Annotated in this window: 219 protein-coding genes, 3 tRNA genes, 1 other RNA gene and 4 pseudogenes (2 of these 227 cut by a window edge); 117 read left to right on the forward strand and 110 right to left on the reverse strand. The window is 71.4% G+C overall.

All coding sequences use genetic code 11. From position 1 onward, the window contains the following. Both qcrC and ctaE read right to left on the reverse strand, forming a co-directional pair. Positions 1-342, reverse strand: partial view of a cytochrome bc1 complex diheme cytochrome c subunit gene (gene qcrC, locus ACFO0B_RS28910; RefSeq protein WP_378616403.1) — the start only. It extends 522 nt beyond the left edge of the window; the window shows 342 of its 864 coding nt (coding positions 1-342); it begins with the start codon at positions 340-342; its stop codon lies beyond the left edge, outside the window. 52 nt (positions 343-394) lie between these two features. Beyond that, a complete protein-coding gene (gene ctaE / locus ACFO0B_RS28915) occupies positions 395-1,006 on the reverse strand; it encodes an aa3-type cytochrome oxidase subunit III (RefSeq protein WP_233016725.1) in 612 nt (203 codons plus the stop codon). A 96-nt stretch (positions 1,007-1,102) separates the two neighbouring features. Between ctaE and ACFO0B_RS28920 the strand changes: the two genes are divergently transcribed. Together ACFO0B_RS28920 and trpD are read left to right on the forward strand one after the other, a co-directional pair. After that, a complete protein-coding gene (locus tag ACFO0B_RS28920; RefSeq protein ID WP_378616405.1) occupies positions 1,103-1,498 on the forward strand; it encodes a hypothetical protein in 396 nt (131 codons plus the stop codon). Between the two features lie 95 nt (positions 1,499-1,593). Further along, positions 1,594-2,694 carry an anthranilate phosphoribosyltransferase gene (gene trpD / locus ACFO0B_RS28925; protein ID WP_378616407.1) on the forward strand — a complete coding sequence of 367 codons (1,101 nt, stop codon included), beginning with the start codon at positions 1,594-1,596 and terminating at the stop codon, positions 2,692-2,694. Positions 2,695-2,703: 9 nt separating this feature from the next. Here trpD and ACFO0B_RS28930 read toward each other — a convergent pair whose 3' ends face one another. Then, positions 2,704-2,979, reverse strand: coding sequence for an Lrp/AsnC family transcriptional regulator (locus ACFO0B_RS28930; RefSeq protein WP_378616409.1), 276 nt, complete (start codon positions 2,977-2,979; stop codon positions 2,704-2,706). A gap of 17 nt (positions 2,980-2,996) precedes the next feature. Further along, on the reverse strand, positions 2,997-4,730 hold the full coding sequence (locus ACFO0B_RS28935; RefSeq protein ID WP_378616411.1) for a DEDD exonuclease domain-containing protein: 1,734 nt from the start codon (positions 4,728-4,730) through the stop codon (positions 2,997-2,999). Between the two features lie 470 nt (positions 4,731-5,200). Here ACFO0B_RS28935 and ACFO0B_RS28940 point away from each other — a divergent pair, with 470 nt between their 5' ends. From ACFO0B_RS28940 to ACFO0B_RS29000, 13 genes are all read left to right on the forward strand, one after another. Next, positions 5,201-5,752, forward strand: coding sequence for a C40 family peptidase (locus tag ACFO0B_RS28940; protein ID WP_378616413.1), 552 nt, complete (start codon positions 5,201-5,203; stop codon positions 5,750-5,752). Between the two features lie 159 nt (positions 5,753-5,911). Then, a complete protein-coding gene (locus tag ACFO0B_RS28945) occupies positions 5,912-6,967 on the forward strand; it encodes an NlpC/P60 family protein (protein ID WP_378616415.1) in 1,056 nt (351 codons plus the stop codon). Positions 6,968-6,972: 5 nt separating this feature from the next. Then, positions 6,973-7,920 (forward strand): hypothetical protein, encoded by a 948-nt coding sequence (locus tag ACFO0B_RS28950; RefSeq protein ID WP_378616417.1) that lies wholly within the window; start codon positions 6,973-6,975, stop codon positions 7,918-7,920. A 10-nt stretch (positions 7,921-7,930) separates the two neighbouring features. Next, positions 7,931-9,058 carry a glycosyltransferase family 4 protein gene (locus ACFO0B_RS28955; RefSeq protein ID WP_378616419.1) on the forward strand — a complete coding sequence of 376 codons (1,128 nt, stop codon included), beginning with the start codon at positions 7,931-7,933 and terminating at the stop codon, positions 9,056-9,058. Between the two features lie 91 nt (positions 9,059-9,149). Further along, the gene (locus tag ACFO0B_RS28960; RefSeq protein WP_378616421.1) at positions 9,150-9,545 is read left to right on the forward strand and encodes a polyketide cyclase / dehydrase and lipid transport; all 396 of its coding nucleotides are present in this window, start codon (positions 9,150-9,152) and stop codon (positions 9,543-9,545) included. A 46-nt stretch (positions 9,546-9,591) separates the two neighbouring features. Next, on the forward strand, positions 9,592-10,029 hold the full coding sequence (locus ACFO0B_RS28965) for an SRPBCC family protein (protein ID WP_378616423.1): 438 nt from the start codon (positions 9,592-9,594) through the stop codon (positions 10,027-10,029). A gap of 23 nt (positions 10,030-10,052) precedes the next feature. Beyond that, positions 10,053-11,276 carry an ArsA family ATPase gene (locus ACFO0B_RS28970; protein ID WP_378617273.1) on the forward strand — a complete coding sequence of 408 codons (1,224 nt, stop codon included), beginning with the start codon at positions 10,053-10,055 and terminating at the stop codon, positions 11,274-11,276. Further along, entirely contained in the window at positions 11,273-11,815 is a 543-nt protein-coding gene (locus tag ACFO0B_RS28975; RefSeq protein WP_378616425.1) for a hypothetical protein, read from the forward strand. The genes ACFO0B_RS28970 and ACFO0B_RS28975 overlap by 4 nt, the downstream gene beginning before the upstream one ends. Continuing rightward, positions 11,812-12,795, forward strand: coding sequence for an ROK family glucokinase (locus ACFO0B_RS28980; protein ID WP_378616427.1), 984 nt, complete (start codon positions 11,812-11,814; stop codon positions 12,793-12,795). The genes ACFO0B_RS28975 and ACFO0B_RS28980 overlap by 4 nt, the downstream gene beginning before the upstream one ends. 127 nt (positions 12,796-12,922) lie before the next feature. Continuing rightward, a complete protein-coding gene (locus ACFO0B_RS28985; protein WP_378616429.1) occupies positions 12,923-13,660 on the forward strand; it encodes a lysophospholipid acyltransferase family protein in 738 nt (245 codons plus the stop codon). Between the two features lie 70 nt (positions 13,661-13,730). Continuing rightward, positions 13,731-14,498, forward strand: coding sequence for a sporulation protein (locus tag ACFO0B_RS28990; RefSeq protein ID WP_378616431.1), 768 nt, complete (start codon positions 13,731-13,733; stop codon positions 14,496-14,498). A 118-nt stretch (positions 14,499-14,616) separates the two neighbouring features. Continuing rightward, positions 14,617-15,012: a hypothetical protein gene (locus ACFO0B_RS28995; RefSeq protein ID WP_378616433.1), complete on the forward strand. Its 396-nt coding sequence runs from the start codon at positions 14,617-14,619 to the stop codon at positions 15,010-15,012. Between the two features lie 101 nt (positions 15,013-15,113). Continuing rightward, entirely contained in the window at positions 15,114-16,394 is a 1,281-nt protein-coding gene (locus ACFO0B_RS29000; protein ID WP_378616435.1) for an FAD-binding oxidoreductase, read from the forward strand. A 60-nt stretch (positions 16,395-16,454) separates the two neighbouring features. On the opposite strand, the gene ACFO0B_RS29005 is transcribed toward ACFO0B_RS29000, so the two are convergent. Both ACFO0B_RS29005 and ctaC read right to left on the reverse strand, forming a co-directional pair. Next, positions 16,455-16,871 (reverse strand): cytochrome c oxidase subunit 4, encoded by a 417-nt coding sequence (locus ACFO0B_RS29005; RefSeq protein ID WP_378616437.1) that lies wholly within the window; start codon positions 16,869-16,871, stop codon positions 16,455-16,457. A gap of 13 nt (positions 16,872-16,884) precedes the next feature. Then, on the reverse strand, positions 16,885-18,009 hold the full coding sequence (gene ctaC / locus ACFO0B_RS29010) for an aa3-type cytochrome oxidase subunit II (RefSeq protein ID WP_449289809.1): 1,125 nt from the start codon (positions 18,007-18,009) through the stop codon (positions 16,885-16,887). 223 nt (positions 18,010-18,232) lie between these two features. On the opposite strand from ctaC, the gene asnB reads away from it, so the two are divergent. Then, positions 18,233-20,173, forward strand: coding sequence for an asparagine synthase (glutamine-hydrolyzing) (gene asnB / locus ACFO0B_RS29015; protein ID WP_378616441.1), 1,941 nt, complete (start codon positions 18,233-18,235; stop codon positions 20,171-20,173). Positions 20,174-20,381: 208 nt separating this feature from the next. Here asnB and ACFO0B_RS29020 read toward each other — a convergent pair whose 3' ends face one another. Further along, positions 20,382-21,353 carry a carbohydrate kinase family protein gene (locus ACFO0B_RS29020; RefSeq protein ID WP_378616443.1) on the reverse strand — a complete coding sequence of 324 codons (972 nt, stop codon included), beginning with the start codon at positions 21,351-21,353 and terminating at the stop codon, positions 20,382-20,384. A 96-nt stretch (positions 21,354-21,449) separates the two neighbouring features. Further along, positions 21,450-21,806: a HesB/IscA family protein gene (locus ACFO0B_RS29025; protein ID WP_233016704.1), complete on the reverse strand. Its 357-nt coding sequence runs from the start codon at positions 21,804-21,806 to the stop codon at positions 21,450-21,452. A gap of 175 nt (positions 21,807-21,981) precedes the next feature. Here ACFO0B_RS29025 and ACFO0B_RS29030 point away from each other — a divergent pair, with 175 nt between their 5' ends. Next, on the forward strand, positions 21,982-22,641 hold the full coding sequence (locus ACFO0B_RS29030; RefSeq protein WP_378616445.1) for a DUF3043 domain-containing protein: 660 nt from the start codon (positions 21,982-21,984) through the stop codon (positions 22,639-22,641). Positions 22,642-22,704: 63 nt separating this feature from the next. On the opposite strand, the gene ACFO0B_RS29035 is transcribed toward ACFO0B_RS29030, so the two are convergent. Further along, positions 22,705-22,866, reverse strand: a complete 162-nt coding sequence (locus tag ACFO0B_RS29035) for a hypothetical protein (RefSeq protein WP_378616447.1) — start codon at positions 22,864-22,866, stop codon at positions 22,705-22,707. An 86-nt stretch (positions 22,867-22,952) separates the two neighbouring features. Here ACFO0B_RS29035 and ACFO0B_RS29040 point away from each other — a divergent pair, with 86 nt between their 5' ends. From ACFO0B_RS29040 to ACFO0B_RS29060, 5 genes are all read left to right on the forward strand, one after another. Beyond that, positions 22,953-23,921, forward strand: a complete 969-nt coding sequence (locus ACFO0B_RS29040; protein ID WP_378616448.1) for a helix-turn-helix domain-containing protein — start codon at positions 22,953-22,955, stop codon at positions 23,919-23,921. Between the two features lie 10 nt (positions 23,922-23,931). Further along, positions 23,932-24,474 (forward strand): bifunctional adenosylcobinamide kinase/adenosylcobinamide-phosphate guanylyltransferase, encoded by a 543-nt coding sequence (locus ACFO0B_RS29045; RefSeq protein WP_378616450.1) that lies wholly within the window; start codon positions 23,932-23,934, stop codon positions 24,472-24,474. A gap of 79 nt (positions 24,475-24,553) precedes the next feature. Then, positions 24,554-25,633 (forward strand): nicotinate-nucleotide--dimethylbenzimidazole phosphoribosyltransferase, encoded by a 1,080-nt coding sequence (gene cobT / locus ACFO0B_RS29050; RefSeq protein ID WP_378616452.1) that lies wholly within the window; start codon positions 24,554-24,556, stop codon positions 25,631-25,633. Between the two features lie 82 nt (positions 25,634-25,715). After that, the gene (locus ACFO0B_RS29055; protein ID WP_378617275.1) at positions 25,716-26,459 is read left to right on the forward strand and encodes an adenosylcobinamide-GDP ribazoletransferase; all 744 of its coding nucleotides are present in this window, start codon (positions 25,716-25,718) and stop codon (positions 26,457-26,459) included. Positions 26,460-26,704: 245 nt separating this feature from the next. Next, positions 26,705-27,418, forward strand: coding sequence for an MBL fold metallo-hydrolase (locus tag ACFO0B_RS29060; protein WP_378616454.1), 714 nt, complete (start codon positions 26,705-26,707; stop codon positions 27,416-27,418). Positions 27,419-27,479: 61 nt separating this feature from the next. Here the strand turns inward: ACFO0B_RS29060 and ACFO0B_RS29065 are convergent, their stop codons facing one another. Together ACFO0B_RS29065 and gcvT are read right to left on the reverse strand one after the other, a co-directional pair. Next, positions 27,480-28,577 (reverse strand): branched-chain amino acid aminotransferase, encoded by a 1,098-nt coding sequence (locus tag ACFO0B_RS29065; protein WP_378616456.1) that lies wholly within the window; start codon positions 28,575-28,577, stop codon positions 27,480-27,482. A 27-nt stretch (positions 28,578-28,604) separates the two neighbouring features. Next, complete coding sequence (gcvT, locus tag ACFO0B_RS29070) at positions 28,605-29,705, reverse strand: glycine cleavage system aminomethyltransferase GcvT (protein ID WP_378616458.1); 1,101 nt, start codon at positions 29,703-29,705, stop codon at positions 28,605-28,607. Between the two features lie 68 nt (positions 29,706-29,773). Here gcvT and ACFO0B_RS29075 point away from each other — a divergent pair, with 68 nt between their 5' ends. Further along, the gene (locus tag ACFO0B_RS29075; RefSeq protein ID WP_378616460.1) at positions 29,774-31,297 is read left to right on the forward strand and encodes a leucyl aminopeptidase; all 1,524 of its coding nucleotides are present in this window, start codon (positions 29,774-29,776) and stop codon (positions 31,295-31,297) included. A 60-nt stretch (positions 31,298-31,357) separates the two neighbouring features. On the opposite strand, the gene ACFO0B_RS29080 is transcribed toward ACFO0B_RS29075, so the two are convergent. Beyond that, the gene (locus tag ACFO0B_RS29080; protein WP_378616462.1) at positions 31,358-31,720 is read right to left on the reverse strand and encodes an oxidoreductase; all 363 of its coding nucleotides are present in this window, start codon (positions 31,718-31,720) and stop codon (positions 31,358-31,360) included. 251 nt (positions 31,721-31,971) lie between these two features. On the opposite strand from ACFO0B_RS29080, the gene sucB reads away from it, so the two are divergent. The 5 genes from sucB (at position 31,972) to lipA (ending at position 37,078) form a co-directional block, all read left to right on the forward strand. After that, positions 31,972-33,765: a 2-oxoglutarate dehydrogenase, E2 component, dihydrolipoamide succinyltransferase gene (gene sucB, locus ACFO0B_RS29085; RefSeq protein WP_378616464.1), complete on the forward strand. Its 1,794-nt coding sequence runs from the start codon at positions 31,972-31,974 to the stop codon at positions 33,763-33,765. Between the two features lie 18 nt (positions 33,766-33,783). Continuing rightward, a complete protein-coding gene (locus ACFO0B_RS29090; protein WP_378616466.1) occupies positions 33,784-34,692 on the forward strand; it encodes a TIGR01777 family oxidoreductase in 909 nt (302 codons plus the stop codon). A 71-nt stretch (positions 34,693-34,763) separates the two neighbouring features. Beyond that, on the forward strand, positions 34,764-35,282 hold the full coding sequence (locus tag ACFO0B_RS29095; protein WP_378617277.1) for a GNAT family N-acetyltransferase: 519 nt from the start codon (positions 34,764-34,766) through the stop codon (positions 35,280-35,282). Between the two features lie 10 nt (positions 35,283-35,292). Further along, entirely contained in the window at positions 35,293-36,009 is a 717-nt protein-coding gene (lipB, locus tag ACFO0B_RS29100; protein WP_378616468.1) for a lipoyl(octanoyl) transferase LipB, read from the forward strand. 10 nt (positions 36,010-36,019) lie between these two features. Then, positions 36,020-37,078 carry a lipoyl synthase gene (lipA, locus tag ACFO0B_RS29105; RefSeq protein WP_378616470.1) on the forward strand — a complete coding sequence of 353 codons (1,059 nt, stop codon included), beginning with the start codon at positions 36,020-36,022 and terminating at the stop codon, positions 37,076-37,078. A gap of 45 nt (positions 37,079-37,123) precedes the next feature. Here lipA and ACFO0B_RS29110 read toward each other — a convergent pair whose 3' ends face one another. The 4 genes from ACFO0B_RS29110 to glnA (ACFO0B_RS29125) form a co-directional block, all read right to left on the reverse strand. Next, entirely contained in the window at positions 37,124-37,627 is a 504-nt protein-coding gene (locus ACFO0B_RS29110; protein ID WP_378616472.1) for an MmpS family transport accessory protein, read from the reverse strand. Between the two features lie 101 nt (positions 37,628-37,728). Beyond that, on the reverse strand, positions 37,729-38,478 hold the full coding sequence (locus tag ACFO0B_RS29115; RefSeq protein ID WP_378616474.1) for a nucleotidyl transferase AbiEii/AbiGii toxin family protein: 750 nt from the start codon (positions 38,476-38,478) through the stop codon (positions 37,729-37,731). Beyond that, complete coding sequence (locus ACFO0B_RS29120; protein WP_378617279.1) at positions 38,475-39,071, reverse strand: type IV toxin-antitoxin system AbiEi family antitoxin; 597 nt, start codon at positions 39,069-39,071, stop codon at positions 38,475-38,477. Before ACFO0B_RS29120 ends, ACFO0B_RS29115 begins: the two co-directional genes overlap by 4 nt. Before the next feature lie 249 nt (positions 39,072-39,320). Then, positions 39,321-40,757, reverse strand: a complete 1,437-nt coding sequence (gene glnA / locus ACFO0B_RS29125) for a type I glutamate--ammonia ligase (protein ID WP_378616477.1) — start codon at positions 40,755-40,757, stop codon at positions 39,321-39,323. A gap of 433 nt (positions 40,758-41,190) precedes the next feature. Here glnA (ACFO0B_RS29125) and ACFO0B_RS29130 point away from each other — a divergent pair, with 433 nt between their 5' ends. After that, positions 41,191-41,643, forward strand: coding sequence for an RDD family protein (locus tag ACFO0B_RS29130; RefSeq protein ID WP_378616479.1), 453 nt, complete (start codon positions 41,191-41,193; stop codon positions 41,641-41,643). Here the strand turns inward: ACFO0B_RS29130 and ACFO0B_RS29135 are convergent, their stop codons facing one another. Together ACFO0B_RS29135 and ACFO0B_RS29140 are read right to left on the reverse strand one after the other, a co-directional pair. Then, positions 41,644-42,381, reverse strand: coding sequence for a DUF4191 domain-containing protein (locus ACFO0B_RS29135; RefSeq protein ID WP_378616481.1), 738 nt, complete (start codon positions 42,379-42,381; stop codon positions 41,644-41,646). A 78-nt stretch (positions 42,382-42,459) separates the two neighbouring features. Then, positions 42,460-42,930: a TY-Chap domain-containing protein gene (locus ACFO0B_RS29140; protein WP_378616483.1), complete on the reverse strand. Its 471-nt coding sequence runs from the start codon at positions 42,928-42,930 to the stop codon at positions 42,460-42,462. Positions 42,931-43,105: 175 nt separating this feature from the next. Between ACFO0B_RS29140 and ACFO0B_RS29145 the strand changes: the two genes are divergently transcribed. From ACFO0B_RS29145 to ACFO0B_RS29155, 3 genes are read left to right on the forward strand one after another with little or no spacing between them, the layout of a single operon-like run. Then, positions 43,106-44,761 carry a CocE/NonD family hydrolase gene (locus ACFO0B_RS29145; protein ID WP_378616485.1) on the forward strand — a complete coding sequence of 552 codons (1,656 nt, stop codon included), beginning with the start codon at positions 43,106-43,108 and terminating at the stop codon, positions 44,759-44,761. Further along, positions 44,758-46,107: a M20/M25/M40 family metallo-hydrolase gene (locus ACFO0B_RS29150; protein WP_378616487.1), complete on the forward strand. Its 1,350-nt coding sequence runs from the start codon at positions 44,758-44,760 to the stop codon at positions 46,105-46,107. Before ACFO0B_RS29145 ends, ACFO0B_RS29150 begins: the two co-directional genes overlap by 4 nt. A 26-nt stretch (positions 46,108-46,133) precedes the next feature. Then, positions 46,134-47,009 carry an alpha/beta hydrolase gene (locus tag ACFO0B_RS29155; protein WP_378616489.1) on the forward strand — a complete coding sequence of 292 codons (876 nt, stop codon included), beginning with the start codon at positions 46,134-46,136 and terminating at the stop codon, positions 47,007-47,009. On the opposite strand, the gene ACFO0B_RS29160 is transcribed toward ACFO0B_RS29155, so the two are convergent. From ACFO0B_RS29160 to ACFO0B_RS29180, 5 genes are all read right to left on the reverse strand, one after another. Continuing rightward, entirely contained in the window at positions 47,006-48,445 is a 1,440-nt protein-coding gene (locus ACFO0B_RS29160) for a metallopeptidase (RefSeq protein ID WP_378616491.1), read from the reverse strand. The genes ACFO0B_RS29155 and ACFO0B_RS29160 overlap by 4 nt on opposite strands. A gap of 74 nt (positions 48,446-48,519) precedes the next feature. Further along, on the reverse strand, positions 48,520-49,614 hold the full coding sequence (locus ACFO0B_RS29165) for an endonuclease/exonuclease/phosphatase family protein (protein ID WP_378616493.1): 1,095 nt from the start codon (positions 49,612-49,614) through the stop codon (positions 48,520-48,522). A 16-nt stretch (positions 49,615-49,630) separates the two neighbouring features. Then, on the reverse strand, positions 49,631-52,642 hold the full coding sequence (locus ACFO0B_RS29170) for a bifunctional [glutamine synthetase] adenylyltransferase/[glutamine synthetase]-adenylyl-L-tyrosine phosphorylase (protein WP_378616495.1): 3,012 nt from the start codon (positions 52,640-52,642) through the stop codon (positions 49,631-49,633). Between the two features lie 19 nt (positions 52,643-52,661). Continuing rightward, complete coding sequence (gene glnA / locus ACFO0B_RS29175) at positions 52,662-54,002, reverse strand: type I glutamate--ammonia ligase (RefSeq protein ID WP_378616497.1); 1,341 nt, start codon at positions 54,000-54,002, stop codon at positions 52,662-52,664. 111 nt (positions 54,003-54,113) lie between these two features. Then, a complete protein-coding gene (locus ACFO0B_RS29180) occupies positions 54,114-55,640 on the reverse strand; it encodes an alpha/beta hydrolase (protein ID WP_378616499.1) in 1,527 nt (508 codons plus the stop codon). A gap of 166 nt (positions 55,641-55,806) precedes the next feature. Between ACFO0B_RS29180 and panB the strand changes: the two genes are divergently transcribed. The 4 genes from panB to ACFO0B_RS29200 are packed head-to-tail and all read left to right on the forward strand — an operon-like array spanning position 55,807 to position 59,119. Then, positions 55,807-56,661 (forward strand): 3-methyl-2-oxobutanoate hydroxymethyltransferase, encoded by an 855-nt coding sequence (panB, locus tag ACFO0B_RS29185; RefSeq protein WP_378616501.1) that lies wholly within the window; start codon positions 55,807-55,809, stop codon positions 56,659-56,661. Between the two features lie 57 nt (positions 56,662-56,718). After that, a complete protein-coding gene (locus ACFO0B_RS29190) occupies positions 56,719-57,174 on the forward strand; it encodes a hypothetical protein (protein ID WP_378616503.1) in 456 nt (151 codons plus the stop codon). Continuing rightward, complete coding sequence (gene pip, locus ACFO0B_RS29195) at positions 57,174-58,139, forward strand: prolyl aminopeptidase (protein ID WP_378616505.1); 966 nt, start codon at positions 57,174-57,176, stop codon at positions 58,137-58,139. Before ACFO0B_RS29190 ends, pip begins: the two co-directional genes overlap by 1 nt. Further along, entirely contained in the window at positions 58,136-59,119 is a 984-nt protein-coding gene (locus ACFO0B_RS29200) for a CHAD domain-containing protein (protein WP_378616507.1), read from the forward strand. The genes pip and ACFO0B_RS29200 overlap by 4 nt, the downstream gene beginning before the upstream one ends. A gap of 21 nt (positions 59,120-59,140) precedes the next feature. Here ACFO0B_RS29200 and ACFO0B_RS29205 read toward each other — a convergent pair whose 3' ends face one another. The 3 genes and pseudogenes from ACFO0B_RS29205 to ACFO0B_RS29215 all read right to left on the reverse strand — a co-directional run bounded on the left by ACFO0B_RS29205 (position 59,141) and on the right by ACFO0B_RS29215 (position 61,277). Next, positions 59,141-59,269, reverse strand: a complete 129-nt coding sequence (locus ACFO0B_RS29205) for a hypothetical protein (protein WP_378616509.1) — start codon at positions 59,267-59,269, stop codon at positions 59,141-59,143. A gap of 221 nt (positions 59,270-59,490) precedes the next feature. Next, positions 59,491-60,934, reverse strand: a pseudogene (locus ACFO0B_RS29210) (RNB domain-containing ribonuclease). A gap of 10 nt (positions 60,935-60,944) precedes the next feature. Next, the gene (locus ACFO0B_RS29215; protein ID WP_378616511.1) at positions 60,945-61,277 is read right to left on the reverse strand and encodes a hypothetical protein; all 333 of its coding nucleotides are present in this window, start codon (positions 61,275-61,277) and stop codon (positions 60,945-60,947) included. Between the two features lie 392 nt (positions 61,278-61,669). On the opposite strand from ACFO0B_RS29215, the gene ACFO0B_RS29220 reads away from it, so the two are divergent. Continuing rightward, positions 61,670-62,044, forward strand: coding sequence for a hypothetical protein (locus tag ACFO0B_RS29220; protein WP_378616513.1), 375 nt, complete (start codon positions 61,670-61,672; stop codon positions 62,042-62,044). Positions 62,045-62,090: 46 nt separating this feature from the next. Here ACFO0B_RS29220 and rnpB read toward each other — a convergent pair. Next, positions 62,091-62,506, reverse strand: an RNA gene (gene rnpB / locus ACFO0B_RS29225) — RNase P RNA component class A. A 36-nt stretch (positions 62,507-62,542) separates the two neighbouring features. Between rnpB and ACFO0B_RS29230 the strand changes: the two genes are divergently transcribed. Next, complete coding sequence (locus ACFO0B_RS29230; RefSeq protein WP_378616516.1) at positions 62,543-63,430, forward strand: alpha/beta hydrolase; 888 nt, start codon at positions 62,543-62,545, stop codon at positions 63,428-63,430. Position 63,431: 1 nt separating this feature from the next. Here the strand turns inward: ACFO0B_RS29230 and ACFO0B_RS29235 are convergent, their stop codons facing one another. From ACFO0B_RS29235 to cobC, 9 genes are all read right to left on the reverse strand, one after another. Then, positions 63,432-63,701: a hypothetical protein gene (locus ACFO0B_RS29235; protein ID WP_378616518.1), complete on the reverse strand. Its 270-nt coding sequence runs from the start codon at positions 63,699-63,701 to the stop codon at positions 63,432-63,434. Then, positions 63,698-64,660 (reverse strand): YihY/virulence factor BrkB family protein, encoded by a 963-nt coding sequence (locus tag ACFO0B_RS29240; RefSeq protein ID WP_378616520.1) that lies wholly within the window; start codon positions 64,658-64,660, stop codon positions 63,698-63,700. The genes ACFO0B_RS29235 and ACFO0B_RS29240 overlap by 4 nt, the downstream gene beginning before the upstream one ends. A 160-nt stretch (positions 64,661-64,820) precedes the next feature. Beyond that, complete coding sequence (locus tag ACFO0B_RS29245) at positions 64,821-72,101, reverse strand: amino acid adenylation domain-containing protein (protein ID WP_378616522.1); 7,281 nt, start codon at positions 72,099-72,101, stop codon at positions 64,821-64,823. A 163-nt stretch (positions 72,102-72,264) separates the two neighbouring features. After that, entirely contained in the window at positions 72,265-74,724 is a 2,460-nt protein-coding gene (locus ACFO0B_RS29250; protein WP_378616524.1) for an FAD-dependent monooxygenase, read from the reverse strand. A 286-nt stretch (positions 74,725-75,010) separates the two neighbouring features. Continuing rightward, positions 75,011-76,192 (reverse strand): bifunctional RNase H/acid phosphatase, encoded by a 1,182-nt coding sequence (locus ACFO0B_RS29255; protein ID WP_378616526.1) that lies wholly within the window; start codon positions 76,190-76,192, stop codon positions 75,011-75,013. Next, positions 76,189-76,926, reverse strand: a complete 738-nt coding sequence (locus ACFO0B_RS29260; RefSeq protein WP_378616528.1) for a zinc ribbon domain-containing protein — start codon at positions 76,924-76,926, stop codon at positions 76,189-76,191. Before ACFO0B_RS29260 ends, ACFO0B_RS29255 begins: the two co-directional genes overlap by 4 nt. Before the next feature lie 72 nt (positions 76,927-76,998). Continuing rightward, on the reverse strand, positions 76,999-77,640 hold the full coding sequence (locus ACFO0B_RS29265) for a hypothetical protein (protein WP_378616530.1): 642 nt from the start codon (positions 77,638-77,640) through the stop codon (positions 76,999-77,001). 90 nt (positions 77,641-77,730) lie between these two features. Then, positions 77,731-78,852: a Nif3-like dinuclear metal center hexameric protein gene (locus tag ACFO0B_RS29270; protein WP_378616532.1), complete on the reverse strand. Its 1,122-nt coding sequence runs from the start codon at positions 78,850-78,852 to the stop codon at positions 77,731-77,733. Continuing rightward, positions 78,849-79,934 carry an Rv2231c family pyridoxal phosphate-dependent protein CobC gene (gene cobC, locus ACFO0B_RS29275; protein ID WP_378616534.1) on the reverse strand — a complete coding sequence of 362 codons (1,086 nt, stop codon included), beginning with the start codon at positions 79,932-79,934 and terminating at the stop codon, positions 78,849-78,851. Before cobC ends, ACFO0B_RS29270 begins: the two co-directional genes overlap by 4 nt. 106 nt (positions 79,935-80,040) lie before the next feature. On the opposite strand from cobC, the gene ACFO0B_RS29280 reads away from it, so the two are divergent. Together ACFO0B_RS29280 and ACFO0B_RS29285 are read left to right on the forward strand one after the other, a co-directional pair. Then, complete coding sequence (locus ACFO0B_RS29280; RefSeq protein WP_378617281.1) at positions 80,041-80,466, forward strand: low molecular weight protein-tyrosine-phosphatase; 426 nt, start codon at positions 80,041-80,043, stop codon at positions 80,464-80,466. After that, positions 80,466-81,332, forward strand: coding sequence for an SURF1 family cytochrome oxidase biogenesis protein (locus ACFO0B_RS29285; RefSeq protein WP_378616536.1), 867 nt, complete (start codon positions 80,466-80,468; stop codon positions 81,330-81,332). The genes ACFO0B_RS29280 and ACFO0B_RS29285 overlap by 1 nt, the downstream gene beginning before the upstream one ends. Position 81,333: 1 nt before the next feature. On the opposite strand, the gene ACFO0B_RS29290 is transcribed toward ACFO0B_RS29285, so the two are convergent. Continuing rightward, positions 81,334-82,284, reverse strand: coding sequence for a cobalamin biosynthesis protein (locus ACFO0B_RS29290; protein WP_378616538.1), 951 nt, complete (start codon positions 82,282-82,284; stop codon positions 81,334-81,336). 84 nt (positions 82,285-82,368) lie between these two features. Here ACFO0B_RS29290 and sigJ point away from each other — a divergent pair, with 84 nt between their 5' ends. Next, positions 82,369-83,289: an RNA polymerase sigma factor SigJ gene (gene sigJ, locus ACFO0B_RS29295; RefSeq protein ID WP_378616540.1), complete on the forward strand. Its 921-nt coding sequence runs from the start codon at positions 82,369-82,371 to the stop codon at positions 83,287-83,289. On the opposite strand, the gene ald is transcribed toward sigJ, so the two are convergent. Beyond that, positions 83,290-84,399, reverse strand: coding sequence for an alanine dehydrogenase (gene ald, locus ACFO0B_RS29300; RefSeq protein WP_378616542.1), 1,110 nt, complete (start codon positions 84,397-84,399; stop codon positions 83,290-83,292). It lies immediately after the preceding gene. Positions 84,400-84,615: 216 nt separating this feature from the next. On the opposite strand from ald, the gene ACFO0B_RS29305 reads away from it, so the two are divergent. The 3 genes from ACFO0B_RS29305 (at position 84,616) to ACFO0B_RS29315 (ending at position 86,119) form a co-directional block, all read left to right on the forward strand. Then, positions 84,616-85,131: a gamma carbonic anhydrase family protein gene (locus ACFO0B_RS29305; RefSeq protein ID WP_378616544.1), complete on the forward strand. Its 516-nt coding sequence runs from the start codon at positions 84,616-84,618 to the stop codon at positions 85,129-85,131. Positions 85,132-85,249: 118 nt separating this feature from the next. Beyond that, entirely contained in the window at positions 85,250-85,435 is a 186-nt protein-coding gene (locus ACFO0B_RS29310; protein ID WP_067654953.1) for a hypothetical protein, read from the forward strand. Positions 85,436-85,495: 60 nt separating this feature from the next. Further along, complete coding sequence (locus ACFO0B_RS29315) at positions 85,496-86,119, forward strand: TetR/AcrR family transcriptional regulator (RefSeq protein WP_378616546.1); 624 nt, start codon at positions 85,496-85,498, stop codon at positions 86,117-86,119. Between the two features lie 1,284 nt (positions 86,120-87,403). Here ACFO0B_RS29315 and ACFO0B_RS29320 read toward each other — a convergent pair. Beyond that, positions 87,404-88,054: pseudogene (locus ACFO0B_RS29320) on the reverse strand (Eco57I restriction-modification methylase domain-containing protein); the annotation flags it as partial. Between the two features lie 133 nt (positions 88,055-88,187). On the opposite strand from ACFO0B_RS29320, the gene ACFO0B_RS29325 reads away from it, so the two are divergent. Then, positions 88,188-88,877, forward strand: coding sequence for a nitroreductase (locus ACFO0B_RS29325; RefSeq protein WP_378616548.1), 690 nt, complete (start codon positions 88,188-88,190; stop codon positions 88,875-88,877). 58 nt (positions 88,878-88,935) lie between these two features. Here the strand turns inward: ACFO0B_RS29325 and ACFO0B_RS29330 are convergent, their stop codons facing one another. The 7 genes from ACFO0B_RS29330 to aceE form a co-directional block, all read right to left on the reverse strand. After that, entirely contained in the window at positions 88,936-89,364 is a 429-nt protein-coding gene (locus ACFO0B_RS29330) for a winged helix-turn-helix transcriptional regulator (RefSeq protein WP_378616550.1), read from the reverse strand. A 28-nt stretch (positions 89,365-89,392) separates the two neighbouring features. Continuing rightward, positions 89,393-90,829 carry an acyl-CoA carboxylase subunit beta gene (locus ACFO0B_RS29335; protein WP_378616552.1) on the reverse strand — a complete coding sequence of 479 codons (1,437 nt, stop codon included), beginning with the start codon at positions 90,827-90,829 and terminating at the stop codon, positions 89,393-89,395. A gap of 145 nt (positions 90,830-90,974) precedes the next feature. Further along, the gene (locus ACFO0B_RS29340) at positions 90,975-92,225 is read right to left on the reverse strand and encodes a KasA/KasB family beta-ketoacyl-ACP synthase (protein WP_378616554.1); all 1,251 of its coding nucleotides are present in this window, start codon (positions 92,223-92,225) and stop codon (positions 90,975-90,977) included. 10 nt (positions 92,226-92,235) lie between these two features. Beyond that, positions 92,236-92,538 carry a meromycolate extension acyl carrier protein AcpM gene (gene acpM / locus ACFO0B_RS29345; protein ID WP_378616556.1) on the reverse strand — a complete coding sequence of 101 codons (303 nt, stop codon included), beginning with the start codon at positions 92,536-92,538 and terminating at the stop codon, positions 92,236-92,238. Between the two features lie 124 nt (positions 92,539-92,662). Beyond that, the gene (locus ACFO0B_RS29350) at positions 92,663-93,577 is read right to left on the reverse strand and encodes an ACP S-malonyltransferase (RefSeq protein WP_378616558.1); all 915 of its coding nucleotides are present in this window, start codon (positions 93,575-93,577) and stop codon (positions 92,663-92,665) included. 128 nt (positions 93,578-93,705) lie between these two features. Next, positions 93,706-95,007, reverse strand: a complete 1,302-nt coding sequence (locus ACFO0B_RS29355) for a PucR family transcriptional regulator (protein ID WP_378617283.1) — start codon at positions 95,005-95,007, stop codon at positions 93,706-93,708. A gap of 71 nt (positions 95,008-95,078) precedes the next feature. Then, the gene (gene aceE, locus ACFO0B_RS29360) at positions 95,079-97,937 is read right to left on the reverse strand and encodes a pyruvate dehydrogenase (acetyl-transferring), homodimeric type (protein ID WP_378616559.1); all 2,859 of its coding nucleotides are present in this window, start codon (positions 97,935-97,937) and stop codon (positions 95,079-95,081) included. A gap of 252 nt (positions 97,938-98,189) precedes the next feature. On the opposite strand from aceE, the gene ACFO0B_RS29365 reads away from it, so the two are divergent. The 7 genes from ACFO0B_RS29365 (at position 98,190) to ACFO0B_RS29395 (ending at position 101,096) form a co-directional block, all read left to right on the forward strand. Further along, positions 98,190-98,702 (forward strand): hypothetical protein, encoded by a 513-nt coding sequence (locus ACFO0B_RS29365; protein WP_378616561.1) that lies wholly within the window; start codon positions 98,190-98,192, stop codon positions 98,700-98,702. A 118-nt stretch (positions 98,703-98,820) separates the two neighbouring features. After that, complete coding sequence (locus ACFO0B_RS29370) at positions 98,821-99,243, forward strand: DUF3052 domain-containing protein (protein WP_378616563.1); 423 nt, start codon at positions 98,821-98,823, stop codon at positions 99,241-99,243. A gap of 71 nt (positions 99,244-99,314) precedes the next feature. Next, a complete protein-coding gene (locus tag ACFO0B_RS29375; protein ID WP_378616565.1) occupies positions 99,315-99,779 on the forward strand; it encodes a peroxiredoxin in 465 nt (154 codons plus the stop codon). Between the two features lie 34 nt (positions 99,780-99,813). After that, positions 99,814-99,885: transfer RNA gene (locus ACFO0B_RS29380), tRNA-Val, on the forward strand. Positions 99,886-99,999: 114 nt separating this feature from the next. Further along, complete coding sequence (locus ACFO0B_RS29385; protein ID WP_378616567.1) at positions 100,000-100,218, forward strand: DUF6879 family protein; 219 nt, start codon at positions 100,000-100,002, stop codon at positions 100,216-100,218. Positions 100,219-100,267: 49 nt separating this feature from the next. Further along, positions 100,268-100,576, forward strand: a complete 309-nt coding sequence (locus ACFO0B_RS29390; protein ID WP_378616569.1) for a hypothetical protein — start codon at positions 100,268-100,270, stop codon at positions 100,574-100,576. Positions 100,577-100,580: 4 nt separating this feature from the next. Further along, entirely contained in the window at positions 100,581-101,096 is a 516-nt protein-coding gene (locus ACFO0B_RS29395; protein WP_378616571.1) for a type II toxin-antitoxin system RelE family toxin, read from the forward strand. A gap of 4 nt (positions 101,097-101,100) precedes the next feature. Here ACFO0B_RS29395 and ACFO0B_RS29400 read toward each other — a convergent pair whose 3' ends face one another. Further along, positions 101,101-101,532 carry a MarR family winged helix-turn-helix transcriptional regulator gene (locus ACFO0B_RS29400; RefSeq protein WP_378616573.1) on the reverse strand — a complete coding sequence of 144 codons (432 nt, stop codon included), beginning with the start codon at positions 101,530-101,532 and terminating at the stop codon, positions 101,101-101,103. An 82-nt stretch (positions 101,533-101,614) separates the two neighbouring features. Between ACFO0B_RS29400 and ACFO0B_RS29405 the strand changes: the two genes are divergently transcribed. Further along, a complete protein-coding gene (locus ACFO0B_RS29405) occupies positions 101,615-102,121 on the forward strand; it encodes a YbhB/YbcL family Raf kinase inhibitor-like protein (protein ID WP_378616575.1) in 507 nt (168 codons plus the stop codon). On the opposite strand, the gene ACFO0B_RS29410 is transcribed toward ACFO0B_RS29405, so the two are convergent. The 5 genes from ACFO0B_RS29410 to ACFO0B_RS29430 form a co-directional block, all read right to left on the reverse strand. Then, positions 102,090-102,578: a hypothetical protein gene (locus ACFO0B_RS29410; protein WP_378616577.1), complete on the reverse strand. Its 489-nt coding sequence runs from the start codon at positions 102,576-102,578 to the stop codon at positions 102,090-102,092. The genes ACFO0B_RS29405 and ACFO0B_RS29410 overlap by 32 nt on opposite strands. 92 nt (positions 102,579-102,670) lie before the next feature. Further along, positions 102,671-103,201 (reverse strand): DUF3145 domain-containing protein, encoded by a 531-nt coding sequence (locus ACFO0B_RS29415; protein ID WP_378616579.1) that lies wholly within the window; start codon positions 103,199-103,201, stop codon positions 102,671-102,673. Between the two features lie 96 nt (positions 103,202-103,297). Beyond that, positions 103,298-104,131 carry a serine hydrolase domain-containing protein gene (locus tag ACFO0B_RS29420; RefSeq protein ID WP_378616581.1) on the reverse strand — a complete coding sequence of 278 codons (834 nt, stop codon included), beginning with the start codon at positions 104,129-104,131 and terminating at the stop codon, positions 103,298-103,300. A 68-nt stretch (positions 104,132-104,199) separates the two neighbouring features. Then, positions 104,200-105,330 carry an NDMA-dependent alcohol dehydrogenase gene (locus ACFO0B_RS29425; protein WP_378616583.1) on the reverse strand — a complete coding sequence of 377 codons (1,131 nt, stop codon included), beginning with the start codon at positions 105,328-105,330 and terminating at the stop codon, positions 104,200-104,202. 133 nt (positions 105,331-105,463) lie between these two features. Then, positions 105,464-106,516: a phosphotransferase family protein gene (locus ACFO0B_RS29430; protein WP_378616585.1), complete on the reverse strand. Its 1,053-nt coding sequence runs from the start codon at positions 106,514-106,516 to the stop codon at positions 105,464-105,466. A gap of 88 nt (positions 106,517-106,604) precedes the next feature. Here ACFO0B_RS29430 and pabB point away from each other — a divergent pair, with 88 nt between their 5' ends. Further along, on the forward strand, positions 106,605-108,872 hold the full coding sequence (pabB, locus tag ACFO0B_RS29435; RefSeq protein ID WP_378616587.1) for an aminodeoxychorismate synthase component I: 2,268 nt from the start codon (positions 106,605-106,607) through the stop codon (positions 108,870-108,872). Positions 108,873-109,004: 132 nt separating this feature from the next. Here the strand turns inward: pabB and ACFO0B_RS29440 are convergent, their stop codons facing one another. Then, a complete protein-coding gene (locus tag ACFO0B_RS29440) occupies positions 109,005-109,223 on the reverse strand; it encodes a cold-shock protein (RefSeq protein ID WP_378617285.1) in 219 nt (72 codons plus the stop codon). Between the two features lie 168 nt (positions 109,224-109,391). On the opposite strand from ACFO0B_RS29440, the gene ACFO0B_RS29445 reads away from it, so the two are divergent. Beyond that, positions 109,392-111,035 (forward strand): TerD family protein, encoded by a 1,644-nt coding sequence (locus ACFO0B_RS29445; RefSeq protein WP_378616589.1) that lies wholly within the window; start codon positions 109,392-109,394, stop codon positions 111,033-111,035. A 6-nt stretch (positions 111,036-111,041) separates the two neighbouring features. Here ACFO0B_RS29445 and ACFO0B_RS29450 read toward each other — a convergent pair whose 3' ends face one another. Beyond that, on the reverse strand, positions 111,042-111,335 hold the full coding sequence (locus tag ACFO0B_RS29450; protein ID WP_067654870.1) for a hypothetical protein: 294 nt from the start codon (positions 111,333-111,335) through the stop codon (positions 111,042-111,044). A gap of 282 nt (positions 111,336-111,617) precedes the next feature. On the opposite strand from ACFO0B_RS29450, the gene ACFO0B_RS29455 reads away from it, so the two are divergent. Next, entirely contained in the window at positions 111,618-111,911 is a 294-nt protein-coding gene (locus ACFO0B_RS29455) for a hypothetical protein (RefSeq protein WP_233016630.1), read from the forward strand. Positions 111,912-111,920: 9 nt separating this feature from the next. Here the strand turns inward: ACFO0B_RS29455 and ACFO0B_RS29460 are convergent, their stop codons facing one another. Beyond that, positions 111,921-113,135, reverse strand: coding sequence for a vWA domain-containing protein (locus ACFO0B_RS29460; RefSeq protein ID WP_378616592.1), 1,215 nt, complete (start codon positions 113,133-113,135; stop codon positions 111,921-111,923). Positions 113,136-113,231: 96 nt separating this feature from the next. On the opposite strand from ACFO0B_RS29460, the gene ACFO0B_RS29465 reads away from it, so the two are divergent. Together ACFO0B_RS29465 and ACFO0B_RS29470 are read left to right on the forward strand one after the other, a co-directional pair. After that, a complete protein-coding gene (locus tag ACFO0B_RS29465; protein ID WP_378616594.1) occupies positions 113,232-113,831 on the forward strand; it encodes an AAA family ATPase in 600 nt (199 codons plus the stop codon). Between the two features lie 49 nt (positions 113,832-113,880). Continuing rightward, a complete protein-coding gene (locus tag ACFO0B_RS29470) occupies positions 113,881-114,663 on the forward strand; it encodes a class I SAM-dependent methyltransferase (RefSeq protein ID WP_378616596.1) in 783 nt (260 codons plus the stop codon). Positions 114,664-114,668: 5 nt separating this feature from the next. Here ACFO0B_RS29470 and ACFO0B_RS29475 read toward each other — a convergent pair whose 3' ends face one another. Beyond that, positions 114,669-115,478, reverse strand: coding sequence for a pentapeptide repeat-containing protein (locus ACFO0B_RS29475; protein WP_378616598.1), 810 nt, complete (start codon positions 115,476-115,478; stop codon positions 114,669-114,671). Positions 115,479-115,828: 350 nt separating this feature from the next. After that, positions 115,829-115,902, reverse strand: a tRNA-Ile gene (locus ACFO0B_RS29480). 113 nt (positions 115,903-116,015) lie between these two features. Between ACFO0B_RS29480 and ACFO0B_RS29485 the strand changes: the two genes are divergently transcribed. Further along, positions 116,016-116,459, forward strand: a complete 444-nt coding sequence (locus ACFO0B_RS29485) for a nitroreductase/quinone reductase family protein (RefSeq protein WP_378616600.1) — start codon at positions 116,016-116,018, stop codon at positions 116,457-116,459. A 46-nt stretch (positions 116,460-116,505) separates the two neighbouring features. Here ACFO0B_RS29485 and ACFO0B_RS29490 read toward each other — a convergent pair whose 3' ends face one another. Continuing rightward, positions 116,506-116,655 (reverse strand): hypothetical protein, encoded by a 150-nt coding sequence (locus ACFO0B_RS29490; protein WP_378616602.1) that lies wholly within the window; start codon positions 116,653-116,655, stop codon positions 116,506-116,508. Positions 116,656-116,953: 298 nt separating this feature from the next. After that, a complete protein-coding gene (locus ACFO0B_RS29495; protein WP_378616604.1) occupies positions 116,954-117,289 on the reverse strand; it encodes a hypothetical protein in 336 nt (111 codons plus the stop codon). Positions 117,290-117,356: 67 nt separating this feature from the next. Between ACFO0B_RS29495 and ACFO0B_RS29500 the strand changes: the two genes are divergently transcribed. Next, positions 117,357-117,872, forward strand: a complete 516-nt coding sequence (locus ACFO0B_RS29500; RefSeq protein ID WP_378616606.1) for a hypothetical protein — start codon at positions 117,357-117,359, stop codon at positions 117,870-117,872. Positions 117,873-117,876: 4 nt separating this feature from the next. On the opposite strand, the gene ACFO0B_RS29505 is transcribed toward ACFO0B_RS29500, so the two are convergent. Next, the gene (locus tag ACFO0B_RS29505; RefSeq protein WP_378616608.1) at positions 117,877-118,971 is read right to left on the reverse strand and encodes a PDR/VanB family oxidoreductase; all 1,095 of its coding nucleotides are present in this window, start codon (positions 118,969-118,971) and stop codon (positions 117,877-117,879) included. Further along, complete coding sequence (locus ACFO0B_RS29510; RefSeq protein ID WP_378616609.1) at positions 118,968-119,861, reverse strand: metal-dependent hydrolase; 894 nt, start codon at positions 119,859-119,861, stop codon at positions 118,968-118,970. Before ACFO0B_RS29510 ends, ACFO0B_RS29505 begins: the two co-directional genes overlap by 4 nt. A 117-nt stretch (positions 119,862-119,978) precedes the next feature. Here ACFO0B_RS29510 and ACFO0B_RS29515 point away from each other — a divergent pair, with 117 nt between their 5' ends. Then, complete coding sequence (locus ACFO0B_RS29515; RefSeq protein WP_378616610.1) at positions 119,979-120,716, forward strand: glucose 1-dehydrogenase; 738 nt, start codon at positions 119,979-119,981, stop codon at positions 120,714-120,716. A 1-nt stretch (position 120,717) separates the two neighbouring features. Here the strand turns inward: ACFO0B_RS29515 and ACFO0B_RS29520 are convergent, their stop codons facing one another. Beyond that, positions 120,718-121,440: a LysE/ArgO family amino acid transporter gene (locus tag ACFO0B_RS29520; RefSeq protein WP_378616611.1), complete on the reverse strand. Its 723-nt coding sequence runs from the start codon at positions 121,438-121,440 to the stop codon at positions 120,718-120,720. 71 nt (positions 121,441-121,511) lie between these two features. Between ACFO0B_RS29520 and ACFO0B_RS29525 the strand changes: the two genes are divergently transcribed. Then, on the forward strand, positions 121,512-122,396 hold the full coding sequence (locus ACFO0B_RS29525; RefSeq protein WP_378616612.1) for a LysR family transcriptional regulator ArgP: 885 nt from the start codon (positions 121,512-121,514) through the stop codon (positions 122,394-122,396). Positions 122,397-122,454: 58 nt separating this feature from the next. On the opposite strand, the gene ACFO0B_RS29530 is transcribed toward ACFO0B_RS29525, so the two are convergent. Continuing rightward, positions 122,455-123,987, reverse strand: coding sequence for an aldehyde dehydrogenase family protein (locus ACFO0B_RS29530; RefSeq protein ID WP_378616614.1), 1,533 nt, complete (start codon positions 123,985-123,987; stop codon positions 122,455-122,457). Positions 123,988-124,162: 175 nt separating this feature from the next. Here ACFO0B_RS29530 and ACFO0B_RS29535 point away from each other — a divergent pair, with 175 nt between their 5' ends. Genes ACFO0B_RS29535 through ACFO0B_RS29555 form a run of 5 tightly spaced genes read left to right on the forward strand, consistent with a single transcriptional unit; the run spans position 124,163 to position 128,510 of the window. Beyond that, complete coding sequence (locus ACFO0B_RS29535; RefSeq protein WP_378616616.1) at positions 124,163-124,624, forward strand: Zn-ribbon domain-containing OB-fold protein; 462 nt, start codon at positions 124,163-124,165, stop codon at positions 124,622-124,624. Then, positions 124,618-125,091, forward strand: coding sequence for a Zn-ribbon domain-containing OB-fold protein (locus tag ACFO0B_RS29540; protein ID WP_378617287.1), 474 nt, complete (start codon positions 124,618-124,620; stop codon positions 125,089-125,091). Before ACFO0B_RS29535 ends, ACFO0B_RS29540 begins: the two co-directional genes overlap by 7 nt. Then, on the forward strand, positions 125,084-126,154 hold the full coding sequence (locus ACFO0B_RS29545; RefSeq protein WP_378616618.1) for a lipid-transfer protein: 1,071 nt from the start codon (positions 125,084-125,086) through the stop codon (positions 126,152-126,154). Before ACFO0B_RS29540 ends, ACFO0B_RS29545 begins: the two co-directional genes overlap by 8 nt. Further along, a complete protein-coding gene (locus tag ACFO0B_RS29550; protein ID WP_378616620.1) occupies positions 126,151-127,299 on the forward strand; it encodes a thiolase domain-containing protein in 1,149 nt (382 codons plus the stop codon). Before ACFO0B_RS29545 ends, ACFO0B_RS29550 begins: the two co-directional genes overlap by 4 nt. Before the next feature lie 14 nt (positions 127,300-127,313). Continuing rightward, on the forward strand, positions 127,314-128,510 hold the full coding sequence (locus tag ACFO0B_RS29555; RefSeq protein WP_378616622.1) for a thiolase C-terminal domain-containing protein: 1,197 nt from the start codon (positions 127,314-127,316) through the stop codon (positions 128,508-128,510). A gap of 153 nt (positions 128,511-128,663) precedes the next feature. On the opposite strand, the gene ACFO0B_RS29560 is transcribed toward ACFO0B_RS29555, so the two are convergent. Then, positions 128,664-129,746 carry an NAD(P)H-dependent amine dehydrogenase family protein gene (locus ACFO0B_RS29560; RefSeq protein WP_378616624.1) on the reverse strand — a complete coding sequence of 361 codons (1,083 nt, stop codon included), beginning with the start codon at positions 129,744-129,746 and terminating at the stop codon, positions 128,664-128,666. Positions 129,747-129,831: 85 nt separating this feature from the next. On the opposite strand from ACFO0B_RS29560, the gene ACFO0B_RS29565 reads away from it, so the two are divergent. Both ACFO0B_RS29565 and ACFO0B_RS29570 read left to right on the forward strand, forming a co-directional pair. Further along, positions 129,832-130,572, forward strand: coding sequence for a glucose 1-dehydrogenase (locus ACFO0B_RS29565; RefSeq protein ID WP_378616626.1), 741 nt, complete (start codon positions 129,832-129,834; stop codon positions 130,570-130,572). Positions 130,573-130,656: 84 nt separating this feature from the next. Beyond that, positions 130,657-131,316 carry a TetR/AcrR family transcriptional regulator gene (locus ACFO0B_RS29570; protein WP_378616628.1) on the forward strand — a complete coding sequence of 220 codons (660 nt, stop codon included), beginning with the start codon at positions 130,657-130,659 and terminating at the stop codon, positions 131,314-131,316. Positions 131,317-131,418: 102 nt separating this feature from the next. On the opposite strand, the gene ACFO0B_RS29575 is transcribed toward ACFO0B_RS29570, so the two are convergent. The 3 genes from ACFO0B_RS29575 to ACFO0B_RS29585 all read right to left on the reverse strand — a co-directional run bounded on the left by ACFO0B_RS29575 (position 131,419) and on the right by ACFO0B_RS29585 (position 134,520). Next, positions 131,419-133,011, reverse strand: coding sequence for an AMP-binding protein (locus tag ACFO0B_RS29575; protein ID WP_378616632.1), 1,593 nt, complete (start codon positions 133,009-133,011; stop codon positions 131,419-131,421). Positions 133,012-133,124: 113 nt separating this feature from the next. Continuing rightward, positions 133,125-134,093: a hypothetical protein gene (locus ACFO0B_RS29580; protein WP_378616633.1), complete on the reverse strand. Its 969-nt coding sequence runs from the start codon at positions 134,091-134,093 to the stop codon at positions 133,125-133,127. 25 nt (positions 134,094-134,118) lie between these two features. Further along, entirely contained in the window at positions 134,119-134,520 is a 402-nt protein-coding gene (locus tag ACFO0B_RS29585; protein ID WP_378616635.1) for a hypothetical protein, read from the reverse strand. A 242-nt stretch (positions 134,521-134,762) separates the two neighbouring features. Between ACFO0B_RS29585 and ACFO0B_RS29590 the strand changes: the two genes are divergently transcribed. From ACFO0B_RS29590 to ACFO0B_RS29665, 16 genes and pseudogenes are all read left to right on the forward strand, one after another. Beyond that, positions 134,763-135,998: a helix-turn-helix domain-containing protein gene (locus ACFO0B_RS29590; protein WP_378616637.1), complete on the forward strand. Its 1,236-nt coding sequence runs from the start codon at positions 134,763-134,765 to the stop codon at positions 135,996-135,998. A gap of 211 nt (positions 135,999-136,209) precedes the next feature. Continuing rightward, on the forward strand, positions 136,210-136,800 hold the full coding sequence (locus ACFO0B_RS29595) for a toll/interleukin-1 receptor domain-containing protein (protein ID WP_378616639.1): 591 nt from the start codon (positions 136,210-136,212) through the stop codon (positions 136,798-136,800). After that, positions 136,800-137,138 carry a hypothetical protein gene (locus ACFO0B_RS29600; protein ID WP_378616641.1) on the forward strand — a complete coding sequence of 113 codons (339 nt, stop codon included), beginning with the start codon at positions 136,800-136,802 and terminating at the stop codon, positions 137,136-137,138. The genes ACFO0B_RS29595 and ACFO0B_RS29600 overlap by 1 nt, the downstream gene beginning before the upstream one ends. A 102-nt stretch (positions 137,139-137,240) precedes the next feature. Next, complete coding sequence (locus ACFO0B_RS29605; RefSeq protein ID WP_378616643.1) at positions 137,241-137,525, forward strand: LuxR C-terminal-related transcriptional regulator; 285 nt, start codon at positions 137,241-137,243, stop codon at positions 137,523-137,525. A 141-nt stretch (positions 137,526-137,666) separates the two neighbouring features. Further along, positions 137,667-138,236, forward strand: a complete 570-nt coding sequence (gene grpE / locus ACFO0B_RS29610) for a nucleotide exchange factor GrpE (protein WP_378616645.1) — start codon at positions 137,667-137,669, stop codon at positions 138,234-138,236. A 36-nt stretch (positions 138,237-138,272) separates the two neighbouring features. Then, positions 138,273-139,865, forward strand: coding sequence for an Hsp70 family protein (locus tag ACFO0B_RS29615; protein ID WP_378616647.1), 1,593 nt, complete (start codon positions 138,273-138,275; stop codon positions 139,863-139,865). A 4-nt stretch (positions 139,866-139,869) separates the two neighbouring features. Beyond that, positions 139,870-142,599: a hypothetical protein gene (locus ACFO0B_RS29620; RefSeq protein WP_378616649.1), complete on the forward strand. Its 2,730-nt coding sequence runs from the start codon at positions 139,870-139,872 to the stop codon at positions 142,597-142,599. A 140-nt stretch (positions 142,600-142,739) separates the two neighbouring features. After that, positions 142,740-143,798 (forward strand): TRAFAC clade GTPase domain-containing protein, encoded by a 1,059-nt coding sequence (locus tag ACFO0B_RS29625; protein WP_378616651.1) that lies wholly within the window; start codon positions 142,740-142,742, stop codon positions 143,796-143,798. 3 nt (positions 143,799-143,801) lie between these two features. Continuing rightward, positions 143,802-144,197: pseudogene (locus ACFO0B_RS29630) on the forward strand (GAP1-N2 domain-containing protein); the annotation flags it as partial. 3 nt (positions 144,198-144,200) lie between these two features. Beyond that, the gene (locus ACFO0B_RS29635) at positions 144,201-146,231 is read left to right on the forward strand and encodes a GAP1-M domain-containing protein (RefSeq protein WP_378617289.1); all 2,031 of its coding nucleotides are present in this window, start codon (positions 144,201-144,203) and stop codon (positions 146,229-146,231) included. Next, positions 146,231-147,874, forward strand: a complete 1,644-nt coding sequence (locus ACFO0B_RS29640; protein ID WP_378616653.1) for a TRAFAC clade GTPase domain-containing protein — start codon at positions 146,231-146,233, stop codon at positions 147,872-147,874. Before ACFO0B_RS29635 ends, ACFO0B_RS29640 begins: the two co-directional genes overlap by 1 nt. Positions 147,875-147,913: 39 nt before the next feature. Further along, entirely contained in the window at positions 147,914-148,117 is a 204-nt protein-coding gene (locus tag ACFO0B_RS29645) for a hypothetical protein (RefSeq protein ID WP_378616655.1), read from the forward strand. Between the two features lie 46 nt (positions 148,118-148,163). Beyond that, positions 148,164-149,714, forward strand: coding sequence for an Hsp70 family protein (locus tag ACFO0B_RS29650; protein WP_378616657.1), 1,551 nt, complete (start codon positions 148,164-148,166; stop codon positions 149,712-149,714). 25 nt (positions 149,715-149,739) lie between these two features. Continuing rightward, the gene (locus tag ACFO0B_RS29655) at positions 149,740-150,354 is read left to right on the forward strand and encodes a vWA domain-containing protein (protein WP_378616659.1); all 615 of its coding nucleotides are present in this window, start codon (positions 149,740-149,742) and stop codon (positions 150,352-150,354) included. Between the two features lie 234 nt (positions 150,355-150,588). Beyond that, positions 150,589-150,888: a DUF1540 domain-containing protein gene (locus tag ACFO0B_RS29660; protein ID WP_378616661.1), complete on the forward strand. Its 300-nt coding sequence runs from the start codon at positions 150,589-150,591 to the stop codon at positions 150,886-150,888. 172 nt (positions 150,889-151,060) lie between these two features. Further along, positions 151,061-153,832: an AAA domain-containing protein gene (locus ACFO0B_RS29665; protein WP_378616663.1), complete on the forward strand. Its 2,772-nt coding sequence runs from the start codon at positions 151,061-151,063 to the stop codon at positions 153,830-153,832. Positions 153,833-154,533: 701 nt separating this feature from the next. On the opposite strand, the gene ACFO0B_RS29670 is transcribed toward ACFO0B_RS29665, so the two are convergent. From ACFO0B_RS29670 to ACFO0B_RS29700, 7 genes are all read right to left on the reverse strand, one after another. Continuing rightward, on the reverse strand, positions 154,534-155,142 hold the full coding sequence (locus ACFO0B_RS29670) for a hypothetical protein (RefSeq protein ID WP_378616665.1): 609 nt from the start codon (positions 155,140-155,142) through the stop codon (positions 154,534-154,536). Between the two features lie 10 nt (positions 155,143-155,152). Then, positions 155,153-156,391 (reverse strand): DUF262 domain-containing protein, encoded by a 1,239-nt coding sequence (locus tag ACFO0B_RS29675; protein ID WP_378616667.1) that lies wholly within the window; start codon positions 156,389-156,391, stop codon positions 155,153-155,155. A 112-nt stretch (positions 156,392-156,503) separates the two neighbouring features. Continuing rightward, complete coding sequence (locus ACFO0B_RS29680; protein WP_378616669.1) at positions 156,504-157,274, reverse strand: hypothetical protein; 771 nt, start codon at positions 157,272-157,274, stop codon at positions 156,504-156,506. Between the two features lie 729 nt (positions 157,275-158,003). Next, a complete protein-coding gene (locus ACFO0B_RS29685) occupies positions 158,004-158,258 on the reverse strand; it encodes a helix-turn-helix domain-containing protein (RefSeq protein ID WP_378616671.1) in 255 nt (84 codons plus the stop codon). A gap of 37 nt (positions 158,259-158,295) precedes the next feature. Continuing rightward, entirely contained in the window at positions 158,296-158,871 is a 576-nt protein-coding gene (locus ACFO0B_RS29690) for a cysteine hydrolase family protein (protein WP_378616673.1), read from the reverse strand. Next, positions 158,868-159,839: a hypothetical protein gene (locus tag ACFO0B_RS29695; RefSeq protein ID WP_378616675.1), complete on the reverse strand. Its 972-nt coding sequence runs from the start codon at positions 159,837-159,839 to the stop codon at positions 158,868-158,870. The genes ACFO0B_RS29690 and ACFO0B_RS29695 overlap by 4 nt, the downstream gene beginning before the upstream one ends. A gap of 92 nt (positions 159,840-159,931) precedes the next feature. Beyond that, positions 159,932-160,297, reverse strand: coding sequence for a GntR family transcriptional regulator (locus ACFO0B_RS29700; protein WP_378616677.1), 366 nt, complete (start codon positions 160,295-160,297; stop codon positions 159,932-159,934). Positions 160,298-160,437: 140 nt separating this feature from the next. Here ACFO0B_RS29700 and ACFO0B_RS29705 point away from each other — a divergent pair, with 140 nt between their 5' ends. The 10 genes from ACFO0B_RS29705 to ACFO0B_RS29750 are packed head-to-tail and all read left to right on the forward strand — an operon-like array spanning position 160,438 to position 168,127. Then, positions 160,438-160,869 (forward strand): hypothetical protein, encoded by a 432-nt coding sequence (locus tag ACFO0B_RS29705; RefSeq protein WP_378616679.1) that lies wholly within the window; start codon positions 160,438-160,440, stop codon positions 160,867-160,869. Continuing rightward, entirely contained in the window at positions 160,869-161,147 is a 279-nt protein-coding gene (locus ACFO0B_RS29710; RefSeq protein ID WP_378616681.1) for a hypothetical protein, read from the forward strand. Before ACFO0B_RS29705 ends, ACFO0B_RS29710 begins: the two co-directional genes overlap by 1 nt. A 2-nt stretch (positions 161,148-161,149) precedes the next feature. Then, positions 161,150-161,971 carry a DUF2637 domain-containing protein gene (locus ACFO0B_RS29715; RefSeq protein ID WP_378616683.1) on the forward strand — a complete coding sequence of 274 codons (822 nt, stop codon included), beginning with the start codon at positions 161,150-161,152 and terminating at the stop codon, positions 161,969-161,971. Next, complete coding sequence (locus tag ACFO0B_RS29720) at positions 161,968-163,332, forward strand: FtsK/SpoIIIE domain-containing protein (protein WP_378616685.1); 1,365 nt, start codon at positions 161,968-161,970, stop codon at positions 163,330-163,332. Before ACFO0B_RS29715 ends, ACFO0B_RS29720 begins: the two co-directional genes overlap by 4 nt. Beyond that, positions 163,329-163,496 carry a hypothetical protein gene (locus ACFO0B_RS29725; RefSeq protein ID WP_378616687.1) on the forward strand — a complete coding sequence of 56 codons (168 nt, stop codon included), beginning with the start codon at positions 163,329-163,331 and terminating at the stop codon, positions 163,494-163,496. The genes ACFO0B_RS29720 and ACFO0B_RS29725 overlap by 4 nt, the downstream gene beginning before the upstream one ends. Next, a complete protein-coding gene (locus ACFO0B_RS29730) occupies positions 163,493-164,140 on the forward strand; it encodes a hypothetical protein (protein ID WP_378616689.1) in 648 nt (215 codons plus the stop codon). The genes ACFO0B_RS29725 and ACFO0B_RS29730 overlap by 4 nt, the downstream gene beginning before the upstream one ends. Then, entirely contained in the window at positions 164,137-165,054 is a 918-nt protein-coding gene (locus ACFO0B_RS29735) for a hypothetical protein (RefSeq protein ID WP_378616691.1), read from the forward strand. The genes ACFO0B_RS29730 and ACFO0B_RS29735 overlap by 4 nt, the downstream gene beginning before the upstream one ends. Then, positions 165,051-166,775, forward strand: a complete 1,725-nt coding sequence (locus ACFO0B_RS29740; protein ID WP_378616693.1) for a replication initiator — start codon at positions 165,051-165,053, stop codon at positions 166,773-166,775. The genes ACFO0B_RS29735 and ACFO0B_RS29740 overlap by 4 nt, the downstream gene beginning before the upstream one ends. 15 nt (positions 166,776-166,790) lie before the next feature. Beyond that, the gene (locus ACFO0B_RS29745) at positions 166,791-166,964 is read left to right on the forward strand and encodes a hypothetical protein (RefSeq protein ID WP_378616695.1); all 174 of its coding nucleotides are present in this window, start codon (positions 166,791-166,793) and stop codon (positions 166,962-166,964) included. Beyond that, positions 166,964-168,127, forward strand: a complete 1,164-nt coding sequence (locus tag ACFO0B_RS29750) for a tyrosine-type recombinase/integrase (RefSeq protein ID WP_378616697.1) — start codon at positions 166,964-166,966, stop codon at positions 168,125-168,127. Before ACFO0B_RS29745 ends, ACFO0B_RS29750 begins: the two co-directional genes overlap by 1 nt. Positions 168,128-168,225: 98 nt before the next feature. On the opposite strand, the gene ACFO0B_RS29755 is transcribed toward ACFO0B_RS29750, so the two are convergent. After that, positions 168,226-168,298, reverse strand: a tRNA-Asn gene (locus ACFO0B_RS29755). A gap of 167 nt (positions 168,299-168,465) precedes the next feature. On the opposite strand from ACFO0B_RS29755, the gene ACFO0B_RS29760 reads away from it, so the two are divergent. Further along, positions 168,466-168,720 carry a hypothetical protein gene (locus ACFO0B_RS29760; protein ID WP_378616699.1) on the forward strand — a complete coding sequence of 85 codons (255 nt, stop codon included), beginning with the start codon at positions 168,466-168,468 and terminating at the stop codon, positions 168,718-168,720. Here ACFO0B_RS29760 and dnaG read toward each other — a convergent pair. Genes dnaG through ACFO0B_RS29775 form a run of 3 tightly spaced genes read right to left on the reverse strand, consistent with a single transcriptional unit; the run spans position 168,717 to position 172,566 of the window. Then, a complete protein-coding gene (dnaG, locus tag ACFO0B_RS29765) occupies positions 168,717-170,615 on the reverse strand; it encodes a DNA primase (protein WP_378616701.1) in 1,899 nt (632 codons plus the stop codon). The two genes, ACFO0B_RS29760 and dnaG, sit on opposite strands and share 4 nt — an antisense overlap. 14 nt (positions 170,616-170,629) lie before the next feature. After that, the gene (locus ACFO0B_RS29770) at positions 170,630-171,874 is read right to left on the reverse strand and encodes a deoxyguanosinetriphosphate triphosphohydrolase (protein WP_378616703.1); all 1,245 of its coding nucleotides are present in this window, start codon (positions 171,872-171,874) and stop codon (positions 170,630-170,632) included. Beyond that, the gene (locus ACFO0B_RS29775) at positions 171,871-172,566 is read right to left on the reverse strand and encodes a YdcF family protein (RefSeq protein WP_378616704.1); all 696 of its coding nucleotides are present in this window, start codon (positions 172,564-172,566) and stop codon (positions 171,871-171,873) included. The genes ACFO0B_RS29770 and ACFO0B_RS29775 overlap by 4 nt, the downstream gene beginning before the upstream one ends. Before the next feature lie 140 nt (positions 172,567-172,706). Here ACFO0B_RS29775 and ACFO0B_RS29780 point away from each other — a divergent pair, with 140 nt between their 5' ends. Next, positions 172,707-173,564 carry an NAD(P)-dependent oxidoreductase gene (locus ACFO0B_RS29780; RefSeq protein ID WP_378616705.1) on the forward strand — a complete coding sequence of 286 codons (858 nt, stop codon included), beginning with the start codon at positions 172,707-172,709 and terminating at the stop codon, positions 173,562-173,564. On the opposite strand, the gene ACFO0B_RS29785 is transcribed toward ACFO0B_RS29780, so the two are convergent. Together ACFO0B_RS29785 and ACFO0B_RS29790 are read right to left on the reverse strand one after the other, a co-directional pair. Then, positions 173,542-173,889, reverse strand: coding sequence for a hypothetical protein (locus tag ACFO0B_RS29785; RefSeq protein WP_378616707.1), 348 nt, complete (start codon positions 173,887-173,889; stop codon positions 173,542-173,544). The two genes, ACFO0B_RS29780 and ACFO0B_RS29785, sit on opposite strands and share 23 nt — an antisense overlap. 30 nt (positions 173,890-173,919) lie before the next feature. Then, entirely contained in the window at positions 173,920-174,594 is a 675-nt protein-coding gene (locus ACFO0B_RS29790; protein ID WP_378616708.1) for an MBL fold metallo-hydrolase, read from the reverse strand. 49 nt (positions 174,595-174,643) lie between these two features. Here ACFO0B_RS29790 and ACFO0B_RS29795 point away from each other — a divergent pair, with 49 nt between their 5' ends. Continuing rightward, positions 174,644-176,587 (forward strand): TPM domain-containing protein, encoded by a 1,944-nt coding sequence (locus tag ACFO0B_RS29795; protein ID WP_378616710.1) that lies wholly within the window; start codon positions 174,644-174,646, stop codon positions 176,585-176,587. A 76-nt stretch (positions 176,588-176,663) separates the two neighbouring features. Here the strand turns inward: ACFO0B_RS29795 and ACFO0B_RS29800 are convergent, their stop codons facing one another. Next, entirely contained in the window at positions 176,664-177,812 is a 1,149-nt protein-coding gene (locus ACFO0B_RS29800; protein ID WP_378616712.1) for a phthiocerol/phthiodiolone dimycocerosyl transferase family protein, read from the reverse strand. 281 nt (positions 177,813-178,093) lie between these two features. On the opposite strand from ACFO0B_RS29800, the gene ACFO0B_RS29805 reads away from it, so the two are divergent. Further along, positions 178,094-178,756 (forward strand): DUF899 domain-containing protein, encoded by a 663-nt coding sequence (locus tag ACFO0B_RS29805; RefSeq protein ID WP_378616714.1) that lies wholly within the window; start codon positions 178,094-178,096, stop codon positions 178,754-178,756. Here ACFO0B_RS29805 and ACFO0B_RS29810 read toward each other — a convergent pair whose 3' ends face one another. Beyond that, the gene (locus tag ACFO0B_RS29810) at positions 178,757-180,142 is read right to left on the reverse strand and encodes a glycine--tRNA ligase (protein WP_378616716.1); all 1,386 of its coding nucleotides are present in this window, start codon (positions 180,140-180,142) and stop codon (positions 178,757-178,759) included. It lies immediately after the preceding gene. A gap of 155 nt (positions 180,143-180,297) precedes the next feature. Here ACFO0B_RS29810 and ACFO0B_RS29815 point away from each other — a divergent pair, with 155 nt between their 5' ends. Next, the gene (locus ACFO0B_RS29815) at positions 180,298-180,645 is read left to right on the forward strand and encodes an ArsR/SmtB family transcription factor (protein WP_233016586.1); all 348 of its coding nucleotides are present in this window, start codon (positions 180,298-180,300) and stop codon (positions 180,643-180,645) included. A gap of 2 nt (positions 180,646-180,647) precedes the next feature. After that, the gene (locus ACFO0B_RS29820; protein ID WP_378616719.1) at positions 180,648-181,067 is read left to right on the forward strand and encodes a Fur family transcriptional regulator; all 420 of its coding nucleotides are present in this window, start codon (positions 180,648-180,650) and stop codon (positions 181,065-181,067) included. Positions 181,068-181,167: 100 nt separating this feature from the next. Here the strand turns inward: ACFO0B_RS29820 and ACFO0B_RS29825 are convergent, their stop codons facing one another. Further along, positions 181,168-182,139 (reverse strand): hypothetical protein, encoded by a 972-nt coding sequence (locus ACFO0B_RS29825; RefSeq protein ID WP_378616721.1) that lies wholly within the window; start codon positions 182,137-182,139, stop codon positions 181,168-181,170. 101 nt (positions 182,140-182,240) lie between these two features. Between ACFO0B_RS29825 and ACFO0B_RS29830 the strand changes: the two genes are divergently transcribed. Further along, entirely contained in the window at positions 182,241-182,840 is a 600-nt protein-coding gene (locus ACFO0B_RS29830; protein WP_378616723.1) for a TetR/AcrR family transcriptional regulator, read from the forward strand. A 1-nt stretch (position 182,841) separates the two neighbouring features. Here the strand turns inward: ACFO0B_RS29830 and ACFO0B_RS29835 are convergent, their stop codons facing one another. From ACFO0B_RS29835 to ACFO0B_RS29880, 10 genes are all read right to left on the reverse strand, one after another. Beyond that, positions 182,842-183,234, reverse strand: coding sequence for a hypothetical protein (locus ACFO0B_RS29835; protein WP_378617291.1), 393 nt, complete (start codon positions 183,232-183,234; stop codon positions 182,842-182,844). A 20-nt stretch (positions 183,235-183,254) separates the two neighbouring features. Beyond that, positions 183,255-184,076, reverse strand: a complete 822-nt coding sequence (locus tag ACFO0B_RS29840) for an isoprenyl transferase (RefSeq protein WP_378616725.1) — start codon at positions 184,074-184,076, stop codon at positions 183,255-183,257. Positions 184,077-184,135: 59 nt separating this feature from the next. Beyond that, positions 184,136-184,879 carry a DNA repair protein RecO gene (gene recO, locus ACFO0B_RS29845; protein ID WP_378616727.1) on the reverse strand — a complete coding sequence of 248 codons (744 nt, stop codon included), beginning with the start codon at positions 184,877-184,879 and terminating at the stop codon, positions 184,136-184,138. Positions 184,880-184,909: 30 nt separating this feature from the next. Continuing rightward, positions 184,910-185,374, reverse strand: a complete 465-nt coding sequence (locus tag ACFO0B_RS29850) for a hypothetical protein (RefSeq protein WP_378616729.1) — start codon at positions 185,372-185,374, stop codon at positions 184,910-184,912. A gap of 145 nt (positions 185,375-185,519) precedes the next feature. Continuing rightward, positions 185,520-186,419 (reverse strand): GTPase Era, encoded by a 900-nt coding sequence (gene era / locus ACFO0B_RS29855; RefSeq protein ID WP_378616731.1) that lies wholly within the window; start codon positions 186,417-186,419, stop codon positions 185,520-185,522. Beyond that, positions 186,412-186,768, reverse strand: a complete 357-nt coding sequence (locus ACFO0B_RS29860; RefSeq protein ID WP_378616733.1) for a cytidine deaminase — start codon at positions 186,766-186,768, stop codon at positions 186,412-186,414. The genes era and ACFO0B_RS29860 overlap by 8 nt, the downstream gene beginning before the upstream one ends. Beyond that, positions 186,765-188,195: a hemolysin family protein gene (locus ACFO0B_RS29865; RefSeq protein ID WP_378616735.1), complete on the reverse strand. Its 1,431-nt coding sequence runs from the start codon at positions 188,193-188,195 to the stop codon at positions 186,765-186,767. Before ACFO0B_RS29865 ends, ACFO0B_RS29860 begins: the two co-directional genes overlap by 4 nt. Continuing rightward, entirely contained in the window at positions 188,192-188,746 is a 555-nt protein-coding gene (ybeY, locus tag ACFO0B_RS29870; RefSeq protein ID WP_233016577.1) for an rRNA maturation RNase YbeY, read from the reverse strand. Before ybeY ends, ACFO0B_RS29865 begins: the two co-directional genes overlap by 4 nt. Positions 188,747-188,768: 22 nt before the next feature. Beyond that, positions 188,769-189,794 carry a PhoH family protein gene (locus ACFO0B_RS29875; protein ID WP_378616737.1) on the reverse strand — a complete coding sequence of 342 codons (1,026 nt, stop codon included), beginning with the start codon at positions 189,792-189,794 and terminating at the stop codon, positions 188,769-188,771. A 174-nt stretch (positions 189,795-189,968) separates the two neighbouring features. Beyond that, a complete protein-coding gene (locus ACFO0B_RS29880) occupies positions 189,969-190,904 on the reverse strand; it encodes a LysR family transcriptional regulator (protein WP_378616739.1) in 936 nt (311 codons plus the stop codon). 89 nt (positions 190,905-190,993) lie between these two features. Between ACFO0B_RS29880 and ACFO0B_RS29885 the strand changes: the two genes are divergently transcribed. Continuing rightward, a complete protein-coding gene (locus tag ACFO0B_RS29885; protein ID WP_378616741.1) occupies positions 190,994-192,202 on the forward strand; it encodes an MFS transporter in 1,209 nt (402 codons plus the stop codon). Positions 192,203-192,452: 250 nt separating this feature from the next. Here ACFO0B_RS29885 and ACFO0B_RS29890 read toward each other — a convergent pair whose 3' ends face one another. From ACFO0B_RS29890 to hrcA, 3 genes are all read right to left on the reverse strand, one after another. Further along, positions 192,453-193,193 carry a 16S rRNA (uracil(1498)-N(3))-methyltransferase gene (locus ACFO0B_RS29890; RefSeq protein WP_378616743.1) on the reverse strand — a complete coding sequence of 247 codons (741 nt, stop codon included), beginning with the start codon at positions 193,191-193,193 and terminating at the stop codon, positions 192,453-192,455. A gap of 2 nt (positions 193,194-193,195) precedes the next feature. Further along, positions 193,196-194,347: a molecular chaperone DnaJ gene (gene dnaJ, locus ACFO0B_RS29895; RefSeq protein ID WP_378616745.1), complete on the reverse strand. Its 1,152-nt coding sequence runs from the start codon at positions 194,345-194,347 to the stop codon at positions 193,196-193,198. 162 nt (positions 194,348-194,509) lie between these two features. Then, on the reverse strand, positions 194,510-195,541 hold the full coding sequence (gene hrcA / locus ACFO0B_RS29900; RefSeq protein WP_378616747.1) for a heat-inducible transcriptional repressor HrcA: 1,032 nt from the start codon (positions 195,539-195,541) through the stop codon (positions 194,510-194,512). 185 nt (positions 195,542-195,726) lie between these two features. Here hrcA and ACFO0B_RS29905 point away from each other — a divergent pair, with 185 nt between their 5' ends. From ACFO0B_RS29905 to ACFO0B_RS29920, 4 genes are read left to right on the forward strand one after another with little or no spacing between them, the layout of a single operon-like run. Next, complete coding sequence (locus ACFO0B_RS29905; RefSeq protein WP_378616749.1) at positions 195,727-196,266, forward strand: DUF3558 domain-containing protein; 540 nt, start codon at positions 195,727-195,729, stop codon at positions 196,264-196,266. Between the two features lie 39 nt (positions 196,267-196,305). Beyond that, a complete protein-coding gene (locus ACFO0B_RS29910; RefSeq protein ID WP_378616751.1) occupies positions 196,306-196,770 on the forward strand; it encodes a hypothetical protein in 465 nt (154 codons plus the stop codon). Further along, positions 196,767-197,987: a hypothetical protein gene (locus tag ACFO0B_RS29915; RefSeq protein WP_378616753.1), complete on the forward strand. Its 1,221-nt coding sequence runs from the start codon at positions 196,767-196,769 to the stop codon at positions 197,985-197,987. Before ACFO0B_RS29910 ends, ACFO0B_RS29915 begins: the two co-directional genes overlap by 4 nt. A gap of 13 nt (positions 197,988-198,000) precedes the next feature. Next, positions 198,001-198,765 carry an ESX secretion-associated protein EspG gene (locus tag ACFO0B_RS29920; RefSeq protein WP_378616755.1) on the forward strand — a complete coding sequence of 255 codons (765 nt, stop codon included), beginning with the start codon at positions 198,001-198,003 and terminating at the stop codon, positions 198,763-198,765. Between the two features lie 133 nt (positions 198,766-198,898). Here ACFO0B_RS29920 and hemW read toward each other — a convergent pair whose 3' ends face one another. Beyond that, positions 198,899-200,095 carry a radical SAM family heme chaperone HemW gene (gene hemW / locus ACFO0B_RS29925; protein ID WP_378616757.1) on the reverse strand — a complete coding sequence of 399 codons (1,197 nt, stop codon included), beginning with the start codon at positions 200,093-200,095 and terminating at the stop codon, positions 198,899-198,901. A gap of 160 nt (positions 200,096-200,255) precedes the next feature. On the opposite strand from hemW, the gene ACFO0B_RS29930 reads away from it, so the two are divergent. From ACFO0B_RS29930 to ACFO0B_RS29955, 6 genes are all read left to right on the forward strand, one after another. Then, the gene (locus ACFO0B_RS29930; RefSeq protein ID WP_378616759.1) at positions 200,256-200,348 is read left to right on the forward strand and encodes an Ms4527A family Cys-rich leader peptide; all 93 of its coding nucleotides are present in this window, start codon (positions 200,256-200,258) and stop codon (positions 200,346-200,348) included. Positions 200,349-200,487: 139 nt separating this feature from the next. Beyond that, positions 200,488-202,302: a nitrite/sulfite reductase gene (locus ACFO0B_RS29935; RefSeq protein ID WP_378616761.1), complete on the forward strand. Its 1,815-nt coding sequence runs from the start codon at positions 200,488-200,490 to the stop codon at positions 202,300-202,302. A 34-nt stretch (positions 202,303-202,336) separates the two neighbouring features. Continuing rightward, entirely contained in the window at positions 202,337-203,053 is a 717-nt protein-coding gene (locus ACFO0B_RS29940) for a phosphoadenylyl-sulfate reductase (RefSeq protein ID WP_378616763.1), read from the forward strand. Continuing rightward, positions 203,050-203,982 (forward strand): sulfate adenylyltransferase subunit CysD, encoded by a 933-nt coding sequence (gene cysD / locus ACFO0B_RS29945; protein WP_449289810.1) that lies wholly within the window; start codon positions 203,050-203,052, stop codon positions 203,980-203,982. Before ACFO0B_RS29940 ends, cysD begins: the two co-directional genes overlap by 4 nt. Continuing rightward, positions 203,982-205,304, forward strand: coding sequence for a sulfate adenylyltransferase subunit 1 (locus ACFO0B_RS29950; RefSeq protein WP_378616767.1), 1,323 nt, complete (start codon positions 203,982-203,984; stop codon positions 205,302-205,304). Before cysD ends, ACFO0B_RS29950 begins: the two co-directional genes overlap by 1 nt. Continuing rightward, positions 205,291-206,184 carry a sirohydrochlorin chelatase gene (locus tag ACFO0B_RS29955; RefSeq protein ID WP_378616769.1) on the forward strand — a complete coding sequence of 298 codons (894 nt, stop codon included), beginning with the start codon at positions 205,291-205,293 and terminating at the stop codon, positions 206,182-206,184. Before ACFO0B_RS29950 ends, ACFO0B_RS29955 begins: the two co-directional genes overlap by 14 nt. Positions 206,185-206,411: 227 nt before the next feature. Here the strand turns inward: ACFO0B_RS29955 and ACFO0B_RS29960 are convergent, their stop codons facing one another. Continuing rightward, positions 206,412-207,068, reverse strand: coding sequence for a TetR/AcrR family transcriptional regulator (locus ACFO0B_RS29960; protein WP_378616771.1), 657 nt, complete (start codon positions 207,066-207,068; stop codon positions 206,412-206,414). A gap of 47 nt (positions 207,069-207,115) precedes the next feature. On the opposite strand from ACFO0B_RS29960, the gene ACFO0B_RS29965 reads away from it, so the two are divergent. Continuing rightward, on the forward strand, positions 207,116-207,793 hold the full coding sequence (locus ACFO0B_RS29965; protein WP_378616773.1) for an SGNH/GDSL hydrolase family protein: 678 nt from the start codon (positions 207,116-207,118) through the stop codon (positions 207,791-207,793). On the opposite strand, the gene ACFO0B_RS29970 is transcribed toward ACFO0B_RS29965, so the two are convergent. Then, positions 207,766-208,722, reverse strand: a complete 957-nt coding sequence (locus ACFO0B_RS29970; protein ID WP_378616775.1) for a helix-turn-helix transcriptional regulator — start codon at positions 208,720-208,722, stop codon at positions 207,766-207,768. The genes ACFO0B_RS29965 and ACFO0B_RS29970 overlap by 28 nt on opposite strands. Before the next feature lie 92 nt (positions 208,723-208,814). Between ACFO0B_RS29970 and ACFO0B_RS29975 the strand changes: the two genes are divergently transcribed. Then, the gene (locus tag ACFO0B_RS29975) at positions 208,815-209,225 is read left to right on the forward strand and encodes a VOC family protein (RefSeq protein ID WP_378617293.1); all 411 of its coding nucleotides are present in this window, start codon (positions 208,815-208,817) and stop codon (positions 209,223-209,225) included. 3 nt (positions 209,226-209,228) lie between these two features. Here the strand turns inward: ACFO0B_RS29975 and ACFO0B_RS29980 are convergent, their stop codons facing one another. From ACFO0B_RS29980 to ACFO0B_RS30020, 9 genes are all read right to left on the reverse strand, one after another. Next, entirely contained in the window at positions 209,229-210,026 is a 798-nt protein-coding gene (locus ACFO0B_RS29980) for an HAD family hydrolase (protein ID WP_378616777.1), read from the reverse strand. Positions 210,027-210,166: 140 nt separating this feature from the next. After that, positions 210,167-212,392 carry a hypothetical protein gene (locus tag ACFO0B_RS29985; RefSeq protein ID WP_378616779.1) on the reverse strand — a complete coding sequence of 742 codons (2,226 nt, stop codon included), beginning with the start codon at positions 212,390-212,392 and terminating at the stop codon, positions 210,167-210,169. A gap of 592 nt (positions 212,393-212,984) precedes the next feature. Then, complete coding sequence (locus ACFO0B_RS29990) at positions 212,985-214,577, reverse strand: FAD-dependent oxidoreductase (protein ID WP_378616781.1); 1,593 nt, start codon at positions 214,575-214,577, stop codon at positions 212,985-212,987. 1 nt (position 214,578) lies between these two features. Beyond that, entirely contained in the window at positions 214,579-215,583 is a 1,005-nt protein-coding gene (locus ACFO0B_RS29995) for an AurF N-oxygenase family protein (protein ID WP_378616783.1), read from the reverse strand. 134 nt (positions 215,584-215,717) lie between these two features. Next, positions 215,718-216,707, reverse strand: a complete 990-nt coding sequence (locus ACFO0B_RS30000) for a sulfate/molybdate ABC transporter ATP-binding protein (protein ID WP_378616785.1) — start codon at positions 216,705-216,707, stop codon at positions 215,718-215,720. Further along, positions 216,704-217,510, reverse strand: coding sequence for a sulfate ABC transporter permease subunit CysW (cysW, locus tag ACFO0B_RS30005; protein ID WP_378616787.1), 807 nt, complete (start codon positions 217,508-217,510; stop codon positions 216,704-216,706). Before cysW ends, ACFO0B_RS30000 begins: the two co-directional genes overlap by 4 nt. Next, the gene (gene cysT / locus ACFO0B_RS30010; protein ID WP_378617295.1) at positions 217,507-218,355 is read right to left on the reverse strand and encodes a sulfate ABC transporter permease subunit CysT; all 849 of its coding nucleotides are present in this window, start codon (positions 218,353-218,355) and stop codon (positions 217,507-217,509) included. The genes cysW and cysT overlap by 4 nt, the downstream gene beginning before the upstream one ends. 189 nt (positions 218,356-218,544) lie before the next feature. Continuing rightward, a complete protein-coding gene (locus ACFO0B_RS30015; RefSeq protein ID WP_378616789.1) occupies positions 218,545-219,603 on the reverse strand; it encodes a sulfate ABC transporter substrate-binding protein in 1,059 nt (352 codons plus the stop codon). 157 nt (positions 219,604-219,760) lie between these two features. Then, complete coding sequence (locus ACFO0B_RS30020) at positions 219,761-219,850, reverse strand: Ms4533A family Cys-rich leader peptide (protein WP_357021258.1); 90 nt, start codon at positions 219,848-219,850, stop codon at positions 219,761-219,763. Between the two features lie 51 nt (positions 219,851-219,901). Between ACFO0B_RS30020 and ACFO0B_RS30025 the strand changes: the two are divergent. Next, positions 219,902-220,211, forward strand: a pseudogene (locus ACFO0B_RS30025) (hypothetical protein); the annotation flags it as partial. A 251-nt stretch (positions 220,212-220,462) separates the two neighbouring features. On the opposite strand, the gene ACFO0B_RS30030 reads toward ACFO0B_RS30025, so the two are convergent. Next, positions 220,463-220,831, reverse strand: coding sequence for a hypothetical protein (locus ACFO0B_RS30030; RefSeq protein WP_378617316.1), 369 nt, complete (start codon positions 220,829-220,831; stop codon positions 220,463-220,465). A gap of 55 nt (positions 220,832-220,886) precedes the next feature. Here ACFO0B_RS30030 and ACFO0B_RS30035 point away from each other — a divergent pair, with 55 nt between their 5' ends. After that, complete coding sequence (locus tag ACFO0B_RS30035; RefSeq protein WP_378616791.1) at positions 220,887-222,920, forward strand: glycoside hydrolase family 15 protein; 2,034 nt, start codon at positions 220,887-220,889, stop codon at positions 222,918-222,920. A 73-nt stretch (positions 222,921-222,993) separates the two neighbouring features. Here the strand turns inward: ACFO0B_RS30035 and ACFO0B_RS30040 are convergent, their stop codons facing one another. Beyond that, positions 222,994-224,466, reverse strand: the 3' portion of a protein-coding gene (locus tag ACFO0B_RS30040) for a dynamin family protein (RefSeq protein WP_378616793.1). 333 nt of this gene lie beyond the right edge of the window; the window shows 1,473 of its 1,806 coding nt (coding positions 334-1,806); the start codon falls outside the window, past its right edge; it ends in the stop codon at positions 222,994-222,996.

Here is a 224,466-nt window from a genome sequence, read left to right on the forward strand (position 1 = left end):
GCGGCCGGAGGACACCTGGAAGTACACGGCGGCCTCGCCGACGCCGATCAGGCTCGGACCGCGGTCCTCGACGCCCTGCAGGTTGGCGCCGTGGCAGGTGATGCAGGAGGTGTCGTAGAGCTGATTGCCCTCGCGGATGAGCGCGGAGGTGTCCTCGTTCGCCGTCGCCACCTGGGGCTCCGGGGTGAGGGCGGTCGCGAGGAACCCGGCTCCGACCAGTCCAACCAGGAGCGCGAGACCGCCCGCGATCCGCCTGCGCAGCCTGCGCTGCCTGCGGATCGTGCCGGCCTCGCCCTTTCCGGGGCCGGCGGGCTTCGGCGCTGACGGGGGAGATGAACTCATCTGTGTCCCTTTGGAGTAGACGGAACCGACGTTACGTTTCGCCACGCCCGCGTCAGCGGACGAAGTAGATCGTCGCGAACAGGGCGATCCACACGATGTCGACGAAGTGCCAGTAGTAGGAGACGACGATGGCCGCGGTGGCCTGCGCGGGCGTGAACTTGCTCATCTTCGTGCGGGCCAGCAGGAAGACGAACGCGATCAGCCCGCCGATCACGTGCAGGCCGTGGAAGCCGGTCGTGATGTAGAAGACCGAGCCGTACACGCTGCTCGAGATCGAGGTCCCCTCGTGCACCAGGTGGTAGTACTCGTAGCCCTGCCCGGCGACGAAGAACGCGCCCATGGCCAGGGTGACGGCATACCAGCGCCGCAGCCCGAACACATCACCCCGTTCGGCGGCGAAGACGCCCATCTGGCAGGTGAAGGAGGATGCGACCAGGACCGCGGTGACCGGAACGGCGAGACCCAGGTTCAGCTCGGTGGGCTCCGGGGGCCAGTTCCCGTTCGCCTGCGCGCGCGCGACGAAATACATCGCGAACAGGCCGGCAAAGAACATCAGCTCGCTGGACAGCCAGATGATGGTACCGACGCTCACCATGTTGGGCCGGTTCAGCGAATGCACACGCTGGGTAATGGCCGATCCTTGGGTCCCTACTGCGGTCGTCACGGGGTAAGTATGACTCGCCGTAGTACGACAGAGGTAGCCGGGTGCGAAAGTCGCTCCCCCCGTGTCGGGAAGAACACGTCGAGAAGGAGGCCGGAGATGGCGGACGGGCCATGGTGGCGGCGGTTGTTCGGATCGGTGAAGACAGCGGCCCTCGATCCGGGGCGCCCGGATCTGGTCGTCGTCGCGTCGAGTTTCGACGATGCCGAGGCGTCGTCCGCGGCGCTGGAACGGGCCGATCGGTTCGTTCCGGGCGACGAGGTGGTGCTCCGGCACCATCTCCGGGTCCCGGCCGAGCACGTCGCGCGGGTGTGCGAGCTCGCCGGGCAGGACGGGTACGTGCGGGCGGAGTCCGGTGACCCGGGGTTGCTGCTGCTCCAGCGCGTCCAGGTGCTCGACGCGCTGCACTGCTCACAGGAGCGCTCCCGCATGGCCGGGCTGGCCCAGCGCCACGACGGCGTCGCCGAGGGCTGGGAGGCGCTCCAGCCGGGCTGAGCCGCGTGGAACCCACGCCGGGCGGAATCCGGCGGCGCGGGCGCGCCGTTCCGCACTACTCTGCAACCCGACATCGAACGGAAGAACGGGTGGAGATGAGCGTGCGCAGCTGGCCCCAGGTGCTCGGCGTACTCGCCGACGGCGGCGACCTGACGGCGGACGACACCACCTGGGTGATCGACGAGATCTTCTCCGACAACGCCACCGCGGCCCAGATCGCCGCCTTCGGCGTCGCCATGAAGATCAAGGGCCCCACCCCCGCCGAGCTGGGCGGCATGGCCGCGGGGATGCTCGGCCACGCCACGCTGGTCCGGGTGGACGGCGACGCGGTCGACATCGTCGGCACCGGCGGCGACCGCTCCGGCTCGGTGAACATCTCCACCATGTCCTCCGTTGTGGTCGCCGCGGCAGGCGTCCCGGTGGTCAAGCACGGCAACCGGGCCGCCACCTCCAAGGCGGGCGGCGCCGACGTGCTCGAGGCGCTCGGCGTGCGGCTCGCGCTCGGCGCGGAGGCGGTGGCGCGCTGCGTGCGCGAGGTCGGGGTCGGCTTCTGCTTCGCGCCGCTCTTCCACGCCGGGCTCCGCTTCGCCGGACCCGCGCGCAAGGAGATCGGCATCCCGACCGTCTTCAACGTGCTCGGCCCGCTGACGAACCCGGCCCAGCCGCGCGCCGGGCTGGTCGGCTGCGCGTTCCCCGACCTGCTCCCGGTGATCGCCGGGGTCTTCGCCGAGCGCGGCGCGAGCGCGCTGGTGGTGCGCGGCAACGACGGGCTGGACGAGATCACCACCTCCGGCACCACGGTGGCCTGGGTGGTCTCCGGCGGGGTGCGGCGCGAGACCGTGATCGACCCGGTGCGGGTCGGCATCCCGCTGGTGCACCTGGATGCGCTGCGCGGCGGCGACGCGGTGGTGAACGCCGCCGTCGCGCGGGACGTCTTCGCCGGGGCGAAGGGCCCGGTCCGGGACGCCGTGCTGCTGAACTCGGCGGCCGCCGTCGTCGCCTACGACCTTGCGGTCGGGGCGGAGACCGCGGGCGCGCTCGCCGCGGCGCTGGCCGCGGGCGATCCGGCGCTCGGCGACGCGCTGCACGCCGCGCTCGGCGCCGGGATCGAGCGCGCCGCCGCCGCGGTGGACGGCGGGAAGGCGGCCGAGCTGCTCGACCGCTGGGTCGCGCTCACCGCGGTGCTCGCGGACTGATCGGCGGGCTCACTCGCCGAGCGAGAACCCCGCCTCCACGTCCGCGCTGGAGTACGACTTGAAGGCGATGTGCGTGGTGGTGCGCAGCACGCCGGGCACCTTGTCGATCCCGGCGGTGACGACCTCGGCGACCTGCTCGTGGTCGCGCACCCGCACGATGCCGATCAGGTCGACGTCGCCCGCGCAGGAGTACACCTCGGTGACGCCCGCGGTGTCCGCGACCGCCTGCGCGGTCTCCGGGATGCGGGCGTTGTCGGCGTGGATCAGCACGATCGCGGTAATCATGGTGTCAGCGTAGGCGGTCAGCCCGCCCGTTCCCGGTACTCCCGTTCCGGGTCCGGCGGGCGGGCCGCCGCCCGCGCCTTCTCCGCCCACGCCAGGTGCCCGGCGGCCCCCGCCAGCGGCTCGGCGTAGCCGATCTCGGTGCGCACGATGCGCACCCCCGGCCGGGTCAGCCAGCGCGCGACCAGCGCCACCTCCTCCGGCGAGGCTCCGCGCAGCGGCGCGATGTCGTCCCCGTCGCCCTCCGGGACCGATACCGTCTCGGCGCCAGCGACGATGCTCTCCACGACCGGCATGGGCGGGGTGCCGCGCGGGGCGCACCCGGCCCCGGCCAGCCGCCCGTGGCGGATCACCGCGAACTCCCAGCCGCCCGCCCCGTCCGGCCCGGCGGCGATCAGCTCGGGCAGCCGGGCGAGCGCGACCAGCCGCTGGGTGCGCGCCAGCGCCCGCACCACCTGCGCGGCCCGATCGCGCAGCCGCGCCGCGGCCTCGTAGTGCTCGCGCTCGGAGCGGCGCTCGATCTCGGCGAGCATGGCGCGCAGCGGCGCGTCGCTGCGCCCGGCGAAGAGCGCGCGCACGGCGGCGGGCCGCTCGGCGTACCCGGCCGCGTCCAGCCCCTCGGCGGTGGCGGCCGGGCAACCCCCGACGACCGCGGCCGGGCAGCGGTGCCGCGCCCCTCGAGGCAACCGCCCCGCACAGGTGCGGATCCCGCAGAACTCGGCGAGGCTCGCGGCGACGTCCACCGCGTCCGCCCTGGAGCGGAACGGCCCGAGCGCCACCCGATCCGGCTCCCGCACCACGGTGAACCGCGGGAACGGCTCGGCACTGAGCGCGATCCACCACCCCCGCTTCGGGAACTTGGAGCGCCGGTTGTACGGCGGCGCGTGCGCGACGAGCAGCCGCAGCTCGCGCACCCCCGCCTCCAGCCCGTGCGCACACACCACGTGCTCGACCCGGGTGGCGAGCGCGACCATCTCCTTCATCCGCCCGCGCGTCTCCGACCCGGTGAAGTAGCCGCGCACCCGGCGGCGCAGGTTCACCGCGGTGCCGATGTAGAGCACCTCGTCGCCCGGCCCGCGGAACAGGTACACCCCCGGCGCGGCCGGCAGCCCGGCGGCCAGCCCGCGCTTCGCGCGCTGCCCGGCGGAGACGTCGGGCAGGTAGTCGAGCAGCTCGGTGAGGCTGCGGACCCCCAGGTTGCCGACCCGCCCGATGAGCGCGTGCAGCACGTCGACGGTGGCGCGGGCGTCGTCGAGCGCCCGGTGCGTCGGCTGCACGCTCGCGCCGAGCACCCTGGCCAGCACGCCGAGCCGCACCGAGGGCGCCTCGTCCCTGGCCAGCACCCGGCGCGCCAGCTTCACCGTGCAGACCACCTGCGGATTCGGCCACGGCGTCGCGCTGCGCTCGGCGGCGGCCTTCAGGAACGCGGTGTCGAAGCGGGCATTGTGCGCGACCAGCACCGCACCGGCGGCGAACTCCAGGAAGCCGGGCAGCACCGCCTCGATCCGCGGCGCCGCGCAGACCATGACGTCGGTGATGCCGGTGACGCGCACGATCGCGGGCGGGATGGCGCGCCCCGGATCGATCAGCGTGGCGAACTCGCCGAGCACGACACCGCCGCGCACCTTGACCGCGCCGATCTCGGTGATGGCGTCCGCGGCCGGGCTGCCCCCGGTGGTCTCCAGGTCGACGACGACGAAGGTGGTGTCGTAGAGCGGGGTGTCGAGCTCGTCGAACGCCAGTTGCGCGGACATGGCGGGCAGCGTAAACGGAGCCACCGACACGGGCGACATGCGTGTAATTACCCGTCCGGGCCGTCCGAGATACGACGATGTGATCGGAGTCTCCAATATTCCGATCAGCTATCACACTCGGAACAAATCCATACCGGACGTACGGTCTGCAAGACTCGCTTCCGAACCACGCACTCGAGCCGCGGGAGAGCAATAACGGTTCCCTCGACCTAAACCGCCCCCACGTGCGAAGACATCGCTCGTCGCCACACTGATCCGAATTCTGACACGCCCGGATCACACCCCTCGGTCAATGTGGCGTTTCCCGGAGTTACCATTTCGTGATTGATGTGAGATCGAACTCAGATATGCATAGCCAACTCTCCGAAATGTCCGGATGTCGCGAACCCCGGGCTTTACAACCCCCCGTGATCTGTTCGTAACCTTCTCGAGACCTCACGGAGTCGTGAGGCAGAGAGGAAGACCGCATCATGGCGAAGACCGCCAAGCGAGCCCTGGCCACAGGAGCCGTCGGAGCAGCCATCACCGGCGCGTTCCTCCTTCCCGCCGCACCCGCGTCGGCCCAGCCGATCACCATCCCCGGCGTCGGCACCTTCGACGTCCCGGACACCGTCCAGATCCCGCAGGGGCTGCCCGGCATCGAACTGCCCGGCGCCCCGCCGTTCGTCGCCCCGCAGAAGACCGCGGGCGAACTGGCGCTGGACGCCGCACTCTCCAAGGTCGGCTCGCCGTACGTGTACGGCGCCGCCGGGCCGAACGCCTTCGACTGCTCCGGCCTGGTCAAGTGGTCCTACGCCGAGGCAGGCGTCGAGCTGCCGCGCACCAGCGGCGCCCAGCTCTCGGCGGGCACCGCCGTCTCGATGGACGAGCTGCAGCCCGGCGACATGATCTCGTTCTACGGCGGCGGGCACTCGGGCCTCTACGCCGGCGACGGCAATGTCGTGCACGCCTCCACCTCCGGCCAGCCGGTGAAGGTCGCCCCGATCTCCTCCATGCCGGTGAGCGGCGCGCGCCGCTTCTGAGCGCCCGCCCGCGTTCCCGGCGCCGCGCCACGCGACCGCGCGGCGCCGGGAACATCGGGGACCCGCACCCGGGTGGACACGGTCCGGGACCGTTCCGTAACCTGATCGAGACCTTCGCGGGGTTCCCATCTTCACCGACAGAACGGGGCGCGACAGATCGTGGCAGCACACCGAAGCCAGACCCGTGCCGTTGCGAGCACGTTCGCGGCCGTGCTGGTCGCGGTCACGCTGTACAGCAGCGGCCCGGCCGGCGCCGACCCGGTCGCGCTGCCCGCCACCCCCGGTGACGCCGTGCAGCAGATGATCGACCTCTCCCGGCAGTCCGAACAGCTCAACCAGCAGGCGCTCGATGCCGAGGCCGACCTCGACGCCAAGCTCGGCGCGCAGCACGACGCCGACGTCAAGCACGGATCCGCGCAGGCCCAGCTGGACGCCGCCCGCGCCGAGGTGCGCCGGTACCAGCCGATGATCGACCGCACCGCCATCGCCGCCTACCAGGGCGCGCGCACCAACCGGCTGTTCGCGGTGCTGGTCAGCGACTCCCCGCAGCAGCTGCTCGACCAGATGTCCACGCTGGACGTGATGTCCGCGCAGACCCAGGAGCAGCTGGACAAGTTCCGGCACGTCACCGACGTCGCCTCGGCCGCGGAGACCGAGGCCCGTTCGGCCGCCGACTCCGCCCGCGCCGCCGCCGACAAGGCCGATGCCGTGCGCGCCGACCTGCGGCACAAGCAGGACGATCTGAGCGGCGCCGTCTCCCGCGTGATCGAGGCGTGGGGGAAGCTCTCCGCCACCGACCGGGCCGGGCTCGCCGGTTCACCCTTCCCGCCCGGTTTCGACCGCGACACCCTGCTGCAGGGGCTGGTCCCCGGCAGCGGCACCAGCGCGCTGGCCGCCGGGCTCACCCGGGTCGGCGACCCGTACGTCTGGGGCGCCACCGGCCCGAGCCAGTTCGACTGCTCCGGCCTGGTGCAGTGGGCCTTCAAGCAGGTCGGCAAGAACGTGCCGCGCACCAGCTCCGCGCAGGCGAGTTACGGCACCCCGGTGAAGAAGGAAGACCTGCAACCCGGCGACGTCGTCTTCTTCTACCCGGAGATCTCGCACGTCGGGATCTACGCGGGCAACGGGCTGATGCTGCACGCCTCCACCTTCGGCGTCCCGGTCGCGGTCGCGCCGATGAGCAGCACCCCGTACCACTCCGCCCGGCGCTACTGACCCCGGTGCGGCCCCCGACGCTCGTCGCGGCGGCCCTCGTGCTGCTGCTCGGCGCCGGTGTCGCGCTGTTCACCCTGCGGTCGGGGCCGGGTGAACCGGGCGAGCCGGGGCTCTCCGCCGCCGCGGCGGCTCATCCCCGGCTCCCCGAGGTCCGCCGGACCATGGAGGCATTCGGCCCGCTCGTCGCCCGGACAACGCCGACCGCGGGCGGCGAATCGCTGGTGGTCGGCCACCCGGACCGCGCCGCCGACATCGCGGTACTCGCCGCCGAACTTCCCGCCGCGGTCGACGCCGTCACCGCCGTGTGGGGCCCCGGGTGGCCGCGCACCGCGCTGCTCGCCGTCGCGGACGGCCCCGCCGAGTTCGCCGGGCTGATCCGGGCCACCGGCCCGGTCTCGCCGGAGCTCGCCGCCGCCAGCGTCGCCGACCCGTTCCGGCCCGGCAGCACCCCGACCGGCCAGCGCGTGGTCTTCTCCCCCGACGCCGGCCGCAGGCTCGGCCCGGACGGCCTGGCCACGCTGCTGCGACACGAACTCACCCACGTCGCGGCGCGCGCCGTCACCTCCGACGCCGCGCCGCAGTGGGTGCTGGAGGGCTTCGCCGACTACACCGCGCACCGCGCGCGCCCCGCCGCCTTCGCCGCCACCGCCCCCACCCTGACCGCCGCGCTGCGCGCGGGCGCCGGCCCGACGGACCTGCCCACCGACGCCGACTTCCGCGGCCCGGACGCCGTGCAGGCGTACGAGCGGGCCTGGTCGGTGCAGGCCTACCTCGCCGACACCTTCGGCGAGCAGGCCGTGCCCCGGCTGTACCGGCGCTTGGCCGCAGGCCAACTGGACCCGGCGGGCGAGGACGCCGCGCTGCGCGCCGAACTCGGCGTCGGCCGGGCCGAGCTGGTGGCGGGCTGGCTGGGCTGGATCGCCGCGCGGAGCGGCGCCGCCGCGGCCCGGTAGGTTTGTCCGCATGGCTCGAACCCTGCTGGTCACCAATGATTTCCCGCCACGGCCGGGCGGCATCCAGTCCTACCTGCAGGCGCTCGCCGAACAGCTCCCCCCCGACGACCTCGTCGTCTACGCCCCGCGCTGGCGCGGCGACAGCCACGAGCGGTTCGACGCCGCGCAGAAGTACCGCGTGGTGCGGCACCCGACCACGCTCATGCTGCCGACCCCGGCGGTGCTGCGCCGGGCACGCGGGCTGCTGCGCGAGCACGGCTGCGACACCGTGTGGTTCGGCGCCGCCGCGCCGCTCGCGCTGCTCGCGCCGCTGCTCCGGCGGGCGGGCGCGGAGCGCATCCTGGCCAGCACGCACGGCCACGAGGTCGGCTGGTCCATGCTGCCCGCCGCCAGGCAGTCGCTGCGGGTGATCGGCGAGCACACCGACGTCGTCACCTACGTCAGCAGATACACCCGCGGCCGGTTCGCCGCCGCCTTCGGCCCGGACGCCGCGCTGGAGTACCTGCCGCCCGGGGTCGACCCCGAGGTCTTCGCGCCGGACCCGGCGGCCCGCGCCGAGCTGCGCGCCCGATACGGCCTCGGCGACCGGCCCACCATCCTGTGCCTCTCCCGGCTGGTCCCGCGCAAGGGGCAGGACGCGCTGATCGCGGCGCTGCGCCCGGTGCGCGCGCAGATCGACGGCGCGGTGCTGGTGATCGCGGGCAGCGGGCCGGACGAGCAGCGGCTGCGCAGGCTCGCCGAGAGTTGCGGGGTGGCCGAGCACGTGGTCTTCACCGGGCGGGTGCCATCCGCCGAGCTGGCCGCGCACCACACCATCGGCGACGTCTTCGCCATGCCGTGCCGCACCCGCGGCGCCGGGCTGGACGTCGAGGGGCTCGGCATCGTCTTCCTGGAGGCGTCGGCGAGCGGCGTTCCGGTGGTGGCCGGCCGCTCCGGCGGCGCCCCGGAGACCGTGCGCGAGGGCGAGACCGGCTACGTGGTCGACGGCCGTTCGGTGCCACACCTGGCCCGGGCTCTGGTCGACGTGCTCGGCGACCCCGGCCGCGCCGCCGCCATGGGCGCCGCCGGGCGCGAGTGGGTGCAGCGGGAGTGGCGCTGGGACAGCCACGGCGCCCGGCTGCGGCAGCTGCTGCGCTGATCGCCGAGCGCACCGCCCGGCGGAGTGGGTGCGGCGCCGCTCGGCCCCACCCCGGTCGGCTGCGTCACATCGGTCCATTACAGTCACCCGGGTGAGCAGCATCGTGGTCGCCGACCAGACCTTCGTCGCCGCGCCGGGAGCGGCCGTCGCCGAGGTGCTCGGCGCGCCGAACCACTGGCGCCGCTGGTGGCCGGACCTGGAGCTGGAGGTCCGCGAGGACCGCGGCGACAAGGGTGTGCGCTGGCTCGTGAGCGGCGCGGTGACCGGCTCCATGGAGGTGTGGCTCGAGCCCTCGCTGGACGGGGTGATCCTGCACTACTTCCTGCACGCCGACCCCGCGGGCGAGCCGCCCGCCCCGCGCCGCCTCGCCGCGCTGGCCAGGGAGCGGCGGATCGCGGGCAAGGAGATGTCGTTCGAGATCAAGTCCCGGCTGGAGGCGGACCGCCCGGCCGGCGTCACGCCAGGGCCGGACCTGCTCGTCTCGTGAGCCGGTTGCCGACCACCGCACCCGTCGAAAGGAACCGCCGCCAGCCATGGCCGACCGGACCCAGAGATCGATCGTCGTCGAGGCCCCCGCGGAGCAGGTGATGGCCGTCATCGCCGATCTCGGCCGGTACCCGGAGTGGGTCTCGGCGGCGAAATCCGTCGATGTGCTCGAGGTCGGCCCCGACGGCCGGGCAGGCACCGCCCGCTTCGTGCTGGACGCCGGCGTCGTCAAGGACACCTACGTGCTGCGCTACAGCTGGCGCGCCGACGGCCGCGCGGTGAGCTGGACGCTGCTCGAGGGCGAGCTGCAGAAGGCGCAGGACGGCAGCTACGAACTCACCGACCAGCCCGGCGGCGGCACCAGGGTGGTCTACGAGCTCACCGTCGACCTGAACATCCCGATGATCGGCATGTTCAAACGCAAGGCCGAGAAGGTCATCACCGACACCGCGCTGAAGGAACTGAAGAAGCGGGTCGAAGGCTGACCGGTCAGCGGACCCGCCTCGAGCTGTTCGTCGGCAAGGGCGGCGTCGGCAAGACGACGCTGGCCGCGGCCACCGCGGCGGCCCGCGCGCGGGCCGGGCAGCGGGTGCTGATCGCCTCGCTGGACCAGGCGCACTCGCTCGGCGACGCCTTCGGCTTCCGCTTCCCGCACGACGCGGGCACCATCGCCGGGATCGCGACCGTCGCACCGAATCTGGAGCTCGTCGAGCTGGATTCGCTGGCGCTGCTGGAGGATCGCTTCGCCGACGTGGTCCGGCTGCTGGCAGCCGATTCCCGGCACCGGCACGACGGCATCGACCCGGCCGCGCTGGATCCGGCCGAGCTCACCGGGCTGCCCGGGGTGCAGGAGCTGCTCGTGCTGGTCGAGGTCGCGCAGTACGTGGCCGAGGAGCGGTACGACCTGGTCGTCCTCGACTGCCCGCCCACCGCCGACATGCTGCGCATCGTCACCGCGCCGGACACCCTGCTCGGCTACCTGAGCCGGATCTGGCCCGAGCACGACCGCGCGCTCAGCAGGGGCGGCACCGATCTGCGCCGTGCGGTGCTGGCAGGCACCGTCGACCGGATCGTGGCCGCCATCACCGAGGTTCGCGACCTGCTCGCCGACCCGGCCCGCACCGGCGCGCGGCTGGTGACGCTGCCCGAGCGGCTCTCCGCCGCGGAGTCGGCGCGGGTCCGCTCCGCGGCCGCGCTGCTCGGGCTGCGCCTGGACGCGGTGCTGGTCAACAAGGTCCTCCCCCCGGTGCCGCCGGTGCCCGACCTCGCCGCCGCGCATCCGGCGGTGCGCTGGTACCTGGGGCTGCGCGCCGAACAGCTCGCCGTCCTCGACGAACTGCGCGGCGCCATGCCCGAGGTCCCGGTGCTGGTCACCGAGCACCGCGGCGCCGAGCCGGTCGGCGCCGACGCGCTGGCCGCGCTCTCGGTTCCGCTGCCGCCGCCTCCTATGCTTGGCGAGAATCCCGCCGAGGGAAACGGCCCGGTGGTTCGATGGGAATCGGGTACTGGCCTGGAGTCGGTGTACACGCTGCGGATGCGGCTTCCGGTCGTCGATCCGGCGACGCTGCGCCTTGGACGAGTGGAGGACGAGTTGATCGTGGGAGCGGACGGGGTCCGGCGGCGGGTACCGCTGGCGCCGGTATTGCGGCGATGCACGGTCGACGGCGCCGAGCTCGGCGACGGCGCGCTGGTGGTGCGCTTCCGCCCGGACCCGCAGGAGTGGCCGCGATGACCGATCGGCAGCCCGAGGACGAGCTCGCCGAATTCGCCGCCGAGCTCAAGCTGCTCGCCGAGGCGGTGCTGGAGCGGGTGGAGCCGGTGCTGCGGCGCAGCGCCACCGCCGGGCGCACCGACTGGGAGAGCTGCAGCTGGTGCCCGGTCTGCGCGGCCGCCGCGCTGATCCGCGGTGAGCGGCACGACGTGCTCGCCGCCATCGCCGACCACGGCACCGCCATCGTCACGGTGCTGCGCGAGGCGCTCGCCGGCGTCCCGGTGGAGCCGGTCCGGTTCGACCCGGAAACCGGCGAGCCGCACCAGCATGCGCCCGCACACCCGGACGACGCCGCCGCGCAGGGAGATCCGGGTCCGTCCGGGGCGGTACAGCCGGACGCCGACGCGGGCCACCGCTCCGCGACCGGGCGAGCCGCTGCCCGCTCCGGAGCGGACGAATCCGGCGCGGCCGAGCGCACCCGTGCCGAAGGCGCCGACAAGCGCCGTTTCCGGCGTGGTGGCAGCGGCTACGTCGACATCCCCGTGACCGTCCGGCGATGACCGGGCGGCTCCAGGGCGGCGCCCCCCTCACCGTCGGCATCGATGTCGGCGGCACCAATATCCGCGCCTCCGTCGTCGACGCCGACGGCGAGGTGCTCGACACCGTCACCGCCCCGACCCCGCACTCCGCGAAGGCACTCGACGCCGCGCTCGCCCGCACCGTGCGCGAGCTGCGCCAGCGCCACGACATCGCCGCCGTCGGGCTCGCCGTCGCCGGCTTCGTCGACGCCGACCGCGCCCGCGTCCGCTTCGCCCCGCACCTGCCGTGGCAGGACGCCCCGGTCGCGCGCACCCTCACCGCGGAGCTCGACCTCCCGGTGGTGCTCGAGCACGACGCCAACGCCGCCGCCTGGGCCGAGTACCGCTTCGGCGCCGCCGCGGGCGGGCACAACGCGGTGCTGATCGCGATCGGCACCGGCATCGGCGCCGCGCTGCTGGTCGACGGCGAGCTGTACCGCGGAACGCACGGCATCGCACCGGAGCTCGGCCACCTGCAGGTGGTGCCGGACGGCCGCCACTGCCCGTGCGGCAAACGCGGCTGCTGGGAGCGGTACTGCAGTGGAACGGCGCTCGCCGACACCGCCATCGAGATGCTCGCCACCGACCCGGTCACCTCGACCGTGCTCGCGCGTGATGTCATCCGCGACCCGGGTTCGCTGACCGGTCGCCGGGTGGCCGACGCGGCCCAGGACGGCGACCCGCTCGCGGTCCGGGTGCTCGCCGACTTCGCCCGCTGGCTCGGGCTCGGCCTCGCCTTCGTCAGCGACATCTTCGACCCCGATCTGGTGGTGATCGCCGGGGGCGTCAGCACATCGGCCCCGCTCTTCCTCGACGAGGCCAGGGAGCACTACGCCCGCTCGGTCACCGGGGCCGGGCACCGCCCGCTCGCCCGCATCCGCACCACCCAGCTCGGCGAGGCGGCCGGCATGATCGGCGCCGCCGAGCTGGCCCGCGCCGCGCTCGTCACGGCCCGGGGGTGACGGCGGAGTTGCTGTGTGGTGAAACGCACCGTTCGGATTGGATGTGACGTAAACCCGGCGGTAGAGTCGGAAACAGAGTCGTCGTGTCGGTCCCGCTCGTCATCACCCGGTCCGGGGGAAGGATGCCATGTTCTACTGGCTGCTGAAATTCGTGCTGCTGGGACCATTCCTCCGCTTCTACAACCGGCCCGAGGTCGAGGGCGTCGAGCACATCCCGGCCGACGGCCCCTGCATCATGGCGGGCAACCACCTCTCCATCGCGGATTGGATCTTCGCCCCGCTGTCCAGCCCCCGCCGGATCAACTACCTGGCCAAGGCGGAGTACTTCACCACCCCCGGCGTCAAGGGCAGGCTGAAGAAGATGTTCTTCAGCGGCACCGGCCAATACCCGATCGACCGCAGCGGCGCCGACGCCGCCGAAGACGCGCTGAACGCCGCCCGCGCGCTGCTCGATCAGGGCAAGCTCGTCGGGCTCTACCCGGAGGGCACCCGCTCCCCCGACGGCAGGCTCTACAAGGGCAAGACCGGCCTGGCCCGGCTCGCGCTGGAGACCGGCGTCCCGGTGATCCCGGTCGCGGTGATCGGTACGGACAAGATCAGCCCGCAGGGCGGTTTCCGCTGGCGCCGGCACCGGGTGACGGTCAAGTTCGGTGCCCCGATCGACTTCTCGCGCTACGAGGGGATGTCGGGCAACCGCTTCGTCGAGCGCGCCGTCACCGACGAGGTCATGTACGAGCTCATGCGGCTCAGCGGCCAGGAGTACGTCGACGTCTACGCCGCGAGCCTGAAGAAGGGCGTGCCGAGCGGCTCCCGCCCCAACCCGGCCGCCGACGCCGCGCGCATCCCGGACACCGCCGTCGGCTGAAGAGCGCGGCGGCGGCGGCCGTAAGCGCTTCGTAAGGCGTTCTCGAGCCAGGGCACGCAGACTGTCCGTCATGTTCAAGAAGTTGCTTGCGGCCGTCGGAGTCGGCGGCGCCGAGGTCGAGACCGAGCTGTTCACCCCCGGCGTGCAGCCCGGCGGCGTCATCGAGGGCGTCGTGCGGGTGCGCGGCGGCCAGGTGCCGCAGCGCATCGACCGGATCGCGGTCGAGCTGGTCACCCGGGTCGAGCACGAGTACGAGGACGGGGAGACGCACCGCGACACCGGCTTCGGCGCGCACGACGTCTTCCACGGCTTCGACCTGGCCCCCGGCGCCTTCCACGAGTTCCGGTTCGGCGCGCGGGCACACCTGGAGACCCCGATCACCTTCTTCGACGGTCAGCCGCTGCCCGGCACCGTGGTCGCGCTGCGCACCGTGCTCGCCGTGAGCGGCGCGGTGGACGCCACCGACAGCGACCCGATCGGCGTCGGCGCGCTGCCCGCCCAGCACATCCTGCTCGACGCCGTGCGGCGCTGGGGTTTCCCGCTGCGCAGCGCCGACGTCGAGCACGGCAGGCTGCACAACACCCCGCAGCAACTCCCCTTCTTCCAGGAGATCGAGTTCGGCCCCTCACACCGGTTCCCGCGGCTCAACCAGCTGGAGGTGAGCTTCGTCCCCGCCGAGCACGGCATGAGCGTCGTGTTCGAGGCGGACAAGCGCGGCGGGCTCTTCACCGAGGGCCGCGACGCCTACGACCACCTCTGGGTCGAGTACGCGAACCTGCCGCACGTCGACTGGACGGGCGAGGTCGGGCACCGGATCGAGCGGCTCGCGGGGCACTAGCTCCCGCCGCCCGGCGCGAAAGGTCAACCAGCACCGGCAGACCCGGGTCGCCACCGGTCCCGCACGGATCCCAGGCATGTGACATCATGTCGCGCGGATAACGAACAGGGAATGCGGTATGGATTTCGGCTGGTTGCAGATCGCCGTCGTCGCGGTGGCGGTCGCGGCTCGATTGCTGGCCGGTGGCCGGCTGCACGACGTGACGGTGACGACGTACGGGGTACCGCTGGTGCTCCTGCTCGGCCCGCTGGCGCTCGCGGGCCAGCACGCCCCGGTGCTCGCGCACCCGGTGCTCATCGCCGCCGACGCCTGCGTCCTGGTGGCCGCCCTGCTCTTCCCCGACTTCGGCGAGTCGGGGCGCTACCAGATCCCGCTGCTCATGCTGCTCCGCGGCGAACCCGCGCTCGCCTCCGGCAACCGGATCGCCCCCGCCTTCCTCGCCGTCGGCGCCCTCGCCCTCACCGTCTACCTCATCCTCTTGGCCGCCCTCTGGATCGTGATCGCCCTCAGCTGAGCCACGATGAAGCGGAACAGTGCGTTCCGGTCGGCGGAAAGCACCACGGAGCAGGCGGTAGGGGGAGCGCGAGCGGGCGCGCTGTGGTTGACTTCCGTGCCATGAGCACGTCGCACTTCGCCGCCGCCACCGAAGAATATCTGCCCCGCGATACCGCCGATGTGGTTCGCACCGTGCGGGATTCACGAGGTCGCGCGGCCCGGCTCGAGGTGCACGGCGGGGAGCCGGTCGAGGACGGGCTCGACCTGCCGGATCAGCGCGCCGTCGTCTCCATGCGGCGGATGAACCAGGTGCTCGACATCAACCTGGGCAGGCGGACGGTGCGGGTGCAGGCGGGGGCGAAGCTCTCCGACATCGACCGCAGACTCGGCGCGCACGGCCTGGGGCTGCCGATCGTCGGCGATCACCGCGACATCACCGCGGGCGGTTTCGCCTCGGTGGGCGGGGTGAGCACCGCTTCGCACCGGCACGGCCTTTTCATCGACCAGATCACCGACCTGGAGTACGTGGACCCGGACGGCCGGATCGGCACCTGCGGCCGCGGCCACCACACCGAGCGGTTCCGCCGGATCCTCGGCGGCGGCGGCCGGGCGGGCATCATCACCGCGCTCACCCTGGACGTGGTCGAGGTGGACAAGGACCACACCTGGCTCACCACCGACGCCGACCGCTTCCTCGACTTCGACTCCTTCGTCGAGCACGCGCACGCGGAGATCAGCAGCCCGGGCGAGTCGGTGCTGCAGGTGGGCCGCTGGGTCGACACCGCGCGGCTCAAGGTCTCCCGCCCGGTGGGCACCGGGCACGTGCAGCTCGGCACCGTGCGCTTCGGCCAGTGGTCGAGCCTGCACCACACCACCCCGACCCGCTCGCTGCGTGCCCGCCGCGACCTCGGCACCCGCACCCGCAAGTCGCTCGGCGCGATCGCCTCGGCCGCGAGCGGCAAGGCAGGCGCCCCGGTGCGCAACGCCGCCGCGGGCGCGCTCATGTTCGCGCCGAAGGTGCTCACGCTGCGCGACGCCGAGTACCTGGCGGACACCGTGATCAGCTCCGCGGAGCGCGGCCCCGCCTACCGGGTCGGCGTCTTCGCCCCGCTGGCCAACTACGCCTCGGTCTTCTACCGGCTGCACGACCTCTTCGCCGGGCTGCGCGAGGAGACCGGCTGCTTCACCGTCATCTCCGCCATGACGTACGGGGTCCGCTCGGACTATCTGCGGGCCGAAACGGCGCGCAGGGACCTCCCGGGTACCGACCACGGTCTGATCGCCTTCACGGCCCGGCTGCGCCCATCGGCGCTCCCCTCCGAGCAGCTGCGCGCCCTGGTCGCCGAGATCGACGAGATCTGCCGCTCGGAGAACGCGCTGCGCTACGAGTCCACCCAGTAGCCCCGGACAGACGAGAGCGCCCCACCGGTACTCCGGTGGGGCGCTCCGTCGTTGCGCGGGTCAGTGCTTCTCGGGACCGATGTGGTACTCGAAGACCAGCCCGGCCGCGGCGACCAGGATCAGCACCACGCCGGTGCCGATCAGCCAGAACTGGAAGAACGCCAGCCCGAGCGCGGTCACCGCACCCGCACCGGCGAGCAGGATCGGCCACGGGCTGTTCGGCGAGAAGAAGCCGAGGTCGCCCGCGCCGTCCACGATCTCGGCGTCGTCGTAGTCCTCGGGCCGCAGGTCGAGCCTGCGGGCCACGAAGCGGAAGTAGGTGCCGATGATCAGGGAGAGGCCGCCGGTCAGGACGATGGCGGTGAGGCCTGCCCATTCGATCCCGGTGCGGGACTGGGCGGTGAAGAAGCCGTAGACGGCGCCGACGATGATGAAGAACACCGTGAGCAGCTCGAAGATGCGCGCTTCGATCCTCATGTCAGATCAACCCTCACTTGCTCTCGGCCGCGACCGCGGTCTTCGTCGTGCGCTCGGTGTCGAACGGCCGGGTGGAGGTGGCCACCGGCGACTCGCCGATGGACTCCAGCGCCTCGGCGTTGGTCCGGCCCTGCTGCCGCGCCTCGAGGTACCGGGTGAACTTCTCCGGCGAGACGGCGCGCACCTCGAAGTTCATCATCGAGTGGAAGGTGCCGCACATCTCCGCGCAGCGGCCGACGAAGGCGCCCTCCTTCTCGATCTCGGTGATCTGGAAGACGTTGTCGGAGTGATTCTCCTTGGGGTTCGGCATGACGTCCCGCTTGAACAGGAACTCCGGTACCCAGAAGGCGTGGATGACGTCGGCGGCGGCGAGCTGGAACTCGATCACCTTGCCGGTCGGCAGCACGAGCACCGGCACCTCGGTGCTGGAGCCGATCGTCTCGACCTTGTCGTAGTGCAGGTAGGAGAGGATGTCGTTGGCCGGCTTGCCGTGCACCGGGCCGGGCTGCGGGTGGCCGTGCTCCTCGTCCACCCGCTCCTTGTACGCCTCCAGCTGCTCCTGCGCCTGGCCCTCGCGCACGGTGTCGATGCCGTCGTAGCGGAAGCCGTCCTTGAAGTCGACGTTCCGGTAGCCGAACTTCCAGTTCCACTGGAAGGCGGTGACGTCGACCGTGACGTCCGGGTCCGGCACCTTCTCGTGCACGTAGTTCTGCACCACGACGGTGAAGTAGAAGAGCACCGCGATGATGACGAACGGGATCGCCGTGTAGGTGAGCTCCAGCGGCACGTTGTACCCGGTCTGCCTGGGGAACTCCGGGGAGTCCGGCTTCTTCCGGTGGAACACGACGGTCCAGAAGGTCAGGCCCCAGACCAGCACGCCCATCGCCAGCGCGGCGATGACCGACCAGGTCCACAGCTCGCGCATCCGCTCGGCCTGCGGGGTGACCCCGGACGGCCAGCCGAAGCGCAGCCAAACATTGTCGATCGAGCAGCCGGAGACGAGCAGGGCGGTCATCCCGAGGGACACCACCAGCCCGGCCCGGCGAAGGACGCGGCTCCGCCGACCTCCGACGGGGCGTGCCCCGATCTCTTCGCTCGCCTTGTGCGCCACGCTCACGCCTTCCTGGTCGCCACACATCCCGACTGATTCAGGGCACCTGAAAATGTCCTGAGTACTACGCAGCGTAGACCAAACCGGCGCCCCGGTCGCCGCCGGGTCGGCTTCGACACGCACGACCGGGAGGTTCCCGCGCGGGCGGTCCGCACACCGCGCCGCCCCGGCGGGTGCGGCATACTCGGGCAGAACATTTCGACTTCCCCGGGGAGCAGCCCCGGCCGACCGAATCGAGGGTGCCGACACCGTGTGTGGACTGCTCGGCTTTCTGACTTCCGACGTGGCGGCACCGGACACCGTGGAGCGGGTGTACGACGCCCTGCACTGCGTCCGCCATCGCGGGCCCGACGAGCGCGGCACCTGGCACGACGACCACGTCATCTTCGGCTTCAACCGGCTGTCGATCATCGACATCGAGCACTCGCACCAGCCGCTGCGCTGGGGTCCGGCCGAGAACCGCGAGCGCTACGCGCTGACCTTCAACGGCGAGATCTACAACTACCTGGAGCTGCGCGAGGAGCTGGCCGCCGCGCACGGCGCCGAGTTCGGCGACGAGCCGATCTTCCGCACCGAGGGTGACAGCGAGGCCATCGCCGCGGCCTTCCACTACTGGGGCCCGGAGGCGGTGCGCAGGCTGCGCGGCATGTTCGCCTTCGCGATCTGGGACACCGAGACCGGCGAGCTCTTCCTCGCCCGCGACCCGTTCGGCATCAAGCCGCTCTTCCTGGCCACCGGCCCCGGCGGCACCGCCTTCGGCAGCGAGAAGAAGAGCCTGCTCGAGCTGCTGCCCGCGCTCGGCCTCGGCGACGAGCTCGACCCGCGCGCGCTGGAGCACTACACCGTGCTGCAGTACGTGCCGGAACCGGAGACGCTGCACGCCGACATCCGGCGGCTGGAGTCCGGCAGCTACGCCACCGTCCGCCCCGGCGCGGCGCCGGAGGTCACCCGTTACTTCGAGCCGCGCTTCCCGGTGCGGCCGTTCACCGGCGACCCGCAGGACCGCTACCGCGAGATCGCGGCCGCGCTGGAGGACTCGGTCGCCAAGCACATGCGCGCCGACGTGACCGTCGGGTCGTTCCTCTCCGGCGGCATCGACTCCACCGCGATCGCGGCGCTCGCCATGCGGCACAACCCCGGGCTGATCACCTTCACCACCGGGTTCGAGCGCGAGGGGTACTCCGAGGTCGACGTGGCCGCGGAGAGCGCCGCGGCGATCGGCGCGCGGCACATCGTCAAGGTGGTCTCGCCCGCCGAGTTCGCCGCCGCCATCCCGGAGATCGTCTGGTACCTGGACGACCCGGTGGCCGACCCGGCGCTGGTGCCGCTGTACTTCGTGGCCAAGGAGGCGCGCAAGCACGTCAAGGTGGTGCTCTCCGGCGAGGGCGCGGACGAGCTCTTCGGCGGGTACACCATCTACCGCGAGCCGCTCTCGCTGCAGCCGTTCGAACGGCTGCCGCGCGGGCTGCGCAGGCTCGCCGGGCGGCTTTCGGAGCGGATCCCCGAAGGCACCCGCGGCAAGAGCCTGCTGCACCGCGGCTCGCTCACCCTGGAGGAGCGGTACTACGGCAACGCGCGCAGCTTCAGCGACGCGCAGCTGCGCTCGGTGCTGCGCGAGTTCCGGCCGGAGTGGACGCACCGCGACGTCACCGCCCCGATCTACGACCGCTCCCGCGGCTGGGACCCGGTCACCCGCATGCAGCACCTCGACCTCTTCACCTGGCTGCGCGGCGACATCCTGGTCAAGGCCGACAAGATGACCATGGCGAACTCGCTGGAGCTGCGCGTCCCCTTCCTCGACACCGAGGTGCTGAAGGCGGCCGAGGGGCTGCCCTACGAGCAGAAGATCAGCCCCGACACCACCAAGTACGCGCTGCGCCAGGCGCTGGAGGGGATCGTTCCCCCGCACGTGCTGCATCGGGCCAAGCTCGGCTTCCCGGTCCCGCTGCGACACTGGCTGCGCGGCACCGAGCTGCACGATTGGGCGCGCGCCCAGATCGCCGACTCGCAGACCGACCACCTGCTGGACAAGGCCGCCGTCTCCCGGATGCTCGCCGAGCACCGCGAGGGCCGTTCCGATCACAGCCGCCGGCTCTGGACGCTGCTCGTCTTCATGGTGTGGCACGGGGTCTTCGTCGAGCAGCGGATCAAGCCCGAGATCCAGGAGCCGACCTACCCGGTCTCGCTCTAGGTCTTTCGCCGGGTGCGGAAGTCTCACGGGGCTCCGCCCCCGCACCCCCCGGGGGCTGCCGCCCCACGCTCAGCGTCCCCGCAGGCCGACTGGCGCTACGCCCCGGAGGGGCGGGGGTGTGGGGGTTCACCCCCACGTCGACTCTCTCTGGAAACCAGGCGAAGGCGCCCCGCGTGAGCGAGAGCGCCTTCGCCGGACGGAACAGAGCTCAGAGCACGCGCTCGATCTCGGCCGCGGCCTCGGGCCCGTACGCCTTGGTGAGCCGCTCGACGGCGTCGACCTTGTCCAGCGCCCACTCCTGGGTGCCCATGGTCTCCAGCACGAGCACCGCGACGAGCGAGCCGAGCTGGGCGGCGCGCTCGAGGCTGAGCCCGGCGGTGTGCCCGGTGAGGAACCCGGCGCGGAAGGCATCGCCGACGCCGGTCGGCTCGACCTTGGTGTTCTCCGGCACGACGCCGACCTCGACGGAGGTGCCGTCCCTGTCGACGACGAGGACGCCGTCACCGCCGAGCGTGGTCACCCGGATGCCGACGCGCGCGGCGACCTCCTCCTCGGTGAGCCCGGTCTTCTGCAGCAGCAGCGCCCACTCGTACCGGTTGGTGAAGAGATAGTCGGCGCCGTCGATCAACTGCACCACCTGGTCCCCGTCGAGCCGCGCGAGCTGTTGCGAAGGGTCGGCTGCGAATCGAATCCCCAGTTCGCGGCACTCGGTGGTGTGCCGCAGCATCGCCTCGGGATCGTTGGCGCCCACAAGCACCAGGTCGAAGTCGTGGCGCTCGGCGAGCTCACCGATCCCGATGTCGCGGGATTCGCTCATGGCGCCGGGGTAGAAGGAGGCGATCTGCGCCATGTCGTCGTCGGTGGTGCAGACGAAGCGGGCGGTGTGCGCGGAGTCGGAGATCCGGACCGCGGAGCAGTCGACCCCGCTCGCCTCCAGCTTGCCCCGGTAGGACTCGCCGAAGTCGGCGCCGACCGCGCCGACCAGCAGCGGGGTACCGCCGAGCTGGCCGATGGCGTAGGCGATGTTGCCCGCGACGCCGCCGCGCCGGATCTGCAGGTCCTCCACGAGGAAGCTCAGGGAGACGTGCTCGAGCTGATCGGCGAGGAGCGCGTCCGCGAACCGCCCGGGAAAACGCATGAGGTGGTCGGTCGCGATGGACGCGGAGACAGCGATGGTCACGAAGCGGAGTCCTTCGACGGTGGGCGGCCCGCGTGAGCGGCACGCGACGGCGTTGGGCCGGGACTCACGTCCCGGCCCAACCGTATCAATCGATCGTCAGTTGAAGGAGTCGCCGCAGGCGCAGGAGCCGGTGGCGTTGGGGTTGTCGATGGTGAAGCCCTGCTTCTCGATGGTGTCGACGAAGTCGATCGAGGCGCCCTCGACGTACGGCGCGCTCATCCGGTCCACCGCGAGCGCGACGCCGGCGAACTCGACGGTGAGATCGCCGTCCAGGTTGCGGTCGTCGAAGAAGAGCTGGTAACGCAGGCCCGCGCAGCCACCCGGCTGCACCGCGATCCGCAGCGCGAGATCGTCGCGGCCCTCCTGGTCCAGCAGCGCCTTCGCCTTGGCGGCGGCAGCGTCGGTCAGCTTCACGCCGTGGGTGGCGGTTGCGGTCTCGTTCTGCACAGTCATGGACTCTCCTAGGGACAGCTGTGGTCGCCCGCGAGCGATGCACGCCGAATCGTGCCGGTCGGGCAGGTTCAACGCCACTCGTCGGGCCGCTATTCCATCTTGCCACCCGCTGGCACTTCCGTGCTGCCCGGGACCGGAGTATCGCGTGATCCGCGTCATCGAATAGCCTGGTCGGGTGAAGTTGTTCCGTCGTGGCGAGTCCGATACCACCGACGCGACCGCCGTCACCACGGCGGACGCGAGCGAAGGCGCGGTTCCGGCGGCGGCCACCGCCACCGCGGGCAAGGGCCGCCCCACCCCGAGGCGCCGGGATGCCGAGGCCCGCAAGCGCGGCCCGGTCGCCCCCGCCCCGATGACCTCCAAGGAAGCGCGCGCCCGCCGCAAGGCGAACCGCGGCGACCGGGCCGCGCGGAAGGTGGCCGCCGCCGAGCGCCGCGCCGCCGCCCAGGACCGCCGCGAGCGCATGCTGGCAGGCGAGGACAAGTACCTGCTGCCGCGCGACCGCGGCCCGGTGCGCGCGCACGTGCGCGACATCGTCGACGCCAGGCGCAACCTGGTCGGGCTGTTCATGCCGATGGCGCTGGTGCTGATCCTCTCCATGTTCGCCGCGCCCGGGCTGCAGACCATCGTCACGCTGGCCATGCTGGTGATGATGGCGTTCATGATCGCGGAGGGCGTCTTCCTCGGCCGGATCATCAACAACCGGGTGCGCGAGCGCTACCCGGACACCACCGACACCGGCTTCAAACTCGGCTGGTACGCCTTCGTGCGCGCCTCGCAGATCCGCAAGATGCGCGCGCCCAAGCCGCGGCTCACCCCGGGCGACCCGGTCTGACCTCCCGCCCACGAGAACGGCCCGTCGGTGCTACCGGCGGGCCGTTCTGTTTCGGGGGCCGGGTCACCGGTGGTGACCGACCCGGGTGGAGAGCGCCGCCAGGTCGGCGCGGAACCGTTCGGCGTCCCGATCCTGGACGGCACCGGAGCCGGCCCGGGCGGGACCGGCGGCGATGAGCGCTCCGAGCAGCAGGACGACGGCGAGGACGAGCAGGAAACCAATCATGGCAGTAATTTTTCGCCCGTTCATATCCCGCCGAAAGTGGCAGCTCTGACATTGTTCGTAAATATCCGGCCAGCTACCCTGATGCCATGCTGCAGAAGGTTGCCGTCGTGCTCGCGCAGAACATGGCCATGTTCGAGTTCGGCGTGGTCTGCGAGGTCTTCGGGCTGGACCGCACCGAGCAGGGGCTGCCCGGCTTCGACTTCCGGGTCTGCGGCGCCGACCCGGGGCGGCCGCTGCGCTCCTCGACGCCCGGCGTCACCGTCACCCCGGACTACAGCCTCGACCAGCTGGCCGGGGCCGATCTCGTCGCCGTCCCCGCCTTCCCGGTGACCGCGCTCGACGACGGCCTCGACCCCAGGCTGGTCGACGCGGTGCGCGGAGCCGCCGACGCGGGCGCCATCGTGCTCACCGTCTGCTCCGGCGCCTTCCTGGCAGGCGAGGCCGGGCTGCTCGACGGCCGCAAGTGCACCACGCACTGGCGCTACGTGGACGACCTCGCCGCCCGCTACCCGGCCGCGACGGTCGACCCGGACGTGCTCTTCGTCGACGAGGGCAACCTGGTCACCAGCGCGGGCACCGCGGCCGGGATCGACGCCTGCCTGCACCTGGTGCGCCGGGAGATCGGCAGCGCCGCCGCGAACGGCATCGCCAGGCGGATGGTGGTCCCCCCGCAGCGCGACGGCGGGCAGCGGCAGTTCATCGAGCGCCCGGTCGCCGACTGCACCTCGGACAGCCTCGGCACCACCCTGACCTGGATGAGCGAGCACCTGGAGCACCAGCACACCGTCGAGGAGCTGGCCGCCCGCGCGCGCATGTCCACCCGGACCTTCGCGCGCCGCTTCGCCGCCGAGACCGGGACCACCCCGGTGAAATGGCTCACCACCCAGCGCGTGCTCTACGCCAAGCACCTGCTGGAGGACTCCGACGACGGGTTGGAGCGGATCGCCGGGCTGGCCGGGTTCGGCTCGGCGGCGCTGCTGCGGCACCACTTCCAGCGCCAGGTCGGGATCGCGCCCACCGAGTACCGGCGCCGGTTCGGCGGCGAGCCCCGGTAGCCTGCGCGGCATGGGTGACTCCCCCGCCGGGCCGCGCACACTGGTGCTGGGCGGCGCGCGCTCCGGCAAGTCCGCGCACGCCGAGCGGCTGGCCGGCGACGGCCCGGTCCGCTACCTCGCGACCGCCGTCCCCGACCCCGCGGACCGCGACTTCGCCGAGCGGATCGCCGGGCACCGGGCCCGCAGGCCCGCGACGTGGGAGGTGCTGGAGAGCGCCGACCCGGCCGCCGTCCTCACCGAGCCCGCCGATGCTCCCCCGGCGACCCTGGTGGACGACATCGGCACCTGGCTCACCGCCCGGATCGACGCGCTCGACGCCTGGGAGGCGCCGCGCGGCACCGTCGCGCCTGCGGCCGATGCCCTCGTCGCCGCGGTCGACGGCTACCGGCACCGGCTGGTGCTGGTCAGCCCGGAGGTCGGGCTCGGGGTGATCCCGGCGACCCGCTCCGGCCGGCTCTTCCGGGACGAGATCGGCGCCCTCAACCAGCGCCTGGCCCTGGTCTGCGACGAGGTGGTGCTGGTGGTGGCCGGGATTCCGATGCGGGTGAAATAGCCACCGCCCGCATCGGACACTATGGAGCGGCAGCGCGGGGCCACCGGCCCCGCGCCGGAAGCACGCGGAAAGGCTGACAGTGACACACGGATTCGAACCGGTCTCCGCTCCCGACGCCCTCGTGCGCGCGGCCGCCGTGGCGCGCCAGGCGCAGCTCACCAAACCCGCGGGCGCGCTCGGCCGGCTCGAGGAACTGGGGAACTGGGTCGCGGCCTGCCAGAGCGCCTGCCCGCCCGCGCAGTTCGAGCGGGCGCGGGTGGTGGTCTTCGCCGGAGATCACGGGGTCGCGCGGCACGGCGTCTCGGCGTACCCGAGTGAGGTGACCGCGCAGATGGTCGCGAACATCCTCGACGGTGGCGCCGCGGTGAACGCGCTGGCTGCCGTAGCGGGCGCGACCGTCCGGGTGGTCGACATCGCGGTGGACGCCGACACCGACCCGGCCGTCTCCGCGCACAAGGTGCGCCGCGGCAGCGGCTCGGTGGACCGGGAGGACGCGCTCGGCGAGGACGAGGTGCGCGCCGCGCTGGACGCGGGCCGCGCCATCGCGGACGAGGAGATCGACGCGGGCGCCGACCTGCTGATCGCCGGCGACATGGGGATCGGCAACACCACACCGGCCACCGCGCTGATCGCCACGCTCACCGGCACCGAGCCGGTGGCCGCCATCGGCCGCGGCACCGGGATCGACGATGCCGGCTGGAGCCGCAAGCTGGCCGCCATCCGGGACACCATGCGCCGGATCCGCCCGGTCGCCAAGCAGCAGCCGGTGGCGCTGCTGCGCGTCGGCGGCGGTGCCGACATCGCCGCCATCACCGGCTTCCTGGCCCGCGCCGCCGCCAGGCGCACCCCGGTCGTGCTGGACGGCCTGGTGGTGACCGCCGCCGCGCTGGTCGCCGAGGATCTGGCCGACGGCGCCAAGGCGTGGTGGGTGGCCGGGCACCGCTCCACCGAGCCCGCGCACCGGCTGGCGCTGCGCCACCTGCACCTGGAGCCGCTGCTCGAACTGGACATGCGCCTCGGCGAGGGGTCGGGCGCGCTCACCGCGCTCCCCCTGCTCCGCGCCGCCGTCGCCGCGCTCGGCGAGATGGCCACCTTCGCTGACGCGGGCGTCAGCACCGGGGCCGAAACCGCCGCTCCCGCAGCGAACCTGCGGAAGTGAGCCGGACACCCGGCGCGCACCGGGCCGACCCGCGCGTGGTGCTCGGCACCGGCGCCGTGGCCGGCCGCGGCGGGACCCGGTGATCACCGGAGTGCGGCTCGCACTGTCCTGGCTCACCGTGCTCCCCGCGCGCGGGCCGGGCGAGATCGACCGCAGAGCGGCAGGCCAGGCCATCGCCGCGGCGCCCGTCGCAGGGCTTCTGCTCGGCGCCGCGGCCGCAGCGGTCCTGTGGGCGCTCACCGCGGCGGGCGCGACCTCGATCCTCGCGGGGCTGCTCACGGTCGGCGCGCTCGCCGCGGGCACGCGCGGCATGCACCTCGACGGCCTGGCCGACACCGCCGACGGCCTCGGCTGCTACGGCCCGCCCGAGCGCGCCCGCCGCATCATGAGGGACGGCGGGATCGGCCCCTTCGGCACGGCCGCGCTCCTGATGGCCGTCCTGACCCAGGCCTTCGCCTTCGCGGCACTCGCGGACGCCGGGCTCTGGGCGGGCGTGCTGCTCGCCGTCGCCACCGGCCGGGTCGCCGCGGTCATCGCGTGCGTGCGCGCCCCCGCCGCTCCGGACACCGGCTTCGGCGCCCTGGTCGCCGCAACCCAGCGTCCGCTGACCGCCGCCCTGTGGGCGCTCGCCGCACTCGCCGCGGCCGCCCTGCTGCCCGGCACCGCGCCCTGGCACGGCCCGCTGGCGGTCGCCGCGGCACTCACCGCCGCTGCGTTGCTGACGCAGCATTGCGTCCGCCGTTTCGAGGGGCTCTCCGGCGACGTGCTCGGCGCAGCAGTCGAATTCGCGACCGCGACCACCGCCGTGCTCCTCACCCTCGGCTGAGCCGACCGAAAACCCGATACCCGGCCGGGAATTCGGAGATATACCTCGCGACCAGTGCAATTCAGCTATTACCCGGCACGCCCGCCCGGTTGTTTCCGGCAACGGAAAGGCCACCGTCCGGCAACCTCTTCCCATCCTTTCCGCACGAGTTTCACCCAAACGTGTCGACCACCACAGTCTGGGTCAGTGGACATTTTCCGGCCGACTCGCACGCATCGTCTGGGTCGCACAATAAGGTGGACGCCATGCCTTCCGAGCGCCTGTACTTCCGCCAGCTGCTGTCCGGCCGGGATTTCGCCGTCGGCGATCCGATCGCGACGCAGATGCGGAATTTCGCGTACCTGATCGGCGACCGGGAGACCGGAGAGTGCGTCGTCGTCGATCCCGCCTATGCGGCGGGCGATCTCGTCGACCTCGCCGAGGCCGACGGCCTGCGTCTCACCGGCGTGCTCGCCACGCACCACCACCCGGACCACGTCGGCGGCAGCATGCTCGGCTTCACCCTGCGCGGCGTGCGCGAACTGCTCGAGAAGACCAGCGTCCCGGTGCACGTGAACAACGCCGAGCTGACCTGGGTCGCCAATGTCACCGGCATCGCCGAAAGCGAATTCACCGGCCACGAGCACGGCGACAAGCTCAGCGTCGGGACTTTCGAGATCGAATTGTTACACACACCCGGGCACACGCCGGGCAGCCAGTGCTTCCTGTTCGAGAACCGGCTCGTCGCGGGTGACACCCTGTTCATCGACGGCTGCGGCCGCACCGATTTCCCCGGTGGCGATTCCGACGAGATGTTCCGCAGCCTGCGGCATCTCGCCGGGCTGCGCGGCGACCCGGTCGTCTATCCCGGGCACTGGTACTCGCAGGAGCCGAGCGCGCCGCTGACCGCGGTGCGCGACAACAACTACGTGATGCGCCCGCAGACGCTGGACGAATGGCACATGCTGATGCCGGGCTGAGCCCAGCACACGCCCAGCAGCCCTGTCCGTCGTTCCGGACGGCAGGGCCGGGCGGCCTCGGTCAGAAGCGGAAGAGCCAGTCGTGGGTGTCGGCGAAGGTGCCGCGCTGAATGCCGGTCAGGGTGTCGCGCAACGCCAGGGTGACCTCGCCCGGCTCGCCGCCGCCGATGGCGACTTCGCCTTCGGGCGAACGCACCCAGCCGACCGGGGTGATGACCGCCGCGGTGCCGCAGCCGAACACCTCGGTGATCGCGCCGGAGGCCGCGCCGTCCAGCCACTCGCGCACCGAGACCTTGCGCTCCTCGACCCGGTACCCGGCGTCGGCGGCGAGCGTGATGAGCGAGTCGCGGGTGATGCCGGGCAGCAGCGAGCCGGAGAGCTCCGGCGTCACCAGCGTGGCCTCCGAGCCGGAGCCGAAGACGAAGAACAGGTTGTTGGTGCCCATCTCCTCGACGTAGGCGCGCTCGACGGCGTCCAGCCAGACCACCTGGTCGCAGCCCTTCTCGGTCGCCTCGGCCTGGGCGAGCAGCGAGGAGGCGTAGTTGCCCGCCACCTTGGCCTCGCCGGTGCCGCCGGGCGCGGCGCGCACGTACTCGGTGGAGAGCCACACCTTCACCGGCTTCACGCCGCGCGGGAAGTAGGCGCCGGCCGGCGAGGCGAGCAGCAGGTACTTGTAGGAGGAGGCGGGCTTGACGCCGAGCCCCGCCTCGGTGGCGAACATGAAGGGCCGCAGGTAGAGCGATTCCTCGCCACCCGCGGCGGGCACCCAGTCGCCGTCCGCCGCGAGCAGCGCGCGCACCGACTCGATGAAGAGCTCGTCCGGTAGCTCGGCCATCGCCAGCCGGCGCGCCGAGCGCCGGAAGCGCGCGGCATTGGCGTCGATCCGGAAGCACGCGATGCTGCCGTCGGCCTGCCGGTAGGCCTTGAGCCCCTCGAAGATGGCCTGGCCGTAGTGGAAGACCATGGTGGCCGGATCCATCTGCAGCGGCGCGTACGGCTCGACCCTGGCGTCGGTCCAGCCGCCGTCCCGGTAGTCGATGGAGACCATGTGGTCGGTGAAGTACCTGCCGAAGCCGGGCGCCGCCAGGATCTCCTGTACCCGCTCCCCCGGAGTGCGGGCCGGATGCGGAATACGGGTGAACTGTGCAGCGGCGGTCATGCCCCCGATCCTATCGGGGCGGCCTGATCAGGCGGGGCGCGCGTCCACGAACGGCGGCCGAACCACGGCGCAGCGCAGCCGCCTGCCGCGCACATCCGCGGTGACCTCGGCGCCCGGCTCCAGCCCGGCCGCGGTGTCGAGCAGCGCGAGCGCGATGCCGCGCTCCAGGGTCGGCGAGAAGGTGCCGGAGGTGGTCTCCCCGACCACCTCGTCGCCGCGCAGCACGCGCTGCCCGCGGCGCAGCACGCCGCGGTCGACGGCGCGCAGCCCGAGCAGGGTCCGCGCCGGTCCGGCGGCCTTCTCCCGCTCCAGCGCGGCCTTGCCCCAGAACCGCGGCTTCGCCCAGCCGACCGCCCAGCCGCAGCGCGCCTGCAGCGGACTGATGTCGGGCCCGAACTCGTGACCGTGCAGCGGGTACCCCATCTCGGTGCGCAGGGTGTCGCGGGCGCCGAGCCCGGCCGGCTGCCCGCCCGCGGCGCGCACCGCGTCCAGCAGCGCGCGGAAGACCGGCTCGGCATCGTCCCAGCGTGGCAGCAGCTCGTAGCCGTGCTCGCCGGTGTAGCCGGTGCGGCAGACCCGGACCGCGCGGCCGCGCCACTCGGCGTCGGCGAAGGCCATGTAGCCGAGATCGGCGGGCAGGCCGAGACTTTCGAGCACCGCGGGCGAGCGCGGGCCCTGCACGGCGAAGACCGCGTAGGCCCGGTGGTCGTCCGTCACCGTGACGCCGCCGCTGCTCGCCGTGCGCAGCCGGGACACCACTTCGGTGGTGTTGGCCGCATTGGGGACCAGGAAGATCTCGTCCGGCCCCACGAAGTAGGCGATCAGGTCGTCCACCACGCCGCCCTCCTCGGTGCAGCACAGCGTGTACTGCGCCCGGCCGGGCCGGATCCGGTCGAGGTCGTTGGTGAAGGCGCCGTTCACGAACTCCGCCGCGCCGGGGCCGCGCACCGTCGCCTTGCCCAGGTGGCTCACGTCGAAGAGCCCGACCGTCTCGCGCACCGCCGCGTGCTCGCGCACCGTGCCCGCGTAGGAGACCGGCATTCGCCACCCGCCGAACGGCGCGAAGGTCGCCCCGAGCTCGGTGTGCACGGCGTCGATGGGGCCTCGGAGCAGCTCGGTGTCGGTCACCCGAGGCAGCTTAGCGGCTGGTTTCCTCCGGAAGGCGGGCTCGCGCCGCAGCGCAGTAGCCTGAGCCCATGACCGCTGCTGCTGATCGTCCACTGGGCCCGGAACTGGCTCGTACCACCGCTCTCGGCCCCGACACCGATGTGCTCGTCATCGGCGTCACCTCCTCCGAGAACGGCCCGGCGATCGTGCCCGACGACCTGTTCGCCGACGTGCTGAGCGCCGAGCAGCGCGCCACCCTGCTCGACCAGCTGGGCGCCGTCGGCGCGAAAGGCAAGGCCGAGGAGCTCACCCGGGTGCCCGCCCCGGCCGGGCTGGACGGCATCACCAGCGTGCTCGCCGTCGGCCTCGGCTCGGCGGAGAAGCTGGACGCCGAGCAGATCCGGCGCTCGGCCGGGGTCGCGGCGCGCGCGCTGAGCGGCACCGAGCAGATCGCCAGCACGCTCTCCGGGCTCGATCTCGGCGCCGCCGCCGAGGGGTTCTACCTGGGCGCCTACACCTTCACGCCGTACCGCTCGGCGAAGACGGCACCGAAGCCGGACGAGGGCCCGGTGGCCAGGGTCGAGCTGCTCGTTCCCGACCCCGACTTCGGCGCGGAGGCGCTGTTCCGCGCCCAGCTGGTCGCCGAGGCGGTCGCCACCGCCCGCGACTTCGTCAACACCCCGCCCAGCCACCTCTTCCCCGCCGAGTTCGCGGACCGCGCCGCGCTACTGGCCGAGGCCGCCGGGCTCACCGTCGAGGTGCTGGACGAGCAGGCGCTCGAGGCCGGCGGCTACGGCGGCGTGATCGGGGTGGGCAAGGGCTCGTCGCGGCCGCCGCGGCTGGTCCGGATCAGCTACGAGGGCGGGCCGCGCCGGGTCGCGCTGATCGGCAAGGGCATCACCTTCGACACCGGCGGCATCTCGATCAAGCCCGCCGCGAACATGGACGCCATGACCTCCGACATGGGCGGCGCCGCGGCGGTCATCGCGACGACGTTGCTCGCGGCCAGGCTGAGCCTGCCGATCACGGTCATCGCGACGGTGCCGATGGCGGAGAACATGCCCTCCGCCACCGCGCAGCGCCCCGGCGACGTGCTCACCCAGTACGGCGGCACCACCGTCGAGGTGCTGAACACCGACGCCGAGGGCAGGCTGATCCTGGCCGACGCCATCGTCCGCGCGGGTGAGGACGATCCGGAGTTCCTGATCGACGTCGCCACGCTCACCGGCGCGCAGATGGTCGCGCTCGGCACCCGCACGCCCGGCGTCATGGGCACCGAGGAGTTCCGTGACCGGGTGGCCGGGATCTCCCGCTCGGTCGGCGAGAACGGCTGGGCCATGCCGCTCCCGTCGGAGCTGCGCGCCGACCTGAACTCCAAGGTCGCCGACATCGCCAACGTGGCCGGTCACCGCTGGGGCGGCATGCTCTCCGCCGCGCTCTTCCTGAAGGAGTTCGTGCCGGAGGGGGTGCAGTGGGCGCACATCGACATCGCGGGCCCGGCCTACAACACCGGCGGCGCCTTCGGCTACGTCGGGAAGGGCGGGACCGGCGTCCCGGTGCGCACCCTGATAGCGGTGCTGGAGGAGATCGCGGCCGAGCCGGTCACCGAGTAGGCGGCCGCGGGCTCGGCGAATCGGTCACCGCGTGGAGCGGGGCGGGCACGGCGGGCCGCCTCAGAGCTCGTCGAGTTCGCGCTCCAGTTCGCGCCTGCGCCGGATGCGCTCGCGCTCGTCGTGGTCGCGCATGCGCTGTGGGTAGCCGGTGCGCGCCACGTCGTAGACCGGGATCCCGAGATCGCCGCCGAGCCTGCGCGCGCCGCGCTCGCCGACCACCCGGCGGGTCCACTCCCCATCGGCGGCGATCAAGACCACCGTGACATCGGTCACGGTGGTCTTGGGCTCCACATAGCCCTCGACGCCGGTGTGCGTGCGCACCCAGTCGGCCAGGTAGCGGGCGTCCTCGCCGCGCGGCCCGCCCGGCCGCGCTGCCCGTCCGGCCCTGGCGGCGGCGCCACGGAAGCGATCGAGCAGCCCCATCGCGGAATCTCCTCCTCGTCGGCGACGGCCGCGGGTTCGTCCGCCGCGACCGGGTAGTTCCATAGTGCCCGAGCCCGGTAGTTGCCCGCCCTGTGCCGCATGCCACGCGCGCGAGTGCAAGGATGGACCGCGGTACAAGAAACCACACAGATCCGGTGCCGAGCGCGCGCGGAAGCCGCCGCGACCCGTGGCGGCGCCCACCGGGCAGCGAACTGTTGTAGACCCGTCGAGCAGTCAAGGAGTCAACGGACATGGCCTTCTCCGTCCAGATGCCAGCTCTTGGTGAGAGCGTCACCGAGGGAACGGTCACCAGGTGGCTGAAGCAGGAAGGAGACACGGTCGAGGTCGACGAGCCCCTGCTCGAGGTCTCGACCGACAAGGTCGACACCGAGATCCCCTCTCCGGTCGCCGGTGTGCTGACGAAGATCGTCGCCCAGGAGGACGACGTGATCGAGGTCGGCGGCGAGCTGGGCGTGATCGGCGACGCAGGCGAGGAGGCGGGCGGCGGCGACACCGCCGCGGACGAGGCCCCGGCTCCGGCCGCCGAAGAGGCGCCGAGCGAGGAGGCCCCCGCCGAGGAAGCCCCGGCCGAGGAGGAGCCCGAGCCCGAGCCGAGCGCGCCCGCCGCATCCTCGGGGTCCGGTGACGGCACCCCGGTGAAGATGCCGGAGCTGGGCGAATCGGTCACCGAGGGCACCGTCACCCGCTGGCTCAAGGCGATCGGCGACGAGGTCGCCGTCGACGAGCCGCTGCTCGAGGTCTCCACGGACAAGGTCGACACCGAGATTCCCTCCCCGGTCGCGGGCACGCTGCTCGAGATCACCGCGGAGGAGGACGATGTCGTCGCGGTCGGCGGCCAGCTCGGCGTGATCGGCAGCGGTTCGCCGGCGCCGAAGTCCGAGCCCGCGCCCGCCCCCGAGCCGAAGCAGGAGGCCGCCCCGGAGCCGAAGCAGGAGGCCGCCCCGCAGCCTGAGCCCGAGCCGGAACCCGAGCCCGAGCAGGCCCCCGCGCCGAAGGAAGAAGAGAAGCCTTCGAAGCCCGCGCCCGCGCCCGCCGCGAAAGCCGAGGCCCCGAAGAGCGAGCCCGCCGCCGGTGCCACCCCCTACGTCACCCCGCTGGTACGCAGGCTGGCCGAGGAGCACGGCGTCGATCTCGGCGAGCTGAGCGGCTCCGGCGTCGGCGGCCGCATCCGCAAGCAGGACGTGCTGGCCGCGGCCGAGGCCAAGAAGGCACCCGAGCCCGCCGCCGCGCCCGCGCAGCAGCAGCCCGCCGCGGCCGCCGCCCCGAAGGCGCAGCCGAAGCCCGCCCCCGAGCTGGCGCACCTGCGCGGAACCACGCAGAAGGCGAACCGGATCCGGCAGATCACCGCGACCAAGACGCTGGAGTCGCTGCGCACCACCGCGCAGCTCACCCAGGTGCACGAGGTCGACGTCACCCGGATCGCGGCGCTGCGCGCGAAGGCCAAGGCGGCGTTCAAGGAGCGCGAGGGCGTGAACCTCACGTTCCTTCCGTTCTTCGCCAAGGCCGTCGTCGAGGCGCTCGGCGTGCACCCGAACGTGAACGCCAGCTACGACGACGCCAGCAAGCAGATCAGCTACCACGCCTCGGTGCACCTCGGCATCGCCGTCGACACCGAGCAGGGGCTGCTCTCGCCGATCATCCACAACGCCAGCGACCTCTCGCTGGCCGGGCTGGCCAGGGCCATCGCGGATATCGCCGGCCGGGCGCGCAACGGCGGGCTGAAGCCGGACGAGCTCTCCGGCGGCACCTTCACCATCACCAACATCGGCAGCCAGGGCGCGCTGTTCGACACCCCGATCCTGGTTCCGCCGCAGGCGGGCATGCTCGGCACCGGCGCGATCGTCAAGCGCCCGGTGGTGGTGACCGACGAGAACGGCAGCGAGTCCATCGGCGTCCGTTCGATGGCGTTCCTTCCCCTGACCTACGACCACCGCCTGATCGACGGCGCGGACGCGGGACGCTTCCTCACCACCATCCGGCATCGGCTGGAGGAAGCCGCGTTCGAGGCCGATCTGGGGCTGTAGCGAAGGGCCGCCGTCTCGATGAAGGTCGTTGTCGCCGGTTCGTCCGGCCTGATCGGGACGGCGCTCGTCGCGGCGCTGCGCCGGGACGGGCACGAGGTCGCCCGGCTGGTGCGGCGGCAACCCGCCGCACCGGACGAGTTCGCCTGGGATCCCGCGCGCGCCGAGCTCGACCGGCGGGCGCTGCGCGGGGCCGACGCCGCCGTCAACCTGTGCGGGCGCAATATCCACGCCCAGCGCTGGACCGGCCGGTTCAAGCAGGAGCTGCGGGACAGCCGGATCACCCCGACCGACGTGCTGGCGGGGGCGGTCGCCGCCGCCGGGGTCCCGGTGCTCGTCAACGCGGGCGGCGTGCACATCTACGGCGGCGCCACCGGGGACCGGGTGATCGACGAGAGCGCCCGGCCGGGAACCGGATTCCTCGCCACGCTCTGCCGGGACTGGGAGGCGGCCACCGCGCCGGCCGCCGCGGCCGGGGTCAGGACCGTGCTGCTGCGCGGCGGCCTTGTGCTCGCCCGCACCGGCGGGCTGCTCGGCGTGCTGCGCCCGCTCTTCGGGCTCGGCATCGGCGGGCGCTTCGGCGACGGCAGGCAGTACACGCCGTGGATCTCGCTGGCCGACGAGGTCGGCGCGATCCGGCACGTGCTCACCGACAGCGGCGTGGCCGGCCCGGTGAACGCGGTCGGCCCGGCCCCGGTCACCAATGCCGAGTTCACCAGGGCGCTCGGCCGCGCGCTGCGCAGGCCGACCCCGCTGGTGGTGCCCTCGTTCGTGCTGCGCGCCGCCATCGGCGAGTTCGCCGACGAGGCGGTGCTGCGCGGACCGCGCGCCATCCCGACCGTTCTGGAGGAGAGCGACTACGTGTTCCGCCACCCGACCCTCGGCACCGCGCTGACCGACCTCTTCGATCCGGCGGGGGACGGCGCGTGAGCGAGTCGGGCCGGGAGGCGGAGGCCGGCCACGGCGGGCCCTCGCTCACGCGCGATCGGCACAGCGCGCAGGTGCGCGATGCCGTGGAAGCCGATCTACCGGCGATTCTGGTCATTCACAACGCCAATATCGCCGCTTCGACGGCGATCTGGGACGTCGACGAGGTCGGCATCGACGATCGGGAGGCGTGGTTCGCCGCGCGCGCCGCGGCCGGGCACCCGATCCTGGTGGCCGAGATCGACGGCGAGCTCGCCGGTTATGCCAGTTACGGGCAGTGGCGCCCCAAGCTCGGCTACCTGCACAGCGTGGAGAACTCGGTCTACGTGGCCGAGCGCTTCCAGCGCCGCGGGGTGGCGCGGGCGCTGCTCGGCGCGCTGCTGGAGCGGGCCCGCGCGTCGGGTTCGGTGCACGCGGTGATCGCCGCCATCGAGTCCCGCAACACCGGCTCCATAGCACTGCACGAGCAGTTCGGCTTCCGGATCGTCGGGGAACTCCCCGAGGTGGGGAGAAAGTTCGGCCTGTGGATGGATCTCACGCTCATGCAGCTCACGCTCCCGGTCCCCGAGCCCGACCACCGGCTCGGGGCGTAACGTCGGCGCTGTGAACACCACACCGTCCGCCCGCATCGACTCGACCCCGATCGTGGTCGAGGATCTGGGGCTGATCGACTACCACCGGGCCTGGCGCCGGCAGCGCGAGATCGCCGCCGAGCGCGCGGAGGGCCGCGGCGTCGATCGGCTGCTGCTGCTCGAACACCCCTCCGTCTACACCGCGGGCCGCCGCACCGATGCCGAGGACCTGCCGATCGACGGCAGCCCGGTGGTGCAGGTCGACCGCGGCGGCAAGATCACCTGGCACGGGCCCGGACAGCTGGTCGGGTACCCGATCGTCCGGCTGGCCGAGCCGGTGGACGTGGTGAAGTACGTGCGCAGGCTGGAGGAGGCGCTGATCAGCGTCTGCACCGGCTTCGGCATCGAGTGCGGCCGGGTGGAGGGCCGCTCCGGGGTCTGGCTGCCCGCCGCGGGGCCGCTCGCCGAGCGCAAGATCGCCGCCATCGGGGTCCGGGTGCAGCGCGGCGTCGCGCTGCACGGCATCTCGCTGAACGGCAACCCCGCGATGGACGGCTTCCAGGCCATCGTGCCGTGCGGGATCAGGGACGCCGGCGTCACCACGCTGACCAGGGAGCTGGGGCGCGAGGTCACCGTCGCCGAGCTGAAGCCGCTGGTGGCCGCTGCCATCGGGCAGGCGCTCGACGGCGAGCTGCCCGTGCGCGATCACACGCTCGCCCGTTCCCGAGCCACGGCGCCGACGGCGTAAGGTCGAGACAGTGACCACCGCTCACGAGACTCCCGCGCCCCGCTCCACCCCCGGCGAGGCCGCCCGCGCCCCCCAGGGCCGCAAGCTGCTCCGCATCGAGGCCCGCAATGCCGAGACCCCGATCGAGCGCAAACCGCACTGGATCCGCACCCGCGCCACCATGGGCCCCGAGTACACCGAGCTCAAGGGGCTGGTGAAGCGCGAGGGGCTGCACACCGTGTGCGAGGAGGCCGGCTGCCCCAACATCTTCGAGTGCTGGGAAGACCGCGAGGCCACCTTCCTCATCGGCGGCGAGCAGTGCACCCGCCGCTGCGACTTCTGCCAGATCGACACCGGCAAGCCGGCCGCGCTCGACCGCGACGAGCCCCGCCGGGTGGCGGAGAGCGTGCAGGCCATGGGGCTGCGCTACAGCACCATCACCGGCGTCGCCCGCGACGACCTGGCAGACGGCGCCGCCTGGCTCTACGCCGAGACCGTGCGCGCCATCAAGGCGCTGAATCCGAACACCGGGGTCGAGCTGCTCATCCCGGATTTCAACGCCGTGCCCGAGCAGCTGGCCGAGGTCTTCTCCGCCCGCCCCGAGGTGCTCGCGCACAACCTGGAGACGGTGCCGCGGATCTTCAAGCGCATCCGCCCCGCGTTCCGCTACGAGCGCTCGCTGTCGGTGCTCACCTCCGCCCGCGAGGCCGGGCTGGTCACCAAGTCGAACCTGATCCTCGGCATGGGCGAGACGCCGGACGAGGTCACCCAGGCCATGCGCGACCTGCACGAGGCGGGCTGCGACATCCTCACCATCACCCAGTACCTGCGGCCGTCCCCCCGGCACCACCCGGTGGACCGCTGGGTGAAGCCGGAGGAGTTCGTCGAGCACTCCCGGGTGGCCGAGGAGCTCGGCTTCGCCGGCGTGATGGCCGGGCCGCTGGTCCGCTCCTCGTACCGCGCGGGCCGGCTCTACGCCCAGGCCATGGCGCACCACGGCCGCGAGATCGCCCCCGCCATGGCGCATCTGGCGAACGAGGGCACCGCCTCGCAGGAGGCCGGCTCGGTGCTGGCCCGCTTCGGCGGCTGAACCGTCGAGCCGGTCGGTGGGTGATCGCCGCACCGACCGGCTCGCTCACTCCCCGCCCGCGTCCCCGCTGCAGCTGACCATGGAGAACGGGCCGCTCGAGGCCTGCTCGGAGAGCACCCGGCCGTCGACCAGGATGCGGCAGGAGAGTTCCTCGCCGTCGGCCCCGTTCTGCGCCGTCAGGCTCACGTACTTGCCGAGCCCGTCGATGGTGACGGCCTTGTTCCACGGCAGCGGCGCCGCCGATTCCTGCGCGATGTCGAAATCCCGCCCCGAGTACGTCACCGACGTGGTGCCCCCGCTTCCGTTCACCTCGTAGGCGACGACGACCTCGCGCTTCGCCTCCCTGTCCACCTCGTTCACGGCTCCCGCGATCAGCGCCATGCACCCGCCGACGCCCAGCAGGACCACCAGCGCGATCCCGCCCAGAATCCACGGCCACCTGGCCTTCTTCCGCGGCGGCTGTGCGTACCCCTGCGGCCCGTAGCCACCGGGGTACTGCCCCTGCGGCGGCGCCGGATACTGCTGGGGGTGCCCGTACTGATCGGTCATGAAGCCTCCCGCTCGATGATGTCCACCCGCTATGAGTGCGGATCGATTGCTCATCGAACCAGGCCGGGAGGGTTCACGGACCGCTTTGCGTGAACGGATTCTCACCGTCCACCGCACTGCCCCATGCCTCGCGCACGATGTCGAGCGCCGTTGCCGCCGTGGTCGTCAGCCGCGTCTGCCCCGCCAGCTGCGAAACCCACTCCTCCTCCCGCGGCGGCCGATCGAAGAGGTGAGCACCGGGAGGTCGATTCGTTGGCCCGTAGCGCACGAAGAGGCGGGACGCGGCCGGGCCGATGGCCCCGATTCCAGCGAGCGCCCACAGATCCCACATCACGGGGAGCGCGGCGGTCGTGCCAGGTGGCCGTTTTCGCCGCAGCGAAGGCGGGCAAGGTGGGCACCAGCAACCGCGCCAGCGGCGCGTCGCTGTAGCGCTGCTCCAGCGGACGGAGTTCCGTGGGCCATACCGTTCGATCTCGCGAGGACAGCAGCTGCACCTTGATGGACAGCCCTTCATCGGTGCGCACGAAGGCCGCCTCGGTGTCGCGGATACCGGCGAGTCCGGGAGCGGTCGTCAGCCGGCCATGGCTGCGCGTCACCGCGCGCGGAAGCATCCGATCCAGGTCGGCGGCGAGCTCGGCGCGACTACCGAGCGCGACGAGGTCGATGTCCTCGCTGAGACGTCCGGCCACGAGGTGGGTCCGGGCGAGCGCCGTGCCGCCGATGAAGTGCAGCCGATCCCCGAAGCGGTCGGAGGCCGCCGCCAGCAGGTGGGAGATGAGGTGGTCGCGCTCCACCTGTTCCTGCGCCACACCGAAGCGTGCTGCAACCTCGTCGCGCTCGTCGGGATTCACCGATCCTCCCGCACCCAGCTCTCGGCGCGGCGCAGCGCCGCCGAGAGGCGCTGCGGCCCCGCGAGTTCGGCGAGCCGATCGGGGTCGCCGCGGCGATAGAGCGCGGCGACCGCCGCGCGCACGTCCGGCTCCGCATCGCCGAGGGACGGCCGCCGGGCCAGGTCGAGCACCGTCTGCTCGGGGGTCGTCACCAGCGCGCCACCGAGCGATGTCCGGACCCGCTCCGAGTCGAGCACGTCCACATCGCGCCGCACGAACCGGACGGTGGCACGGCGGTCGGCCAGCGCGGTCGGCCGGTGCTGAGCCGGCACCGCGACCACCGCGGTGGCCAGGGCACGCGGAATCGCCCCGAGCAGGCGCGCCGCGCTCACCCCCATCAGCACCGCCCGGTCGGCCCCGTAGATCGCCGAGGCGATCCCCGCCGCGGCGGCTTCGAGATCGGGCAGCCACGGTCGTCCCACCTGCTCCTGCGGCACCACGACGTAGTAGCCGTGCGCCACCCGGTGCAGCAGGCCCCGCCCGGCAAGCCGCAGCAGCTCGGGGCTCGGTTGGGCGTACAGCGAGACGGCGTCTTTCGCCCGCACGGTTCGCAGCGGCGAGCGCGCCAGTTCACTCGGTAGTGATGTACGACGCCGCTGACTCAACCTGCTCCTTCACTATGCAGATAGTTGGCTTATAACCCACTATTCGCATAGTAATGTCCCGCCCTCCGCTATCGTCGGACGACGACGCCACCGGGGCAGGGCGTTCCGAGCCGCGACAGAGCGGCCCGGAACGGACCGAAGCCCCGGCATCCCCCATCGGAATGCCGGGGCTTCGGAGAACCCTGACCGCAGAACGACTTACACGTCGTAGTACAGCTCGAACTCGTACGGGTGCGGGCGCAGGTTGACCGGCGCGATCTCATTCTCGCGCTTGAGCGTGATCCAGGTCTCGATCAGGTCCTCGGTGAAGACGTTGCCCTCGGTGAGGTACTCGTGGTCCTGCTCCAGGCGGTCGATGACCGAGGCCAGGCTGGTTGGCGCCTGCGGGATGCCCTTGGCCTCCTCCGGCGGGAGCTCGTAGAGGTCCTTGTCGACGGGGGCGAGCGGCTCGATCTTCTTCTTGATGCCGTCCAGCCCGGCCATCAGCATGGCGGCGAAGGCGAGGTACGGGTTGCCCGAGGAGTCCGGCGCGCGGAACTCGATGCGCTTGGCCTTCGGGTTGTTGCCGGTGACCGGGATGCGGACCGCGGCGGAGCGGTTGCGCTGCGAGTACACCAGGTTGATGGGGGCCTCGTAGCCGGGGACCAGGCGGTGGTAGGAGTTCACCGTCGGGTTGGTGAAGGCCAGCAGCGACGGGGCGTGGTGCAGGATGCCGCCGATGTAGTGCCGCGCCAGGTCGGAGAGGCCGCCGTAGCCGGCCTCGTCGTGGAAGAGCGGCTTGCCGTCCTTCCACAGCGACTGGTGCGCGTGCATGCCGGAGCCGTTGTCGCCGAAGAGCGGCTTCGGCATGAAGGTGACGGTCTTGCCCTCGGCCCAGGCGGTGTTCTTCACGATGTACTTGAAGAGCTGCAGGTCGTCGGCGGCGCCGAGCAGGGTGTTGAACTTGTAGTTGATCTCGGCCTGACCGGCGGTGCCCACCTCGTGGTGCCCGCGCTCCAGCTCGAAGCCGGCGTTCTGCAGGTTGGTGGCGATCGTGTCGCGCAGGTCGACGTAGTGGTCGTACGGCGCCACCGGGAAGTAGCCGCCCTTGTTGCGGACCTTGTAGCCCCGGTTCAGCTTGCCGTCCGGGTCGCGCTCGGCGCCGGTGTTCCAGGAGCCGGAGACCGATTCGATCTCGTAGAACGAGCCGTTGATGCCCGAGTCGTAGCGGATCGAGTCGAAGATGTAGAACTCGGCCTCGGCACCGAAGTACGCGGTGTCGGCGATGCCGGTGCTGCGCAGGTACTCCTCGGCCTTGCGGGCGATGTTGCGCGGGTCGCGCGAGTACGCCTCGCGGGTGAAGGGGTCGTGCACGAAGAAGTTGATGTTCAGCGTCTTGGCGGCGCGGAACGGGTCGAGCTGCGCGGTGCTGAAGTCGGGCAGCAACAGCATGTCCGACTCGTCGATGGACTGGAAACCACGGACGGAGGAGCCGTCGAAGGCGAGACCGTCCTCGACGAGATCGGTGGTGAACGCCTTGCCCGGGATGGAGAAGTGCTGCTGCACACCGGGCAGGTCGCTGAAGCGGATATCGACGTACTCGACCTCCTGCTCCGCGATGTACTTGATGACCTCGTCGGCCGTGCTGAACGTCACTTGTTCTCCTTACCGATCGGTTCCCAGCCCGTGGTGATTGCGTGGGTTCGTCGTGAGACGGTATGGACGCGGTGTTTCCCGGCAATCAAGGCTGTGTTTCGCGAGTGTTACACGTACGTCGATTGGTGTGAGGTTGCCCGCCTCGCCCCGGACCCTCGACGATCCTGCCATGCGCAAGGCCAGCGCACGACGTTGGCACCGGTTTGCGGCCGCGCCCGAATAGTGATTGCCCGGGTGTAACCGCTGGTCCGCGCGGTGCGCGGGCAGCGGGCCGCCGCGACGCCAGCGAAGTGCTGGCAGCCGGAGCAGGGCCTTGCCTACATGCCGCACAGAGCGGTCCCGCGAGAAGGCCCCGCGCAGCGCCACCAGTTAACTGCGGGTATGCGGCTACACCGGTGAATCGGGCGTACGCGACGGGACCTATTCTGGGTTCATGGCGCGTATCACCGGTTCCTGGCTGTCCGGACCCGCGGCGGAGCCGGGGGGCTCGGCCGCGGAGGGGTATCGGGGCGAGCAGTTCGGGCTGCCCGAGCGGGGCGCGGGCTCGGTCGCCGGCATGGGCAGGCGGGTGGTCGCGGTCTTCCTGGACTGGATGATCGCGGTCGGCATCTCCGCGCTGATCGTGCGCGGGGTGAACGCCAATCTGCCGCTGCTCATCTGGTTCGTCACCGGCATCGCCGCGGTGACCCTGTTCGGCTTCACCCCCGGCCAGTACTTCGCCCGGCTGCGGGTGGGCCGGATCGAGGGCCCCGTCCCGGTCGGCTTCGTCCGGGCGCTGGCCAGGCAGGCGCTGCTGGTGTTCGTGATCCCCGCGCTCTTCACCGATGCCGACGGCCGCGGCATGCACGACCGCGCCACCGGCACCGTGCTGGTGCGGTCGCGCTGATCAGCGGCGCCGGATGGTGCGCTGCATGCCGCGCATCTTGGCGTTGCCCGGCATCGGGCCCTTCGGCAGCGCGGGGCCGCTACGCGAGCTGAGCGCGGAGAGCCTGCCCTCGATGTTGTCCATCCGCTTGGCGTCGATGTTGCGCGGCAGCTTGGTCAGGTAGCGCTGCAGCTCCTTGAGCGGCACCTGGCCCTCGTCGTTGCCGATCACCACGTCGTAGATCGGGGTGTCGCCGATCAGCCTCGCGGTGCGCTTCTTCTCCTGGGCCAGCAGCGAGCGCACCCGCTGTGGATTGCCCTCGGCGACGAAGATGACGCCGGGCAGCCCGATCACCCGGTGCACCGCGTCCAGTTGGGTGGTGGCGGCGACGCCGTTGCTCACCCGCCACTTGCCCTGCAGGTTCTCCAGCACCCAGGCGGCGGCGCCCGCCTGGCCCTCGGCGCGGGTGTAGACGGTGCGCTGCACCCGGCGGCCGAAGATGATGAAGGCGAGCAGGACGCCGAGCAGGACGCCGAGCGGCAGCAGGAACCACTGGATGCCGAAGATCAGCCCGATCAGGAAGAGCAGCACGGTGCTGCCGAGCACCGAGCCGATCATCAGCGGGAGCAGCAGCTTGTCTTCCTTGCGCTGCATCTGGAACGCCTGCCACAGCTGCTGCCTGCGTTCCTTCGACTGCTGCTTGCGCGCCGCCTTCGCCGCGGCCTTCGCTTCCTTGGAAGCGGCCTTCCCTGCTGCCATGGTGCTCAGGATAGTGCCAGGCCGATCGGCCCCGCGCCGGGCTGTGTCCGGCATGCCACCGGCCGGGTCGGTGCGGACTCAGCCGCGCGCCGGGCTGCGGTCCGGCGGCTCGCGCCGACCCACCACGCCGAGCACGGAGAGGTCGAGCGCGCCGGGGTTCTCGGTCCAGCCCTTGGCCCGCAGCTCGGCCGGCGACCGCACGCCCATCGCGTCGTGCAGCCCGATCGCGGCGCCCCTGGCGAGCTCGACCAGGGTGCGGTCGGAGATCGGCCAGAGCAGGGTGCGGCTCCAGTTGTCGACATCGCGCCCGGCGTTCGGCGCGGTCCAGCCCAGCTCGCGCAGCCGCTGCGCGCTCGCCGGGGAGATCGGCTCGAGCAGGAAATCGTTGCCCGCCAATTCGGCGGAGAGCCGGATGTCGAATTGCACGAATTGCGCGTAGCGGTTTCCGGAGGCGGCGAGCACCAGGGTCGCCCGGGACGGGAGTTCCGCGAGGCAGCGCGCCAGCGCAACCACGAAGCGATCCCAATCACCGGCTGTCGAATCGTTCATTCTCAATCCCCGAGCCATCGAATGCGCCCGATCATACGCCCGGAGGCCACCCGTTCTCGTCGTATTTCCGGCCGACATCGGCGTGTCCCGCGCCGCGCAATTCCGGTGCGGTGCCGCGCGAGTACCCCCGATCCTGGGTCTGGCGCGATGCGGTGCGGCGGTCGATAGTGCTCGGGTGACGATCGGGACGGTGATTCGCGCGCTGGCGGGGGCGCTACTGGTACTCGGGGTGGTCGTGCCGGTGACGGCGGCGCAGCCGCAGCCCGCGTTCCAGTGGCGGGAGGAGTACCTGACCGCGCCGGACGGCACCCGGCTGCACGCCGACATCCTGCGCCCGGCCGGGCTCGCCGACGACGTGCGCACCCCGGTGATCATGACCGTGAGCCCCTACCGCAACCAGCTCGCGTACCTCACGCTGCCGCGCCCGCAGGGCGGCCCGGTCACCGACTACCTGGCGATCGGTGCGCTGCTCGAGGCCGGCTACACCTATGTCATCGTCGATCTGCGCGGGTTCGCCGGCTCGTCCGGCTGCCCGGACTTCGGCGGCCCCGGTGAGCGCGGCGACGTGCGGACGGCGGTCGAGTGGGCCGCGGACGCGCCGTGGTCGACCGGGCGGGTGGGGCTGTACGGCGTCTCCTACGAGGGCTGGACCGGGGTGATGGGGCTGGCCGAGCGGCCGCGCGGGCTGGCCGCGGTCGCGACCTTCGGCCCGGTGGTCGATCCCTACAGCTACCTCTACATGCAGGGCGTCTCGTGGCGATTCTCCGGTAAACCGGTGGTGGAGACCGGGATACGTCCGGCCGACGGGGTCGGCCTCGAGCACCTGCTCTTCGCCTCCATTCCCGGCCACTGGAATTCCTCGCCGGAGTACCGCGCGAATGCCGGGCAGATTCCGCTCGACTGCTATCTGCCCTACCTCGCGGAGACCGCGAATCACGATCCGGGGACCGCTTTCTGGCGGGAGCGGGAACTGGTGGAGAAGGTGCGCGGCAGCACCACACCGGTATTCCTCGGCCAGGGGCTGGTCGACTACAACACCCGCCCCTATCGGGTCTTCGATTTCTGGGATGCGCTCGGGCCGGGCGAGCACCGCGCCTGGTTCGGGCAGTGGGGGCACCGGGATTGCCAGGACAAGTGCGCCGGCCCCGATTTCACCGCCGATATGCGCGCCTTCTTCGATCGGCACGTGGCGGGCCGGGATGTCGAGCTGCCCGGCCCACGGATCACGGTGAACGCGGCGGACGGCAGCTGGCGCGGGGAACAGCGGTGGCCGCCTGCCGACGCCGCGCGGGTTCCGGTGCCGCTGCGCACCGGCAGCTACACACACCGCGGCCTGCTGCCCGGCCCCGACCGCGAGATCTGGACGATCTCCGAGCCGCTGCCGACGCCCCAGCACCTCGCCGGCATCCCGACCGCGACGCTGCGACTCGACGGCCCGCCCGCCGCGACGGTCGCGATGGAGCTCTACGACGTGGAGCCGAGCGGCCGCGCCACGGTGATCACCCGCGGCATCGCCCCGGTCAGCGCGACCGCGCGGATCCGGCTGCTCGCCCAGGACTGGCCGATCGCGGCCGGGCACCGGATCGGTATCCGGATCGTGGACATGGTGGACGACGTCTGGGCAGGGGCCGGGGTGAACGCGCCGGTCACGGTGGTCGCCGCCGAGGTGGAGCTGCCGCTGCTCACGACGCTGCGCAGCGCGGACCTGCCGGGCGGCGCCGGGGTCGACCTGATCAAGTGGAAGGCCGAGCGGGTGCTCACGCTCGGGCCCGGGGTGGTGGAGAATGCGAGTGTGCCGCTGAACCTCCCCGCCCCGAGCCCGGCCCCGTGACCGACCCCGCCGTCGCACCGGTCGACGATGCCGTGGCCGAGCGTCTCGCCGTGGCGCTGCGCTGCGTGACCATCTCCACCGAGCCGCCGACCGACACCGCCGACGGCGAGTTCGACCGGCTCGGCGCGCACCTGGAGCAGTCGTTCCCGCTGGTGCACCGGGAGCTGGAGTGCACCCGGTTCGGGCACAGTCGGCTGTACCGGTGGGCCGGGCGCGAGCCGGAGCGGGTGGCCGGGCTGCTGCTCGCGCACCAGGACGTGGTGCCGGTGGACGACGAGAGCCGCTGGACGCACCCGCCGTTCGACGGCGTGGTCGACGACGAGTTCATCTGGGGCCGCGGCGCCATCGACGACAAGAGCCGGGTGCTCGCGCTGCTGGAGGCCACCGAGGCGGCGCTGGCCGCTGGGGTGCGGCCGCGGCGCACGATCTACCTGGCCTTCGGTCACGACGAGGAGACCTTCGGCGACTCCGGGGCCGTGCGGATGGCGGCGCACCTGCGGGCGGCCGGGGTGCGGGCCGAGCTGCTGCTGGACGAGGGCGGCGTGATCGCCGAGGATCTGGCCGACGGCGTCGCGGTGCCGGTCGCCACCGTCATGGTCGGCGAGAAGGGGTACGCCACCGTGCGGATCGCGGCCACCCAGGTCGGTGGCCACTCCTCGATGCCCGGCAAGCAGACCGCGGTGGGCCGGGTGGCGCGCGCCGTCGCCCGGGTGCAGGACAACCCGATGCCGCTGCGGCTCACCCCGGTGATCGCGGACATGGTCGGCAGGCTGCGGCTGGTGATGCCGCGGGCGCGGCGGATCCTGCTGCGCGCGGCCCGGATCGCGGCGCCGGTGGTGATCCGCATCCTGGCCGCGGGGCCGCAGACCGAGGCGCTGGTGCGCACCACCACCGCACCCACCGTCTTCCACGGCGGGGTGAAGGCCAACGTGCTGCCGCAGCGCGCCGAGGCGCTGGTGAACTTCCGCATCCTGCCCGGTGATTCGGTGCAGAGCGTGCTCGAGCACTGCCGGGCGGTCGTCCGCGATCCCGGGTTGACCATCGAGCTGGTCGGGCTCGCCTCGGAGCCATCGGACACCAGCGGCCCCGGCCCCGCCTTCGAGCTGGTCGCCGAGCTGGCCCGCGAGGTGGTGCCCGGCATCGCGGTGACCACCGGGCTGGTCCCGGGCGCCACCGATTCCAGGCACTACGACGGCCTGGCGGGCACCAGGTGCAACTTCGCGCCGATCGTGCTGAGCCGAACGGACCTGGAGCGGATCCACGGCACCGACGAGCGGATCTCCCGGCTCAACTACGCTCGCCTCATCGAATTCGACCGGCGCCTGCTCGACCGGCTCGCCGGCTGACCGCACCCGAACCGAGGAGCACAGCGATGGCCGGCTTCACCACGAACGGCTTTCCCGAGAGCGGCACCTTCGACGGCAGCGGCGGGCGGGTGGCCTGGTACACCCGGCAGCCGGGCGGCGACCCGCGCGGGCTGGTGATCCTGGTGCACGGCGTCGCCGAGCACGCCGGGCGCTACGCCGAGCTGGCCGAGCACCTCAGCTGCAACGGCTTCGCCGTCTACACCTTCGACCACATCGGCCACGGCGGCTCGGCCGGGGCGGGCACCGCCAACATCGGCTCGATGGAGGCCGCCGCGGACAACGTGGCCACCCTGCTCGAACGGGCCACCGCCGCGCACCCGCGCGCGCCCCGCTTCCTGCTCGGCCACTCCATGGGCAGCCTGGTGGTGCTGCACCTGCTCACCAGGGGCACCGCGCCGGAGCTGGCCGGGGTCGTGCTCTCCGCGCCGCCGCTGGACATCCCGCTCGGCAACCCGGTGCAGCGGCTGCTCGCCCCGCTGCTGACCAGGGCGCTGCCCGGGCTCGGCGTGCTGCAGCTGGACTCCGCCGACATCAGCCGCGATCCCGAGGTGGTGCGCCGCTACGACGAGGACCCGCTGGTCTTCCGCGGCAAGCTGCCCGCGCGCACCGCGGTGGAGATCATGGACACCGCCGAGCGGCTCAAGGGGCGGCTGGGCCGGGTCGACCAGCCGCTGCTCGTGCTGCACGGAACCGGCGACACCATCGCCGCCCCCTCCGGCGCCGACCTGCTCGATCAGCGCGTGACCTCGACGGACAAGTGCGTCCTCCGGTACGACGGCCTCTACCACGAGGTCTTCAACGAACCGGAGCGGGAGGCCGTCTTCGCCGATCTCTCCGGGTGGCTGCGGGCGCGCAGCGCGCCCGCGCGCCCCTCGGCCTAGGCGTACCGGGTGTAGCAGGACTGCTCGCCCTCGAGCACCCCGAGCCGGAACGCCTCCAGCCGGGCGAAGCCGCTCGGCACCACCTCGCCGCGCACGTCGCTCGCCACGAAACCGTCGGCGAGCAGCCCGGAGACCGCCTCGTCCAGGTCGCCCGCGGAGAGCCGGGGATCGCTCCCCTCCCTGCTGAGCGCGGTCGTGACCGCGCCGGAGAGGCAGGCGGTGCGCAGCCCCGCGCCCTCCGCGCCGGTCAGCGACAGGCCGCGGTCGCGCTGCACCGCGAGGGTGTAGCGGGAGACGAACGCGACGAAGGCGTTGTAGTCGCCGGTGACGATGGCCGAGAGCGGTGCCTCCGCGCCCGCCGCCGGGCCGCCGCGCTCGGCCAGGTCGGCGACGTCCGAGCCGACCGTGTCGGTGTCCGGGCAGTAGCTCACCGGCTCGGTCGGCGGCGCACCGGCGCAGCTTCTGCCGGTGCCGGAGTAGTCGAACTTCGGCGCCGCCGAGAGCGGCATGATCCGGCCGAGCTCGGCGGCCATGCTGGTCAGCGATTCCCGGTCGACCGGGAGCTGTCCCTCCTCCTCGCCGTACTCGAAGGTGACCGGGAGGCTGCCGCGGCGCGCCTCGATCTCGGCCCGGTCGATCCGGATGCAGCCGGCCACGCCGTCGGTGTAGCCGACCTGCACGGCGGTGATCCGCTCGAAGGCGGTGCCGTGCACGTTGTCCGGGTCGTTCGGATCGCGGTCGCGCACCGCGACGGTGGCGCCGAGCACCGCGTTCAGGCCGTCGGTGGTGTTCAGCGTGAAGTGCGCGGAATCGCCCTCGGCGACGTGGCGCAGGAAGGCGCCGGCCAGGCAGTCGGCCTGCTGCTCCTGGACCAGGGTCGGGGTGGCCCGGTTCGACATCTTCGCCTGGCCCTGCACGGCGTGGCCGTACTCGTGCGCGAGCACCATGACGACGGCCATGTCGTCGAAGCTCTGCACCAGCTCGGGCAGCAGGATGCCGCGGTCCCAGCCGATCGAGTGGTCGCGGCCGCAGTAGGCGGCGTTCACGAACTGGTAGGTGTCCTCACCGCAGAACTCGACGGCCTGGTTCTTCGGCGCGGTCGCGTCCCAGGAGATGATCTTCGCGACCGGGGCGAAGGCACCCTGGAAGTGCTTGGGCCACTCGGCCTGCCAGAAGGTCTCGACATCGGCGAGCGCGTTCAGCGCGAGCGTGTCCATGGCGCCGCCGTCGCCGTTCTCGGCTCTCTTGCCGGTGTCAGGGACGTTGTCGCGCGGGCCGCTCGGACCGGTGCTGGAGGTGGAACCCGCGATCTGCCAGGGGTTCTCGGCGGCCGTCGCGGCGCGCGGCCCGTCATCGGTGAAGCCGCTGGCGCAGCCGGTGAGCAGCAGCCCGGTCGCCAGGATGGCGGCGCGGAGCCGCGGCAGGGTCGTTCGCATTCGGTTGTCCTCCCCGCAAAAGCACCGTCGAGCGTTCACATGCTAATCGCAGGCGACGGCGGTGGCGTATCGCCTCAGTCGTCCAGCCGGATCCGGGCGAGGACGGCGCGGTGGTCGGAGCGCGGGACGGTCAGCGTGCGCACCGATTCGGCGGTGCCGCCCGCGAGCAGGACGTGATCGATGCCGATCAGCGGGCCCCAGGCGCGGTCGGTGGGGAAGGTGAGCTGCGGTCCGGCGCCCGCGAGTTCGGCGGCGTCGGCGAAGCGCTCGCCGAGCAGCGCGCGGAAGGCGGTGTGGTCGCGGGTGGCGTTGAAGTCGGCGCCGACGACGACCGGGCCGGTGCTGGCGGCGAGAATCTGCTCGGTGCGGGCCATTTCGCCGGCCCAGGCGCCGAAGTCGAGCGGGGGCGGCATGGGGTGGAAGTTGAGCACCTGGATCGGGCCGAGCTCGGGGTGGTCGACGGTGACGCCGAGGTTGGCCATCTCGAAGCCGTCGAAGCGGCGCTCGTCGCGGATCGGGTAGCGGCTGTAGATGCCGCTGCCGCCACCCCCGGTGCCCGCCTGCAGATAGCGGTGGGGCAGGTCGTCGGCGAGCCCGGCGGCGTCCAGGCGGGCGACCGCCTCCAGGGTGAGTTCCTGCACGGTGAGCACGTCGACCCGCTCGTCGCGCACCACCGCGCGGACGGCGTCGGCGTCGGCGCCGCCGAAGAGCAGGTTGGACTGCAGCACGGTGAGCGGCGGGCCGTTGCCCGCGTGGCCGTCGGCGACGAAGAGCGGGAGCTGGGTCCAGAACGCCCCCGCCAGCACCGCCAGGGCGAGCGCGCCGGAGCGGTAGCGCCTGGCGATCGCGAAGAACAGGAGCGCGAGCACCGCGCCGAGCATCAGGTAGGGGGCGAAGGAGGCGAGCAGCACCGCCGAGAAGCGTTGCGAGATCCCGTAGTGCAGGGCGATGCCGAGCAGCGCGGCGGCGACCGCCAGCCAGCCGAGCACCGAGCTGACGTGCTGCCACCACCGTCGGCCGGGCGAGGTCGCCGTGCCCGCGGTGCCGGGTCCGGCGGGCGAAGCGATGCGAGCCGTCGGCTCCTCGGCAGTGCCGACTTGCCGCGACCCCGGGACATGGCTCGGCTCGGCCCCCCGGGGATCGCGGCCCTCAACGGGTGCGCGGTCCATGCGGGCGAGCCTACCGTCAGCCGCCGAAGACCCGCTCGACCACGGCCTTCGCCCGCCGGGTGACGCGCAGGTAGTTGTCGAGGAACTCGCCGCCGTCGTCGGTGGGCCAGCCTGCCACCTTGGCGACGGCGGAGAGCAGCGGGCCGGGCCCGGGCAGCTGGTCGCTGGGCTTGCCGCGGACCAGGACCAGCGCGTTGCGGGCGGCGGTGGCGGTGATCCAGGCGTCGCGCAGCAGCGCGACGTCGTCGGCGCCGAGCAGCCCGGTCTCCTCGATCACGTCCAGCGACTGCAGCGTGGAGGTGTTGTGCAGTCCGAGCACCTCGTGCGCGTGCCGCAGCTGCAGCAGCTGCACGGTCCACTCGATGTCGGCGAGCCCGCCGCGGCCGAGCTTGGTGTGCGTGGCCGGGTCGGCGCCGCGGGGCAGCCGCTCGGCGTCGACCCGCGCCTTGATCCGCCTGATCTCGCGCACCGCGTCCGCGGAGACCCCGCCCTTCGGGTAGCGCACCTCGTCCACGACGTGCAGGAAGCGCACGCCGAGCTCTTGGTCGCCAGCGACCTGGTGGGCGCGGAGCAGCGCCTGCATCTCCCAGGGCTGCGACCACTGCCGGTAGTAGGCGGCGTAGGCGGTGAGGGTGCGCACCAGCGGCCCGTTCCGCCCCTCCGGCCGCAGCCCGGCGTCCACCTGCAGCGGCGGGTCGGTGCTCGGCGCGCCGAGCAGCTTCTGCAGCCGGTCGGCCACCGAGTTGGCCCACTTCACGGCCTTGGTCTCGTCGACGCCGGGGCGCGGGTCGCAGACGAAGAGCACGTCGGCGTCGGAGCCGTACCCCAGCTCCATGCCGCCCAGCCTGCCCATGCCGATCACCGCGAAGTCGGCGGGCGCGGGCTCCCCCGACTCCACCTCGTCGGCGCGGATCACCGCGAGCAGCGACGCCTCCAGCACCGCCACCCACACCGAGGAGAGCGCCCGGCACACCTGCGGCACGTCGAGCAGCCCGAGCAGATCGGCCGAGGCCACCCTGGCCAGCTCGTGCCTGCGCAGCGAGCGGGCCGCGGCGACGGCGCGCTTCGCGTCGTCGTAGCGGGCGGCGGCGGTGAGGATGCCGCGCGCGACCTCGTCCGGCTGGGTGCGGCAGAGCAGCGGCCCCTGCGGGCCGTCGGCGTAGAGCCGGATCGTCTCCGGCGCGTTGATCAGCAAGTCGGGCAGGTAGGCCGAGGAGCCGAGCACGATCATCAGCCGCTGCGCCACCGCGCCCTCGTCGCGCAGCTCGCGCAGGAACCAGGTCTGCTCGTCCAGCGCCTCGGAGACCCGGCGGTAGGCGAGCAGCCCGGCGTCCGGGTTCGGGGTGTCGCCGAGCCACTCCAGCAGCGTCGGCAGCAGCAGCGTCTGGATCCGGCCCTTGCGCGCGACCCCGCCGGTGAGCGCGCGCAGATGGCCGAGGGCATGCTCCGGCTGGGCGTAGCCGAGCGCGGCCAGCTGCCTGACCGCCGCCTCCGGGCTGAGCCGCAGGGCGTCCGAGTCCAGCCGCGCCACCGACTCCAGCAGCGGGCGGTAGAAGAGCTTGGCGTGCAGCCTGCGCACCCGCACGGTGTTGCGCCGGATCTCGGCGACCAGCACCCCGCCCGCGTCCAGCCTGCCGTCCGGGCGCACGTGCGCGGCGCGGGCCAGCCAGCGCAGCCCTTCCTCGTCGTCACCCGCGGGCAGCGTGTGCGTGCGCTTGAGCCGCTGCAGCTGCAGCCGGTGCTCGAGCAGCCGGAGGAACTCGTAGGAGGCGGTGAGGTTGGCGGCGTCGTCGCGGCCGACATAGCCGCGGGCGGCGAGCACCGCCAGCGCCTCGGTGGTGTTCTGCACGTGCAGCGCCTCGTCCACCCGGCCGTGCACGAGCTGCAGCAGCTGCACCGCGAACTCCACGTCGCGCAGGCTGCCGTGGCCGAGCTTGAGCTCGCGCTCGCGCATGTCGGCGGGGACCAGGTCCTCCACCCGGCGGCGCATGGCGCGCACGTCGGCGACGAAGTCGGGGCGCTCGGAGGCGGTCCACACCATCGGCATGAGCGCGTCCCGGTAGGCCTGGCCGAGCTCCAGGTCGCCGGTGGCCGGGCGGTTCTTGAGCAGCGCCTGGAACTCCCAGGTGCGCGCCCAGCGCTTGTAGTAGGCGAGGTGCGAGTCCAGGGTGCGCACCAGCGCACCGGCCTTGCCCTCCGGCCGCAGCGCCGCGTCCACCTCGAAGAAGGCGGTGCCGCCGACGGTCATCAGCTCGGCGGCGAGCCGGGTGGCGGTGGCGTCGGCGGGCTCGGCGACGAAGAGCACGTCGACGTCGCTGACGTAGTTGAGCTCGCGGGCCCCGGTCTTGCCCATGGCGATCACCGCGAGCCTGACCTCCAGCGGCTTGTCCCCGCAGACCCGGGCGATCGCGACCGCGAGCGCCGCGGTGAGTGCGGCGTCGGCCATGTCGGCGAGCTGCCTGCCGACCACCTCGTAGGGCAGTACCGGCTCGTTCTCCACGGTGGCGGCCAGGTCCTGCGCGGCGAGCAGCATGAGCTGGTCGCGGTACCGCTTGCGCAGCAGCGGAACGACCTCGGGCCCGCTCTTCCCGGCCCGGAAGACCAGCGGCCCCGCGGCCGGGCCCCGCTCCGGCTCCGCCTCGACGACGGCGAGCAGCTCGGCACGCAGCTGCTCGGCGCTCGGCAGCTCCTTCCGGCGCAGCTCCTGCCATGCCGACGGATCGGCGACCAGGTGGTCGCCGAGCGCGCTGGAGGCGCCGAGCAGCGCGAACAGCCTGCCGCGCAGCGACTTGTCGGTGCGCAGCGCGGAATCCAGCTCGGCCCAGCCGGTTCCGAGCTCCTCGCGCAGCCGCATCAGGGTGGTCAGCGCCAGGTCGGCGTCGGGCGCGCGGGAGAGCGCCCAGAGCACCGGGATGCTCTCCACGTTGTCCCAGGCCAGCTCGCGCAGATTGGCGGCGGCGTTCGGCTCCAGCAAGCCGAGCCGTCCGACGCCGGGAACTGCTGAACGCGCTGTCGGAGGCCGGACCATACCGCCAAAACTACAGCGTCTAGAGCCCCAGGTACTCGCGTAGCTCCCACGGCGTGACCTGACTCCGGTAGCCCGCCCACTCCCGGCGCTTGTTGCGCAGGAAGAAGTCGAAGACGTGCTCGCCGAGCGCCTCCGCGACCAGCTCGGACTTCTCCATCGCGGCCAGCGCCTCGTCCAGCGTGCCAGGCAGCTCGCGGAAGCCCATGGCGCGCCGCTCGGCCCGGGTCAGCGACCAGACGTCGTCCTCGGCCTCCGGCGGAAGCGTGTACCCCTTCTCGATGCCGCGCAGCCCGGCCGCGAGCAGCACCGCGAAGGTCAGGTACGGGTTGCAGGCGGAGTCGGGGCTGCGGATCTCCACCCGGCGCGAGGACGACTTGTTCGGCGTGTACATCGGCACCCGGACCAGCGCGGAGCGGTTCGACCGGCCCCAGGAGGCCGCGGTCGGCGCCTCGCCGCCGTGGATCAGCCGCTTGTAGGAGTTCACCCACTGGTTGGTGACGGCGCTGATCTCCGGCGCGTGCTCCAGGATGCCCGCGATGAAGGCGCGCGCGGTGGCGGAGAGGTTCTGCGGGTCGTCCGGGTCGTGGAAGGCGTTGGCCTCGCCCTCGAACAGGCTCATGTGGGTGTGCATGGCCGAGCCCGGGTACTCCGAGAACGGCTTGGGCATGAAGGTGGCGCGGACGCCCTCGTCGATCGCCACCTCCTTGATGAGGTAGCGGAAGGTCATCACGTTGTCGGCCATGGAGAGCGCGTCGGCGTAGCGCAGGTCGATCTCCTGCTGGCCGGGCGCGCCCTCGTGGTGGCTGAACTCCACCGAGATGCCCATCGACTCCAGCGCGTCGATCGCGTGGCGCCGGAAGTTCGGCGCCGAGTCGTGCACCGCCTGGTCGAAGAAGCCGCCGGAGTCGGCCGGGGTCGGGTCGCTGCCGTCCGCCGGGCCGTTCTTCAGCAGGAAGAACTCGATCTCCGGGTGCACGTAGCAGCTGAAGCCGACGTCGCCCGCCTTGTTCAGCTGGCGGCGCAGCACGTGCCTCGGGTCGGCCCAGGAGGGCGAGCCGTCCGGCATGGTGATGTCGCAGAACATCCGCGCCGAGTGCTGGTGGCCCTTGCTGGAGGCCCAGGGCAGCACCTGGAAGGTGGAGGGATCGGGGCGGGCCACCATGTCGGCCTCAGAGACCCGGGCGAAGCCCTCGATCGCCGAGCCGTCGAAGCCGATACCCTCTTCGAAGGCGCCCTCGAGCTCGGCCGGGGCGATCGCCACGGATTTCAGGTAACCGAGCACGTCGGTGAACCAGAGCCGCACGAATCGGATGTCGCGTTCCTCGAGGGTCCGCAGCACGAATTCCTTCTGGCGATCCATGGTGGCGAGCGTAAGCACCCGGCGTTAAATCCGTGTTACATGCAGGCACGAGTTCGCTACGGCTTCATTCGGTACAGAGCGCACAGCCCCCGCCCGGCCGCTGTGAGCTGCTCAGCAGGTGAGCCCCGGCGCCGGTTCGGTCAGGTTCACCAGGTACTCCACCACCGCCCGGTCCACGCACTGCACGCCGGCGACCAGGGCCACCGTGTGCCGGTTGCCGCGGTAGGTGATGAGCGCGGCGTCCAGCTGGGCGGCCAGCTCGACCCCGGCCTGGTACGGCGTCGCCGGGTCCTCGGTGGTGGAGACGACAACGGTCTTCGGCAGCCCGGGCGGGTCGATCCGGTGCGGGTTGCCCGAGTTCGGCACCGGCCAGGCCGCGCAGAGCTCCAGCGGCGCGGCGCCGGTGCCGCGGCCGTCGTCGAGGAACGGCGCGGCGATCCGGAACTCGGTGTCCTGCCTGCCCGCGACCGCGGGATCGGTGATCCGCGGGTCGTCCACGCAGCGGATGGCGTTGAAGGCGTCCTGGGTGTTGTCGTAGCTGCCGTCCTCGCGCCTGCCGTCGTACATGTCGGCGAGCTGCAGCAGGGTGTCGCCGCGGCCGTCGCGCAGCTCGTCGAGGCCGAGGGTGAGCACCTGCCACAGGTCGTCGGTGTAGAGCGCCTGCTGCACGCCGGTGATGGCGTCGCCGTAGCTGAGCCCGCGGGTGTCGGTGGTGGCGGCGGGGCGCTCGGCCAGCGGGTCGACCAGGGCGCGGAAGCGGGCCACGGCGGCGGCGCGGTCGGTGCCGAGCGGGCACTCCGGGTCCTCGGTGCACTGCGCGGCGTAGCCGTCGAAGGCGAGCTGGAAGCCGGCGGCCTGGCGCAGCGATTCGGCCACCGGGTCGCTGGCCGGGTCGACCGCGGCATCGAGGACCAGCGCGCGCACCCGGTCCGGGAACTTCTCCGCGTACGCCGCGCCGAGCCGGGTGCCGTAGGAGTAGCCGAGGTAGCTGAGCTTCGGGTCGCCGAGCACGGCGCGCACGACGTCCATGTCCTGCACCACCTCGCGGGTACCGACGTGCTCGAGGAAGTCGGTGCCGGTGCGCTCGGCGCAGCGCCCCGCGTAGTCCCGGTTGTCGGCCTCGGCGGCGGCGATGCCCGCCGGGTCGTTGTCGGTGGGCGGCTCGGCGCGCTCGGCGTCCGCCTCGCGCGGGGTCAGGCAGGCGATCACCGGCTGCGAGGCCCCCACTCCGCGCGGGTCGAAGCCGATCCGGTCGAACCGCTCGGCCAGCGGGGTGCCGGAGCCGACGCCGGTCATGGTGAGCCCGGAGACGCCGGGGCCGCCCGGGTTGAGCAGCAGCGAGCCGATCTTCTTCCCGCTCGCTCGGACCCGGGAGAGCGCGATCTTCGCGGTCGGGCCGCCCGGGTCGGCGTAGTCCACCGGGACCTCGATCCGGGCGCACTCGGCGTTCGGCGCGAAGGTGTCGTCCGCGCCGCCGAAGTCGGCGCAGGACTGCCACTCGGGCCGCTGGTCGTAGAAGCGCTCCAGGCCGGTGGGGGCCGGCGGCAGTGCGATCGGCTCGCTCCGGTCGATCGTGCAGCCGCTCAGTGCCGCCGCGGCCAGCAGCGGGACGACGAGAAACGTCGGAGCCATTCGCATCCCCCGATCCTAGGCAGCGCCCGGCACATCCCCGGCGAACCGCACCCCTGTGATCGATCGCACCGGCGAAGGCGGCTGTGCTGCCCCCGGCGCGGTGGCACACTTGAACGGTCACCCGACCCGGGGACCCTGAACGGGCCTCGAGGAATCGACGAAAGGGACGACGATGTCCGTATCCGGTGCCGAAAACCCTGCCTACGGTGCTGCCCCCGCGGCCGCCCCCGCCCGCCGCAAGACCCGCGTCCAGCACCTCGCCCAGATGAAGACCGCGGGCGAGAAGTGGTCCATGCTGACCGCCTACGACTACTCGACGGCCCGGCTCTTCGAGGAGGCGGGCATCCCGGTGCTGCTGGTCGGCGACTCCGCGGCGAACGTCGTCTACGGCTACGACACCACCGTCCCGATCACCGCCGACGAGCTGATCCCGCTGGTCCGCGGCGTCGTCCGCGGGGCGCCGAGCGCGCTGGTCGTCGCCGACCTGCCCTTCGGCAGCTACGAGTCGTCGGCGCAGCAGGCGCTGGCCACCGCCACCCGCTTCCTCAAGGAGGGGCAGGCGCACGCGGTGAAGCTGGAGGGCGGTGAGCGGGTCGCGGACCAGATCGCGCACATCACCGCGGCAGGCATCCCGGTCATGGCGCACATCGGCTTCACCCCGCAGAGCGTGAACACGCTCGGCGGCTTCCGGGTGCAGGGCCGCGGCGACGGCGCCGAGCAACTGATCGCCGACGCCATCGCGGTTCAGGAGGCGGGCGCCTTCGCCGTGGTGATGGAGATGGTCCCGGCCGAGCTGGCCGGGCAGGTCACCCGCAAGCTCACCATTCCCACCGTCGGCATCGGCGCAGGCGTCGAGTGCGACGCCCAGGTGCTGGTCTGGCAGGACATGGCCGGGTTCACCAGCGGGAAGACGGCGAAGTTCGTGAAGCGCTTCGGCGCGGTCGGCGACGCGCTGCGCGCGGCCGCCGCCGGGTACGCCGACGAGGTGCGGCGGGGCACGTTCCCCGCCCCGGAGCACACCTTCTGACCGGAGCCGGTGGCAGACTCGGGGGAACCGAATCACCCGAACGACACAGAGGTTCCGATGCCGCTCCCCCGTTGGATGTCCCGTAGCGCGCTGCTCGCCGCCGCCCTGTTCGGCGCGGTCGCGCTGACCGCATGCGGGGGAACGACACCCGCCCCGACCGGCAGCGCGAACAGCACCACCGGCGCACCGGGCAGCACCACCCGCAGCACCGGCCCGGCGGCGACGCCGGGCGCGGCCGCCCCGCTCACCGTTCCGGACGCGGCCGCCACCGACCTGTGCGACATGCTGCGCCCCGAGCTCTCCAACTTCCGGGTGCAGGGCCCGACGCTCGGCCGGATCGGGCTGAACGCGCTGGTCCACGAGTGGGCGCTGCGCAACGGCGGGATCAACGCGCAGGTGCTCGCGGACAAGGCGGTCGTCGACCGCACGCTGACCGGCGCCTGCCCCGACGTGCACCAGCAGGCGATCGAGGCGCTGGGGCTGCCGAACCTGGCCGCGGGGATCGCCTTCTGATGCTTACCGCGTACCCGCCGATAACCCCGCACGACAGCGGCATGCTCGCCGTCGGCGACGGCCAGCAGCTGTACTGGGAGGTGAGCGGGAATCCCGCGGGCAAGCCGGTGGTGTTCCTGCACGGCGGGCCCGGCGGTGGAACGGCGCCGTTCCACCGGCGGTTCTTCGATCCGGCGGCGTACCGCATCGTGCTCTTCGACCAGCGCGGCTGCGGGCGCTCGACGCCGCACGTCGCGGACGGCGCCGATCTCGCGCTGAACACGACGCCGCACCTGATCGCCGACATCGAGGCGCTGCGCAGCCGGCTCGGTATCGAGCGCTGGCAGGTCTTCGGCGGGTCGTGGGGGTCGACGCTGGCAATCGCCTACGCGCAGCGGTACCCGGAGCGCGTCACCGAGCTGGTGCTGCGCGGCATCTTCCTGCTCCGCAGGAAGGAAATCGACTGGTATTACAACGGCTCCGCCGGGTACATCTACCCCGAGGAGTGGGAGCGGTTCCTGGCACCCGTGCCGGAGCCGGAGCGCGACGGCGACCTGGTCGAGGCCTATCACCGGCTGTTGCACTCCCCGGACGAGGAGCTGGCGCTGCGGGCCGCGGTCGCCTGGTCCACCTGGGAGGGCGCGACCAGTTCGCTGCTGCCGCAGCCGGACCGGGTCGCCGAGACCGCCGAACCGCGGTTCGCGCTGGCGTTCGCGCGGATCGAGAACCACTACTTCCGCCACGGCGGCTTCCTCGACGAGGGGCAGCTGCTGCGCGACATCGGCGCGCTGGCGGGCGTTCCGGGCGTGATCGTCCAGGGCAGGCACGACGTGGTCTGCCCGGCGACCAGCGCGTGGGAGCTGCACCGGGCCTGGCCCGGCTCGGTGCTGCACGTGGTCGACGACGCGGGACACGCGGCCGCCGAACCGGGTACCGTCCATCGCCTCGTCGAGGCGACCGACCGCTTCGCGAAGGAATCCCCATGACCGCCACCGCCGGAGCCGCCGCCGTCACCGCGCTGAGCGAGGACACCGACCGCCTGCTCGCCGCCGAGCCGGACGTGCGGGCGGACGCACCGGACTCGGTGCACCAGATGCGGGTCGCCACCCGCCGCCTCCGCAGCGTGCTCCGCTCCTACGGGAGCCTCTTCGAGGCCGAGCCCGCCGCCGCGCTCGGCGCCGAGCTGAAGTGGCTGGCCGGGGTGCTCGGCGAGGCGCGCGACGCCGAGGTGCGCGCCGAGCGGTTCGCCGGGCTCGTCGAGGCGCACTCCCGGCGCGGCACGGTGCGCAGGGACGCGCTCGGCACCCGGCTGGTGCGCGCCGAGCGCGACCGCTACGCCGCCGCGCACGCCGCCGTGCTGGAAGCACTGGACGGCGAGCGCTACGCGGATCTGCACGTCGAGCTCGCGCTCTGGCGCGAGTCGCCGCCGCTGCTGCCGACGCGCTCGCAGCTGCCGGCGCCGCAGGTGTTCGAGGGGGTGTTGCGCGCCGACCGCAAGCGGCTGACCAAGAAGGCGGGCAGGCTCTCGACCGTCTCCGGCGCCGAGCGGGTCGAGCTGCTGCACGACATCCGCAAGTCGGCCAAGCGGCTGCGCTACTCGTGCGAGGCGGCCACCGAGACCATCGGGGCCGAGGCGGCCGCGGCCGGGGACCGGGCCAAGCGGGTGCAGACGGTGCTCGGTGACCATCGGGACGCGGTGGAGTCGCGGGAGGCGATCCTGGTGCGAGCGGAGGAGGCCGAGGCGGACGGTGGGTCGCGGCGGATCTACGCCGAGCTGGCGAAGGCCGAGCAGAAGGCGGCGAAGAAGGCGCTGGCCAAGTACCCCGACGCGCTGGCGAAGCTGAAAGAGCACGGGCACGTGCGGGCCCCCGAGCCCGCCTCGGGGCCGGAGAAGCACGAGGGCACGTCGGGCAAGAAGGCCGCGACCGCCCGCAACGGCAGCGGGCCCGCCGTGCACGCCGAATAGGGGCCGCCGCGGGCGCCGCACCTACAGCGGCAACCAGGCCGGCCACCACAGCGGCGTATTCCCCGGCGGGCACACCAGCAGGGTCACCGGCAACCGAATCACCGCGGGCACGCGCGTCCGCAGCCGGTGACCGAGGAGCAGCACCACCACCCACCACACCCCGCTGCTGGATATCGGCTTCGAGCATGGTTCGGCTCCCCACCGAGCACCGGACGCGGCACCGCGCATCCGTGGCGAACCAGGAGCGGAGCCGGAGTGCGCTCACGGGCCGGTGTCCGGCGGGCGCCACCCGGCATACCGCCACCCGGCGGCGGCGAAAACCGTTCCTCGGCAACGGCACAGCTCGGGCCGGAGCCCGCCGTCGCGGCGTCTCAGGGAGCCGGGTAGCCGAACCGCACGTGTCGGGCCGCCGGATCAGCGACGATCAGCCGAACCCCGACCCGCGCCCCCTCCGGCGGCTGCCCGGTGCAGGGGGCGAGGATCGGCGGGTCGGCGACGAAGATCTCGGCGGGCTTGTTGCCGGACGCCTCGCGCAGCACGACCGCGTCGAACTCCGCGCCGATCCGGGGCGCGAGCAGGCTCGCCTCGGTGTGGTCGACGCAGGCTCGGTCCACCTTGTTCGCCACGGTGTCGCTGCGCTTCATGGAGTCGGCGGCGGCGGTCAATCCGGTGCGTGCCCACGCGGGGATCTCGGTGCCCGCGCAGCGTGCCAGGCAGATCTCGGTGGTGAAGCGATCGGAAAGGCGCCGCAGGGGGGGCGGTGACGTGCGCGTACGGCGCACCCAGGCCACTGTGCGCGGGATCTTCCGGCGGCGTGGCGGGCGCACCCTCGACACCGAAGACGGTGTAGGCGGCGCCGCGCAGCAGCGTCGTCGCCTCGGAGTTGAGCACCAGCCCGGCCGGGGTGTTCGGGTCGAGCCCGGCCAGCATCCGGCCGACCGGCTGCTCGGCGGGCCAGGCGACGCCGAGCGCGGCGGCGGTGCGGCGCATGGCGGCGACCGCGGAGTCCGGCGGGGCAGGCATGGTGCGCAGCAGGCCGACGGGGGCGTCGGCGTCGAGCATGATGCGTGCCGCGCACATCCCGACCAGCAGCGAGACCTGCTCGTTCCAGTCGTCGGCGGCGGTGCGCGGCTCCAGCACCAGCCTCCAGTGCCCGTCGGCCCCCTCGTCCGCGACGACGCTCTGCGCGGGCAGCCGCAGCGCGATGGCGCCGCGCTCGCGCCCGGCCTCGATGCGGAGCGCGCCGAACTCGGGCAGCCCCGCGATGGCGGCGGGCAGCGTCCCGGCGTCGGCGGCGGCCTGCACCCCGGCGTAGTCGAGCCGGGCGCGGGACCGGATCAGGGCGCGCTCGACGCGGTAGCTCCGCGGAGCGGCGTGCTCGTCCAGCTCGACGGTCCACAGCGCGACCGGCCGGTCCACGTCGGGCAGCAGGCTGGCCGTTCCCTCGGAGAGCACCGGCGGGTGCAGCGGGACGGTGCCGTCGGGCAGGTAGTAGGTCTGGCCGCGGGAGCGGGTCTCCGCGGCGAGCGCGCCGCCCGGCGGGACGACGGCGGCCACGTCGGCGATGGCGTAGTGCAGGGTGAAACCGGTGGCGCTGCGGGTCAGGTGCACGGCCTGGTCCAGGTCCATGGCGCCGGGCGGGTCGATGGTGACGAAGGCGAGGTCGGTCCGGTCGCGGCGAAGGCCCGCGAACGCGTCGAACGCGTCGCGGGCCTCCGTGACCGCTGCGGCCGGGTACCCCGTCGGGAGGTCGAACTCGGTGCGAACGGCGCCGAAGTCGACCGGTGCGGAGCGGATCCGCCGATGGAGTTCCACGGGGCAGACGCTACTGCAGCGCCAGCATGGTGCCGCTGAGCTCGTTCAGCGGCCCGTAGACCGTGAACGTGACCCGCCCGTTCGGCACCTGGGTGGAGACGTCGGCCGCCGCGTCCAGGGCGGTGCCGAAGGACGCCGCGGAGGGATGCGGGAGCCCCGCGATAGCCAGACCGACATTGTTCTGATGCACGAACGCGGTGTCGGCCGGGCTGAGGTCGACCTGCACCCCGCCCGGCAGCGGGGTCACCGCGACGGCACCGGCCGAACCGGCCCCGAGAGCGGCGAAAACCGAAGCGGCACCGGCGATCAGCGCACCGGCGACCAGAGAACGAACTACCCGCATAGAGATGAGACCTGCTTCCCACGAATCGGAGATGAAACGGCCCGGAGCTGCCCGGCGAACACCCGGCGCAGGGCCTTGCCAACGGGCATCACTCTATGACGCCGATCACGGCATCCGCCAGTCACGGAGAGGTCACCGTCCGGCTACCGAACGATGGTGCTCGGGTACGGTGACGGACGTTCCGATGCAGTCGATTCACGGGAGTTGCCGCCGCATGTCCACGATTCTCTTCGATTACCTCCTGCCCGTCATCGGCCCGGATCAGGCGGCCTACTGGGCGCAGGTGTTCGTGGTCGCTCCGGTGTGAGACCCGTCTCACCACCCCTTTTCGTCGCCTCCCGTTCATTCCGGACGGGGGGCGTCGTCGTTTCCGGGGCGCTAGCATCCCGCCCGTGATCAGAACGAACGCCGCCATCGCGGCCTGTGCCACCGCCCTCACCCTGGTTCTGGCCGGGTGCGGCGGGGACGATGCCACCGCCTCGTCCAGCTCCAGCTCCGCCGCGGCCACCTCGGCCCCGCAGGTCGTCGACGCCGTCAAGGCGGGCACCTTCGTGGTCAGCTTCCGCAGCGCCTTCCCCGCGCTGGCGAGCGGCAAGGACGACGCCGCGCTGAGCAATACGCTCAACCAGAGCTGCGGCGACATCAGGGCGGGCGAGCCGGAGGCCGACGTGCAGGCGTCGGTGGCGGACCGGGTGGCGGCGAACGGCAGGAAGGCGAGCCCCGAGGAGGCGGCGGCCATCTTCCAGATGATCAAAATGATGTGCTGAGCCGACCGCGGCCCGCCCCGTCGGGGGCGGGCCGCGGCGGGCCGGGCGGGCGAGCCGGCCTGTAAGCCGGATCCTGTCCTCGGTTCGCACCGAGGGGCGACCATCCATCTGGACACACCGTCGCCGGGTGCCTCGAGCGGTCAACCCGCAGGCTCGGGCGAGCAGCCCTCGAACACCTGCGCAGCCGCACCGCGAGCGGTGCGACCTTCGACCTTGCTCCGGGCGGGGTTTACCGAGCCGCCCCGGTCACCCGGGGCGCTGGTGCGCTCTTACCGCACCGTTTCACCCTCACCACACGGCCCCGAGGGGCCATGGGCGGTCTGTTCTCTGTGGCACTGTCCCGCGGGTCACCCCGGGTTGCCGTTAGCAACCGCCCTGCTCTGCGGAGTCCGGACTTTCCTCGGCGGCGGGCAGCGGCACCGAGGTGCCCGTTCCCGTCGCCGCGGCCGCCCGGCCGACTCGCCCGCCGCTACAGCGTACTCGGTAGCGTCATGTGCCATGGAACGTGTCGAGGTCAGTTTTCCGTCGGGGAGCGATCACTGTGCCGCCTGGCTCTACCGGCCGGACGGGGCGCCGAAGCCGCGCCCGCTGGTGATCATGGGACACGGCCTCGGGGCCGATCGGGAGATGGGGCTGGATCGGTATGCCCGGCGGTTCGTCGCCGCCGGGATGGGGGTGCTGGTCTTCGACTACCGGCACTTCGGGGCGAGCGGGGGGACGCCGCGGCAGCTGCTGAGCATCGCCAGGCAGCGCGACGACTGGCGGGCGGCGATCGCCTTCGCGCGCACCATCCGCGGCTTCGACCGCACCCGGATCGCCCTGTGGGGCACCTCCTTCGGCGCAGGCCACGTCCTCACCGTGGCCCCGGAGGACAGCTACCTGGCCGCCGTGGTGGCGCAGGTGCCGTTCACCAGCGGGTTCGCCGCCGGCCTTCGCAAGGGGCCGATCAGCCTGACCAAGGTGACCGCGATCGCCCTCACCGACGTGCTCGTCGGGCCGCTGCGGCGCAGGCCGATCGGGATCCGGCTCGGCGGGCGCAAGCGGGCCGCCGCGCTGATGAGCGCGGCCGACGTGCCTGCCGGGTTCGGCAGGCTGGCCGAGGAGAGCGAGCGCTACCAGCCGAAGGTGGCGGCGCGGGCGGCATTCTCGGTGCTCTTCGACGCTCCGGGCAAGCGGGCGAAGAAGCTGCACATGCCGGTGCTGTACACGGTGGCCGACAACGACTCGGTGGCGCCGGTGCCGCCGACGCTGCGGGCTGCCGAGCGCACCAAGCACGCGGTGGTGAAGCGGTATCCGGCCGGGCACTTCGACGTCTACTTCGACGACGTCTTCGAGCAGGTCGTGCGGGACCAGACCGACTTCCTGGTCTCGGTGCTCCGCCCCTGAATCAGCTGTGCCTGCGGAAGATCCGCCAGGTCACCAGCCCGGCGACGGAGCCGAGCAGGACCTTCGGCACCCAGGGGCGGCGGGTGGGGTCGAGCGCGGCGTCCTGGCCGCGCTGCACCAGTTCCTCGGCCTGCTCGCGGATCTCGCCCGCGCGCTCGGCCGCCACCCGCACCGACTCGTCCGGTTCGCCGCCACCGCTCGCCCGTACCTCGGCGGCGATCTCGGCGATCCGCTCCTCGCCCGGCGTTGCCTTGTCCCCGGTGCTGGTCATGGCTGCTTCTCCTTGTCGTGGTCGGGAATGTCGCGCAGCGGGAGGAAGGGCTCCTCGTCCGGCGGGAGCCCCTGCTCGATCCGCCTGCCGCGGGCGATCTCGGCGTTGAACTCGGCGCCGAGCAGCACCGCGATATTGGTGATCCAGAGCCAGACCAGGAAGATCACGGCGCCTGCCAGCGAGCCGTACACCTTGTTGTAGGAACCGAAATTGGCCACGTACAGCGTGAATCCGGCGGAGGCGACGATCCACACCAGCACCGCGAGCACGCTGCCCGGGGTGATCCAGGTGAAGCCGGGCTGCTTGGCGTTCGGCGCCGCCCAGTAGAGCAGCGCGATGGCCAGGCTCATCAGGATTGCCAGTACCGGCCACTTGACGATGTCCCACGCGGTGACCGCCGCCGAGCCGATGCCGAGCCAGCGGCCCACCCGCTCCGCCACCGACCCGGTGGCGACCACGCCGAGCGCGACGATGCCGAGCAGTGCGACCATGGCCGCGGTGAGCCCGAGCCGCATCGGGACGGTCTTCCAGATCGGGCGCCCCTCCTCGACCTCGTAGATGGCGTTGGCGGCGCGGATGAAGGCGCCGATGTAGCCGGAGGCGGCCCAGAGCGCGGTGGCGATACCGATGATCGCCAGCGGGCCCGCCGCCGACTGGCTGTTCTGCAGCTCGTTCACCGCGTTCACCAGCAGGTCGGTGCCGCTGCCCGGCCCGAGTTCCCGAATGGTGTCGATCAGCTCGCCGGTGGCGGTCGGGCCGAGCGAGCCGAGCAGCGCGGTGAGCACGATGATGGCCGGGAAGACCGAGAGCACGCTGTAGTAGGTGAGCGCGGCGGCCCAGTCGGTGACATTGTCCCGCTGGAACTCGCCGACCACCCGCTTGAGCACCCCCCACCAGGTGCCCCTGCGCAGCACCCGGGGGCTGCCCGACCAATCGATCGGCCGGAACTTCGCTCGCATTGCCACATCCGGCATGGTTCACCTCCCGGTCTTGCGCCGGGTACCCGGGTGCCGGTAGAGCAAACGGGGGGTGGAAGGCGCTGCGCGGCAGCCGCTTCCGCCCGTGCTCTGACCGGTACCCGCGGCGCCGCGCATCGGCCTCGCCGCAGGTATCCCCTGGTCAGCGCCGATCGGCGGCGGCGAGCACCTCGTTCAGCCGGGCGGCGACCTTGCCGACGTGCGGCTCCACCATCATGTGCAGGTGGTCGCCGGGCACCGGGAACACCTCGAAGGCGCCCCCGGCGTACTGCGCCCAGCCGTTGTTGTCGCTGTCGAACATGCTGCCGACCATCCTGTGCGCGAAGTCGACGCCGGGCGGCAGCTCACCCTCCGCGCGCAGCAGGGTGATGTCCCGGTCGAGCGGGGTCAGCTCGTACTCCAGCAGCGCCACGTAGTTGGCGTGGAACACGTCGTAGAGCCGCCGGATGGCCTGCGGTGAGCTCTCCGCGGGCAGGATGCCGGAGTCGATCGCCTCGGCCAGCATGACGTCGAAGAGCGCCTCCGCGCCGTGCACGTCCGGCTCGAACTCGGTGCGCACGGCCTGCTCGCCGCGGGCGTACCAGATGAGCTCGAGGAAGAACCAGCGGATGAGCTGCTCCTCGGCGATCTGCTCGCGGTGCTCCAGCCTGCGCAGCGCCATGGTGTCGAGCAGCGTCACGCCCGCGACCTCGTCGGCGGGGAGCAGCCGCGCCATCTCCAGCGCGACGGTGCCGCCGAAGGACCACCCCGCCAGGTGGTACGGGCCGTGCGGGCGCACCCGGCGGACCGCGTCCAGGTAGGCGGCGGCCATGGCCGGGACGGTCTTCTCCGGGGTGCTGCCCGGGTCGGCGCCCGCCGCCTGCAGCGCGTAGACCGGGCGCTCCGGGTCGAGGTGCCTGGCCAGCGCCAGATAGCAGAGCACATTGCCGCCGATCGGGTGCACCAGGAAGACCGGCGCCTTGCCGGACCGCTCGGTGCCGGGCACGGTGATCGGCACCAGCGGGTCGAAGGTGCGCCGCACCGAGCCGGAGCGCAGCAGCGCCGCCAGCCCGGCCGCGGTCGGCGCGCCGACGAAGGCGTCCAGCGGCACCTCGGCGCCCCAGCGCCGGGAGAGCCCGAGCACCACCCGCATGGCGCCGATGGAGGTGCCGCCCGCCGCGAAGAAGTCGTCGTCGGGGCCGATCTCGCGCAGCCCGGCGAACTCGGCGAGCAGGTCGACCGCGCTGCGCTCGTACTCGTCGCTCGGTTCGCGCCGCTCACCGGTGGATTCCGGCGCGGCGGCGGCCAGCGCGCGCAGCGCGGCGTCGTCGCGCTTGCCGCTCGGGGTGGTCGGCAGCTCGGGCACCCAGACGAAGCGGCCGGGCACCATGTGCGCGGGCAGCACCGCGCGCAGCTGCTGGCGCAGCGCGCTCTGGTCGGTGACCGCGGAGTCGCCGACCAGGAAGGCGATCAGCGCGCCGTCGATCCCGCCGTAGCCGCGCGCGACGACGGCCGCGTCGGCGATGCCGGGGAACCGGTCGATCAGGGCGTGGACGGCGATCTCCACCTCGGCGGGCTCCACCCGGAAGCCGCGGATCTTCACCTGGCTGTCGCTGCGGCCGAGGCAGACCACGTCGCCGGTGTTCAGCCGGAGGCCGAGATCACCGGTGCGGTAGCGGATCCCGCCGCCGGGGCCGGCGACGAAGCGCTGCGCGGTGAGCGCGGGGCGGGCGTGGTAGCCCTGCGCGAGGGTGCGTCCGGCCAGGTAGAGCTCGCCGATCACGCCGTCCGGGACCGGGCGCAGGGCGAGGTCGAGCAGCTCGACGGCGTCACCGGGTACGGCTCGGCCGATCGGGGGCAGCGCCGGGTACCCGGCGGCCGGGCCGCGCAGCGCGAAGGTGGTGGCGACGTGCGATTCGGTGGGGCCGTACTGGTTCTCCAGCAGCAGTCCGGGCACGGCGGCGCAGAGCGCCCTGATCTCGTCGGTGATGCGCAGCTGCTCGCCCGACGACACCAGCACCCGCAGTGCGACCGGGAAGCGCTGCCGCGCGACCGCGGCCTCGGCGAAGGCCTGCAGGGCGACGTAGGGCAGGAAGAGGCGTTCGATCCCGTCGGCGATGACGGTGTCGAGCAGCTCCTCGACGTCGGCGCGCAGATCGGCCGAGCTGACCCGCAGCGTGGCGCCGGCGGCCAGCGTGCTGAAGATCTCCTGGAAGGACACGTCGAAGCTGAGCGGGGCCAGTTGCAGGGTGCTCCCCCGACCGAGCCCGGAGGCGGTGCGGTTCTGCCACTCGACCAGCGCGGTCAGGCCGCGGTGCGGCATGGCGACGCCCTTCGGCTCGCCGGTGGAGCCGGAGGTGAAGAGCACGTAGGCGATGGACTCCGGGCGCACCGGCGGCAGCGCGGCCGCCGGGGTTGCACCGGCCGCAACGTGCGCACCGGCCGCGGCGAACGACCCGATCGCGGAGGAGACACCGGCCGCAGCCGGCATCCCCGCCGCGGCCGGCGTTGCGGCCGGCGTTGCGGCCGCGGCGAGTACGGCGGCTGCGTCGAGGACCAGCGCGGGCTCGGCGACGATGGCGGCGTGCTCGGCGTCGGCGATGACCCGGTGCGGCTGCGCCCGGTCGATCATCAGGTTGAGCCGGACCGGCGGGTAGCCGACGTCCAGCGGCACGCAGGTGACGCCGAGCCGGGCCAGCGCGAGCACCAGCAGCACCAGCTCCGGGCGGCGGTTCATCAGGATGCCGACCCGGTCGCCGGGGGTGATGCCTGCGCCCGCCAGCGCGCGGGTCAGCGCCTCGACCCGCTCCACCAGCTCGGCGTAGGTGAGCCCGCCGGTGTCGCCTGCCAGCGCGAGGGTGGCGGGGTGCAGCGCGGCCGCCTCGAAGACCAGGGTGCCGACGTCGCGCGCGGTGGCGGGGCCGGCCACCGCGTACGGGTCGGCGACGATCCCGGCCAGCATCCGCAGGTGGGTGAGCGCGACGGTCTCGCACTGATCGCCGGTGAGCCCGGCGTCGCCGTCGACGCGCAGCCACCGCCTGCCGTCGCGCGGGTCGGCGGCGACCGTGACCAGCAGCTGGAAGTTGGTGTCCTCGCGGGCGTCCAGCTCGCCGATGCGCACCGCCCCCTCGTCCAGCAGCGGGGCGAGCAGGTGGTAGTTGACGTAGTTGAAGGCGGTCTCGAAGACCGGCCCGCCCTCGGCCAGGATGGCGCGCAGCGGGTAGCGGCGGTGCGGGTAGGCGGCGCGCTCCCGCTCGGCGATCCGCAGCACCGCGTCGAGCCAGGTGGTCGCGCTCGCGTCCAGCCGGATCGGCAGCGTGTTGAGGAAGAGCCCGGCGACCCGCTCGGCACCCGCCCGGTCCGGCCTGCCGTGGCCGACGACGCCGGTGGTGACGTCCGGGCGGCCGGTCAGCACCCGCAGGCTCAGGCAGTGCGCGGTCAGGTAGACCGCCTTCTCCGGCACCCGGTGCTCGGCGGCGAAGGCCGCCACCCGCTCGGCCAGTGCCCGCGGGACCAGCGCCCGCGCCCGCGGCGGGGCGGCGCCTGCCGGCTGGTTGGCGCGCTGCGCGATGAGCGCGGTCGGCTCGGCGCCTGCCAGGCTCGCGCGCCAGAACTCGCGCGCGGCGTCGTCCTGCGCCGCGATGGTCTCGGCCCGCGCGTACTCGGCGAGCACCCTCGACGGGTGCGGCTCCGGGTCGATCGGCGCGCCACCGGCGCCGATCCGGTGCAGGTAGTCCCGCAGCAGCTCGAGCACGGCGGTGGCGACGCTCCAGCCGTCGAGCAGCGCGTGGTGGAAGCTGAGCACGAAGTCGAGCGCGACCCGCTCCCCCGCGGTGTCGCGCAGGAAGACCCGCGCCTCGTGCAGCGGCGCGACGGCCGGGTCGTAGTCGGCGTGCCTGCGCTGCTGCACGTACTCCTCGACGGCGGCGTCGGCGACGTGCCGCTCGCTCCCGGTGAGGTCGACGACGTTCAGCCGGTGCAGCGGGTCGGCGTGCACCACCTGCAGCGGCACCGAGTACCGGCTCAGCTCGAAGGACGAGCGCAGCGCGGGCTGCCTGCGCACCAGCCCCTCGAAGGCGGTGCGGAACTCGGCCTCCCGCCACGGCAGCTCCAGCCGGTACCGGAAGACGTCCTTGTAGGTGATCGAGCCGGCCCGCTCGATGCTGTGGTAGAGCATGCCGAGCTGCAGCGCGGTGGCCGGGAAGGCGTCCTCGGCGCGGTGCAGCGCGGCCCGGTCGATCAGCGGCACCGTCTCCAGCGCGGTGGTGACCGGGGCGGCGAGCGCCGCCGATCCGGCCCCGACCACCTCGGCCAGCCCGGCGATGGTCGGCCGCTGGTAGAGGGCGTCGACCTGGAAGCGGAGCCCGGCGCGCTCGGCGGCGGTGCGCATGCTCAGCGCCAGGATGGAGTCGCCGCCGTGCGTGAAGAAGTTGTCGTGCACGCCGATCCGCTCGATGCCGAGCAGCTCGCACCAGACCAGGGCCAGCGCCGCCTCGACCGGGGTACGCGGCGCGACCGCGGCCTCCCCCGCGTCGGCGGCCTCCGCGGCCAGCGCCCCGCGGTCGAGCTTGCCGTTCGCGGTGAGCGGGATCCGGGCGACCCGCAGCAGCCTGCTCGGCACCATGTACCGCGGCAGCCGCTCGGCCAGCCAGGTCTCGATCCCGGCGGCGGTGGCCTCGCCGACGTAGTAGCCGAGCAGGTGCGCGGTGTGGCCGTCGCGCTCGTCCAGCACCGCGGCGGCCCGCACGCCGGGGCAGCCGAGCAGCGCGTTCCGCACCTCGCCGAGCGTCACCCGGTTGCCGCGGATCTTCACCTGGTCGTCGAAGCGGCCCAGGTACTCCAGGGTGCCGTCGGCGCGCCAGCGGGCCAGGTCGCCGGTGCGGTAGCGGCGCCTGCCGGAGACCCCGCGATCGGCGACGAAGGCGGCGGCGGTGAGCTCGGGCCGGTTCCGGTACCCGCGCCCGACGCCGATGCCCGCGATGTTCAGCTCGCCCGCGATGCCGGGCGGCAGCCTGCGGCCGCGGTCGTCGAGGACGAGCAGGTCGATATTGTCGATCGGCCGCCCGATCGGCACCACCGGCACCGGATCCAGGCGCGGCACGTCGAAGTACGAGACGTCGACGGTGCCCTCGGTGGGGCCGTACAGGTTCACCAGCTGCGGCGGCTCCAGCCGGGCCGCGGCGTAGGCGGTGCGGAAGCGCCGCACCAGCGCCGGGGGTAACTCCTCGCCGCTGCAGAACACCAGCCGCAGCGTGCCGAGCCGGTGCACCGCGTCCCGATCGGCCTCCAGCTCGTCCAGGAAGGCGGCGAGCATCGAGGGAACGAAGTGCAGCACGGTCACGCCGTGCTGCTCGACAGCGGCCAGGATCCGGCGCGGATCGCGCTCCCCGCCCGGCTCGAGCAGCGCGACCGCGGCGCCGACGCCCGCCCACCAGAACAGCTCCCACACCGAGACGTCGAAGGTCGCGGGCGTCTTCTGCAGCACGATGTCGGCACCGGTCAGCGGGTAGCGGCGCTGCATCCAGGTGAGCCGGTTGACCACCGAGCGGTGCTCGATCTGCACGCCCTTGGGGACGCCGGTGGAGCCCGAGGTGTAGATGACGTAGGCGAGCCCGGCCGGGTGCGAGCGGTTCTCCACCCCGCGCGGCAGCGGCCGCACCTCGCCGGGCGCGATCCTGGTGATGCCGAGCCGCCGGTACAGCCGGTCGTGCTCGGCGTCGGCCAGCACGAAGCGGGCGCCGCAATCGCGCAGCACCGTCTCGATCCGGCTCGCCGGGTAGCCCGGATCGAGCGGCACGTAGGCGCAGCCGGCCCGGACGACGCCGTGGATCGCGGTCAGCATGCCGGTGGAGCGGGGCAGCAGCACCGGGACGCAGTCGTCACCGGTGGCGCCGAGCCCGGCCAGCTTCGCGGCGATCCCGGCCGCGGCGGCGGCCAGCTCGGCGTAGCTGAGCGGAGCGGCGCCCGGCTCGGCGGGGAGCACCGCGATCCGCTCCGGCCCGGCCTCGACCTGCTCGAGCAGCTGCCGGTCCAGCGTGGTGTACGGGAACTCCGCGCGCGGGCCCGCCTCCCAGCCCGCGATCCGCTCGGCGGCGCGGAAGCCGAGCAGCGGCAGCTCGCCGATCGGCGTCTCCGGGGCGGCGAGCGCGGCGGTGAGCAGCGCGCCGAACGAGCTCAGCGCGGCCTCGATGCGCAGGTGGTCGTCGAAGACGTCGGTGTCGTAGAGCAGCTGCAGCGTCACCGAGCCGTCGCTGCCGCTCTCCGCGACCACGATGCTCAGCGCCTCCTGGCCGGGGCCGGGGTTGAGCATGGCGCACTTGGCGAGCAGCTCCTGCACGTACGCGGCGTCCGGCAGTTTGGTGAAGGAGTAGGAGACGTCGTAGAGCGGCGGCGCCGTCGGGTCCGGCGCGAGCGCCTTGGTGAGGTCGCCGAAGGGGAAGCGCTGGTGCCGCTTGCTCGCCTTGATCTGCTGCGCCACCTGGGCGGCGAGCGCGGCGAGCGGCTGGTCGCGGTCGACCCGGACCCGCAGCGGGACGGCGTTGGTGCGGTGGCCGAGGGTGCGGTAGGTCTCCGGGGTGGCCCGGTTCAGCATGGGGACGCCGAGCACCACCTCGTCGGTGCGGTGCACCGCGGTGAGCCAGGCGGCCAGCGCGGCGGCGGTGTAGGCGTAGGCGCTGAAGCCGGTGGCCCGCACCCGGTCCATGAACTCGCCGGGGATCATGGTGCCGTAGTGGCCGCGCACCACGAGCGGGCGGCCGGAGCGGCCGGGGAAGAGCGCGGGGCGCACCCCGTCCAGGGCCGCGAGCAGCGTGGCGCGATCGTTCCCGTAGTCATCGGAGGCCAGGTAGGCGGCGTCGGCGGCGGCGATGGCGCGGTAGGTCGCGGCGGAGCGGTCGGTGTGCTCGTTGACCGGCTCGGGCTGTGCCAGCTCGTCGAGGGGCACGTCGGTCATCCGGTAGGCCGAGTCCAGCTGTGCGATCACCAGGTTCAGGCCGTAGCCGTCCATCATCGCGTGATGGACCGAGATGAACAGGAAGAACCGGTCCGGCCGGTCCACCACCGCGGCCAGCCGGGCCGGGTGCTCGGGGGTGTCGGTGGCGCCGACCTCCTGCCACATCCAGCGCTGTGCGGCCGCCTCCGGGTCCGGCTCGCCGGTCAGGTCGGCGACCCGCACCGGCGCGATGTCGTCGCTCACCCACTGCCGGAACTCGCCGTCGGCGAAGCCGAACCGCAGCCGCAGCGAATCGTCGCCGCGCAGCACCCGCTCCCAGCAGGCCTGCAGCCGGGGCAGATCGAGCGGCGCGTCGATCCGGAAGCTCAGTACCGCCTGGGCGACCGGCTCCGGCGCCAGCCGGAAGGCCACGCCGAGCACATCCCGCTGATACGGGCTCACCGGCCAGGTTTCGGCCGAATCCCCCAGCCCGCCTTGCTTTTCGGTTGTCAAAAGGTCACTCCTCGACGCAGTGCGAAATCACGTGCGGCACGACCATCGCTGCCATGTCCCCCTGGTCTCGACGGCCAGTTCGTCGGTGTGCACTCGGTGCCGAGCCGTGCCTGGACGCGGACCCCGCCAGCGGTCGCGAAGATCGTGGCGCGTGCGAATCGGGTCAGAGCGCGCCGAGCAGCCCCCGCACCGTCTCGTCGGCCAGCCGCTCCGCCCGCTCCGCGGAGACGGCGGGCTCGACGTAGCCGAGGTTGATCGCCAGCTCGCCGTTGAGCACGGTCGCGGTCGCCGAGACGAAGCCGCAGACCGACATGCCCGCCACGAACTGCGCGCCGGAGATCCGCCACGCGCCGAGCTTGTCCGGGAACGCGGGGCGCTCCAGGTAGGTGAGACACAGGTGGCCGGGGCCGTTCTTGTCCATCATCGTCACCGCCGACCCGGCCTTCGCGGCCGACTTGGGCGACGTCAGCCGGAGCAGCTCGAGCGCGGCGAGATGATCCCGATCGGCGAGCCTGGTGCCGAGCGCCCCCGCCAGCTCGGTGGCGACCTGCCACAGCGGCGTCCACGGCGCGTACTCCGCGGTGGAGCTGATCAGCCCCTGGTAGACGCCGACCTCGGCATCCGAGACCGGCAGGTGCTCCCGGAAGTTCAGCAGGCTGCCGATGGCGTAGGTGGCGGGCTCCTCGACCCCCGCCTCCCGCGCGGCGGCGCCGATCAGCGCCGCCGCGACCGCCGCCCGCACCCCGACCCCGTGCTGCGCGCACCGGGCCAGCAGCACCTCCAGCCGGTCGCCGTCGATCCGGCGGTGCAGCACCCGGCTGCGCCGCTGCGCCGGCTCGGCCAGCTCGGTCGGCCGCAGGCGCTTCGCCTTCTTGAATCGAGCCTGCTGATCACGCAGCACCGAGGAGGCCAGGTGCCTGGCCCCGCCGACGCCATCCGGGAAGAACTCCTCCGCGCCGGGCCGCACCGGCGCGGCCGGGTACTCCCCCGCCTCGCCCGCCGCGACCCGCAGCACCTGCTCGGCCACGGTCAGCGCGCTCTCCCCGTCGCCGACGGCATGGTGCAGGGTGATCAGCAGATCCGCCCCCGACCCGTCCGCGGCGTGCACCAGCACCGCGCGGGCGAGCGGGCCCGCGGCGGTGTCGAACGGCTCGGCGAGCTCGGTGCCGTCGATCTCGGCGAGCCACCGCTCCGGCTCGGCGGCGGTCACCTCGCGCAGCGGGATCTCCCGCTCCGCAGGCACGAACTCGGGCTCGGTGCCGTCCGGCTCCGCGCGCACCGCGACCCGCAGCGCGGGGTGCCTGCGCTGCACCTCGGCCAGCGCCGCGCGCAGCCGCTCCGGCTCGACCGTTCCGTGCACCCGCGCCCGCGCCACCACGTGCAGCGGCGCCAGCTGGTCGGCGATCCAGTGCCAGCGCTCGGCCGGGGTGAGCGCGCGCGGCAGCTCGGCCACCGGGCCCGTGAGCGACGGGAAGGACATCGGCTTGCTCAGCTCGCGCAGGAAGAACTCGGTCGGCGCGAGACGGAAGTAGGTGTTGCGCAGCGCGACCAGCTTCGCGTCGGTGGTCTGCTCGATCATGCTGAGGCTGCGCGAGCCGTCGACGAACATGGCCGAGCGCTCGATCCGGGACCGCTCGTAGCGCCGCAGCCCGTGCGCCGGGTCGACCGCGGAGCGCAGCGCGGAGGCCAGCGCGACGGCGTCCTCGATGGCGGCGTTGGCGCCCTGGGCGAGCGCGGGCAGCATGGGGTGCGCGGCGTCGCCGAGCAGCGTCACCCGGCCCCGGCCCCACGCGGTGAGCGGCGGGCGATCCTGGGCGGGCACCGCGAGAACGGCGTCCTCGTCGGTCTGCTCGATGCAGGCGCGCACCTCGGGCGCCCAGTCGGCGTAGAGCTCGAGCAGCTCGGCCTTGCCGCCCTTCCAGTCGGCGGCCTCGGCGGCGGGCAGCGTCTTCGTGCCCCACCAGTACACCCGGCCGTGCCCGATGTCGTGCAGCCCGAACCGCATTCCGGTGCCCCAGTAGTGCGTCGACGAGCCCGGCCCGACCGCCGCGTGCTCGAACGGGATGCAGGCCAGCCAGCAGACGAAGCCGCCGGGGCGCGGGTCGGCGCGGCCGTGCAGCTGGGCGCGGACCACGCTGTGGATGCCGTCGGCGCCGATCAGCGCGTCGCCCTCGGCGACCCGGCCGTCGGCGAACTCGACCCGCACGTGGTCGGGGCCGTCGACGAAGCGGGTGGCGCGGGCGTCCAGGTGGATGGGGGTGTCACCGGCCGCGGCGCGCAGCGCGGCGTGCAGGTCGGCGCGGTGGATCGCGATGCTCGGCGCGCCCAGCCGCTCCTCCTGCTTGCCGACCGGCAGCTCCCGCAGCGGTTTCCCGTCCGGGCGGCAGAAGCGGAAGCTCTCGACCCTGGCGCCGCGCTCCAGCAGCTCCCGCTCCAGCTCGGGGCCGAGCGTGCGCAGCGCGTGGACGGCATTGGACTGCACCGAGAGCGCCGAGCCCTGCGCGCGCAGCTCCGGCCCGGCCTCGTAGACCTCGACGCCGATTCCGGCGTGCCGGAGCGCGACCGCCGCGGTCAATCCACCGATCCCGGCACCGAGCACAACGACCTTCGCCGGACCGACCATAGAACGTGCACTCCCATCGAACATCCCCGGCAACGCAGCCCGGGGCGCACCGGCACCACCTCGCGAGAATGCCCTGCTCACAACCGGTTTCACCGGGAGGAGGGAGATGTCCGTGCTTGACCGCGTGAAAGCCTACCGGCGGCCGGGGCCGGAAACGATCCGGAGTGAGATTCACCGCAGGCTTCCCGGTTCGGCGGGCGGAAAGCCTTGCGATGCGCGATAATTCGCGGTCACTCCGGCCGGTGGCCGCGCCATGGGAGAAGAACCGCAGGTCAGTGCCGGTGTTCTAGAGGTACGAGGTGTCGTTCACCAGCCGGACCGAGGCGCCGCCGTCCGGGTAGAACTCGGCGATGGAGAGCGCGGCGAGATCGAGGTGCAGGCGGTACAGCAGGGTCGGGCCGACATCCAGCGCCAGCTGCAGCATGGTCTTGATCGGGGTCACGTGGCTGACCACGAGCACGGTCCGCTCCGGGAAGCGGGCGAGCAGGTCGTCGCGGGCGCGCTCGATCCTGGCGCGCACCGCCGCGAAGCTCTCGCCACCGGGCGGCGGGAGGGCGGGGTCGCCGAGCCAGGCGGCGTGCGCGTCGGGGTCGCGGGTGGCCGCCTCGGTGAAGGTGAGCCCCTCCCAGGTGCCGAAGTCGGTTTCGATCAGGTCGTCGACGACCTCGGCGCGCAGGCCGAGAGCCGCTGCCGCGGCCGTCGCGGTCGCGTGCGCGCGGGCCAGGGGCGAGCAGACGACGGCGTCGATGCCGCCGCGGGTCGCGAGCATCGCCGCCGCGCGGGCGGCCTGCTCTTCGCCGACCTCGTCCAGGGGCGGGTTGCCGGGGCCGGAGTAGCGGCGTTCGACCGAGAGGGCGGTGCGGCCGTGGCGCAGGAGCAGGAGGCGCGTCGGCGCGCCCCTGGCCCCGGTCCAGCCCGGTGCGCGGTCGCGCCCGTTGAGCGAGTCTTCGCTCGCTACCGCTCGCCCGGCGCCGGAGGCGGCGGGGCTCGGCTGCGCGGGCCGACCGCCCACGCCACCGGCTTCCGCGGCGAGCGGCGGCACCTCGACGCCGGCGGCGGCGTCCATCGCCTCGTTGGCGAGGCGGTCGGCATGGCTGTTGCGCGCGCGCGGAATCCAGGTGAAGGTGACGGCGTCGAACTTCGCGACCAGGCCGCGCGCCTCCTCGGCCAGCGGGATCATCGACGCGTGCTTGACCTTCCAGCGCCCGGAGAGCTGCTCGACCACGAGTTTCGAATCCATCCGGACCTCGACCCTGGCCGCCCCGAGCTCGACGGCCGCCTCGAGGCCTGCGATCAGCCCGCGATACTCCGCGACATTGTTCGTGGCCACCCCGATGCTCGCGCGCCGCTCGGCGAGCACCTCGGCGCGCTCCGCGTCGAACACCACCGCGCCGTACCCGGCCGGTCCGGGATTGCCGCGCGACCCTCCGTCCGCCTCGACGACCACCGTGTCCGGCCGGGCGCTCACAGCCCCGATTCCTTGGTGCGCACCAGGATCGCCCCGCACTCCGGGCAGCGCAGCACCACATCCGGCTCGGTCTTGGCGATCCGGCCGATCTCGCCGCGGTCCAGCTCGATCCGGCAGGCGCCGCAGCGCCGCGCCTGCAGCAGCGCCGCCCCGACGCCGTGCGCCGCGCGCTGCTTGTCGTAGAGCGCGAGCAGCTCACCGGAGAACTGCCCGACCAGCCCGGCCCGGTCGTTCTCGCAGCGCCGCTGCGCGACGTCGAGATCGGCGACGGCCTCGTCGCGCCGCCGCTGCGCGTCGGTCAGCTCCGCTTCGGCCCTGCTCAGCCTGGCGCCCGCGTGGTCGTGGTCGGCCGCCGACGCCTCACGCCGCTCCATCACCTCGAGCAGGTCGTCCTCCAGCGCGCCGCGGCGCCGCTCCAGGCTGGCCAGCTCGTGCTCCAGGTCGGTGAGCTGCTTGGCGTGCACCGCGCCGGAGGTGAGCATGGTGCGGTCGCGCTCCTCGCGCTTGCGGACCGCCTCGACCTCGCCCTCCAGCTTGCGGATGTCGCGATCCAGGTCGTCGATCTCGATCTCGACCTTGACCGCGGCGTCCTTCTGGGTGTTGCGCTCCGCCTCCAGCCGGTCCACCTCCTGCTGCTCGGGCAGCACCTTCCGCCGGTGCGCGATCCGCGACAGCTCGGCATCGGCGGCCGCGAGCCGGAGCAGCGCGGCCTGGATCGATGGTTCGACATTCACTGCGGGCAGACTCCTGGGGTACGGGGGCGGGTGGCACGAGCCGGTCCACCACCGTACCGCGCAGCGGGGTGCCTACTCGGCGGGCCTGGTCTTGATGGCGTCGCGCGAGATGAACACGTCGAACTCGCCCGGCGTCGCGATCACCGCGTTGCCGTAGGCCGAGCGCACGAAGGGCTCGGTGTACCAGCGGCCCTCGTCCATGTCCTGGAAGAAGTCGCGGTCCTCGCCGTTCAGGAAGACGTGGTTCTGCGCGGTCGCGACGCCGTCCAGCCGCTGGCCGTAGAGCCTGGTCACCTTGTACCCGGAGTGGAAGCCGAGCGCGTTCACCCACGGCTCCAGCTCGACGATGTTGGCCTGCAGCACCCAGAGGTCGCCCTCCACCTGGTAGGTCTCGGTGCGCTCCTCGTGCTGGTCGTCGCCGAAGAGCGTGACCCGCACCTCCATCCGATGCTCCTGCCCGGCAACGGGGGTGGCGACCACGTGCGCGGCCTTCACCTCGCCGGCCAACCCGAGGTAGGTCTGCACCAGGGTGACCACCCAGAGCAGGAGCAGGGCGGCGACGAGCAGCACGACGCCGCTCGTGCCGCGGCCGAGTAGGGCGCGCAGGCCGAATCTGCGCATACGGACCAACGCCGAAACCAGCAGTGCCACCGCGACGACGATCGCAACGATCAGACCGACCTGCAGCACCCCGAAATCCACCGGGTAACTCATGCCGTGGTTATACCCCTGCCGGAGCGGGAATCTCGGGCGAATCGGGTACGGAACCGAGCCGTCACCTCCGCGTGACGCGCCGTTCGCCGCTCAGTGCCCGCAGCCGACGGTCCACGGGTCGGTGCGCAGCGCCGACACGTGCGTGGTCAGCCCCGGCAGCGCGTGCCGGACCAGCGCCGCGGCCTGTGCGCACCAGGGAAATTCGGTGGCCCAGTGCGCGGCGTCGATCAGCGCCGGGCCGCCCGCGCGCAGGTGCTCGTCGGCGGGGTGGTGCCGCAGGTCGGCGGTGAGGTAGGCGTCGACTCCGATCCGCGCGACCGTGCCGAGGAAGGAATCTCCGGCGCCGCCGCACACCGCGACCGTCCGCAGGACGCGCTCCGGGTCGCCCGCGGCGCGGACGCCCCACGCGGTGGCGGGGAGCGCGGCGGCGGCGCGCGCGGTGAAGGCGCGCAGGGTTTCCGGGGTGGGCAGGGTGCCGATGCGGCCGAGGCCGGTGCCGGTGGGGAGGGCGGCGCGGGTGCTGATGTGGAAGGCGGGCTCCTCGTACGGGTGCGCGCCGCGCAGCGCGGCGAGTACTTCGGTGCGGCGGCCGGGCGGGGCGATCACCTCGAGGTGATCCTCCGGGACGCGGGTCAGCTCGCCCTTCGTGCCGACGGCCGGGTTCGCGCCTGCCACCGGGCGGAACTGGCCGGTGGACGGGGTGATCGAGGCGCAGTCGCGGTAGTTGCCGGTGCCGCCCGCGCCCGCGGCGAAGAGGGCGGCGGCCACCGCTTCGGTGTGCTCGTGCGGGACCTGGACGGTCCAGTTGTCCACCGGGGCCGCGTCCTGCGGGTCGAGTGGGCGGAGGTCGGTGAGGCCGAGCGCCTCGGCGAGTGCGTCGGAGACGCCGGGGGCGGCGGAGTCGGCATTGGTGTGCGCGGTGAAGAGGGCGCAGCCGGCGCGGATGAGGCGGTGCAGGAGGGCGCCCTTCGGGGTGTCCGCGGCGACGGTGTCCACGCCGCGCAGCAGCAGGGGGTGGTGTGCGACCAGGGCCTGCGCCCCCGCCTCGATCGCCTCGGTGACCACGGCCTCGGTGGCGTCGACGGCGAAGTGCACGCGGTGCACGGGTTCGGCCGGGTCGCCGCAGACCAGGCCGACGGAGTCCCAGGATTCGGCAAGCGACGGGGGGTAGGCGGTGTCGAGGATCGCGGTCAGTTCGGCCAGGGTGGTCATGGGCGCGGGATCCGTCCTGTCGGTGCGGGGTGGTCGGGGGCGGCACCGGCACGGTGGTCGCGGATGGCGGTGGTCAGGGCAGCTACGGCGGTGGCGTCGCGGACGGCGACGCGGAGGTGGTCGGGGGTGAGGCCGGGGAAGGTGTCGGCGCGGCGGACCGCGATGCCGTTGCCGGCGAGGTGGGTGCGGAGGGCGGTGGCGTCCGGGGTCTCCAGCAGGAGGAACGGCGCCGCGGCCGGGGTGTGCACGGCGATGCCGATGGCGCGCAGCTCGGCGATCATCGCTTCGCGTTCGGCGGCGATGGTCAGCGCCTCGCGCCCGGCCCCGGCGACGGCGCCCGGCTCGGCGGTGGCGGTGATCGCCTCGAGCTGCAGGGTGCCGAGCGGCCAGTGCGGGCGGCCGTGCGCCAGCCTGGCCAGCAACTCGGGGGCACCGAGGAGGTAGCCGCAGCGCAGGCCGGCGAGCGCCCAGGTCTTGGTCAGGCTGCGCAGGACCAGGACGTCCGGCGCCGCGAACCCGGCCAGTGACTCGGGTTCGCCGGGGACCGCGTCCAGGAAGGCCTCGTCGACCACGAGCACCCGCCCCGGCCTGCGCAGCGCGGTGATCGCGGCCGCGGGGTGCAGCACCGAGGTCGGGTTGGTCGGGTTGCCGAGCACCACCAGGTCGGCGTCGTCCGGCACCGCACCGGGATCGAGGGTGTAGGGCGGCTCCAGAACGACCCTGCGCACCGGGACCCCGGCCGCGCGCAGCGCGAGCTCCGGCTCGGTGAACGAGGGGTGCAGCACGACGGCCGCGCGCGACCCCAGCTTCGGCAGCAGCGCGAACCCCTCGGCGGCGCCACCGAGCAGCAGCACCTCCTCCTGGCTCCGCCCGTGCCTGCCCGCCACCGCCGCCCGCGCCCGCCGCTCGTCACCGGCGGCCGGGTACCGCGCCAGGTCGCCCAGCCGCGCCGCGAGCCGCTCCCGCAACCACGGCGGCGGCGCGTTGCCGCGTACGTTCACCGCGAAATCGAGCATGCCCGGGCCCGCCTCCACGTCGCCGTGGTGCCGCAGCGCGGCGTGGTCGATGGTGTCCTCGGGCACGTCCGCACACCCTACGTGGCCGGGCACCTGCGGCCGCGGGGACAATGGCGGTGTGGGTGAGCTGCACGTGTCCTTCGTCTGTACCGGCAACATCTGCCGATCGCCGATGGCGGCGCGGGTCTTCGAATCGCATCTGGAGCGGGCCGGGCTGGCCGAGCGGGTGCGGGTGACCAGCGCAGGCACCGACGACTGGCACGTCGGCAACCCGGCCGACCCGCGCACCGCCGCGGTGCTGCGTCGCAACGGCTACGCCGACGCGCACGTCGCCGCGCAGTTCGGCGCCGCGCACCGGGACGCCGACCTGGTCGTCGCGCTCGACACCGGCCACGAGCGCGCCCTCGCCCGGCTCGGCGTGCCCGCCGGCCGCCGCCGGCTGCTGCGCAGCTTCGACCCGGCCGCCGACGGCCAGGACGTCCCCGACCCGTACTACGGCGCGGACGACGGCTTCGATCTGGTCCGCGCCCAGATCGAGGCCGCGGTACCCGGCCTGCTCGACTGGGTGCGCGCCGAACTCGCCGGGGGGCCGCGCTGATGCGCCGCCTCGCCTTCCTGCTCCGGCCCAGCTGGCTGATCCTGGCCGCGCTGGTGGCCGGCTTCGCCTACCTGTGCTTCACCGTGCTCGCGCCGTGGCAGCTCGGCAAGAACACCAGCACCGAACACCGCAACCAGCTGATCGCCGATTCGGTGCGGGCCGAGCCGGTGGAGATCGGCGAGCTGCTCGCCGCCGACTCCGGGGTGCGGCCGGACGAGGTGGAGTGGCGCCGGGTCACCGCCACCGGCGCCTACCTGCCGGACAGCACCGTCCTGGTCCGGCTGCGGCACCTGGACGGTGCGCCCGCATACACCGTGCTCGGCGCCTTCCGGCTGGACGACGGCCGGGTGCTGCTGGTCGACCGCGGGCTGGTGAAGGCGGTGGACGGGTCGCGGCCGCCCGCCGTTCCCGACCCGCCCGCCGGGCCGCAGCGGATCGAGGCGCGGGTGCGGGACAGCGAGGGGGTGGCGCCGGATCGGGCGCCGTCGACGCAGGACGGGTTCCGGCAGGTGTACTCCATCGACACCGGGCAGCAGGCCGAGCTGCTCGGGGTGCCGCTGACCAGCGTGCCCACCGGGGGGCGGGGTGGGTATCTGCAGGTCGACGCGGGGCAGGCCGGGGTTTTCACGCCGAGTCCGCTGCCGCAGCTCGACTCCGGGCCGTACCTGTCGTACGGGTTGCAGTGGCTGGCGTTCGGGGTGATGGCGCCGCTCGGGTTGGGGTACTTCGCGTACGCCGAGATCCGCGCCCGGCGGGCCGAGAAGGGTGGATCCGCCCCGGTCGCAGAGGTCTCCGAGGTCGCCTCGCCCGAGCCGGTCTCGACCGAGCAGCGGCTGGCCGACCGGTACGGCCGCTCGCGACGCTGACCTAGGGTCGGAACGCCGACGGCTCAGCGCCGCCTCCCCGGGGTGACAACACCCCTGCCCCGGCGACGGCGACGAGCACCGCTCCGAGCTGGACCAGCTCGGAGAGCAGCACGGCCCGGCGGAGGTCCCTGACCTCGGGGGCACGGCCGGAGCCGAGGACCGGGCGGAGTTCGGTGCCGTGCTCGTAGCGGGTCGGCCCGCCCAGGCGGATGCCGAGGGCGCCGGCGGCGGAGGCCTCGGCGACCCCGGCGTTGGGGCTCGGGTGCGCCCCGGCATCCCGGCGCCAGGCGGCGAGCGCGCCCACGGCACTGCCGCCGAGCAGCGGCGCGAGCACGACGGTGAGTGCCCCGGCGAGCCGGGCGGGTACCAGATTGGCGAGGTCGTCGACGCGCGCGGCCGCCCACCCGAAGCGCAGGTAGCGCGCGTTCCGGTACCCGATCATGGCGTCGAGGGTGTTCACCGCGCGGTACCCGAGCAGCCCGGGCACGCCCGCGACCGCACCCCAGAACAACGGGGCGACGGTCGCGTCCGACGTGTTCTCGGCAATGGACTCCAGCGCGGCCCGCGCGAGCCCGTCGGCATCGAGGTACTCCGGATCGCGCCCGCAGAGCGCGGGCAGCAGCGCCCGCGCGGCCGCGATGTCCCCGGACTCCAGCGCATCCGCCATCCGCCGCCCGGTCCGAGCCAGGCTGGTACCGCCGAGAACGGTCCACGTGGCGAGCGCGACCACGGGCCAGCCGCCCCGCCCGACGACACGCCCCAGCGCGAGCACCGAGCCCACCGCGACCACCTCGTGCACCACCCCGGCCACCCGCGCATCGCGATACGTCACCCGCTCCAGCGCGAGCGCGGCGCTCCCGAACCCCGCCACCGGATGCCACCGCCGCGGATCACCGAACGCCCGGTCGATGGCGAAGCCGAGCGCGAGACCGATGGAGGTGGAGACGGACACCCGGCGACACTATCCGGTCCTGTCACACTCGGAACGGCCACATCGTCCACCCGACGACGGCCCGAGAGACGAACGGCGGACGGCATGACCGACGAGACGACCGCGCTCGCGCGCGAATTCGAGCAACACCGGCCCTACCTGCGCAGACTCGCCTACAGCACGCTCGGCAGCCTGGCCGACGCCGACGACGTGGTGCAGGAGGCGTGGCTGCGGCTGCAGCGGCACACCGAGTCCGGCGGCGCCCCGATCGAGAACCTGCGCGCCTGGCTCAGCACCGCAACCGGCCGGCTCGCGCTCGACCACCTCGGCTCGGCCCGCGTACGCCGGGAGCAGTACGTCGGCGAGTGGCTCCCCGAGCCGGAGGTGACCGCGTCGACCGACCCCGCCGACCGCGTCACCCAGGACGAACGGGTGACCACCGCGCTCCTGGTCGTCCTCGAATCACTCTCCCCCGCTGAGCGCACCGCCTTCGTGCTGCAGGACGTCTTCGGCATGAGCGGCCCCGAGGTCGCCGACGTGGTCGGCCGCACCCCGGCCGCGGTCAGGCAGCTCGCCTCGCGCGCCCGCAAGCGGGTGGAGGACGGCACCCCGCGCTTCCCCGCCTCGCCGGACGAGCACGAGCGGGTGGTCTCCGCCTTCGCGCTGGCCTGGCGCTCCGGCGACCTCGCCGCGCTGCTCGGCGTCCTGGACGAGAAGGTCAGCATGACCGCCGACGGCGGCGGCAAGGTGCCCGCCATCCGCAGACCGGTCGCCGGCGCCGAACTGGTCGCCAAGCTGCTGGTCGGCTGGTACCACGCACCGGCCGCGAAGCACGGCTGGGGCCGGGCGGTGCTGGTCAACGGCAGGCCGGGGCTGCTCGTCTTCGACGGCAACCACACCGGGGTCTTCGCCTTCACCGTCGACGCGGGCCGGATCACCGCCATCCACGTCGTCCGCAACCCGGACAAGCTGCACGACCTGCCCGAGGCCGGCGAGCCGGACTGGTACCTCACCGACCCGGAGTGATCAGTCCAGGTCGGGTGCGGTGACCGGGATGCCGTGCGCCGCACCGACCTCCGGTGAGAAGAGCTTCCCGTTCGCCACGGTGAGCCCGGCGACCAGCCCGCGGTCCGCTCGGCACGCGGCGCGCACCCCGCGGTCCGCGATGGTGCGCACCGCGGGCAGCGTGGCATTGGTGAGGGCGACCGTGGCGGTGTGCGGGACCGCGCCCGGCATGTTGGCGACGCAGTAGAAGAGCGCATCCGCCACCCGGAAGGTCGGGGCGGCGTGCGTGGTCGGGCGTGAGTCGGCGAAGCAGCCGCCCTGGTCGATGGCGATATCCACCAGCACAGCGCCCGGTCGCATCCGCCCGACCAGCGCGGTGGAGACCAGCTTCGGCGCCCGCGCGCCCGGCACCAGCACCGAGCCGATCACCAGGTCGGCGCCGCGCACCGCCCGCTCGATCTCGGTGTCGTTGGACGCGACGGTGACGATCCGGCCGCCGAAGCGCACCTCCAGCTCGCGCAGCCTGGCCTGGTTGGTGTCGAGCACGGTCACCTGCGCGCCCATCCCGGCGGCCACCTCGGCCGCGCAGGCGCCTGCCACCCCGCCGCCGAGCACGACCACCTCGCACGGCCGCACCCCTGGCACCCCGCCGGGCAGCACCCCGGCCCCGCCCAGCGGCGCCATCAGGTGGTACGCCCCGACCTGCGCGGCCAGTTTGCCCGCCACCTCGCTCATCGGCGCGAGCAGCGGCAGCGAGCCGTCGGGGGCGCGCACCGTCTCGTAGGCGAGCGCGGTGACACCGGAGCTCAGCAGCGCCTCGGTGCAGGCGCGGGAGGCGGCCAGGTGCAGGAAGGTGAAGAGCACCTGCCCCCTGCGCAGCCGCGGGTACTCGGCCGCGATCGGCTCCTTCACCTTGAGCACCAGCTCGGCCGCGCCCCAGAGCTCGTCGGCCTCGGAGACCGCGATCGCGCCGGACTCGGTGTAGTCGACATCCGCGAACCCGGACCCCGCACCCGCGCCCCGCTCGACCAGCACCTCGTGCCCGTGCCGGACCAGCTCGGCGGCGCCCGCCGGGGTCAGCGCCACCCGGAACTCCTGTTCCTTGATCTCCCGCGGTACTCCGATGCGCATGGGGTCATCGTGGCGCACAGTCCTCCGGTCCGGGCCCCGCCGCGCCGCGCCGCTGCACCGCACCCGATCCCGCCACGTAAGCGGCAGTCCCGCAGCGGTGGCTGCTGCACCAGCGGGCGGACGCGGCCGGGCTGCCGCTGGAGAACACCGACGAGACGGTCGAGCGGGTCGCCGGCCGGGCACCGCGCGCAATTCCGGCCCGGCTAGGTTCGGGGTATGCGAATCGAGATCGGCGGCCACGCCCCTGACATCGACGAACGCGCCTGGGTGGCGCCGACCGCGACGGTGATCGGCCGGGTGACGCTCGCCGCGGAGGTCAGCATCTGGTACGGCGCCGTGCTGCGCGCCGATCTGGAGACCATCGCCGTCGGCGCGGGCAGCAACATCCAGGACGGCTGCGTGCTGCACTCCGACCCCGGCTTCCCGCTCACCGTCGGCAGCGGGGTCTCGGTGGGCCACAATGCGATCCTGCACGGCTGCACCGTCGAGGACGACGTGCTGGTCGGCATGGGCGCCACCGTCCTGAACGGCGCGGTGATCGGTGCGGGCAGCCTGATCGCGGCCAATGCCCTGATTCCGGAGGGCGCGCGGATTCCGCCCGGTTCCCTGGTCGCGGGCGTTCCGGGCAAGGTGCGGCGCGAACTCGGCGACGCCGAGCGCGACGGCATCAAGCTGAACGCCGCTGTGTACCTTCACAACACCACCCCCCACCGGGACGCCACTCCGCTGTGAGCGGCAACACACCCCCGAGTACCACCTGGCACCGTTGGTAACATGATCACAGCGCCCCGCCACGGCGCTGGATCTTCCGGCTTACCGCGGGCGTTGCGTGTGGGCAGGAGGTATCACGGTGGCGTACGAGCGTTCGGGTATGCACCGTCCGGGGGGGCGGATCAGTGTGGCCGACATCGCGGCCCAGCCGGGGGGAATCGAGGCGCTGCAGCGCAGGGTCCACGAGTTACGGTGCCGCGGGGTGGATTTCGCGGCGAATGCGATCGAGCGGGAGATGGCGGATTTCGACCTGCCCCGTGGCTGACCGGCGATCCGCGCGGGTGAAATAATCTCGTCGGATCACTGCACGTCGACGGGAGATGTGATGTCCGCGGTTCCACCGATGCTCCAGCGCATCCTGGAGAAGCCCGTGGCCGACGGCGAGCGGTTGCTGGAGAGCGCCTTCTCGGCCTTTCTCGACTTCGGCATCAAGCGCACCAGCATGGGCGAGATCGCGCGCCGGGCCGGGATCAGCCCGGCCACGCTCTACCGCCGCTTCGAGTCCAAGAACGATCTGGTGGAGGCGGTCACGGTGCGCGAGGCGCAGCGCTTCGTCGCCGAGATCGACGGCCGGGTGCGCACCGTCAGCGGCTCCCACGACCAGCTGGTGGAGATCTTCGTCGCCTTCATCACAGCGATCGCGGGCAACCAGCTGCTGCGCAGGCTGCTGCGTACCGAGCCGGAGCTGATCCTGCCCAAGCTCACCACCGACGCGGGGCCCGTGCTCGCCATCGGCCGCACCTACCTGGCGGAGAAGCTGCGCGAGCTAGGCGAGCCCGGCACCGCCGAGCAGCTCGACCCCGACCTGATCGCCGAGATCATGGCCCGGCTCGCGCTCTCCCTCGCGCTCACCCCGGACGGGCTCATCCCGATCGACGACGCCGAGGCGGGCCGGGATTTCGCCAGGCGCACCCTGCTGCCCATGATCGGGGTTCGCGCCCGGCCCTGAGCCGGGGCGCAGCCCGAAGGCGGCGTGCACCCGCTCGTCCAGCAGCGCGGCCGCGGTGGCGTCGAAGGGGCGGCCGGCCTGTAGTTCGTCCGAGAGCGCGATGACCGCGCGCGCGGTGGCGGTGGCCGGGTCCGGGAGCGGCATCCGGGAGACGTACTGGGTGATCCACCTGCGGCGGCCGGAGTAGAGCCGGTTCCCGCAGACCGCGTCGTACCAGCGCAGCCCCAGGGTGGAGTTGGCGACGCCCATGAGCAGCGCGGCCAGCTCTTCGGCCGGCTCGCCGAGGTCGGCCAGCGAGAGCCAGTAGCAGTCGCCGTTCACCACCGCGCCGGAGCGGTCCAGCGCGAAGCGCGGGATCGCGCTGATGTCGGGGAACACCACCTTCGGCGCGCGCCACAGGTGCGGGCGCTGCGGCACCCAGATCTCGAACCAGGCTCGTCCGCCCGCCGCCACGTAGTGCCTGGCGGTCAACGTCTCCCGGTGCGATGCCAGGTACGCCGCGGCGGCAGGGTATCGCGCGAGGTCGACCGGGGTGCGCCGGGCCGCGGCGGCGTCGTACGGGTACAGCACCCGGACATCGCGCCCGCGCTCGATCCGCCACGGCGCCAGATCGTCGTGCGTCAGCAGCGGCCGCAGCAGCTCCGGCTCCGGGCTCGGCCGCATCGCCTCCCACCGATCCGAGATGAACACCGAATCCGCCGTCGTCTTGATCCCCACCCGAATCCGCCCCAACTCCCCGGCCCGCCGCCAGGTCGCCCCATCGATCGCACCCAACCAGGCATCCAGCTCCGGATGCGAGAGCCGCCACGGCCCCGCACTCCCTCGCCCGGAGGCCGCGCCGCCCCTCAGCGCACCCCGCGCAGCCGACGGAACTCCCGCGTCCGCGACGCCCCGCGCCGGCTCACGCCCTCCGGCCACAGCCGCCGCTCCCGACCCGGAACCACCCCCGCCCACAATCCCGGCAGCCGATCCAGGACCTCCGCCCGCTACCCCCGAGGCCGATCCCGACACCGCGCCCGAGGCCACCGGACCAGCCGCGGGAACCCCGGCGGCGGACTCCACCTCCCCGGTGACGAGCACCCCCACCTCCACCGCGAACTCCCGCTCCCCGAGCACGATCCGCCGCCCCCGCGGCGCGAGCACCGCCTCGAACAGCTCGACCGGCTCCGCGCCGGGAACAGCACCACCCACCTGGTACACCGAGACGTACCGGCACGGCCGGCCCACCTCCCCCTTGACGGCGATCGTCACCGCGGGCAGAACCGCCGCCGCGAACAGCTTCGTATCCCCGAGGTCGTACAGCTCGACCGGCGCCAACTCCCCGCGCAGCAACTCCCGCACATTCGCCCCGGCCCGCGTGGTCAGGTACCGATTCGCGCAGAGCAACCCGAGCACCCCGCCGGGCGCGAGCAACCGCGCCGCCGACGCGACGAAGGGATGCGTCAGATCGATCCGCCCGCGCAGCCCGTACCTGGCCCGCAACTCCGTCGCGGCGACCCCGCCGAGCTGCTGCGTCCGCACATACGGCGGATTGGTGATGACCGCGTGGAACTCCCCCGCGGGCAGCGCGTCCGCCGCGGCGAGGAAATCCCCGGCCAGCCAGCGCACCGCGACCCCCGCCGCCGTCGCCCGGCTCCGCGCCACCCGCAACCCCGCCGCGTGCAGATCGTGCCCGACCAGCTCCAGCCGCGTCCCCGGCCGCACCCGCGCCACCTCCCCGGCCACCGCGAGCAGCAGCTCCCCGTCCCCGCAGGCCGGGTCGAGCACCCGCAGCACCGGCCCGTCCGGCGCGTGCGCCAGCAACCGCCGCGCCAGGAATCCGGCGAGCGCGGGCGGGGTGTAGTGCCGCCCGTGCCGCTTCCGGTCCCGGTCGGCACGGTCCGCGCTCGGTCCGGCCCGGGACGGGCCGCCGCGAGCAGCGGGGGGATCGACCATGCGCCGATTGTGCCGCAGAGTGTGGCGTACGCCACCGAACCCGGCGCACCGGGTCCACCTCCGGACACTTCTCGACAGCGAATCCCGCTGCTACTGTTCGGTCCCGAAAAGAGACCAATATCGAGGGAGCCCGATGACAGCGATCGAGACCGACCAGTACACCGCGCTGCGCCGCCTGCTGGACGAACGCTGGACCTGTCGTCAGTTCCGCCCCGAGCCGGTGCCGCGGGAGACCCTCGAGCAGCTGCTGCTCGCCGCGCAGCGCACCCCGTCCTGGTGCAATACCCAGCCCTGGCGGGTCGAGGTCACCGACGGCGCGGGCACCGAGCGCTTCCGTACCGCGCTCGGCGAGCACCTGACCGCCCCCGACGGCGGCCCCGACTTCCCCTTCCCGCCCGGCTACGCCGGCGTCTACCAGCAGCGGCGCCGCGAGTGCGGCAGCCAGCTGTACGCCAGCGTCGGGATCGAGCGCGGCGACAGGGCGGCCGCCTTCCGGCAGACCATGCGCAACTTCGACTTCTTCGACGCCCCGCACGTCGCGATCGTCAGCACCCCCGCCGAGCTCGGCGTCTACGCCGCCGTCGACTGCGGCCTCTACCTGAACAGCTTCCTGCTCGCCGCGCAGAGCCTCGGCCTCGGCGCCGCGCCGCAGGCCGCGCTGGCCACCTACGCCCCCTTCGTCCGCCGCCACTTCGGCATCCCCGACGACCACCGCGTGGTCGCAGGCATCTCCTTCGGCTACCCCGACCCCGAGCACCCGGTCAACAACTTCCGCACCACCCGCGCCGACCTGACCGACACCGTCCACTTCCACAGCGCCTGACAGCGACCGGCCGGGCACCCGAGCCACCCGTCGCCGCGCGCGCCACAGCCTCCCGGACTCAGCCCGGGCTCACCGGCTCGGGCACCACATCCCGCGCCGTCATCTCCGCCCCGCAGTGATCGCACCCCAGCCGCACATGCGCCTCGCCGGAACAATCCCGGTGCGTGTACCGCACCGGCGGCCCCTCCGGCGCCATGTGCGCGTCACCCCAGTCCCGGATGGCGAGCAGCACCGGGTAGATGTCGTGCCCCTTCGGCGTGAGCCGGTACTCCCCCGACTCCGCCTTGACCAGGATTCCGTGCTCGATCAGCCGATCCAGCCGATCGAGCAACCTGCTCCGCGAGATCCCGAGCGCGCTCTGGAACCCGTTGAACCGCCGGATCCCGGTGAAGCAGCACTTGAGGATGAGCAGCGTCCAGCGGTCCCCGAACACGACGAGCGGCCGGGTGATCGAGCACGACACGTCGGCGAGATCCTGGTAGCGCATCCGGCGATGCTACCGCCGGAACCGCCTGCTAGAGCGGGATGTTCTTGTGATGGCTCGGCACCGCGGGCACCGACGCCAGCGCGGCGGCCAGCGTGCTCCGGGTGCGGGCCGGGTCGATGACCTCGTCCACCACCCCGATGGCGACCGCCCGCTCGACCCCGCCCGCGATCTGCTCGTGCTCGGCGGTGAGCCGCTCGTGCAGCGCCTCGCGCTCCGCCCCCTCCGGAGCGGCGGCGAGCGCCTTCTTGTGCAGGATGCCGACGGCGGCCTTGGCCCCCATGACCGCGACCTCGGAGCCGGGCCAGGCGTAGACCGCGGTGGCGCCGAGCGCGCGGGCGTTCATGGCGATGTAGGCGCCGCCGTAGATCTTGCGGGTCACCAGCGTCACGCGCGGCACCCGCGCCTCGGCGAAGGCGTGCAGCAGCTTGGCGCCGCGGCGGACGACGCCGTCCCACTCCTGGCTCACGCCGGGCAGGTAGCCGGGGACGTCGGTGAGCACGACCAGCGGAATCCCGAAGGCGTCGCAGAGCCGAACGAAGCGGGCCGCCTTCTCGGCGCTCTCCGAGTTCAGGCAGCCGCCGAGCCGCAGCGGGTTGTTCGCGAGCACGCCGACGGTGCGCCCGCCGAGCCGGCCGAGCCCGGTGACCATGCTGCGCGCGTAGCCGCCCTGCAGCTCCTCGAAGGTGGATTCGCCGTCGACGTTGTCGAGCAGCTCGTGCACCACCGGCTTGACGTCGTAGGCCCGGCGGGGCGACTCCGGCAGCAGCGCCTTGAGGTCGACGTCGCCGCGCGCCGCCGCGGCCAGGTCGAACTCGCCCTGCTCGGCGAACATGGAGACCAGGCGGCGGGCCCGGTGCAGGGCGTCGGCCTCGTCGTTCGCGACGATGTGGGTGACCCCGGACTTCTTGCCGTGCGTCTCCGGGCCGCCGAGCGTGGCCATGTCGACCTGCTCGCCGGTGACGCTGCGCACCACGTCCGGGCCGGTGACGAAGACCCGCCCCTCGGGCGCCATGATCACGATGTCGGTGAGCGCGGGCCCGTAGGCGGCGCCGCCCGCCGCGAAGCCGAGCACGACGGAGAGCTGCGGGATCCGCCCGGACGCCCGGACCATGGCCTCGAAGACCAGCCCGACCGCGTGCAGCGCCTCGACGCCCTCGGCCAGCCGCGCGCCGCCGGAGTGCCAGAGCCCGACCACGGGCGCGCCGGAATCCAGCGCGGTGTCGATGGCGGAGACGATGTGCTTGCAGCCGTCCACGCCCATGGCGCCGCCCATCACGGTGGCGTCCGAGCAGTAGGCGACGGTGCGCACCCCGTCCACCTCACCGATCGCGGCGAGCACGCCGGAGCGGTCGCGCGGGTGCAGCGGCAGGAGCGTGCCCGCGTCGAAGAACCGCTCCAGCCGGCCGAGCGGGTCGCGCGGATCGGTGGCGGTGTCCGGTCGGAACGCGGGGGCCATGATCGTCATCGCGCTCACCTCCTGTTCGAGGGCAGGGTCGGCCGACGGCAGCGCTCGATGGCGCCGCGCCCGGCGAGAAGGGTTCTCTGAGGACCGAAGGGGGCCCGGCGAATCGCCAGGCCCCCGTCGTATTCCGTTGTGCGGTCGGTGTTGCTCAGGCCCGACCGAAGGCGAGCGCCACGTTGTGCCCGCCGAAACCGAAGGAGTTGTTGACCGCGTACTCGATTTCCTGGCGCCGGGCTTCACCGTGCACCACGTCGAGATCGATCTCCGGATCCTGGTTCTCCAGGTTCAGCGTCGGCGGGACGATGCCGTCCCGGATGCTGAGCACGGTGAGCACCGACTCCAGTGCGCCCACCGCACCGATCGAGTGCCCGAGGGCCGACTTCGGCGCGTACACCGAAGCGTGGTTACCCAGCGACTTGCCGATCGCCCTCGCCTCGGCGGTGTCGCCGATCGGGGTGGCGGTCGCGTGCGCGTTGATGTGGGTGATGTCGCTCTTCTGCAGACCGGCGGTCTGCAGCGCGCGGGTGATGGCGCGCGCGGCGCCACTGCCCTCCGGGTCCGGGGCGACCAGGTGGAAGCCGTCGGAGGTGATTCCCGCGCCGAGCAGCCTGGCGTGGATGGTGGCGCCGCGGGCCTTGGCGTGCTCCTCGGTCTCGATGACCATGAGGGCGCCCGCCTCGCCGAACACGAAGCCGTCCCGATCCTTGTCGAAGGGGCGCGAGGCGCCCCTCGGATCGTCGTTGCGGGTGCTCATCGCGCGCATCATGGAGAACGCCGCGATCGGCACCGCGTCGATGAAGCCTTCGACACCGCCGGTGACGACGATGTCGGCATCGCCCATGACGATCATTCGCCATGCGTTGGCGATGGCCTCGGAGCCGGACGAGCACGCCGAGACCGGAGTGACCACTCCCGCCCGCGCCTTCAATTCGAGGCCGACGACCGCGGAGGGGCCGTTCGGCATGACCATCTGCACGGCCAGCGGGGATACCTTGCGGTAGCCGCCGTTCTTCAGCTTGTCGACCGAGTCGATGAGGGCGTCGCCGCCGCCGAGGCCGGTGCCGATCGCGACGCCGAGGCGTTCGGGATCGACCTCCGGGCTGCCGGCATTGCGCCAGACCTCACGACCGAGCACGGTCGAGAGCTGCTCCACGTAGGACATGCGCCGGGCCTCGACCCTGGTCAACAGGGTCTCCGGCTGCACCTTCAGGTGGCCGCCGATGCGGACCGGCAGGTCGTATTCCTCGATGAAGTCATCCTCGAGAACGTCGATGCCGCTCTCGCCGTTGAGGAGTCCCTTCCACGTCGCATCGACGTCACCGGCGATCGACGTGGTCGCCGCCAGGCTCGTGACGACGACGTTGGGAAAGTTCCCGTTCTTGGTGGAAGGAGTGGTCACTGGTTCAGCCCTACTCGGCGTTGTCGAACTTGGCCTTGAGCTCGGCGGCCGTATCGGAGTTCTCGGCCTCGAGCTTCTGGATGTAATTGACGGCGTCGCCGACCGTCTTCAGGCTGGCGAGATCCTCGTCCGGGATCTTGACGCCGTACTTGTCCTCGGTCTGCACAGCGATCTCGACCATGGACAGCGAGTCGATGTCCAGGTCATCGACGAAGGACTTCTCGACGGTCACCTCGGACGGCTCGATGCCGGTCACTTCCTCGATGATCTTGCCGAGTTCCTCGACGATTTGTTCCTGGGTCAGAGCGGCCACTTTGGTGGCTCCCTTCTTGTTTCTGCTGAGTAGGGCTCTACTGGGTTTTCGATCCGAACCGGACTTTGGTTACCGTCCGGCCGGGTCACGGTCGCGTGTCGATTGCCGCGCGACCGTGGGAAAGCTAGCCGGAGCTCGTGAGCGCGGCCAACGCGGGGAGGTCTTCGGGGGTTTTCAGCGCCAGCGTCGGCGTCCCCTTCAGCTCCCGCTTCGCGATGCCGACGAGGGTGCCTGCCGGTGGCAGCTCCGCCACCGCCGAGACCCCGGCCCGCCTGCTGGTCTCGGTGCACAGATCCCACCGCACAGGGCGGGTGACCTGCGCCGCGAGCTTGTCGATCGCGTCCTGCCCGGAAGCCACCGGCTTGCCGTCGAAATTGGAGAGCAGGGTGCGCACCGGCTCGCCGGGTGTGATCTTCGCGACCGCCGCGGTCACGGCGTCCTGAGCGGGCGCCATGTACGCGGTGTGGAACGCACCCGCCACCGGAAGGGCGCGGATGCGCGCCTTCTCGGGCGGGTTGGCGGCGAGTTCCGCGAGGGCCTCCACCGCGCCGGCGGCCACGATCTGCCCGGCCGCGTTGCGATTGGCCGGAACCAGGTCGAGCTCCGCGAGCCGGGCGAGCACGGCGGCTTCGTCGCCGCCGAGCACCGCGGACATCCCGGTCGGCTCCAGCGCGCACGCCTTCGCCATCTCCCCGCCGCGGATCGCGGCCAGGGTGACCGCCTCGTCCGGCGTGATGACGCCGGCCACGGCGGCGGCCGCGAGCTCGCCGACCGAGTGCCCGGCCACGATGGTATCCGCGGGCAGCGAATCCGGGTCGATCTCCGCGAACGCGAGCAGCGCCGCGGCGACCACGAGCGGCTGGGTCACCGCGGTGTCGGTGATCTCCTCCGCGGTGGCGGTGGTGCCGAGGCGGACCAGATCCAGCCCCGACGCCTTGCTCCAGAGCGCGAGGCGATCGGCAGCGCCGGGCACCTCGAGCCAGGGCACGAGCATGCCGGGTGTCTGGGATCCCTGTCCGGGTGCGAGCAACGCGATCACGTCTCTAAGAAAACACTGTGAGGGACCTACTACGAGATGTCGGCACCGATGAAGGTTTCCGACTCGTTTTGTGGGGGTTCCACAAACGCCCTCGTGAAGCGGCCCGATCGACCGAACCGGGTTGGCCGTTACAGTCCGTCAGGACCCGCCGGGGAAGGAGTGTCTTCTGATGATGTTGATGACGATTCGTTACGAGTTCGTGTCAAACGACCCACTGTTGCAGCAATCCTGAGCACGTAGGCATCGCGCGAATTCATCGGATCCCGGCCGGTGACTTCCGCGATGCGCTTCAGGCGATAGCGCACAGTATTTGGATGGATGTACAGCTGGCGGGCGCAAGTCTCGACCGCGCCCCCGCAATCGAGGTAGGCATCCAGGGTGTCCGCCAGGGCCGAGCCGGCCGCTGCCAACGGAAGCACAACGTAGTCGACCATCGCCTCGACCGCAGCACGGTCCCCCAACAAGGCGCGTTCCGGTAACAACTCCGCGGCGTGCACCGGCCGCGGCGCGGCGCGCCAGCCGACCACCGCCTCCATCCCGGCCAGCGCCTCCACCGCGCTGGCGTGCGCGGCGCCGAGCGTGCGGGTGGTCGGCCCGATCACCACCGGGCCGTCGGAGAAGACCTCGGCGAGCAGGTCGCCGAGGAAGGCCGATTCGTGCCCCGGCTCGCCGAGCGGCCCGCTGACCACCATCACCAGCCGGGTGCCCTGCACCACCGCGAGCGCGGCCCTGTCGTGCCGCGCCGCGATGGTGTGCACCCCGCCGACCGCCGAGACGCCCTGCTCGCGCGGCGGGATGCCGACGAGCACGGTGGCGGGCGCGGTGGCGTCCCAGTTGAGCGTGGCGGCCCTGGAGAGCATGTCGGGGCCGGTGTCGCCGCGCACGACGGCATCCACCACCAGCGCCTCCAGCCTGGTGTCCCACGCGCCCCTCGACTCCGCCGCGCTGGCGTACACCGAGGCGGCCGCGAAGCCGAGCTCGCGCCCGTACCGCAGCACCGCCTCGGTGAGCGCGACCAGCTGCCGGTCGTTGCGGGCGAGCGCGGGCAGCCACTGCTCGAAGAACTCCATGGCCACCCGGACCATGTCCACGGTCTGGCGCAGCGTCAGCCGCCGCGCCAGGTCCTGTGGGAACACCTGGAAGGCGTCCAGGCTGAACCGGATGTCGCTCTCCGGGTCCTGCAACCACTCCAGGAAGTTCACCACCGCGGTCTGCACCAGCATCTGCACGCCCGCGCGCTGCGCGGCGTCCAGATCGGCGAAGAACGGCAGCCGATCCTGCATGGACCCCACCGCCTCGGTGGAGAGCCGGCCGGAGAACTGCTTGACCCGCCTGAGCAGCGTGTCCGGCAGCGGGTCCCGGTTCTGCCGGTTCGGCGAGAGCGCGCCGGTCGGCAGGTAGACCTCGTGCTCCGACGAGGTGTCCGAGATCCGCCTCGGCCGCGGTGGTTTACGTTCCACGATCCCTTCCGTTTTCGGCGCCGGTCTGTGGTCCCTCGCCGCTACTCGTCGTCGACGTCGGCCTCCGGCGCGGCGGTGACGTCGTCGATGCGGTACTTCGCGGCCGCCTCGGCGGCCTTGCCCGCGTCGATCTTCCCGGCCCTCGCCAGCCCGGCCAGCACCGCGACCGTGATCGACTCGGCATCCACATTGAACACCCGGCGCGCGGCCGGGCGGGTGTCGGAGAAGCCGAAACCATCGGTGCCCAGCGTGATGTAGTCACCGGGTACCCACTGGCGGATCTGATCCTGCACCGCCCGCAGCCAATCCGACGCCGCCACGATCGGGCCTTCGGCCTCGGCCAGCGCCTCGGTGATGTACGGAACGCCCTGGTCCTCGCCCGGGTGCCGCAGCGCCGCGATCTCCTTCGCCAGCCCGTCCCGGCGCAGCTCGCCCCAGGACGTCACCGACCAGACATCGGCCCGCACGTTCCACTCCTTCGCGAGCAGCTCCTGCGCGCGCAGCCCCGCGGGCACGGTGACGCCGGAGACCAGGATCTGCGCGGGCAGCTCGCCCTCGGTGCCCGCCCGGTAGCGGTAGATGCCCTTGAGCAGCCCCGCCACGTCCACGTTCTCCGGCTCGGGCGGCTGCGGGTACGGCTCGTTGTAGAGGGTGATGTAGTAGAAGATGTTCTCCCCGCCGAAGCCGTCGACGCCCGGCGTGCCGCCGTACATCCGGCGCAGCCCGTCCCGCACGATGTGCGCGATCTCGAAGGCGTAGGCCGGGTCGTAGGAGACGACGGCGGGGTTGGTCGAGGCGAGCAGCAGCGAGTGGCCGTCGTTGTGCTGCAGCCCCTCGCCGGTCAGCGTGGTGCGCCCGGCGGTGGCGCCGAGCACGAAGCCGCGGGCCAGCTGGTCGGCGGCGGCCCAGAGCCCGTCGCCGGTGCGCTGGAAGCCGAACATCGAGTAGAAGATGTAGAGCGGGATCATCGGCTCGCCGTGCGTGGCGTAGGAGGTGCCCGCCGCGGTGAACGAGGCCGTCGAGCCGGCCTCGTTGATCCCCTCGTGCAGGATCTGCCCGACGCTGCTCTCCTTGTAGGCCAGCATGAGCTCGGCGTCGACCGAGGTGTAGAGCTGCCCGTTGCGGTTGTAGATCTTCAGCGAAGGGAACCACGAGTCCATGCCGAAGGTGCGCGCCTCGTCCGGGATGATCGGCACGATCCGCTTGCCGATCTCCTTGTCCCGCAGCAGCTCCTTCAGCAGCCGGACCAGCGCCATGGTGGTGGCCACGTTCTGCTTGCCCGAGCCCTTGCGGATCGACTTGTACGCCTCGTCGCCGGGCAGCTTCAGCGGCTGCACCGCGGTGCGCCGCTCCGGCAGGAACCCGCCGAGCGCCTTGCGCCTGCCCAGCATGTACTGGACCTCGCGGGAGTCCATGCCCGGGTGGTAGTACGGCGGCAGGTACGGATCCTTCTCCAGCTCGGCGTCGCTGATCGGGATGCGCTGCAGATCGCGGAACTCCTTGAGGTCCTGCAGCGTCAGCTTCTTCATCTGGTGCGTCGCGTTGCGGCCCTCGAAGTGCTTGCCGAGGGTGTAGCCCTTGATCGTCTTGGCCAGGATCACCGTCGGCTGGCCCTTGTGCGCCATCGCCGCCGCGTACGCCGCGTAGACCTTGCGGTAGTCGTGGCCGCCGCGCTTGAGATTCCAGATCTCCGGGTCGGAGAGATCCTGCACCAGCGCCTTGGTGCGCGGGTCGCGGCCGAAGAAGTGGTCGCGCACGTAGGCGCCGTCGTTCGCCTTGTAGGTCTGGTAGTCGCCGTCCGGCGTGGTGTTCATCAGGTTCACCAGCGCGCCGTCGCGGTCGGCGCCGAGCAGCGCGTCCCACTCCCGGCCCCAGATCACCTTGATGACGTTCCAGCCCGCGCCGCGGAAGAACGACTCCAGTTCCTGGATGATCTTGCCGTTGCCGCGGACCGGGCCGTCGAGGCGCTGCAGGTTGCAGTTCACCACGAAGGTCAGGTTGTCCAGCCCCTCCAGCGCCGCGACGTGCGCGAGGCCGCGCGACTCCGGCTCGTCCATCTCGCCGTCGCCGAGGAACGCCCAGACGTGCTGGTCCGAGGTGTCCTTGATGCCGCGGTCGTGCAGGTAGTGGTTGAACCGCGCCTGGTAGATGGCGTTCATCGGGCCGAGCCCCATGGAGACCGTCGGGAACTCCCAGAAGGTGTCGAGCAGCCGCGGGTGCGGGTAGGACGGCAGGCCGTGGCCGGGGCCGCCGTGGCTGTACTCCTGCCGGAAGCCGTCCAGCTTGTCCGTGGAGAGCCTGCCCTCCAGGAACGCGCGGGCGTAGATGCCGGGCGAGGCGTGGCCCTGGATGAAGATCGAGTCGCCGCCGCCCGGGTGGTCCTTGCCGCGGAAGAAGTGGTTGAAGCCCACCTCGTAGAGCGCCGCCGACGAGGCGTAGGTGGAGATGTGCCCGCCGACGCCGATGCCTGGCCGCTGCGCGCGATGCACCATGATCGCGGCGTTCCACCGGATCCAGGCCCGGAAGCGGCGCTCCACCTCCTCGTCGCCGGGGAACCACGGTTCGTTCTCGGTGGGGATGGTGTTCACGTAGTCGGTGGAGGTGAGTGCCGGGATCGCGACGCGGCGCTCCCCGGCCCGCTCCAGCAGCCGGAGCATGAGGTAGCGCGCGCGGCCGGGGCCCTCCCGGTCCAGCATCTGGTCGAAGGACTCCAGCCATTCGCTGGTCTCCTCCGGGTCGATGTCGGGTAGGTAGGAGGCCACGCCTTCGCGAATCACCCGCACCCGGCCGGACTGCGGAACGGACCCGGTGGGGTCGGTTCCCGCGGCGCCGGCCGGTTCCCCGGTGCGGTCGTCTCCGGCGGGTCGCGCCGGTGCGGAAGAGTGGATCAGGTCGGTCAAATCGGCTCCTCGTACAGGGGTGGACATGCTGATGGCGTCTGGTTCCCCGGGCGAGCACGCTGGTCGGCGCCCCGCCCGATACGAAAGGTTCGGGCGCACGAACCATCCTTGCCGATGGTGCGTCCCAGGTCATCATTCCAGCCGGGAATCCAGTACGTTCGAGAGGGAACGACGGTGTTGCCGCCGGAGTGCTCGACAGCGGGGAGGACGATGATGCGGAACCCACGCGGGTTCGGACTGATGTGCGCGGCCGTGGCCGTCTCGACCGGGCTGCTCGCCGCGGGCTGCGCCAACCGGGTCGACGGCACAGCGGCGGCGAACGAGGTCGACGTCTCCGCCTACAAGACCGAGGCCGCCGCCTCCTCGGCCGCCGCGACCTCGTCGCGCAAGGCCGCCGCCGAGGCCAAGGCCATCGCCGACAACTGCGGCCAGTTCCCCGGCATCACCGGGGTCGGCGTGTCGAAGTACAACGAGTTCGTCGACGCGCACGATTCGAACGCCCCCGACTACGTCCCGAAGCGGGACGGCGCCGCCAGCACCCTCGAGGACGCCGCGAACAAGGTCGAGACCGGGGTCAACCAGGCCGCTGGCGCGTTGCCCGGCGATCTCGCCGGCAAGCTCACCGAGTACGTGAACGCCGCGCGGGCCCTCGCCGGGGCGACGCGGGCGATGACCTACACCGCCCCGGTCGGCGGGCTGAACGGCGCCAGCAAACGGGTCAACGATGCCCGCAACACGGTCAGGGACAGCTGCCCCGCGCGGTGATATAGGCAGTCACCGCGTACGACATTCCGATGGCTTTTCGGCCGATCGGCTTGCGCTGCGAGCAAGAACCATGTTCGCTTGCAGCTACCTGTAGTCGGAAGTTGAGGAGGACACCACCGTGGTTGCCGCGGCGGACGCGCAGAACTTCGCAGAGAAGCTTGGCATCACCCACGGCTTGGTTGTCCAGGAGCTGGGCTGGGACGAGGACGCCGACGACGATCTCCGCGCCGACATCGAAGAGGTGAGCGGCAGCGAGATGGTCGACGAGAACTCGGACGAGGTGGTCGACGCCGTGCTGCTCTGGTGGCGCGACGGCGACGGTGACCTCGCCGACGAGCTGATGGACGTCATCAGCCCGCTCTCCGACGACGGCTTCATCTGGGTGCTCACCCCCAAGACCGGCCAGCCCGGCCACGTCGATCCCAGCGAGATCGCCGAGGCCGCGCCCACCGCAGGCCTCACCCAGACCTCCGTGATCAGCCTCGGCGCCTGGGTCGGCAGCCGGCTGGTGCAGCCCAAGGCGCCCTCCAAACAGCGCTGACCCCTTTCGTTGAGGTGTTGCCCGCGGGCAGGCGCGTCTCGCGCCGACCGGAGGAGAGGAAGGATTCGCGCATGCCGCTGGAGGTGGGCTCGCCCGCGCCGGACTTCACGCTGAAGGACCAGAACAACCAGAGCGTCTCGCTCGCCGACTACCGCGGCCGCAAGAACGTGCTGATCGTGTTCTACCCGCTGGCCTTCACCGGCATCTGCCAGGGCGAGCTGTGCAAGGTCAGGGACGAGCTGCCCAAGTTCCAGAACGACGACGCCGAGATCCTCGCCATCTCCGTCGGCCCGCCGCCCACCCACAAGATCTGGGCCGCCGAACAGGGCTACACCTTCCCCCTGCTCTCCGACTTCTGGCCGCACGGCGCCGTGGCTCAGGCGTACGGGGTCTTCAACGAGAAGTCCGGGATTCCGAACCGCGGCACGTTCGTGATCGACCGCGCCGGGATCGTCCGGTTCGCCGAGATGAACGGGCCCGGGGAGGCTCGTGACCAGGCGGCTTGGGAGAAAGCGCTCGCCGCGCTAGATTCATAGACCGCCGCGCCGGATTCGTTTCCGGCCGGTCCAGGGGCGTATAGCTCAGCGGTAGAGCACTGGTTTTACACACCAGCGGTCGGGGGTTCGATCCCCTCTGCGCCCACACGATATCGGCTGGTATGCGGGGCCTTCTCCAGACGCTGGACTCGCCCCATACCTCCCACGTGGTCTGACGTGGGGCTCATCTTGCCGGAGTGACGCGCTCGGCCGGTCTGCGGTGGGCGGAAATCTAGATGAGGTCGGGGAGGTGGTGCGGTGGCTGTCGCGTCATCTCGCTGACCCGGCCGAAGTGCCGGGCGATGACTCCTGGTTGTTCGATCACAAGGTTGTGGCGTTCACGACGTTTGTCCAGACGGGAGAGTTCACGGACCTGTCCATCACCATCGATCCCGGAAGCGTCGGCCTGTGCGTGCGCGCACGGGCGACGTTGCTGTAGTCAGCGGCAACACTGTGAAAAGGTAGCCAGATTTCTGTACAGTCGCGGCATGTCCATGCTGCACAACTCCCGCGAGCTGAGCGTCTCCGACGCCGCACGGCGAGGTGTCGCCGGATTGGTCGCGGATGCCGAAGGCGGTGCCGACCTAGTGGTCACCCGGCATCACCGGCCGGTTGCCGCCGTGGTCGGAATGGATCGGCTCGCCGAGCTGGATCGGGCGGAATCCGATCTGCGTGACCTCGCGCTGGTGCTCGCACGGGCCGCTACCGATTGCGGCAATCGCACGTCGCTCGATGACGTGCTCGACGCCTTCGGGCACACGAGGCAGTCGCTCGCCGAACTCGAGGACACCGAGTAGACCGGTGGTCGAGGTCCTCTTCACCGACGCGGCGATCGATGATCTCCGAAAGCTCGGCCCCGATGCCGTGCCCAAAGTTCTCAAAAAGATTCTCTTACTGCTGGATTCGCCGCAGGCCGGATATCCGCTCGGTGGTGAACTGACGGGGTTTCGCAAGCTTGTGGTCGGCCGCAACACCTGGCGGGTCGTGTACCGGGTCGTCGACCAGCAGACCATCGAGGTCTGCGAGGTCTGGGCGATCGGAGCGCACGCCGACTCCGAGGTCTACGCGGAGGCGACTGCCCGCATCGTCGCGGCCGCCGGTCGGTTGCCGGAGTTCAGCAGACTCGGGTCGGTGGTCGAGCGGCTCGGGCGGAACATGGAATCCTTCGGCGGTGCGCCGGAACCGCCGCGCGAACCGGTCCCCGACTGGCTCGCTCGCCGGTTGATCCACACGGTCGGCATGGCTCCCACGGAGGTCGCGGCGCTCGATCTCGAACAGGCCGTTGATCGCTGGGCCGAGTACACCTCGCGACCGTAGAAAGTCATCTGTCGTCGGCGATGAGCTTCCCGAGGACGGCGGGGAAGCGCTTGAGTACCGCGCGCTCCTGAGCGGTCAGCTGCACCTGCGCGGCTTGCGCGATCCAATCCGCACGACTCGCCTGCTCGTCGTCCAAGCGAGCGCTTCCTGCCGCCGAGAGCGTGACAACGACTCGCCTCCGGTCGACGGGATCGGGGCCTACCTCGACCAACCCCTGGTCTGTCAGCAACTTCACGCTTCGGGCCATGGTCTGGTGGCGGACGCGCTCCCGCTCGGCCAGCGCGACGATCGCGAGTGGCCCATCCCTGCGTAGGTGGCCGAGGACCGCTGCCTGACCTGCGGGCATGGTGTCGGCGCCGCGGACCCGGCGCACGAATCTTCCGATCGCGAGGCGGAGGTGCTCAGCGTCGGTGGGGGAGTAGTCGGCTTCGTCCACTGGACAAACTATACAGCTTCGCTGTACGTTCCCGATGTACAGCAAAGCTGTATGAATCGACCGATCCGAGGAGGATCCGACAGTGAGCTACGACCCCTACGCACTCGCCATCCCCGCCGCCGAATTCACCCTCAGCAGCGCGGATTTCGAGAACGGCGGACCGCTTCCGGGGGCCTGCTACAACACCGGGAACGGGGCCGGTCGGTCGCCCGCGCTGACGTGGCAGAACCTCCCCGGGGGAACCCGCAGCCTGGTCATCACCGCGTTCGATGCCGATGCGCCGATTCCGGGCGGGCTCTGGCACTGGGTGGTCAAGGACGTGCCCGCCGGGGCGGGGAGCATCGACGCGGGCGCCGAGCTGCCGACCAGCGCCATTGCGCTGACCAACGATCTGGGAGAGGCGGCCTACTCGGGGGTGCAGCCGCCGCCCGGCACCGGCATCCATCGGCTGTTCGTCTGCGCGACGGCGCTTTCGGTGGATCGACTGGAGGTTCCGGAGGGCGCGAGCCTCGCGCTGCTGAATGTGCTGATGATTCCGCACACGGTCGGGCGGGCGGTCATCGTCGGCACGAGCGACGCCGACGCATGATCACCAGCGGAAGCGGGCGGGGTGCACCTGGTCCGCGGTGGGGAAGGCGAAGGCGCGGGCCGGGGTGAGGGCGTAGCCGCGGTAGGGCGGGCCGCCGGAGGGGGGCGCCTGCGACGGTGGTGGGCCAGTCGTAGACCTCGCGGAACACGGTCGAGGCGTCAGCGAGACCGGTGGCGGTGACGATGCGTGCGGCGTGGCCCTCGACGACCAGGCGCAGGGTCGACAGGTCGATCCCGAGCGAGGCGCTGCCGTCGGCATCCAGATGCGCCGTTGTGGCAGCACCCGCGTTGGAGGCGAAGACGAACACGCTGCCGGTCCATGCGGCGAAGACCGGGCGAGGGTGGACATGATCGACGGCCCGGACGCCGAGCCAGGTGATACCGGAGCCGGCGCGCACGAGCAGTCGGCGCTCTCGTCGAGCTTCCGCGGATTGCCGACCTTGCGGGGTCGCGGTCATGATGGCGAATGTCGCCGGTGTGCGTGTGGCCGATCAGCAGGGTGCCGCTCTCGCGCAGCCCGCGCCGGATGGTGGAGTCGGTCCGGCCGGGGTCAACCGACATCGCGGCGCAGCCAGGTGACCTCGGCTCCACCCTCGTACCCGCCCCGGAACGCCTCGAGTTCCTCGTCCCACGCCGTGCCGAGCGCGCGCTCGATCTCGGCGGAGAGGTCGTAGTACCGCCCGATCTCGCGGGCGGCGTCGAGCATCGAGCGCAGCCGCATCTCGCCGACCTGCACGTCGCCGTTGGCGCTGGTGCTGCCGTGCCACAGCCCGAGGCCGGGCACGAAGCTGTAGCGCTCGCCGTCGACGCCGTCGCTCGGATCCTCGGTCACCTCGAAGCGCAGCACCGGCCAGTCGCGCAGCGAGCGGGCGATCCGGGCGGCGGTGCCGACCGGGCCGACCCAGTCACTGGTGGCGCGGAGCTGGCCCGCGGCGGCGGGCTGACCGGTCCAGGTGAGCTTGGCGGGGGCGCCGAGCGCCGAGGTCAGAGCCCACTCGACGTGCGGGCACAGCGCGGCAGGCGAGGAGTGGATGTACACCACTCCCGCCGTCGCATCAGAGAATTGACTCGATGCGCGCACCATTGACACCTCCAGCTTCGACGAGGGACGTCTTCCCCAACGGCCCGACGGAGCTGGCGTTGCCCGAGTGTACTGGAGTGCTCGGAGTTACAAGTGTTACTCGGCCCCCGTGTCGACCCCGAGTGACTTCTCGGCGATCACCGCGTCGCTGAACGCGGGCCACGCCCCCCGTGCCCAGTCCCCGAAATTCTCGTCGCTCAGCGCGACGCACGCCACCCGGATTTCCGGGTCCACCCACAGAAAGGTGCCCGACTGGCCGAAATGGCCGTACGAGCGGCCGGAATTGGTGCTCCCGGTCCAGTGCGGGGACTTCCCGTCGCGGATCTCGAAACCGAGTCCCCAGTCGTTCGGGCGCTGCCTGCCGTAGCCGGGGAGGATGCCGTCGAGCCCGGGGAACTGCACGGACACCGCGGCCGCATGGGTCTCCGTGGAGATCAGCGCGGGCTCCAGCAACTCGGCGGCGAACCGGGTCAGGTCGGCCACCGAGGAGCAGGCGCCGTGCCCGGCCGGGCCGTCCAGCGACGAGTGAAACATACCGAGCGGTTCGAATACGGCCTCGCGCAGGTACTCCGGGAAGGCGATCCCGCTCTCCGCCTCGAGCAGCTCGGCCAGCAGCTCGAAGCCGGCGCTGGAGTAGATCCGCTTGGCGCCCGGCTCGGCGACCACCTCGCGGCTGTCGAAGGCGACGCCGGAGGCGTGCGCGAGCAGGTGCCGGACGGTGGCGCCGGGCGGCCCCGCCGGCTGGTCGAGCTCGATCGCCCCCTCCTCGACGGCGACCAGAACCGCATACGCCACCAGGGTTTTCGTCACCGAGGCGAGCGGGAAGACGTGATCCGCGTCACCGGTGGTCGCCACCGCGCCGTCGGCGGTGACGACACCGGCCGCCGCGTTCCCGACCGGCCAGTTCCGTAGTTCCTCGAAAGCGCGCACGCCGCCGAGCCTACAAAGCCGACCGGCCCCCGACACCGGGCGGTGCCGAGGGCCCGTGGTCGCCGCGATCAGCGATCGGCGTCCGAGTACTTGATGATGCCCCGGATGTTCTTGCCGTCGAGCATGTCCTGGTAACCCTGGTTGATGTCCTCCAGCCGGTAGCTGCGGGTCACCATGTCGTCCAGGTTGAGCTGGCCGGACTTGTACAGCCGGAGCAGCGCCGGGATGTCCTGGCGGGCGTTGCCGCCGCCGAAGATGCAGCCCTTGACGGTCTTCTGCAGCATGGAGAGCAGGAAGCTGTTCAGCTTGACGTCGGAGGCGTCCATCCGGCCCATCGAGGTGACCACGACGGTGCCCGCCTTGCTGGTGAGGATGAGCCCCTCCTCGATGTAGTCGCCGTGCATCTCACCCATGGTGAGCACGACCTTCTCCGCCATCCGGCCCTCGGTGGCCTCCATGAGCGGGACGATCGCCTCGGCCATGCTGGCGAAGGCGTGCGTCGCGCCGAACTTCTGCGCCTGCTCACGCTTCCACGGGTTCGGGTCGATGGCGACCACCTTGGAGGCGCCGGAGAGCACCGCGCCCTGCAGCGCGCTCATCCCGACGCCGCCGATGCCCGCGATCACCACGGTCTCGCCCGGCTGCACCTGCGCCACGTGCGTGGACGAGCCGAAGCCCGTTGGCACGCCGCAGCCGACCAGGCAGGCGACCTCGAACGGGACGGTGGGGTCGATCTTCACCACCGAGGTGTGGTGCACCGTCATGTACGGCGAGAAGGTGCCGAGCAGGCACATCGGGATGACGTTCTGCCCGCGCGCCTGGATCCGGTAGGTGCCGTCGCTGATGGCCTGGCCCATGAGCAGCCCCATGCCGAGGTCGCAGAGCGCCATGTTGCCGCTCACGCAGGCCGGACAGCGGCCGCAGGCGGGGATGAACGAGAGCACCACGTGGTCGCCGACGGCCAGGTCGGCGGGGACGTTCGGGCCGAGCTTGGTGATCACGCCCGCGCCCTCGTGCCCGCCCATGACCGGGAAGGACGGCATCGGCGTCGCGCCGGTCACGATGTGGTGGTCGGAGTGGCACATCCCCGCCGTTTCCAGCTGGATCTGCACCTCACCTGCGACCGGGTCACCGACCTCGATCTCCTCCACCGACCACGGCTCGTCGATCCCCCACAGGATCGCGCCCTTCGTCTTCATTTCGCGTCGACCTCTCGCATGCGCATGGCTGACTGTGACAGCCCTTACACTACGAGAAGATTGAAACACGTTCTAGTGCTGTCGCGAAATCACCCTGCCAAAGATTGGTAGACCGGCGGAACACGTTCCAGTATCAGATCAACCGCTGCGCGCGCTCGAAGAGCTCGAGGGTGATGGCATGCAGGAAGTCGCCGACCTGCCTCGGCGCCTTACCCGCGAAGGCGCGGGCGTGCGTGCCCTCCAGCACGATGCCGAGCTTGAAGCAGGCGAGCACGGTGTACCAGTCGACGGCGCTCAGGTCGCGGGTCGAGAAGCGGCCGTAGTGCTCGACCATCTCGGCCGCGGTCGGCAGCCCGCCCGCCGCGCCGAGCAGCCCGACCAGCGCGGCGCCGGTCGTCCCCGGCTCCGGCCTGGTCGCCAGCTGCCAGCCCAGGTCGAGCAGCGGGTCGCCGATGGTGGACATCTCCCAGTCGACCAGCGCGGCGACCTCCGGGCCGTCGTAGGAGAACATGATGTTCGCCAGGTGGCAGTCGCCGTGCAGGATGCCCGGCGTCCACTCGGCCGGGCGGTTGCGCTCCAGCCAGTCGCCGACGGCGTCGATGCCGGGGATCCGCGGGCCGGGGTAGCCCTCGTTCTGGGTGTACGACTCCAGCTCGCCGAGCCAGCGCGGCACCTGCCGCTCCAGGAAGCCGTCCGGGCGGCCGTAATCCTCGAGGCCGAGTTCGCGGTGGTCGAGGGCGCCGAGCCGGGCGATGGCCTCGACCGCGGAGAGGCCCATGCCCCTGCGCAGCTCGGGGTCGCTCGCGTGCGGCTCGGGGAGCTCGGTCTGCGGGTTGAAGCCGGTGATCGGCTCCATCAGGTAGAAGACGGCGCCGATCAGGGTCTCGTCCGGGTTGGCGGCGATCACGCGCGGCGCGCGCACGTCGGTGCCGTTCAGCGCCTCGAGCAGCCTGGCCTCGCGCCGGATCACCTCGTTGGACTTGGACCGCAGGTGTTCGGGGCCGCGGCGGAGCACGTACTCGCGGCCGCCGCGGCGGAACTTCAGCATGATGTTCTGGGTGCCGCCGCCGAGCGCCACCACGTCCTCGAACGGTCCGCCGGGCAGCCCCCGCTCTTCCATCCACTGACCGACGACCGCGAAGTCGACCACATCACGTTTCACGTCGGCCGGTTGCGCTACAGACATGCCGACATTCTGCCCTAGCTCCGCCGCTCAACTGAAGGCGTGCGGCAGCAGTTGCTCCGGTGCTGCTCGGCGTAGGGTTCTGAGCACGATGCGCACGCTCCTGATCGACAACTACGACTCGTTCACCTACAACCTGCACCAGTTGCTCGGCGAGGTGAACGGCGTGCCGCCGGTCGTGCTGCGCAACGACGCGGTCACCGATATCGCGGATCTCGAGCTGGAGCGCTTCGACAACATCGTGATCTCGCCGGGGCCGGGGCGGCCGGATGTCGCGCGCGACGTCGGCATCTCGGCGGCGGTGATCCGGGACGCCGCGCTGCCGTTGCTCGGGGTGTGCCTCGGGCACCAGGGGATCGTGGTCGACGCGGGCGGGGTGGTGGCGGCGGCGCCGGTGCCCCGGCACGGGTACCCGGATCGGGTGTCGCACGACGGGGCGGGGCTCTTCGCCGGGCTGCCCGCGGATTTCACCGCGGTGCGATATCACTCGCTGGCCGCGCGGGAGCCGCTGCCCGGCTCGCTGCGGGTGACCGCGCGGAGTGCCGACGGGGTGGTCATGGGGGTGCGGCGGCTGGATCGGCCGCAGTGGGGGGTGCAGTTCCATCCGGAGTCGGTGTCGAGTGAGTTCGGGGCGGCGCTGCTGCGCAACTTCGCGGAACTGACGCGCAGGGAAGGGGCTTTCGCGCGCGGCGGAAGCGGCGCGGCACGCGCGCAGCGACCCGGCGGCGGTTCGCGGCCGGAGTGGCACGCGAACCGCGGTGCCACCTCCCGCCCGGTCGGCCGCGGCACCGCGCCGCCGTCCGATTCACACGAGCGGCTCGCGCCACCCGAGAACCCGGCCGGAAGAGGACCCGCGCCGGTACCCGGCCCGCACACGGGGCCGCCACCGACCGCGCGGAACGTGGCGCCGCGGCCGGCCCCGGCGCCGCACCGCCCCCGATATGTGCTGCGGCACACCGCGATCCCGCGCGCCATCGACACCGAGGCCGTCTTCCTCCGGCTCTACGCCGACTCCCCCACCGCCTTCTGGCTGGACAGCGAACATGTCGAGCCCGGCCTCGACCGCTTCTCCTTCCTCGGCGACGCGAGCGGTCCGCTGGCCGAGGTGGTGCGGTACCGGGTGGGGGCGGGCGCGGTGCGGGTGGAGTCGGCGGGCGGGGTGCGATACGTGCCGGGCAGCGTGCTGGAGTACCTGGCGAGCGAGCTGCGCCGGCGCTCCGACGTGCGGCGCCCGCCGTTGCCGTTCGACTTCGCCTGCGGCTACGTCGGCTACCTCGGCTACGAGATGAAGGCCGAGTGCGGCGGGAACGCGGCGCACACCGCCGAGACCCCGGACGCCCAGTGGATCTTCGCCGACCGCATGGTGGTGGTCGACCACGTCGCCGCCCGCACCCACCTGCTCGCGCTGGACGACGGCGACGAGGCCGGCGCGGTCTGGCTGGCCGAAACCGCGACCGCGCTGGCCGAGCTGCCCACCTGGAGCAACCCGGCCCCGCTGAACGTCCCCGCCGACCCCGCCGCCATCGCCCCGCTGCTCGGCCGCGGCCGCGGCCGCTACCTCGCCGACATCGGGGTGTGCCTGGAACGGCTGCGCGCGGGCGAGTCCTACGAGATCTGCCTGACCGACGCCGCGCGGGTCGTCGACGACCGCGACGGCCTCGCGCTCTACCGCACCCTCCGCCGCTGCAACCCGGCGCCGTACGCCGCCTACCTGCGCTTCGGCGAGCTCGATATCGCCTGCTCCTCGCCGGAGCGCTTCCTGCGCATCGACCGCACCGGAACCGTGGAGAGCAAGCCGATCAAGGGGACCGCACCGCGCGGCGCGACCCAGGCCGAGGACGACCTGCTGCGCCGCGAGCTGGCCGGCGACCCGAAGACCCGCGCCGAGAACCTGATGATCGTCGACCTGCTCCGCAACGATCTGGGCCGGGTCTGCGAGATCGGCAGCGTGCACGTCCCCGAGCTCATGGCGGTGGAGTCGTACTCCACGCTGCACCAGCTGGTCTCCACGGTGCGCGGCACACTGCGGCCGGACGCGGGTCCGGTCGACGTGCTGCGCGCCTGCTTTCCCGGCGGCTCGATGACCGGCGCGCCCAAGCTGCGCACCATGGAGATCATCGACGAGCTGGAGACCGAACCGCGCGGCGTCTACTCCGGCACCATCGGCTACCTGGACGTCTCCGGCACCGCGGATCTGAACATCGTCATCCGCACCGCGGTGCGCTCGGCGGGCGGCTGGCGGATCGGCGCGGGCGGCGCCATCGTGCTCGGCTCCGATCCCGAGGCGGAGTACCTGGAGATGGTGCTCAAGGCGGCGGCGACGTACCGTGCGCTCGCCCCGGCACCGGTCCGCGGCTGACGCGCAGCGCACCGAACCGGCGGAGTGCGGGCAAGGCCGCAGCGTGCCCAGCCGCCGGGGCGCAGCCGGCCCCGCAGCTCGCCCGAGCGCCGGGGCGAGGTCGGCCCACAGCCCGCAGTTACCGGTGCGCGGTCAGTCCGCGGCCCGGACAGCCCCGGCCTCCGGACCGCGCGGCCCGACGGTGCGCACGAAGGTGACCGGCTGCCCTGCGTGCAGCGTGCGATACCCCGGACCCTCGATACCGGTGTACTCCACGAAGACCGGAGCCGGGTCGTCGTCCGCGGCCAGGAACCCGAACCCCTTCGCAGCGTCGAACCAGCTCACGATGCCGCTGCACCGGGCTACCGGGATGACGGGCGCGGGCGAGAGGGCGGGGCTGGCTACGATGCTGATCTCCTGGTGCTCGGCGAATCCTCAGCCACCGTACTCCGGCCCGCGCCGGACGGCACGGCCGAACCGTCCGGCACCCGCCCCGGCGGTCCTGGCGTGTCGGTGCCCCGTGGCATAGTTCCCTTCACCATGGAACGATCCACCACACCGGAGCTGAGCAGGGGCGCGCACACCGAGGTCCCGGGTTCGCTGTTGGCCGTGGTGATTTCGTGGCGCTCCGAGCACGCGATGGACGCGGTCGCGCTCCTGCTCGGCGCCGAGGGCACGGTCCGTACCGATCGGGATCTGGTGTTCTTCAACGCGCCACGGCACCTGTCCCAGGCCGTCACGCTGGATCAGCAGCCGGAGCCGCACACCGCGCGGCTCAGCGTCTCGCTGCCGCGCACCGAGGCCGCGGTGCAGCGCATCGTGATCGGCGGCGCGCTGGACGCGGGCACCTTCGCCGAGATGTCCGGGCTGACGCTGGAGGTGCTGGACGCGAACGGCCCCGTCGCGCGGTTCGCCGTCGCCGATGTGGAGCCGGTGCGGGCGCTGCTGTTCGGCGAGTTCTACCGGCGCGACGGCGGCTGGCGGTTCCGCGCGGTCGGCCAGGGCTGGGCGAGCGGGCTGGCCGGGCTGGTCACCGAATTCGGGGTCGCCGTCACCGAATCCGATCGGCGCGGGCCGGAGCTCACCCGGCCGCACCGGGCGCTGCCGCCGCCACCGCCGCCAGCCCCCGAGCGTGCGGACTGGCACCCCGATCCGGAGGACCGCACCCGGCTGCGCTGGTGGGACGGCACCGGCTGGACCACCGAGACCGCGGTGTTCGTGCCAGCGGGCTCCCGGCGCTGCCCGCGCTGCGGCGCCGAGCTGCGCCGCAGAATGCTCGGTGGCCACGCGCCGTGCCGAAGCTGCGAGCAGCGGGTCGCGGAGTACCTCGCGCAGTGGCAGGCGCGGGCCCGTCGGGTGCTCGCCACCGACGGCCTCGACGGCACCGGCTGGGACGACCTGCTCGCCGGGCTGCGCTATCAGCGGATCGAGGAGCACCGGGGCCGGGAGCTGCTGCGCGAGATCGGGATCGCGCACGTGGAGCGGCAGGTCACCTTTGCCTTCGCCGACGGCGAGGTGCTCGACGACGAGCTGGAATCGTTCGAGCACGCCGTCACCGAGCTCCGGCTCGGCGGCCCGCTGATCGACGATCTGCGCCGCCGGATGCAGCGCGGGCACACCCTGAGCAGGCTGCGCGGCGGGCAGCTGCCGCTGGTGCGCGCGCCCGGCCTGCACCTCGACCCCGAGGAGGCGGTGCACCTCGACATCCCCGCCGTGCACCTGCGGCTGCTCGCCCGCGGCCCGCGCCGCACCGAGGGCAGGCTGATCGCGAGCAACAAGAAGCTGCGCTTCACCGGGCACGGCATCGGCACCGAGCTGCCGTGGGCGCGGGTGGTCTCGGTGCGGGTGCAGGGCGGCGACGTGGTGGTCGCGGCGACCTCGGCGCGCGGCGGCGCCACCTTCACGGTGGCCGATCCGGAGTACGTGGCGGCAGTGCTGGAGGGCGCGCTGCGGGTGGCGAAGCGGCTGGTGCTGAGCCCGGGGCAGCGCGATTCGCGCAGCGTCCCGCAGGAGGTCAAGGCCGCGGTGTGGCAGCGCGACGGCGGGCGCTGCGTGGAGTGCGGCGACGGCCACTACCTGGAGTTCGACCACATCATCCCGATCAGCAGGGGCGGCGCGACCAGCGCGGCCAACCTGCAGATCCTGTGCCGGGCCTGCAACCGGGCCAAGGGCGCCCGGATCTGAGCGGCCTCAGATATTGAGCACGGCGTTCATGATGGTGCCCGCGCTGGTGGCGACGACACCGCCGATCATGGCGCCGGCGATCTGCTTCGGCGACTGCAGCCCGCTGCCGCTCCACTTCTCCCAGGCGAAGCGGCCACCGGCGTAGATGATCGCGATGATGCCGGAGAGCAGCGCGAACCAGGTGATGTACCGGACGAACTGCATGATCTTGTCCGACAGCGGCGGTGCCTCCGGCGTCGGGTTGCCCACCTGGGCCAGCGTCGTGAAAGCGTCCCCCACCGACGCCAGGATGATGCTCACCGCTGCACTCCCCTCTTCAGGACACGTTCTGCCCACGGACATTTCGCTACCCGTCGAGGATACGGCTCCGGCCCGCCCCGCCGCCGCTGTCGGGCCGAACGCCCCAGCACTGCCCCACCCGCCCCTGTGCTGCCACCTCCCCGCCGCAACCGCGCGACGCCGGGTACGCGAAACCGGACGACGCGCACCGAGTCGTGCCGGAGGTGGCACATCCGCCCCGGCGACCGGATACGATTCGATGAGTGTTCCCCGCCCTGACCCACGATCCGGAGTGAGCAGACCATGATCATGGCCTCCGCCCTCGACACGCTGGCGTTCTACGACACGCTGGCGCAGATCGGTAACCCCAGCCCGGAAGCGCCGCCGATCTCCGACAAGTTCCTGCAACTCGTCCGCTACTTCACCTGGTTCGTGCTGCTCGCGGGCATCGTCGCGATCATCTTCGCCGGCGGCAAGTTCGCCTGGGAGAAGTGGACCGGCGGCGGGCTGGAATCGCCGAAGATGGTGGCGGGCGCCATGATCGGCGGCGTCGTCGCCACCAGCGCGGGCACCATCATGAACGCCGTCATCGGCTGAGCCACCGGCTCAGCGGGTGATACCGGCCGCGCGGGCGGCCCGGAGCCAGTCCGGGAACTCGCCGAGCAGCCGCGCGTAGAGCTCGGCGTCGTCCACCAGGTCGATGTCGTCCAGCGCGAAGAACCCGGCATTGTCGACGACCCGGCCGTCCATCTCGTCCAGCGAGCGCAGCAGCCCGTAGTTCGCCTTGCCGAGCCCCACGAACTGCCAGAACGCTGGCAGCTGCGCCGCGGTGCGCATGAGTTCGGCGATCTCGCGCTTCTTCGCGAAGCCGCCGTCGGTGAAGAACAGCACCAGGGTGGGCGGCCCGCCCGCGCGCAGCGTGGCGATGATCTCGCCGATGATCGGCAGCTCCTCGTTGCGGGCGCCGAGCGCGCCGTAGTCGATGCCGCCGTGCACGCCGTTGAGGTGCAGGAACGTGTCGCACCAGCGCTCGACCTCCTCGACCCGGATCTCCGGGAGCGCGGCGAACTTCAGCGCGTAGAGGTACGGCTCCATGGCGCCGTCGTCGTCCAGCTGGATGGCGATCGGCACCATCCGCTCGACCACCCGGTGCACGACCTTGCGGTGGTACTGCTTGGCCATGCTGCCGGTCTTGTCGATCACCAGGACGACCCGCGCCCTGACATCACCCGCCCGCTTGGCGTGCAGCACCGTGGAGACCTCGCGCTTGCGCAGGTCGAGCTTCTGCCGCTTCTCCAGCGAGAGCTTCGCCTCGCCCGGCACCGAGCGCACCACCGGCTGCGCGGGTGCCCCGTCGTCCACCGCGACACCGTGGTCGGTGACCAGGTCGGCGAAGCCGCCCGCGTACCCCTGGCCGACTGCCCGCACCTTCCAGTCCGCGCCGCGCCGGTACAGCTCCAGCGCGATCACCACCGATTCGCTGCTCAGCCCGTCCACCACGTACTCGTAGCCGGTCACGCTCGCCACCGGGGCCGGGTGGTCGCCGAAGCGGCCGCCCGGGTCGTCGAGGGTGAGCACCACCCGCACCTGCGCGATCTCCGCGGGCAGCTGCGCCGGATCCACGGTCAGCACACCGTCGCGCAGCGAAACACCCGGCGCCTGCGGTTGATTGAAGAAGACGAAGTCGGCGTCGGAGCGGACCTTTCCGCTCGCGGTCACCAGCAGCGCGGCGATGTCGGCCGCGACGGCCGAGCGGATCGCGACCGTCACCGGGCCGGTGGGCAGTGCCCCGTTCTGCCCCTTCACCAGTACCGTCGCCATGCTCGCGCCTCCCGATCGTCGCCGAATCGGGTTCAGACTAGAGCGCGGGCAACACGTCCGCGATCTGTTCGGGTGACCGCGCGGTACCCTCGGGTGATGCTGGTGTGGATCAACGGCGCCTTCGGCGCCGGAAAGACACAGACCGCCTTCGAATTGCACCGCCGCCTGGCAAACTCTCACGTCGCCGACCCGGAACTCATCGGCTACGGCATCCACCGCATGCTCCCCCGCAGCGCGCGCGGCGACTTCCAGGACCATCCCCAGTGGCGCTCCGCCGTCGCCGCCACCCTCGCCGACGTGGTCGCCGTGCACCCCGGCCCGGTCCTGGTGCCGATGACGCTGGTCCGCGCGCAGTACTTCGACGAGATCATGGACGCCCTCGCCGAGTCCGGCGCCGAGGTACGGCACTTCGCCCTCCTCGCCGCGCCCGAGGTGCTGCGGCACCGGTTGAGCACCCGCTTGGAGGCCCTGTTCGGATCCGGCGAGAGCTGGGCGATGCGGCAGATCGACCGCTGCGTCGCCGCCCTCACCGACGACCGCTTCGCCTCGCACATCGCCACCGACCACCTGACGGTCGACGAGGTCGTCGAGACCATCGCCCACTCCACCGGGCTGGAACTGGTCAACCCTCGACTCGGCGCAGCCAGGCACCGACTGCGCCGATTGGCCGTAGCCGCGCAGCACATACGCCGATGACGCCAGCCCCTGGACTCGGGGCAGGCAGCATCGGCGGCGAGGGGGACCGGTGGAGGACAGGGCTATAGGTATGACGCGGCGACTGAAGAGGCGTGGGCGTGAGGCCCTGGACCGGATCGGGCCGAGGCGGTCCGAGAATCGGGTCATCGCCGAGGCGGCCCAGTACTGGACCAGCCCCGCCGAGCCGGCCTGGGCCGGCAATTCACACTGGCGAACGGGGATTCCCGGGCAGTGGGAGAAGGTGGGGCAGGATCACCTGGCGCTCTTCGACAAGCTCGCCCGGGTTCTCGACACCCCGCCGTCGTTCGGCACGGTGGCCGAGTGGGGGTGTGGCGGTGGCGCCAACGCCGTTGCCTTCGCGCCTCGCGCGGAGCGGTTCGTCGCGGTCGACGTCGTGCGGGCGAGTCTGGACGAATGCCGCGAGCACACGCTCGCCGCGTGCGACGTCGACTTCGTGCCGCTGCTCGTGGAGGTCGAGAACCCCGAAGCGGCCGTCGACACCATCGGGCGCGCGAGCTGCGACGTATTCCTCTGCCTCTACGTCGTCGAGCTGCTGCCCTCCGCGGAGTACGCCACCCGGATCCTTCGTATCGCGCGCGCGGTGCTCGCCCCGGGCGGGGTCGCGTTCATCCAGGTCAAGTACCGCGACAGCGACGGCCGGACCGCTCCCAGGCGCAGCTATGCGCGGAACCTCGCCTCCCAGACGATTTTCCCCATCGATCACTTCTGGAAGCTGGCGGGGCAAACCGGCTTCCGACCGGAAGCAGTTCATCTGGTTCCGGAGAACGAGCTCGACCGGAACTACGCGTATTTCCTGCTGACCGCGGCCTGAACCATTCAGCGGCTGGGCGGCGGCAGATACCCCACCGGCCAGACAGTTCTACCGTCGTATTTCACCCCCGCGACAGCAACTCCGGACAAATCGACCCCGGACAGATCGGCACCACTCAGATCGACGTGCTCGAGCGACGTGGACTCGAAGCTCGCCCTCCTCAGGTCGGCATTCTGGAATCCGACCTCGTTCAGGTCGCATGTGTCGAAACTCGCACCCGACAGATCGGCGCCCCGGAACGTGCTCCGCCACACCTCGGTGTCGGTCATCACCACCCCGCGCAGGTCGGCCGAATCGAAGTTCGTATCGAAGACCTTCGATGAGTCGACGACAGAGCCACTCAGGTCGGACCCACGGAAATCGGTATTCGTCAACGTCACGTCCACCATCAGCACACCGGCCAGACACGCGCCGCCCACATCGACGGCATGAATCTCCGCACCACGCGTCTTCGCCGCCCCGTCCTCCTCGTACCCTCGGCGAGCGATAGCGGTCGAAGCGGCCTCGATATCCGGAGCAACCGCCGCGCCTCCCCCGATCGAGTCACACGACTCGCCCACCGGCGCATGCGTCCTCACGAACGCCGACAGAACCGAGAACACACCCCAGTGGTCTCGGGGAGAGTCGACCGCCAACCGCTCCAGCGAGTAGATGGCGCCCAGCCGGGTGTCGAGATTCTCCGATCCCAGCTGTGACACCGCCCGGTAGTACCGGTCGTTGATCTGCGTCTCCCGCTGCGTCTCGACCTGCAGCCGGCTCGCTTCGAACGACCTCGCGGTGAAGAGCACCGCCCCGATGGCCGTCAAGGCGGTCACGAGACCCGCGACTTCAGCGATCGTGATCCCTCGGAATCGTTCGGCTACGGCGCGGAGGAAGTTCCTGAGCGCTCGAAACCGGACGGCATGCGGCACATGGAGCCGCTGGCTCGCCGTGCTGCGCCGCAACCTGCTCCGCCGAGGCGGGGGGAGGCTGCGTCGCGCTCGCCTCCGGACCGGTCGACGCAGGCCGTCGCCGGCGACTCTGCGCGGAGCCGACGGACTCGGTCGGCGCGGCGAACCGGGAGTCATCTCGCGATCATGCCGAACCACCGACCGATAAGCATCGATCCGAGGGGGCGTTTCTCGCTGCGAAGCAGGCGCGGGGCGGGCGGCCGAACTCGAACTTGTGGGGCGGGCGGGGCTCGAACCCGCGACCAATGGATTATGAGTCCACGGCTCTAACCGACTGAGCTACCGCCCCCGACCTCGTGATCACGAGTGCCACCGGATGCTACCGGCTCACGTGATCCGGACACCAGTTGCGAACTCGACACTAGGGTGACAGGACGTTCCCACGAGGTTTCGGAGGCCGTGATGGCGAGTGTGTTCGTGCGGCTGTTGCAGGCGCACCAGTGGGTGTACGAACGCAGTGACGGGCGGCTGGGGCACCGGGTGTTGCTCGGGAATCCGACGTTGCTGCTGCGGACCGTGGGACGGAAGACCGGGGAGCCGCGGGTGGCGGCGTTGACGTACGGCCGGGATGGGGACGATTTCCTGGTGACGGCGTCGAACGGCGGTGCGGACCGGGCTCCGGGGTGGCTGGCGAATGTGCAGGCGCGGCCGGAGTGCGCGATCCAGGTCGGGCGGGAGAAGATCGAGGTGACGGCGGTGCCGACGTATCCGGGGGATCCGGATTATCTGCGTCGGTGGACGATCGTGGACGGGGTGAATCAGGGGCGGTACACCGACTATCAGAAGCTGACCGCGCGGCCGCTCGCCGTGGTGGTGCTGACGCCGGCGCGGGGGAAGCGGGCGTGATCCGTCGCGTCCGGTGCGCGAACGCACCGGACGCGGGGACAGGGGGTTAGCGGGGACCGCTGTCGATACGCGCCTCCCTGGGTTCGGCATTCTCCCAGCGACTGCGATCCAGCGGGGGACGGCTGGCGATTTGCACGACTCCGATGACCATGAACAGAACGACTGCTACGACCGCGACCACGATCAGAATTTCCACGGACGGCACAGTAGCCCCGCAATCGGAACACCGCACCGGGTAGCCGGTCTGTATTTCCAAGTTTCCCGAACCTGCGGTCACTCAAACCATTCGGGATGGATTGTTCTTCGACATCGGCCCAGCTTGTGCACAATCACAGCCGGCGGCCGGGCCGAAATTGTGATCTCCGACAAATTTCGGATGCGACCAACGGATGGTCTCGATGCAGGGAAGCGGGACACCCCACGGGCGCGGTCGGATCGGCCGAATCAGTTAACGCGCAGCAATACCTGATGGCGTCGGCTTCTGGCGGAAACGGTCAGGATCCCCCACCGCAGCCGCTACTGCTTCCGCTGCTGCACGAGGAACCGCTGCTGCACGAGGAACCACTGCTGCACGAGCTGCCGCTGGAGCAGGAGGAGCCGTGCGAGTGGGGGTCGTCCGAGGAGGAATCCCCGCCGGTGAAGCCCGAGCCACCGTCGGACCAGGACGTACCGGAGTCGGCGGCGCTCCACGGCGCGGAACCGCCGCCGATCGACGAGGTGGAGGTGCCGATCTGATCGTGCGCGCTCGCGACCAGGCGCCACACCAGGAACCCGATGACGAGGAAGACCAGTACCAGCAGCACCAGCGCGACGACGAGAACGGCGATCATGGCCGAATGGTAGCGGCGAAACCGGCTCCGAGCAGCGCGAATCGGCGCCGCTGGTTACAGTGGGGCGGTGGCCCTCCTCCGCTCCCGCGCGGCCGCGCGGCCCGGGATCGACCTGGGCCGCGTCGAAAGCGCCGTCGCCGCACTGGAACTCGTCGAGCCGGTCTTCACCACCTGCCCGTGGCAGCCGCGCGACCTGGTGATCACCGGGCTGCGGCAGTGGCTGCGCTGCTGCGGGGCGGCGCTGCGCGACGACCGGATGATCGGCATGCCCTCGCACGCGGTGGACGAGGCCTGGCACGGGCTCATCCTCTGCACCGAGCGGTACGCGGAGTTCTGCGCGGCGGCGTACGGCCGCTTCCTGCACCACTACCCCGATGGCGCCGGTCCGCGGCGCGGCGAGCCGGAGCCGATGGAGCGGCAGCTCGGGCGGACGGTGGTGGCCTGGTCGCTGGTGGCGCGGCCCGGTGAGCGGTGCGTGCTCTGGGATCTGGACACGGTGGTCGGCGTGCAGCGGCCATGGGGGGTGTGCGCGGACCAGGTCGCGGCGGTGGAGTCGGAGCTGGCGCGGCTCGCCGCGGGGTGAGCGCTCAGACATCGAGGACGAGGCGGCCGCCGTCGGCTCGCGAGACGCACGGGAGCATCGCACCGGCCGCGCGCTCGGCCGGGGTGAGCGCGCCGTCGCGGTGGTCGGGTTCGCCGGCCAGGACCCGGGTGACGCAGGTGCGGCAGAAGCCCTGTCGGCACGAATAGAGCCGGTCGGGGCGCGCGGCGAGCAGGACGTCGAGGGCGGAGCGGTCGGCGGGGACGGTGCGTACCTCGCCGGTGCGGGCGAGTTCCAGTTCGAAGGGGACGCCGTCGCGCACCGGGGCCGGGCCGAAGCGTTCGACGTGCAGCTCGACGCCGGACAGGGTGCGGGTGGCGGCGAGCACGGTGTCGGTCAGGCCGGTGGGGCCGCAGCAGTAGACGGCGGTGCCCGAGGCGAGGCCGGGGAGCAGGGCGGCGGCGTCCGGCAGGCCGTCGCGGTCGTCGGTGCGGATACGGACGCGACTGCCGTGGCGGGCGAGTTCGGCGCGGAAGGGGAGGGATTCGCGGGAGCGGCCGGTGTAGGTCAGCGACCAGTCGGCGCCGAGCCGGTCGGCGAGGCGGAGCATGGGCAGGATCGGGGTGATGCCGATGCCGCCTGCCACGAAGAGCAGCCGGCGCGCGGGTGATCCGAAGCCGGGGACCGCGAACGGGAAGGCATTGCGCGGGCCGCGAGCAACCAGCGAGCCTCCGGCGGGGACGGATTCGTGGAGTTCCAGGGAGCCGCCCGCGCCGCCGTCGATGCGGCGGACAGCGATGCGGTAGGCGCGGCGGTCGTCCGGGTCGCCGCAGAGCGAGTACTGGCGGAAGCGGCCGGAGGGCAGTTCCAGGTCGAGGTGCGCGCCGGGATGCCAGCGGGGTAGCCGGCCACCGTCGGGGGCGCGGAAGGTCAGCGCGACGACGTCGTCGGCGACCTGTTCGCGGCGCGCGAGGATGAGCGGCAACCGGTCGGCGTACGCCGCGGTGACCGGGGCCTGCCGGTGCGTCAGCGCGGACCAGCGCAGGCGGGCCGAGGCGAGCGCGTGCACCACGCGGAGGGCGCGGTCCGGACGTCCGGCGCCGAAGAGATCGGCGGGCAGCGCGGGGTCGGCACCGGTCACGAGGCCGCCGCCCGCGCGGCGGGCGACTGCGCGAGATACGCCACCGCCTGCGCCGTCGACCCGACCCCGCCCGGGTCGTAACCAGGCACGAAAGTACTGGCGGCGCTGCGCAGCAGCGACGGAACCCCCGGCAGCGCCCCGCGCCACATGGCCGCACCGACCCGCAGCAGGAGCAGCGGATACCGATGGTCCGGCAGCGCCGGATCCTGCCGCACCAGGAAGCGGGTCCCGCGCAGCAGGAGCAGCAGGAACACCGGGAAGGTCAGCGACATCACCGCGGAGCGCCGCAGGTACCCCGCCCCGAAGTACACCGCGACGTCGTGCGCGACGTGCCGGTGCTCCACCTCCTCGGCGCCGTGCCAGCGGTACAGATCGGCCATCCGCGGGTCCGCCCCGAACCTCTCCAGGTCGGCGTTGAGCACCCAGTCGCCGAGGTAGGCGAAGAAGTGCTCCAGGCAGGCGATGAAGGTGAGCCGCTCGACGAGCATCTGGACTGCGCCGTCCGCGCGCGGCCCCAGCGTCTTCCGGAACAGGAACTCGGCCTGCCGCAGGTACGGCCCCGGGTCGATGCCTGCCGCCGCGAGCACCTCGTGCAGCACCCGCTCGTGGGTGTCGGCGTGCACCGCTTCCTGGCCGACGAAGCCGAGCATGGCGGCGCGCAGCCGCTCGTCGCGGACCAGTGGCAGCGCCTCACCGTAGGCGGCGCAGAACATGCGTTCACCCTCGGGGAGCAGCAGGTTCAGCGCGTTGATCAGGTGCGAGGCGATGGGCTCGTCCGGCATCCAGTGCAGGGGCGTTCCCACCCAGTCGAAACGCACCGCGCGGGCCCGCAGCGCGACCGCGCCGGGGTCGGGGTCGGCGCGCCGGGCGAGCCGTCGAAGCAGCGTCATCGGTACTCCTTCAGTCCCCCTTACCGTAACCGTGGATACGGAGTACCTGCAACACTCGGTCACAGCAAACTGCGGCGTAAGTTCGGGGCCGATGCTTGACCAACGTGAGGAGATCCGGTGAGCCGACTCAGCGGCAAAGTGGCACTGATCAGCGGCGCGGCCCGCGGCATGGGCGCCGCGCACGCCAGGGCGGTGGTGGCCGAGGGCGGGCGGGTGGTGCTCGGCGACATCCTGGACGAGCCGGGTGCGGCGCTGGCCGACGAGCTCGGCGACGCGGCGGTCCACGTGCCGCTCGACGTCCGCGATCCGGAGGCGTGGAGCGCCGCGGTGCGTACCGCCGATGAGCGCTTCGGCGGGCTGCACGTGCTGGTCAACAATGCCGGGATCGTGAACGGGAACCTGCTGCCCGACTTCGAGCTCAGCGAATGGCAGAAGATCATCGACATCAACCTGACCGGCACCTTCCTCGGGATGCGCGCCTCGGTGCCGCTGCTGCGGAAGTCGGGCGGCGGATCGATCGTGAACATCTCGTCGGTGGAGGGGCTGCGCGGCAGCGCGGGGCTGCACGGGTACGTGGCGACCAAGTTCGCGGTGCGCGGGCTCACCAAGTCGGCGGCGCTGGAGCTGGCGCCGCAGGGCATCCGGGTGAATTCGGTGCACCCGGGGCTGATCCGGACGCCGATGACCGAGGGGATCCCGGAGGACTTCCTGCAGATCCCGCTCGGCCGCGGCGCGGAGCCGGAGGAGGTGTCGGCGCTGGTGGTCTTCCTGGCCTCGGACGAATCCTCCTACTCGACCGGCGCGGAGTTCGTGGTGGACGGCGGGCTCACCGCCGGGGTGCCGCACAGGTCCTGAGTCAGCCGAGCAGCAGCCCGGCGCCGAGCGCGAGCATGACGAGCGCGATGGCGGCGTCCAGCACCCGCCAGGCGCCGGGCCGGGCGAAGAGCGGGCGGAGCAGGCGGGCGCCGTAGCCGAGCGCGAGGAACCACAGGACGCTCGCGGTCATGGCGCCCGCCGCGAGGTACCACCGGTCCGCGCCCGCGTGCGCCGAGGCGAAGGAGCCGAGCAGGACGACGGTGTCCAGGTAGACGTGCGGGTTGAGCCAGGTCAGGGCAAGGGTTGTCGCGATGGTCGCGCCCAGCGCGGGTGCGGTCCGGCCCCGAGCGGGGTGGGCGAACCGAGCGGCGCCGCGCGGGGTCGAATCACGCCCGTTCGCGCTGCTCGACACCGCGCCGACCGGCACCGGCACGGCGTCGTCGGCGACCTCGCCCGGCGGATCGGCGGCGGGGACGAGAGCCGCCGGACTCCACGCCCGCCGCAACGCCAGCGCCGCGTACCCGCAGAGGAACACCGCCCCGGCCCAGCGCGCCACCACCAGCACCTCCGGCACCGACCGCACCACCGCCCCGAAGCCGGCGACCCCGGCGGCGATGAGCAGCACGTCCGACACCGCGCACACCGCGACCACCGCGCCGACATGCGTGCGGGTGATTCCCTGGCGCAGCACATGCGCGTTCTGCGCACCGATCGCCACGATGAGCGAGAGTCCGAAGCCGAAACCGGAGAGGATGGAGGTCACCCGGCCAAACTAGGAACGCGCCGCCGAGCAGTCCAGCTGAAGATTTTCACGCACCATTAGAATTTCTGAACATGGACCTGCAGCTCGACCAGCTGCGCGCACTGAGCGCCGCCGTCACCGAGGGCACCTTCGAGGCCGCCGCCCGCCGCCTGCACATCACCCCCTCGGCGCTGAGCCAGCGCATCAAGGCCCTGGAGGACGCGGCGGGTCGCATCCTGGTCCAGCGGGTGAAACCGGTGCGCCCCACCGAATCCGGGACCGCTGTGCTCCGCCTGGCCAGACAGCTGGAGCTCCTCGTCGGCGAGACAGCCCGCGAACTCGGCGCGGCAGACGAACCCGGTCCGGTGCGGCTGCCGTTCGCGGTGAACGCCGACTCGCTCGACACCTGGGTGATGCCCGCGCTCGCCCGCACCCCGCCGGGGCTGAGCTTCGAGATCCACCGGGAGGACGAGGAGCACACCACCGCCCTGCTGCGCGACGGCACCGTGGTCGCCGCCATCACCGCGACCCGCCGCGCGGTGCAGGGCTGCTCGGTGCGGCCGCTCGGGATCATGCGGTACCGGCCGATGGCCGCGCCGGAGTTCGCGGCGACCTGGTTCCCGGACGGCGCCGACGCCGAATCCCTGGCCCGCGCCCCGGTGGTGAACTTCGACCGCAAGGACAATCTCCAGGAGGAGTACCTGCGCAGGCGGACCAGACGCCCGGTGACGGCGCCGCGGCACTTCGTCCCGACCCCGCACGCCTACGTCGCCGCGATCCGGCTCGGCCTCGGCTGGGGCATGGTCGCCGAACCGCAGCTCACGGCGGCCCCGGAGCTGGCGCGGATCGACGGCGACGCCACCGTCGACGTGCCGCTGTACTGGCAGCAGTGGAAGGTGGAGTCACCCGCCCTGGAGGCGCTGGCCGCCGCCATCGCCATCGCGGCGGCCGGCACCCTCCGTCCGGCCGGCCCCTGAACCGGAGCCGCCCCTCCGCAAGTCGCGGCGCACCCGGGGCACGGCCCCCGGACGCGGCTCAGCGCATGAGTCTGCGCGCGATCCTGCTCCCGAAGCCGAGCCGGATGGTGCGGTCGAGCGTCTGCACCATCTCGTCGGCGTACGGGTACCAGATGCTCTCCTTCTTCGGCCCCCAGCGGTCGATCAGCACCGGCTGCGCGTGCGTGAACCCGCGCAGTGCGTCGATGCCGTTGACCTGCCCGAGCCCGCTGTTCTTGCGCCCGCCGAACGGCGCCTCCGGCACCCCGTAGATGACCGAGGCGTCGTTGTGCACCACCGACCCGGTGTGCAGCTCGCGGGCCAGCCGGACCGCCTTCGCCCGGTCCCTGGTGAAGACGCTGCCGCTCAGCCCGTAGGCACAATCGTTGGCGAGCCGGACGGCCTCGTCCTCGTCGGCGACCCGCATGATCGAGACGATCGGGCCGAAGGTCTCCTCGCGCATGAGCTCCATGTCGTGCGTGACGTCGACGACCAGCGTCGGCTGGAAGTAGACGCCGTCCGCGGTGTCCTGCTCGCCGCCGAGCAGCACGGTGGCGCCCTTGTCCCTGGCGTCCTGCACGTGCTTGCTGACGATGTCGAGCTGGCGATCCCAGAAGAGCGGGCCGACGTCCTTGCCCGCGCCGTAGGTGACCGCAGCCGCCTTCTCCCGCACCTTGGCGACGAACTCGTCGGCCACGCTCTCCACCACGTAGATCCGCTCGACCCCGACGCACACCTGCCCGCTGTTGAACATCGACAGGTACACCGCGCCCGCCGAGGCCCGCTCCAGATCCGCGTCGGCGCAGACGATCATGGCGTCCTTGCCGCCGAGCTCCAGCGTGCACGGGATGAGCCGCTCGGCGCAGGCCGCCGCGATCCGCTTGCCGGTCGGCACGCTCCCGGTGAACGAGATCTTGTCGATATCGCCGTCGACCAGGGCCGCGCCGGTCTCCCCGTCGCCGTGCAGCACCTGGAGCACGTCCTCGGGGACACCGGCCTCGTGCAGCACCTTCACCGCCCACTCGCCGGAGTGCGGGGTGACCTCGGACGGCTTGAGCAGCACCGCGTTCCCGGCGAGCAGCGCCTGCGCCACCGGGTTGATCGAGAGCACGAACGGCCCGTTCCACGGCGTGATCACGCCGACGACGCCGAGCGGCCGGTAGCTCACCACCAGCTTCTTCAGCGGCGCGAGATAGCCGTGCAGCCGCCGCTTCTCGTCGGCCAGGTCCTTGACCGCGCGGCCGCTCCAGTAGTTCAGGAAGTCGCAGGAGGGCAGGATCTCCACCGCGAGCGCCTCGACCAGCGGCTTGCCGGTCTCCCCGCGCACCGTCGCGGCGATCTCCGCGCGGCGGTCCACCAGCACCTGCACGGCCCGGCGAATGATCGCGGCGCGCTCCTTGACCGGCCGCTCGGCCCAGCCCGGCTGGGCCGCGCGGGCCGTCGCGATCGCGGCGGCGACCTCCTCCGGGGTGCGCACCACGATCTCGCCGACGTCCGCCCCGTCCGCGGGCGAGCGCAGGCCGAGCCTGCGGTGCCCGTCGGCGGTCGGCGGCAGCGTTTCGACGATGGCCAAGCGATCTCCTCACACCGAGTGGTGTAACAGGTTCTAATTGTGCTCGAGCTTACGACACCGGCGCACACCTGTACACCTGTCCGAGCAGACCGGTCCGCGGCGGTTCAATCAGTTGATTGACATCGCTGCGGTCCCGGTCCACGATCGGTGGGCGATCCCCACCCGAGGAGGCTCCGTGCCGAGCGAACCCGCTGATTCCAGCCTCACCGCGCCCTACAGCGTCGAGTTCCCGTTCACCCGCACGGTGGGGCCGACGCTCGGCGTGTTCTTCGGCGGGCTCCGCGAAGCGCGGCTCTTCGGCGCCCGCACCGACCGCGGCACCGTGCTCTGCCCGCCGCTGGAGATCGACCCGGAGACCGCGCGCCCCACCGGCGAACTCGTTCCACTCCCCGACGTCGGCACGGTGCTCGGCTGGACCGGGGTGCCGAGCCGGGAGCACGACGAACTCGGCCCCGGCCATTTCGCCTGGGCGCTGATCCGGATCGACGGCACCGAGGGCGCGCTCTTCCACGCGGTCGACGTCGGCGGCGCACTGGACCGGATCGGCGTCGGACTGCGGGTCAGGGTGCGCTGGCGCGCGGAGCGGGAGGGGAGCATCCGCGACATCGTCTGCTTCGAGCCCCTGGAGGAATCGTGACCCTGCCCGCCCCGGTGAGCACGTTCACCAGCCCGTTCAAGATGGACTACACCTACGTGGCAGGCGGCGGGCGCTCGCTCTTCCTGCGCGGCCTCGCCCGGCGCGAGCTGCTGGCCAGGCGCTGCCCCGGCTGCGCGCAGGTGTACCTGCCGCCGCCGGAGTTCTGTTCGCGCTGCCTCACCGAGCTCTCCGCGCCCTTCCCGCTGCCCGGCACCGGGACCGTGCGCACCTTCTGCGTGGTCAACTTCCCCTTCCCCGGGCAGAAGTTCGACCCGCCGTACGCGGTCGCGCAGATCCAGGTGCACGGCGCCGACACCAGGCTCATGCACCTGGTGCGCGAGATCGACTCGGCCGCACTGGAGATCGGCATGGAGGTGGAGTCGGTCTGGGCCGAGGAGGCCGAGCTGACGCACTCCCTGGACAGCATCCGGTACTTCCGGCCGACGGCGGGGGGTTCCGATGCGTGATGTCGCGGTGGTGGCGTACGAGCGGTCGCCGGGGAAGGCCGCCGACCGCGAGGTCGACATGGCCGAGATCCTGCTCCCGGTCATGCGCCGCGCACTGACCGCGGCCGGGATCACCCGCGACCGGGTCGACTTCTGGGCCTCCGGCAGCCACGACTTCTTCGAGGGCCGCACCTTCGCCTACATCGACTCGCTGGACGCGGTCGGCGCCTGGCCGCCGATCTCCGAATCGCACGTCGAGATGGACGCGGCCTGGGCGCTGCACGAGGCGTGGACCTGGCTGCAGCTCGGCGAGGGTGAGGTCGCGGTGGTGTACGGGATCGGCCGCGCCGCGCTCCCCAGCGACCTGGACCAGGTCATGGCCGCCCAGCTCGACCCCTACTTCCTCGCCCCGCTGCGCCCGCACCGCGACGCCGCCGCCGGGTTGCAGGCCGCCGCGCTGCTCGCCGCGGGCGCGCTGGCCGAGAAGCAGCTGGCCGAGGTGGTCGCGCGCAGCCTCGCCGCCGCCGTGGAGGAGCCGGGCGCCCAGGTCAGCGGGGTGGTGACGGTCGAGGAGCTGCTGGCGGCGCCGTACGTCGCCAGCCCGCTGCGCGCGCACGACTGCGGCCCCGCGGGCGACGCCGCCGCCGTGCTCGTGCTCGCCGCGGGCGACACCGCGCGGGCGCTGGCGGAGCGTCCGGCGTGGCTGCGCGGCATCGACCACCGGATGGACACGCACTACCTCGGCGCGCGGGATCTCACGACGTGCGACACCGTGACCCGAGCGGCGGCGACCGCGGCCGAGTTCGCCGGGTTCGGCGCCGCCGACGTCGACATCGCCGAGCTGCACACCGAATACAGCTACCAGGAGCCGTTTCTCGCCGCCGCGCTCGGCCTCGGCGCCACCCCGGTCAACCCGGGCGGCGGCCCGCTCACCGGCCGCCCCGCCACCGCGACCGGGCTCATCCGGATCGGCGAGGCGGCGGCGCACATCCTGCGCGGCCGGGCCGGGCGCACACTCGCGCACGCCACCAACGGCCCGGCGCTGCAACAGAACATGATCTGCCTGCTGGAGGGTGACCGATGAGAACCGCCGTCGTCGGGATCGGGCAGAGCAGGCAGGCCAAGCGGCGCGAGGTCACCATCGGCGCGCTGGTGCGCGAGTCGGTGGACGCCGCACTCGCCGATGCCAGGCTGGAGTTCGCCGACATCGACGCGGTGGTGCTCTCCAAGACCCCCGACCTGTTCGACGGCGTGATGAACCCCGAGCTCTACCTCGCCGACGCCATGGGCGCCCGCGGGCTGCCGGTGACCAGGGTCTTCACCGGCGGCAGCGTAGGCGGGCACGCCGCCATCCACGGCGCGCACCTGGTGCAGGCCGGGCTGGCGAAGCGGGTGCTGGTGGTCGCCTACTCCAAGGAATCCGAGGGCGACTTCACCTGGGCGCTCTCCCGCGGCCTCCCGTTCAGCGCGCACCTCGGCGCGGGCGCGGGCGCGCACTTCGCCCCGATCATCCGCGAGTACATCCGCCGCTCCGGCGCACCCGAGCACATCGGCTGGCAGGTCGCGGTGAACCACCGGCTGAACGCCACCCGCAACCCGTACGCGCACATCCAGCGCCCGGACATCACCGTCGAGGAGGTGCGCGCGTCGCGCATGCTCTGGGACCCGATCCGCTATTTGGAGTCCTGCCCGTCGTCGGACGGCTCCTGCGCCATCGTGGTCACCGGCGCGGAGGACACCGGCGGCGGCACGCACCCGCCCGCCTGGATCCACGGCATGTCCTGGCGCACCGAGACCGGCCACTTCGCCGGCCGCGACGAGGTGAACCCCGAGGCGGGCCGCCAGTGCGCCGCCGACGCCTACCGCCAGGCCGGGATCACCGACCCCGCCACCGAGATCGACACCGCCGAGCTGTACATCCCGTACAGCTGGTACGAGCCCATGTGGCTGGAGAACATCGGGCTGGCCGAGGAGGGCCGCGCCTGGGAGCTCGTCGACGACGGCAGCACCGCCTTCGGCGGCAGGCTGCCGGTGAACCCCTCCGGCGGCGTGCTCTCCGGCAACCCCACCGGCGCCACCGGGCTGCTCCGCTTCGCCGAGGCCGCGCTGCAGGTGCGCGGCACCGCGGGCGAGCACCAGGTGGACGGCGCGCGCCTGGCCGTCGGGCACGCCATGGGCGGCGCCTCCCAGTTCCACGCCCTGTGGGTCGTCGGCAGCGACCGGCCCTGATCCGAGGAGAACGCATGACCAACCGGGCCTACGTCGTCGGCGTCGGAATGACGAAGTTCGAGAAGATCCAGAGCCGCGACTGGACCTACCCGCAGATGGTGGCCGAGGCGGTGAGCGGCGCGCTCGGCGATGCGGGCATCGGCTACGACCGGGTGCAGCGGGCCGCCGTCGGGTACGTGTTCCAGCCCTCCACCGCGGGCCAGCGCGCGCTGTACGAGGTCGGGCTGACCGGGATTCCGGCGGTGAACGTCAACAACAACTGCGCCACCGGCACTTCCGCGCTGCTGCTCGCCCAGGAGTGGGTGCGGTTCGGCGCCGCCGACGTGACCCTCGCCCTCGGCTTCGAGCAGATGACCAGGGAGGCCATGGCCGGGTCGGGGGCGCGGCCCGCGGTGACCACCATCGACCGGCACCTGGCGGCGCTGAAGGCCGCGGCCGGGTTCGGCACCGCGCCGCTCACCACCCAGTTCTTCGGCGCCGCCGCGGCCGAGCACATGCGCGCGCACGGCACCACGCGGGAGCAGCTGGCGGCCGTCGCGGTGAAGAACCACGAGCACTCGACGCGCAACCCGTACGCCCAGTTCCAGAACGCCTACACCGTCGAGCAGGTGCTCGCCGACAAGCCGGTGCACGACCCGCTCACCCGCTCGCAGTGCTCACCCATGTCGGACGGCGCCGCCGCCGCGGTGATCGCGAGCGAGCGGTTCGTCTCCGAGCACGGGCTCGGCGGGCAGGCGGTGGAGATCGCGGCGCAGGCGCTCGTCACCGACGACGCCGAATCCTTCGCGAGCGGGTCGATGATCGACGTGGTCGGCACGCCCATGACGCGGCGGGCCGGGCGGCAGGTCTTCGAGGCGGCCGGGGTCGGCATCGAGGAGGTGGACGTGCTCGAGGTGCACGACTGCTTCTCGATCAACGAGCTGCTCACCTACGAGGCGCTCGGGTTGTGTGCGCCGGGGGAATCCGGGGCGCTGGTGGAGTCGGGGGCGACCACGTACGGCGGGCGGTGGGTGGTGAACCCGTCCGGGGGGCTGATCTCCAAGGGGCATCCGCTGGGCGCGACCGGGCTGGCGCAGTGCGCCGAATTGTCCTGGCAGTTGCGGGGGCTGGCGGAGGGACGGCAGGTCCCTGGTGCCCGAATCGGGCTGGCGCACAACCTCGGGCTCGGCGGGGCCTGCGCGGTGACGCTGTACCGCGGTCCGCGGGAATAGGGGCCCGGCACGACCGCGCCGTCGAGCCAGGCCGCCCCACGCGGTCACGACACCGAACCGGCCCGCGCACGGCTCGGCCGCGGGGCGGATCCGCGACGCACGGCTCGGCCCGGCGGCTCTCGGGCCGGCCGGAACCCGGCCGGCCCCTGCCCCTCACATCACGGGGACCGCGAACACTCCCCTGCCGGTGCCGAGCGGCAGGTCCGCGGTGGTCCGCAACCCGGGCTCCGCCGCCACCACATCCGGGATCGCGTTCACGATCCGCCCCGCCGCCGCCACGATCGCGGCGTGGTTGTGATCGCCGAGCTCGCTGGTCGGGCAGATATCCACCGTGTACGACGGCTCCCCCGTGATCTCCACCCGGTACGACCCGCCCTCCTGCGCCGGCCGCGCCCAATCCGGCCGCAGGTCGTCGCGGAGCCGGGTCACGTGCTCCACCACGATCGCCGGATGCCCGCCGACCCGCCCGACGATCTCGAAGCGCAGCGCCGCCACCCCGCCCTTCGGCACGTGCCCGGCCGCGATGTCGAACGCCTCCGGCGCCGGCTCCCGCTCGTAGCTCTCGGTGATCTCGTCCAGCTCGATCCCGAACCCCGCCGCCAGCTGCCGCAGCGTCGACCCCCACGCGATGGTGAGCACCCCGGGCAGCAGGAGCAGCGGCACCTCGTCCAGCGGCTTGCCGAACCCCATGACGTCGAACATCACGGTCGCGCCGTCGTAGGTCGCGTAGTCCGCGATCTCCAGGCAGCGCACCTGCTCGATCCGCTGACAGGTGGAGGCGAGCGCGAACGGGATCAGGTCGTTCGCGAACCCCGGGTCCACCCCGGTGACGAAGAAGCTCGCCCCGCCGTCCACCGCCGCCCGCTGCACCCGGTCGATCACCTTCTGCGGCAGCACCTGCCACGGGTACTGGAACGAGACCGGCGCCGAGCCGACCACGTTCACCCCGGCGGCCAGGAACTTCAGGCAGTCCTCCAGCGCCTCCATCGGCCTGGTGTCGCCCATGGCGCAGTAGACCGCGCAGTCGGGCTCCAGCGCGAGCAGCGCGTCCAGGTCGTCCACCGCGGTGATGCCGGTGACCACGTCGAGCCCGGCCAGCTCCCCCGCGTCCTTCCCGACCTTGCCCGGCGTGGCGACCGCGAGCCCGGCGAGCTCGAAGCGCGGGTCGGTGACGAGCTGGCGCAGCGCCAGCGCGCCCACGTTCCCGGTGGCGATGTGGACGACGCGGATGGGCATGGAATCTCCTCTGCCGAACGGTGATCGAGCACCTGTCCGGATATCTGTCTGGAACCTGTTCCAGACCCTATGATAACGTCGCCCCATGGGACGCGTGGACGGCAAAGTTGCACTCATCAGCGGCGGGTCGAGGGGCATGGGCGCCGCGCACGCCAAGCTGCTGGCGGCCGAGGGCGCGCAGGTCGTCATCGGCGACATCCTGGACGACGCGGGCAAGGCGCTGGCCGAGGAGATCGGCCCGAACGCGCGCTACGTCCACCTCGATGTCACCCAGCCCGAGGAGTGGGACGCGGCCGTGGCCGTCGCCGTGCAGGAGTTCGGCTCGCTGACCGTGCTGGTCAACAACGCGGGCATCGTGAACGGCGCGCCCATCCACAAGTTCGATCTGGACCAGTGGCGCCGCATCCTCGACGTCAACCTGACCGGCACCTTCCTCGGCCTGCGCGCCGCCGTGCCCGCCATGAAGAAGGCCGGCACCGGCTCGATCATCAATGTGTCCTCGATCGAGGGGCTGCGCGGGGCGCCGTGGGCGCACGGCTACGTCGCCACCAAGTGGGGCGTGCGCGGCCTGGCCAAGTCGGCCGCGCTGGAGCTGGCGCCGCTCGGCATCCGGGTGAACTCGCTGCACCCGGGGCTGATCCGCACCCCCATGACGGAGAACATCCCGGACGACATGGTCACCATCCCGATGGGCCGCCCGGCCGCGGTGGAGGAGGTCGCGACCTTCGTGCTCTTCCTGGCCAGCGACGAGTCGTCCTACGCCACCGGTGCGGAGTTCATCGTGGACGGCGGGCTGGTCGTCGGCGTGCCGCACAAGACGTCGTAGGCCGGGCGCCGCGCCGGAGATGGCGGCAACGCCGCGCCCCGCGTCGGTCTCGCGGACCGGGTGCGGGGCGCTAGGGTCGGTTTCGTGACTGCGGGCCGGGATACAGCGGGATCCGGCGCGCCGCGCGCGGACGTCACGCTGTCCACCGACCGCAGGCTGGTGGCCGCCGCCGAGCGGCTCTTCGCCGAACGCGGCATCGACGCCGTCTCGCTGCGCGCGGTGATGGCGGCGGCCGGCGCCAATGTCGCGTCGGTGCACTACCACTTCGGCTCCAAGGACGCGCTGGTCCGGGCCGTGATCCGGGCGCGCGGCGGGGAGATCTCGGTGCGCCGCGCCGAGCTGCTCGACGCCGCCGAGGCGGGCGCTCCCTCCGCCCGCGCCCTGGCCGAGGCCTTCGTCCGCCCGGTCGCCGATGCCATGGCGGCGGGCGGCGGTGACTGGGTCACCGTCGTCGCCGACGTGATCACCGTCAACCACGGCGCGCTCCGCCAGATGACCGAGGAGTTCGCCGGTCAGGCCGTGCGCTTCACCGAGCTGCTCACCCGGCTGCACCCGGAGCTCCCGCCGCGCACGGTGCGCTTCCGCCTCACCCAGGCGATGACCTTCACCTTCCAGACCCTCGGCGACCGCGACCGGCTGCGTGACATCCTCGCGCTCAGCGGCACCCACCTCACCGCCGAGGAGGTGCTGGCGGAGCTGCTCGACACCGTCACCGCGATCCTCGCGGGTCCGCCGGACCGCTGAAACGGGCCGTCGCACGCACCGCGCCCCGCCCCCACCGCCGGGCAGCACCCGGGACGCGGCTGCGCGCCGCGCCCGAATCGCACTGCCCGGCGGCATGATTCCTCAGTTCACCTGACGCGCCGACTCGCCCCAGTACTGCGCGCGCAGCGCCTTCTTGTCCGGCTTACCGAGCGGGCTCACCGGAATACTCGCCGCGAAATCCACCGACTTCGGCGTGTACACCGCCCCCTTGCGCTCCTTGACCAGCGCCTGCAACTCCTCGACGGCGACCTGCTGCCCCTCGCGCAGCACCACCACCGCCTTGACCGCCTCGCCCCACTTGTCGTCCGGCACCCCGATCACCGCGGCGGCGCTCACCGCCGGATGCGCCGAGAGCACGTCCTCCACCTCGCGCGGGTACACGTTGAACCCGCCGGAGACGATCATGTCCTTCTTGCGGTCGACGATGTAGAGGAACCCCTCCGCGTCCTGCCGCGCGATATCGCCGGTGTGCAGCCAGCCGAACCGGGTCGCCTCCGCCGTCTGCTCCGGCTTGTTCAGGTACCCCTGCATGACCAGCGGCCCGCGCACGCAGACCTCGCCCGGCTCGCCGTCGGGCACCGTATTGCCCTGGTCGTCGAGGAGCGCCACGTGCAGCCACGGCACCGGCTTGCCGCAGGAGGCCAGCCGCTCCGGCTTGTCCAGGTCGTGATCCTCCTTGCGCAGCACCGAGATCGTCATCGGGCTCTCGGCCTGGCCGTAGAACTGGAAGAAGATCGGGCCGAACTTCCGGACGGCCTCGGCCAGCCGGGTCGGCGAGATCGCCGAGGCGCCGTAGAAGACCGTCTCCAGGCTGGACAGGTCGTACTTGTCCAGCTCCGGGTAGTCGAGCAGCGCGTACAGCATGGTCGGGACCAGCATGGTCGAGGTGATCCGGTACTTCTCGATCGCCGCGAGCACCGCCGCCGGGCTGAACCCGGGCAGCACCACGATCGACCCGCCCTGCAGGCTGGTCGGATTCCAGAACGCGCCGCCCGCGTGGCTCAGCGGCGTGCAGACCAGGAAGCGGGTCTCCGCCGGCCACTGCCACTCCGCCATCTGGATGCGCAGCAGCGCCGCCGCGCCCCGGTAGCTGAGCATGACGCCCTTGGACTTGCCGGTGGTACCGCCGGTGTAGGCCAGGCTCCCGGTGTCGTTCAGCGACACGTCCGGCGCGGTCAGCGGCTCCGGCTCGAACCCCGCCGCCGTCGCGATCAGATCCGTCCCCGCCGCGGTGGGCCCCAGCGCCAGCAGGGTTTTCAGGCTCGGCACCGCCGCCGCGAGTTGCGCCGCCCGCTCCTCGTACTTGTCCGGGTCGTAGATCAGCGTCTCGATATCGCCGTCCGCCAGCGCATACGCGTGGTCGTCCAGCGACCCCATCGGGTGCAGCGACACGAACCGCACCCCGACGACCCCGTTCGCCCCCTGCGTGAACAGCACCTCCGGCCGGTTCGCCGAGAGCAGCGCCACCCGGCTGCCGACGCCGAGCCCGAGCGCCCGATACGCCTGCGCGACGGTGCTGATCCGATCCCGCACCTCGCGATAGGTCAGCGTCTCGTCGCCGATGTGCACGGCGGTCCGGTCGGCGTAGCGGTCCAGCGAGCGGATCAGCAGATCCACCGGCAACGGCTCCCGGTGCAGCGGATCGGGCTCCCGGCTCGGCGCAGGTGTGTTCATCGTGCCCCTCTCGGCGCGTGCCGCAGTCGAAACTGAGACGTGTTCTTCTCGGTTGCGCCGGACCACGGCCACGGCGCAACCCGGCCGGCGGACGGTCGAAACTATAACACGTTCTAACTCTCCAGCGAGGCTTGCGGCGCGGATTCCGACCCCGGGTCGCCCGACATGGCGGTCGCCCTGCCCTGCCCGAGAACGAGGCACTGGAGATCCACGTCGTGTACGAGTCGCGGTGCGGCCCCGAACAGCACGGCACCGACGGCGACCAGGAAGGTGCGAATCACCGAATCACTGCCGCGCTTGGTTCTGGGAGCCTGGTACAACAGGAACCTGGCCTGCTGCCAGCTGGCGACATCGTCGGCACCGGCGCCCGCCAGCAGGTCGATCGCCTGCCGGAACATCTCCGCTCGGGCGGTATTCTCAGCGGTCACCACATAGATCGGAGCTCCACCGGTCTCGAATCTGCGGGTGTCACATCCGCGCCCCGCGACCCGCGCCGCCAGCTCCCGCGCCAGCTCCCGCGCCGCCGCGCCGCGCACCAGCCTGTTCCCGTCGATGCGAGTGCCGTCCGGCAGCCGGACGGAGCTGGTCAAGATGTCACCGGCGGCACCGCTGCGGAGAAAGCGGGCTTCCGCCGCCCGTCCGTACCGGAGCGTGACCCGGAATGCCGGCGTGCTGACTCCGCCGGTGAAGACCCGGTCGACCTCGTTCCAGGTGCTGTTGAACCGCAGCCTGCCGACGCGGCCGATTCGATCGCAATTCGGACCGTAATGGTCGATGGGGGCCAGAAAGCGCTCGGGATCGACGGGGACAGCCGTACCGTGCCGAACAGGCGAGACACGGGCGAGACGGTAACGCCACTGCACGAGTTCGTGGTAGGCCGCAAGCAGTGCGCGCACACGCCGGGGTCTGCCGCGAAATTCCTGCCACTCTTCGCTCAGTACTTCGTGGACGCGCCCCGCCGCCACCACCTGCATATCCGCGAATCGCCGTACCCGGGTCAGCTCACCATCGTCCGCAGAGCTCAGGGCGAGATGTGGAGTCGGGAAACAATCGAAGCCTATCGCACCGTTTTCCGAGTGCACCGTTGCTCCCGTTCTCCATCATCGGTCAGGGTTTCAATCCCGCCGAAACCGCCCAGTACCCCACGACCATCACCGTCAGAACGCCAGGTATCGCCGCGACCCCCGGTGTTCGCGCTGCCCGCACGAGCGCCCGGAAGGGCTGCCCGGACTCCGGCACCATTTCGAATAGTGTCGTTTCCATTGCGCTCGGCTCCCGGATCTGCCGCGCAACATCGGCGAAGAGCACGCGATAGCGCCGCTCCAGGCTCAGGTAGTACGCGTCCAGGCCCCAGAAGATCCATGCCGGAGCCAATGCGAACAGAATCAACATCGACGTTCTCGAATCCTGTGTCGTCAGGAACGCGAATATTACCGAGACGAGAGTAACCGACCAACCTCGAACAGTGAACGATTGCTGACTCAATCTCGTGATAACAGTTTGCAGCATCTCCAGATGTTTTACACGATGATCTGTATTCATGCGCCCCGAGTCCCTTCGATCCTACTCACCGAAGAGTAGCCCAACTGGAACTATAGCCGCGAGAAGCGCACCTGTGACTGTAGATACGTACACTCGTGGCAGAGGCACGTGCAGCGACTTGAATGCATACGAAGATCGCCGGGGCAAGTCCGTCGAACGGCGGACACCGATCCCGAGCACAGTTGGAATTTACGCGGAACGATGGAGTGGTGGATCGTACATTCGGCCAAGAGTTGCGCAGGCTCCGGCTCAAGAGCAACCTGTCACTCGGCGAACTCGCAGAGCTCGTGTACTACAGCAAGGGCCATCTGAGCAAGATCGAGAACGGCCGGGTGACCCCGATAGCCCCGCTCGCCCGCGCCTGCGACTCCGCGCTGTCGGCGGACGGCCGGCTGATCGCGCTCGCCGCCACCGACACCAGGCCCGCGCCACAGCCGGAGCTGCCGATCGACACCGCGTGGACGCAGCACCTGCATCCCGATGGCTCCGGCATCATCGAGATCAGCGAGTCTCCGGGCCCGCCGATTGTGACCTACCCCGCTGTCGCCGGCTTCTCCACCGATCCGATCGCCGGGCTGGCGGCGGTGTTCGACGAACTCCGGCGGCTGGGCCGCAGCACCAGCCCCAGCATGGTGCTGCCCATGGTGGCGGCGCAGAACCACGTCGCCACCGCCGCCGCGCACCGGGGTTCCGGCGGCAACCGGCCCCTGCTGCTGCACCATGCCGCCCGCACCGCCGAGTTCGCCGGGTGGATGGCGCAGGAGTGCGGAAACGATGTCGGCGCCACCTGGTGGACCGAGCGGGCGGTCACCCTCGCGGCCGCGGCGGGAGACACCAGCATGGCCAGCTATTCACTGGTCCGCAGGGCCGTGCTGAGCCTGTACCGGGCCGACTCCTCGGCCACGACCGGGCTGACCGAGCAGGTGCTCGGCGACAGCGCGATCGATCCACGAATCCGATGGCTGGCCGCGCTCGGCGCGGCCCAGGGCTATGCCATCGGCTCGGACGCGGCGAACACCATGCGCGCGCTGGAGCGCGCGGGCGAGCTCTGGGATCACGTCCACCGCGCCGGCACCGACGATCCACTCGGTCCGCTGGCACTGCACGGGCGATCCATCTTGATCGAGGCGTGGTGCCACTACGATCTCGGCAACCTCGAGGCTGCCGCCCGGCTCTTCGATGCCGGAATGTCGGCTGCCAGCGGGCAATCGGATCGCGATCGCGCCCGATTCGGCACCAGACAGGCGCTCGTCCATGCCGCGATGGGTGACGTCGACCGGGCCTGCGAACTCATCGAACCGCTGCTGAACGTAGTACGCGCCGTCGATTCGGTCACCGTTCGCCTGGATCTGCACGACTTCGCCCGCACGGTGAGCCGCTTCCCGGGCCATCCGGTCGTGCACCGCATCTCCACCCCGCTGCGGGACGCGCTCAACCGTCGCTGAATTCCGAAGTTGCGCCTGTTGCCTGCACGAGCATGCAACGGGCAACCATTGTCTCGGTCCGGCCGCGGACGGCATCCTGGGAACAGACCGTCGAATCGGATTCGCATCGCGGGAGTGACACCACGGATCGAGGCTCCGAGAAACGAACGGGTGCGACGCACCCGACGCGTGTCACATCTGTCCCCTATCCCATCGCGAGGAGCGAACCCTTTTGACGAAAATCTTCCTCAACTACCGCATCGCGGACAGCGCGTATGCGGTGCGCGAGATCTCGAAGCAGATGGCGGAGCGATTCGGCCGCGACAACATCTTTCGCGACGACGATTCGCTACGGCTCGGCACGCTCTACGCGCGCCGGATCCGGAAGGCACTCGAGCAAGCTGACCTGCTGGTCGCGGTGATCGGACCGCACTGGCTAGATGCCTCCGATACCACCGGCAACCGCAGACTCGACGACCGCGAGGACTGGGTTCGCCTCGAGCTCGCCACCGCCTACCGGCGCGAGACGCCGGTGATACCGGTGCTGCTCGACGACACCGAGCTGCCCGCCGTCGACCAGCTGCCCCCGGACATCCGGGATCTGGGCCGCTCGCAATTCTGGCGCATCCGCCAGCGCACGATGGACTCGGATATCGACGACCTGATCGACCGGATGGTCCCCGACCTCGGGTCTGCGGCATCCGGCCCCGCGCCCGGCGGCTACCCCACGCAGAACATCACAGCCAGTAACAACAGCAATGTCGTCACGAACAACGGAGGTGAGCAGAACATCACGTTCGGCGGCCCCCGAGGGAGGCGGTGATGTCGCAACCTCCCGGCCCGCATCAGAATCCGCATACGCAGCAGCAGAACTACTCCGCCCACCACAACAGCAATGTGTTCGCCAACAACGGCGCCGGCAATCAGCGAATCCGTATCCATACTGCGGCAGCGCGTCCGAAGCGCACCTGGGCGTGGATCGCCCTGGTGGGGCTGCTGATCGCCGATTTCGCCTCCTACCAGTACGGCCAGGCCGCCTACACCGGGGGCGTGGACGAATCCGGCGACTTCACCCGGGCCACCGTCTTCATCGCGCTCATGGTCATCACGGTCCTGATGCTCCGCATCTGCGGCCGAGACATCAAGAACCGGTTCTTCTGATCCGGAGCTCCGGACGGGGCAGGTCTCGCGCGGCTGGGTGACCGACGTACAGCAGGCATCGTTTCCGATGCCGGCTGTACGCCTCTCGTGAAGGAATAATTCATGACAATCACTCCGAGTTCCGAGCACCTTCCAGCGGATTTCTCGAGGAGATTCGGCTTGCGGCCAGCACTCAGTATGCGCGAGATCGAGGTACTCCTCGCCTGGATCGATTCGGATTCCAAGACTGAAGCCGGCCGGCGTCTGTTCATATCCCAGGGGACCATCAACACGCATCTGTCCCGCATCCGAGAGAAATATGCAGCGGTCGGGCGTCCGGCCACGACAAAGGCCGCACTGGTCGCGCGCGCGCTGCAGGACGCCCTGATCGATATCGATGACCTGTAACCGCGTGGCCCGAAGTGTCCGTCGAATGCCCGACATCAGGAAACTCCGGAGCTGGATAGGGTCGGCGCCAGACGACGACCGACAGCCGAACCGCCCGAGAACACCTGTCAGTAATCAGACGATTCCAACCGAGAGAGAACAGTGACCCACCCCGAAGGCCTCGCTGCGCCATTCAACGAGGACGAGCACGCGACCATCCCATCGTCGGCCCCCACGACGCCCATGGCCAGCCGGGTACTGCAGGATCTCACCGACGAGATCCGGCGTCTGAACGATCGTTCCGAGAGCCTCGAGGCGATCAACAAGCGGATGCACGAGCGCGTGGCCGTCCTCGAGGGCGACCTCCTCCGAGCGAGTCTGCGCCCCGTGATCAAGTCACTCGCGGAGTTGCACGGCGAATGCGTCCGTAATGCGAAACACGCCGGCGAACTCGGCGAATCCGAGGGTACCCGGGCATTCGCCGAAGACTTCCTCACGGTCACCGCCCGAATCGAGGACATTCTCGAGGGGCTCGGCGCGGTCACGATCGGCGTCGAGATCGGCGATCCGTTCGATCGGCGGATCCACCAGCCGTGCGGAACGGTCGGCACCGAGATCGAAGCACAGCACGACCGCGTCAGCTCCATCTATCACCAAGGGTTTCGCAATGTTTCCTCGGACAAGCCGGTGATCTACGCAAAAGTTTCGGTCTGGAAGTACGTCGAGCACTGAACACCCGCATCACCCTATCGACCAGATCGGAAGACAGTGACAGACATTTTCGGTGTCGATCTCGGCACCACCTTCTCCGCGATCGCTCACATCGATGACTTCGGGCAGCCGCTCGTGATCAACAATCCCGACGGCCTGCCGACGACGCCGTCAGCGGTCTATTTCGAACCCGAGACGGGCCACGTGATCACGGGACAGGAAGCGAAGAACACCGCCAAGGTGGACGCGGACCGCGTGGTCACATTGATCAAGGCCTTCATGGGCGAGACGCACCCCCTGGAGTTCGACGGCAAGCCGTTCAACCCCGAGTCGATCTCCGCCCTGATCCTGCGCGCCCTCGCCGCGTACGCGGAGGACGGCACCGGGAAGAAGGTCGAGCGGGTGGTGATCACGGTGCCTGCGTACTTCGGCGTCCGCGAGCGCGAGGCGACCAGGCAGGCCGGCGTGATCGCCGGGCTCGACGTGGTCGGCATCGTCACCGAACCGGTCGCGGCCGCGCTGGCGTACGGCGTGAAGATCCGGAGCGAACGGAGAACCGTCCTGATCTACGACCTCGGTGGCGGAACCTTCGACACCACGATTCTGCGCATCTCCCCCGAGGCGCTCGAGGTGGTGGCGATCGACGGGAATCGCAAGCTCGGCGGCGCACACTGGGACGAACGGCTGGTAGCGCACATCTACGACCGCTTCATCGCGGAGACCGGCGTGGATGACGACCCCATGGACGACGACTACTTCGCGCAGAACCTCTACGAGGAAGCCGAGAAGGCGAAGATCTCGCTGTCCAAGAAGGAACGGACCACGATTTCGCTCAAGCACGGGAACGACCGGGCGAAACTCGACATCAGCCGGGCCGATCTGGAGGAACTCACCAGCGGACTCCTGCAACAGACCAGAGACATCGTGGAACGCACCCTCACCTCGGCCCGCGAGAAGGACCCGGGGATCACGATCGACGAGGTACTCCTGGTCGGCGGATCGTCCCAGATGCCCGCGGTGACCGCGATGCTGCGCGCAGATTTCGGCTGGGAGCCCAAACTGTCCGACCCGAATCTCTCGGTCGCGAAGGGGGCCGCGATCTACGCGACGCTCTCCGAGGCGGATCGCACGGGCATCGAGCCGGGGTCCACCGAGAAGAAGTTCCTGCCGGGAGATACCAGCGGCGAAACCCACACCCGCCGGATCACGAATGTGCTGCCGAAGGGGCTCGGAATCCAGTTCGTCGACACCACCGGCTCCGAACCGGTGCCCTTCATCGAATTCCTCGCACGCAAGAACGACCGGCTTCCCTTCCACAAGACGATCACCGCCTACACCGCCGCCGACAACCAGACCGCGGTGGCCATCGAGATCTTCGAACAGGGCGGTGAAGTCGAGTCCGAGCGACCCGCGGACAACAGGCGGATCACCCCGGACGGCGGCGCCGTGATCAGCGGCCTTCCGCCGCTCCCTCGCGGTTCGGAGGTCCACATCGACGTCTCGATCGACGCCGAGGGGTTGGCCGGAATCGAGGCCGTCGAACCGGTGTCCGGCAAGCGGCTGACGCTGACGGTGGATGTGAGCGTGCTGCAGGCCGAGGATGTCGAGTCGGCCAAGCAGATCGTCCGGGAACTCGTGCTGGAGACGTAGTCCGGTGGATGCCACAACCTACAAGAGCACCGTTCTGGTACCGCTCCGCAAAGTCCATCTCACCGATCTGACCAATGGGATCGCGGAACTGAACAACGGCGCCGATCTCCCGGCCAGGCTCGACCTGGCCATGGTCTACGCGATCGATCCGGGGATGACCGACACCCAGATCGCGGAGCGCATCCGCGATGTCCGGCTCTGGTGGAACAACAACATGCAGCGGAGCAACGTCAAGGAGGTCGCGAAGTTCTGCAGCAACCTCGACGGGCTGCTCGTCGGCAAACACCGCGACCTGACCAGCGCGGAATTCTGGCGCCGGTGGCGGGACCAACGCACCCGGAATGCGAAGTCCGCCCTGGATACAGTCGCCAGAATGCTGGAGAACCAGTATCGCGATTTCGGGATCGTCACCCTCGCCCAGGTGAAGGCGGCCGCGGCCACCGACGGACTGCTGAGCCGGCTCTCCGATGCCGAGCTGGCCGCCTGCGTCGAATCCTCCGTCGCGCTGCGCTTGGTCGACGAATTCGAGGAGCCGGAGTGCAAGCTGCCACAGAACGTGCGCGGCGAGTGGGATACGACCGTCAATCTGCGGACGGTACTGGACGCGATTTTCCTGGAGGATCCGCCCTCCGGCTTCCGGCTGATCGGCGGGTTCGCCTGCCCGGGTAGGCGACCGCCGGACACCGCGGCCATCCGGCAGGCGCTCGTCGCCTGCGACAAACGGGCGGGCAGCGAGATCGAATCGGTCAAGAAGCTGCTGCACGCACTGCGGGACGCCGAGTCCAGAGGCATAGATCCCGCAGTTATCGCCCTGGTGCAGCTGCTCGAGCTGGCCCGGAAGGTGTTGCAGGGCGGCATCGTCGCGCTCGCCGTCGACGCCCTCACCGACAAGGGCCTCGATCGCGTGGATGCCGCTCGGGTCGTGCTGCACTGCGTGGACTCCGCTTCCACCCGGACCAGCCGCGACACCCCGGAACGGGTGATCGAACTCATCACCGAGGGAAAGTTGCGCAGCGCCCGAGCGCTGTACACGGCGCTGTGCAATATCGACGCGCACGCGGGCACCGAGGGGATGATCCAGGCGCTGAACACGCTGTCCCGGACCGAGCGGCAGGTCACCACCCTGCGCACGGAGGCCGAGGGCGCGCGGCGGGACGGCCGGATCACCGCGGCGGCCGAGTTGCTCGGCCAGGCGGCCGCCCTGGCCGAGGACGACGAAACGCTGGCCCGGCTGGTCGCATCGCTGCCGCCCGCGCCACCGAACTCGCTCGGCCTCGCGGTGCTGTATCCCCCGGAGGCTCCGGAGAACAGTGTCCGGCTCTTCTGGCCGAAGAGTTCCGGCGCCGACGAGACCACGACGTACGAGATCGTCCGGAAATCCGGCTCGGCGCCGCGCGATATCCGGGACGGCGTCACCGTCACAGCCACCTCCGCCACCGAGATCGTCGACGCCGGAGTGCCGGTGGCCGAGCCGATCTGGTACGGCGTCGCCGCCCGGCGCGAGGGTGAGGCCTCACCGGTGACGACCGCCGAGATCACCGTACTGCCACCGATTCGCGATATCGTCGTGACCACGGAGCCGACCAGCGTCACCGTGCAGTGGAACACGCCGGTCCGGGCGGCCCGGACCGCGGTCGTGCGGACCGACCCTGACGGCAGGCAGCACACCGTGTCCCCCGGCCGGGCGAACACCCTGCGCGCGGAGCACCTCCGGACCTCGGAGACCTATACCTTCGACCTGACCGCGGAGTACGTCGGGCCCGCGCGGGAGGTTCTCGCCGCCGCCCCGGTGCGGGTACGCGCGGTGCCGCGATTGAAGGCCGGACCGGTTACCGATCTCTACGTCCGGCCCGTCCGATTCGTCGAGGGGCGCGCCGAGATGGTCGCGGAGTGGGTGGCGCCGACCGGCGCCGACACCGAGATCTGGCGTTTTCCGAGCCGACCCGGCTGGGCCGTCGGTTCGACGGTGGAGTACTCGGCTCTGACCGCCGCCGATGGCGCACGGTTGCCGGGCGCTGTACGGCGCGAGGGCGACACCGTGCGGCTCACCGCCACGGTCGCCGCCGGGCTGTGCCACTACCTCGCGATCACACCCGATCAGTCGGCGGCCATCGTCGGCGGGGCCGCGTCCCTGGCCATCTGCGAACCGGTCATCGAGCCCAGAGTGGAGCGATTCGGTGACCAGGCGGTGGTCAGCTGGCAGTGGCCGCGCGCGGATTACCGCGTCGAGGCGGTGTGGTCGGCCGGTGCGCACCGCGGCAGCGTCCGGACCAACCGGACGGAGTACATCCGCAACGGCGGGCTGCGCATCACCGTCGGCTCCGGCGCGGTGCGGATCGGTCTCTCCAGCATCGTGGAATCCGCCGAGGGACAGTGGTCCTCACCGGAGGTGGAGTTGCGACTGGACGGGGCGAAACTCAGCGCCCGATACCGCATGCTGTGGCCCGGACGCCTGCTCGGCCGCGGGCCGCTGCAGATCGAGTTCACCGCCGATGCGCCGACAAGTGGGGCGGTCGTCCTCGTCCACGCCCAGAGCGGCTCCTACCTTCCCCAGCGCGCCGCCGAGAACGCGGTGGTGCAGCGAATCGCACTCGACATACCCCCGGACGGGCCGCAGCTGGTGACAGTGCCGCTACCTCGGCTCCCGAAGCCCTACTGGGTCCGCTGCTTCGCCGAATCCGCGGAGGTTCTCACCTTGAACGACCCGCCATCCGACACCCTGAGAGGCCGCTGATGGTACTCGCGCGCATCACCGGAAAAGCAGCATGCCCGTACTGCTATCACCGAATTCGGCTGAACAACATCATGTTCCGGTGCAGCGGGCGTCCCGCTCCCGGCAAGGACGCCTGCCGGCCCGAAGTCGACGCCGAACGGGTGCGGCAGCTGCGCGACGCGACACCGGTGCAGAAAGCGTTCCCCTCGCCGTTCAAGCTGTTCCGGTCCGGCCAGCGGGCGGAGTGCCCGGCGTGCGCGGGCACCGCGGGAACGCGGGTGTGCCCGGCGTGCCGATCAGTGCTCCCGTCGGCATTCGGCTCGGGCAGCCCGATGTTCGGCATGGTCGGCACCAGAGCAGCGGGTAAGACCGTCTACCTGACAGTTCTCGTGAGCGAGCTGCAGGAGCCGACCCGGCGCCGATTCGGCGCGGCCACCTACTTCGTCGGCGAGTCACCGATGATCAAAGATGTCCGGGAGTGGCGAAGGGGTATGGACAACGGGGCGTTGCCGCAGTTGACCGAACGCGCTGCCGTATTGGCGCGCACACCGGTGGTGATCGATTGGCAGCAGGAGCGCCGCAACGGTATCGGCGTCCGGCGGGTGGCCTCGACCGCACTCTCGTTCTACGACACCGCGGGTGAGGATCTCGAGACCACGAACTCGACCAAGGACCAGCAGTACCTGACCGCGACGGACGGGTTGATCGTGGTGCTCGACCCCTTCCAGATCGCGGGCAACACGAAGCGCGCCGCGGATCGCGGCGTCGCGGATCGCTACGACCCCGACCACCCGCTGCAGGTGTTGTCGAACGTCACCGAGATGCTGCGGGCGGCGGACGGCGTCCGGCACGACCGCAAGATCAACCGGCCGCTCGCGGTCGCGGTCACCAAGATCGACGCCTTCTACGACCAGATTCCGGCGGACAGCCCTATCCGCAGGCCCGCACCAACGGCACCGCGTTTCGACGAGGCCGACTCCCTCGACATCCACCAGCACGTCGCCGGGCTCATCAATGAGTGGGGCGGCGACGATGTACTCCGGCATCTGGAGATGAACTACCGCAGGTTCCGGCTCTTCGCCGTCTCGGCGCTCGGCGCGGAACCGGACTACCGATCGGGCCGCACCGACTCGCACGGAGTCCGCCCGCACCGGGTGAGCGAGCCGCTGCTGTGGTTGATGGCCAACCGGCGGATCGTCGGCACCGGCAAGGGACAGTGACCGATGGTATTCAGCTCACTGCTCTACACCGAGGCAACCGTCGACCGGTCGGTGCATCGACGCGAAGGAATGCAGTTCCAGGCCGAGAGCGCCGACGCGACGGCGGAAATGGAGCAGGCGGTCCTCGCGCATCTGCTGTATCGGCCCAACCAGGGTCTGATGGCCGCGGACACACCGATCGAGGAGCACCCGCTCTCGTTCTGCTACTACCGCGTGCGCGATCACTACTACCTCGCGACCGGCCGCTACGCGGGCCGGGACAGCAGGGGCCGCGCGGGCAATCAGCTGACCCACTGCCTGGTGACCGTGGATCCGGATGACATCCGGCCGTCGCGCCCCGCCCAGTTGTTCCGCTCCGGCGCCTGGCTGACGCGTCCCGCCGAGTCGACCCGGCTGGAGACGGTGGCCGCGCCGCTCCATGTCGCCGAGGAATACCAGCCCGCCGCGCTGCATGCCATGGCGTGCGCCCAGCCAGGCGCCGCAGAATTTCTGCCGAAACTGCTGACCGCGTTCGAGGAATCGGCCGGACCGCAGCGGAAGAAGGTCGTCATCTCGGCGGTCGATTCCGATCAGGCGATCCGCTGGATAGCACTGGGGAGCCTGTTTCTCGACCTGGCCGATGTACTGGAGCTGTCCTTCCGCGTCTTCACCGAGGCTCCGCTGGAGGAAGATCTCTCGATCGCGGTGTTCCATCCCGGACTGACGCGTTCGGCACCGGTGATCGAGGCGCTCCCCGAAGCCCTCAACGGCATCGACCTGGCCACGTTCCGGAGCTCCCCGATCACTCCGTCGGAGTCCGCCACGACCTACTCCCGATGGTTCCTGGAGTACGACGCCTTCGACTCCCTCGAAGCCATCGAGCTCGGCCGCCGCTGGCAGCCACACCTCGCATCCCCGGCGCTGGCGACCACCATGGCCGGCATCGTCTGCCTGGGCCGACCGGCCGGACCGGACATGGAGGTCACCGATATCGCCGAGGCACTCGCGGCTGTCTCGGCGCACGAACCGGACGACATGGACGAGTACGGCGCTGTCCTGGCCGAGGCCGTGCTGTCGATCAAGCCCGCCGCGTCGGACGATCCGGCCGCCCTGCATGGGGCCGTCGTGGTGCTGAGCCGCAATCGCCATCACGAGGCCGCCGAGACGGTGGCGCTCGCCCTGCTCGAAGGCGCACGGCTGTACCCCGATACCTACGGTGTCCGCTGGGCCCGCGCCGTCCACCGCTCGGACGCCGCCGACAAGACCCGGGTCAGATGGACCAGTTCCGACTCTCAGCAACGTGCGATGCGGCTGCTGGTGGAGACCCTGGCCGCAGCTGCGGACTCGGCACTGGCACCGCTGTTCGAGGTGATTCCGAGCCTGGGGCTCGGCGTCCGCTGGGCGGCGGTCCAGGAGCACGGGGCACGACTGGTGCGGTACTGGTGCACACACCCGGACGCCGTGGACCGCGCCGGAAACACCGCGTTCTACGCCGAGCTCGAGGCGCAGCTGTGGCCCGAGCTGGAGACCCGGGTTCGCACCGGCGACGAGATCGTCCGCCGCGCGATGACGGCCGGAGAATGGAGCTGGCTGCGCGCGAGCGCCGACCCGGGCAACTCGTCGTCCGCCGTTACCGCGGCGCTGACCGCCGCCGCCGTCGCCGCGGCACCGCCGGAGCAGCGCGGCGCGCTGCTGACCGGTTATCTGCGTACCGCGACGGCTCCCGACTGGACGCTGTTCTTCCCGGCCAGACGGAGACCGGAGCCGGAGCTGCTCGGCGTCTGGGTGACCCAGGACCGGGCCGCACTACAGGATCCGGCCTTCGCCGAGCTGGTCGATTCGGCGATCGACAAAGAGATCGCGCGCGATTCGGTCGAACTTCTCGAGCAGATCGCCCATCTGGACGGCCTCCCGGAGCCGCTGGCCGGGGTAGCGCGCGAATACGCGCGGACGCACCGCATTCTGCGCGCCCTCGGCGACATGGCCGACGAGATACCCAATCCGGTGCTCGAGGATCTGGAGACGGTCGACCATCGATTCCGGTACTACTACCGCGCGGCCATCGCGAGTCATCTGCTCGTGCAGAACGATCTGGCGGGAGTCAGCCGATATCTGAGCGCGACCCGTTCCTACGAACTCCGGGATCACTTCTACTACCGCACGACCGAGCAGCTGCAGCACGGGTTGCGTGACTTCGCGCACCGGCTGCTCTACCTGTGCGAGGCGGACGAGACGTCGGCCTGGATGCGGGGGGACGTGAAACGCGCCTTCGGCGACTGGCTTCGCAAGCCGGCCAACAAGCGGCGAGCGCTCGACGCCGCCCGCCATCTCGATCGGCACCACAGTGCCCTGTGGAACGCACTCGTGCAGCAGCTGTCCGACGACCGCCAGCAGGTCTCGCCGCAGTCTCGAAAGTTGCTGTCCATGAACAGGTTCCGGAAGGGGCAGCACTGATGGCAGACGGAGGTGAGGCCGCCGGAGCGGTCATCGTCGGCGCGATCGCCGTCGCGGCAGCCGTCATGGTGATCTGGACCGCGCTGGCCGCGACCCTGGAGATCTTCTCCTACCTGGTGCTCGTCTACTACCCCCTCGCGGCCCTGATCGGGCTGCTGACGGGGATGGCCTGCGCCGCGACGGTCATAGCCCAGGATCTGCTCGCAGCGAGTACGCGAACCGGCCGGACCCTGACCCCCGACGACGTCGCCGGTGCGGGCACCCTGTTCAGCGACCCGCCGCGCGGCCCCGCGCGCTATTTCGGCTGGGACCGGGCCTGGCCGCGCTACCTGCCGTTCCAAGCACAGCGGGACATCGTGGACGCCACCCGCGCCGCCACCCGCTTTCTGACCACGCAGTCGGCGCGGGTGCAAGCCGAGTGCCGCTCCCCCGCCAGAATCGTCCTGTATATCGTCTTCGGGGCGCTGCCGCACGCCGCTTTCGCGCTGTCGTTCGTCGTTTTCGCGGCGTTCCTCGTGGCGGTGTGTGCGACCTTCGTGCTGATCGGCTGGCTGCTGCAGGTCCTCGCGATCGTGCTGCTGCGCACGACCGACGCGGTGATTCGCCGGGTCTTCCGGCTGTCGACCAGGTGCGTTACCTGCTACGAGGTGGCTCGGTTGCCGAGTTACCGCTGCGTGAACTGCTCGAATGTGCACCGCGATCTCCGGCCCAGCAGACTCGGGGTGCTGTGGCATCGCTGCGAGTGCTCCGCCGTGCTCCCTACCACGATCATCCGGGCGTCGAGCGGTGCGCTCCGCAAGAACATCGTGTGTCCCTACTGCGATCGGACCCTGCCCGATGGCAGCGGCAGCAGGCAGACCATCCAGGTGCCGACGTTCGGAGCGGTCGGCGTCGGGAAGACGCGTCTGCTGTTCTCGGCCGCGATCGGGCTGCACGAGGCGTACGCGCCGCACAGCACCCGGATCGGGCCGCTCGACGGCCGCTCGCGAGCCGCGCTCGACATCGCCAGGGACGTCATCGGCGCGCGCAAGCACACCACGAAGACCGCACACGGTCCGAGCCCGGTCGCATTGGCCATCCTGGTCGAGCCGATGCGGGGGCGGCCGGTCGAACTCCATCTGCTCGACGCGGCCGGCGAGCACTTCACCGAGAAGGACGGCGCCGCGCCGCTGCACTACCTGCATTCGGCCGAGACCCTCCTGTTCGTGATCGATCCGTTCTCCACCGACGACATGCGTGCCGCGATCCCGGATCCGGCCGCCGCCGGCCTCGTGGTCGGTGACAGCGGACCGGAGGATTCCTACTCGATCACGGTCGAACTGCTCCGCTCGGCGGGGCTCGACTCGACCGGACGCGCTCTCGGCATCGTCGTCTCGAAGGTCGACGACCTGCGCAGGCTCGGGTTCGATCCGGCGCTCGATCCCGACGACCAGCAAGCGATCGAGCAGTGGCTGGTCGACCGCGGCCTGGACAACCTGGTCACCCGCGCCGGGCAGGATTTCGGTCGAGTCCGGTACTTCCTCGCCGACTCCATGGGGCAATCGATCCTCGACCCCTGCCATCCGCTGCACATCGTGAACTGGCTCGCCCAGCAGGTGTCGGTGGATCTCCTTCCCGCCGCGACTGTCGGGGCCCGGCCCTGACCCGGCACCGCACACCGCCTTCGATCGAATGGACCCATCGTGAATCCCGGTCTGCCCCCGACCTACATCGTGCTGCGGCGAGCTCTGGCCGGAGCGATCGTGTTCGCCCTGATCGTGCTGGCCGTGCTGGCTGCTCTGTACGCCGCGAGCGGGCTCTGGCAGGCGCCGTTCCACGACACGCTCGCTGCGCTCGAAGAATGCCAGTACGTGATCTCCCATCTGGTGCCGTTCCCGTGGGAATAGGCGATTCGAACCCCGTGTCGCCCGGAGCTCAGAAAGGACCGGCGTCATGATCGCCATCGGCATCGACCTCGGCACCACCTTCTCGGTGGTCGCCCACTTCGACGGCTCCGCGGCGCCCCGGGTCATCGCGGCACCCGACGGCCGGGCGACGACCCCGTCGGTCGTCTACTTCGACAATCGACGCATCACGGTCGGTTCGGACGCGGGACAGCTCGGCCTGATCGAGCCGGAGCGCGTCGTCCGGGGGATCAAACGCCACATGGGCACGCCCTTCACCCTGGCGTTCGACGGCAACGTATACACGCCGGAGACCGCCTCCGCACTGATCCTGAAGGCGCTCGTAGCCAATGCGGCGAACGAACTGGGCTGCACCGTGGATGAATTGGCGGCTGTGGTCACCGTGCCCGCCTACTTCGGCGTGACCGAACGAGAAGCAACGGCGCAGGCGGTGCGGCTCGCCGGGATCGAACTACTCGATCTGGTCGCCGAACCCGTCGCCGCCGCTGCCTTCTACGGGGTCGGACGAGCCCCGGCCGGGGTGGTGCTCGTCTTCGATCTGGGTGGCGGCACCTTCGATACCACCATGCTCCGCATGTCGCCGACCGGACCGGAGGTCGTGGTGACCGATGGCGCCGCGCAGCTGGGCGGCCTCGACTGGACCGACCGGCTCTGCGACCTCCTGCTGGAGAAATTCGCGCACACGGTGGGGCCCGAGACCGCCGATTCCGCAGCCGACGACTCCACGTTCCTCGAACACATCGGCGCCGCGGCGGAGAAGGCGAAAATCACGCTGACCAACCGGCAGGCGATTCCGGTCACCCTCGAATACGAGGACAAGCGCGCGGTCGTGGAGATCACCCGCGCCGAATTCGAGGCGGCGACGGTACACCTGGTGAGTCATTGCGTCACTGTCGCCGACCGCACCCTGGTCACGGCCGGCCGGCGTGGCTGCGGCCCGCTCGGAAAGATCTTGCTGGTCGGTGGCGCGACCAGGATGCCGATGATCCGCTCAGCGCTCGAAGCGCAGTTCGGCGTCGAGGTAGCGATATTCGAGCCCGACCTGGCGGTCGCCAAGGGCGCCGCGATGCAGGCCCACAGCCTGACATCGACAACGACAGCCGCCGACGCGCGGCTGGTTCTCGCGGCGCCGGTCCGCACCGTTCTGCCCCGCGCGCTCGGGATCCTGCTGCACGACAGCAGGGATCCGGCCGGCGACACCCGCATCGTGCACCACGTCGTACAGGCGAACACCGGACTGCCGATCCGGGGAGCACGGGTTCGCTTCGCGACGCTGCTCGACGGTCAGGACCGGATTCGGGTCGAGGTCTACGAGCAGGCCGGTGCCGTGGCATCCCCGGAACTGCGGCACAACCGACGGGTGCTCGACGGCGAACTCATCGATGTCCCGCACCTTCCAGCGGGTTCGCCCATCGACGTCGAGTTCGATATCGGTCCGGACGGCCGGATCACATGCACGGCGATGGAGCCGCAGAGCGGCAGACGGCTGACCCTGGAGTCGTGCGTCGAGGGCGTCATCGATTCCGTGGATTCCGAGCGGCAGCAAACCCTGCTTGCCGGACTGCAGGTTCACCTGTAGTCGCACACGAGACAGTGGGTGGTAGATGAGTACCTGGTTGAGACGCGATTTCGGCTCCGCCGGATTGACCCAGTACCCGGTCGGGGCATACCTCGGCAAGATCCAGGAGAATTTCGGCGGGGTGGTCGTGCTCTGCATCGACGTCAGCGGATCAATGTCCGGAAAACCACTGGCCGGCGCGGTACGCGGGGCGAAGAAGTTCGCGGAGGACGCGATCGGTGCGTACTACGAAGTCGGGGTGATCCTGTGGCACCACTCGATCGCCGCCAGTATCGAGCCGGGCCGTGAGCTCGCCCCGGTGCTCCGGTTCCTGGACGCCGCCGCCGGCTGCGGCGGGACCGACATCAACGACGCGCTCGACGCCGCACACGGCCTGCTCGGTCGGCGCAGCCGCCGCACGGACCGGGTGGTGGCGATCTTCGGAGACGGAGATCTCGGCGACCGCGGCCGGGCTGTGGCGAAGTCCGCGGTGATGCGTGCCGAGGACATCCGGATCCTCACGCTCGGTCTCGGTGACGCAGCGGCCCGCGCGCTGGACGAGATCTCGACCGAGGTCAACGAGCAGCCGCGCACAGCGACACCGCACACCATCTCGACGCAGATCGCAGCTCTCGCGACCGGCTTGCAGCGCAGGAAATAGCATTTGCTAGCAATTTGCGCATTTTATGCGCCGACGACAGAGAAGCAATTCGTTCCAGCTCAGGAAACACAAATATCGCGGAGCCCCCACCCACGGGGCGCCGTCCCGCCGCACCGGGCGCCCATCTACTCAGGCTAGCCTGACCTTGCTGTTCACCTCCAGCGAACCGTTCTACGATCAACTCGGAACCCCCGTGGGAGCCCTCCCACGGGCCCCGAGCGTACGGAGGAATTCATGACCACAATGGAAATGCCGCACGTCAGCGAATGTACGGTGAGCGATTGCTCGTACAACCACGACGGCTGCCACGCCTTCGCGATCAATGTCGCGGGCGAGAACGGCTCCGCCGACTGCACCACCTTCATCCCGCTCTCCGGCAAGGGCGGCCTGGAGCGCGTCAACTCCATGGTCGGCGCCTGCCAGCGCGCCGATTGCCGGCACAACCAGAACCTGGAGTGCAGTGCGCCGAACATTCGGGTCGGGATCGGCTCGGGTGACCACGCGGCCAATTGCCTGACCTACTCCCCCGCCTGACCTCCGCTCCCCGACGGGCGGCCCTCGACGAGGTGCCGCCCGTTCGCGCGCGGGTAGATCCACATCATCGGGCGACCTCTCTGCGAATCCGTCTCTCGGGCAGTACTTCTCGGCTACGTGGGGTAGCCTGCGCCCAAGGGGAAGGGGGGGTCCGATGGTCGACCCACGGGCCGTGGCGATCGTCATCTACCGCAGAGAGGATGGGTTGCCGGAGAACAAGACTCTGGAGGTCGCTGATTTCTCACCGTCACCGGATCGAGTCCTGGTGCGGTTCAGGGGATCCAAGCAGTATCCGTTCGGATGGAACAGAGTCGCGGTTCTGCACCGGCCCGAGCCGGTGACCCCGGGGCCGCAGCTGCGCTTGTTCGTCGACGGGTCCGCGGTGGACGCGACCGAGGCGTACCTGTTCACCGGCGCCCCGGAGGCCGGATCGTGGTGGCATGTGCTGCACAGCGGCAACCGCTGGTCCGCCTACCGCGCGGATCGCGTGCGGGTGCTGCGAAATGCGGCCGCGGCGCCCCGCCCCGCGGAAGTGCTGGCCTACTGGCGGGCGGTGGCGGCGAAGTCGACCGGCGATGCCGGCGTCTTGCTTCGGAACCACGAGAGTCTGAGTTTTCTCCATCCCGAGAGCGTGCTGGCCGGAATTCTCGACCGAAGGCCGATCGAAGCCAAGCCGGACGGGTCGATCCCGCTCCCCGTGTACCCGTTCCGCACCAACATCAGCCAGAGCGCGGCCGTGCGCCGCGCGTTGCGATACCCGATCTCGGTGATCGACGGTCCGCCCGGAACCGGGAAGACGCAGACCATTCTCAACATCATCGCCTCGGTGATCTGCCACCCGGGTGCCACCGTGGGGGTGGTGTCGTTCAGCAATTCCGCGGTCGACAACGTGCTCGAGAAGCTGACGAAGGAAGGCTTCGGGATGGTCGCGGCGAATCTCGGGCGGGCCGAGAAGCGTCAGCAGTTCTTCCGGGAACAGGCCCCCCGCAACGCGGCGGTGGCCGCGATGCTGCACGCTCGCACCACGCCACCGGCGAACACGGCAGAACAGCTCGGCAAGGTCAACACCCGCCTCGAGGCCCTCCTGGAACAGGACCGCCTGCGGGCGCTGATATCGCAACGACTGCACGCATACCGCTGGGAGTATCAGCACTTCCGGTCCTTCTTCGATCGCCGCGAAGTGCTGGAGGCCGCGAGCCTGCCGCTGCTGCACCGCTACAGCGCGGAGAAACTGCTCGACTTCATAGCGGACACGGATCCCCGGTGGATCCGCGACCAGGGGTGGCCACGGGTGGTCGATATCGTCAACCGGCACCTCCGATATCGGGCGCTTCGGAATGTCGACGCCGGTGATACCGACGTGATCCTCGGGATCCAACGCCTGTACTACGAGAAGAAGATCGCCGAACTGGAACGTCGGGCCGAGCAACTCGACGCGACCCTGGAGCGCAAGGGATTCGGCGAGCTACAGACCAGACAGGCACAGCTCTCCCAGGCCCTCCTCCGGGAGGCGCTGTGCGCCCGGTACGACTCGTTGCCCCGGACGATCCACACGCCGCGGTCCCTCCGGCAGTTCGAGCAGTTCACCCTGGACTACCCGCTCATCCTGAGTACCTGCCACTCGCTGCAGAACAGCATCGCGCGTTCAGCGCTGCTGGACTACCTGATCATCGACGAGGCGTCGCAGGTGGATCTGCTGACGGCAGGTCCGGCCCTGGCCTGTGCGCGAAACGTCATCGTGGTCGGAGACCTGGAGCAATTGCCGCCCGTCACGAAGAATCTCACGGACATACCCCCCGCGCCCGATGCCATCGTCGATTATCGACGCAGCGTGCTGTCCTCCATCATCGAACAGTACGGCGATGGGCTGGAGCGAACCCTGTTGATGGAACACTACCGGTGCGAGCCGGACATCATCGAGTTCTGCAACCGAAAGTTCCACAGCAGCAGGCTGATCCCATACACCCGGCCGACACCGGGGCCCGCACCGATGACGATGGTCCGGACCGGCCCCGGGAATCACATGCGCCGGACCCATGGCGACGACGACCCGGAGTCGAGGGGGCGGAGCAATCAGCGCGAGATCGATGCGATTCGCCAGGAGGTACTGCCGTGGATCGAAGCCGACTTCCCTCCGGACGAGGTCGGGGTCACCCCTCCGTACCGCCGGCAGGCCAACAAGGCGACCGACGCCCTGATCGAGGCCATCGAGTCCGATACCGTGCACCGATTCCAGGGCCGCGAGAAGCACGTGATCGTCATGACCACCGTGCTGGACGACACCCCCGCGAGCCGGGCAGCGCTGGCGTTCGCGGACGACCCGAAGCTGATCAATGTAGCGGTGTCCCGCGCAGCGCGCATGTTCGTCCTGGTGACCCATCCCTCCGAACTGCCGAGCAGCAGGCACCTGCGCGATCTGATCGGCTACATCCGATACCGGGACCCGGACAACGCGGTCATCGACAGTGACGTGGTGTCCATCTTCGACCTGCTGTACACCGACTACGAGCAGCGACGGCGTGTACACCCGCACATCGGGTGGGGGCGCACCGAATGGCCGTCGGAGGACATCGCCCTCACGATGCTGGAGGAGGTGCTCGCCGAACCCGGCTACGACCATCTGGCGATCCACCGGCAGGTTCTGCTCGGCAATGTGTTTCCCCGCGGCCTGCACCGGCTCGATGACCGCCACCGCCGGTTCGTCCAGCACCGGGCCTCGTTCGACTTCGTCGTCTACAACCCCGTCACCAACGAGAACCTGTGTGCGATCGAAGTGGATGGCTTCAGCGCGCACGAGGCGGATCCCGAACAGCTCGCTCGCGACGCACTGAAGAACGAGATCTGCCGTCGCTACGACTTCCCGCTGCTGCGCCTGCCCACTACAGGGAGCGGCGAGCGGGCGGTGACCCGCAGATTCCTCCGACAGTACGCCGGAGGGCGGTAGGCGGGCCTGTCACAGCAACGAACATCCCGGCAGCGGGGATATGCCGCCGTCGTCCGCACCGATGGTGCCGCAAGTGAGGAGTCCGCTGCGCAGGCACACCGGACTGCCGAGCCAACCGGCGGAGCCCGTGTCGGCGGCAGCCACCGGTGACACCCCGAGCACCAGCCCGGTAGCCGCGACCGGCACGGACCTGCCCTCATTTTCCCGGTGCGCGCCGCGGCCGGACAGCCAAAAAGCCCCGTACCGTTTACGCTGGTGCGAGGCTTCGTACTGCTCCCCCATCTGGACTCGAACCAGAAACCTGCCGGTATGTCTCTGCGTACGCCGCAGTCTGGGGAGGTCTCCGAATGACATTCGCGGACTTAAGATTTCACTACTCAGCTTCCACCGTTGTCTGCTTCAGTACGCCCCGATCGCTCTGCGTTTATAGCCGGAAAGTGGCTGCTGATCCTCCGCTTTCAGGGGACCACGGTGACCCTGTGGCCTGGCAGTTGCGCCAGACGCGGCTGGCTACCGCCCGCCCCGTGATGCCTATCCTCCTCTCGTAAAGGTTCCAGGGTCGAGAAGGCGACGGCTCCTCCGGAAGGGACGCGAAACGCTTTCAGTTGAAGGTTGCACAACGATCCTTCTTGAGAAGCTGCCAACTACCGCAAGTCAGCTAAACAAACTATGTGCGCTGGGCTTAGACAAGCACTGCGAGCTTACGTACGTAGCGCAGCATCAATCGAAATATCCATCGTTTCGAGTGGTTTGAGTATTTGTTGGAACAGATTCCACTCCTCTACGGGCTCTTTCATAAGTTTGGCGCGATTCACCCGCACATGCGCCGCCCGATTCCGCCTATCGGCGAGATCATTCAGCGTATTGAATAGCGCAATATCCAACTCTGAATCGCGCAGGCCAAGCGGAACCACCAGCTTGAGCAATTTGGTTCCACTGATACCGTGCATCTTGTTCACTAATGCGCGATATTGTTTCAGTACGTCCGCTGCACGGAGAGAAGAGGCAAACTCTGCTGGCTCGAGAGGGATCATTTCGGCGGGAAAATTAGCGGCATGCCATACCAGCAAGCACTTTGAGGCCCGCGTCGCCTTCCCATGGCCGTGCGAATCCATCGCCGCGCTCGCAGCCTTCAGGCAACGTTGCTCAGCATACTCCTCCACATGAGCGCTTGCCAGAAGCACGAAACCTAGGGCCATGTCGTGTTCGGCAGAGGTGTACTTGCTGAAATCAGATTTCTTGGGAGCGATCAAACTGCTTTTCAGATTATTCAGATTATTTTGCAGAGCAACGAACAGTGGCGAGGGCATCTCGGAGCTCCTAGGCCTCAGCCCTTGCCAGTAGTGCCCGCGCCCGACGAACAGCTTCCAGTTCACCTCCAAGGTGACGCTGAACAGCTTCTCCGAAGCGGATTATCCGAAGAGCCGTTGCACGCTCTGTCTTGGTTGTTGATTTGATGGCGTCCTCAAACTCCGGGTCATTAACACACAGCATTTGGAACTCCGTCCGCAGCTCATTCCACTTCGATTCCACAAACTCGTCGGTTACCTCGGGCGACGCGAGCACCATTGTCATTAAATCGAAAACAGCGATATTGAAACGCCTAACGTAGCCGAATGGCTCCCGCTCAGCTTGATACCGGAAGTATGTTTCCCCTTGCCCGAAGATCTTTTCTGCACGTTCTATCGATTTCTCTAGACTATCGGCCAGACTTTCAAATTCAGACTGCCTGGTTGCCCATTCCTTATTTCCTCGCTCGCACATCTTGTCGAGAAAATCGCGGAGGTCTCCGCCATAGGATTCGAGGGAATCCTGGAAAGCAACGCCTCGAAGGAGCATCTCCGCATCCCGCATGCGGAAGTCTTCGCGCTTGATACGACGCGCGCGTTGAATTGCCTTACTCGATCCAGACCTCGTATTAATAAATGTGGAGAAGCTGCCGGGGTAAAGCGCCTGACGCAGCTCCTGAGGGGAAAGAGCAAGACTGCCCTGATTGAGGCGAATGAATACTTCGTATAGCACCTTAGTATTTCCCCAGTTGCGGACGACAATAGTGCGCACAGGTTGGCTCAGAAAGTTCTCAGCCCACTCGGCATTGTCGGCAGAATTTTCGATCTGCTGGAAAGTCTTTCCGATGAGCTGAGGAAGAAACTTCAGCCGGCGCAGCCTAAAAGACTGATATTGCTCGTCTGGTGCACCGAACTGCTTCATCGTGATGAGCCTCTGCTTGCCGTCCAGCACGATGAACCGCTTGGAGTTCTTATCCTCGGCAAGCACGACTTGCGGAATAGGAAGGCCCAGCATTAAAGACTCGATGTACTTACTCTTCCGCTCCGATGTCCAAGCGTCGCGGCGTTGAAACGCTGGATTAATGTCGAAGGTGCGCCCGATACGGTCGAGCAGGCTCTCTACGCTCCAATCTAGCGTGTATAAGAGTACGTCTTGAACGTCGGCTGCCGTCAGACTGTCGTCACCGTTATCTTCTTCCGATACTTCGTCAGGGACTTCATCGTCTAACTCGTTAGCCTTCATATCATCGTCGGACTCAAAATCGTCCACGTTCGATTCCCTCCGGAGTAGGATTATCAAGAAGTCTTGCGCAAACTAATAGTAGTGCAGCCCGGCCGGCACGCACCGCGGGTCCTGTTGTACACCCGCTCTAGGAGAGCGGTCAGGTGCAGTTTTGTTCAGTCCGGTGAGGTGGGGCACCGTTGGTTTTCGTGGGCATGAGCAGGGAGTGGAGCGCTCGCTGCGTTGGGGGGCGTCGGTTAGGTGTGGTGCTGCTGCGTACGGACTGCGTACTTACAGCTTCCGCAGTGATCGCTTCGGCCGTACAGGGCGCAGGTACCTTCTTCCGCAGATTTGTCACCGCATGGTCAAGCACCGCGTCGATCACGTCCGTGATCTTGACGCGCTTCTCGTGAATCTCGTCCAGGCGAGCGGGAAGGTCCCTCCACTCGAGATGACGCTCCGGTTCTCGCGCCCCCAGCAGCTCGACCACTTCGTCAAGTGCTTGCCGCACGAACTCATCGTCCACGACGAGCTGTGCTGACCAGAGTGAGCGTCGAAGGTCGTTCTGCGTCGATGCAGACTCAGTACTGGCCGCCCGCATACGCTTCTCGGCGGCCGTTGCCTCTTCCTGTGTGCTCGGGTTGGCAGCGACTTCTCGTTGCACCAGGCTGCGGTACTCGTTGAAAGCAAGTGCCCACATGGTGGTGTGGTGGACAACGTCAAGGATCGCGTCACGAACTCTGTCGTGGTGGGCTTCCCGTAGATCATCCTGGTATCGCTGCTCCACGCGGCTCAAGGTTCGGTGATTCCAGAAGCTGGCCACTGCGACCGCGAGGACGCCGACGGTGATCGTGCCTAGGCTTCCCCAGCCCGGCGTGTACCGGAAGCCTTCGACCGCTACCCAACCCGATACGCGCACCCCGTACCACATGATTGCAAGGTACCGGGCGTGCTCTTGGCCCTGCTGGGTGGTGGGTTGCGCCGGACGGTGGGCTGGCTACCGCCTGCCCCATAGGGCCTGCCCCTCTCGCGTAGAGGCTCCGGGGTCAAGAGAGGGCGAAGCCCATCCCGAAGGGACGCGGAGCGCTCTTGAGGCTGGAGGGGCGCGGGAACACAATGCAGGCCACCACACAGCAGGGCCACGCGGCCGGAGGACGCGCAATCCGATCAGGGCCGGACCACCGCGGCGAAGTGCCGGGAGCCGCTGGCGACCACCTCACCCTGCCCGGCAATGAATCGGGACCACAGCGACGGACCCGGGCAGAGTGCCGGCCGTTTCGGCTCAAGGGATGACGGATCGGTGACCACCTGCACGAGTCCGCCAGCCTGGTGTCAGGAGGCAAGCGAGCGGAGCTCGTGCGGCAGCACCGTATCGGAGTCGCCGTGCTGGGTGCTGCCGAATCGGCACAGTGCCGGGACGAATCGGGTTCGGTGCTGTCGCGCTGACGTCAGGCCATGTCCACCGCTCGGCGCCGATGCTGGGTGAGCAATCAGGATTCTGGCTCGCCTGTCGATAGCGCGTGGGCGCCGCCGACGCGCCGGTCCGGCGGCGGGACAGAGCGTAGGACCGTAGCGCGGCGGCGGCGCGCACGCGCCGCCGCAGGCGCCCTTGACTCTATATAGCGAATTTCGGCAACAACTCGGACCAGGGCGCCGGTTGCTACTCGTCTTGCAACATGGCGGACGGCGGCCTGGCCACGATCTGGCTGACCCGGCTCTTGGTCACGCCGATTCGTTCGGCAATCTCGGTGTAGCTCAGCCCGGCCCGGTGAGCCTCTTCGATCGCGTGCTTCCGAAGTTCGGCCAGCTCCACTGCGAGTCGCTGGCACTGAGTAAGCAGTTCGGTCGCCCGTAGACCGCGGCGAACCGGGTCCGGGTCGGAGCGAACCTGCTCGAACTCGTCTGCGATCGACACAAGTCAAGGGTAGGTCGCATCGGCCGCAGCCTGCGGGTTACGCCGAGTGCCGCTGTGTTGGTGCAGTTGCGATGACCTCGCGCACGGCGGCTGACTGAATGAGTTGACGAGACCCGATCAATCGGGACAGCAAGGTCAGCGCGGATTGGTGAACCTCCGCGGCGGGGTGGCGGGTGGCGTTCGATGCGCAGGCATCTTCGATGATCCAGGGCGTGTAACCGCTGTCAAAGGCATCGAGCGCGGTCTTGAGTACGCAGCCGTCGGTGGCGATGCCGCAGATGTAGAGGTCGGTGTAGCCCGTGAGCATCCGACGCCCGTCGTCGGTGAGGGCAGTGTAGGTGACCTTGTCGAGCACCTGGGCGCCAGGCGCGTCAGCGAGAGGACGAAGGTCGGGCACGAGGTCGGTCTGTGGCGCTTCGCGGAGTCCGTTCCAGCCGATGAGGCGTTGGTAGGGCGATCCCTCGTAGTTGTGGTATCGGGTGAAGAGGGTGGCGCCACCCGCATTCGTCCACTGCTCGGCGAGGTCGCGGATGATCGGCACGACGTGGCGTGAGTGCTCGTTGACGAAGCCGTTCTGCACGTCGATCACGAGCAGGATGGGGTGGGTGCTCATTTCGCTCCGATGTCCTTGAGGGTGTCGGCTGCGTTCGCCAGGTGCAGGGGCAGGCCGCTGGATTGGACGATGGCGTCGCGCATGGATCGGTGCGCGTCGGACTCCTGCGGTCTGGGTGTGAGCAGGCGTGAGCGGCACGCTCGGATGAAGGTGGTGCCGTAGCCGGGTTCGATGCGCGGTTCCCGGCCGTGCTCGATCGCGTCAGCGATGTAGGCGCAGTAGCTCCAGATCGACTGGACGTCGAGTTCAATCGCGATGATCTGATCTTCGGTCAGGGCTCGGTCTTCGTCGAAGGCGTGGTAGACGACGCCGGACCAGGACGCATATCCCGACGACACGCCCTGCACTCCGAAGGGCCTCATGTCGGCGTGATCGAATCCTTCGGCAAGTAGATCACGTTCCGCGTGGCCGGACTCGTCGCCGGATTCGAGGAGCACCCGCGGTGAGCAGATGATCTTGAGGGCCGATTCGAGGATGCGGCCGGACCAGATCGGCGAATGGACCCAGTAGAAGCTCAGGACGTACGAGGGTGTCGCCGCGGCGCCGAGCAGCCGACCGACCTCGCGGGCTGCCCACTCGAGGTTCTCCGGGTAGGTCTCGTAGCGCCAGTACGCCATGCTCGCGATGTCGGGGAAGTCGACATCTTCGACCAGATGCAGGATGACGGCGCCGAACGGCCAAGCGTGCAGAGTGCAGTGGTCGCCCAGTGCCACTGTGGCCGGCGCTTTGGCGTCGCGGGGAACGAGCTGCTGCAAGCTCTCGTGGTCGACGCTGACCGAGATGAACTTGTGAGACCGGAGGCCGAGCCTTTCGGCCGAGTTCGGCGAGATGGAAGAGACGGCTACGACGACGTCGCCGGGCGGCGTGACCGATGCTTCCCATGAGGAGACCAGTCCTGCAGTGACCTCCCGTCCGATGAGGGAGGTGAGCACCTTGGCGAACTCTCGCTCGTCCAGCCCCATCGCCACGCGGGCTCCAGCGACTCGATGCCGAGCGAGGGTGCCGAAGTCGGGGCGATACCGAGAACGGGTGCGTAAGTCGGTCACGTTCGGGTCCACGGCTACCCCACCCGCCTGTTCGACGACGGCTGGTCGGTCGACGGGTTAAGACCGAGGTTGGCGTACACGTCCATCATCTGGGCTTCAAGGCGCGCGACCCGAGCTGCCAGTCCCTCGTTCGCTAGGTCTGCTTCCGACTTGGGTGAACGCACGAAGGTGCCGACCCCGTGAATCGTCTCGATCACGCCCTCGCTCCTGAGTACGTCGAGAGCTCGATCGACGGTCCCGAGTGAGCGGGAGTACAACGCGGCCAGCTCCTCCTTGGTCGGCAATCGCTTGTCGACGGCATACGTGCCATCAGCGATCTTCGCGCGGAGATCATCCGCGACGACCTGGTACTTCGTGCGCGAACGCTCGTCCTGAGTCATGCGTCAATCATATGCCTAGCGGGTCACTCACATAGATGTCCCCTAGGTCACCCCTTGTGTCATCTAGATGTCTGTGGTCATATAGATGACGTAAGACTTCGACAGACGAACTGAGGAGATGCGAAATGGCTTTGAAGGATGTGTGGTTCACCCCGGCGTTCGAGCAGGCGTTCCCGAAGGGACTGTTCCTGCTGGGTGATATCGAGCCGGTGACCGAGTTCAGCTCCGATCGCAACGCCCCGAAGGTGCAGCGACTGGACCTGGACCGCGAGGGCAACGGCTCGGGTAAGCGGTTGTGGCGGGGCACGGTGACCGATCCGACGGCGGCCAACGCGAAGACGGCGTCGTTCGACGTGACGTTCGTGGCCGATGTGATGCCGGTTCCCGCGGCGCCGGAGATCGTGCCGGGGATGCGACCGATCAAGCTGGAGGGCTTGCAGATCAAGCCGAAGATCGAGGGCAACGGGGAGTTCAAGCGGATCGGCTGGAACATCCGCGCGGCCGGGATCGAAGGCGACACCAACGCCCCGCGCGCGAACGGCAACGGGTCGGCCGCGAAGGCGGTGGCGTGATGACCTACCTCCACTCGGACGTGGACGCCTACAACGGCCTGGAGGTCCGGTACACCCCGGAGCGGATGTACACCTTCCGGACCGACGGCCACGAGGAGCTGTTCCCGGCCTCGGTGCGGGTCGATCTGGCCGGGCTCGGGCACCGCGCCTACCTGTCGCTGTCGATCACCGATGCCCGGTTCCTGCTCGATGAGCTGGGTAAGGCGCTGGCCGAGCACGACGCGGCCGAGTCCGCGAACTCCGACCCCACTGCGGTGGATGCCGGGAAGGCGGCGTAGTCGTGTCCGAGCGTTCCACGGCGATGCGGGTGGCCCGGTGGGTCGCGGTCCTGGTGATCGTGACCATCGGCGTCGCCGCCTTCGCTCTGTCCTTCGCGGCCCTCAAGGAGCTGGCGATCATGGCCCGCACCCCGCCCGAGCTGGCCTGGCTGTGGCCGGTGATCGTTGACGGCACGATCATCCAGGCGACCATCTCCATGCTGGTGCTCGCTTCCGGGCCGGAGCGGCGCTGGTTCCTCGGGGTGCTGGTCTGCGGCGCCCTGGTCTCGGTCATCGGCAACTCCGTCCACGCGGCGATGGCCGGACAGCACCTGCCCTGGTGGGCCGCTGCCCTCGTCGCCGCGGTGGCACCGGTATCGCTGCTGGTGGACACCCACGGGCTGGGGATGCTGTTCCGCGCCTCGAACCGCGAGTCCGTCCCGGAGGTGGTGGCAGACCCTGAGCCGTCACCGGTGGTGGTCTCCGAGCCGACGCCGGCCGATTCACCTCGCCCCGCTCCCGCTCTGGTTCGTCGTCGCAAGCCTGCTGCTCGGCGTGATCCGGCCAAGGTCGCTCGGGCGATCGAGATGCACGCCGACGGCATGAAGTTCCCGGACATCGCTGCCGCGCTTGGTGTTTCGCCCTCAACTGCCCGCAACTACGTCGGCAAGGCCAAGACCTCCGATACCCCGTCCCCGGCCCCCGCGCCAGAGCCCGACTCCGTTCCCGAGCCTGCCCCGGCACTTGCGCCGTTCACAGCTCCTGTTCGTCCCGTTATACCTGTTCGCCCGCGTCCGGTGGTGCAGCCGATGCTGCCGATCGCGGTGGGAGGTGCCAGACCATGACCCTCGAAACTCTCCTCGTCGCTACCGGTGCTGTGACCGGTACCGGTGTGCTGGCCTGGTGGCGCTACCTCGACGCCACCACCCTGCGCCCCACCACCCAGACCGCGGAGCAGATCACCGCGGCTGCCCCGCCCGCGCTGCGCCCGGCCGCGTTCATCCTCTCCGACCCCGCCCAGTCGAACCTGATGTTCGAGGCGCTCGAGCTCGGGCACCATGACCGCGGCTTCCCCCACATCGCCCGGTGGGACTACACCCCGCACGGGATCGATGTGGAGGTGCAGATGCTGGGCGGGCAGAAGCTGGGTGACTGGACCAGCGAGGACACCACCGAGACGCTGGCGACCTACTTCGCCGTCCCTTCGGTGACCGCGGTCGGGACCGACCCGAGCCATGTCCGGCTGTCCCTGCGGGTCTTCGACACCCTCACCGACTCCATCCCCACCGACGTGGTGTCCTGCGCCGAGCAGGAGGCGGCACCGGAGCAGCAGGTCACTCCGGAATCGGTCGGCGTGGATCTGGAGGCGGTCCCGGTCGGTGTCGCTGAGGATGGCTCGCCGTGGTTGCTGCGGGTGCTGGGCTCGCAGATCCTCGTGGCCGGTGCGACCGGTTCGGGCAAGGGTTCGGTGCTGCACTCGATCATCGGCGGTCTCGGCCCCGCGATCCGGGCCGGGCTGGTGGACGTGTGGATGTGTGACCCCAAGGGCGGGGCCGAGTTCGGCAGCGGCGCCGACCGGTTGTTCGTCCGCTTCGGCGTCGACGCCGCCACCATCCTCGGAATGCTCTCCGAGGCAGTTGAACTCATGGATGAGCGGCTGGTCCGGATGCGCCGCTCGGGTACCCGCAAGCTCTACCCCACGACGGATGAGCCGCTGATGCTGATCGTCATCGATGAGGCAGCGGCGCTGTCGTCGTATGCGAGCCGGGAGGAGCAGAACGAGTTTCGGCGCCTGTCGGGGCTGCTGCTGTCCAAGGGCCGCGCCGCCGCGGTGGTCGTGGTCGCGGCGTTGCAGGACCCGTCCAAGGAGACCATGCCGAACCGGCAGCTGTTCTCCGTCCGGATCGGCCTGCGGCTCGATGAGCCAACGCAGACCGCGATGGTCCACGGCCAGGGCGCCCGCGATCGCGGTGCTCGCTGCGATCAGATCAGCGAACTCACCCCCGGTGTCGGCTACGTCGGGGAGGACGGCACGACCGGGTTCAAGCGGGTGCGGGCGTTCTGGGTCTCCGACGACGCCGTCGACGCCATCGTGGACGCCTTCTCCCCCGCTGGCGTCGACACCGCTCCGGCGGCGGACTACTCCGGGTTCGATCCCGACGACCTCGGCGACGGAAACACCGATCACGGGCCGGTGGCGGCATGAGCACCGACCGCAGCCCCGCTGCTGAGCAGGTGAACCCGATCGTCGCCAAAGCCGCCGCCGGAGTCCGCAAGCGCCGGACCCGCACCACCGCCCCGATCCCCTTCGCCCCGACACCGGGCCAGCTCGAACTGTTCAACCCCGCCACCTTGGAGGACCAGCCGTGAAGACCACCACCACGACCGAGCACGACACCGACCCCTTCGACGCCATCCTCACCGGCGCCGGATACGCCCTGCTCTACACCGTCTACGCCGCCGCCCTGGCGATCAAGTGGGCGGTCCTGTTCCCGGTCATCTCGGCCCCGCTCGCCTTCGCCGTCACCGCCGGGGTGGTGTTCGGCTGGTCGGTCGGGGTCGGGCTCGGGCTCGTGGCCCTCGCGGGGATCATGCTCTGGCGGCATCGTCGTCCGGAGATGTTCGAGCGGTGGGTCACCGCCCGTGCCCGCACGCGGTTCCTGACCTGGTGGCGCTACACCCGCCGCTGGGCTCGCCTGCTCACCGCCTGCAACCTCACCATCCGCGAGGGTGATCGCACCTTCTGTCCGCGGCTGCTCTCGGTCGCGGTCGTCGCCTCCTCGGATGTTGTGCGGCTGCGGATGCTGGCCGGCCAATCCCCGGCCGACTTCGAGAACCGCGCCGAGCACCTGGCCCACGCCTTCGGCGCCGACGCGGCCCGCGTCACTATCACCGGCCCCGCCACCGTCGAACTCGCCTTCCGCTACGGCGATTCCCTGGCCGAGGTCATCACCCTGCCCGAACACCGCCCTCTGCCCGGCGAGCTGGGCTCGACCGACAAGGACGCCGCATGAGCACCCCGGCCCTGCGGCTGCTGTCCCTCGGTGCCGGAGTGCAGTCCACCGTTCTCGCGCTGATGGCCTGCACCGGCGAACTGCCCGGCTTGGACGGGGCGATCTTCGCCGATACCGGGTGGGAACCGGCCCGCGTCTACGCCCACCTCGACCGGCTCACCGGCGAGTTCGACCGTGCCGGGATTCCCCTGTATCGGGTCGGGAACGGCAACCTGCGCACCGATTCCCTCGACCCCGCTCACCGGTTCGTCTCGGTGCCCTACTTCACCCAGTCCCCGACCGGTCAGCGTGGGATGGCCCGCCGTCAGTGCACCAGCGAGTACAAGCTCGTCCCGATCAACCGCAAGGTCCGCGAACTGCTCGGCGCCAAACCACCACGGTTGCGCACCGTGCCCAAGGGCCGGGTAGCCGAGCAGTGGATCGGGTTCTCCACCGACGAGATCAGCCGGGTCAATGACCGGCCCACCAACCGCTACACGCTCAAGCGGTACCCGCTGCTCGAACTCGGCCTGTCCCGCAAGGACTGCGAACGCTGGCTCAAACTCCGCGGCTGGGGCGAGACCGCGAAGTCCTCCTGCATCGGGTGCCCGTTCCACGGCAACGCTCACTGGCGCGACATGCGCGACCACCACCCCACCGAGTGGGCCGACGCCGTCGACTTCGACCACGCCATCCGTACCGGCGGGCACCGCGACGGAGTACCGGGCTTGCGCGGGCAAGCATTCCTGCACTCCTCGCGCCTGCCGCTCGATGCTGCGCCGATCGACCGGGTGACCTCGCGGGAGTGGGCCGATCGCCAGCTCGACATCTTCGACGAACTCACCGAGCAAGGCGACCCCGACGGTTGCTCCCCCTACGGCTGCCGCTCCAACAACCCGGCCCCGTTCCCCCAGTCCACGAAGGAGGCTGCGTGAACACCGACACCGCCACGGTGGTGAACGAAGACCCGTCACAGCCTGCCCCCACCCGGCAGACTGCGGCGGATCGTCGTGCGCTCCCGAACCTCGACTCCATCGCCGAATCCGCCGCCGACAAAGAAGGCGTCTGCGCCCGCGTCCTCCCGATGCGCGCGGTCGAGGTCGGCACCGGGCGGGTCTCCTACATCGGCGCCCCCTGCAAGTCGACCCTCGATTCGGTCTGCCCGGCCTGCGCGAAGGCAGCCCGGTACACCCGCATGATGCAGTGCAAAGAGGGCTGGTGCCTCGACGCCGAGCCGGAGGTGCCGACGCCGGAAACCACTGCGGCACAGCATGATCTGCTCTCTGCTCGCGCGCACCTGTTCGGCGAGTACCAGAACGCCCGCACCGCCGGAGACGATGATCTCTGCGAATCGGTCGCCGCGCTGGTGGCCGAGCTGGACCAGGAACTGCGCGAGCTCGGGGTGCGTGGCCCGTTCCCGCCGCTGGATGCCCGGCCCAAGCGCAAGGCCAAGTCCACTCGCCGCCGCGACGACGTGCCCGACCTGCCGCGGCTCAAGGTCGCCAAGACCACCGTGGGCCGGGAGTACGGCGGCAAGTACCGGCCCTCCACCTTCTTCACCCTGACCCTGCCCTCCTACGGCGGCGTCAACCGGGTGTGGGACCCGACCGCGGGCAAGGACAAGCGCGGCGACTGGGTCACCGACGGCTCCCCGCGTGATCCGGACTCCTACGACTACACCCGCGCCGCCCGCGACATCGTGCACTTCAAAGCCCTGTGGGATCGGTGGGTGCAGAACCTCCGGCGCGCGGTCGGCTGGAACGTGCAGTACTTCGCCACCGTGGAACCACAGAAGCGCGCCGCCCCCCACATCCACATCGCCCTACGCGGCACGATCCCCAACGCGATCCTGCGCCAGGTCACCGCGGCGACCTACCGCAACATCTGGTGGCCCCACCACGACCACGAGGTCTACCGCGACGGCCACATGCCGGTCTGGGACTACCAGGCCGACACCTTCACCGACCCCGACACCGGCGCTCCGCTCACGAGCTGGGAGGACGCGCTGGCGGTCATGGATGAGGTGGACGAGCTGGAGCCGTCGCACACGATCCGGTTCGGGGAGCAGTCCAAGCCGGTGCAGATCCTCGCCGGGTCCGATGAGCAGGAGCGCAAGGTCCGCTACCTGACCAAGTACCTCACCAAGTCAGTGAGCGAGATTCTGGACGCCGACAGCACGCGGGTGGCCGTGCACTACGACCGCCTGGAGGAGGAGCTGGCCCACACCCCGTGCTCACCCACCTGCGGGGTCTGGCTGCGCTACGGCATCGTCCCCAAGGGCGCCAAGGCCAAGATGGTCCCCGGCCGCTGCAAGGGCAAAGCACACCGCCGCGACACCCTCGGCCTGCCCGGGCAGCGGGTTCTCGCCTCCGGGTTGTGGACCGGAAAGACCGTGGTCGACCACAAGGCCGATCGCGCGGAGTTCGTCCGCCAGACCCTCGCCGCGGTCGGCATCACCCGCCCCGAGCGGCCGGAGTTGCGCATCAGCCTGGTTCGGCCCGGTGACAAGGACGCTCCCCCGCGCTCGCACCTGATCATCGCCACGGTCTCCGAGCGCATCCGCCAGCGCGCCGAGTACGACGCCGCCCGCCTCGCACTCGCGGAGAGGCCACCCGGCCCACCCGACCCCGATTTCGTTCAGCAGTCCGCCGCATAGGAAGAGGTACCCGCCATGTCCAAGCTCCTGACCGAGCAGGAAGTCCGCAAGCTGATCCCGATCGGGCACAGCAAGTACTACGAACTCATCGGCACCGGCGCCCTCCGCTCGGTGAAGATCGGCCGCCGCCGCTTCGTCACCGAACAGGCCGTCACCGACTACATCGCCGGGCTGGACCGGGCTGCCTGATGCCGCGGCAACGCCTCGCCCCCGGTGAGTGGGGCAAGATCACGGTGACCGAGACGGGTCCGGGCAAGTTCACGGCTTCGACCTACGTGCGGGACGAGGACGGGGAGCGCAGGAAGGCTTCCCGAAGTGGCGTGAGCGCCGAGGACGCGCGACGAAACCTGCAACGCCACTTGAAGGTTCGCACGACGCCGCTGTCGGACTCGGTGGTCAACGACCGCACTACGCTGGCCGAGCTGTTCGAGCTGTGGCTCGCGTCGAAGAGCAACCTCAAGCGGCAATCGCAGCACCAGTACCGGCAGGCATGGAAGCGCAACGGCGCGAAGAAGCTGGGTGCGTTGCGGATTCGGGAGCTGCCGACGAGCCGGGCGGAACGGCATCTTGCCGCGGTCGCTGCTCGCTCGGCTTCCAATGCGAAGACGCTGCGGGTGGTGCTCGTCGGCATGTTCGCGATGGCGGTGCGCTTCGATGTGGTGGCGGTGAATCCGATCCGGGAGACGAGTCGGGCACCGGGAAAGCGGTCGAAAGTGCGCGCGCTGACTCCGGCGGAATTCGCGCAGGTGCGACGAGCCGTTCGGGAATTCCGTGACCAGGAGCGTCGGAACGGTCCAAAGCCGGGTCGCCAGCTGCCAGAGTTCGTGGATGTGCTGGTTTCGACCGGGTGCCGGCCGAACGAGATCCTGTCGCTGCGCTGGTCGGATGTGGATCTGTTGGCCGATCCGCCGACGATGACGGTCTCCGGCACGATGGTCGATCACGGCGCCATCGAGGGGGAAGCACTGCACCGGCAGGATGAGCGGAAAGGCGACGCGCCGGATCACACGGTGATCTTGCCAAGGCTGGCGGTGGAGGCGCTGACCACGCTGTTCGGGTCCGCGGCTGACCCGGATGCTCCGGTGTTCACGAACCGTGACGGCGGCTGGATGAGCCTGGCGAACCTCCGTCGCTCGCTGCGCGCCGCGTTGCCCGAGGAACTGCGGTGGGTGACGCCGCGGAGCTTCCGCCCGACGGTTGCGACGGTGGTGCGTGACCACCTCAGCCCGGCCGATGCGCAGGCGCAGTTGTCGCACGCCAAACTCGCTACGACCGAGCGGCACTACCTGGAGCGCAAGACCGTCGGCCCGGACGCTCGCACGGCGCTCGATCGGTACGCCGAGGGAAAGTAGCGAGTTGTTTGTAGTCGGAAAGTACCGAATTCCGGGCTCAATACCCCGGGAAGCGAAGAAGCCCCGCACCGCTTACGCTGGTGAGGGGCTTTTTTACGCTCCCCCATCTGGACTCGAACCAGAAACCTGCCGATTAACAGTCGGCTGCTCTGCCAATTGAGCTATAGGGGATCGGCGTGGCCATCCCTGTCCGGGCTGGCCGAGAGGAAACTTTAGCGTATGCACCGACGCCAGCCCAAATCGCGGTTCTAGCTGCGAACATGCCCGGATCGACAGGTGGGGCGGGGGTCGGGCAGGATGGTGGGCGCGGACAGGCGAATCGGGAGGAGCTCACAGGCATGCTGCGGTTGATCATCGGTGTCGCGGCCGGGTACGTGCTGGGTAGTAAGGCCGGGCGGGCGCGGTACGAGCAGATCTCGTCGGCGACGCGGGCGGTGGCCGGGAGCCCGGTGACGCGCAAGCTGGTGCTGGTCGGCAGGCAGCGGCTGTCGGATCGGTTGAGCACGCAGCAGAAGCTGGAGCCGATGGAGCCGCTGGACGAGCGCACCACGATCCTGGTGCCGCACGATCAGCTGCGGCGCGGGGCGCGCTAGCCGCTGGCGGCGAAGTCGCCGTGGTTGCCCATGGCCTGCGTGAGCAGGCTCTTGCGGTACTGCTCGAGCGCGACGAGGTCGCCGAAGAGCGCCATGTAGTCTTGGTCGGCGGAGGACACCCGCTGCAGCTTGGACTTGAGTTCCGCGATCTGCCTGCCGATCAGGGCTTCCTGGGCGCGGGCGAGCACGCCGGTGATGAAGCGCGGGATGTCGGCGTCGGTTTTCACCGGGAGCGGCTGGCCGGCCAGTTCGCTGATGAGGCCGCGCAGGGTGAGGTCGTCGGCGCGGTCGGCTACGGCGCTGACCCAGGCGGCGCCGTCCAGGCCGGCCGCGGTGCCGCCCGCTTCGGCGATCAGGGCGCGGACGGCGGCCAGGGCCGGGTGGGTGAAGACCTCGGGTTCCAGGGCGTCGAAGGCTGCTCCGGCGATGCCGGGGTACTGCAGCGCGGCGGCGAGGGCCTGGCGCTGCGGGATGAGCGCCGGGTCGGCCAGGGGGCTCGGCTCCGGGCGGGGGGCGGGGGCGGCGACGGTCGCGCCTGCCCTGCGGTGCTCGGTGCGGGGGCCGCGGCGGGCCTCCTCGCCGACGCGGCGCACCACGGTCTGGATGTCGTCCCAGCCGACCCAGCCTGCCAGTTTCGTCGCATACGCCTTGCGCAGCGCGTTGTCCTTGATCCGCGCCACCACCGGGACGGCCCGGCGCAGCGCCTCGACCTGGCCTTCGGCGGTGTCCAGGTTGTGCTCGGCGAGCAGGCCGCGGATGACGAACTCGTAGAGCGGGGTGCGGCGGGCCACCAGGTCGCGCAGGGCGGCGTCGCCGGAGTGCTGGCGCAGGTCGCAGGGGTCCTGGCCGTCGGGGGCGACGGCGATGTAGGTCTGCCCGGCCACCTTCTGGTCGCCGGAGAAGGCCTTGACCGCGGCGGCCTGGCCCGCGGCGTCGCCGTCGAAGGTGTAGATGATCTCGCCGCGCCAGAAGTTGTCGTCCATGAGCAGCCTGCGCAGGATGGCCATGTGGTCGTCGCCGAAGGCGGTGCCGCAGGAGGCGACGGCGGTCTTCACGCCGGCCAGGTGCATGGCCATGACGTCGGTGTAGCCCTCGACCACGACCGCCTGGTGGCCCTTGGCGATCTCGCGCTTGGCCAGATCCAGGCCGAAGAGCACCTGGGACTTCTTGTACAGCAGGGTGTCCGGCGTGTTGACGTACTTGCCGGGCATGGTGTCGTCGTCGAAGAGCTTGCGCGCGCCGAAGCCGATGACGTCGCCGCCGAGGTTCCGGAGCGGCCACAGCAGCCGCCGGTGGAACCGGTCGATCGGGCCGTGCCTGCCCTGCTTGGAGAGCCCGGCGGCCTCCAGCTCCTTGAACTCGAAGCCGCGGGTGAGCAGGTGCTTGCTGAGCGCGTCCCAGCCGCCGGGCGCGTAGCCGCAGCCGAACTGGCGGGCGGCGGCGGAGTCGAAGTTGCGCTCGGTGAGGTATTTCCTGGCGGCCTCGGCCTCCGGCTGGTTCAGCTGGGCCTGGTAGAACTCGTGCGCGGCGGCGTTGGCCGCGACCAGCCTGGCCCTGGTCCCGCGGTCGCGCTGCACCGAGGTGCCGCCGCCCTCGTAGTCGATCCGGTAGCCGAGCCGGTCGGCCATCTGCTCGACGGCCTCGACGAAGCCGATGTGCTCGATCTTCTGCAGGAAGGCGTAGACGTCGCCGCCCTCGCCGCAGCCGAAGCAGTGGAAGAGCCCGAGGTGCGGGCGCACGTGGAAGGACGGCGACTTCTCGTCGTGGAACGGGCAGAGCCCGCGCATGGACTGCGGCCCGGCGCTGCGCAGCGCGACGTACTCACCCACCACGTCCTCGATCCGGACGCGTTCTCTGATCGCCGCGATATCGCGGTCGGGAAGTCGTCCGGCCACGGGTCGAGTCTAGGTCAGCCGGGCAGCGTGGTGGCCACCCGCTCCAGGCGGCTCTCGGTGTAGGAGGCGATCTGGTCGACGATCACCCTGACCCGCGCGGTGTCGTCGTCGGCCGCCTTCCACCACGGCAGCAGCACCGGGTCGAGGTAGCGCGGGGCCGCGGCGAGCAGCGCGGTCGCGACGGCGAGGATGGTCTCGCGCTGCTCGGCCTGGCGCATCTTGTGCACCGGGTCGGACATGACGTAGCGCAGCGCGACGGTCTTCAGCACCGCGACCTCGGCGGCCACGATCCGCGGCACCTCGAGGTCGGCGGCGTAGCGGGTGAGCGGCCGCTCCCCCGCGACCCCCCGCGTCGCGGTGACGGCGGCGGTGGTGAAGCGCCCGACCAGCTCGCTGGTCAGCCGCTTGAGCGCGACCGAGGCGCGGAAGGTGGCGTCGTAGCCGGTGGCGTCGGCGACCACCGGCAGCTCCGAGAGGCGCTGGGCGGCGGCGCAGAGCTCGTCCACCGAGAGGTCGCGGCTGTGCCCGAGGTCGGCGAGGGCGCGCTGCTCGGCGGGGTCGGCGAGGGCGCGCAAGTCGATGCGGCCGGCGAGCACGCCGTCCTCGACGTCGTGCACCGAGTAGGCGACGTCGTCGGCCCAGTCCATGACCTGGCACTCCAGCGTCTGCCTGCGGGCGGGTGCGCCGTCGCGCACCCAGGCCAGCCGGTCGGCGTCGACGGCGTAGGCGCCGAACTTGCTGGCCGGGGCGGTACGTACCCACGGGTACTTGATCGCGGCGTCGAGCGCGGCCCTGGTGAGGTTGAGCCCGGCCGACGCGCCGTCCGGGGTGACCACCTTCGGCTCCAGCCGGGTGAGGATGCGCAGGTTCTGCGCGTTGCCCTCGAAGCCGCCGTACGCCTCGGCGAAGATGTCGAGCGCGCGCTCGCCGTTGTGGCCGTAGGGCGGGTGGCCGATGTCGTGCGCGAGCCCGGCCAGGTCGGCGAGGTCGGGGTCGCAGCCGAGGCCGTCGGCGATGCCGCGGCCGATCTGGGCGACCTCCAGCGAGTGGGTGAGCCTGGTACGCGGGGTGTCGCCCTCACGCGGCCCCATCACCTGGGTCTTGTCCGCGAGCCTGCGCAGCGCGGCGGAGTGCAGCACCCTGGCCCGGTCACGGGCGAACTCGGTGCGGTGCCCGGTCTCCTCGCTCGCGGGGCCGAGCCCCGCGGTCTTGGCCACCTCCCGGACCAGGCGGGCACGGTCGTGCTCGGTGTAGGTCATTGTCCCGCTGTGTATTCGAAGTCGGCGGAGAAGTGGGTGAGCTGGTACCAGAGCAGCGCGCCGGTCTCCCTGGCGATGCCGTGCGCCTGGGATTCGCGGGTGTAGACGGCGGGGCCGGAGCGGGTCGGCGCGGTCCAGGCGGCGAGCCCGGCGTCGCGGGCCATGGTGCGCGTGCGCAGCGAGTGCCAGGGGTCGCTGACCAGTGCCGCCGACGACCAGCCGCGCTCCCGCATGGCGGCGGCGACGGCCTCGATGCTGCGCAGCGTGTCCGAGCCGGTCTCCACCGCGAGGATCGCCTCCTCGGGGACGCCCTGGTCCATGAGGTAGTTCTTGCCGGAGGCCGCCTCGGTGTAGAGGTCGCCCTCCTGTTTGCCGCCGACCGTGATCACCACCGGCGCGACCCCGGCCTTGTAGAGCCGGTCGGCGCGCTCCAGCCTGGCCTCGAAGACCGACGAGGGGGTGCCGGAGTACTGCGCGGCGCCGAGCACGACGATGGCGTCGGCCGGGGTGTAGTCGTCGATCCGCGCCACCTGCCACACCCGGAACGCGGTGCCCCCGACCAGCACCATCGCCAGCAGCAGGGCGCCGAGGAAGAACCGCACGATCCAGCGCCACAGCGCCGCGCCGAAGCCGCGCCGCTGGTCGCGCGGCACCTGCGACAGCGGGCGGGTCTGCAGCCGAGCGGGATTCACGGGTCAAGTCTGCCAGGTCGGCGCCATACTCACCTCGGGGTAGGTAGCCAACGCCGAAGTGCGTACTTGTGGGGGTGCCCGGGGGTCGGGAGGATCGGTGGCGGCGCCGACCCCTTCCCTCCGATTTCCGGGAGTTTCGCATGACCCCATCCGTGACCGTGCTCGGTCAGGGCGCCATGGGCCGGGCGCTGGCCGCCGCGCTGCTCGCCGCCGGGCACCGCGCCGCCGTCTGGAACCGCACGCCCGGGCGGCCGGTGCCCGCGGGCACGCTGGAGTTGCCGCTGTCCGAGGCGCTGACCAGTGATCTCGTGATCGTGTGTCTGTTCGACCACGCGTCGATCCACGAGACGCTCGACCCGCATGCCGGGAAGCTCGCGGGGCGGGCCGTGGTCAACCTGACCAGCACCGAGCCCGCGAGCGCCAGGGAGCTGGCCGGGTGGGCGGCCGGGCACGGCATCGAGTACCTGGACGGCGGCATCATGGCGACCCCGGAGATGATCGGCGGGCCGGGCTCGTCGCTGCTCTACAGCGGGTCGGCCGCGGTGTTCGAGCGGTACCGGCCGGTGCTGGAGGTCTTCGGCGCGGCGGAGTACTTCGGCGCCGACGCCGGGCACGCCTCGCTGGTCGACTTCGCGCTGCTGGCCGGGATGTACACCATGTTCGCCGGTTTCTACCACGGCGCCGCGATGGTGCGGGCCGCCGGAATTCCCGCCGCGGAGTTCGCGCCCCGCGCGGCCGCCTGGATCTCGGCCGTCACCGGGTCGCTGCCGGAGATCGGGGCGAAGATCGACTCCGGGGACTACGCGGAGCCGTTCCAGCCGCTGACCTTCACCAAGGCGGCGCTGGACGCGATCGTCGGCGCCAGCCGGGAGGCGGGGGTGGATCTCGACATCATCGGGGCCGTGCGGAATCTCGCGGACCGGCAGATCGCGGCGGGGTTCGGCGGGCACAGCTCCGAGCGGATGTTCGAGAGCCTCAACCCACCTGCAGCCCGGTAGCCACCTTCACCTTCACCTGCTGCTCGGTGACCTCCTGCACGGTCACGTTCAACCCCTCCGCCGCCTGCGTGGTATCCCCCGCGGGCACCACCACCTGCTGGCCGGCGATCTCCAGGGTGACCAGATTGCCGTTCACCGCAACGAGTTCCGCGTCCACACCGAGGATGCTCGCGGACGCGGAGACGCCGCGCTCGAAGGTGACGACGCAGCCGGAGACATCGCAGGTGGTCTGCGAGCCCGGCCCCTGCGCGGTGCAGGCGGCGAGCAGCGCAGCCGCACCGGCGGCGAGCAGGGCGCGGGCGGACATACGGGTCGAAACGGGCATGGGGTCAGTGTAGGGATCCGGGGCGCCGGTTCACCATCCCCGCTCGCGCCACTCCTCGAGCTGCGGGCGCTCGGCGGCGAGGGTGGTGTCGTCGCCGTGGCCGGGGTAGACCAGCGCGTCCTCGTAGCGCTCGAAGAGCTTGGTGCGGACGCCGGTGAGCAGGGAGTCGAAGCTCTCGGCGCCGGAGGTCTTGCCGACGCCGCCGGGGAAGAGGCAGTCGCCGGTGAAGATGTGCACGGTGCCGTCGCCGTCGCGCAGGACCAGCGCGACCGAGCCGGGGGTGTGGCCCCGCAGGTGCACGATGTCGAAGCGGAGCTCGCCGACCTCGACGGTGTCGCCGTCGGCGAGCAGCCGGTCGGGGGTGACCGGGAGCGGGTCGGCGTCCAGGGCGTGCGCGGCGGTGGGGGCGCCGGTGGCGGCGGCGACGTCGGCGAGCGCCTGCCAGTGGTCGCCGTGCTGGTGCGTGGTGACGATCAGCTCGACCCGGTCCTTCGCCTCCTGGGCGAGCAGGGCGCGAAGTCGCTCGGGTTCGTTGGCGGCGTCGATGAGCAGCGCGGCGCCGGTGGCGGCGCACTGCACCAGGTAGCTGTTGTTGTCCATCGGGCCGACCGACAGTTTGACGATGCGCGCGCCGGGGACGTCGCGCTGCTGCGGGTTCGATCCCGGAGAGACATGGCCGGTGTAGGGCTTGTCGATCGTGATCACGGTTCGATGCTAGCCAGCGCGCGGCGCGCGGTCTGGTTGGATCGGGGCCATGTCGGTGCTGAAGGTGCGCGTGGTTCTGCTGCTCGCGGTGTTGTTCGCCCTGCTTCCGGTCGCTCCGGCGGGCGCCGAGCCGCCGGAGCGGATCGGGCCGCACGTGCTGGATCGGGCGAATGCGCTCGACACCGCGGGCAGCGACCGGGTGAACGCCGCGGTCGACAACCTCTACGGCAACCACCAGGTGCGGCTCTGGGTGGTCTACGTGCGCGACTTCGACGGCATGGCGCCGCAGAGCTGGGCGGAGCGCACCGCGGCGCTCTCCGGCTTCGGCTCGCGTGACCTGCTGCTCGCGGTCGCCACCGAGGACCGGGCGTACTGGTTCGACGGCGAGCTGCCGTCCGGGCTCAGCGCCGGCGAGCTGGACGACGTCCTGGCCGAGCGGGTCGAGCCGGAGCTGCGCGCGGCGCGCTGGGCGGGGGCTGGGGTCGCCGCGGCCGACGGCATCGACGGGGCGCTGCGCGGCGGCGGGGTGAGCCCGGTGGGGCTGGTGATCGTGGTCGTGCTGGTGGTCGCGGCGGCCGCGGGGCTGGTCGTGTGGTCGCGGGTTCGGCGGAAGCGCAGGCGCGCGGCGGAATTGGCGGCGGCGCGCACTCTGGATCCGGACAATGTCGCCGCCTTCGGCGCGCTCTCGCTGGAGACGTTGCACGCCCGCTCGCGAGAGGTGCTGGTCGAGCTGGACGATGCCATCCGCACCAGCGGCGAGGAGCTGGAGATCGCCACCGGCGAGTTCGGCGCCACCGCGACCACCCCGTTCCGCGCCGCGCTGGACAGCGCGCGGCAGGCGGCGAGCCGCGCCTTCCAGATCAGGCAGCAGCTGGACGACGCCGTCCCGGAGACGCCCGACGAGCAGCGCACGCTACTGCTCGAGCTGCTCGGCACGGTCGGCGGGGCGGATCGCGAACTGGACGGGCGGGTCGAGGAGTTCGACGCCATGCGGGACCTGCTGCTGAACGGCGGCGCCCGGCTGGACGCGCTCACCCGCGACCTGGTCGAGCTCACCGGAGCGGTGCCCGGCGCCGAGGCCGAGCTGGCCCGGCTCGCCGGCACCTACCCGGCGAGCACGCTGATCTCGGTCCAGGGCAATGTGGCGGCCGCGCGGGAGCGGATCACGTTCGGGGAGCGGGCGATCGATGCCGGGCGGGCGGCGCTGGCGCGGCCGGTCGGCGAGCAGGGCGAGGCGGTGGCGGCGATCCGCACCGCCGAGGCGGCGCTCGGACAGGCGCGCACGCTGCTCGGAGCCATCGCGACGGCGGCCGCCGATATCGCCTCCGCGCGGGCCGGGCTGTCCGCCGCGCTCGCCGAGTTGCGCGCGGATCTGGAGACCGCGGCCGGGCTCGCCGCGCACGGCGGGCCGCCGCTCGCCGACGCGCGCACGGCCGCGCAGGCGGCGCTGACCGGTGCCGAGGCTGCCGCGGAGAGCGACCCGCTCGGGGCCTTCCGCGCGGTGGTGCGCGCCGACGGCGAGCTGGACCGGGTGATCGCCGCCGCCACCGAGCACCGGCGGGCCGAGGAGGAGTTGCGCGGGCGGTTGGAGCACGCCCTCACCGCCGCGCGCGGCCAGATCGCGGCCGCGGGCGATTTCGTCGGCACCAGGCGCGGCGCGGTGGACGCGCAGGCCCGCACCCGGCTCTCCGAGGCGCAGCGCCGGCTCGACGAAGCGCAGCGGCTGGCCGCGGGCGACCCCGCCGCGGCGCTGGAGAACGCCCGCGCTGCCGCGGAGCTCGGCGGCACCGCGCTGCGCGCGGCGCAGGCCGATGTGCAGCGCTGGGAGGCGAGCCGGGCGCCGTCCGGCGGGAGCCGGGCGGGCGCGGTGCTCGGCGGCATCCTGGTGGAGGGTTTGCTGCGCGGTGCCGCGGGCGGTGGCGGCGGGTACCGGCCGCGCTCCTACGGCGGGTCGTCCGGGTCGCGGCGGATCGGCCGCGGCGGCCGGTTCTGAGCCGGGGCGCCACCCGGGCGACACCGGTCCGGCCCGGATCGGTCAGGCGCACTCGGTGCGCGGCGCCGCCCCGCGCTCAGGCGACCGGGACCCCCTCGACCAGCAGGTCCAGCTCCGCGCGGACCGCCGCCGCCATCCGCTCCGGATCACCACCCCCGAGCACCCCGACGCTCAACCGCCCGGCGTAGGTGTACACCAGGAACGTCACCGCGGCGCTCGCCCCCGCCGACGGCCGGGGATGCGCGGAGAGGTAGACGATCTCGTAGTCGGTCAGGTGCAGCCCGGCGGGCACCGTGAAGGGCCGCACGGCACCGGTATTGGTGATCGCGACGTGCCCGGCCAGCGAATGCACCCGCCGATCGCCGTAGAAATCCGGGAAGTGCAGCACCGACTGCTGCACGATGCCCTCCGCGAGGTCGTGTTGCAGCGTGCTGCTCACCCGCTGGGCCAGCTCGATCGGGTCGTCAGCGCGGTCGATCCCGGCCGCGAAGCCGGTGAGCCCGGCCATATTGGTGCCGCCGACGGCATCCACCCGGCGGCCGAGCCGGGAGCGCAGATCCACCGGGTAGACACAGCCGACCGGCCCGCGCGCCGGTGCGAGTTCTGCGAAGGCGCGCAGCAGCGCGGCGGTCACCACGCCGTTCATCGAGACCCCGTGCGCGCGGGCGAATCCGGTGAGCCGCGCGGTCGCCGCCTGGTCGAGGACGAGGCGGTAGGGCCGGGCCAGCGCCTGCGGCCCCGGCGTGTGCCCGGCGGGCGGCGGTGGCGGCGGCGCCGGAGCGATCACGTTCTCCAGCCCGGAGACGCCCGCCCGGCTCAGCCCGCTGTCGAGCACGTGCTGCTCCAGCGGGAGCGGCAGCGGATGCTCGAGCACGGTGACCCGCCCGTACTCGGCCCGCTCGGTGTAGAGCTCCCACAGCCGGGCGAAGAGCGCGAGGCAGTGCCCCGCGTCGGCGACCGCGTGGTGCACGTACAGCGTCACCCGGGCCAGGCCGCGGTCGCGCACCACGTCCAGGTAGCCGAGCGCGCGGTCCGGGCGCAGCGCGCGGCGCGGCAGCGACACCACCGCGGGGTCACCGGTGGCGAGCCAGAGCCGGGGCGCGCGGCCGCGCGGCGCGAGCAGCAGGGCCGGGTCGGCGGCGATGCGGCAGCGCAGGATCGGATACGACGCCTGCAGGTCGGCGAAGGCTCTTCGGAGCACCCGGATGTTCACGGCGCCGGACACCGCGACGGAACGTCCCGTGAACGTTCCGTGCCGAACGAATCGCTCCTCCGACGGCGCCAGTTCGCGCACTACGTCGACCTTCTCCCGCAACACATCCGCAAGGGTGCGGCAACCGGGGTCCGGATGCAATCCGGATCGCCGTCCCACCGTGCGAATACTGCGAATCCCCGGCAACCGCCCGGAAAACTCCCCTCGCGCCCCGGCATCCGGCTAGCAACCAATCCGCAGCGGCCGCGGGAACGAACCCGTGACACATCCCCGAGCGGCGAAGGAGAAGACCTGTGGCGCGTCCGGTCGTGGCGAGCCGAGCCGAGTGGCTCGCGGCCCGCGAAGAACTGCTCGCCGAGGAGAAGGCCGTCACCGGGGCCATGGACGCGCTCGCCGCGCGCAGGCGGGCGCTGCCCATGGTCCCGGTGTCGAAGGACTACGTGTTCGAGGGGCCGGACGGCCGGGTGCGGCTGGCCGAGCTCTTCGCCGGTCGCAGGCAGCTGATCGTCTACCACCTGATGTGGGAGTGGGATCGGGACGAGGGCTGCCCCGGCTGCGCGGCGGTGCTGGACAGCATCGGCGGGCTGGCCCGATTACCCGGGCACGACACCGCGTTCGCGGCGATCAGCCGCGGCCCGTGGGAGCGGCTGGCCGGATACCACGCCCGGCACGGCTGGAGCTTCCCGACGGTGTCGTCGTTCGGCACCGACTTCAACTACGACTTCCACGCCTCGCTGGACGCCGACATCGCGCCGGTCCGCTACAACTACCGCTCCGCCAGGGAGCACGCGCTCGCCGGACGGCCGCCCGCCGACGAGCAGCCCGGCCTCAGCGTCTTCTGGCGCGACGACGACGATGCCCTCTTCCACACCTACTCGGCCTACGCGCGCGGCATCGACCCGCTGAACGGCGCGCAGGCCCTGCTCGACCTCACGCCGCTCGGCCGGCCGCGCTGATCAGGCGCCGATCAGGTGCTGGGCCAGGTACCCCTCGACCTTGTCCAGCGCGATCCGCTCCTGCGCCATGGAATCCCGCTCGCGCACCGTGACGGCCTGGTCCTCCAGGGTGTCGAAGTCGACGGTGATGCAGAACGGGGTGCCGATCTCGTCCTGGCGCCGGTAGCGGCGGCCGATGGCGCCTGCGTCGTCGAAGTCGACGTTCCAGTTCCGGCGCAGCTGCGCGGCGAGGTCCTTGGCCTTCGGGGTCAGGTCGGCATTGCGGGAGAGCGGCAGCACCGCGGCCTTGACCGGCGAGAGCCTGCGGTCCAGCCGGAGCACGGTGCGCACGTCGACCCCGCCCTTGGCGTTCGGCGCCTCGTCCTCGGCGTAGGCGTCGACCAGGAAGGCCATCAGCGAGCGGGTGAGCCCGGCCGCCGGCTCGATCACGTACGGGATGTAGCGCTCGCCCGCGGCCTGGTCGAAGTAGCTCAGGTCGGCGCCGGAGTGCTCGGCGTGCGTGCGCAGGTCGTAGTCGGTGCGGTTGGCCAGCCCCTCCAGCTCGCCCCACTCGCTGCCCTGGAAGCGGAAGCGGTACTCGATGTCGACCGTCCGGGTCGAGTAGTGCGAGAGCTTCTCCTTGGGATGCTCGAAGAGCCGCAGGTTCTCCGGGTCGATGCCGAGGTCGGTGTACCAGGCCAGCCGGGTGTCGATCCAGTACTGGTGCCACTTCTCGTCCTCGCCCGGCTTGACGAAGAACTCCATCTCCATCTGCTCGAACTCGCGGGTGCGGAAGATGAAGTTGCCCGGGCTGATCTCGTTGCGGAAACTCTTGCCGATCTGCGCGATGCCGAACGGCGGCTTCTTGCGCGCGGTGGTCTCGACGTTCTTGTAGTTGACGAAGATGCCCTGCGCGGTCTCCGGGCGCAGGTAGTGCAGCCCCTCCGCGTCGTCCACCGGGCCGAGGAAGGTCTTGAGCAGGCCGGAGAAGTTGCGCGGCTCGGTCCACCTACCCGGGTCGCCGGTCTCCGGATCGCGGATGTCGGCGAGGCCGTTGGCGGGCGGGTGGCCGTGCTTCTCCTCGTACGCCTCCAGCAGGTGGTCGGCGCGGTACCGCTTGTGCGTGATCAGCGACTCGACCAGCGGATCGCTGAAGGTCGCGACGTGGCCGGAGGCCTCCCAGACCTGCCGCGGCAGGATCACCGAGGAGTCGAGCCCGACGACGTCGTCGCGGCTGGTGACCATCGAGCGCCACCACTGGCGCTTGATGTTCTCCTTCAGCTCGACGCCGAGCGGGCCGTAATCCCAGGCCGACTTGGTGCCGCCGTAGATCTCACCGCACGGGTACACCAGACCCCGGCGCTTGGCGAGGTTGGCAACGGTGTCCACCTTCGACTTGGGTGCCACGCGAGAATTCTCCGTTCGTCAGAATCGGGCCGGTTGCTCGTGCTTTCAGCCTAAACGCCCGCGCATTCCCGGCCGTCACCAGCACAGCCATGAAGCGTGTCCGTTTGACATGCGCAATAGTGCATATCAAAATGGGATCGCTTTCCGATAAGGAGATGGTCCCGATGACAGCCGCCGTGCCGCACAACCCCTATCGTTCCCCCGCCCCGGCGCCGGTGCCGAGCCGGGCCGTCCTCGAGGACGCCGGCGAACTGCTGCGCGCCCTCGCCGCCCCCGTTCGCATCGCGATCGTGTTGCAATTGCGGGAGTCGCCGCGCTGCGTGCACGAACTGGTGGACGCGCTCGGCGTCACCCAGCCGCTGGTGAGCCAGCACCTGCGGATCCTCAAGGCGGCGGGGGTGGTGCACGGCGAGCGATCGGGCCGGGAGGTGCTCTACGAGCTGGTCGACGACCACCTGGCGCACATCGTCGTGGACGCCGTCGCCCACGCCGAGGAAGGATGACCGTGACCGAGAAGTCCGCCGCCTCGAAGGCGGTCGGGGTGCGCAGCACACGCCAGCGCAATGCCATCGCGGCGCTGCTGCACGATATCGAGGAGTTCCGCTCCGCCCAGGAGCTGCACGACGAGCTGCGCAAGCGCGGCGAGGGCATCGGGCTCACCACCGTCTACCGCACCCTGCAGTCGCTCTCCGACGCGGGCATGGTCGACGTGCTGCGCACCGACACCGGCGAATCCGTCTACCGGCAGTGCTCCACCGGGCACCATCACCACCTGGTCTGCCGCAGCTGCGGCCGGACCGTCGAGGTGGCGGGCCCCGCCGTCGAGGCATGGGCCGACGCCACCGCCGCGGAGCACGGCTTCACCGAGGTCAGCCACACCCTGGAGATCTTCGGCACCTGCGACGGCTGCCTGCGCGCGCGCTGAGTGAGCCCCGCCCGAGCAGAGCGGCCCCCGTCGCGCCCGGCCCGGCACCTGCGAAGCGGGCCGCGCTCCGTAGAACCCGGCCCGCTCGCGACCCGCCCGATCAGGCCGGCTGCGGAACAGCGCGCTCCCGCTCCGGCTCGGACTTCCGCTCCCTGACCACCCCGACCCCGAGCAGCGCGAGCGCGGCGCCCGCCCAGACCAGCAGCACCAGCAGCGGCCCACCGGCCCCCGCCCCGCCGAAGAAGGCGACCGAGCGGAGCAGCGAGACCGCGGCACCCGGCGGCAGCGCCTGACCGATCGCGCTCCACGGCTGCGGCAGCAGCTCCGGTGCCGAGGTCGCCGCGGAGAACGGGTTGCCGACCAGCAGCATGGTGAGCGCGGCGATGCCGATCCCGGCCCGGCCGACCGCGGTCGCCAGCCCGGCCACCGCCCCCGCCACCGCGAACGAGACCAGCCCCGCGACCGCCGCCGACTCCACGTACGCCCCGGGCAGGATGGACAGCCACCCCTGCGCGATCACCATGCTCAGCAGCCCGCCTGCCACCGCGAAGCCGAACACCCCGGCGATCCGCGCCGAGGCGGCCGGAATCAGCAGGCTGAGCAGCACCCCCGCCGCGATCCCCGACATCACCAGCGGCAGCACCATGGCACCGAAGCCCGCGCCGCGCGGGTCATCCGGATCGGCGGGGACGACGTCCTCCACCGCGGTGGCCGCCTGCGCACCGGAGAGCTGCTGCGCGAGCTGGGTGAGCTGCTGCGCCACCAGCGGGCTCGCCCCGGAGGCCACCAGCACCCGCGGCGGCTGCTCGCCGGTGAGGATCGCCCCGTAGACCTCGCGCCCGGTGAGCGCGGTGCGCGCCGCGGCCTCGTCGGCGACGGTGCGCGGCTCGATGGCGCCCGGGCTGCGCGCCGCCAGCCGCTCCGCCACCTGCGCCGCACCCGGCCCGGCCACGGCGACCGGCAGATCGCGCGGGGCCGTGTGCACGGCCGGCCAGGCGAAGGCGATCAGCATCAGCGCCTGGAGCAGGGCCGCTCCGATACCGACGGCTACCGCGCGCTGCGGGATGTTCATGACGGCTCCCCATAAATCGAATGTTCGTTCTTTTAGTTACCCCACGGTCGCACCCGGCCCCGGCAGTTGTCAAGAACGAACATTCGTTTTAGTTTGGAACCATGCCGAGAGTCAGCGAGGAACACCTGGAACGCCGCAGGCAGCAGATCGTCGACGCGGCGCAGCGCTGTTTCGCGCGCAAGGGCTTCCACCAGTCCTCGATGCAGGACGTCTTCGCCGAGGCGGGGCTCTCGGCCGGCGCGGTGTACCGCTACTTCAAGAGCAAGGACGAGCTGGTCGCGGCGCTGGCCTCGAACGCGGGCACCGATATCAGGGCCGTCTTGATCGAGGCCGTCCGGCGCGATCCGCTGCCGACGCCCGCCGAAGTGATCGGCGCGGTGACCGCGTGGATGTCGGAGAACACCGGCCCGGAGGGGCGGCTGCGGCTGGCGCCGCAGGCCTGGACACTGGCGCTCACCGACCCGGAGGCGGCCGGCTACGTCAAGCTGGCCATGACCGGGATCCGCGGCATGTGGCGGGAGTACGCGCAGCGGATGTTGGACGAGGGCTGGCTGCCCGCCGACACCGACCTGGACGCGGTGGCGGCGGTCCTGTTCGGGCTGCTCCCCGGCTTCCTGCTGCAGTTCCTCATCGTCGGCGACCTGGATCCGCGGGCGCTGGAGCGCGGCGTGCGCAGCCTGCTTCCCTACGGCCCGGCCTGAGTCAGGCCGGGACGAGCAGCCCCTGGCGGGCCTTGCCCGCGCCGGAGAGCACCAGCAGCAGCATGGTGCCGAGGGCGCCGTCGTTCAGCCCGACCGCGGGGAAGGTGTAGCGCAGGACGACGTCGGCGAGCTTCTCCCTGGTGACCACCACGATCGAGCCGAACTGCAGCGTGGCGTTGCGCTCCGCGACCCGCTTGTGCAGCTGCGGCTTGAGCGGGCGGTCCCAGGCGAGCACGCAGGTGAGGGTGAGCACGTCCAGCCCGGGGGCGAGGGTGACGGCATCCAGCGAGCAGAGCGCGCCCTCGTAGTCGAATCGCAGCGAGCCGTCGTTGTCCACCCGCACGTCGACGTCGTAGACGGAGAGCACCGCGCCCGCCGACGCCTTGAGTTCCATCGCGGGGTCGAGTGATCCGCTCACTTGGCAGCCCCGAAGCGCCGGTCCCGGCGGGCGTAGGCCAGGCAGGCATCCCACAGATTGCGCCGGTCGAAGTCGGGGAAAAGCGTCTCCTGGAAGACGAATTCGGCGTACGCGGACTGCCAGAGCAGGAAGTTCGAGGTGCGGAACTCGCCGGAGGGGCGGAGGAAGAGGTCGACGTCGGGCATGTCCGGCTCGTCCAGGAAACGCGCCACCGTCGACTCGTCGACCTTCTCCGGGTCGAGCTCGCCCGCCGCCACCCGGCGCGCGATCTCCCGTGCGGCGTCGGCGATCTCGGCGCGGCCGCCGTAGTTGACGCACATGGTCAGCGTCATCACGGTGTTGTCCCTGGTGAGTTCCTCGGCGACCTCGAGCTCCTTGATCACGCTGCGCCACAGCCGCGGTCGCCGCCCGGCCCAGCGCACCCGGACGCCGAGCTCGTGCATCTCGTCCCTGCGGCGGCGGATGACGTCCCGGTTGAAGCCCATCAGGAAGCGGACCTCGTCCGGGCTGCGCCGCCAGTTCTCGGTGGAGAAGGCGTAGGCGCTGAGCCACTTGACGCCGATCTCGATGCAGCCCTCGACGGTGTCCATGAGCACCGCCTCGCCGCGCTCGTGCCCCGCCGTGCGGGCCAGCCCGCGCTCCTGCGCCCAGCGGCCGTTGCCGTCCATGACCAGCGCGACGTGCGCGGGCACCAGCTCCGGCGGCAGCTCCGGCGGACGGGCACCCGACGGGTGCGGCGACGGCGGGCGGACGGTGCGCGGGCCGTCGGACAGTGCGCTGCCCGTTCCGGACCCGGAGGAGTCGCGACGGAGGATCACGCCCCCATCCTGCCCGATGCCGGCGCCGCGGTGTAGCGGCCTCCCGACGGACGGCGCCGTCAGGGGGTCGCCGGCGTGCGCTCCAGCAGCGGCAGGGTGCGCAGCCGGCGTTCGAGGTGCCATTGGAGGTGCGCGGCGACCAGCCCGCTGGCCCGGGTGCGTACCGGAACGGGCACCGCCTCGACCTTCTCCCACTCCCCGCGCAGCAGCGCGACCAGCAGCTCCAGCGCCCCCTCCGGCGGGTTGGACGCTCCCGGCGGGCGGCAGTGCACGCACACCGCGCCCCCGGCGGCGACGTGGAAGGCGCGGTGCGGGCCGGGGGTGGCGCACTTGGCGCACTCGTCCAGCGCGGGCGCCCAGCCCGCGAACCCCATGGCCCGCAGCAGGAAGGCGTCCAGGATCAGCTCGTGCGGCCGCTGCCCCGCGGCGATGGCGCGCAGCGCGCTCGCGGTGAGCGCGTGCAGCCTGGGCGCGGGCGCGCGCTCCTCGCCTGCCAGCCGCTCTGCGGTCTCCAGCACCGCGCAGGCGGTGGTGTAGCGGCCGTAGTCGGCGACGATGTCGGCGGCGAAGGCCTCGACGGTGTGCACCTGGGTGACGGTGTCGAGGGTGCGCCCCGGGTACAGCTGCACGTCGACGTAGGCGAACGGCTCCAGCCGCGCCCCGAACCGCGAGCCGGTGCGCCGCACCCCCTTGGCCACCGCACGGACCAGCCCGTTGCGCCGGGTCAGCAGCGTGACGATGCGGTCGGCCTCGCCCAGCTTGTGCTGGCGAACCACCACCGCCTCATCCCGATACGAACGCACCGGCCCATCCTCGCACGGACCGGGGACAGCTCAGCGAACCGGCGGCACACCCACCGTGGCGGTCACCGCGACCACCTGGATCTGCTCCAGCGTCTGCCCGAGCGCCGCCAGCCGGGCGACCACGCCCAGCCGGTGCTCCGGCGAGCCGGGGCGGACCAGCACCGGCGGCCCGGCATTGCGCGGCCGGACGAAGGCGCCGTGCTCGCTCACGTACCGCATCGGCACGCCGTCGCGCACCGCGCGGTAGGCGTCCAGATCGAGGTCGGCGTGGCGCACCGGGTCGATGTGCAGCTCGGCGAGCTGCCGCTCGGCCTGGGCCAGCCGCAGCGCGCGATCCTCCGGATCCAGGTAGCGCACCCACTGCCCGATCCGGAGGCGGTAGGCGTCCACCGCGTCGCGGAGCAGCTCTCGGTGCCGCTCGGCGACCGCGGCCAGCTCGGGCACCTCTCCGGCCACCCGATCGAACGCCGGGTGCCCGGTGTAGAGATCGGTCATCTTCGCCCCCAAACCTCGGTCGCGAATAGTGCTGCGCCACAACCTGATCGGGATATCGCAGAGCACCATTGTGCCCTACGGGAGCGGGGAGCGGAACGAATCGGGCGGTGCGGGGGCGGTGCCGGGGCGGAAAACGGCCAGCGGGTCAGAAGCCGAGGCGGCGCAGCTGCTTCGGATCGCGCTGCCAATCCTTGGCGACCTTGACGTGCAGGTCCAGGTAGATCCGGGTGCCGAGGATGTGTTCGATCTGCTTGCGGGCGCTGGTCCCGACCTGCTTGAGCCGGGAACCCCCCTTGCCGATGATGATGGCCTTCTGGCTCGACCGCTCGACGTAGAGCAGGGCGTGCACGTCGAGCAGGTCGTCCCGGTCCTCGCGCGGCGACACCTCCTCGATGACAACGGCGAGCGAGTGCGGCAGCTCGTCCCGGACGCCCTCCAGCGCGGCCTCCCGGATGAGCTCGGCCATCAGGGTCTCCTCCGGCTCGTCGGTGAGCTCGCCGTCCGGGTAGAAGGCAGGGCCCTCCGGCATCAGCGAGGCGATCACGTCGACCAGCACCTCGACCTGCTCGCCGCGCACCGCGGAGACCGGGACCAGCTCGGAGTCGGGGCCGAGCAGCTTCGAGACGGCGAGCAGCTGCGCCGCCACCTCGTCCCGGCTCACCTTGTCGATCTTGGTGACCACGCCGATGACCGTGGTCTTCGGCGCCATCTGCCGGATCTGCTGCACGATCCAGCGGTCGCCGGGGCCGATCTTCTCGTCCGCCGGGATGCACAGCGCGATCACGTCGACCTCGGAGTAGGTGTCGCGAACGAGGTCGTTGAGGCGCGCGCCGAGCAGCGTGCGCGGGCGGTGCAGCCCGGGGGTGTCCACCAGGATGAGCTGCGCGTGCTCGCGGTGCACGATGCCGCGGATGGTGTGCCGCGTGGTCTGCGGGCGGGACGAGGTGATCGCGATCTTCTGCCCGACGAGCGCGTTCGTCAGCGTCGACTTGCCGGTGTTCGGGCGGCCGATGAAACAGACGAAGCCGGAGCGGAATTCAGGCACCGGACACCTCGGCCGCGGCGTCGTCGACGATGTCGAAGACCGAGCCGGAGCGGTCGGCGAAGACGATCCGCGCGCTCGCCGAGACCTCGCGGACCGCGGGCACCCCGGCGTCCTTGAACTGCCCGCCGACCACGACGGCGGCCTCGAAGCCATCGGCGCCGCTGGAGATCGCGGCCGCGACGGCGGCCTGCAGCGCGGTCAGCCGCAGCTCCTGCAGCCCCACCTCGCCCGCGGCGTAGGTGCGGCCGTCGGTGTCCCTGACGGCGGCGCCTGCCGCGCCCCCGGTCCGGCCCATCGCCCCACGCGCGAGCGTGAGCAGTTTGGTGTCCTCGGCGTCGAGCTCGGTCATTCGGATCCCTCCTGGTCGCGGTCGGCCGTCGTCGCACGGCTCGATCCGTTCTGCGCTGCCTCCGCCGTCGCGGGCTCGCCGCGGTCCTTCCGGCGGCCACCCTTGTCGGCGCCCCGATCCTTGCGCCCGCGCTCGCCCTCGCGCGGGTTCTCGCCGCGCTCGTCGTCGCCCGCGGCCTTCTCCCGGCGCACCACCACGGTCTGCACCCGCATCCGGCCGCGGGCGTCCGGGCCCCCTTCGCCGCGCAGCACCAGCCCGTGCGCGGTCACCTTCGAGCCGGGCAGCGGCACCCGGCCCAGCTCGTGCGCGAGCAGCCCGCCGACCGTGTCGACCTCCTCGTCGGCGATCTGCACGCCGAACAGCTCGGCCAGATCCTGCACCGGCAGCCGCGCCGAGACCCGGTAGCGGCCGTCGCCGAGGTCCTCGATCGGCGGCGTCTCGCCGATGTCGTACTCGTCGGCGATCTCGCCGACGATCTCCTCCAGCACGTCCTCGATGGTGACCAGCCCGGCGATGCCGCCGTACTCGTCCACCAGCAGCGCCATGTGGTTGCGCCTGCGCTGCATCTCGTCGAGCAGGCTGTCCAGCGGCTTGGAGTCCGGCATGAAGACGGCGGGGCGCATCACCTCGCTGACCCGCACCTTGCGGCTGCGGTCGGCGTAGGGCACCAGGTCCTTGAGGTAGACGACGCCGAGGATGTCGTCGACGTTCTCTCCGATCACCGGCATCCGGGAGTGCCCGCTGCGCACCGCGAGCGACATGGCCTGGGCCGCGGTCTTGTCCGCCTCGATCCAGATCATCTCGGTGCGCGGCACCATGACCGCGCGGGCCGCGGTGTCGCCCAGCTCGAAGACCGATTGGATCATCCGGCGCTCCTCGTCGGCGACCACGCCGCGCTCACCGGCCATCTCGACCACCTCGCGCAGCTCGATCTCGGAGGCGAACGGGCCGTTGCGGAAGCCGCGGCCCGGCGTGATCGCGTTGCCGATCAGGATGAGCAGCCTGCTCACCGGGCCGAGCAGCACACCGATCAGCTGCAGCGGCAGCGCCGCGGCCAGCGCGATGGAGTAGGCGTGCTGGCGGCCGAGGGTGCGCGGCCCGACGCCGATCACCACGTAGTCGACCAGCACCATGACCACGGCGGTGCCGAGCAGCGCCCAGCCGTCCGCCCAGACGTCCAGCAGCGCGGCCGCGAGCAGCACCGTCGCGGTGATCTCGCAGAGCACCCGGAGCAGCACCATGAGGTTCACGTAGCGCGGGCGGTCGTCCATGATCCGGAGCAGCCGGGCGGCCCCGGCGCGCTCGGCGCGCACCATGTCGTCCAGCCGCGCCCTGGAGACGGTGTTGAGCGCGGCGTCCAGCCCGGCGAAGAGCCCGCCCGCGGGCACGAGCAGCACCGCGAGCACGATCAGCGTCGCGGAGCTCACGCCTGCCCCGGTGTCTCGCCCGGCGTGGTGAAGCCGGTCTTGCCGAGCAGCCTGGTGTCCCGTTCGGCCAGCTCGGCGCGGTACCGCGCCTCGCGCAGGCTCTCGTACCACTCCTCGAGCAGCCGGGCCTGCAGGGCGAACATCTCCTTCTCCTCGTCCGGCTCGGCGTGGTCGTAGCCGAGCAGGTGCAGCACGCCGTGCACGGTGAGCAGCGCCAGCTCGTGCTGCAGCGAGTGCCCGGCCTTGCTGGCCTGCCCGGCGGCGAACTCCGGGCAGAGCACGATGTCGCCGAGCATGGAGGGGCCGGGCTCCGGGCTGTCCGGGCGCCCGCCCGGCTCCAGCTCGTCCATCGGGAAGGACATCACGTCGGTGGGGCCGGGCAGGTCCATCCAGCGCACGTGCAGATCCGCCATGGTGTCCAGATCCACGAGAACCATCGACAACTCGGCGGCCGGGTGGACGTCCATGCGCGCGATGGCGAAGCGCGCGACGCCCACCAGATCCTCTTCGGGGACGTCGAACCCCGACTCGTTGGCGATCTCGATGCTCACCTGCACAGGGTAGGCAATCGGATCAGCGGCGGTCCCCCCGGCTGGCGGCTCGGCGTTCCGCCCGGTTCCCCGGGTAGTGCGGCACCGGCGGCCGCACCTCCGACTCGAACCGGTCGTAGGCGTCGACGATCTCCGACACCAGCCGGTGCCGCACCACATCGCTGCTGGTGAGCTGAGCGAAGTGGATGTCGTCGATGTCGGTGAGGATCTCGCTGGCCGCGCGCAGCCCGGACCGTGCCCCGCCGGGCAGATCGACCTGCGTGACGTCGCCCGTCACCACGATCTTCGAGCCGAAGCCGAGCCTGGTCAGGAACATCTTCATCTGCTCGGCCGTGGTGTTCTGCGCCTCGTCCAGCACGATGAAGGAGTCATTCAGCGTGCGCCCGCGCATGTACGCCAGCGGCGCCACCTCGATCACGCCCGCCGCCATGAGCTTGGGGATCGCCTCGGGATCCATCATGTCGTGCAGCGCGTCGTAGAGCGGCCGCAGATACGGGTCGATCTTCTCGTTCAGCGTGCCGGGCAGGAAGCCGAGCCGCTCGCCCGCCTCCACCGCCGGCCGGGTGAGGATGATCCGGTTGACCTGCTTGGTCTGCAGCGCCTGCACCGCCTTGGCCATGGCCAGGTAGGTCTTGCCGGTGCCGGCCGGGCCGATGCCGAAGACCACGGTGTTGTTGTCGATGGCGTCGACGTAGCGCTTCTGGTTCAGCGTCTTGGGCCGGATGGTCTTGCCGCGCCGGGACAGGATGTCCAGGCTGAGCACCTCGGCCGGGGACTCCTCGCTGCCCTCGGTGAGCATGGCGACCGTGTGCCGCACGGTGTCCGGCGTGATGCCCTTGTTCTTGCCGGTGAGCGAGACCAGCTCGCCGATGATCCGCTCCGCCAGCGCCACCTCGGCCGGACGGCCGGTGAGCGTCACCGAGCTGCCCCTGACGTGGATGTCCGCCTCGAGCAACCGCTCCAGCTCGCGCAGATTCTCATCCGCCGATCCGAGGAGCGGGAACACCGATTCGGGGGCCAGTTCGAGGCTGGAGCGCACGCTCTTCATGGCCGGAGCGGCATTGTCGTCGTTGCCGGATGCGCCCGGGTAGGGCCGGGCTCCGGAAGTGTTGCCGAATTCGTCTGGTGTTCGCAAAAGTCGCCGCAGCCTCTTTCGATCTCGGGGGGACCAGGGGGGCGGGGGCTGCCGCTCGCGGATACCGGCCCCTTCCCGACTCGCAGTTTACCGCCCGGTACCGACAGCCGACAGGAAATATGCCCCCGGCGAACGATGTGCCGCCCAGCCCTGGATCGCGGTGCGGAACCGGCGCGCCGCCTCCGGCATCGGCCGGTCCGCTGCCCATACCAGTCCGACCTCGCGGACGGCGCCCGGATCGGCCAGCGGCACCCTGGCGACCGCCGGGCTCGGGGTCGCGCCCGGTGGCGGGTCCTCCAGCGGCACCAGCGCGACGCCGAGTCCGGCCGCCACCAACCCGGTCACCGTCACCAGGTCGCTCGATTCGAACGCGATGCGCGGGTGCAGCCCGGCAGCAGCGGCGAGTTCGTCCAGCAGCCTGCGCATGCCGTAGCCGTGCCGCATGGCGATGACCTCCTCGCCTGCCAGATCGGCGAGGGTCGTCTGGCGCCGCCCGGCCAGCCGGTGCCCGGCGGGGACCGCGAGCACCAGCGGCTGGCGCAGCAGCCCGGACCAGCCGAGCCCCGGTTCGGCGGGGCGCGGCGAGACCACCGCGAGGTCGGCGTCGCCGTCCAGCACCATACGGGTGATGGTGCCCGCGGCGTCCTGGTGCAGCGAGACCGTGACCCGCCCCGCCTGCCTGCGGAAATCGCCGACCAGCTGGGGTACCAGCCAGCTGCCGAAGGAGTGCAGGAAGGCGAGCCGCACGGTGCCCTCGGCCGGGTCGGCGAGGTCGGCGACGGCCCTGGCGCCCGCGTCCAGCTCGATGCGGGCGCGGCGGGCGTGCTCGTAGTAGGCCCGGCCCAACTCGTTCAACCGGAGCCGCTTGCCGATGCGGTCGAAGAGCCGCACGCCGAGCCTGCGCTCCAGCCGGGCCAGCATCCGGGAGAGCGTGGGCTGCGCGAGGTGCAACCGGTCGGCGGTGGCGCCGACGTGCTCGAGTTCGGCGAGTGTGATGAACCACGTCAGGTCGTCACCGAGCACGCTGTCACCTTTGCTAATGCGTATTCTGTATCAACTTGTCCGTAATTATGCATTTCCTTCGCCGATCGTGTCCGGCGCAGGCTGGCGACATGAGCGGACCGAGCGGACGGGAGCGGCGGATCGTCACCGCGCTCTTCGCGGCGGGGCTGACCACCTTCGCCTCGATGTACAGCGCGCAGGCGCTGCTGCCGAGCCTCGCGGCGGCATTCGGAGTGGCGCCCGCGCAGGCGGCGCTCGCCGTCTCGCTCACCACCGGTTTCCTGGCGCTGGCGATCATCCCGGTGAGCGCGCTCTCCGGACGGTTCGGGCGGACCAGGGTGATGGTCTGGTCCGCCGCGGTCTCCGCGGGCATCGGGCTGCTGCTCCCGCTGGCGCCGACGCTCGACGTGCTGCTCGCCGCGCGCGCGGTGCAGGGCATCACGCTCGCCGGGGTGCCCGCCGTTGCCATGGCCTACCTGGCGGAGGAGATCGACGCGGGCCGGTTGGGCGCCGCCATGGGCGTCTACGTCTCCGGCACCACGCTGGGCGGGCTGACCGGCCGGCTGATCCCGGCCTTCGCGCTCGACCACACCTCGTGGCGCTGGGCGCAGGCGCTGATCGCGGTGGTCGGGGCGCTGTGCACGGTGTGGTTCGTGCGGGTGCTGCCCGCCTCGCGCGGGTTTCGGCCGTCGACCACGGGGTTATGGCGCGAACTGCTGGCCCAGTGCCGCCGACCGCAGCTGCTCGCGCTGTTCGCGCTGGCCTTCGTGCTGATGGGCGGGTTCGTCTCGGTCTACAACTACCTGGGGTTCCGGCTGCTCGCCGAGCCGTTCGGGCTGCCGGCGAGCGTAGCCGGGCTGGTGTTCGTGCTGTATCTGGCGGGGACCGTCGCCTCGACGACCGCGGGGCGGCTCGCCGATCGTTTCGGGCGCGGGCCGGTGCTGGTCGGGTCGGTCGTGCTCACCGCGGTGGGCGCCGCGCTGTCGCTGCCGGATCGGCTACCGCTGGTTCTGGTGGGAATCCTGCTGTTCACGGCTGGTTTCTTCGGCGCGCACGCGGTCGCGAGCGCCTGGGTGGGGGTGGCGGCGGTGGGCGGGAATCGCGCGGCGGCCTCGTCGCTGTACCTGTTCTGCTACTACCTGGGGAGCGCGGTGCTCGGCGGGTTGTCCGGGCTGGCGTTCGCGGGGTTCGGGTGGGCCGGGTTGGTCGGTGGAGTCGGGGTGCTGCTGGTGCTGGCCGGGGGTGCGGTGGTCGTTGTTGTTCGGGGTGAGCGAGTCGGGCCGGGGGTGGAGGTCGAACTGGCCGGGGCGGGGCGGTAGCGGGCCGGCTTCAGGTCGATCCGACTTCCGGCCGGCCCGGCGACGGCGACCGCGAGGCAGAGCGACCAGTGCGCAGCACGCAGGCATCCGGCGCCGCTCGATGCGCTCGCCGTGCGCGCTCCGCCTGTTCGTCCCCGCCGGAGCGAGACGCGCGCGTTCGCCGCACTCGCTCGTGTACTCCGGCGCAAGGGGAGCGCCGCGAGTGCGGCTACCGCACTGGCAGGCAGCTCCTCGAGGTGCGGTGCCGCTTCTACCAGCGCGAGGTGAGCGCGCCGAGCGCGCCGAGGGCGACGGCGGCGGCGGTCGAGGTGCGCAGCACGGTCGGGCCGAGCAGCGCGGCGGTCGCCCCGGCTTCGGCGAAGGTGGCGACCTCGGCATCGTCCAGCCCACCCTCGGGGCCGACGATCAGCACCACCCGCGCTGCCGTTCCGAACGGCAGCGCGGCGAACCGCCCCGCCCCGGACTCGTGCAGCGCCGCCACCACTCCCCCGTCGGCGACGGTGGCGCGCACCAGCTCCGCCACCTCGCGCGTACGCCGGACCTGGGTGACCTCGGGAATGTAGGCCCGCCGCGACTGCCGCGCCGCGGCCCGCGCCGCCGCCCGCCACTTCTCGACGCCCTTGGCGGCCTTACCCTCCCAGTTGGCGATACAGCGCGCCGCCTGCCAGGGCACGATCAGATCGGCCCCCGCCTCGGTCATGAGCTCGACCGCGAGCTCGGATCGATCCGACTTGGGCAGCGCCTGCACCACCGTCACCGGCGGCGCGGCGGGCACGGCGATCCGCCGATCCAGCACCGCCAGCTCGAGCCGGTCCTTCTGCGCCGCGACCACCTCGGACTCCGCGACCACCCCGCGCCCGTCGGAGAGCGTGATCGGCTCCCCCACCCGGATCCGCCGGACGGTGGCGGCATGCCTGCCCTCCGGCCCGTCCAGCACCGCGACCCCACCGGGCTGCGGGACGTCGTCCAGGTAGAAGACCGTCGCGGCCACGCTCAGCGACCGCTGAACGACGCCCGCAGCCGGGCGAAGAGCCCGCTGTTGTGCTCGGACTGCGCGGAGACCACCTCGGCCCGGTCGCGCTCGCGCAGCCCCTTGTACTTGCGCAGCAGGTCGTTCTGCTTGCTGTCCAGCTTCGACGGCACCACGATCTCCAGGTGCGCGAGCAGATCACCGCGCGCCCCGGACCGCAGCTTGGGCATGCCGTGCCCGCGCAGCACCGAGATCTCGCCGGGCTGGGTGCCGGGCGGGATGGTCAGCTCGGTCGGCCCGTCCAGGATGGTGTCGATCACCACGGTGGTGCCGAGCGCGGCGTCCACCATCGGCACCCGGATGGTGCAGTGCAGGTCGTCGCCGTCGCGGACGAACACGTCGTGCGGCTGCTCGACCACCTCGACGTACAGATCGCCCGCGTGCCCACCGCCCGGACCGACCTCGCCCTGCGCGGCCAGCCGCACCCGCATCCCGTTCGCCACACCGGCCGGGATCGGCGCGGCGATCTCCCGACGGGCACGAATCCGGCCGTCGCCACCGCACTTGTTGCACGGATCCGGAATGGTCTCGCCCGCGCCGCGGCAGGTGGGGCAGGGCCGCGACGTGAGCACCTGGCCGAGGAACGACCGCTGCACCGACTGCACCTCGCCCGCCCCGCCACAGGTCTCGCAGCGCACCGGCTTCGAGTCGCCGTTGGTGCCCTTGCCGTGGCAGAGGTCGCAGAGGATCGCGGTGTCGACCGTCAGGTGCTTGGTCACGCCGACCGCGCACTCCGCCAGGCTCAGCCGGGTGCGCAGCAGCGAGTCGGCGCCGGGCTGCACCCGGCCGCGCGGCTTGCGCTGCCCCCCGCCGGAGTTCATCCCGCCGAAGAAGGCCTCGAAGACGTCACCGAGGCCGCCGAAGCCGGCGCCGGAGAAGCCGCCCGCTCCGCCGCCGTTCTCCAGCGGATCACCGCCCAAGTCGACGATGCGACGCTTCTCCGGGTCGGTCAGCACCTCGTAGGCGGTCGACACTTCCCGGAACCTCGCCTGCGCCGCCTCGTCCGGGTTGACGTCCGGGTGGAGCTCCCGCGCCAGCTTGCGGTAGGCGCGCTTGATCTCCTGATCGGTCGCGTTCTTCGCGACGCCGAGCAGTCCGTAGTAGTCCCGTGCCACTTCGCTTCTCTAGTCCTTGGTCGCCGTTTCCCGATACCGGCCGGTCCGCGCGGCACACGCCGCCGGGCCGGGCCCCGACACCGGCCTTAGTCGGATGCACTCAACTTTATCCGCTCGGGCGCGCGGCCCGGCAGCGGAGTCCCCCGAAAGCCCGAACGGACCTCAGCGTCCGCCCAGCACTTCACCGATATAGCGGGCCACCGCCGCCACCGAGGCGATGGTGCCCGGGTAATCCATGCGCGTCGGGCCCAGCACCCCCATGCCGCCGAGCACGGCCCCTGCCGAACCGTACCCCGTGGTCACGACCGACGTCCCGCGCATCTCCTCGACCTGCGTCTCCTCGCCGATCCGGACCGTGATCGTGCCCGGCTGCTGCGCCGCCGCGAGCAGCTTGAGCACCACCACCTGTTCCTCCAGCGCCTCCAGCACCGTGCGCAGCGAACCCGGCAGCCCGAAGTCGCCGGCATTGCGGGTCAGGTTCGCCGTGCCGCCGAGCACCAGCCGCTCCTCCGGATGCTCGACCAGCGTCTCCACCAGCACCGTCGACACCCGGATCAGCACGTCCCGCAGCTTCCCCGGCGCGTTCTCCGGCAGCGCCGCGACCGCCGCCGATGCGGTGGCCAGGCGCTTGCCGTCCATCGCGCCGCCCAGCAGCGCGCGCAGCGCCGCCAGGTCCTCGTCGTCCACCAGCGCACCGAGCTCGACGATCCGCTGATCGACCCGCCCGGTGTCGGTGATGACCACCAGCAGCAGCCGTGCCGGATTCAGCGCGACCACCTCGATGTGCCGCACCGTCGACGCGGACACCGTCGGGTACTGCACCACCGCGACCTGCCTGGTCAGCTGCGCGAGCAGCCGCACCCCGCGCCGCAGCACGTCGTCCAGATCGACCCCGGACTCCAGGAACTCCAGAATCGCCCGCCGCTCCGCCGAGGAGAGCGGCTTGACCTCGGCGATCCGATCCACGAACTGCCGGTACCCCTTGTCCGTCGGGATCCGCCCCGAACTGGTGTGCGGCTGCGCGATGTACCCCTCCGCCTCCAGCACAGCCATGTCATTGCGCACCGTGGCACTGGATACGCCCAGGTTGTGCCGCTCGACCAGCGTCTTCGACCCGATCGGCTCCTTGGTCGCGACGTAGTCGGCAACGATCGCCCGCAGAACTTCGAAACGACGATCCTCGGTACTCGACACGGCCCACCTCCTCGCTTGCCCCTCCAGTCTAGGTCCCCGCCTCCCGATATCCGCCGTTCCGGACCGGGGCTGGGGATGGATCGCCCGGGTTGACGCGAGTTGTCCACAGGTGCCTTGCCCGGGGTCCGGGTGCGCCGGTAGCGTCACGGGCCAGACCAGGGGGACGTCGGCTTCGAGGGGGACTCGTGAGATTCGGCACCGCGGCGCTCGCCGCCTTTACCATTTTCGCCGTCGCGGGATGTGATTCGTCGGGCGATTCAGGGTCACCGCCAGCACCTACCAGCACTCTCGCAGGTGCACCGAGCGCCTTCGATCCCTGCACAGATATCCCGCAGAGCCTGTTGGATTCCGAGGGATTGCGGAACGAGTACAAGGCCGATGACAACGGCGCAGACGGCATTCGTTGGCGCGGTTGTGACTGGGTACAGGTAGACGGATACGCGGCGAGTATTCAGACGACGAACCTGACGGTGGCGATGGTGCGCGACAAGAAATTCTCCGATGCCCGCGAGTTCGCCATCGGCGCTCGGCAGGCGATCTCGGGGAAGTCGAGCGCCGACCGCCCTGACGAGGAATGCGCAGTCAATGTCGCGATCCAAGGAGGAAGTCTCGAGGTCGGTCTGACCAACCCCGAGTCGAGCAAGAAGACCGGGCACCTCGATACCTGCGAACTGGCCCGCGCGCTCACGGAAAAAGTTGTTGCGGTCCTCCCACAGGGAGTGTGACCTACATGTTCGACTCCGGCATACGGGGAGGTACCGGCCATGACCAACGATGAGCGTCCGATGAAGAACTTGCTCGACGCGGCAAACAGCGGCGCCGGTGTTGCGTTGAGTCCCGAAGAGTTCGTCAATATCGAACGCGATTGTGAGCACTTCAAGCTCACGATCCGCGAGATCCAACGAACCATGGACCGAGTGGCTCGCCACTCGACCTGGAACCTCGGTGAAAGCCATCCCTTGATGGTCTCGGGGCAGACCGTCGTCGATCGGTTCAGGAAAAAGGCCGCAGGCGCAGGCGATGGCAACGACGTCCATGCCGTGATGGAGCAGCACTACAAGATCGTCGAAGACATTCAGGAGGTTCATCGGATCGTGCGGCAACGCATGATGGATACCGATGCCGAATTCGCCTCCGAGTTCCAGCGCCTCAGCACCGAACTCGAGGAGCGACCACCTGTACAGCCCAAGCTGGGCCCGTACCTGCTTCCGGACGGGAGCGCACGATGAACGGGTACGAGCAGCCACGGATTCCGGGCGGCGGGGAGCAGACGGACAGCTGGGAGCATCCGGATATCAAGGCGGCGTTCGACCCACTCGACACCACGGAGGCGGTGGAGCAGGCGCAGAAGTACTGGGAGGTGCATCAGCTGTGGGAACAGGGGCTGGCTACCTTCGCTCGTTCTATTCAGAACTCCATCTCGCAGTCCTGGTCCGGACCTGCGGCTGAGCAGGCGAAGGCATCGATCGCGCGGTACGCGGCTGATGCGCAGCAGTTGAGCCCGGCGCTCGCGGAGATGTACACCAGGGTGCGGGATGCGGCGACGGCGATCGTGGACACGAAGAACGCGATTCCGGATCCGGTGGAGGTGAGCTGGACGTCGTGGGCGTGGCCACCGCATCGGTGGGATCTGCAGCGCGAGCAGTCGGAGGCGGCGCAGGTAGCGCGCACCGAGATGCGGCAGCGGTATGTGGAGCCGTTCGGGCAGGTGGACGGGCAGATTCCGGTGCTGCCGACGCCGATCAGTCCTACTGTCTCGCCGGATATCGCGGCCCCGCCGCCGGGCGGGTACGCCCCCACCGACGGCACCGGGGACTCGCCCGATGCCACGGGGCCGACGGGCAGCGGGGTGCCGGGCACGGGTACGCCGAGCGTCGAGGATGCGGAGAAGTCCGAGGAGAACGGCGAAAGCACGCCGGAGGGTACAGAGGAGCAGGCGGCGAGCACCGAGCAGCCGGAGGGGACCGAGACCACGCCCGCGGCCACTACGCCGAGCGGCACGAATCAGCAGTCGACGGCGAATGATTCGGTGCCGCGGACGACGAACGATCCGAGCCGCACGGTTCCCGCGAGCACGGTGCCGACGAGCACGACACCGAGCGGCACGCCGGGGTACACGCCGAGCGGTACGCCGACCGGTTCGCCGGGCTCGCCGAGTACCACCAACCAGCCGGGGCCGGGGCGCAGCATTCCCGGTGCTCCGGGGAGCACCGCGGCTCCGGCCGCTGCTGCGGCCGCGACGCAGGCGCAGGGCACGCGATCGGGCACCGGCTACCCGGGCATGTTCGGCGGCGGCGCGGGGCGTGGGCGGGGTGCGGAGGATTCCGAGCACCAGCGGCCGGACTACCTGGTCAATCAGGAGAACACCGACGAGTTGCTCGGCGAGATTCCGCGCACGGTGGCGGGTGGCGTGATCGGCGGCGACCGGACGGATCCTCCCCGGTGAACCGCTCGGGAGCATGACCGAATGGAGCTGGGCCACGGATGATTTCGCGGCCCTCTGGTACGACGATGCCCGCGACCGGTTCCCGAGTCCGCTGCGGTACACCAGCCGGTTCCGGTTGCGGGACGAGTTCGCCGCGCACCGGTCGGCGGTGTTCGCGCGGTACGGGGCGGAGGAGCGGGACGAGATCGACGCGGCGCTCGGCACGCTGGCCGATGCGGTGATCCGGATCGAGATTCTGGGTGGCAGCAGCAGGCATCGGCGGAGCACCGGGGCGGATGATGTCCGGCAGTATCGGATCATCGGGGCGCGCACGGCTTTTCGGTCGGTTGTCGCGGTGCAGTACGGGACCGATTCCGAGCACGGGCCGATTCGGCTGCGGATGAGCCGGGCCGAGGATCTGCCCGCGAGGCTGGCGGCGGCAATTCCGGGGTGCCCGGCGGGCGGGGAGGGGCCGGAGACCTTTCACCCCGACGACTTGCGCCAGACCAGGAACAGCTACCTGGAGGACAACGGGCGAAACACGCCGCGGGACCGCTACCGGCGGCTGGTCGGGCGCCCCGCCGACGGGGGCGGCAGTGCGGTGCTGCTGGTCGGCCCGCTCAACCGGCTCGACCCGCCGCTGGCCGCCCTGCAGTGGCACGACATCACCGGCGACGGGCGTTACACCGAGCGGCGCGGGGCGCACGTGAGCGTGCGGCCCACCACCACCGCCGACCTGATCGCCGGCTTCACCGCGTGGATCGACCGTGCCGGCCAGCGGCTTCGCGAAGAGCACTGACCGCACCGCCGACAACCGGTGCGTGCGTCGCGGAAGCGGGCCTCGCCACCGACCTGGATCTCGCCGTGGCGGACTGGCTACAGCCACGACGGCAGGAGCCGAGGCGGTCAGAAATCGGCACACCGGAACGAGGTCAGGCCAGCAGGTCCCGCACGACCCCGTCCGCCAGCAGCCGGCCGCGATCGGTGAGTACCAGCCGCTCCCCGCGCACCTCGGCCAGCCCGCCCGTCACCACCCCCGGTACCGCGGCCCGCCCGTGCGCGTCGAGATCGGCGAGCGGCAGACCGGTCCGCAACCGCACGGCGAGCATCACCCGCTCGGTGTGCCGCTCCGAGGCGCTCAGCGCCTCCCACCCGGCGGCGGGCAGCCCGCCCGCGGCGACCCGGTCGGCATAGCGGGCGGGATGCTTGACGTTCCACCAGCGCACCCCGCCGAGGTGGCTGTGCGCGCCGGGCCCGGCGCCGAGCCAGTCGCCGCCGTCCCAGTAGCCGAGGTTGTGCCTGCAGCGGGCGGCGTCGCCGCCGGCCCAGTTGGAGACCTCGTACCACTCCAGCCCGGCGCCGCGCAGCCTGGTGTCGATGCGCTCGTAGCGCGTGGCGAGCACGTCCTCGTCGGGGGCGGGCAGCTCGCCGCGGCGCACCCGGCGGGCGAGGGCGGTGCCGTCCTCGACGATCAGCGAGTACGCGGAGACGTGGTCGACCTCCGCGGCCAGCACCGCCTCCAGGCTGGCGTCCAGGTCGGCGTCGGTCTCGCCCGGCGTGCCGTAGATCAGGTCGAGGTTGACGTGATCGAAGCCGGCGGCGCGCGCCTCGAGGGCGGCGGCGACGGCGCGGCCGGGGGTGTGCGTGCGATCCAGCACGGCGAGCACGTGCGCGGCCGCCGACTGCATGCCGAGCGAGATCCGGGTGAAGCCGGCGGCGCGCAGCCGCTCGAAGAAGGCGGGGCCGGTGGACTCCGGGTTCGACTCGGTGGTCACCTCGGCGCCGGGCGCCAGGGTGAAGTTCTGCCGGACGGCGGCAAGCACCTCGGCCAAGCCGTCGCCGCCGAGCAGCGACGGGGTGCCGCCGCCGACGAAGACCGTCGCCACCTCGGGCGTCGCCGACGGCAGGGCGTCGAAGGCCGTCGCCGCGGCGGCCAGCTCGCCGCGCAGGGCTTCCAGCCAGGAGGCGGGCGAGGCCGCGGTGCCGAGCTCGCCCGCGGTGTAGGTGTTGAAGTCGCAGTATCCGCAGCGGGTCGCGCAGAACGGAACGTGCACGTAGATGCCGAACGGCCCGCCCCCGAAGTCGCCGAGGAGGGGGCCGGCATCGGGGCTGCGGACCGGGGTACTCACCGCTCCAGTCTGGCAAGTGCGCCGGAGCAGGCTCGACCCGCGTGTCGGGCTATGACTGGCGTCACAGTTGCTTCGGTCGATCCTGGGGATTCTCCGCCTTTTTCCGGGAAATATCCCCCGCCCGTCGGAACGACCGCTCTGACGTGGCACAATAGGACGCATGTGCGGATCTGGAGTTCGATTGGTGGCCCGGCGCCACGTCGACTTCAAGCGCGTCTGCAGTGCGTGCTGTCTGCTGGAGTGTCAGCCCTAACCCCCTGCGGCGCGCTTCCCGACAGCCCCGGTGAACGTCGAATTCATCCCTTCGGTTCCGTCCGATCGACGCGGAGCGCCGCCCTGCGCGAGTGACAGTTCGCGCGCCCTCACCAATCAGATTCCAGCAGGAGCGATTCATGACGTCGAGCACCGACGCCGGCCCCGGCGAGAACTCCGCGACCGAGGCTGCGGCGCCCGCCCGGCACCGGCCGGAGCGCCCGGCCGCCGAGCGCCGGGTCCGCCCGGACCGCCCTCGCCCGGCGGCCGCCGACCCGGCGCCGCGCGCCCGCACCGGCAAGCCGACCCGCCGCAGGGCCGAGGGCCAGTGGGCGCTCGGCTACCGCGAGCCGCTGAACCCGAACGAGCAGTCCAAGAAGGACGACAACCCGCTGAACGTGCGGGCGCGGATCGAGAACATCTACAGCAAGACCGGCTTCGACGGCATCGACAAGGGCGACCTGCGCGGCCGGTTCCGCTGGTGGGGCCTCTACACCCAGCGCGAGCAGGGCTACGACGGCACCTGGACCGGCGACGAGAACATCGACATCCTCGAAGCCAAGTACTTCATGATGCGCATCCGCTGCGACGGCGGCGCGCTGAACGTCGCGCAGCTGCGCACCCTCGGCGAGATCTCCACCGAGTTCGGCCGGGACACCGCCGACCTCTCGGACCGGGAGAACGTCCAATACCACTGGATCGAGGTGGAGAACGTCCCGGAGATCTGGAAGCGCATCGAGGGCGTCGGGCTGCAGACCACCGAGGCCTGCGGCGACTGCCCGCGCGTCGTGCTCGGCTCGCCGCTGGCCGGTGAGTCGCTGGACGAGGTCATCGACCCGACTCCGGCGATCGACGAGATCGTGCGCCGCTACATCGGCAAGAAGGAGTACTCCAACCTGCCGCGCAAGTTCAAGACCGCGATCTCCGGCCAGCAGGACGTGGTGCACGAGATCAACGACGTCGCCTTCATCGGGGTGAACCACCCCGAGCACGGCCCCGGCCTCGACCTCTGGGTCGGCGGCGGGCTCTCCACCAACCCGATGCTGGCGCAGCGAGTCGGCGTGTGGGTGCCGCTGGCCGAGGTGCCCGACGTCTGGGAGGGCGTGGTCTCGATCTTCCGGGACTACGGCTACCGCAGGCTGCGCACCAAGGCCAGGCTCAAGTTCCTGATCAAGGACTGGGGCATCGAGAAGTTCCGCCAGGTGCTGGAGGACGAGTACCTGAAGCGCAAGCTCGTCGACGGCCCGGCCCCGGTGCAGCCGACCAGGCCGATCGACCACGTCGGCGTGCAGAAGTTGCGTAACGGCCACAACGCCGTCGGCTTCTCCCCCATCGCGGGGCGGGTCTCCGGCACCATCTTGACCAAGGTCGCCGCGGCCGCCGAGAAGGCGGGCTCGGACCGGATCCGGTTCACGCCGTACCAGAAGCTCATCGTGCTCGATGTGCCGGACGAGCAGGTCGAGGCGCTGATCGCGGAGCTCGAGCCGCTGGGGCTGCAGGCGCGGCCGTCGAACTGGCGGCGAAACCTGATGGCATGCAGCGGGATCGAGTTCTGCAAGCTCTCCTTCGCCGAGACCCGCAAGCGCTCGCAGGCGCTGGTGCCGGAGCTGGAGCAGCGGCTCGCCGACCTGAACGCCGGGCTGGACGTGCCGATCACGATCAACATCAACGGCTGCCCGAACTCCTGCGCCCGCTCCCAGATCGCCGATATCGGCTTCAAGGGCCAGCTGGTGGACGACGGCGAAGGCAACCAGGTCGAGGGCTTCCAGGTGCACCTCGGCGGCAGCCTCGGGCTGGACAGCGCGTTCGGGCGCAAGCTGCGCCAGCACAAGGTGACCACCGGTGAGCTCGGCGACTACGTCGACCGGGTGGTGCGCAGCTTCGTGAAGAACCGCACCGAAGGCGAACGGTTCGCGCAGTGGGCCGTCCGCGCCGACGAAGCCGACCTCCGATGACGGGGCGGGCGGCACTGCTGAGGGGAGATCAGCGATGACAACGGGACTGACGGAGAAGCTCTCCGAGAGGGAGCTGCGGGCGATCGCCGAGCGCGGCGCCGCCGAGCTCGACGGCGCCTCGGCGACCGAGCTGCTGCGCTGGACCGACGAGACCTTCGGCACCGGCTACATCGTCGCCTCGAACATGCAGGACGGCGTGCTGGTGCACCTGGCCGCGCAGGTGCGGTCCGGGGTGGACGTGCTCTTCCTCGACACCGGCTACCACTTCGCGGAGACCATCGGCACCAGGGACGCGGTGGAGGCCGTGTACGGGGTGAACGTGGTGAACGTGCGGCCGGAGCAGAGCGTCGCCGAGCAGGACGCACTGCTCGGGCGCGACCTGTTCGCCCGGGACGCCGCCGAGTGCTGCCGGCTGCGCAAGGTGGTGCCGTTGCAACGCTCGCTGAGCGGCTACAACGCGTGGGCCACCGGAATCCGCCGGGTGGAGGCGCCGACCCGCGCCAACGCCCCGCTGGTCTCCTACGACGAGGGCTTCGGGCTGGTGAAGATCAACCCGATCGCGGCCTGGTCCGACGACGAGATGCAGGCCTACATCGAGACGCACGGAATTCTGGTGAATCCCCTGGTCGAGGAGGGATATCCGTCCATCGGCTGCGCTCCGTGCACGCGGAAGCCGGAGCCGGGCTCCGATCCGCGGAGCGGCCGCTGGGCCGGCTCCGCCAAGACCGAATGCGGGTTGCACGCCTCATGACCGACACCATTCGCACCGAGCGTTCCCTCGGGCTCAGCGATTTCGACACCCTCGATGCGCTGGAGTCGGAGGCGATCCACATCTTCCGCGAGGTCGCGGGCGAGTTCGAGCGGCCGGTGATCCTCTTCTCCGGCGGCAAGGACTCGACGGTGCTGCTGCACCTGGCGCTCAAGGCCTTCTGGCCCGCGCCGCTGCCTTTCGCGCTGCTGCACGTCGACACCGGGCACAACCTGCCCGAGGTGCTCGAGTTCCGGGACCGGATCGTCGAGCGGCACGGGCTGCGGCTGCACGTGGCCAGCGTCGAGGAGTACCTCGCCGACGGCAGGCTCACCGAGCGCCCGGACGGCATCCGCAACCCGCTGCAGACGGTTCCGCTGCTCGACGCCATCACCGAGCACCGCTTCGACGCGGTCTTCGGCGGCGGCCGCCGCGACGAGGAGCGCTCGCGCGCCAAGGAGCGGATCTTCTCGCTGCGCAACGCCTTCGGCCAGTGGGACCCGAAGCGGCAGCGCCCCGAGCTGTGGAATCTGTACAACGGCAGGCACGCGGCAGGCGAGCACGTCCGGGTGTTCCCGCTGAGCAACTGGACCGAACTCGACATCTGGCGATACATCGCGCGCGAGGATGTCGATCTGGCGAACATCTACTACACCCACGAGCGTCCGGTGTTCCAGCGCGACGGCATGTGGATGACGCCGGGCGTGTGGGGCGGCCCGCGCGACGGCGAGGTGCTGGAGACCAGGTCGGTGCGGTACCGCACGGTCGGTGACGGCTCCTCCACCGGCGCGGTGCTCTCCGAGGCCGCGACCAACGAGGCCATCCTGGCCGAGGTCGCCGCCTCGCGGCTGACCGAGCGCGGCGCCACCCGCGGCGACGACCGGGTCTCCGAGGCCGCGATGGAAGACCGCAAGCGAGAGGGTTACTTCTGATGGCCGACACGGTGCCGAGCGAGCCGCCGGCTCAGCTGCTCCGGCTGGCGACCGCCGGCTCGGTGGACGACGGCAAGTCCACGCTGGTCGGGCGGTTGCTGTACGACACCAAGTCGGTGCTCGCCGATCAGATCGACGCCGTCACCCGCGCCTCGGTGGATCGCGGGCTGGCGACGCCGGATCTGTCGCTGCTGGTCGACGGGTTGCGCGCGGAGCGCGAGCAGGGCATCACGATCGACGTGGCGTACCGCTACTTCGCCACGCCGAAGCGCTCGTTCGTGCTCGCCGACACCCCGGGGCACGTGCAGTACACCCGCAACACGGTCTCCGGGGCCTCCACCGCGCAGCTGGTGATCCTGCTGACCGACGCGCGCAAAGGCGTGATCGAGCAGACCAGGAGGCACGCGGCGGTGCTCGCGCTGCTCGGCGTGCCCAAGCTGGTGCTCGCGGTGAACAAGATCGACCTGGTGGACGATGCCGCGGAGGTATTCGAGCGGATCTCGGCCGAGTTCAACGAACTCACCGGCGCACTGGGCTGGGCGCCGGAGGACGTGCTGGAGATCCCGGTTTCCGCGCTGCGCGGCGACAATATCGCCACCCGCTCGGCGAATACCCCGTACTACGACGGCCCCTCGCTGATCGAGCACCTGGAGTCGGTGCCGGTGGACGCGGACAGCACCGGTACGCACTCGCTCGGGCTGCGCTTCCCGGTGCAGTACGTGATCCGGCCGCGCACCGCCGAGTACCCGGACTACCGCGGCTACGCGGGGCAGATCGCCGCCGGTTCGGTGGCGCCGGGCGACGAGATCGTGGTACTTCCCTCCGGGGTGCGCACCACGGTGGAGCGGATCGACACGCCCGCGGGCGAGCTGGCGGTGGCGCAGACCGGCCGCAGCGTCACGCTGATCCTCAGCGACGACGTCGACGTCTCGCGCGGCGACATCATCGCCGCGGCCGCGGACGCACCGGAGCCGATCGACGACTTCGAGGCGACGGTCTGCTGGCTCGGCGACAAGCCGCTGCGCCCCGGCGCCCGGCTGCTGCTCAAGCACGGCACCAAGACCACGCAGGCCATCGTCGGCGCGCTGGTCGAGCGCTTCGACGAGCAGCGGCTGGCCGCCGATCCGTCGCCGGAGACGCTGGCGCTCAACGACATCGGCCGGATCTCGATCCGGGTCGCCGAGCCGATCCCGGCCGACGACTACCGGGCGAACCGGCACACCGGCAGCTTCCTGCTCATCGACCCGGCCAACGGGAACACGCTCGCGGCCGGGCTGGTCGGCGACGTGCTCACCGCGGTCGAGGTCGGTGCCGGGGTCTGAGGTGGAGGCCCGGCCCGGCCCGGCCGGGTCCGCGCCGGACGACGCGGCACCGGTGCTGATCGGGGTCGGGCACGGGAGCCGGGATCCGCGCTCGGCGGCGACGGTTGCCGCGGTCATGGCCGCGGTGGCCGCCGCGCGGCCGGGAAAGCCGGTGCGGGCCGCGTTTCTCGACCTGAACGTGCCGCCGGTCGACCGGGTGCTCGACGCCGTCGCCGCCGCGGGGCAGCACCACGCCGTAGTGGTTCCGCTGCTGCTCGGCAGCGCCTTTCACGCCAGGGTCGATCTGCCCGGACTGCTCGCCGCCGCGCGGCAGCGGCACCCGCTGCTGCGGGTCGACCAGGCCGAGGTGCTCGGGCCGGACACCCGACTCGTGGACGCGCTCGCGGACCGCGTCCGTGAAACGATCGCGCCGGAACCGCTCGGGGTCGCGCGCGCACCCGGTCCGGTACTCGCGAACGCGGCACTCGCCTGGGGTGCGGCGCGGGCGACCACCGCGCGGCGGGGTCCGAGCCGCCGGTCGTCGGTTGCCGACCTCGGCGTGATCGTCGCCGCCGTCGGCGCCTCCTCGGCAGCCGCCAATGCCCGCACCCGGCGGGTCGCGGAGGAGCTCGCCGCCCGCACCGGCTGGCGCACCGAGATCTGCTTCGCCACCGCCGATCCCGGCGTGGCGGTGGCGCGCGCCCGGCTGCTCACCCGCGGCGCGCGGCGCCTCGTCGTCGCCCCATATTTCCTGGCTCCCGGGCTGCTCACCGACCGGATCGCCGCCGCGGCCCCGGATCTCGGACACGCCGCTGCGCTCGGTGCCCACCCGGCGCTCACCGAGCTGATCTGGGATCGCTACGACGCGGCCGTCGCCCAGCGGCATCGCCGCTCGGCCTGACTCACCTCGGTTCACCGCCGCCACCATCGGCCCCGGGCCCGGCGCCGCTGCTCCTGGTCGGCGCCGGGCTGTTCGGCGGCGCGCTCCCCTTCCTGCCGGAGCTGGACATCGACCCGGAGCCGGTGCCGCAGGGGCTGCTACCCCGGCGATCACCACGAGCATGACGACGCCACCGAGCAACAGACCGGTCATCCCCCGGACCCGCTCGGATGCCCGGTCGCTCCGGCTCAGCCGATGAGCCGGTCCACCAGGGTGCGGGCAGCCGTCACGCGCGCGTCGTCGCCCAGCTGGTTGGCGGTGTTGGCGGCGGCGACCAGGGCGTCCACCTGGAAGGCGAGAAGCTCGGGTTCGGCGTGGACGTGGCCGATCTGGCGGGTGAGGAAGCTCAGCCAGTCGTGATGGTCGGCGGCGACGGCGTCGCGTACCGGGCCCGGCCTGCTGTCGAACTCGGCCAGGGTGGCCACCCGGAAGCAACCGCCGCGCAGCACCGGCGCGGTGATGAAGGCGAACCAGGCGTCGACCAGGGTGCGCAGCCGCACAGCCCCGCGCGGGTGCGCCAGCGCGGGCCGCACCACGTTCTCCACGAACACCGCGCGGGCGGCGGCGACAGCGGCCTGCTGCAGCGCCTCCTTGGTGCCGAACAGGGTGGCGACGCCGCTCTTGCTGAGTCCGAGCTCATCCGCGACCCGGGCCAGGCTGAGCCCGGTGAGTCCGTCGACCGAGGCGATGTGGGCCGCGCGGTGCGCGATGGCGGCGCGGGCGCGGTCGCCCTTGGCCCGCCTCCCGTCGGCGGCGGGCGGCGCCGGTTCGGCGGGCGGGCCGTAGTTCACGGAGCCCATTGTGCGCCACCCCTTGTCCGGAAGCACGAACGGTCGTACTGTCATTTTACGCACGATCGTTCGTGTTGTTTCTGATCTCGGGACGGAGCCCCATGCAGACCTTCACCGAAGCCGACGACCCCGCCCTGCTCACCGTGCAGACCGCGGCCGCGCTGCTCGCGGATGCACCCTGGCGCCGCTTCGCGGTGGTCGGGGACTCCATCGCGCAGGGCATCGGCGACTCCACGCCCGGGTACCGGGACGCGGGCTGGGCCGATCGGGTGGCGGACGCGCTGCGCCGGGTGCGGCCGGAGCTGGCCTACCTGAACACCGGCCGCAAGGGCGCCACCAGCGCCGAGGTGCTGGCCGAACAACTCGGCGCCGCACTGGCCTTCGAGCCCGACCTGGTGCACATCGTGTGCGGCGGGAACGACCTCTTCGTGCCGGAGCCGGATCTCCCGGCCACGCACGCCAACCTGGACGCGCTCTTCGCCGCCTTCGCGGGGCGCGGAACGCGGATCTCGACCTTCACCCTGACCGATGTCTGGGACCGCGAGCAGATGCGGGCGATGCGCGGCATGCGGGAACGGATGTCGGCACTGAACGACGTGATCCGCGCGGTGGCGGCACGCTACGACGCGGTGCTGCTGGAGCTGTGGCCGCACCCGATCCGGCTGCGCCCCGACCTGATGAGCGCCGACCTCATCCACTTCTCCATGGGCGGGCAGGCCGCGCTGGCCTCGGCGGTGGTGCAGCGGCTGGCTCAGGAGCTGGAGGCCGTGCCGCGGTAGCGGGCCGCCAGTTCGGCGCCGATCCGGGCGAGCTCGGCGCACACCGATTCCGGCTCGACGACCTCGAGTTCGGTGCCCCAGCCCGCCAGCTGCTGGGCGATCATCCGCGGGGTCGGGGCGGTGATCCGCACGCGCACGCGGCCGTCGCCGGACGGGCCGATGACCGTGCAGTGCCTGCCCTGCTGATGCTCGAGCACCGCGACCAGGTGCGCGGCGACGAGCACGGTGGCGCTCTCGGCGGCCCGGCGCCGCTCCATGGCGCCGACCGTCTCGCGCCAGGCCGCCGTCGGGTCGAAATCGGCGGGGCGGTCGAAGGTTTCACCGGTGGGCTCGACGGCGGTGACCCGGTCCAGCCGGAAGGTGCGGCGGCCACGGTCGGTACCGGCGACGAGGTACCAGATACCGTCTTTGTCGACCAGGCTCCACGGGTCGACCACGCGGCTGGTCTGCTCGCCCCTGCGCAGGTAGCCGAGGCGGAGCCGGTCGCGGCGGATGACCGCATCCTGGACCGCGGCGACGAGTGGCGGAGCGGCGGCGGCGTGCGCGCCCCAGCCCGCGCGGTCGAGCACGACCGAGTCGGCGGCGGCCTCGGCGTCGCCGCGGAAGGTCTTCGGCAGGGCGCGGACCAGCTTGCGCAGCGCCGAGCGGCCCTCGGGCACCCCGCCCGCGGCGGGGCCTGCCAGCAGGAACAGCGCCCGCGCCTCGCCGGCGGTGAGACCGGTCAGGTCGGTGCGGGCGCCGCCGACCAGCTGCCAGCCGCCGTTGCGCCCGGGTTGCGGGTACACCGGCACGCCGGCGCGGCCGAGCGCCTCCAGGTCGCGCCGGGCGGTCGCCACCGAGATCTCCAGTTCGGCGGCGACCTCGGCCGCCGTCACCCGGCCGCGCGTCTGCATGAGCAGCAGCACGGCCACCAGTCTGTCCGCTCGCATGATTCCATCCTGCCCGGAAAAGTGCGCAGAAGATGAGCACTTCACCGCGCAGGATGGGAACCGACACCGAATCCCGACCCGAGGAGACCGACATGCTGCGCGGACTGGCGACGCTCACCTTCTACGCCGACGACCTGGAGGCGGCCAAGGACTGGTACACCGAGTTCCTCGGCACCGCGCCCTACTTCACCGTGGCGGGCGGCTACTACGAGTGGCGGATCGGCGACTACCAGGCCGAGTTCGGCATCGTGAACCGCGCGTACGCACCGGCCGGAGCGCACAACGAGCCCGGCGGAGCCATCGCCAACTGGGCGGTGACCGACCTGGAGGCAACGCTGAACCGGCTGCTCGAGCTCGGCGCCACGCTCTACGACCCGATCACCCCGCGCGGCGAGGGCACCGGCTTCGTCACCGCCTCGGTGGTCGACCCGTTCGGCAATGTGCTCGGGCTGATGAGCAACCCGCACTACGCGGAGATCCTGGCCAGGACCGGGCCGGCGTAGCGCTCAGCGGAACCAGCGCTCGAGGACGAGCGCGACGCCGTCCTCGAGCACGTCGGCGGTCACCTCGTCGGCGGCCGCCCTGATCTCGGCGGGGGCATTGGCCATGGCGACCGAGTGCCCGGCCCAGGCCAGCATCTCCCGGTCGTTGAGGTGGTCGCCGATGGCGAGGGTCGCCGCCGGCGGCACCTCCAAGGTCTGTCTGAGCTGCTCCAGCGCCCAGCCCTTGGAGACGCCGTGCCGGGAGACGGTGAGCCAGGGCCCGAAGTCGCCGTGGATCCAGCCCGTACCGGGCACGTCGAACTCGCGCAGCAGCTCCGCCATCTGCTCGTCCGTGCCGCCGGGCCACCAGCCGCTGAGCCGGGGCGTGTGCTCGCTGCCGAGCAGGGCGTGGTCGACCACCTCGACGTGGCCGAGCGGGTAGTCACTCGGGCCGTCGCCGGTGACCCACATGCCGACCCCGACCTTCTCCACCGCCAGCACCATCTCCGGCGCGCCCGCGCGCAGCGCGGTGATGGCGGGCAGTGGGTCGAAGTCGGCGACGGCCAGTGCCTCGCCGCGGGCGACGTCGAGGTGCACGGCGCCGTTGGAGCAGAGGGCGTGGCCCTCGAGCAGGCCGAGCTCGGCGAGGACCGGCGCCACGGAGAGCATGGAGCGGCCGGTGGTCACGACCACGTGCGCGCCCGCGGCGACGGCGGCGCGCACGGCATCGACCACCCGTCGGCTCACCGGGGAGCCGGACTTCAGCAGGGTGCCGTCGACGTCGAGCGCGATCAGGCGCGGTACTTCCCCCGTAGCGTCCACCCCTTCATTCTGCCCCGGCCACCCGGGCGCGCCCGGAGTTTTCCCTCGACGATCCGGTTCTGGACCGGACCCACCTCGGACGAGCGCCGCGGGTGGCCGGGTTCGGCCGCCGGAGTTGCCCGGCGGCCCCCGACCGGTTGTTACCGGTCGGAGCCTCCCCCACCTGAGCCGCCCGAGCCACCGGAGCCGCCTCCGCCCTTGCCCGAGCCGCCCTTGCCGGAGCCGCCGTTCCCCGAGCCGGCCCTGCCGGAGCCGCCGTTGCCCGGTCCGGCGTTGTCGGCGCCGGAGGCGCTACCGCCGTTCGAGCCGTCGCGGCCGGAGCCACCGCCTCCGCCCGAGCCACCGCTTCCCGCGCGCCCGCCGCTCGAGTCGCCGCCGTTGGAGTCGCCGCCGTTCGAACCACCGTCACCTGCACGGCCGCCCGAATTGCCGCCGCCCGGGTTACCGCCGCCCGGGTTACCGCCGCCCGGGTTACCGCCGCCCGAGCCATCATTGCCCGAACCGCCGCCCGAACCGCCGCCCGAACCGCCGCCCGAACCGCTGCCCGAACCGCCGCTGCCCGAACCGCCGCCTGAGTCGCTGCCCGAACCGCCGCCGGAGTCGCTGTTCGAGCCGCCGGTGTTCGAGCCACCGTCGCTACCTGCACCGCCACCGGGCCCACCACCGCTGGAGCCATCGCTGCCGGTGCCGCCGCTCGGGCCGACGCCATTCGAACCGTCGCTGCCCGCGCCACCACCACCCGAGTCGCCGCCACCCGAAGTGCCACCGTCCGCACCGCCGGGGGAACCGCCGCCGCCGGAGCCGTCGGACGCGCTATCGCCGCCGGTGGGCTCGCTACCCGAACCGGCCCCTGCGGGCCCGCCGCCGGCAGGCCCAGCGGCCGGAGTCGCTCCCGACGTCCCCGCCGCGTCGGCGCCCACCCCGGCCGGTGCCTGCCCGACAGCGGGACCGCCGGACCCTGCCCCGCCGTCCGGCGGCACCGCCCCCGCCGACGGGAAACCGACGACACCCGGCTGCGGCCCGATCCCACCCCGCCCGTTCAGACCGAACCCGAAGCGCTCCATGAAGGGCAGCAGATTCGTGACGCGAGCCGGGGTGGTACAGGTATCGCTGCTCGCCCCGGTCCGCGGCGAACCGTCCCCGGCACGGGAGACCGGCGTGAGCGGCGGCCCGTACACGCGGACAGGCGCCGCCACCGACCCACCGAACGCGATCGGCACCCCGCTCCCCGCATACGGCACGGCCCACCCGCCCACCACCGGCGCGGCCCCGGCGACGGGCACCCGCGTGATCCCCTGCCCCGTGCCGAACTGCCCTTCCACCCCGGGGAACCGGTCGAGCCCGGGCACGAACTGCGGCGCGGGCCCGCCGAACACCGTCGCCGCCGACATGGCCAGCACGGATACCAGTGCGGCGGTGGAGAGCACACCGACGTGCGCGGCGGGCGCGGCCCGCCGCACCGGCGGCGCCATGGTGCGCGCCGCGAACCGTGCGGCGCCGAGCGCGATGGTGTGGCCGGGATCGGCGCCGCGCAGTACCGGCAGCCCGAGTTCGCCGAGGGTGCGCGCGACCTCGGGCGGGCGGGCGGCGGCGCCGACCAGCAGGATGCCGGTGAGCTCGGACCGGTCGATGCCGCTGCTCGCGAGGCAGTCGACGACGAGCGGGAAGGTAGCCCGGATATGTTCCGCGCGCAGCCCTTCGGTGTCGAGCGCACGGGTGCCGGGCGCGCCGGGCTGCCGGTACGCCTGCGCGGCAATCCGCGCACCGAGCGGTTCGCCACCGAAATCGCGGGTGCGCACGGAGGTTCCGACGAGCGGGTGGTCCGGCCAGTCCGCGCCGACCCGGACGACGGAGAGGTCGAGGCTGGTGGCACCGAGGTCGTAGACGAGCACGAAACCCGCTCTGCGCGGCCCCGTCTCGCACTCCAGCCACTCGGCCGCCGCGACCGGCTCCGGAACCGGCAGCACGTGCCCGGCTCCGGCGAGATCGAGCGCCTGCGCCAGCCGGGCGACCTCGCCGGGGCCGTAGACCGCCGGATGGGCGAGGACCACCCCGGCGTGCGGCGGCTCCGCGCGCACCAGGTCCTTCACCACGGCGGCGACCAGCGCGGCAGGCGTCCACAGCCGCCCGCCGACGATCAGCGGCTCGCTCCCGACGGTGAGATCCGCGAAATTTGCTGCCGAACCGCTGATCTCGGCGGTCGCGCCGACCCGCGCGACGCCCGGCGCGCCGATGCCGGCGGTGCCGCGGCTGTCGAAGGAGACCGTCGTGGGCCGTACCCGCACCGAGGGCTGCGGTTGCCCAGTGGTGACCGAAGCCGTCACCGAGGTCGCCGATCCCATGCAGATACCCACGCCAGTAGTCATCGCCATCCCGTCAACGCACCGTGACCACGTCCAGCACTCCGGTGCACCCGGGTGGCCGCGGTCGTCTTCCGCACAGCCACTACAGATTAGCTGTTCCTGGTCCGAAGGCATGCTGAATTGGTATGACGCACCGCATTATTAGGCCGACCGGTCAGCGCCGTAGGCCAAAACCCCAGCGGAGAGCGGATTCGGACCGGTCGGCTCGTTTCACCGTTCGAGCGTGTCGGGCAGCAGCTGGCTATCGGTCAGCGATCGAAGGCGTCGACACGAAGCCCACCGGCGAAGGAAGCCGGGGGCGATGACCGACCGGTCGGTAGCCAATAGATAGCCATAAACGAAGGTGGCGCCGCCGGACCTGGGGGGAAGTCCGGCGGCGCCTACTCGAAGCGCGGCTCGCAGGGGGGTTCGAGCCGCGATGCGGGCCAGCCGTTGGGGGGAGTAGCTGACCCATTGCCGATCGTACGCCCGAAGCGCGAGATCCGGCGATTTTCGTCACCTGATCGACATCTCGGGCCGGCAGAACCGGCAAATAGCTCGCGGATCGCGGCCGAATCGCGCAGGCTGCCCGGTCCGGATTGCGAAACTCGCCCGATCAGCCCTGTGTGAGCAGGCCGCGGAACCGCGACCGCTTGGTCGCGGGTAGCGCCGCGCCGCCCGGCCGCACCCGCGGCGCCCGCAGCCGGACCAGCCGGTCGAACTCGTCGGCGCCGCGCGGCGGCGTGCCGAGCAGCCCGGCGTTGAAGTCCGCCGCGAGCTGCCGCACCGTCTCCTGCGCGCAGGACTTGTTGGTGCCGATGAACCCGGTCGGGCCGCGCTTGATCCAGCCGGTGACGTAGCTGCCGGGGACCGGCGCCCCGCCCGGCTCGGTGAGTACCCGGCCCGCCTCGTTCGGCACGACCCCGCGCGCCTCGTCGAAGGGCAGCCCCGGCACCGCGACACCGCGGTACCCGACCGAGGTGAGCACCAGCCCGGCGTCGAGCCGCTCGACCTCGCCGGTGGGCACGGCGGTCACCCGGCCGTCGGCGCCGGTGGTCAGCGCGGTGCGGGCGAGCTCGAGCCCGGTGACCCGGTCGGTGCCGGCGATCTCGGTCGGCGCGGCCAGGTAGCGGAAGACGATCCGCCGCCGGGCGCCGACCGGACGCTTCGCCACCTGGTGCAGCAGCCGCAGCTTCTGCTCGACCCGGTACGGCAGCTCCGGGGTGATCGGCGGCAGCTCGCCATCGATCACGATGTCCACGTCGGCGCCGAGCAGCCCGACGAACTCCGGGACGGTGAAGGCGGATTCGGCCGGGCCGCGCCTGCCGAGCACCACCACCTCCTCGATTCCGCTCTCCCGCAGCGCGCGCAGCGCGTACGGCGCGATATCGGTGGCCGCGAGGGTCTCCGGGTCGGCGGTGAGGATCCGCGCGACGTCCAGCGCCACATTGCCGTTGCCGACGATCACCGCACGCCGCTGGTCCAGGTCGAACCCGGCGTGCGCGTGGTCGGGGTGGCCGTTGTACCAGGCCACGAAGTCGGTGGCGGAGACGGTGCCCGGCAGCCCCTCCCCCGGGATCCCGAGCTTGCGGTCGGTGGAGGCGCCGACGGCGTAGATCACCGCGTGGAAGTGGTCGCCGAGCTCGGCCGGCGCGATATCGGCGCCGATGTCGACATTCAGGTACGAGCCGAAGCCCGGCTGCGCGGAGATCACGTCGAAGAGCGCGCTCACCTGCCTCGTCCTGGCGTGGTCCGGCGCGACCCCGTGCCTGGCCAGGCCGTACGGCACCGGCAGCCGGTCCAGCACCGTCACCGCGACGTCCGGCTGCGTGAGCAGCTCGTCGGCCGCGTACATGGCGGACGGGCCGGAGCCGACGATCGCCACCCGCAGCGGGCTGCGCTCGGTCTCGATCCGCGCGGCCGGCACCGGCCGGGCCAGCAGCGGACGCGGCCTGGCCTGGCGGTAGAAATCCGCGTTGATCTCGATGAACGGCTGCTGCTCCTGCGTCAGTTTCTTCGACGAGGTGATGGCGTCCACCGGGCAGGCCGAGGCGCAGGCGCCGCAGTCGACGCAGGCGGCCGGGTCGACGTAGAGCATCTCCGCGGTGGCGAAGTCCGGCTCGTCCGGCGTCGGGTGGATGCAGTTCACCGGGCAGGCGTAGACGCAGGAGGCGTCGCTGCAGCAGGACTGGGTGACGACGTAGGGCATGTCAGGCGGTCTTCACCAGGCGCAGCGGCTCGGAGCGGAACCGGGTGACGTGGCCGTTCATGCCGAGCGCCTTCCACAGCCGCCGGGAGATCGGGTTCATCATGCCGATCTTCTCGGCCAGCATCCGGACGTCACCGAAGTAGTCGGCGAAGACCTTCTTGGCCTCGTCGGAGCCGTAGAACAGCTCCTTGCGCACCGATTCCGGCACGTCGAACTCGTCGAAGAAGGTGCGCGGCGGGGTCGCGATGGCGCGGCCGAGGATCCACATGATCAGCGGCATGGCCAGCGAGAGCACGAAGCGCTGCCGGGCGTTGCGCTCCGGGACGTGCTGCTCCAGGAACTCGTGCGCGAAGGAGATGTGCCGCGCCTCCTCGGCGATGTGGATCGCCATCACGCCGCGCATGATCGGGTGGATGTCGTCGGTGGAGCGCAGGATGTCCTTCTGGATGTGGTCGATCGGCTCCTCGCCGGCCAGCACCGCCATGAAGAACAGGTTCGGGAAGTTCACCGCGACCGGCACCGCGAGGTGCCGCAGCTGGCGGACCAGTGGGCCCATGCCGGGCACGTCGACGCCGATCCGGTTCACCATCTCCTGGAACATCAGGGTGTGGTTGTGCTCCTCGATCATCTCGTGGGAGCAGTAGCGGAACTCCGGCGAGCCGTTCGGCAGCCCGAAGACGTGCTGCATCATGCCGCTGATCAGGATGGCCTCGAACTGCAGCCCGACCTTGGCGATATTCGCCTGGCGGTACTTGCCGATCTCGATCTGCCGCTCCTTCGGCAGCGCCAGGTACCACGGGTGCCTGCCCAGCGGGTCGGCGGAGGGCGGCAGGATCCAGCGCTCCTCGCCGGTGTCGGCGGCGAAGTCCGGGTTTTCCCAGTCGATGTCGGTGAAGGGGTCGAAGTTCTTGTTGACCGACCCTTCCGACAACAGCAGCAGCTTCGCGGCGTATTCGTTGGCCCGCGCGAGGTCGGTATCCGCGAAGGGCTTCTCGGCTGTCGACATCGTCGTCACTGCCTCTCGTAGTCGGCTTTAACTGTTCCCCATGGTTACACCTACACGCGGTAACGTCAACCTGCCGACAGCAGAGGGGCGGGGTACGTGATGACGTACCCCGCCCCGCGCCGCGAAATCGCGGCCTAGATCTCCGGAATCCGGGTCGCCCGGACGTAGACGGTCTCGCCGTCGGCCAGGCGGAGGGCCTCGGCGTCACCGCGGGTCACCTGGGCGGCGAAGAGGTCGCCGGTGGCCGCGTTGCGGAGCTCGACCCTGACCTCGAAGCCGAGCCGGACCACCCGCTCGACGGTGGCGCGGGTGACGCCCGCGGAATCGGCGGTGCCCTCGTTCTCGGCGAGCGCCATGCCCGGGTCGCGGCCGACCCGGATGTCGTGCGGGCGCACCAGGTGGCCGTTGAGCCGGGCCACCTCGCCGAGGAAGGACATGACGAACTCGTTGGCCGGCCGGTCGTAGACGTCCTCGGGGCTGCCGACCTGCTCGATCCGGCCCTTGTTCATGACCGCGATCCGGTCGGCGACGTCCAGCGCCTCCTCCTGATCGTGCGTGACCAGGACCGTGGTCACGTGCACCTCCTCGTGCAGCCGGCGCAGCCACTTGCGCAGGTCGGCGCGGACCTTGGCGTCCAGCGCGCCGAACGGCTCGTCCAGCAGCAGCACCTTGGGGTCGACGGCGAGCGCGCGGGCCAGCGCCATGCGCTGCCGCTGCCCGCCGGAGAGCTGCGCCGGGTAGCGGTGCTGGAAGCCGTCCAGCCCGACGATGCCCAGCAGCTCGTCCACCCGCTTGCTGATCTCGGCCTTCGGCCGCTTGCGGATGGTCAGCCCGAAGGCGACGTTGTCGCGCACCGTCATGTGCTTGAACGCCGCGTAGTGCTGGAACACGAAGCCGATGTCGCGCTTCTGCGGCGGGACCCGGGTGACATCGCGGTCGGCGATCACCACCACGCCGGAGTCCAGCGATTCCAGCCCGGCGATCGAGCGCAGCAGCGTCGACTTGCCGGAGCCGGAGGGGCCGAGCAGCGCGGTGAGTTCCCCGGAGGGGATCTCCAGCGTGACGTCGTCCAGCGCGGCGAACGTGCCGTAGTGCTTGTTCGCGTTGGTCACGGTGATCGTCATCGGGAGCTCCGCTTGCGGTCGAGGAGGGTCATGAGCAGCAGGGTGATCAGGGCGAGCGCCATCAGGACGGTGGCGGCGGAGTAGGCGCCGAACACGTTGTGGTCGTTGATGTAGCGGCCGTGCACCAGCAGGGTCAGGGTGAGCGACTTGCCGGGCAGCGCGGAGGAGACCATGATCACCGCGCCGAATTCGCCGAGCGAGCGGGCGACGGTGAGCACGACGCCGTAGGTCAGCCCCCAGCGGATCGCGGGCAGCGTGACCCGCCAGAAGGTCTGCCAGCCGGAGGCGCCGAGCGTGGCCGCGGCCTGCTCCTGCTCGTCGCCGATCTCGCGGAGCACCGGCTCCACCTCGCGCACCACGAACGGCAGCGTCACGAAGATGGTCGCGATCACCATGCCGGGAAGCGCGAAGATGACGGTGATGCCGATGTTCGCCAGCCCGCCGAACCAGCCGCCGACGCCCCAGAGCAGGATCAGCGAGACGCCGACCACCACCGGCGACACCGCGAACGGCAGGTCGACGATCCCCTGCACGAGGCTGCGCCCGGGGAACTTGCCGCGCACCAGCGCCAGCGCGGTGACGATGCCGAAGACGACGTTCACCGGCACCACGATCACGAGGATGATCAGCGAGAGCTGGAACGCCGAGATCGCGGCCGGCGTGGTGACCGACTCGTAGAACGCCCCGATGCCGCGTTCGAAGGTGCGCCACAGGATGACCAGCAGCGGCAGCACCAGCAGCACGAACAGGTAGCCGAGCGCGATCACGCGCAGCGAGAGTCTGGCCGGAAGGGAGAGTTTCATCGGCTCGCCGCCTCCCGCCGGGAGCTGCGCTCGGCCAGCAGGCGGAGCAGCAACAGGGACGCGAACGAGATCGCGAGCAGCGCCACCGACACCGCGGCCGCGTTCACCTGCCGATCGATCTCGATCTGCTTCTGGATGTACTGCGACGCCATCTCGGTCTCGCGCGGGATGTTGCCGCCGATCAGCACCACCGAGCCGTACTCGCCGATGGCACGGGCGAAGGCGAGGCCGCCGCCGCTGAGCACCGCGGGGGCGAGCGTCGGCAGCACGATCCGCCGGAACGTGGTCCAGTTGCTCGCGCCGAGCGAGAGGGCGGCCTGCTCCACCTCGCGGTCGGCCTCGATCAGCACCGGCTGCACCGCGCGCACCACGAACGGCAGCGTCACGAAGGCCAGCGCGACGACGAGGCCGGGCTGGGTGGCGTTGAGGTGGATGTCGACCGGGCTCTCCGGGCCGTACAGCGAGAGCAGCACGATGCTGGCCACGATGGTCGGCAGCGCGAACGGCAGGTCTATCAGCGCGTTGACCACGCCCTTGCCGGGGAAGTCGTCGCGGACCAGGACCCAGGCAACCAGCGTGCCCATCACCACGTTGAGCACCGCGACGATCACCGAGACGAACACGGTGATGCGCAGCGAGTCCAGCGCGGCGGGCGCCGTCACCGCGTCCCAGAAACCGGCCCAGCCGTCCTCGAACGAGGTCACGGTGAGCGCCGCCAGCGGCAGCACCACGATGATGCTGAGCCACAGCACCGCGGTGCCGATGCCGAGCGGGCCGATCGACCCGGTCACCCTCAGCCAGGAGAGGTCGCGGCGCGGTTTCGCGGGCGCGGCAGCGGTGATCACCGCCGGACCCGGCGCGGCGGCTGCCGCCGCGGGCTCGGGCACCGGCGCGGCGGCCTCCGCCAGATCCGTACCCCTGGCCGGAGTGCCGGGCGCACTGTCGGGAACTTCGGAGCCGGGCGCACGCCCGGCTCCGGATGCGTTGTTCTCCGTCACGATCGTTCGGTATCCCGTGTGCTCGGAGTCACGACGTCACTTGGTCGCGTTGTCGTAGATGACGGCGACCTTGCCGGTCTCCGCGGTGAACAGGTCCTTGTCGACGGCCTTCCAGCCACCGAGGTCGGCGATCGTCCACTCCTTGACCGGGGTGGGGAAATCGGCCTCGAACTCGGCCGCGATCGCCGGGTCGACCGGACGGAAGCCGGCCCGGCCCCAGGCGCGCTGCCCCTCGGCGGTGAACTGGAAGTCGCGGAACGCCTTCGCCTTCTCCGGGTTCTGGCTGTTCTTCAGCACCGCGATCGGGTTCTCGATCTTGAAGGTGACCGGCGGGATCACGTGCTCGATCCGGTCGCCGTTGCGCTCCGAGAAGATGGCCTCGTTCTCGTAGCTCAGCAGCACGTCACCGGTGCCCTGCAGGAAGGTCTCGGTCGCCTCGCGGCCGGACTTCGGCTGCACCTTCACGTGCTCCGGCGAGACCAGCCGGCTCAGGTAGTCCAGCCCGGCCTGCGGGTTCTTGCCGCCCTCGGACTTGGCGGCGTAGGGAGCGAGCAGATTCCACTTGGCCGAGCCCGAGCTGAACGGGTTCGGGGTGACCACCTCGACGCCGGGCTTCAGCAGGTCGTCCCAGTCCTTGATGCCCTTGGGGTTGTCCTTGCGAACCACGATGGCGACCACGGAGCCGAACGGGATGCCCTTGTCCGCGCCGGCGTTCCAGCCGGCATCGACCAGCCCGGCGTCGACCAGCCGGGTGATGTCCGGCTCCACCGAGAAGTTCACGACGTCGGCGGCGGCGCCGTCCTTGACCTTGCGGGACTGGTCGCCCGAGGCGCCGTAGGACTGCTGGACCTGCACGCCCTCGCCGGCCTCGGTCTTGTTGAACTCGGGGATCACCTTGTCGAAGCCGGGCTTCGGCACGGCGTAGGCGTAGAGGTTCAGCGTGCCACCGCTGCCGTCGGCGCCCCCGCCTTCGGTGGAATCGCTCGCGCCGCCACCACAGGCGGTGAGCGCGACGGCGGCGAGCGCCGTGAGGGCGACCGCGAGCGGCTTGCGACGGGACCGGGTACGACCGGCGGACAACGACCTGCGAGACATCGCTGGACCTTCCTGTGTGATCCACCGCGACGGGGTTGCTGAGGTGCGGTGGACATCCGAGACGACGCGCCGGATCGCGAAACGACCCGCTTATTCCGGAGCACCGTCGCCGGATGCGCGCCGGTTCATCGAACGGACGCGACGGTGACCCCGCAGATCACCGACAGAGGATATCGGCGACCGCGAGGTTGCCGACAGCGATCAACGCCAATTCATGGCGGACCTGCGGGACGGCACTCGGAGACACGGGCAGACTGTAGCAGAGCATCGATAGCTATTCGATTCGAACGAGTTTCACATGATCGGGGGAAACCGCATATCGTCCGCTCCTCCGGACCGGCTCCGCACCCGCCTGCCCGGCATCAGCCCCCGCGCCTGGGAGCACCCGGCCGACCGCACCGCACTGGTGACGCTGCGTTCGCCGGCCGGGTTCGACACCGTGCTGCGCACGGTATCGGGCTGCTGCGCGAGCGCAGGCACCGGTTGCTCTACCTCGCGACGGCTGTGCGGGTGGACGAGCGCCAGTTCCGCACGCTGCACCAGCTGCGCCAGGACTGCGCCGAGATTCTGGATGTGCCCCGAATGTTCCCGAGATGTTCGTTCTGCAAGGACGTGGAGGCGTCGGTCCGGGTGCACATGAAGACCGCGGGCGGCAGGTCGCCGGAGCGCTCGTAGTCGTCGGCCTGGGCCAGGAAGGCGCCGAAGTTCATCTCGCTGACCAGCGCGCAAGTAGCGGGTCAGCCGGTCAGCGGGCAGCAGGCAGGTGTTCGGTGGTCAGCGGGTCAGCGGGTCAGCAGCCAGGCCACCACGAGCAGCACCAGCAGCGCGACCAGGGCGAGCTGCACCCGCGAGCGCGGCATCAGCGCACCCCGGCCGGGCCCGCGGCGGCGGTCAGCGGCGGGCCGACGAGCTCGGCGGGCCGGGCGGCGATGATCGGCGCGGCACCCGCGCCGCGGGGCGGCTCACTGTGCGCGGCCGGATCGGCATGCCGGTGGCCGCCGTCGGCGGCGGGGTCGGCGGGCGGGTCGGTGCGCCCTGGGGCGCCCTGCTCCGGCTTGCCGTCCCGGCCGAGCAGGTGCAGCACCGCGCGCAGCGTGCGGTCGAGCCCCATGGCGATGGCGACGCTGATCGGCACCATGCCGAGCAGGACGACGACGAACTGCGGGATGAACGGCAGCCCCGCCACCCAGAGTTCGAACCCGTCCCACCAGCCTGCGATCTGCTCCACGCCCCCACCCTAGTGGTCGCGGCCGATACCGGGAACGACCCGGCATCATGGGGGTATGGCGCCGACTGATCACCCCCGAGAGACCGCGCTCGACGACGCACCCCCGGCCGGGGCCCTGCCCGCCGCGGCCGGCGGCGGCGAGGTGCCGCTGCTCAACCCGACCATCGAGGCGCGGCGCTACGGCGCCTTCCCGCCGATCGACGACTACGCCTTCCTCAGTGACTGCGAGACCACCTGCCTGATCGCCAGCAACGGCGCGGTGGAGTGGATGTGCGTGCCGCGCCCGGACTCGCCGAGCATCTTCGGCGCCGTGCTCGACCGCAGCGCGGGCCACTTCCGGATCGGGCCGTACGGCCGCAACGTCCCGGCTGCCAGGCGCTACCTGCCGGGCGGCATGATCCTGGAGACCACCTGGCAGACCGAGACCGGCTGGCTCATCGTCCGGGACGCGCTGGTGCTCGGGCCGTGGCACAACAACGACCAGCGCAGCCGCACGCACCGGCGCACCCCGATGGACTGGGACGCCGAGCACATGCTGCTGCGCACCGTGAAGTGCGTGAACGGCACCGTCGAGCTGGAGATGAGCTGCGAGCCCGCCTTCGACTACCACCGGGCCGCCGCGCGCTGGGAGTACACCGGCAAGGTCTACGAGGAGGCGACCGCGACCATGGCGGCGAACCCAGAGGCGGGGCCGACGCTGACGCTCACCTCCGACCTGCGGCTCGGGCTGGAGGGCAGGGAGGCGCGGGCGCGGACCAGGATGGTCGAGGGCGACGAGATCTTCGTCGCGCTCACCTGGTCGGAGCTGCCCCCGCCGAAGAGCTACGCCGAGGCGGCGCAGAAGATGTGGGCCACCATCGAGTGCTGGCGGCAGTGGATCACGCTCGGCAAGTTCCCCGACCACCCGTGGCGCAACTACCTGCAGCGCAGCGCGCTCACGCTGAAGGGGCTCACCTACGCCCCGACCGGCGCGCTGATGGCCGCGGGCACCACCTCGCTGCCGGAAACCCCCGGCGGCGAACGCAACTGGGATTACCGCTACAGCTGGGTGCGCGATTCCAGCTTCGCGCTCTGGGGGCTCTACACCCTCGGGCTCGACCGCGAGGCCGACGACTTCTTCGCCTTCCTCAACGACGTCGCCACCGGCCCGGACGGCGAACCCGTTCCGCTGCAGGTGCTCTACGGCATCGGCGGCGAGCTGGAGATCACCGAGAGCACCCTCGACCACCTGTCCGGGTACGACTGCGCGCGCCCGGTGCGGGTCGGCAACGCCGCCTACGACCAGGTGCAGCACGACATCTGGGGCACCATGCTGGACTCGGTGTACCTGCACGTGCGCTCCAGGCAGCAGGTGCCGGAGACGCTCTGGCCGCTGCTGGAGCGGCAGGTGCGGGCGGCGGTCGAGCACTGGCGGGATCCGGATCGCGGGATCTGGGAGGTGCGCGGCGAGCCGCAGCACTTCACCTCGTCCAAGATCATGTGCTGGGTGGCGCTGGACCGCGGCGCCCGCCTGGCCGAGCTGCACGGCCAGGCCGAGCACGCCGCCGAGTGGTTCGGGATCGCCGAGGAGATCAAGGCCGACGTGCTGGCCAACGGGGTGAACGCCGAAGGCGTCCTCACCCAGGCCTACGGCAGCGACACCCTGGACGCCTCACTGCTGCTCGCGGTGCTCGTCCGCTTCCTGCCCCCGGCCGACGAGCGGATCAGGGCCACCGTGCTCGCCATCGCCGACCGGCTCACGGTGAACGGGCTGGTGCTGCGGTACGACACCGAAACCACCGACGACGGCCTCTCCGGCGCGGAGGGTTCCTTTGCCATCTGCTCGTTCTGGCTGGTCTCGGCGCTGGTGGAGATCGGCGAGCTGGAGCGGGCCAAGCACCTCTGCGAGCGGCTGCTCGGGCTGGCCAGCCCGCTGCGGCTCTATGCCGAGGAGATCGACCCGCGCAGCGGCAGGCACCTGGGCAACTTCCCGCAGGCCTTCACCCACCTGGCACTGATCAACGCGGTCACGCACGTGATCAGGGCGGAGCAGACGCGCGACGCGGGCTACTTCCAGCCCGCGCACTCCCCGCCCGCGCCCGCGCGCTGAGCGGCCGGATGGCGCGAGCGCCGCGGCGGGAAGGGCGCTTCCCGCCGTGGTGCGGCCAGGTGCGAGCGCCGGGTCAGAAGGGCGCCAGCGCCTCGGCCCGGCCGCGCACGCCGCGCAGTTCGTCGAGGTGGCGCTCCAGCTCGGCGAGGCGCTCCGCGCGCCGGTGCCCGTAGCGGCCCTCGGCCTCCGAGGACACCCGCAGCACCTCGTCGGCGCCGCGGAGCACCTCGGTGGCCAGCTCGGTGAAGTGGTCGCGGAGCGCGCGCTGCACCGCCCGCAGCCGGTTCCTGGATTCCTTGCCGACCTGGAAGACCACGTCGTCCATGAGCCGGGCCACCGCGACCTTCGCCTCGGCGCGGCGGCGCTGCTTGCGCGCCTTGCGGTCGTCCCAGAGCGCGTTCACGCCGAGCAGCACGCCGGCGCCGGCGGAGTACCAGTTCACCAGCGACATGCCGAGCAGGCTGGTGGCGAGGCCGACCATCAGGATGCCGCCGTAGGAGCCGCGCAGCGCGGAGAGGAACTGCTGGGTGACGCCGGGCTTGCCGCTCTCCAGCGGCTCCAGCGGGGCCACCTCCTCCAGCACCTCGCCGGGGTTGGCCAGCCGCAGGTCGGGCAGCGGCGGCATCCGGTGGTGCGCCGGGAACTTCCCCGCCACCTGCTCGCACAGCTCCACCGAGCGGTAGTGCGCGACCACGAAGTTCTCCTCGACCGCCTCGCAGATCCTGGCGTCCAGGTCGGCGGCGAACTCCTTCCAGCGCGTGGCCGGGTCGCTCTCGGTGATCTCGGCCTCGGCGTCGCGCACCAGGCTGCGCAGCCGATGCCGCAGGTCGTGCTCGATATCGGCCATCAGCTCGGTGCTGCCGTCCACCAGCGTCACCTGCCAGTTGGCGGTGCGCTGGCGGAGCTGGTCGGCCTCGTCCCTGGCCAGCGATAGTCGCCGGGTGATCTCGGCGCGCCTGCGCGGGTCGCGCAGCGTCTCCTGCTCGGTGCGCAGCGAGCCCTCGAGATGTCCGGCGATCAGCCGGATGTCGCCGATGGCGGCGTCCCGCGCCACCACGTCGGCGCGGGCGACGACGAAGTCGCGCAGGTGGTCGACGAGCTGCGGCAGCCCGGACTCGATGTCCCGGTGGTAGTCGCCGTCGGCGACCGCGTCCAGGTGCAGTTGCGCGGAGATCGGCGCGACCGCGAGGCCGAGCCCGGCCGAGTCGAGCAGGTCCCGGTTCCGCTGCTGCACGCCGGACCAGTGCGGGTACTGGTCGATCTTGGTGAGCACGCAGACGACGGTCGGGCAGACCCGGTGGATGCGGTCCAGCCGCTCCAGCTGCTCGGCGTCGAACTCGGCGCCGGCGTCGGTCACGTAGAGCACCGCGTCGGCGGCGGCGATCATCGACCAGGAGATGTGGTCGTCGCCGGTCGAGCCGGGCGCGTCCATCAGCACGATGCCGTCGGCCAGGAACGGGCTCGGCTCGGTGTACTCGATCCGGACGACGCCGTCGGTGGCCGCCAGCGCGGCGGCGGCGCCGCGCGGGTCGATCGGGGTGCGCTC

Source organism: Nocardia jiangsuensis (assembly GCF_042650385.1).
GTDB lineage: Bacteria > Actinomycetota > Actinomycetes > Mycobacteriales > Mycobacteriaceae > Nocardia > Nocardia jiangsuensis.

Bases quoted from the DNA above. Each gene is read 5' to 3' on its own strand.
- ACFO0B_RS28920 (WP_378616405.1), top strand. From the start codon at position 1,103: ATGGCGGACGGGCCATGGTGGCGGCGGTTGTTCGGATCGGTGAAGACA.
- trpD (WP_378616407.1), top strand. From the start codon at position 1,594: ATGAGCGTGCGCAGCTGGCCCCAGGTGCTCGGCGTACTCGCCGACGGC.
- ACFO0B_RS28930 (WP_378616409.1), bottom strand. From the start codon at position 2,979: ATGATTACCGCGATCGTGCTGATCCACGCCGACAACGCCCGCATCCCG.
- ACFO0B_RS28935 (WP_378616411.1), bottom strand. From the start codon at position 4,730: ATGTCCGCGCAACTGGCGTTCGACGAGCTCGACACCCCGCTCTACGAC.
- ACFO0B_RS28940 (WP_378616413.1), top strand. From the start codon at position 5,201: ATGGCGAAGACCGCCAAGCGAGCCCTGGCCACAGGAGCCGTCGGAGCA.
- ACFO0B_RS28955 (WP_378616419.1), top strand. From the start codon at position 7,931: ATGGCTCGAACCCTGCTGGTCACCAATGATTTCCCGCCACGGCCGGGC.
- ACFO0B_RS28965 (WP_378616423.1), top strand. From the start codon at position 9,592: ATGGCCGACCGGACCCAGAGATCGATCGTCGTCGAGGCCCCCGCGGAG.
- ACFO0B_RS28975 (WP_378616425.1), top strand. From the start codon at position 11,273: ATGACCGATCGGCAGCCCGAGGACGAGCTCGCCGAATTCGCCGCCGAG.
- ACFO0B_RS28980 (WP_378616427.1), top strand. From the start codon at position 11,812: ATGACCGGGCGGCTCCAGGGCGGCGCCCCCCTCACCGTCGGCATCGAT.
- ACFO0B_RS28985 (WP_378616429.1), top strand. From the start codon at position 12,923: ATGTTCTACTGGCTGCTGAAATTCGTGCTGCTGGGACCATTCCTCCGC.
- ACFO0B_RS28990 (WP_378616431.1), top strand. From the start codon at position 13,731: ATGTTCAAGAAGTTGCTTGCGGCCGTCGGAGTCGGCGGCGCCGAGGTC.
- ACFO0B_RS28995 (WP_378616433.1), top strand. From the start codon at position 14,617: ATGGATTTCGGCTGGTTGCAGATCGCCGTCGTCGCGGTGGCGGTCGCG.
- ACFO0B_RS29000 (WP_378616435.1), top strand. From the start codon at position 15,114: ATGAGCACGTCGCACTTCGCCGCCGCCACCGAAGAATATCTGCCCCGC.
- ACFO0B_RS29005 (WP_378616437.1), bottom strand. From the start codon at position 16,871: ATGAGGATCGAAGCGCGCATCTTCGAGCTGCTCACGGTGTTCTTCATC.
- ctaC (WP_449289809.1), bottom strand. From the start codon at position 18,009: ATGTGTGGCGACCAGGAAGGCGTGAGCGTGGCGCACAAGGCGAGCGAA.
- ACFO0B_RS29025 (WP_233016704.1), bottom strand. From the start codon at position 21,806: ATGACTGTGCAGAACGAGACCGCAACCGCCACCCACGGCGTGAAGCTG.
- ACFO0B_RS29035 (WP_378616447.1), bottom strand. From the start codon at position 22,866: ATGATTGGTTTCCTGCTCGTCCTCGCCGTCGTCCTGCTGCTCGGAGCG.
- ACFO0B_RS29040 (WP_378616448.1), top strand. From the start codon at position 22,953: ATGCTGCAGAAGGTTGCCGTCGTGCTCGCGCAGAACATGGCCATGTTC.
- ACFO0B_RS29045 (WP_378616450.1), top strand. From the start codon at position 23,932: ATGGGTGACTCCCCCGCCGGGCCGCGCACACTGGTGCTGGGCGGCGCG.
- ACFO0B_RS29060 (WP_378616454.1), top strand. From the start codon at position 26,705: ATGCCTTCCGAGCGCCTGTACTTCCGCCAGCTGCTGTCCGGCCGGGAT.
- ACFO0B_RS29065 (WP_378616456.1), bottom strand. From the start codon at position 28,577: ATGACCGCCGCTGCACAGTTCACCCGTATTCCGCATCCGGCCCGCACT.
- ACFO0B_RS29075 (WP_378616460.1), top strand. From the start codon at position 29,774: ATGACCGCTGCTGCTGATCGTCCACTGGGCCCGGAACTGGCTCGTACC.
- ACFO0B_RS29080 (WP_378616462.1), bottom strand. From the start codon at position 31,720: ATGGGGCTGCTCGATCGCTTCCGTGGCGCCGCCGCCAGGGCCGGACGG.
- sucB (WP_378616464.1), top strand. From the start codon at position 31,972: ATGGCCTTCTCCGTCCAGATGCCAGCTCTTGGTGAGAGCGTCACCGAG.
- ACFO0B_RS29090 (WP_378616466.1), top strand. From the start codon at position 33,784: ATGAAGGTCGTTGTCGCCGGTTCGTCCGGCCTGATCGGGACGGCGCTC.
- ACFO0B_RS29110 (WP_378616472.1), bottom strand. From the start codon at position 37,627: ATGACCGATCAGTACGGGCACCCCCAGCAGTATCCGGCGCCGCCGCAG.
- ACFO0B_RS29130 (WP_378616479.1), top strand. From the start codon at position 41,191: ATGGCGCGTATCACCGGTTCCTGGCTGTCCGGACCCGCGGCGGAGCCG.
- ACFO0B_RS29135 (WP_378616481.1), bottom strand. From the start codon at position 42,381: ATGGCAGCAGGGAAGGCCGCTTCCAAGGAAGCGAAGGCCGCGGCGAAG.
- ACFO0B_RS29140 (WP_378616483.1), bottom strand. From the start codon at position 42,930: ATGAACGATTCGACAGCCGGTGATTGGGATCGCTTCGTGGTTGCGCTG.
- ACFO0B_RS29155 (WP_378616489.1), top strand. From the start codon at position 46,134: ATGGCCGGCTTCACCACGAACGGCTTTCCCGAGAGCGGCACCTTCGAC.
- ACFO0B_RS29160 (WP_378616491.1), bottom strand. From the start codon at position 48,445: ATGCGAACGACCCTGCCGCGGCTCCGCGCCGCCATCCTGGCGACCGGG.
- ACFO0B_RS29165 (WP_378616493.1), bottom strand. From the start codon at position 49,614: ATGGACCGCGCACCCGTTGAGGGCCGCGATCCCCGGGGGGCCGAGCCG.
- ACFO0B_RS29170 (WP_378616495.1), bottom strand. From the start codon at position 52,642: ATGGTCCGGCCTCCGACAGCGCGTTCAGCAGTTCCCGGCGTCGGACGG.
- glnA (WP_378616497.1), bottom strand. From the start codon at position 54,002: ATGGATCGCCAGAAGGAATTCGTGCTGCGGACCCTCGAGGAACGCGAC.
- ACFO0B_RS29180 (WP_378616499.1), bottom strand. From the start codon at position 55,640: ATGCGAATGGCTCCGACGTTTCTCGTCGTCCCGCTGCTGGCCGCGGCG.
- panB (WP_378616501.1), top strand. From the start codon at position 55,807: ATGTCCGTATCCGGTGCCGAAAACCCTGCCTACGGTGCTGCCCCCGCG.
- ACFO0B_RS29190 (WP_378616503.1), top strand. From the start codon at position 56,719: ATGCCGCTCCCCCGTTGGATGTCCCGTAGCGCGCTGCTCGCCGCCGCC.
- pip (WP_378616505.1), top strand. From the start codon at position 57,174: ATGCTTACCGCGTACCCGCCGATAACCCCGCACGACAGCGGCATGCTC.
- ACFO0B_RS29200 (WP_378616507.1), top strand. From the start codon at position 58,136: ATGACCGCCACCGCCGGAGCCGCCGCCGTCACCGCGCTGAGCGAGGAC.
- ACFO0B_RS29215 (WP_378616511.1), bottom strand. From the start codon at position 61,277: ATGCGGGTAGTTCGTTCTCTGGTCGCCGGTGCGCTGATCGCCGGTGCC.
- ACFO0B_RS29230 (WP_378616516.1), top strand. From the start codon at position 62,543: ATGGAACGTGTCGAGGTCAGTTTTCCGTCGGGGAGCGATCACTGTGCC.
- ACFO0B_RS29235 (WP_378616518.1), bottom strand. From the start codon at position 63,701: ATGACCAGCACCGGGGACAAGGCAACGCCGGGCGAGGAGCGGATCGCC.
- ACFO0B_RS29240 (WP_378616520.1), bottom strand. From the start codon at position 64,660: ATGCGAGCGAAGTTCCGGCCGATCGATTGGTCGGGCAGCCCCCGGGTG.
- ACFO0B_RS29250 (WP_378616524.1), bottom strand. From the start codon at position 74,724: ATGGTCGGTCCGGCGAAGGTCGTTGTGCTCGGTGCCGGGATCGGTGGA.
- ACFO0B_RS29265 (WP_378616530.1), bottom strand. From the start codon at position 77,640: ATGAGTTACCCGGTGGATTTCGGGGTGCTGCAGGTCGGTCTGATCGTT.
- ACFO0B_RS29270 (WP_378616532.1), bottom strand. From the start codon at position 78,852: ATGACCACCCTGGCCGAACTGACCGCGATCCTCGACACCGCCTACCCC.
- ACFO0B_RS29280 (WP_378617281.1), top strand. From the start codon at position 80,041: ATGGCGGCGCGGGTCTTCGAATCGCATCTGGAGCGGGCCGGGCTGGCC.
- ACFO0B_RS29285 (WP_378616536.1), top strand. From the start codon at position 80,466: ATGCGCCGCCTCGCCTTCCTGCTCCGGCCCAGCTGGCTGATCCTGGCC.
- sigJ (WP_378616540.1), top strand. From the start codon at position 82,369: ATGACCGACGAGACGACCGCGCTCGCGCGCGAATTCGAGCAACACCGG.
- ald (WP_378616542.1), bottom strand. From the start codon at position 84,399: ATGCGCATCGGAGTACCGCGGGAGATCAAGGAACAGGAGTTCCGGGTG.
- ACFO0B_RS29305 (WP_378616544.1), top strand. From the start codon at position 84,616: ATGCGAATCGAGATCGGCGGCCACGCCCCTGACATCGACGAACGCGCC.
- ACFO0B_RS29315 (WP_378616546.1), top strand. From the start codon at position 85,496: ATGTCCGCGGTTCCACCGATGCTCCAGCGCATCCTGGAGAAGCCCGTG.
- ACFO0B_RS29325 (WP_378616548.1), top strand. From the start codon at position 88,188: ATGACAGCGATCGAGACCGACCAGTACACCGCGCTGCGCCGCCTGCTG.
- ACFO0B_RS29330 (WP_378616550.1), bottom strand. From the start codon at position 89,364: ATGCGCTACCAGGATCTCGCCGACGTGTCGTGCTCGATCACCCGGCCG.
- ACFO0B_RS29335 (WP_378616552.1), bottom strand. From the start codon at position 90,829: ATGACGATCATGGCCCCCGCGTTCCGACCGGACACCGCCACCGATCCG.
- ACFO0B_RS29375 (WP_378616565.1), top strand. From the start codon at position 99,315: ATGCCGCTGGAGGTGGGCTCGCCCGCGCCGGACTTCACGCTGAAGGAC.
- ACFO0B_RS29390 (WP_378616569.1), top strand. From the start codon at position 100,268: ATGTCCATGCTGCACAACTCCCGCGAGCTGAGCGTCTCCGACGCCGCA.
- ACFO0B_RS29410 (WP_378616577.1), bottom strand. From the start codon at position 102,578: ATGACCGCGACCCCGCAAGGTCGGCAATCCGCGGAAGCTCGACGAGAG.
- ACFO0B_RS29425 (WP_378616583.1), bottom strand. From the start codon at position 105,330: ATGAAGACGAAGGGCGCGATCCTGTGGGGGATCGACGAGCCGTGGTCG.
- ACFO0B_RS29430 (WP_378616585.1), bottom strand. From the start codon at position 106,516: ATGTCTGTAGCGCAACCGGCCGACGTGAAACGTGATGTGGTCGACTTC.
- pabB (WP_378616587.1), top strand. From the start codon at position 106,605: ATGCGCACGCTCCTGATCGACAACTACGACTCGTTCACCTACAACCTG.
- ACFO0B_RS29445 (WP_378616589.1), top strand. From the start codon at position 109,392: ATGGAACGATCCACCACACCGGAGCTGAGCAGGGGCGCGCACACCGAG.
- ACFO0B_RS29455 (WP_233016630.1), top strand. From the start codon at position 111,618: ATGATCATGGCCTCCGCCCTCGACACGCTGGCGTTCTACGACACGCTG.
- ACFO0B_RS29460 (WP_378616592.1), bottom strand. From the start codon at position 113,135: ATGGCGACGGTACTGGTGAAGGGGCAGAACGGGGCACTGCCCACCGGC.
- ACFO0B_RS29465 (WP_378616594.1), top strand. From the start codon at position 113,232: ATGCTGGTGTGGATCAACGGCGCCTTCGGCGCCGGAAAGACACAGACC.
- ACFO0B_RS29485 (WP_378616600.1), top strand. From the start codon at position 116,016: ATGGCGAGTGTGTTCGTGCGGCTGTTGCAGGCGCACCAGTGGGTGTAC.
- ACFO0B_RS29495 (WP_378616604.1), bottom strand. From the start codon at position 117,289: ATGATCGCCGTTCTCGTCGTCGCGCTGGTGCTGCTGGTACTGGTCTTC.
- ACFO0B_RS29510 (WP_378616609.1), bottom strand. From the start codon at position 119,861: ATGACGCTGCTTCGACGGCTCGCCCGGCGCGCCGACCCCGACCCCGGC.
- ACFO0B_RS29525 (WP_378616612.1), top strand. From the start codon at position 121,512: ATGGACCTGCAGCTCGACCAGCTGCGCGCACTGAGCGCCGCCGTCACC.
- ACFO0B_RS29545 (WP_378616618.1), top strand. From the start codon at position 125,084: ATGCGTGATGTCGCGGTGGTGGCGTACGAGCGGTCGCCGGGGAAGGCC.
- ACFO0B_RS29550 (WP_378616620.1), top strand. From the start codon at position 126,151: ATGAGAACCGCCGTCGTCGGGATCGGGCAGAGCAGGCAGGCCAAGCGG.
- ACFO0B_RS29555 (WP_378616622.1), top strand. From the start codon at position 127,314: ATGACCAACCGGGCCTACGTCGTCGGCGTCGGAATGACGAAGTTCGAG.
- ACFO0B_RS29560 (WP_378616624.1), bottom strand. From the start codon at position 129,746: ATGCCCATCCGCGTCGTCCACATCGCCACCGGGAACGTGGGCGCGCTG.
- ACFO0B_RS29565 (WP_378616626.1), top strand. From the start codon at position 129,832: ATGGGACGCGTGGACGGCAAAGTTGCACTCATCAGCGGCGGGTCGAGG.
- ACFO0B_RS29575 (WP_378616632.1), bottom strand. From the start codon at position 133,011: ATGAACACACCTGCGCCGAGCCGGGAGCCCGATCCGCTGCACCGGGAG.
- ACFO0B_RS29585 (WP_378616635.1), bottom strand. From the start codon at position 134,520: ATGCTGCAAACTGTTATCACGAGATTGAGTCAGCAATCGTTCACTGTT.
- ACFO0B_RS29600 (WP_378616641.1), top strand. From the start codon at position 136,800: ATGTCGCAACCTCCCGGCCCGCATCAGAATCCGCATACGCAGCAGCAG.
- ACFO0B_RS29605 (WP_378616643.1), top strand. From the start codon at position 137,241: ATGACAATCACTCCGAGTTCCGAGCACCTTCCAGCGGATTTCTCGAGG.
- ACFO0B_RS29640 (WP_378616653.1), top strand. From the start codon at position 146,231: ATGGCAGACGGAGGTGAGGCCGCCGGAGCGGTCATCGTCGGCGCGATC.
- ACFO0B_RS29650 (WP_378616657.1), top strand. From the start codon at position 148,164: ATGATCGCCATCGGCATCGACCTCGGCACCACCTTCTCGGTGGTCGCC.
- ACFO0B_RS29655 (WP_378616659.1), top strand. From the start codon at position 149,740: ATGAGTACCTGGTTGAGACGCGATTTCGGCTCCGCCGGATTGACCCAG.
- ACFO0B_RS29660 (WP_378616661.1), top strand. From the start codon at position 150,589: ATGACCACAATGGAAATGCCGCACGTCAGCGAATGTACGGTGAGCGAT.
- ACFO0B_RS29670 (WP_378616665.1), bottom strand. From the start codon at position 155,142: ATGCCCTCGCCACTGTTCGTTGCTCTGCAAAATAATCTGAATAATCTG.
- ACFO0B_RS29680 (WP_378616669.1), bottom strand. From the start codon at position 157,274: ATGTGGTACGGGGTGCGCGTATCGGGTTGGGTAGCGGTCGAAGGCTTC.
- ACFO0B_RS29690 (WP_378616673.1), bottom strand. From the start codon at position 158,871: ATGAGCACCCACCCCATCCTGCTCGTGATCGACGTGCAGAACGGCTTC.
- ACFO0B_RS29700 (WP_378616677.1), bottom strand. From the start codon at position 160,297: ATGACTCAGGACGAGCGTTCGCGCACGAAGTACCAGGTCGTCGCGGAT.
- ACFO0B_RS29710 (WP_378616681.1), top strand. From the start codon at position 160,869: ATGACCTACCTCCACTCGGACGTGGACGCCTACAACGGCCTGGAGGTC.
- ACFO0B_RS29720 (WP_378616685.1), top strand. From the start codon at position 161,968: ATGACCCTCGAAACTCTCCTCGTCGCTACCGGTGCTGTGACCGGTACC.
- ACFO0B_RS29725 (WP_378616687.1), top strand. From the start codon at position 163,329: ATGAGCACCGACCGCAGCCCCGCTGCTGAGCAGGTGAACCCGATCGTC.
- ACFO0B_RS29735 (WP_378616691.1), top strand. From the start codon at position 164,137: ATGAGCACCCCGGCCCTGCGGCTGCTGTCCCTCGGTGCCGGAGTGCAG.
- ACFO0B_RS29745 (WP_378616695.1), top strand. From the start codon at position 166,791: ATGTCCAAGCTCCTGACCGAGCAGGAAGTCCGCAAGCTGATCCCGATC.
- ACFO0B_RS29750 (WP_378616697.1), top strand. From the start codon at position 166,964: ATGCCGCGGCAACGCCTCGCCCCCGGTGAGTGGGGCAAGATCACGGTG.
- ACFO0B_RS29760 (WP_378616699.1), top strand. From the start codon at position 168,466: ATGCTGCGGTTGATCATCGGTGTCGCGGCCGGGTACGTGCTGGGTAGT.
- ACFO0B_RS29770 (WP_378616703.1), bottom strand. From the start codon at position 171,874: ATGACCTACACCGAGCACGACCGTGCCCGCCTGGTCCGGGAGGTGGCC.
- ACFO0B_RS29780 (WP_378616705.1), top strand. From the start codon at position 172,707: ATGACCCCATCCGTGACCGTGCTCGGTCAGGGCGCCATGGGCCGGGCG.
- ACFO0B_RS29785 (WP_378616707.1), bottom strand. From the start codon at position 173,889: ATGCCCGTTTCGACCCGTATGTCCGCCCGCGCCCTGCTCGCCGCCGGT.
- ACFO0B_RS29795 (WP_378616710.1), top strand. From the start codon at position 174,644: ATGTCGGTGCTGAAGGTGCGCGTGGTTCTGCTGCTCGCGGTGTTGTTC.
- ACFO0B_RS29815 (WP_233016586.1), top strand. From the start codon at position 180,298: ATGGTCCCGATGACAGCCGCCGTGCCGCACAACCCCTATCGTTCCCCC.
- ACFO0B_RS29825 (WP_378616721.1), bottom strand. From the start codon at position 182,139: ATGAACATCCCGCAGCGCGCGGTAGCCGTCGGTATCGGAGCGGCCCTG.
- ACFO0B_RS29830 (WP_378616723.1), top strand. From the start codon at position 182,241: ATGCCGAGAGTCAGCGAGGAACACCTGGAACGCCGCAGGCAGCAGATC.
- ACFO0B_RS29835 (WP_378617291.1), bottom strand. From the start codon at position 183,234: ATGGAACTCAAGGCGTCGGCGGGCGCGGTGCTCTCCGTCTACGACGTC.
- ACFO0B_RS29850 (WP_378616729.1), bottom strand. From the start codon at position 185,374: ATGACCGATCTCTACACCGGGCACCCGGCGTTCGATCGGGTGGCCGGA.
- ACFO0B_RS29860 (WP_378616733.1), bottom strand. From the start codon at position 186,768: ATGACCGAGCTCGACGCCGAGGACACCAAACTGCTCACGCTCGCGCGT.
- ACFO0B_RS29875 (WP_378616737.1), bottom strand. From the start codon at position 189,794: ATGAAGAGCGTGCGCTCCAGCCTCGAACTGGCCCCCGAATCGGTGTTC.
- ACFO0B_RS29885 (WP_378616741.1), top strand. From the start codon at position 190,994: ATGAGCGGACCGAGCGGACGGGAGCGGCGGATCGTCACCGCGCTCTTC.
- ACFO0B_RS29910 (WP_378616751.1), top strand. From the start codon at position 196,306: ATGACCAACGATGAGCGTCCGATGAAGAACTTGCTCGACGCGGCAAAC.
- ACFO0B_RS29915 (WP_378616753.1), top strand. From the start codon at position 196,767: ATGAACGGGTACGAGCAGCCACGGATTCCGGGCGGCGGGGAGCAGACG.
- ACFO0B_RS29920 (WP_378616755.1), top strand. From the start codon at position 198,001: ATGACCGAATGGAGCTGGGCCACGGATGATTTCGCGGCCCTCTGGTAC.
- ACFO0B_RS29930 (WP_378616759.1), top strand. From the start codon at position 200,256: ATGTGCGGATCTGGAGTTCGATTGGTGGCCCGGCGCCACGTCGACTTC.
- ACFO0B_RS29935 (WP_378616761.1), top strand. From the start codon at position 200,488: ATGACGTCGAGCACCGACGCCGGCCCCGGCGAGAACTCCGCGACCGAG.
- ACFO0B_RS29940 (WP_378616763.1), top strand. From the start codon at position 202,337: ATGACAACGGGACTGACGGAGAAGCTCTCCGAGAGGGAGCTGCGGGCG.
- cysD (WP_449289810.1), top strand. From the start codon at position 203,050: ATGACCGACACCATTCGCACCGAGCGTTCCCTCGGGCTCAGCGATTTC.
- ACFO0B_RS29950 (WP_378616767.1), top strand. From the start codon at position 203,982: ATGGCCGACACGGTGCCGAGCGAGCCGCCGGCTCAGCTGCTCCGGCTG.
- ACFO0B_RS29960 (WP_378616771.1), bottom strand. From the start codon at position 207,068: ATGACAGTACGACCGTTCGTGCTTCCGGACAAGGGGTGGCGCACAATG.
- ACFO0B_RS29965 (WP_378616773.1), top strand. From the start codon at position 207,116: ATGCAGACCTTCACCGAAGCCGACGACCCCGCCCTGCTCACCGTGCAG.
- ACFO0B_RS29970 (WP_378616775.1), bottom strand. From the start codon at position 208,722: ATGCGAGCGGACAGACTGGTGGCCGTGCTGCTGCTCATGCAGACGCGC.
- ACFO0B_RS29975 (WP_378617293.1), top strand. From the start codon at position 208,815: ATGCTGCGCGGACTGGCGACGCTCACCTTCTACGCCGACGACCTGGAG.
- ACFO0B_RS29985 (WP_378616779.1), bottom strand. From the start codon at position 212,392: ATGACTACTGGCGTGGGTATCTGCATGGGATCGGCGACCTCGGTGACG.
- ACFO0B_RS29990 (WP_378616781.1), bottom strand. From the start codon at position 214,577: ATGCCCTACGTCGTCACCCAGTCCTGCTGCAGCGACGCCTCCTGCGTC.
- ACFO0B_RS29995 (WP_378616783.1), bottom strand. From the start codon at position 215,583: ATGTCGACAGCCGAGAAGCCCTTCGCGGATACCGACCTCGCGCGGGCC.
- ACFO0B_RS30000 (WP_378616785.1), bottom strand. From the start codon at position 216,707: ATGACGATCACCGTGACCAACGCGAACAAGCACTACGGCACGTTCGCC.
- cysW (WP_378616787.1), bottom strand. From the start codon at position 217,510: ATGAAACTCTCCCTTCCGGCCAGACTCTCGCTGCGCGTGATCGCGCTC.
- ACFO0B_RS30015 (WP_378616789.1), bottom strand. From the start codon at position 219,603: ATGTCTCGCAGGTCGTTGTCCGCCGGTCGTACCCGGTCCCGTCGCAAG.
- ACFO0B_RS30035 (WP_378616791.1), top strand. From the start codon at position 220,887: ATGGCGCCGACTGATCACCCCCGAGAGACCGCGCTCGACGACGCACCC.